The following is a 230,686-nucleotide window of genomic DNA, read 5'->3' on the forward strand; positions in this document are numbered from 1 at the left end:
CGCGGATGCCCGGCTCGGCGGCAGCACCGCGATCGCACTCGACACCCAGCAGTCGGCCGCCCGCGACGCCAAGGTGATCATCCCCGTCGTACTGGTCGTGGTCTTCCTCATCCTCGCGCTGCTGCTGCGGGCGATCGTCGCACCGCTGCTGCTCATGGCGACGGTGGTGCTGTCGTTCGGAGCGGCCCTCGGCGTGAGCGCCCTGATGTTCAACCACGTGTTCGACTTCGCCGGGGCGGACTCGAACTTCCCGCTCCTGGTGTTCGTCTTCCTGGTCGCCCTGGGCATCGACTACAACATCTTCCTGGTCACCCGGGTACGGGAGGAGGCACTGCTGCACGGCACCCGGCGTGGCGCGCGGATCGGGCTGTCCGCCACCGGCGGTGTGATCACCTCGGCGGGTCTGGTGCTGGCCGGTACCTTTGCGGCGCTGGGATCACTGCCGTTGGTGTTCGCCGCGCAGCTGGGTTTCGCGGTGGCGTTCGGTGTGCTGCTGGACACCATGATCGTCCGCTCGGTGCTGGTCACCGCGCTGACCCTGGACGTGGGTCGATGGATGTGGTGGCCCAGCAGGTTGTTCAGGCAGCACGACGACCCCCGGCCGGCGGCGGACGAGTACGACCTCGAACCGGTTCTCACCGGCACGGGCCGGTAGGTGCCAGGGGCGGGCGCACGGTCGTCCGCCCCTGCACCGGCAGCTCGGCAGGTACGGCGGGGACGGTGGTGACGACCGGCTCTCGCACCGCCACCGTGGGCGTGCTGACCGTCGTCCTCGACGGGATCGGGCCGCCACCACGACCAACGGCGTCGCCCAGTCCTGTTCGGAGTGGCAGGTGATCCGGATTCGGGTCCGGCCGGGCGAGCCGGCCGCCTGCTCCGCGCCAACGTTCCCCGCGGTCCCCACGATCATGGGATCCCTGAGCCGCCGAAACGACTGTTCACCTGGTAAAACAGGTCAGTTCGAACGCTGGACGCTGGCCAGGCTCTCGGCCCGACTACGCCGCGACGGGGAGAGCACATCCACGTCCACGCCGGCCCCCTTTCCGGGTGTCGCCTCCCATCCGCGGAACTTGTCGGCGACCGTCCGAACCTGCTCGTCATGCGGACCGATGGCGATATAGAAAAGCGACTCGTCCACCTCACGATCGTCGCCACCCCAACGCACGGTTCCCCCGCACTCGGCGAGAACATCCCGCAGCACGAGTTCCTGCATGGGGAAGAAACCTCCCTTCGCTCGAGCACCAGGCCGAATGCGAATGGCGGTACCCGAAGCGAGGTTGGACTCTGGTAGGCGTTTGTCGAGCTTGCCGATCTCACACCAGCCGGCCAGGTCCAGCCCTTGGATCGCCTCGATCTCGTAGTGGAACCGGCGCACCACGTGCAGCAGAATCGCCTCCACGTCACCGATCCACAGCGCCACACTCAACCCCGCGGCGCCCACCGACCGGGTCCATATTTGCGAGTCGCGGTCCTTGTTCGCCTGGATCGTCCACCCGTTCGCCGAGATCGCCGGACGCTTGGGCTTGCGGCGTGGAGCGGCCGACGCGGACGCGGCGGGCAGGACCGATCCGGCGGCAGCGATCCCGCCGGTGATGGCGGCGGTTCTGAGGACGGTTCGCCGAGTTATCCGGTTACTCATGTTCTTGTATTCCTCTCCAAGCCGATCAAAACAGAAAAAAGCCCGCGATGTACGGCACAAAGGAGGCAGCCACGGATGTGAGCCAGTACTGGGGTGCCGGGACGGCCGTCCTGCGGCGCATCCCCAGATTGACCAGCCCCCAGATCGCGCCGAACAGGCAGAACACCGGCGCGGCGATTACCAACCAGAGAAGCATTCCATCGCTCTCGTTCGGATCACGCTGCGTCCATCCCAGTGCGGCCAGCGGGCCGTTGACCATGAGGTACCAGGCCAGGAACAACGGAATGATCGCCGGGATGCCGAGCAGCACGTTCACGCCGATGGGTACTGGCAGCTTCCACATGCGCCGATTCTCCAAGTTGGATATCCCGACCTACTAGACGCGACAGAGCCGGTTGTAGTTCTCGAGCACGTTGTAAAGGCCGATGAGCTCGCGTCCGTACTGCGCCGCGCCATCACCGGTGCCGTTGTAGCGGGCGAGCAGCGCCTGGGTGTCAGCCTGGCCAGTGGTGAGCGACGGGCGGGCGATCCCGAGCTGATGCGCGTTGTAGATCGTCAGGTAGGCGGCAGTCGGGATGTTGTAGTGCGGATCCTGAAGAAGGTCCCACACCCCACGCGTATCTTCGCTGCCATACGGCATGCCGTTGATGATGCCCTGCTGGATGCAGTAGTTGCGGGCCGCTATGGTCACCCAGGCGAAGATCTGTCCCCAGCCGGTGCTGCTGTCGTCCTTCAGCCCGGCCCGCACGGCGTCGTCAGCGATCGGATCGAGCGGGTTCAACTTGCGCAACTCCCACATCACCGGCGCCTGGATGAGCGCCTTGCGAAGTTTCAAGGTCCGGGCCAGGTTCGTGAACAGCCAGTCGGCCTCCATGACGTAGTTGAACGCCTCCGTGGTGGTGACCAGGTTATAGGTGACCCAGTCGTTGTCCTTCCAACCCTCGCCGCCGGTCTCCGGAACGCCGATCGACGTGAGGTACGTCTGGACCCCCGTGAGCAGCGCCGCCCGGTAGCGGGCCCTGTCGAAGTCGACATCGAGATCGTCCGTGTTCGGCGCTGGGGGATCGAAGTCGCCTTGGCCGGTGTCACGCCCGGAGGCGATGTTGTTGTCGATCTCGATCCGTCCGTCGCCGGAGCCGATCGTGATCGTAGCAATCTGGTCGAAAGCCCAGTTCGTGGGCAGCGGGTAACCGAGGTTTCCGGAGAACCCGGACGACATGTCGGAGACGAACGAGGTGGCCGCGTAGCCTGCGTCGGACACACGCTGGCATACGTTGCGAGGACCGTAGACGCCCACGCCGTAGTCGGACAGTTCGCCGATGGTGCGGTAGACGCCCCGGAAGTGCGGGAGGATGTAGTCGGTGACTTCGTGGTCCATCGCGTCGTAGTCCACGGCGAAGTAGATGATGGAGCCCGGCTTGAAGCCGTGAATCCTCGCCCATTCGATGGCGTTGGACGCGTCAACGCAGCCTTGGGAATAGTGGAAGTAGTCCGCGTCCCGGGACCAGGTCTGGTAGATCGGAAAGCAGCGCAGTCCATATTGCTTGATCGTGGCGAGCTCGCCGGGCTGGATCTGCTTTTCCGGGAGGTCCGTGCTGGACGGGTTGTAAAGATACCGGCCGATGTATTTGTAGCCGGCAGCCTTCAGCGCTTGTGCGCGGGCCGGCGTGATCTTGGTGACGCCGTCGTTCGCGGTGCCTCTGCGGCTCTGGTCGCCGTAGGAGACGAGAAGCGACGCCCAGGTCTGGAAGTCGCCGGTGCCGTTGACCGGCAGCGCCGCGAACGATTGGAAATCGCGGACTGCGGTCTGCACTCCGGTGGTGAAGTTCCCGAAGGGGACGCTCCGCTTGTTGAGATTCATCGCCGCGGTGAACAGCTGGGCCCACACGCCGGTGGAGCCGACCGCGACCGGGTGGGATCGGAGGCCCGCTTGAGTGCCGGGCCCGAACACGCCGTTGGCGACGCCGTCGGCCATGCCCAACTCGTATTGGATCGCCAGCAGCATCGACTTTGCGACATCACGGGAGTGGTGACCGTCGCAGGGGATGATGAAGAAGTCGCTGCGGTTCACGTACCGGCCGTTAAGCCACTGCTGAATGGCACGGATGACGCCTGACCCGTTGTTGACGACGACGTATGCGTCCATGTTGAAAAGCCCCTTGACCACCTTGGGTTCAAGAGAACTTCCCGGGAATGCGCCAGCGACTCCCATGTCCTGCTTCAGTTGGGTGACAGCAGCCGCGACCCGGGAGTTGTAAATGCCGTCGAACCCACCGCCGTCATAACCTTTGCAGTAAAGGGCGGACTGAATAATGCAGCCGAAGATCCATGACGGAACGGTCGCCGCATTGAGGCTGGGGAACTTGGTGCGAAGTGTCGAGAGTGTGGTCGGACCGAACGTGTCCGACAGAGACGTGATGCCTAACTCATGCTGAAGAGCCCGGGTCAGGGCGTACATCGTGGTCCAGCCGGTTTGGCCGTTTTCCTCCAGCTTGGATATGCCGAGAGTTGCGCCGTTGCTGTATGTGCTGTTGATGAAACGTTGGGCCAGCCGGACCATTTCGTCAGCCATCCGCGATCCTTTCTTCGATGCGCGCATCAGTGCATCACAGCATCGGAAAATCGCGGAGAGTCGAAAATGAACGCCAACCATGATCCGACGTTGCGCTCAAGGAATCCACCTGAGCGAAGTTGCGCCGATCGGCCAGCGTCACTGCCCCCCGCGTATGACAAGACGGAGCCTACGGGAGGCACTTCCGTTAGACAATCCATCGGGGACGATCTCCCACTGCCCGACCGACGCCGTCCGACCCCTACGGCTCCGTCGTAGTTAGCTCTTGTCCGTTGTAGTGCCGTATTTACCGAGAGAGCGTCTAATTCATGAATTTTGTGAGTGATGCCGTCTTCAGTCGTCCCGCCAGGTTGGGGTGGTTTCGGCGGTGACGCGTTTGGTGAGGTTGTCGATCATTGCATCCGCCAACCGTCAGCCCCGTCGGCGAGGTGGAACGTGCCCGGTGCCAACGGGGATCGGGCCCGGGTTGGCTCGACGTCCCGTCACCAGGACCACGGAAACGGGACCGCCTCGCCTACGATCTGACCCGTCCGAGAAGGAGAATCCACCATGGAGAACGGTCGCGGGGCACCGTCGACCACCGTGCCGGCGAGCGTTCCCGCCACCTCCCAGTGGCACGTCCTCGGTACCCGTGGCGGGCGGGACGGCGCTCGGCCTCCGGTCAGCCGCGCCGCTCGCGGGTGCTGACCACGTCGGCCAGGACGATGCCGAACAGGACTACCACGACGGTCCCGGAGACGGCGAGCGCCGGTAGGAAGACCATCACCGGTGCCATCACGATCAGCACGCCGATCCCGATCAGCCAGGGCCGGGCAACATGCACGAAGACCTCGTGTCCCAGCAGGGCACGGCCGGCGAGGAAGAGGCCCGGACCGCCGATGATCACCGCGACCCAACCGCCGGGTGTGTCACCGAACGGATGCCGGATGATCAGCTCGTCGCCGACCGTGGTGAGGACGACGCCGGCCACCATGATCAGGTGGGCGTATCCGGCCCACTTGGTCTCCCGGGCCGGATCGGCGGAGCTGGTGATGGCGCTGCCCAGCTTCTCCCTGGTCCGGTAGAAGTAGATCCACCAGAGCAACACCGTGGTGACGAACGAGATGACGAACGCGATGCTCCGGTACAGGCTGTAGTCGCTGCTCCGGAAGGTCCGGGCGGTGATAACCACGGTCTCGCCGAGAGCGATGATGACGAACTGCCGGTACCGCTCGGCCAGGTGCTCACCGGCGGTGTTCCACTCCCAGGCCGGTGAGCGTCCGATCTTCGGGGTCGGCCACCGCAACACCGGCCCCAGGTAGTCCAGGGCCAGAGCCGCCGTCCAGAGCAGTAGCCGGGCCTCGAGTGGGGAGAAGGCGCCCGCGAACCAGATCGCGCCGGAGACACTGAACCAGAAGATTCCCCGCAGCGGTCGGTTGCGCAGTCGGTGCTTGCGCAGGATCACCGCGAGCACGGCGCTACGGCAGAGGTGGATTCCGACGTAGGCGGCGGCGAAGAGCGCTCCGCGCCCGTCGAAGGCGTCGGGGATCGCGGTCGACATCACCAGGCTGCCGAACATGATCACGATGACCAGCAGTTGGACGGCGGGTCGCCGCGAATCCAGGGTGTCGGTGGCAAGGTTGGTGTACGACCAGACCCACCAGGTCGCCAGCAGCAGGAGCAGCGTCTGGTAGGCGCCGAGCGGGTGCAGATCCGCCACCAACTCCTCGGCCAGCCGGGCCAGTGTGAAGACGAAGACGAGATCGTAGAAGAGCTCCACGTACGTCGCCCGCTGCGGCTGATTCGGGTCACGGATCAGCGTCGAGTACCTGCCCGTCGTCATCCGCCGCCCGCTTTCGCGCCCCCCACAACCAGGCTTCCGGCCCAGGCCCCGACCGCGTACCGATCGCGTACCGCCGTCGAAGCAGTCGTACCACGGTGCGCCGGCCCTGATCCCGAGTTCCGGCGATGTGCCGCTACCCGCCCAGCCATCGCGGATCAGCGGGTTTGACCTGGTCCACAGCGGGAATCCGGCCGCGACCAGCGCGAGGTCGGGAGGCGCCCTGCGTCGCGGAGGAGCCCGGAATGACTCGTCAACACGCGACGGGCCCGGCCGACAGGGCAGGTCCCGTCGGGAAGCGTCGCGGGGCGAACGCGTCCGTCCGAAGATAGGCACGGGTCGACGCCGACATGCGCTGGTTCCGAGCGATCCGCAGGACCGCCACCGACCGGGACTCGACCGGCAGGGAGTCGGCCGACAGGACCTCCACCGGCAGGGACTCGGCCGGATCCAGCCGACCGATCGGCGCGGAACGTGATCCCGCCCGGCTCATCGCCTTCAGCGACGCCGTCTTCGCTATCGCCGTCACCCTGCTCATCCTGGAAATCCGCCCACCGCAGGACACCCGTGACCTGCTCCACGGTCTCACCGCGCTCTGGCCCTCGTACCTGGCCTACACGGTCACGTTCCTGCTCATCGGCCAGGTGTGGGTGAACCACCGCGTCATGTTCGACCACGTCCGCGCCGCCGACCGTCTGGTGCTGTTCCTCAACACGCTGCTGCTGATGGTCGTCGCGTTCCTGCCCTTCGCCTCCTCCGTGCTCGCCGCCGCGTTCGAGTCCGGTCACGGACAGCGGAGCGCAGTCGTGTTCTACGGGATCGCCTTCGAGACGGCCGTCGTACTGTTCAACATCACCTGGGAGTACGTCCGGCGCGGCAAGCGCCTGCTCCGGCAGAGCATCGACACGGCCGGCGCTAACGCCATCGGTAGGCGTTACCGTCTCGCACTCGTCTGGATCGCCGTCGGAACCGCGGTCGGCGCCCTGCACCCCGTCGCCGGTGTGCTGGTGATCGCCGCCTTCATCCCCGCCTACTGGCTGCCGATCGGCGGCGAGGTCGCCGCCGTCAGACGCGTACGCGACCGCGGCCCCGCGCCGCCCTGAGCGCAACGTACGCGGGTCGGCCCCGCGCAGGACGTACGCGGGGCCGACCGGCAGGCGCTTCGACGGGGCGGCCCCGCTCGGCCACTTCCGGTGCGACACCGGAGGTGACCTCGAGGGGCCGCCGGCCCGTCAGGACGACTATCCGATCCCGTAGGCGCGGATCACCGTCTGCCGTACCGTGTTGCCGGACCGGTCCGTCGCGGTGGCCCGGAGTGAGACGAAACCACTTCCCTTCGGATGCTTGACGTGCACCGCGCCGACGCCGTTGACCGCGATGACGGTGGCCCGGTGCCAGGTGGCCCCATCGTCGTAGGAAACCTCGACGCCGAGGGAGCGGACGTTGCCGCCGGTCGACCCCGGCTGCGGCCGCGCCGACACCGGGATGAGGAACGATCGACCGGCCGGCGCCATGTTGTGCTGGTCCAGCGGTGGGCTGAACCGTATCCCGGACAGCGGCAACCGCACCGGACTCTCCCCCGGCACGTGACCGGACCGGAAGGTCCAGGCCGCCTCCACCCGGGTGGAGAGGGCGATGGGCTGGGCACGGGTCCCGGTGACCTCCAGCCGGTAGTCCGCCGCCGCCGGTGGAACCTCGAAGGCCTCCCAGAGACCGTCCGACTCCCCGACCTTGACACCGTCCCGGTACAGGACCATCTTCTCGACCGCGTCGAACGCCAGGACCTGCCGACCGGCGCCGTCGGCGTAGAGCGGCATGTTCACGAAGACCTTGTCCCCGACCCGGGAGACGTAGTCCTCCGGCCAGCCCGGGCTCTCCAGGCTCGCGCCGAACACCGCCTGGTTCCACTGGTTACGGGTGACCGTACCGGTCTGGTACGTCGTACGGACCGGCTCCACGGCCGTCAGGATGGAACCGGACCCGTCCCGTTCCAGCACGTGGTGGCTCCACTGCACGTCGGGATCGGAGTTGAAGTACTCGGTCCGTTCGAAGGGCGAGTCGAACAGCAACGAGGCGCTGAACGCCCCGCCCACACCGGGGAAGAACGCCGGGTCGAAGACGTCGAAGTACGCGTCGCCGACCACGTTGTGGGCGTACCGTGTGTGGATGGTGGCCAGGTCCGACTGGCGTACCTGCCGGGTGAAGCCGTCGAACCGGTCGGCCGGCACCGACCAGGCCAGGTTGTAGACGAACGGGCTGTTGTAGACGTCGTTCTCCGGATCCGCCCTCGCCCAGCTGCCGACCACCGTTGCGAAGAACCCGGGCACCGCACCGCCGTCGTCGAGGCGTCCCAGGCGCGTTTGGGCGAAGCTGTCGCCGAACACGCCGAAGCCGTAACTGCTCCCCCCGACCGGCACCTGCACGGCAAGATCCGCGAAGACCTGGGCCGCGTCCGCCCGGGGCAGGGTGACCGACACCGGCTCGGCCTTACGCGCGTCCACGACCACCGTGGTCGGTCCGGTCACCTCCACGACCGGCTGGGTCAACAAGTTGCTCACGTCGTCGTCGTGGAGCACGCTCAGCAATGCGTACCGGCCCTTGGGCAGCCGGACGGTGGCCGTGCCCGTGCCCTCCGCACCACAGGGCCGGTGGACGTCGTCCTCGGTCAACCCCGCCCCGTCGAGGCCGACGAGTTCCGAGCACGCACGGGTCGGCGCACCGGCCCGGTCCAGGTGGGAGACGGTGACGTCGTACATCTCCGTGGCCCGGTCCACCGTGAACGGCGTCCGCAGCACCAGGTCGCCCGTGGTGGCGACGAGCCGACCGGTGTAGAGGCCGTCGGTGGTGTCGACCCGGGTGTCCGCGGTGACGCTCACCTCGGCGGTGCCACCGGCCGGCACGGTCACCGTCGACGGGTTCACCGTGAACATGCCGGCGGGTGCCGCCGTACCGTCCGGTCCGGACGCCTCCAGGGAGAGGGCCAACGTCAGCGGTGCCGTACCGCTGTTGCGGTACGTCACGGCCCTCGCCACCGGTACGTCGTCGTGGTGCGGCCACGATTGCCCGCCGAACCCGACGCTCGGCGGGTCGCTGGCGAGCGTCTGGTCGATCGACCGCGCCACGTCCACCCGGCCGGCCCCCTGCGCGAACATGTCCAGTTCCGGATGGGGTACGGCGGCGGCCATCAGCGTCGACTTGAGCGCGCCGGCCTGCCACCCCGGATGCCGTTGTGCCAGGATCGCCGCGGCGCCCGCCACGTGCGGCGTCGCCATGGAGGTGCCCGACATCGTCCGGTACGGCTGATCCGGGGCCGGACCGTCCGAGCTGCGTGCCGCGACGATGTCCGTCCCCGGCGCGGTGATGTCCGGCTTGGGCCCACCGTCACCCGTACGCGGGCCACGGTTGGAGAACCAGGCCAGCTCGTCGGACCGGTCCACGGCACCGACCGCGAGCGCGGCGTCGGCGCTCGCCGGAGAGGCGATGGCAGCAGCCTGACCGTCGTTCCCGACCGCGACGACGAAGAGCGTGCCGTACTGCTCGGTCAGGGTCTGTACGGCCTGCTCGACCGGATCCACCTCGGGAGTGTCCTGCCCGCCCAGGCTCAGGTTGACCACCGCGGCACCCCGTTCGGCCGCCCACTGCATGCCGGCCAGGATCGACGAGTCGGGGCAGCCACGCGTGATGCAGACCTTGCCGGCCAGCAGCCGCGCCCCGGGTGCCACGCCCCTGTTCCGACCGTCCGAGGCGGCACCGGTGCCGGCGATGGTCGAGGCCACGTGCGTGCCGTGGCCCACCACGTCCCGCGCGTCCTCCTCGGTGAAGTTGGCCGTGCCGGTCACCTGCCCGGCCAGATCCGGGTGGTCGGCGTCGACGCCGGTGTCCAGCACCGCCACCGTGACGCCGGTGCCGTCCAGCCCTGCCTGCCAGGCCGCCGGTGCACCGATCTGCGGCACGCTCTGTTCGAGCGTGGGCTTGCGCAGCCCGTCGAGCCAGATCTTCGAGACGCCGCCGCGCAGGCTCCTGCTGGGGGCCACACCGGCTACGCCCCGCCAGAACTCGGTCAACGTCGCCTTGTCCGCCCGTACCGCCATGCCACCCACCGACGGCAGGTCCCGGACCACCTCGGCGCCCCGGGCGGTCACCGTACTGCGCGCCGCCGACCGGCTGCCGCCGGCCGTGACGATCAACGGCAGGTTGGCACGACGGTCGTCGTAGCCGAACTCGATCAGCGTCGTCACGTCGAAGAGCCGCGCGTCGAGCCGTCCGTCCTGGACCAGCGCCAGGGCGTCCACCGGGGTGACGTGCAGCCGCCCGTCGAGCCGCCGGGTCAGTGCCGGAATGCCCTTCCGGCCCGCGCCCGGTTCGACCGAGGCCACCCCGTCGGCACGTACCGTGACCCGGTCCCCGGTGATCAACGTGACCGAGCGGTCGGGCTCCCCCGGACGCTGCGGCGCCCGGACCGCCTCCGTACCCGAATCCGGCACGGCGGCCCAGGCCGTCGTCCCCGCCGGTCCGGCGGACGACACGACCAGAGCGATGATCGCGGCCCCACCGCCCCACCGGGCGACTGTCCTCAACATCTGTCCTCCCACAGGATCCTCATACCGCTAGAAAGCACTGCGGGACATCGAAAGGTTCCATCGTGGTCGGGGTGGTTAGCGCGGCGATGTCGGACGGGCCGGGGCAGTGGCCGGAGCGATTGCGTCGGCGAGCGGGCCGCCGGGGCGCCGCAGCGCGCTGATGGCCCGGTGTGCCCGGCTCTTCACCGTGCCGACGTGGCAGCCCAGAACCGCCGACACCTCCCGCTCGGTGAGCCCGCCCCAGAACCTGAGCAGCAGTACCACCCGTTGTTGTGCCGGCAGCGCCCGCAGGGTGGCGAGCACCAGTCGGGCGAGGTCGCGTGGCTCGTACGGGTCGTCGGTCCGCCCGTCGGGCAGAACGTCGGTCGGGATCTCCCGCCGCCACCGCTGGCGGCCGATCCGCCAGGCCGCCCGCATCATCACCTTTTTCGTGTACGCCTCGGCGTCACCGCCCGGATGCAACCGCCGCCAGGCCCGGTACGTCTTGACCAGTGCCTCCTGGGTGAGGTCCTCACCGTGCCCGTGGTCGCCGGTGAGCCGCACCCCGTGGCGTACCAGCCCGGGGTAGCGGGTCCGGACGAACTCGGCGAACTCTGCTTGCCCGTCGCGGCCGGTCACCAGGACCGCCCCCCGTCGCACAGGACTCGCAGTTCCGTCACGAAGCCTCCAATGTCGTCCGGCTGTGCCTGTCACGGGTACGACCACCGGCGGACCGTCGCGGTGACACCTCGGCCCGCCGGCGTCGTCGGCGAGGCGGCTGCCGCTCGCCGCGGGAGCCCGGATCGCGGTGGACCGCCCGGCGTGCGCATCATCCCACCCCGGCCGCTTGCGGACAGTACCGATATGCATTGAATACCGGTTTCCGGTGGCAAGCCGCCGGGTCGGTGTCGGTGACCCCAGCGCAGTGCTTTCTCCGACCGGGTCGGGACTCGAATCAACAAGGTAGGTTCCATGCCGACGGCCTGGTAGACACGAATAGAACGGTCTCCCGCGACAGTGACCCGCATGGGGTACGAATCAATCCTGTACCCGTCGGCCAACGCTGAGTCACCGATCAAACCTGCTTTGTACGGGGCGTCCGCTTGGCGTGACATGCGCCCGACGCGCTACTGTGCTTTTGTTGCGGAGACATCCACTCGAAGGGAACGCCACAGTGGCCAAGCAAATCATTCACAAGCTGGTCGACGACCTGGACGGCGGAGACGCCGACGAAACCGTCAAGTTCTCGCTCGACGGAGTGCAGTACGAGATCGACCTCTCCAAGAAAAACGCCGGGAAACTGCGGGACCTATTCGCCCCGTACGCCGCGTCGGGCCAGAAGGTCGGCCGGGGTGCCGTGGTCGTCGGTGGTCGTGCCGCACGTGGCAGGGGCAGCGCGACCGCCGACCGGGAGCAGAACAAGGCCATCCGTGCCTGGGCCAAGAAGGAGGGGCGGGATATCTCCGATCGCGGCCGTATCCCGCAGGAGATCGTCGACGAATACCACGCCAAGGCCGGTCGCTGAGGTTCACGGCACGCCCCCACGTCCAGGTCGGACGCGGGGTGCGGGTCGACGGCGGACAGCTGTTCGGACGGATCGGGATCAACGCACGTCCGGGCCGGAGTGGTGTCGCCGACCCGGACGAGTCGCGCGGACCGTCGCGGATGGTTCAGCGGTGCCGGCGCGGAACGACAACCGCCTTCCTGGGAACGCCGCGTCGGGTGTGACCCGACGCGATTCCCGAGGGCGGGGGCCGACCGGATCGGATCGACGGCCGGCATAGGCCACCTCCGGATATTCCCGGTGAGCCACGTCACTGCCGGACGGCCACCGGGATTCCCCGAATATCGCAGGTACCCGGTCTCGCGGCGGACCGGGAAAGTGGACGATGTGCGGGCCAGACATCTCGACCCGCTCATCGCACCGGCCGTTCGGAACTGGGCCGGCGTCACCGGAAGCGTCGGATCGACGGCCGGGGCGGAGCCGTACGCCGGCCCCGCCCCAACCGGGTCAACTGGCGGTACAGGTGGGCGTCACGCCCGCTCCGCTTCCGGTGGCCTGGAAACCGAACTCGGTCGACTGTCCGGCGGCGATCCGGCCGTTGAAGCTCACATTCGTGAACTGGACCGCGCCGCTGTTGCCGCTGCGTTGGTTGTTCCAACCATTCGTGATCGTGGTGCCGGACGGCAGTGTCAATCCGACCGTCCAGCCGTTGGTTCCGGCCGAGCCGGCCGTGACCCGTACCGTCGCCACGAAACCGCCGCCCCAGGTGTTGAGCGAGGCCGAGGCCGTGCAGCCGGCACCACCGGGCGGGTTGGTCGGCGGGGTCGTGGGTGGGGTGGTCGGCGGGGTCGTGGGTGGGGTGACAGTGGGGGTCGGGGTGCCGCCCTCGGTCAGGCTGCCCGGCACGGCCCGCAGGGCGTTATACCAGGTGGTGGCCATCTTGCTGTAGCCGGTCGCGTTGGGATGTACACCGTCGGCCAGGTCGGCGGTGGTGAGCGCGGAGTACATGTCGACCAGGTACACCGGACGACCTGCGTTCGCCCGGGTCTGGACGATCTGCGGGATGGCCGCGTTGAAGCTCCGCACCTGGGCGTTGCTGCTCGCGGATCCGGCCGGCACGATCGTGGCCACGAAGACCATCGCCGCCGGTGCCGTGCTGTGGATGCGGTCGATCAGCGCCGCCAGCCGGTTCGGAGCGTTCGGCAGGTCGCGGTTCTGGAAGACGTCGTTGGTGCCGATGTGCAGCAGGATCGTGCGGGGCGTGTAGGTGCGGAGCCAGTTGACGATGTTGGCGTCGAGCTGGTCGATCCGCCAGCCGGAGTGTCCCTCGTGGTCACGGTCGCCGAGGCTGGCCGGCCCGTTCGCCTGGGAGCCGACGAAGTCGACCGAGTAGCCCCCGGCGACCACCTTCTGCCAGAGGTCGATCCGGTAGCCGCCCGGTACGTTGAAGCCGTCGGTGATCGAGTCGCCGAGTGGCAGCACCCGCACTCCGGCGGCCGCCTCCACCCGGGTACTGGTGTGGGTCAGGACGGCGGCCGTCACCAGCAGCGCCGTCAACAGCACCCCGGCACACCGCCGGACGCGTGAAGTCATGAGGTCAACTCCCTCCGGTTTGAATTGATATTTGTCGATTGCATACCCGGCCCGCGTGATCCGGCGGCGAAGCGCCGAACTGAGCGGCGAGCGCGCATCGACGTGCGCCGAACGGAGGCGGTCCCGGGGCGGACATCTTCGCCACGGGACCGTTCGAGTGCGCCGCCGGCAACGGGGGTACGGCCGGAGTGGACGACAGGATCAGGGCAGGCGTACGCCGAGCGGCACGACGCCACGGCGTGGTTCGTGCACGGAGATCGGCAGGGTGTCCAGCAGCGCCCAGTCCCGGCTGATGTCGGCGGCGGTACGGAGCAGCCGGGGCAGGTGGTCCTCGGTCAACTTCTCCACACTGGTCTCCGCCGCGTGCACCGTCACGTTGACGGCGGCCACGACCTTGCCGTCGCCGTTGCGTACCCCGGTGGCGACCGATCGGATGCCGGGGGCAAGGTCCTGGTCGGCCAGCGCCCACCCCCGGGCCCGGACCTCGCGCAACGTCCGGTCGAGTTCGTCGCGCTCCGGCTGCCACCACGGAGTGATCCCGGATCGGGTCGGCTCGGCCAGCACGGCGGTGAGTTCGGCCTGGTCGAGCGCGGCCAGCAGGATCTTGCCCATCGACGTGGCGGCAGCCGGGAATCGCGTGCCGACGGTGACCGCCAGCGTGACGATCTTCGGCACCGCGACCCGGGCGACATAGACGATGTCGTTGCCGTCGAGCTGGGCCATCGAGGACGACTCGTTGGTCTGGTCGACGAGGCGACGCATGTGCGGCTCGGCGATCTCCCACATGTTCAACGAGTTGATGTAACTCATCCCCAGTTCCAGCACCCGTGGGGTGAGCGCGAAGCCCCGGTCGGCGGAGCGGACGTAACCGAGTTCGTCGAGGGTGAGCAGGATCCGCCGGACGGTCGGGCGGGCCAGGCCGGTCGCGGCGGCGATCTCACTGAGCGTGAGCACCGGTCGGCCGGCCCGGAAGCAACGCAGCACGTCCAAGCCACGGGCCAGGGCCTCGATGAAGTCAGGTCCCGCCTCGCGCGTCATCCCGCCCACTTCCTCTGCCGACGATGCGGCCCACTCCGACCAGGGCCGACGCGGGCGTACCCGCGTCGACTCAATGCTTCCATTGGGCCGAGCCGGCGTCCCACTCGGTGTACGTGTACGGATTGTCCATCAGGTGCGTTTCCGGGATGTCCGGGTTCATGCCCCGGGCCCAGGCCTCGTCCCCCATCGAACCGATCAGGTGCTCGATGGTCCGCTCGACCTCGCGCCGGGCCTTGCCGAGGTCGATGCCGACCAACCGGTGCGCGTGCTTGACCAGCCGGCCGTTGACCACCACCGAGTGCACGTCACCGCGCTGCGCCTGGAAGGCCACCTGGCCGTACGGGTGCAGGATCGGGAACATCACCGGAGAGCCGTCGTTCTTGATCAGTACGACGTCCGCCTTCTTCCCCACGGTCAGGCTGCCGACCGTGTCGTCCAGCCCGAGTGCGCGGCTGCCGCCCCGGGTGGCCCACTCGACCACCTGCTCGGCCCGCAGGTGGCAGTGCGTGATGGTCTCCTGCCGGCCGTGCGCCTCCAGGTGCTCCCGGGAGCGGTCCGCGCCGAGAGTGCTCCGCATGGCACTGAACAGGTCCCCGCTCCACCAGACGCTGGTGTCCATGGAGAGCGAGACCGGGATGCCGTGGTGCCGCAGTTGCCAGGTGGGCGGGTAGCCCTGGCCGGCGCTCTGCTCGCTCTCCGTGGAGACCGAGACAGATCCGCCGGTGGCGGCGATCCGGTGGTACGAGTCCTGGGTGAGGGTGGCCGCGTGTACGTACACGGTCTCCGGGGTCATGAAGCCGTTCTCGTACATCAGCCGGATGCCGTCGTCGTTGGTGGCGCCCCAGACACCGGCGTGGGTGGTGACCGGTACGCCCAACTCGCGGGCCACCTCGAAGGCCGCCCGCTCCGGGAAGGCGGGGTCCCCGGTGACGTCGAACGCCATCTGGAAGCCGAGCATGTCGTCACGGCCGTGCAGGCGCCGCTGAACGAAGTCGCGGAACTCCGGACTGGTCGCCCACTCCCAGGGGCCCTGCTGGATGTTGCCGTACGCGAGCACGAACCGGCCCGGTACCGCCTCCAGGGCGTCGACGGCGGCGTCGGCGTGCTGCGGTGTCTGGAGTCCGTGCGACCAGTCGACCGTGGTGGTGACACCGGCGTCGAGCGCCTCGATCGCGCCGAGCAGGTTGCCGGCGTAGATGTCCTCGGGCCGGAAGAGTTTGCCGGATTCGAGGTAGTACCAGACGAAGTACTGGGTCAGGGTCCAGTCGGCGCCGTACCCGCGCATCGCGGTCTGCCACAGGTGCCGATGGGTGTCGATCATCCCTGGCATCAGGATCCCCCCGGTGGCGTCGATCTCCAGGGCGTCCGGTGGCGCGGTCAACCCGACGCCGACCTCGGCGATGCGCTCACCGACCACGAGCACGTCGGCGCCGGGCAGCACCGTCCGGGCGTCGTCCATGGTCAGGACCAGACCGTTGCGGAAAATCACCGGCCGGTCCGACGCGGCCGCCGGACCGTTGTCGATCGTGCTCATGCCGTCTCCTCGCTTCGCTCGTCGGCGTCATGAGCCGGCAAACTGGGCTGGCCGATTCGCTCACTGCGCTCGCTCACGCCGTCTCCTCGCTTCGCTCGTCGGCGTCATGAGCCGAGAAACTGGGCCGACTGATTCGCTCACTGCGCTCGCTCACGCGTCTCCTCGCATCGCTTGTCGGCGTCATGAGCCGAGAAACTGGGCTGGCCGATTCGCTCACTACGCTCGCTCACGCCGTCTCCTCGCATCGCTTGTCGCCGGATGCCGGGGCCGCTAGCGGACGGTTGTCCGCCTGGTGGTCAGAGCCTGAGTGGCGAAATTGTGAGCCGGACCACGAGGCTTGTCAAGAGGTCGGAGGGCCGGCACTTTCCGAGCCGCACCGACGCCGCTAAGCGCACTACCCACCAGGGCTTTGCGGCGCCAAGCCGCCGGCACCCGGGCCTTGACAGCGGCCGGAACCACGTTCGAAACTGGCGACGGCGGACGCTTGTCCGTTATGCGGACACGGAAGGCAGCGGATGACGACGGAACGGCGGGATGGCGGCGACGGGCCGGACCGGCCACCGGGACCACTGCGGGGCGTACTGGTGGCCGACTTCTCCCGGATCCTGGCCGGGCCGTACGCCACGATGCTGCTGGCCGACCTCGGCGCCGAAGTGATCAAAGTGGAGGGTCCGGCCGGCGACGACACCCGCACCTGGATGCCACCGGTCCGCGACGACGTCTCCACCTACTACCTCGGAATCAACCGCAACAAGCGCTCCATCGCGCTCGATCTGCGCGAGGCCGCGGACCTCACGGTCGCCCAGGAACTGGCCGCCCGCGCCGACGTGCTGATCGAGAACTTCAAGCCCGGCGGCCTGCGCCGGTTCGGGCTGGATTACGAGTCCGTGGCGACCGGCAATCCGGGCATCGTCTACACCTCGATCAGCGGCTTCGGCACCGGCGCCGGGGCGTCGATGCCCGGCTACGACCTGATGGTCCAGGCCATCTCCGGCCTGATGAGCCTGACCGGAGATCCCGACGGCTCGCCCTACCGGGCCGGAATCTCGGTCTTCGACGTGATGGCCGGGATGCACGCGAACATCGGCATCCTCGCCGCGCTGCACCACCGGGCCACCAGCGGTCAGGGCCAACACGTCGAGGTCAACCTGCTCTCCTCGGCGCTGTCCGGACTCGTCAACCACAGCAGCGGGTACGTGGCCGGTGGCGTGGTGCCGTACCGGATGGGCAACGCGCATCCGAGCCTGTTCCCGTACGAGCCACTGCCGACCGCCAACGGCGAACTGATCGTGATCGCCGGCAACGACGGACAGTTCCGCAAGCTGTGTCAGGTGCTCGGGCTGCCCGAACTGGTCGACGACCCCCGGTTCGGGCGCAACCAGGACCGGACCGCCAACCGCGAACAGTTGCGACCGCTGCTGGTCGACCGGCTGCGTACCAGGACCAAGGACGAGTGGTTCCGGGATCTGCTGGCCGCCGGCGTGCCGTGCGCCCCGATCAACACCATCGACGGCGGCGTGGCGCTGGCCGAGGAACTGGGCCTGGACCCGGTGGTCACGGTCGGCGAGGGTGCCTCGGCGGTGCCGAGCGTACGCAACCCGATCACCTTCTCGGCGACCCCGGCCCGGTACGAGTTGCCGCCGCCGGGACTGGACGAACACGGCGAGGAGATCCGCAAGTGGCTGACCGAGAACTGAGCTTCCCGACCGCGATCGGCACCTCCGACCCGGACCAGATCCGGCTGCTCGGTCAGGATCTCGCCGCCGACCTGATGGGGAAGGTGGGCTTCGGCGAACTGGCGTACTGGCTGGTCGCCGGGCGCCGACCGACGCCGGGCGAGGTACGGGTCTTCGAGACGGTGCTCGTCGCGCTGGCCGACCACGGCTTCACCCCGACGGCGATCGCCGCCCGGCTGACCTACCTGAGCGCCCCCGAGTCGCTCCAGGGCGCGCTCGCCGCCGGGCTGCTCGGCGGTGGCTCCCGCTTCCTGGGCGTCACCGAGGACTGCGGCCGGTTCCTCGCCGACGCCATCGCAGGACTGACCGAACGGCCCACCGACGACGCGGGCTGGGACGAGGTCGCCCGGGCGGTGGTCGGCACGGCCCGCGCCGACCGACGGCTGATCCCCGGCCTCGGGCACCCGGTGCACAAGGTCGGGGACCCGCGTACCCCGGTACTGATCCGGATCGCCGACGAGGAGGGGCTGCGCGGCCCGCACCTGCGGCTGTTCGAGGCGATCGGCCGGGTACATCCGGCGATCCTGGGCCGTACCCTGCCGCTCAACGGCGCCGGGGTGTGCGGGGCCGCGCTGGCCGACCTCGGGCTTCCGGTGGAACTGCTGCGCGGGTTCGCGCTACTGGCGCGGGCGGCGGGACTGCTGGGTCACCTGGCCGAGGAACGCCGCAATCCGATCGGGATGGACGTCTACCGGACCGTCGACCGCAACACCCGCTACCTACCGCCGGATGGTTCTTGACCTTTTGACCCCCTGAGAAAGGAGCCGCCGTGGCCACCGTCGTCGCGGTCATCGCCTCCACCCACCACCCCTTTTACTACCGGGCGAGCACCGCGACCGGCGAGGACCGGCCGCCGTTCGCGGACGAGTGGGTACGCAAGATCCTGGCGTTCCGGGAGACTCTCACCCGGGCCAACCCGGACGTGCTGGTGATGGTCGGCTCCGATCACTTCCACCAACTGTGGCTGGACAACATGCCCCAGTTCCTGATCGGAAAGGCCCCGTTCTACGACGCGAACTGGTACAACGAGGAACGCGAGTTCGGCCTGCCGAGAATGCTGCTACGCGGCCAGGAGGAGCTGTCCGGGCACCTGCTGCGCGAGGGTCTCGACGCCGGCTTCGACCTGGCCTTCAGCAACGAGCTGCGGATCGACCACAGCATCACCTGCCCGATCATCACGCTGCGCCCCGAGGCAGACCTGCCGATCGTGCCGATCTACACCAACATCTTCGCGCCGCCGCTGCCCCAGCCGAAACGTTTCGTACAGCTCGGCCGGACGATCCGCGAGCTTGTCGAGTCCTGGCCCAGCCACCTGCGGGTGGCCATCATCGGCACCGGTCACCTGTCGCTGGAACTGGGCGGCCCTCGCCAGTTCGGCCCACACGGGCCGGACCCGGAGTTCGACCGGAAGGCGGTGGAGTGGATCGCCACCGGTGACCTCGACCGCTGCCTGGCGGAGGTGACCCTGGACAGCCTGCACGCGCCGGGCAACGCCACCCACGGCTTCATGGACTTCATGCTGATGATGGGCGTCGCCGGAGCCGGCGCCAAGGCCGACCACGTGGACACCCTCGACCTGTTCCACACCATGGAGGCCTACTTCACCTGGTACCCGAACGGAGCCCTGGCGGCATGAGCGAGCGCAGCGAGCGAATCAGCCAGCCCAGTTTGCCGGCTCATGACGCCGACGAGCGAAGCGAGGAGACGGCATGAGCAAATACTTGGTGGACAAGTTCCTCTACACCGTCGACCGCGACGCCGAACTGGTCGAACGGTACCGGGACGACCCGCGCGGCACCGTCGCCTGGTGGGAGGCGGAACGCGCCAACGCGGTGCTCAACTGCCACACCGGCGAGGCGAGCACCTGGCTGCGCTTCACCGACGCCGAGCGGGAGGCGTTGGCCGAGCACGACTACGTCGCGCTCTTCGGGCTCGGCGCACACCCGTTCCTCACCCTGACCCTCTTCATCGCGATGTTCGAGCGGGACCACACCGAGCCACTCGGCTTCCAGAAGCAGTACGCGGTGCGGCTGGCCCACTTCGACCTGCCGTACCCGGACATCGCCACCTGATGCGGGCCGCTGTCATCACCGAGTGCGGCCGGCCACCCGGCCTCGTGCACCGGTCCAGCCCGACGGCCGGCGTCGGCGAGGTGGCGGTCTCGGTCACGGCCGCCCCGATCACCCCGCTCGACGTGCTCTGCGCCTCGGGTACGTCGTACCTCGGCGCCCCGGCGCTCCCGTACGTGCCCGGTGTCCAGGGCGTCGGCGTCCTCGACGACGGCACGGCCGTCTGGTTTCCCACCGCCGCCGGGATGCGGCCCGGCGACGGCAGCATGGCCGAACGGGTGCTGGTGCCCACCGGCGACATCGTCGCGTTGCCCGACGGCGTCGACCACCGGCTCGTCGCCGCGTTGGGACTGTCCGCAGTGGCCGCCTGGCAGGCGCTGACCTGGCGGGGCGAGTTGCGCCCCGGCGAACAGGTACTGGTGCTGGGCGCCGGCGGCGTCGTCGGCCAGGCCGCCGTGCAGATCGCCCGGCTCTGCGGCGCCCGACGGGTGATCGCCGGAGCCCGCTCGGTCCGGGGCCAGGACCGGGCCCGAGCCCTGGGCGCGGACGCGGTGGTCGCCCTGCCCGACGGCGACGACGTCGACAGCCTGGCCGGCCGGTTCCGGGACGCCGCCGACGGGCCGGTCGATCTCGTGCTCGACCCGCTGTTCGGGGTGCCGGCCGCCGCCGCCCTGCGGGCCCTGCGTCCCGGTGGCCGGCTGGTCAACCTGGGCAGTTCGGCGGGCGAGACGGCACGCTTCGACTCGGCCACCCTGCGCGGTGGGTCGCTACGGGTGCTGGGCTACACCAACAACGACCTGACCGCCGGGCAGCGGGCCACCAGCATCGGCGTCATCGCCGGCCACATCCGGGCCGGACGGCTGATGGTCGAACACGAGTCCGTCCCGTTGACCGACGTGGCCGCCGCCTGGACCCGGCAGGCCGGCGGCACCGCGACCCGACGGATCGTGCTCGTTCCGGGTGACGGGACCAGCCCCGGGTAGTCGCGCCGTACAGCCGGATCTCCGGCTACGGTGCGGGGACGTCGTCCATCGCCGCCATGACCGTGGCAAGGGGTACGCAGGCGAATCGGACCCGGGCGTCGTTGACTCCGTACGGCAGCCACAGGGTGCCGGCGTGCACCAGACCGCCACACGAGTAGACGACGTTGGGCACGTACCCGTCCTGCTCGGTGTCGTCCGGAGCGAGCAGCACGCCGGGGAGTTCGGCGATGACGCGGTCGGGCCGATGCAGGTCGAGCAGGAGGGCGCCGATGGCATAGCGGCGCATCGGACCCACACCGTGGGTGAGCACGAGCCAACCGGCTTCGGTCTCGATCGGTGACCCGCAGTTGCCGACCTGGATCAGCTCCCAGCCCCGGTGTGGGGCGTGCAGCGGAACCGGGGCTTGCCACTGGCTGTTGTCCTGGTCCCGGATGGTCAGGCCGATGGTCTCGCCGTCGGAACGGCACAGCGCGAGGTGCTGGCCACCTACCGGGCGTGGGAAGAGGGCGAGGCCCTTGTTGCGGACGGCCGGCCCGCGCATCGGGGACACCTGGAAGTGCCGGAGGTCGTCACTGCTGAGCATCCGGGCGGCGATCCGCCGGCCGTCGTAGGCGGTGTAGGTCGCCAGGTAGGCCGATTCGCCGCCGTCGCTCGTGAGCCTGACGAAGCGGGCGTCCTCCATGCCGTTGCTCTCGGCGGCGGTGGCCGGCCACAGGACCCTCTGCTGGAGTGGAACGTCGGTCGGAAAGGTCACGGCGTAGCTGGCGGCGGTCGTACGACGCAGTTGTTCGAGGGTGCGCCCGGTGGTGGTCCGGGTGAGCAGGTCGGCGGGGAGGCCACCCAGGGCCCGTTCGAAGGTGTCGTCGTCGAACCGCTCGGGCAGGGATCCCAGCACGGTGGCGGAGACCTCGTTGTCCCAACCCTCCTCGGCGAGTCCTGCGGCGAGCAGGTCCCGACGGTGCCAGGCGCTCACCCGGTCGCCGGTGTTCAGCGGTCCGGATCGGTCAGCGACCGTGAGATGGTTGCCGGGTCCGAGTTCCGCGGCGGCGAAGCCGATGGACGACAGGTGCCCCTCCCCGATCTGACGCACGCTGACCGCGACACGTAGCCGACCGGTGCCCAGATCGGACTGATCCGGATGCGGCACCATGGACGGGTTGCACAGGGCGGCGGCTTCCACGGCGTACTCGTGGCTGAAGTAGGCGCCGACGAGCAGGCGGGCCGTGGGTGACAGCTCACCGGTCTGGGTGACCCGGTGGTGGACCAGGTCGTAGTGATGCCGGAAGGTTGCTTCGAGGTCGTGATGCCGGTCGCCGAACCGGTCCAGGGTTTCCCGGAGCAACTCGCCGGCTTCGTCGGCGTCGAGACTCGCGATGCGTTCGATGATCGCGGAGGCGCGGGTGCGGACCAGGGCGGCGTCCTCGCCCGGGACGAAGAGCTTGACGATGACCCGCCGCGGATCGGGCGCCAGTGCGAGATCCAGCCGGGTGGCCAGGTCCGTCCCGGTCATGACCACCGCCGGGCGTGCTGGAGGGTGGAGATCAGGGCGAGCGTCGACTCCGCACCCTGGTTGAGGTTGGCGCCCGACGGGGTCAGGCCGTCATAGCCGCCGCCGGTCGTGGGATCCCACATCGTCGTGCCACCGTCGTTGTCGCCGAGAAACCAGCCGACGGCCTGACGTACCCCGGTACCCCAGGAGGGGTCACCCGTCACGACGGCGGCGGTGACGCACGCGTCGGCGAGGGCGGCGACCTCGATCGGCTGCTGGTCGTGCCGGGCGCGCGGGGCGTGACGCTGCCAGCCCTCGGCCGGGATGACCGACAGCACGCCGTCGACGAGTTGGATGTCGCGCAGCCAGGCCAGCATCCGCAGTCCGTCCGCGAGCAGTCGGTCGTCGCCGCGCAGGTGGCCGGCGGCGATGACGACCTCGGCGAGCGCCGCGTTGGCGTAGGTCAGCCGCTGGTGCGGCCACGGCCAGTCCGAACTGTCGTCGGGGGCACCGACGGCGACGGCGGCGTCGCGCAGTAGGTCGGCAGCGGCGGCGTTGTCCGGCTGTCGGCGTAACACCTCGGCCGCGCCGAGGCCGGCGAAGACCATCGCGCGCGGCGCGGGCGATCGCCGGCCGGCGCCGAGGGTGAAGGCGACCAGCGCCTCATCACGGATCCAGGAGGCGCGGCTACGCGCGGCGGCGGTGCCCAGTCCCCAGAGTGCCCGCCCCCACCAGTCGCCGACGCCGGGCTCGTCGGTCCAGCGTCGATCGTGGCCGAGCCGGTTGCGGAAGGCCCCGCTGCCGTCCTGGGCGTGGGTGAGGAAGGTCAGGTAGCACTCCGCGAGCCGCAGCACCCTGCTCGGTGGATCGGGTTCGCGGCAGGTGACGACAAGTCCCCGGGCAACGTCGTCGGTGCAGTACCCGTGCTCGCGACGCACGGTGGCATGCCGGGCGTGTTCGAACAGGCCGGTGTCGTCCGTCAGCCGGGCCAGGTGGGCGAAACTCGGGGCGGGCGCGAGGGCCGGAGCCGTGGCGGAGGCGGGGCTGAGGGTGAGGGCGAGGGCCCGGGATGCGGAGCCGGTCATGCCGGCGCCGGCACCACGGCCGGGGCCGCCGGATGCGGATCGGCGGTGTCGAGCCGTTCCGCGAGCGCATGGTAGCGCGCCGCCACCGCCGGCCACCGCAGCGTCGGAGCCCGGGTACGGCCGACAAGGCTGGCGGCCAGACCCGGTTCGGTCAGAATCCGCCGTACGGCCGCAGCCAGCGCCGCCGGATCCTGGTGCGGTACGAGCAGACCGGGCCCGTCGGTGAGCACCTCGACGGCGTGCGGGAAGGGCGTCGCGACGACGGGAACTCCGGCGGCGACCGCCTCGATGAGTACCCCGGAGGTGACCTGCTCCCGGGAGTCGTAGGGCAGGATGACGGCGTCAGCCGAGCGGATCAGGCGGCCCAGCGCAACCTCGTCGTGGTAGACCGGCTGGTAGTGAACGGCGTCGGCGACGCCGAGGATCGCACCGAGGCGCTCCAGCCCCGTCCGGTACGCCTCCCCCTGCTGCTCGAACACCTTCGGGTGGGTCCTACCGGCGACGGTGTAGGTGGGGGTCGGGTTGAGCCCACGGAGGCGGGCCAGGGCTCGTACGGCCCATTCGATTCCCTTGCCAGGTCCGAGTAGTCCCCAGGTGAGCAGATGGGGACGCTGGCGCGGTTCGGCGGGCGTGTCGTCGTGGTCGGCCGCACCGTGTGGGATGACGGTGACCTTGGCGGCGTCCACGGCGTAGCCGACGAGCAGCCGGTCCCGGGCGGTGTCGGTCATGGTGACGACCGTGCTGGCCGCGGCGACGAGTTGCTCCAGTACCGCCTTCTGCCCGGCCGTCGGTTGGGCGAGCACGGTGTGCAGGACCACGATGCTGGGCACGGTGAGCCGGCGCAGCAACGGCAGGACGTCCTGACCATCGGGTCCGGGGTAGATGCCGTACTCGTGTTGGACGACGGCGACGTCGAAGGTGTCGAGTGCCGCGGCCGCGTCCCGCCAGCCGGCGACTGTCCGCGCCGACCAGGTGTGCACGACACCGGGTCCGACCGGTCCGCGAGCGCCTGCCTGGCCATCGCCGGGGGCCGCCGGCTCGGCGTGACGGTCGTCGCTGGCCACGACCCGTACGACGCCACCCGACGCACCGTCGGTGATGAGGTGCGCGGCCAGTGCCGAATTGAAGGTGGCCAGACCGCACTGGGTCGGTGGATGGGTGCTGAGAAAACCGTAACTGCGGGGCATCTGCCGCGCCTTCCGGTCGTCGGACGCCGCCGCGCGGAGGCGGTGACGGACCTCACGCGATAATGGCGCTCACCTGACCAGCGTGTGTGGCGGGCGAAACGGATTCGCCGGGCCACCGCCTCTGCGGGGTCTGGCCGGTCGCGAACCTACGCCGGACCCTCGGAGAGCCATCGACTCCTCGACAGTATCAGCATCGGTTACCGGCCGAGGATGTCGCGGTACACGCGCAGGTAGTCGGTCACCATGCGGTCGGCGCCGAAGCGCTCCCGGGCACGGTTGCGACAGCCTCGCCGGTCAATCGTCGCGATCCGCGCGACGGCCGCCGTCGCCTGCTCGACGGTATCCACGAGGAAGCCGGTCACGCCCTCGTCGACGACCTCCGGCATGGACCCGCGCCGGTACGCCACCACCGGCGTTCCGCACGCCATCGACTCCACCACCGACAGTCCGAAGGGCTCGGCGAAGGCGATCGGGTGCAACAGGGCCGCACTGGCGCCGAGGATCCGGCCACGGCGTTCCGGGCCGACCGGGCCGAGGAAGACGACCCGCTCACCGTCGATGTGCGGAAGGACCTCTTCGGTGAAGTACCGCTCGTCCTGGACGATCCCGCAGATGGTCAGCGGTCGGTCGGCGCGCCGCGCGATCTCGATCGCGGTGTGGGTGCCCTTGTCCGGATGGATCCGACCGAAGGCGACCAGCCCCGGCCCTCCGTCCGGGGCGAACGGCAGCCCGCCGAGGTCGATCCCGTGGTACACCGTGCCGACATAGTCGAGCCCGGCGACGCGGTCGGAGTCGGAGATGGAGACGTACGCGGACCGGGCCGTCTCATAGGCGGGCAGGATCTTCGTGCCGGAGAATCCATGGATGGTGGTGACCAGTGGAGCGCGGCAGTGTTGGGCGAAGGCCAACGGCAGCCAGTCGAGATGGTTGTGCACGAGGTCGAACTCCGCAGACCGTGCCAGTGCATGGCCGACGTGCATCGCCTCCCAGACCCGCCCGTCCACGCCCGGATCGTCGGCGTAGCCGCGTGCGCACACACCGTCTAGAGCCGCCGAGGTGACCGAGTCGAGGGTGGCGAACAGCGTCACGTCCACGCCCTGGGCGACCAGGCCGTCGGCGAGCAGGCCGGTCACCTGCTCCCACGGCCCGTAGTGGTGTGGTGGCGTACGCCAGGCCACCGGTCCCAGCAGGGCCACCCTCACGCGGATGGCCGGTCGGCGGGGTCGGCCTCGACGCGCTGACCGGGACCGCGCAGGGGCACAGAAACCTTGCGGTTGTCGACCATTGTCTCCGTTTTCTCGGGTACGGGTCAGTCGCGCCGGCGCCGTGCAGCGCCTGATCCGTACCAGTTGGGCGGGTCAGACGATTGCTGATCCGTCGACGACGGCGCGGGCGAGTTCGGACAGACGACGATTGCTGGTACGGGCGGTACCACGGAGCAGGATGAACGACTGGTCTACGTCGATCTTGCGACGTTCGGCGACCACGCCCTTGGCCTGTTCGATCACGATCCGGCTGTTGAGCGCGGTTTGCAGCTGTTCGGCGAGGGTCTCGCGGTGCCGGATGGCTCGGGCCTGGAGCAGCCCGATGGTGGCCACGTCGGCCAGGGCCTGTCCCAGTCGGATGGTGTCCGCGTCGAGAGCGCCGGGCTCGGCACCGAACAGATTGAGCGCACCGATGACCTCGGTACGCAGCCGCATCGGCAGGGCGTGGACGGAGGCGAAGCCGCTCCGTCGGGCCTCGGCGGTGAAGCGGGGCCAGCGGTGGGCGGTGGTGGACAGGTCGGCGACCGCGACGGGCCGGCCGGTGTGGAAGCACTCCGGACAGGGGCCCTCGTCGGTCTGTAACTGGAGCAGTTCGAGCAGCCGGGTCTGTTCGGTCGAGGCCGCCACCACCCGCAGTTCGCCTCGCTGGTCGGTCAGCAGGACCCCGGCGGCCGACACGTCGAGCACCTGAGCGCACCGGACCGTCACCTGGTGCAGGAAGTCCATCATGTCGAAGTCGTCGACGAGGGTGTCGGCCAGCTCGACGAACGCCTCGGTCAGCTGTCGCTCACTCATGCCCGTTTCTCCCTCATCACCCGATAGTGCCCGATGCGGGCGCCAGCGAGTGCTGCTCGCGCGCCGTGACCACCGACCTGGCAGAACGTCATTGCCCGTCATCGTCGCCTCCTGGCGGATCGGGCTGGAAGCGCAGCCGCCGCTCCACCACGTCCCGGGCGACGTCGCCGAGTCGTCGGTCGTGGGCGTAGGCGTAGGCACGAAGCCGGGCGAAGGCCTCCTCGGCGCTGCTCCCGAGCTGCACCAGCAGCATTCCGGTGGCCTGGTACACCTGAGCCTGGTGGGCGGTCGGGTCGTCGCTCTGCCCGGCAGGGGCGCCCGTTTGTCGGCCGCGTACCCGCCGCCTCGTCGAACAACAGCGTGCCGGCGGCGTCCGCGAACGCCAACGCGTCCGCGAGTTCGGCCGGACTCAGCGGGCCCGGTCGGGCGCGATACAGGTCGAGCACACCCAACCGGATAGCGCCGACCTGTACGGGCAGCGCGAGCAGCGCACCCACGCCGCTGTTCAACGCCGCCGGGGTGAACGCCGGCCAGCGAGCCAGGAAGTCCGGGTGAACTCAGGTCCACCACCAGGACCGGGCCACCCCCGGCGAACGCGTCCACGCAGGGGCCCTCCCCGAAGGTCAGCTGCCACTCTTCGAGTTCGCCTGCCACGTGGTCCGTGGCGTGCACCGAGTCCCGCACGGCGGGGTTGACCAGCACCGTCACTCCGGCCCCGTCCACCCCGACTCCGACGACAGCCGCGGCACACACGTGCGCCACGGACATCGGGGTGCCCCGGGACTGCCGGCCCACCTCGGCCCAGACCCGAACGACCCGTTCAGCGCTCATGGTGTCCCGGCGTCGTTGTCACCGTTGCGGGTGGCGGTCGGGCCGGTCATCGGTCGCGGTGCTGACGTCGATCGAGGAGGCCGCCCGGCGGACCTGGGTCGACAACTCTGCGATGTCGCTGCCCCGGTGACGCCGGGTCGCCGCAGGTACGGCTGCGATGATCGAATCGATGGTGCTCACAGCTCCTCCAGGCGATCGACGCTCACACGCCGCCGGGGTCTGGAGCAAACGCAGGGTCAGCGTACTCCTGGCTCCGTCGTACAGCGGCAGTCGATCGGGCGCCGGCTGAGCGGGAGGTTTTCAGATGTTGCCCGGGTTGACGAAAAAGTGCGAATTGATGCGAATAACCGGATCGGCCGGTGACGTTCCTGGGTTATTCGGTGGCATAGTGTGATGGCGCGTCACAGCCGCCCCAGCCGCGATCACGGACTACAAGGTCTTTCCGCACCGACCCCACTTCACCATCGGGGTGCCGGGTTGGGAGGCCGTGGCCGACTATGCCCTCGGATGGGCGACCAAGCACGACACGACACACCTGGAGACGGCGCCGGCCTGACCACCGGGCCGGGTCCGCCCGGCCGCCCGATTGCCGGAGCGCTCCGGCAATCGGGCGTCAGTCACCGCCAGACGCCTACACCCGGCGCGGCCCGAGGGTTCGTCCCCGGGCCTGGCGCCGAAAGTGTCGCGGCTGGTGACGACGGCAATGGTGGCCCGACAGCGCCGGGGCGATTCAGCGTTGCGCCGATCCGACCTTGTCGGGTGCTCTGGCGGTGGGATCAACACCGAGCATCTGGAGCAGAGAGCTGTGCTTGTGCGTGTCGACCATCGTGGGCAGTTCCCGGTCGACCCAGTCAGCCCTGGCATGCAGCCCTCTGGATCGCAGTGATGCGAGGATCTCGCCCTTGTCGATGTGCATGAGGATGATGTCCCCTTCAGGTTCGTCTCGTGGGTGGCGGCCCGGATCGACCGGAGTCGTCACGTCGGTTCGGCGACAGGCGGTGATCGGGAACGCAATGGGTCCGGCCACTTCGTGAACTGTCCACGCGGCGCGGGTCAGTCATGCCAGCGGTGGAGCCGGGAGATACGGACGACGCGGACCACCATGGTCCAGGTTGGCCACGCCGACGATCAGCGGCGCCAGGGCCACCGGCAGGGTGCCGGGCATCCAACGAACATGACCTTCCCCTTCGGGGTCGAGCCGGCGTGGCTGGCACCTCAGGAGTGGGATGTCGTCGTTTCCGGGATAATCCCAGCTTACGCCTGTTCGGCCCGGAGTGCCCGGCCGTCCGGCCCGGCCCGTCGGCGGTCGGCGGTCGGCGGTCGGCACCGCAGTTGACGGGTTCGCCAGTTCTCGGTACGGCCCTGCCCTTGTTCTTCGCCCGACCAGGGAGGACCCTGAGGCGTGTCGTCGTGATCCCGGACCTTGGTCACATCATGTGTTCGACCGTGCCAGGAGTCCGCGATGAAGATGGGGCGGCGCACCATGGTGCTCGTCGTGGTGCTGGGACTACTGGCCGCGGAGGCGTGGCTCGCCCCGCCCGTCGCGGCAGCCGCACCACGGCAGGTGGGTCCGGCGGTGTCCGAGGCCGGTCGGTTCTCGATGGACGACCGGATCTCGACGATCTCGCTGCGGGCCGTGACCTCCGCCCCGGGCGCGAGCCACGGAGCGGAGGCCAGCCGGGGCGGTGGTCAGTCGAAGTGCTGGATCATCGGCCACATCTGCTGCCAGGAGGCGCGTGGCTCCCGGCACACCACGATCGGCACGCCCTGCTCCTCGTTGTCGACCCCGACCCCGTTGTCGAGCCGGCCGGCGAGGGTGCAGGTACCGAAGTGGCGGCCCAGTTCGCCCGCCTCCCCCACGCCGACGCCGAGCACGACGGTCGCCGACTCCGGTGGTGGTCCGTAGTAGCCGAGTTCGTTGTGGCCGCTGTAGATCTGCGGCAACCGGTCGGCGCCGAGCCGGGTGAGCGCCCCGGCCTCGCCGTAGTTGGCGGTGAGCACGATCGTGGCGGCCCGGTCGGCGGCCGGTAGTTCGTCGTACGCCCGGACCACCTGGTCGACGTAGCGGGGCCAGCCGACCGAGTCGGCCGCGGTGATGTTGATCCCGGGAATTGGCGTGGCGCCGAGTACGCCGACCGGCAGCAGCGGCAGCGCGATCGCCGCACTCACCACCGCGTTGACTCCGGCGGCGACCCCGACCAGGGTGAGCCTGGCCCGGCGCCGGCCCCGCCCGATCCAGTCGGCGGTGACCACGCTTCCGGCGGCGAAGAGTGCGCCGAGCAGTCCGTACGTGTAGTAGGGCTGACCGCCCGAGACCAGCACCAGTACGCAGACCGTCAGGTACGCCACGGCCAGGGCCCGGACCGGCCGCCACGCCGTACGACGCAGCAGCCCGACCAGTCCGGCGATCCAGATCGCCGCCAGCGGCGGTCCGATCAGGATGAGCTGGAACGGCACGAAGGTGGTCCGCGACTCGGCGCCCTTGTCGTCGGCGATCGCCCCGGCCATGTCGGCCTGCGGCAGGTCGTGGGTGAGCTGGTAGACGAGGTTCGGGGCGCCGATCATCAGGGCGAGCGCCACCCCGGCCCAGAGCCAGCGATTGACCAGCGTACGGCGTGGACCGACGGCGAGCAGTCCGATGCCGAGTCCGATCAGGAGCAGCACCACCAGCAGTTTGTTGTAGAGCCCGATCCCGAGCACCGCCCCGGCCGCCAGCCACCAGCGCGGCTGGTCGCGCAGTAGCGCCCGGGCGGCGCAGAGGATGATGCCGAGCCAGACCAGTACGTCGACCCCCGCGGTGAGCAGCACGTGCCCGAAGATCAGGGTCGCGGCGCCGGTGCCGAGGCCGAACGCGGCCAGCGTCTGGGCGAGCGCGCCGCCGCCCAACTCGCGGGCGAGCAGCGCGGCCAGCAGCAGCGCCACCAGCACGCAGAGGGTGGCCGGGAGCCGCAGGCCCCAGAGCGAGCCGCCGAACAGCGCGTCGGCCAGCCGGGCGATCGCCGGGGTCAGCGGCGGCTGGTCCACATAGCCCCAGTCCGGCCGGAGCAGCAGAAAGTAGAGCTCGTCGCGGTGGTATCCGTAGCCGCCGTTGGTGGCCAGCAGCAGGGTGGCGACGATCGCGGCGACCACGCCGACCGGTCGCCAGGCGATCGGGGCGAGCCCGCTGCCCGCGCCGTCGTCGGTCACGGATTCCTCGGGTACGTCCGGCGGCACGACGCTGGCGCGGGGCCGGGCGGTGTGGGTACTCACGATCGTGGCTCCTTCCCTGGTGACGGGTCCGGTCGAACGTCCCCGGGGGTGAGGTCGACCGGTCGGTGTGGACGGCGGCGGTCCGTCGCCGGCGTGCCCGCCGGGCGGTCCGCGCAGACCCGAAGACTCCGATACATAACCGCTAGAGTGCAACCGTTAGGTATGCGCTGTCAATGCGTTCCCACACCGCTGTCGCCGATCCGCCGCCGCGCTACCGCAGGTGCGCGACCGGCCAGGCCGGATTGCCCCGCCAGACGGTGCCGGCCGCCAGGGTGCTGCCCTTCATCACGAACGAGTCGGGCGCCACCACCACCCCGTCGGCCAACTCGACGCCGTAGTGCACCAGGGCACCGGCCCCGACCGAACACCCCCGGCCGAGCCGGATCCGGTCGGACTTGAACGCCCCGTCCTCCAGCGAGTGCGAGTGCAGCACCGACCCCTCGCCCAAGGTGCAGTAGTCACCGATCTCGACCAGGCTCCGCTCCGGGATCCCACAGCCGTCGTCGAAGACCCGACGGCCGACCCGCACCCCGAGCAGCCGCCAGACCAGCGACTTGACCGGTGTGCCGTTGAACAGCCCGAGGAAGGCGACCTCGCCGAGTTTCCAGTAGCGCTCGTGCCGCCAGTACCGCGGATCGTAGATCGAGCAGTACAACGGCCGGAGCCGGCGGAACCCCAGGGCGGCCCAGTCCAGCAGGGCGGCGTAGCCGACCATCGTCAGCAGCGCCAGCAGGATCCCGGCGGCCAGCGTGGGAACGTGCGGCTCGGCACCGTCGTGCAACCCCTCGACGTGCACCACGATCAGGATCGAGAGGTGGAACAGCAGCCAGCGGGAGAGCAGGTACCAGCCCATGGTGGCCAGATTCGAACGGTTCTTCCGGGACAGCCGTCGCCGGAACTCGTCGCCGCTCTTCAGCTCGTCGAAGCGGGCGTCCCGGCGTACGGAGCGGGGGATCTCGAACGGTGGCGAGCCGAGCAGCCCCACACCGGAACGGACCGGGCCGTCGAGCGGCACCATCACCTTGGTCGCCAGCAGGCAGTCGTCCCCGACCCTCGCCCCGGCGGGATAGACGATCCGGTTGCCGAGGAAGTTCTCCGCGTTGATCGTCGCCCGGGACAGCGCGAACGACGTACTGGAGAACCGGGCGTTGGAGATGGAGAGCCCGTCGGAGACGAGACCCCCGCCCCGCACCTCGCAGAGGAACGGGCTGTCGTGCTTCTGCCCGAGCCCGAAGTTCGACCCCGTCTGCCGCACCTGGCGCAGCCGCCAGCCGATCAGGCGCAGGTAGCCGACGATGTAGGAGCTGTCTCCGAACAGGACGTTGAAGAGCCGGACGTTGCTAAACCGGGAGACGACCTGGAAGCACATCCAGTGCCAGCCGTAGAGCGGGTACGACCGGTCGGCGACCAGGAACAGGTTCGCCACTCGGGGAACGAGGACCGCCAGCAGCAGGCCGAGCGGGATCGCGCCGAAGAACATCAGCAGCGATCCCGGGACCGTACTGATGTCGACCGCGAAGGCCAGTGCCACCAGGACGACGATCAGCTGGGTGTCGACCAGCACCCGGACGAGCAGCTGGGCGGTGCCGTAGCAGAGCCGGCGCAGCCGCGAGCAGGACCGGGGCGCGGCGACCGGGTTACCGGCCCCACCCGGCACCGCCGGCGAGCCGTGCCAGGTCGCCCCGGCCGGTACGACCTGGCCGGCGCGGGGCGAGGAGACGTGCCCCAACTGCACCCCGTCGCCCAGCTCGGTGTCGATGTCGAGCACGCTGCCCTCGCCGACCTGGGCATCGCGGCCGACGCTGATCGGGCCGGTGGTGATCCAGCCGGCCTCCGCCCGGTACCCGAGAAGGCTCACGTCCTTTCCGATGACGGTGCCGGCGCCCAGCGTGATGAGATCGGTGCAGACCGGGACCGACCGGGACAGCAGCAGCACCCCGGGCCCGACCTTCACGCCGAGCGCCCGGAGGTAGAGGTTGTAGACCGGCGATCCCCGGAACAGCACCAGCGGGCTGGCCCGGGTGACCCGCTTGACGACCCAGAACCGCAGGTAGCGCAGCCCCCAGATGGGAAAGGTCCCGGGCCGCCACCTGCCGACCAGCGACCACTTCACCGCCACCGGAAACAGCGCCGTCACCGCGAACCAGGCGAACCCGAAGCCCACCGAGCGGACGGCCAGGTCGAGCCCGCCGGATCCGGCGCTGATCCAGGTGTACCCGGTGATCGCCGCCACCGCGAAGAACGCGATGTACGCCAGCCCGAAGCAGACCTGGAGAGCCGCACAGCCGTAGTACGCGAGAGCGCTGGGCACCCGCAGCACCGGATGCGGCGGCTCGGCCGGCGTCGCCGAGCCACCGTTCTCGACCACTTCGGCGAGGCCCCGGACGGTGGGATTCAGGTACACGTCCTTGATCGAGACGTCGGCGCGGATCCGTTCCCGCACCCCCGTGCAGTACCGCGCCATCATCAGCGAGTCGGCGCCCAGGTCGGTGAAGAAGTCGTCCCGCACCGAGACCCGCTCCACCCGCAGCAGCTCGGCGAGGAGTTCCGCCAGCGCCGACTCCGTGGGCCCGGCCGGGGCGACGATGTCCGATGTCGCCGAGCGGTGGCGCGTCCCGGACGGGTCGGGCAGGCGCTTACGGTCGACCTTGTCGCTGGGCAGCGTGGGCAGCGCCGGCAGTTCCTCGAGGTACGCCGGGACCATGTAACGGGGCAGCCGGGACCGCAGCGCGGCCAGCGCCCGGCCATGGTCCAGCGCCGCCGCTCCGGCACGCCGGGTGTAGAACGCGGCGAGTTCCACCACGCCGAACTCCGGCCGGTACGTGGTGACCGCCGCCTGGGCCACCTCCGGCAGTCGCAGCAGCACGGACTCGATCTCGGTCAGCTCGATCCGGTAGCCGCGCACCTTGACCTGGCTGTCGATCCGGCCCAGGTACTCCAACTCGCCGTCGTCGTTGACCCGACCGAGGTCACCGGTGCGGTAGATCCGCCCCGAGGGATTGTCCGCGATGCCCAGCCGATCCGGAACGAAGGCGCGGGCGGTCAGGTCGGGCCGGTTGACGTACCCCGGAGAGAGGCCGACCCCGGCGACCCCGATCTCCCCGGTCGCTCCCCGGGGCAGGACCCGCAACTCCGGGTCGAGAATCACCACCGAGTACGTCGGTAGGGGCACCCCGATCGTCACGGGCCGGTCGGGATCGAGCCGGGCCCAGGTGGCGCTGACCGAGGTCTCGGTCGGGCCGTAGACGTTGAGCAACGTCCTTCCCGGCCGGTGCCAGCGGCTGACCAGGTGGGCCGGGCAGGCCTCACCGGAGACGAGGACGAACCGGAGTTCCGGCAGTTCCTCCTCGATCGTGGCCAACAACGTCGGTACGCAACACAGCGCCGTGACCCGGTGCCGGACGAGGAAGCCGGCGAGGTCCCGGCCGACCAGTGCCCCGGGCGCGGTGCTCGGTACCAGCGTGGCGCCGCAGACCAACGGCACCCAGATCTCCTCGACGGAGAAGTCGAAGGCGATCGTCATTCCCTGGTAGACACGGTCGTCGGCGCGCAGGCCGTAGCTCTCGGCGGCGACCCGGACGAAGTTGCAGATGTTCGCCTGGGTGATGGCGACGCCCTTGGGCCGGCCGGTGGTCCCCGAGGTGTAGACGAGGTAGGCCACGTCGTCTGGTGCCGGCGCGAGGTCGTCCGGGCAGATCCGGTCCGCTGGGTACCGGTCGAGTTCCGGCAGACCGTCGATCCGGATCACCGTCGGAACGATCCCGTCCAGCCGGTCGGCCAGCGCCGAGAGCGCGATGACCGTCCGGACCCGCGCGTCGTCGACGATGAACGCGATCCGGTCGGTCGGAAAGCCGGCGTCCACCGGGACGTACGCCGCGTGGATCTTGGAAACGGCGAGCATGGCCAGGTAGGCGAGGGCGGACCTGTCGACGAGCAGCCCGACCCGGTCTCCCGGAGCCACGCCCCGCGCGAGCAGGAGGCGGCCGAGCCGGTTGGCCCGGGCGTCGAGTTCGGCGAACGTCATCGCCCCGTCGCCATCGCCGTCGTCGACGACCAGACGGCCGGGGTCGCGCTGGTCGACGGCCACGCGCCCGCAGTCGCCCTGGTCGACGGCCAGGTGTCCGGGGTCGCCCTCGGCGGCGAACCTGTCGCAGCGTTGCTCGAACAGGTGGTGCAGCCGCTCACCGGGTCGCCACCGGACCCGGTTGTCCACCCCCTCGGCGGTCAACACCGGTCCGGGACGGGGTCGGGCAGCCTGGCCCGGCACGGGCGCGGGGCGTACCGGGTCGGCGTCCGGGGGCACCCGGGGCGTCGCGGTCACGCGTTCACCAGACCGGACGGCCCGGGTACCTCCGAGCCCGCCGGAACGGCTCGAGCGGCCTCCGCCAGCACCGCCCGGGTCGCGTCCAGCAGAATGTCCAGGCCGTCATCGAGCACGTCGTCGGGGGTGGTCAGCGGGGCGAGTACCTTGACCACCTCGTCGTACGGGCCGGAGGTCTCCAGCATCAGGCCCTCGGCGAAGCAGCGTCGGGTGATCCTCGCCGCGAGCGCACCGGAGCCGACGTCGACGCCACGCATCATCCCGCGCCCCTTCACGATGCCACCCGGCACGACGTCGGCCACTGCGGCGAGGCGACGGGCGAGCAGTTCGCCCCGGCGAGTGACGTCGGCGGCGAACCCGGGGGCCGCCCAGAACTTCGTCAGCGCCACCGTGGCCGTGACGAACGCGTGGACGTTGCCCCGGAAGGTGCCGTTGTGCTCCCCCGGCGACCAGACGTCGTGCTCGGGCCGGATCAGCAGCAGCGCCATCGGCAGGCCGTACCCGGAGATCGACTTGGACAGTACGACGAGGTCGGGCAGGATCCCGAACGGCTCGAAGCTGAAGAAGGTACCGGTCCGTCCGCAGCCCGCCTGGACGTCGTCGACCACGAGCAGGGCGCCGTTGTTCCGGGCCAGTTCCGCGACGCGTACCAGCCAGTCCGGCGAGGCGACGTTGAGGCCGCCCTCCCCCTGCACGGTCTCCAGCAGAATGGCCGCGGGCGCGTCGAGCCCGCTGGACGGGTCGCGCAGCATCCGGGCCAGCAGGTCGGCGGTGTCGACGCCGTCGCCCTGGTAGCCGTCGTACGGCATCCGGGTCACGCCGTGCAGCGGGTTCTGCGGGCCGATCCGGTGGTGCCGGTTCCCGGTCGCCGCCAACGCGCCCTGCGACATCCCGTGGAAGCCGTTGGTGAACGCGATGACATTGGACCGGCCGGTGACCTTGCGGGCCAGTTTGAGTGCCGCCTCGATCGCGTTGGCGCCGGTCGGAGCGGTGAACTGGACCCGGTAGTCGATCCCGCGCGGCAGCAGCAGGAGCGACTCGAAGGCCGTCAGGAAGGCGCTCTTGGCCGTGGTGCACAGGTCCAGGCTGTGCGAGATCCCGCCGTGTTCGAGATGGGCGATCAGCGCGGCCCGCATGTCCGGGTCGTTGTGTCCATAGTTCAACGAGCCCGCGCCGGCGATGAAGTCGAGATACTCTCGGCCGGACACGTCCCGGACCACGCTTCCCTCCGCGGTGTCGAGGACGCAGTCGAAACGACGGCAGTAACTGCGTACCGCCGATTCGCGACGTTCGAAAATCAGGATGTCGTTCTGGTCCGCCGCCCCGCGTACCGTCATTGGTCCCCCTCACTCGCCCGGCCGCCGCACCAGACGTTGTCGCTGGTCAGACCCGGTTTTCTGCGCATTTTTGCTAGTTCAACCGGGAACTGGCGGCCGGGACACGGCGAAATCCCGTATCGACGTCAATCGGCCGGATTGCCGACTCAACCCTTGCAATCCGATTGCGGACTGTCCGGATTAATACGCCTGCTCCGAACAGGCCACGCGTCCGTCGGCGCGCTACCGAATTTCCTGCCCCCCGAAACCGGACCGACCCGCCGGAGACACCTCGTGCGGTGTCCCGGCGGGTCGGCGGTCGAGCGGTCGAACGGGTGGTCGGTCAACCGGGTGGTCGGTCGACCGGGCGAGCGGTCGACGGGCTGAGCGGTCAACCGGCGGAGGGGCGGACGGGCGGTGCGCGGTGGGTGGGGTCAGCGGTAGTCGCAGACCCCGGTGGGGAAGATCTGTTCCAGGCGCCGCCGCTCGGCCCCGGTGGGTCGCCAGGACCCGTACAGGCCCCGGGCGACGGCCGCCGGCACGGACTGCCGGTCACAGGCGTAGACGCCACCGGCGATCGGGCCACCGGCGACGGTACGCGACGTTCCGTAGAGCGGGAAGCGGGACGTACACGCACCATCGGGGCGGTTGTCGAGGATGCCGTCCCAGACGTGCTCGCCCCGGGCGATCTCCGTACCGGCCGTGCTGAAGCAGCGGTCGACGGCCAGCGCCGGCTTGTTGCCCTGCACCCCCCGCCAGGGCCGGTTCCGCAGGTTCGCCATCCAGTCGTCGATCACCTCGAGCGCCTCCGGCGTCTGGTCGAACGCCTCCGCCGGCCGGGCATCGGTGAACCAGATGACCTGGTTGCCGGCGTTCCGGTCGTGGTCACGCATCCGCTGCCGGGACGCGAAGGACTGGTGCGAGTTGTGCATGTCGAGCTGCTCTTCGAGGTAGTGCCGCCAATCGATGATCGGGATGTCGATGTCGCCGGTGAAGACGATCCCCGAGTCGTACGCGGCCCGGATCGCCCCGCGGTCGCCGGTCGTACGCGGCGCCGGGGTACCGCCACCGTCCGGCGAGAGCCGCATGTTCCGGGACGACCACGGGTCGAACTGCGCCGGGTCGGCACAGGCCGACGGGGTGAACGGGCATCCCTCCTGCACCATCTGCGGCTGTGGTCGCCACGAGCCGACCCGGGCGTTCAGGTCGAGGAACTCGGCCGGGGTGATCCGGCCGGCGGTCAGCGCCGACAGCCCGTACTGGACGCCGACGTTGTCCCAGGTCGACCGGGCGTACCCGTCCGGGCCGGTGCCGTAGACGTTGACCAGGTCACCCCAGTGCGACCACTGCACCGTCTGCGCGACGCCGGGCGGATCCATCTGGGCCCAGAGCGGGTCACCCGGCGACCAGAGCGGGTTCAGCGCGAGCGGGGTCAGGCCACGCCAGCCCTCGATGCACTCGGTCGACCCCGGCGTGCCCCCCAGGTACGGGTTCGGCACCGTCGCACTGGCGTTCATGCCGATCAACCAGGTCCGGTTCTCCCAGTTCCGCCACTTCGGGTTCGCCCCGTCGGTGACGTCCATGTAGTACTCCAGCAGCTCACAGTCGCCCACGTGGATCGTCTGGGTCGCCATGTCCGGGTACGAGTACTGCGGAATCGCCGCGTCGAGAACCCGGGTGCCGTAGTTCTGCCCGTAGAGGTACTGCTGGATGCCGCCGCCGGAACCGCCCACCCCGACCGTGTACGACGGCACCCCGTACTCCTCGATGAAGTGCTCCTTGAGCATCAGCGCCGTCTCGCCGCCGAGCACCATGTTGTAGTGGGTGGCGGTGCGGGTGCCGGTGGAGTAGAGGACGGCGTACCCGAGCGAGAGGCCCTCGTGGTAGAGATGTCCGCCGGGCAGCCGACCCTGGTCGTGCCCGATCGCGACCCCACCGTCGAAGCGGTAGATCACCCGCCGGTTCCAGTTGGCCTCCAGCACCGTGATCGAGTAGACGAACCGGTTGATCGTGCCGCGCTCCCGCCGTACCACGTAGTCGACGGTCCGGCCGTCCAGCGTCGTCGTGGTGGTGAGGTCGGCCGGCCGGCTGCCGTCCGACGGCATCGGCTTGAAGGTGCCGTCGCCGGCCCGGTACAGCCGGTCGGTGACGGTCGGCGCGGCGCAGTCCCGGCTCCAACCGACGACTGCGCCGTCGGCGCCCCGGACCCGCATCCCCTCGGCGTCCTGGTTGTCCACGATGGGCTGCCCAAGGCCGTTCTGTTCGGTACGGCAGAGGAACGGATACTGCCGCGGACCGGAGAAGATCGGTCCGGAGACCGGATGGTTGCGTACCGCGAGGGTCGCGGTACGGGCGTGCCGGGCGGTCGCCCACAGCACGTTCCCACCGTCGCGGAGCCCGTCGACGACGCCGCGCAGCGAGTCGCCGTCCACCCTCAGCGCGCGGGTGACGTCGGTGCCGTCACGGGTGACCCGGACCGACCGTGGATCGGTCCGGCGGTCGAACGTGATCCGGATCAGCGCGTCGCCGCCGCTGACCTGGTCCGGCCGGCTGGACAGCACCTCGATGTCGAGCCGCTGCCCCGCCGGGCCGGAACCGGCGGCGGTGGCCGGCACCGCCACGCCGAGGACGAGTACGGTGCTCAGGCCGGCGGCCAGGGTTCCGGCGAGGGTACGGCCAGCGGGGCGGGGCCGGGCCGATCCGTCGGCACCGATCGAAGCGGCGGAACTGCCCATCCGGGCCGACCTGCGGGCCCGGACGGTTGGGTTGACGGCTGACCAGCGCTGGACGAGGAATCTGAGAACAGTCATCGGTCTCCTCCCCGGAGGATGGCGGACACCGACGATGTCACGGAGATTACGGGGTTGTCGAGATCGACACCTGTCAGGCAGCCGGGCCCTCCCGCCGACCCGCACTCCGGCTCTGACCCTCCTCAGCGGACAAGGGACCGACATCTTCTTCGCTCGACTTTCGATACCCCGGCCGCCACAGCGCGAGCGCCCCGACGATCAGGGCCGCGACGCTGGCGAGCTTGTCCGCGAGATCTGGCCCCAGGGTCACCACACCGCCCGCGATCACGAGTACGGCAAGGGCTATGATCAGCGCAGTGCGCAGTCGCATTCTATTGACGCTGTTGAGCCATCTGCGCGCCGTCGCGCCGATCGCGAGTTCCAATATCACGATACCCGCCATGACCAGCACCGGCACCTGCCACAACTCGACCGTCATGTCAGTTCTCCTCCCACCTCGCCGGGTTACCGGTCAGCCGAGCGCCGCCTGTATCTGGTCGATGAACTCCGATGTCAACGGCTTGCGATCTATCAGCAGTGCTCTGGTGTGGACCCGGACCGCATCGGAGAATTGGGAGTAGTTCGAGTTCATCGGTCGCGGTCGCGTATTCTCCACCGCCGTCCGAAGCTGATCGAGATGGGGTGCGAGCACCTTGAAGTCGACGTCGTCGTAGACGTCGAAACGAGCCGGCGCCAACCCGTAGGAGGCGAGGATCTTCTGCGCCGGCATGTCGGTCATGAAGTCGATGAATTGTTTCGCGACCTCGGGGTGGGGCGACCTGGCGACGAGGGCGATGCTCTGGCCGCCGAGAATGCCCGCCTTCAGCGGACTGACCCGGATTCGCGACGCTTTCGCGTCAACGTCGTCCTGCTTCTGAAGTTCACGGTACTGCACGGGCCAGTTGCGCATGTATCGCCGACCCTTGAAGGCCTGCCGACTCTCGCTCTCGTTGCCGGAAAGCAGTACTTTCCCCTGCCGGATGGCGATCGCAAGTGGAGCCAACGCCTCCTGCCACTGCCCCAGATCCCTCGACACCGTGCCGTTCGGGTTGAGGATGGTCGGGTCGGCGGACAGGGCATGTTCGAGGACGTTGACGACGAATGCCTCGTACGAGGTCGACTGAACCGGGTTGAGTTGACCCACGAACTGCCGGCTGCCTTCCGGGACAGCGGCGAGCGTTCCCGATAACGACACCCCCTCCAACGCGTCATCATCCTCCGGCTGGCGGTCGAAGAGCATGCCGGCATCGGTGTTCAGCGGTGCGGCCCAGTACTGGTCGGTCGCGTCGGGCACCCGGTTGACGAACTTGATCTCTTCGAAGATCTCTCCGGGATTGACCAGTTTGATCGGAGCGATGAGCCCCTTTTTCGCGAACTCCGGTATATGGATCACGTCGAGGTTGACGATGTCCACCGTTCCCGCTGCGGCGAGGTCCCGCATGACCTGTCGCTCGTCGCGCGAGCCACCCGGCGTTTCGATGAGGCTGATGGGCGTCTTGGGATTGGCTCGGTTCCACATGTCGATCAGGAGGGTGCGGGCTCCGCTGGGGTCTTGACCGGTGGCGAGGCGGAGCCGGGTGTCTGGAGGTGGTTTGCTGGCGGGGGCCGGTCGACCGCCTGGAAGCAGATAGATGGTGCCCGCGGTGGCCGTCCCGCTGGCCAGTACGCCAGTCAGAAATGATCGTCTGGAGTATGGATCAGGCATTGAGCACGACCTTTGATCTCGTTCGAATCCTGAGACCGGAGGGTGATGCAATCCAGTACACCCGAGGGTACCGCTCTTCGCATTCCAGGCGGCCTATGTGGATCGTCGCCGGATTGATCGCCACAGGGGCGGGCGGCCAACCCCACCCGTACGACACATCCGGCAGAAGTCAGTCGACCGGGTTCCGATCGGACAGCAGGTCCGCGACGGCGACGGTGGTCGCGGGATGCCGGCCCAGTAGCGCGGCCGTCGCCGGGTGCGGGGAGCCGGCGCCGGACCGGCCGGCCGGCAGCCAACCCTGGTCGCAGCCGAGCAGCTCCGCCACGGCGTCGCAGACCGCCGGATGCGCGACCAGCAGATCGGCGACCGGTCCGGCCGGCGCCGCCGGAGACGCGGGCGTCACGCCGGTCACCTGTCGGGTCGACCATGGCGGCACCCAGGAATCGACCTCGGCGAGGCTGCCGGGAAACGTCCGCCCGGCCTCCCTGACCAGCACCGGCACCAGTTCGCGGGCCTGCTCCCGCAGCGTCGTGATCAGCTTGGGCAGCCAGGGCAGCAGCACCGGGTCGGGAAGCCGGGCGAAGGCCGTGGAGATCAGTTCGACCACGAAGGGGGCCAGGGCCGGAACCGGCTCCAACGCCTGGACGAACCCACTGAGGTACTGCGGGAACGCCGGTACGACCAGCGGGTTCGTCAACAGTTCGGCACAGCGTGACCGCAGCTCGGCCAACGGCAGCAGACCGAGCTGGAACTGGGCGGCCCAGAGCAGCGCCACCTTGGCCGGCGCTTCGGGGTGCGACTGCCGCACGGCGAGTTCGAGTTGGACCCGGTCGCAGCCCAACGACAGCGCGAGACTCTCCATCGAGAACAGGAAACCGAGCATGGCGCCGACCTGGCGGACCCCGGTCTCCTCGTCGGCGAACGCCGTCGGCAGCAGGGTGCAGTAGTGCGCGTACCCGGAGGTCGCGAACGCCTCGCACCAGGCCGGCAGGTCCGGCCGGGTGGCCCGGTAGTGCGCCAGCAGCCGGCGGATCCGCCGTAGTACCTCGGGCGCGTCGTCCACGGTCCGCTCGGCGGCGAGCAGTTCCACGGCCCGCGCCCCGAGTTCGTCGGCGAGCCGTCGCCCGCCCAGGTAGAGAATGGAGTCCTCCACCGCCGCGAGCGCACCGGCGGCGGTGGCATCGGGCGCCCACACCGCACGCCGCAGCCGCAGCTCCAGCACCTGCTCGACGGTGATCCCCTCGTAGCCCAACTCGATGATCGACCGCTGGTGCCTGCCCAGCGCCAGATCCCAGCTCTCCTGGATCGACCGCTCGCCGAGCCGCCGCTCACCCATGATCGGCCGCACCGCACCGTCGGGCAGCAGCCGACGCAGGACCCACAACAGATCCGAGGCGGGCACCAGCTCCGGGTCGCCGCCCAGGTCCAACAGGGCCCGCTGCACCGTACGCTTCGTCAGGTCGAGCCGGAGCGGGGCCAGCCGGTCGAAGACGTCGCGGGCCAGCGGCGGAAGGCTGTCGTAGCCGACCTGACCGATCCGGTCGCCGCCGAGCAGGATCTCGCAGAGCCGGCGTACGTCACGACGGCCCGGCACCACGTCCTTCTCGATACAGGTCACCGCGGCGTCGGCGAAGTCGTACGGGGTGGGCCGGGCCCGGTTACGCAGCCCGGCCAGCAGAATGGCAGTCTCGAACACGGCGATCGCGTCCGCCGTACTGGCCAGGTAACCGTTGCGGCGGGCGAGCCGGACGATGTCGACGCACCACTCGAGAAGCTCCGCCTCGTCCAACCCGTCCAGCGCGGGCGGACTGGCCAGGAAACTCGACAACCGGTCGGTGACCGGTTCCGGCGCGGCCGGCGACGTCGACCGCTTCCGCCCCGGGCGCTTGCGGCCGCCCTGCTGGCCGTCGAGCTGGAAGGGCTTGAGGGCGCCACGGGTCAGCGCCTTCCGCCAGGTGGCCGCGGCGATCGACACCGAACCGGAGGCGAGCCCGAACTGCGCCTCGATCGCCGAGTGGCTGGACGGGATGAGCCCGTACAACCATCGGGTGGCGGTCCGGGGACTGATCTCGTAGCTCGACGGGGCACTCCCGTCACCCGATCGCGGGGCAGCCTCGTCGGTCGACACCGGTACGGCGGTGCCGAACTCCTCGACCCGGCTCGCCGCGTGGAAGGCGCCGCAGACGTACAGGCAGTGCGCCGGGTCCGCGCCCGAGGCGCCGAGATGCTCACGCATCCTGGTCCACATGTAACGCTCACGGTCCTCGTCCTGGCGCAGCCGATCGTCGCCCTCGGGCGTCAGGCGCCGGAAGAGGCTGCCGATCAGCACCATGACCTGCCGGTAGGTGTCATAGTCGGCGCCGGCCAGGGGCTGTTCGACGTACTGGTCCCACCACTCCGACCAGTGCCGGACCTTGCCGTGGTGCAGCAGGTACGCCTCGAGTTCGGCGAACCGGGGACGCAGGTCGCCGAGTTCGACACCGACGGCGTCTCCGTGCAGGCCGGCCTCGTCCGGCGGCGGCGCGCTTCCGGCCGCCCCGGCCCCGTCCGGTCCGGCGGGTTCGCCGTCGGGCGACGCGGACTCCGGCCTGTCCCGGGGCAGCCACTGGAACACGTGGTCCGCCGAACGGTCCACCAGCACCAGTTCGACGCCCGGGGTGTCCAGGGCGTACGCGATGGCCTGGTACTCGGCGGACGCCTCGGTGATCGGCGCCACCACGCTCAGTGGTCCCCAGTCCGGAGGAAAGCCGTCGAGGTCGGAGGCGAACGCCTGCAGCGCCACCGGAAGTCGACAGTTGCGCAGCTCGCCGAGGAGCGGGCGGAGATCCTCACACAACTCCAGGTAGATGACCTTGGGTTGCTTCTCCCGCAGCCGGCGCACCATCGCCAGTGCCGAGGACGGCGAGTGGTGGCACACCGGGAAGATCTCGAGTTCCTCGCGCAGCGCCCGGTCGACGTCGTCGACCAGGCCCGACAGGATCTCGGGCAGCGCGACGGGGCCGTCGGTGAACGCCTCGGCGGCGTCGAGCAACTGCCCGCGCAGCGCCTCGAACGAACCCGCCGGCCCGGCCGCCGGGTCCGGCGACGCGACGCCGCGCGGCGCGTTGCGGACGGAATCCGGAGTCGTCGCGGTGGAGTCCGGCTTCACGATAGGGTGGCGATCGCCTGGCGGCCACCTTCGAGGAAGGCCGGCCACGGCCCGCCGTCGGACTTGCTCCGTGGCTCGACCACACCGTGCCAGTACTTGTTCAGAATGGCCAGGTCCTCGGGGCTGCGTCGGACCAGCGAACCCACCAGCGAGCCGGCCAGCGTCTCGGCCCGCAGCGTACGGTCGCCGAAGAACTGGCTGTGCAGGATGGCGTCCTCCAGCACGCCGATCTGCTCGGCCGTCGAGAGCGCCGATTCCAGCTTCTCGTCGTCACTGCCCGCCGCCGCGGCGCCGGCCCGCAGGTCGGCGAAACTCTGCAGCAGGATGTCCAGCAGCGTCGGTGGCACGTCCAACTCGATCCGGTGCCGGCGCAGCAGCTCGGTGGTACGGAACCGGACGATCTCGGCCTCGCTGCGCTTGTTCGTCACCACCGGGATCCGCACGAAGTTGAACCGCCGCTTCAGCGCCGACGACAGGTCGTTCACCCCCCGGTCCCGGCTGTTCGCCGTCGCGATGATCGAGAAACCGGGCTGGGCGAACACGATGCCGTCGTCGTCGAGTTCCGGAATCGAGACATACTTCTCGGAGAGGATCGAGATCAGCGCGTCCTGCACGTCGCTGGTCGACCTGGTCAGCTCCTCGAACCGGCCGATCACGCCGTTCTCCATCGCCGTCATGATCGGCGACGGGATCAGCGCCTCCCGGGACTGTCCCTTGGCGATCACCATCGAGACGTTCCACGAGTACTTGATGTGGTCCTCGGTGGTGCCGGCGGTGCCCTGCACGACCAGGGTCGAGTTGCGGCTGATCGCGGCGGAGAGCAGCTCGGCGAGCCAGCTCTTGCCGGTGCCCGGGTCGCCGATCAGCAGCAGGCCCCGGTCGGACGCCAGGGTCACGATGCTGCGCTCGACGAAGCTGCGGTCGCCGAACCACTTCTGCGGAATCTCGCGGTCGAGCCCGTCCGACCGCTCGGACCCGAGCACGAACAGCCGCACCATCCGGGGGCTGAGCCGCCAGGAGAACGGCTTGGGGCCGTCGTCGACCGACTCCAGCCAGTCGAGTTCCTCTGCGTACTTGACCTCGGCGGGGGCACGCAGGATGTCGTCGGTCATTCGAGGGGTCTCCTAGGTGAGGAAGCTCTTGAGTTCGAAAACGAGTTTGCGGATGTGGCCAGAGAGCACCGGGGTGCCCAGGTCCTTGAACCGCTGCCGGAACCACGGGTTGACGCTCTGCTGACCGCCGCTGCTCACCGACCCGACCGGAATGACCCGCACCCCGGACCGGTGAGCCGCCGCCAGGCCCTCGAACACCCCGGCCGGATCCGACTCGTAGTAGTCGGAGATCCACACCAGCACGGTGTTACGAGGTTCGACGATCTTCGGGCGAGCCAGGGTCAACGCGGCCGTCCCGTCCGTGCCACCACCCAACCGGGTACGCAGCAGCACCTCGAACGGATCGTGCACCCACGGGGTCAGGTCGAGCGCCCGGGTGTCGTACGCGACCAGGTGCACGTCCACCTTCGGCAGCCCGGCGAAGATCGACGCCAGGATGGTGCAGTTCACCATCGAGTCGACCATCGACCCCGACTGGTCCACCACGACGATCATCCGCGCCGGCGTGGTACGTCGGGCGGTGTGCCGGTAGTAGAGCCGGTCGACGTACAGCCGCTGGTCCTCCGGACTCCAGTTCGTCAGGTTCTTCCAGATCGTGCGTTCGATGTCCAGGTTCCGGAACACCCGCTTCGGCGGAACGGACCGGTCGACGCTTCCCACGCTGGTCTGCTGCACCTGCGTACGCAGCACCTCGGCGACCTCGTCGACGAACCTGCGGATCAACGCCTTGGCGTTCGCCAGCGCCACCCCGGACAGGTTCGCCTTGTCTCGCAGCAACTGTTCGATCAGTGACATGCTCGGCGTGAGCCGGCTGGCCAGTGCCGGATCGGCCAGCACCTCCCGCAGGTGCATCCGGCGGACGAGATCGCCCTCCAGCCCGGCCAGTACGCCCGCCAGCTCACCCATGCCCGGACGGCCGCGTAGGTGCCCCGGCTCGGCGCCGAGCGCCCGCTCGAACCAGCCGGCGTCGGACTGCCAGCGGGCCAGTTCGGTGGCGGTGACGCTGCCGGACCCGGTCGAGAAGACGTTGAGCAGGATCTTCGACACCAGGGCCGCCCGGCGTACCTCCGCCGCGCCGACCCCACCGTCGACGCCGCCGGTCCCGTCAACCGCCGCACCGACCCCAGCGTCGGCCGGGTCGGTCGCACCGACCCCGACGCCGGGTGTCGCGACGGGCGCCGGCCCGTCGCCGCTCTCCCCCGCCGGGGCGTCGCCGATCTCCCCCGCCGGGGCGTCGCCGCTCTCCCCCGCCGGGGCGTCGCCGCTCTCCCCCGCCGGGGCGTCGCCGCTCTCCCCCGCCGGGGCGTCGCCGCTCTGCCCCGCCGGCCCTTTGCCGCCCTGCCCCGCCGGGGCGTCCTCCGGTCCGGTACCGGTGGCCGGGGGCACCATCACGTCCTGCAACTCGCCGGCAAGATCGGGAAAACGCTGCACGATGGTGTCCACCGACACCGACGGGTCCAGCAGCGCCGCCGGCAGGCCGAGGTCGTCGACGATGGCCACGCTGGCCGACTCCAGCGACGGCTGCTCGTCGGCGGCGAAGACCCGCGCCAGCAGACGCCAGTAGAGCACCTGCCGCCGATTCTCGTCGGCGCTGGTCGAATGGTCCGGCGTGAACCCACCGCCCTGATCGCTGGCTCCACTCATTTCCGCAGCAACCGTCCCGCCCGCTCGCGCAGCACCGCCACGGCGTCCCCGGCCTTCGCCTCCGCCTTCACCAGCTTGGGGTCGGTCAGGCCGAGGGCCCAGTCGCCGGTGTGCGCCTCCGCCGTCGCACGCTTGGCCGGGTAGCGGACCGCGAACGGCTGCACCGTCCAGCTTCCGCCGTCCCAGCGGACCAGGCCGAGGCAGGCCGAGGAGGCCGCCACCAGCTCCGGGGTCAGTGGCCCGCAGGTCGGCAGCCGATCCACGTCGACGCCGACGACCTGCCCGCCGAGGTCCAGCGTGACCGTCGAGCCGCCCTCGGCGACGGTCGTGGTGTATCCCTCCAGCAGTACCGGTTCGGCGATCCGCACCGGATGACGCTCCAGCGGCGGCACCGCCGGAGCGAGCGCCGGGCCCAGCCGGAGCCGGGCCGTGGCGAACGGATCCACCGTTTCACCCGGGCGGGCCCGGTCCTCGTGCCACACCAGGTCACCGCCGTCCAGCAGGGGCAGCTCGGTGACCTCTACCGCCCGACGCTCGGCCAGCGCGCGGAGCAGCACCGGATAGCCCCGCAGCAGCCGCCAGATCGCCGGGCCGACGATCGTGTCCACCTTCGCCGCCGCGACGCTCGTCCGCACCAGCCGGGGCGGCGCGCCACCGGCGGGTTCGAGCACGGCGTGCACCTGCACCTGCACCGCCGTGCCGTGCTCGTGCACGTCCACCCCGAGGACCAGCAACCGCCCCGACACCCGGTCGCCGTCCGCCGGAACACCCGGCCAACCACCGACCTCGGTCAACAGCAGGGCCCGGCTCCACAGGTCGGCCCAGCGTCGCACCGGCAACCGGTCGAGCGTCGCGACCGGGCACGACGTACGCAGCTCGGCGGCCAGGCCGTCGAGCAGCACCGCCAGCCGCCGCAGCCGCGGCTCGGCCAGCACCGACTCGAGCGTCTGGGCCGAACCGGAGACCATGTCGTGGTCGACCCCCCGCCAACCCGTGATCGCCAGCTCACGCAGCCAGGACCGGGCACCGGCGCGCAGGTTCTCCGTCCCGGCCGTCGGGCCCGCCGACGATGCCGGTGCGGTCCAGGCGGCCCGGGACCGACCCAACGCGGTGTCGAGCCGGGCGAGCAGCGCGTCGTGCACCGCGCCGAGCAGCGCGGTACGGGCAGCCGCCAGTGCCAGCAGGTGTTCGTCGCCGAGCGAGCCAGCGACGATCTTCTCGACCGCCTCGCGTACCCGATCGTCGAGCGGCGTGCCCGCCACCGCCGCGGCCAGCGCGCCCAACGCCGCGGCCCGCTCCGGCGTCAGCCGGGCGAGGCCGGGCACGAGAGTCTCGTCGAGGCCGGCCACCAGGTCGAGCGCCTCCCCCACCCCGGGCAGAGCGTCGCCCCGCAGTTCGGCGAGTTGTGTTCCGAGCATCAGCGCACCGCCCCCATCGCCGGGAACCAGTGCAGCTCCGGAATCGGCTCCGTGGTCTCCGGCAGCTCCAGGTAGGCGAGGTGGCGCAGGAAACGGCTGAAGACGACGGCCGCCGGGCTGGACTCGGGTCGACCGCGCAGCCGGGCCACCAGGTCGGCGCCGGAGGACAACTCGCCGTCCACCTCGATGCGCAGGTAGCGGGTGACCCGGTCGACCCCGTACTGCAACACCGCCTCGTCGACCAGCGCCTGGAGGTGCTTGCAGGGCGAGCCGCGCAGCCCGCCGCACGGCCGGTTGTTGTTGGTACTGCAGTTCAGGCCGTGGCTGCCGGCGGTGATCGACGAGACGTACACCCGCTCGATGTCCGAACCGCTCGACACGACGCCCTGGAGCCGCCCGTCCGCCAGCTCGACGAAGGGCACCTTCGCCAGCTTGCGGGGCTGCACGACCGGCAGCACCCGCGCCACACTACGCCGTTCCCATCCGATGCCGACCGTCTCCACGACCCCCGCCCTTCGATCCGATGCCCCGAGAACATAGACGGGCACGGTGACACTTTCGCGACCGGTTCCCGCGGGGCCCGGCCGCGCCGACCGCCGACCGCGCGTACGGATGCGGACCATGTCGCCGCCGCTGGGTACGATGCCGCGACCCCGAACCCGAACGAGGAGCAGAATTGCTGGTCGGAGCCGTCGACATCTACACCAACCACGCCCTGGTCGTCATCGGCGCCACGGCCTTCCCCGAGGTGGAGCACGACGACTCGGCGGCGACCGCCGACGACCGGCACGTCGTGGTGCGCACCCGGGGCCCGGTGTCGCCGACCCGGGTGTCGATCTGGTCCCGGGACATGCCGTACCTCGGCGCGGTGGTCTTCGACGGGGAACTCGACCTGATGGACCACACGCTCTGGGTGGGTGACATCGAGCGCCTGACGTCGTACACGACCGAGCTCGTCGACAGCACCGGGGTGCAGCGCGTCGTGGTCTGCGTCGACCATCCCGGGCAGGCCTCCCGGATCCACGTCGGGCTCAACCTGGACGAGGTCCCCGCGCTGGTCCCGGTGCCGGGACATCCGCTGCCGGAGGTACTGCCCAGCGACCCCGCCGACGGGGCGTAGCCGACCAGGTGACGTCGGCGATCGCGATCGACGTGCCGCGCCGGGTCGACCGGATGTCGGACCGGTAGTGCGCCGCCGGACGGTCGTCCGTGCAATTTGCACGGATCGGGGTTGTGCCCGCCCCGGGTGCTGCCGTATCAACATTCAAATGCGACCGGAACCCGGGCAGGTGCTCCACTTCTCAGAGGATCCGACGATCACCCGGTTCGTTCCACACGTCGCCGCGACCGCCCAGCAGTCCGACGCCTACGTCTGGGCCGTCGACCACGACCGCGCACCTGACTACTGGTTCCCCCGCCAGTGTCCGCGCGCGATGGCCTGGATCTGCGACACGACCTCCGAGGCGGACCGCGACCGGATCATGGGACCCGGCTGCGGAGACCGGGTCCACGCGATCGAGTACGGCTGGCTGGAGGCGATCCGCCAGACGCGGCTGTTCGCCTACCGGCTGCCGGCCGAGCAGTTCCGCCCCTTCGGCATGCCCGAGCCGCACGCCCACGTCTCGGTCGAGGCGGTCGAGCCGCTCGGTCCTCCCGAACCCGTCGGCGACCTGCTCGAGTGCCACGCCGAGGCCGGGATCCAACTGCGCGTACTGGACAATCTCTGGCCCTTCTGGGACGCCGTGATCACCAGCACCGTGGCGTTCAGCGGCATCCGGCTGCGGAACGCGAGACATCATCCGCAACTCTGAGCCGGGCCCGGCGCGGCCGGTTGGTCGTACCGTGTGCTGGGCCGCCCGGTCCGGCGTGGGTCACCGCGCGTCGCGCCGACGGGCGGACGGTGCCGCCGCCATGGCCGGACGGCCCACCCGGACCACGTGCAGCAGTCGTTCCGGCGCGACGCCGAGCTGCGTGGCGAGGGCGGCACGCGGCGCGGGCGCCGCCACGACCTCCGGCCCCGCCCCGGTCAGGTACCGGCCCCGGTGGGTACGCCGGTCCCGCACCCCGGCCGCCCCGAACGGAGTGTCGTAACGCCGCCGGGCGCCGCGCAACCAGCCGACCCGACGCTCCTCGGCACAGTGATCGGCCTCGAACCGTACCGCGAGGCCGGCGTCGGCGGCGACGACCAGGCAGGTCTCGACGAACGCCCCGAGCGAGAGCCGCAGGTCGCGTCCGGTCGGATCGGCCGCCGGCAGCGCGTCCGCCGGATCCCAACCCACCCGTACGGCCCCGGTGTCGTAGTGCAGCCGCCACGGTTGGGTGTTGTGCGCGCTCGGCGCCCGCCAGCACAGCGGCGCCAGCGCCCGGAACGCCTCGACGTCCATCTACAGCGCTTTCTCGTAGAACGTGTACCCGTGCAGCGGCCGGCCGCCCATCGCCCGGAACTGCGCCGCCGACGCCGGATTGTCCCGCCCGACGTACGTGCTGCGCAGCGTCGTGTAGCCGCCGGCGCGCAGGTTCCGGTGCAGTTCGTCGGCGAGGAGTCGCTGGTGCCCACGTCCCTGCTCCGCCGGCACCACCCCCTTGATCAGCAGGATCGCCTCGCGCCGGTACCGCCGTCGGGTGGCCAGCAGCCGGAGTTGACTCAGCGGCCCGAGATCGCCCCGGACCCGGATCACGAACTCGCTGATGTCCGGAATGCAGAGGACGAACGCGATCGGCCGGCCCGCCCTGGTCAGATAGAGCAGCAGCGACTCGTCCAGCAGGTACGTCAGCCCGTCGGTCTGCCGGCGCAGGTCCTCCGCCGAGATCGCGGTGTAGTAGCCGAGCTGCTCGAAGGAGGCGTTGAGCATCTCCCGGAGCAGTTCGAGCTGGTCGTCCAACCGTCGGATGTCGCCCCGGTGCAGCCGGAGATCCCCGTCGGGCGGGGCGGCGGCGGGCGGCGGCTCCTTCCCGGCCACCGGACAGATCCAGGTGTCGGACTCGAACCGCCGCTGGAAGCCGTACGACTCGTAGGCCGTCACGTAGTAGGCCGGGTTGTACGCGCTGTCGATGAAGCCCCGGTCGGCGTACCCGGAGGTGATCACCCCGCCGGTCTCGTTGGGCAGCAGGGCCACCGGGCCGAACACCGTGTCCCGGTCCCCTGCCACGCGGGCCGCCCGGGTGATCGCCGCCAGCAGTGGCCGCGCCCCGGACGCGGTGAACTCGGTCAGCCCGAACAACTGGCACCGCCGTCCCCGCTTGGCGTCGAAGCCGGCATCGGTGTGCAGCGTGGTCCGGCCGACCACTTCCCCGCCGGGGCGGTCCCGGAGCAGGTACATCGGCACGCCGTCGCGCCACCAGCGTCGTACGTGCTGGCGCAGCGGCGGTACGAAGCGCGGCTCGCCGACGTACACCCGGTCGGTGAGGGCGAGGAACTCCCGCAGGCCGCGCCGGTCGACGACCCGTTCCAGGCCGGTCGGTTCGCCGCGCCCGCTCATCGCCGGACCACCGGCCCGGCCGCCTCGGCGGCCAACGAGGTGAACGCCGGAATGTGTGCCATCTCGCCGCCCTCCGCCCGCCAGATTCCGTTGGAGTAGCCGCCCAGCTCCAGATAGGTGGCCAGCGGGTTGTACTGGAACACCATCGGCAACCGCTGTTCGTCCTCGCCGAGCACCGCGACCCGCAGCGCCGGATCGGTCTGCAACCGTTGCCGCAGCCACACGGTGAACCGGGTCTCCGCACCCATTCCGATGGTGAGGTCCGACGCCCCGTACGCCGACCGGACCCGGCGGAACCGCTCCTCCAGGTAGCCGCGCAACGCCTCGGTCATGCCCTCGCCGCCGCAGGTCGCGGAGATGCGGTACCGCGCCCAGGGAAAGCCGTCCCGGTCCAGCCGGTCCCGCAGGTGCTTGAGGAATGGCGGGTACGCCGTGATCAGGTAGTCGAACCCGGGGCCGAACTCGTGCAGCGTGTCGACGATCTTGTCGAGGTCGGGGCCGGCGTTCTTCACCGTCGCGATCCGGGCCATCGCGTTGCCGGTGGTCGTACCGGTCGCCCAGGCGCCCATCGAGTAGGCGTTGATCACGAACGGCCGCCGCATCGGGAAGACCAGGCTGGTGTAGCCGGCGATGTCGCGGTGCACCGCCCGCAACTCCCGCTCGCCGCGCGGCCAGTTGAACGGACGCCCCGACGAACCCGCCGACTCGTCGACCACCACGCCCCGGTCCGGCAGCCGGCCACCCCAGCAGCGGCTGGCCGCGTCGTACCCGGCGACGTAGTTCTCCTTGTCCGTCTCCGGGAAGTCCCGCAACCGCCGCCGGGCGCCGGTCCGACCTGCGCTCAGCAGCCTCCGGTACGCCGGTACCTCGATCGCGGCCAGCGCGCAGACCGTCCGGGCGTTGGCCGCGGCGAACCGGTCGAGTGCCGGGTGGTACCCACGGGCCAGCCACCGCCAGAGTGCGGGGTGGCCGTGTGCGATCCGGAGGACCGCCTCGAGCAGGCTTGCGAAGGCGGACAGCCGCCACCGCCGCCACCGCTCGCGCGGGGTCGGGCCGGGAATGTCGATGGTGGACGGTGCCGGGTGCCGCAGCGTCTCGGACATGCCCACGATTCTGGCCACCGCCCGGCGGCCCGTCCTGAGCCGGACAGCCCGGCTTCGGCTGAGTATCCGGACCCAGTGGGCCCGCCGACCGTCGTCCTGTGCTGCCGGGCACCACCCGTAGAGCATCCTAGGATGAAGCGGGTCGACCGTGGTCCGAGGGCGGGGCCGCCGGCCGGACCGCGGGTCAGCGCGGACCGACCGGGGCAACCGTCACTCGGCGCTACGGGCCATCGCCCGGACCCCGACCGCCAGCCCGACGAGGGCGGTGACCACTGCCGCCACCCATCCCCAGAGCACGGTCGCGGTGCCGATCTGGCCGTTGAACAGCGCGCGCTCGGCGTCGACCAGGTAGGCGAGCGGATTGAGGTCCGCCGCCGCCCGCATCCAACCCGGGCCGGTCTCCAGAGGCAGCAGCATCCCGGAGAGCAGCATCAGCGGGAAGATCAGGGTCTGCTGTACGACCCAGAACATCCAGTCCTGCCTGCGTACGGCGATCGCCAGCGCGTAACTGAGCGCACCGAGCCCGATGCCGAACACCGCGAGCAGGGCCAGCCCGACCAGGGCACCGGCCAGGTGCAGCCGGAAGCCGAACGGGATCATCACCAGCACGATGACCACCGCCTGTCCGGCCAGCGGCACCATCTCCTTGAGCGCCCGCCCGATCAGCAGGGAAGGGCGGGACAGCGGGGTGACCAGCATCCGCTCGTGTGCACCGGTCTGGAACTCGAACAGCAGGTTGGCCCCGGTGGCCGAGGTGCCGAACAGGGCCGTCATGACCAGGATGGCCGGTACGAACCACTGCCACACCCCGGCGTCGCCGAGCGTGGTACCGGCCTGGCCACCGAGCGAGCCGACCAGCAGCGGCCCGAACAGCCCGAGGAAGACCAGCGGCTGCACCATTCCGAAGATCACCGAGAACGGGTCGTGCAGCAGCGGCCGGAGTTCCCGGGTCATCACGATGCCGATGTCCCGGAACAGGCCGAGCGGCCCGGTCCGACCCGCCGAACGGATCGGCGAGGTGACGCTGAGAGTGCTCATGCGGCTTCCTTCAGGGTCTTCGGATCCTGCGGGTCGTCCTGCCCGGTGCCGCTCTCCCGGAGGCTGCGGCCGGTGAGCGTGAGGAAGACGTCGTCCAGGGTGGGCTGGTGAACCTGTGCGGTCGCGACCGGTACGTCCGCGGCCACGGCGGCCCGCAGCAGTTCCGGGAGCGCCGCCGGTCCGTCCCCGACGTGTGCCTGCATCCGGTTTCCGTCGACCACCACGTCACGGGCGCCGGGCAGCCGGTCCACGAGCCGGGCCAGCGGTCGGGCGTCCTGTCCGGCCACCGTGACGACGATCCGGTCACCGGCCAGTTTCGCCTTGAGCGTCGCGGCCGAGTCGTCGGCGATGATCTCGCCGTGGTCGACGACCACGACGCGCTCGGCCATCGAGTCGGCCTCGTCCATGTAGTGCGTGGTGAGCACGACCGTCATCTCGTTCTCCGCCCGCATCCGCAGGATGTGCTCCCACAGGTTCGCCCGGCTCTGCGGGTCCAGCCCGGTGGAGGGCTCGTCGAGGAAGAGCAGCGAGGGCCCGTGCACCAGGCCCATCGCCACGTCGAGGCGTCGACGCTGGCCGCCGGAGAGCGCCGAGACCTTCCGGGTGGCAAGCTCGGTGAGGTCGAGGGCGTCGAGCAGTTTGTCGGCCCGCTGCCGGGCGGACCGGCGGTCCAGGCCGTAGATGCTGCCCTGGGTGTTCAGTTCGTCCCGGACCCGCTGGGTGTGGCCCGCGCCGTTGCCCTGGCCGACGTAGCCGATGTGCCGGCGGACCTGGGCCGGCTCGCGTACGACGTCGTGGCCGGCGACCGTGGCGGTGCCGGAGGTCGGCGCGATCAGCGTGGTGAGCATCCGCATCGTGGTGGTCTTGCCGGCCCCGTTCGGGCCGAGTACGGCAACCAGCTCGCCGGGCTCGATCCGCAGGCTGATGCCCCGGACGGCGTGCGCGGTCTGGCTGCGGCTCACCACGAAGTCCCGGGTGAGCGAGCGGGCGTCAATCATCGTCACGTCCCGCCGGTCGGATGTTCGATTCGGTCATGGGGAGAAACTTAGGGGCCATAGCGGCCACTTCCTGACCTCAATTGCGGGCAGACTTGCGGCATGGCGAACACCAGCTCCCGGACCCTCCGCCTGCTCTCCCTGCTCCAGACCCACCGCTACTGGCCCGGCAACGAACTGGCTGACCGGCTCGACGTCTCCGTACGCACGCTGCGCCGCGACGTCGACCGGCTGCGGGAACTGGGTTACCCGGTGGAGGCACACCGGGGAGTCGACGGTGGTTACCAGCTCGCCCCGGGCGCGGCACTTCCTCCGCTGGTCGTCGACGACGAGGAGGCCGTCGCCCTCGCGGTCGGACTCCAGGCGGCGGCCCAGGGCGCGATCGCCGGCATCGAGGAGTCGTCGATCCGGGCGTTCACCAAGGTGGTGCAGGTGATGCCGGCCCGGCTACGGCGTCGGGTCGACGCGCTGCGGGCGATGACCGTACCGGCGCTGTGGGGGTACGGGACCGAACCGACCATCGAGGCGGCGGTCCTCACCACGGTCGCCCAGGCCTGCCGGGACACCGAACGGCTGCGCTTCTCCTACACCGCCAGGGACACCGAGCAGACCGCCCGACACGTCGAGCCGCACCGGCTGGTCTCCCTCGGCCGCCGCTGGTACCTGGTCGGCTACGACCTCACCCGGCAGGACTGGCGCAGATTCCGACTCGACCGCCTGCACGACCCCCGGGGCACCGGAGCCCGGTTCAACCCCCGTCAACTGCCCGCCGAGGACGCCGCCGCGTTCGTCCGGGCCGGTATCCAGAACCTGGCCACGCCGTACCGGGTCGAGGCGGTGGTCCACGCCCCCGCCGGCACCGTACGAGATCGGGTGGGCCGGTGGGGCACCGTCGAGCACCTCGACGACCAGCGGTGCCGGCTGTCGATGACGACGGACACCCTGGACTGGCCGATCCTGGCCCTCGGCTCGCTCGGCGCGGAGTTCGAGGTGGTCTCGCCGCCCGACTTGCTCGACCAGATCCGGGAGTGGAGCGCCCGGTTCGGCCGGGCCACCGCCGCCACCGGCTCCCCCGCCCCGCCCGGACCCGACACCACCGAGGGCTGACAGTCGGTATCGTGGATCTACACGACGGGTATCCATGTCGGACGGTGACGCGATGGCGGGATGGGCGCGACGTGGTCTACCGGCGGGTGTCTCCACCATGCTGGCATTCCTGGCGGGAGCGTTCACCAACGTGTTCACCCAGGGCTGGAGCCTGCCGGTCGGCGCCGGCCTCGGTGTGCTGGTGGTGGGGTGGGTCGGCTGGGAGATGCGGCAGGCCGGCTGGGCGGCCGGCGAGCGCGGACCGGATCCGGAGCCGAGGGCCACGCCGCCGCAGCCGGCGCCGTCCGGCGGCGCGGTCGTGCCGCGACAACTTCCGGCGCCGGTACGCCACTTCGCCGGCCGGAACACCGAGTTGGCCGCGTTGACCGGCCAACTCGGACATTCGCGAACGGGTCGCGGGGAAACGATGGTGATCTCCGCCATCGGGGGAACCGCCGGGATCGGCAAGACCGCCCTGGCCGTCTACTGGGCCCACCAGGCCGCCGCCGACTTCCCGGACGGGCAGCTCTACGTGAACCTGCGCGGATTCGAGCCGGCCGGTGCCCCGATGACCACACCCGCCGAGGCGCTACGGGGCTTCCTGGACGCCTTCGAGGTGCCACCGCACCGGATCCCCGCCGGCCTGGACGCGCAGGCCGCCCTCTACCGCAGCCTGCTGGCCGGGAAGCGGGCCCTGGTGGTGCTGGACAACGCCCGGGACGCGGATCAGGTCCGCCCACTGCTGCCGGGCGCGGTGGGCTGCCTCGTGCTGGTGACCAGCCGCAACCGGTTGTCCGGGCTGGTCACGGTCGAGGGCGCGCACCCGCTGACCCTGGATCTGCTGACCCTCGACGAGGCCCGGGAGTTGCTGGCCAGACGACTCGGTGCCGAGCGTCTGGCGGCCGAGCCCGAGGCGGTCGCGGAGATCATCCGTCACTGCGCGCGGCTACCGGTGGCCCTGGCCGTCGTCGCCGCCCGAGCCGCCACCAATCCCACGTTCACCCTGACCGAACTGGCCGGGCAGCTCCGCGAGAACCGTGGCCGGCTGGACGCGTTGACCGACGACGACACCAGCGACGTACGGTCGGTCTTCTCCTGGTCGTACCGCTCGTTGACGCCGGAGACGGCGAGGCTGTTCCGGTTGCTCGGACTGCATCCCGGGCCGGACGTCACCGGGCCGGCGGCGGCCAGTCTGGCCGGGCTCCCGCTGTCCCGGGCACGTCCACTGCTGGCCGATCTGGTCCGGGCGAACCTCCTCGTCGAACACGTGCCCCGGCGGTACACCTTCCACGACCTGCTGCGGGCGTACGCCAACGAGCAGGCCCACGCGGTCGACTCGGCCGACGAGCGCCACGCCGCGACGCAGCGGGCGCTGGACCACTACCTGCACACCGCATACGCCGCCACCCACCTGATCGACCGGTACCGCGATCCGATCACGCTGCCGGCGCCGCATCCCGGAGTGACACCGGAGAGCAGCGCGGACCACCGGCAGGCAGCGGCCTGGTTCACCGCCGAGCACCAGGTGCTGCTCGCCACCGTCGACGTTGCCGCAACCACTGGATCGGAGACCCAGGCCTGGCAACTCGCCTGGACCCTGGACAACTTCCTGTGGTCCCGGGGGCACTGGCCGCAACTCGCGGCGGTAGGCCGCACCGCGCTGGACGCGGCCCGACGGCTGGCCGACCGGCCGGCACAAGCTCGCGCGCACCAGAACCTGGTGAACGCCTACACCCGGCTGGGACTGTACGACGAGGCCCAGCGGCACGCCCAGCAGGCTCTCACGCTGCACCGCCAGGGCGACAACCCGGCCGGGCAGGCGCACACCCACATGTTCCTGGTCAAGCTTCGGGCCCGGCAGGGCCGGCACGCCGAGGCGCTCGACCACGGCCGCCAGGCCCTCGACCTGTACGCCCAGGTCGGCGAGGAGATCTGGCGGGCCGACGCCCTGAACGCCGTCGGCGGTCAGTACGGCAAGCTCGGCGAGCCCGAGCGCGCGCTCGACTTCTGCCGGCAGGCGCTGGCCATCTACCAGCGGCACGACGATCGCCGAGGCCAGGTCTGGACCTGGGAGCACCTCGGATTCGCCCACTATCGCCTCGGCGACCATCCGACGGCCGTCGCCTGTTACCAGCGCGCCCTCGAGCTTTGCCAGGGCCTCGACTACCCGGACAGCGAGGCCGGCTTACTCGCCCAACTCGGCGACACCCAGCAGGCCGCGGGCGACCTCGACGCCGCCCGCGACTCCTGGCGGCGGGCGCTTGCGATCATCGCTCCGGACCACGTCGACGCCGACGGGATACGCGGCAAACTCCGCGCCCTCCCGGTCCCGGCCGGCGGCGTCGACGACGCGACGTCGCGCTGACGGCTGGACCCGCAGGTCGACAGGCCGGGCTAGGAGGTCGACACTGCGCCGAACGGGGCTCGGGCCAGCCCGACCCGTACCGGCTGGCGACCGTTGTAGGCGAACCGCAGCAGGTCGGCCGCGCCGACGGTGGTCGTGCCCAGGTCCAGTCTCCGCCGGGCGGCCACCCAGTCCACCAGACCCGACGGGTCACGGATCTCGGCGGCGAAGTGCACCAGCGTGGCGTACCAGATGTCCCGGTGGTAAGCGGCCTCGAACCAGCCGTCCGTCCCCAGCTCCGCGCCGAGCCGGTCGGCGAACCCGGCCGCGGCCGGATCCTCCGGGAAGGCGCAGAGCATCACGCCGGACGGGGTCAGGGTCAACCCGGACAGCCGCAGCCGGACCGGTGGCGAGGCGGCGGCGGCCCGGCGCAGCGCCGACGCGGAGCGCGCCACCAACGGATCGTCCGGCGGGACCACCGACCGGTGCGCCTCGAGCGCCCGGACCGTGAGGTGCACCGCCTCGACCGCACCGGTCGGCCAGTGCTCCGCCCCGGCGACGCCCAGCGCCTCCGCCGTCACCGCCGCCAACCGGCGGGCGCAGTCCGGGTCCGGCAGCAGGACCACCGACAGTCCCCACCGGCCGCCGTCCACCGGCGGCGTGTCCCGGTGGTGCGTACCGGCCAGCACGGCGGCGCGTCCCCGGGTGAACAGGTGGTCGAAGGCGGTCGCGTATCCCGCGTCCGCCGCCGCCCGGCCCGACACGGTAGATCCGCTCGTCGCATCCATCAGAGGCAGCCTACGTAGCGGCTCCCCGCGTGGACCACCGGCCGGGGTTCGCGTTACGGGAACGGTTGACGGCGCGGTCCGGCTAGGCAAGGCTGTTGCAACCGATTGTGGATCATTGCCCCGAGGTACGGCCGGAAGCCTGACACATGAAGCAGACATTCGAGTTGACCGTCAACGGCGAACGACGGCGGGTCGACGCCGAGGCCGACAGCACCCTGCTGCACGTGCTGCGGGAAGGGCTCGGCCTCAAGGGCTCCCGGTTTGGCTGCGGGCTCGGGCTCTGTGGCGCGTGTGTCGTACTGCTCGACGGGCGGCCCGCACCAGCCTGCGACATCCCGATGTGGTCGGCCGCCGGTAAGGCCGTGACCACCGTCGAGGGGCTCGCCGACGGCGACGTACTGCACCCCGTCCAGCAGGCGTTCCTCGACGAGCAGGCGGCCCAGTGCGGGTACTGCGTCTCGGGGATCCTGGTCAGCGCCGCGGCGCTGCTCGCCGAGAATCCGCATCCGGACGAGTCCACCGTCGCCGCCGCGCTCGACCGGCACCTGTGCCGGTGTGGTGCACAACGGCGCATCGTCCGAGCCGTGGTCCGCGCCGGCCGGTCCGCGAAGTCCGCCGACCGGCCTGGCGGACCCGCCGAGCCGGACGGGACCGGCGATCGCACCGGTGGGATCGGAGCCTGACACCGATGAGCACCGGAAGCACGCACCCGCCGTCCACCACCGGGCCGGCGCTGCCCCGGGGACTCGTCGCGAACCCCCGGCTCTCCCGCTGGGTGAGCGTGGGTCGGGACGGCACGGTCACCGTCCGGGTGGGCAAGGTCGAACTCGGTCAGGGAATCCTCACCGCGCTCGCGCAACTCGCCGCCGACGAGCTGGACGTCGACCTCGCCGCCATCGCGATGCAGGCGGCGAGCACCGCGGAGGGGCCGGACGAGGGCCTGACCGCCGGCAGCCTCTCGGTCGCCGACTCCGGTGCCGCCGTACGTCAGGTCTGTGCGCAGGTCCGGGCGCTGTTCGTCGCCGAGGCCGCCCGTACTTTGGCGGTCGACCCGGCCGACGTCACCGTCCGGGGCGGCGTCGCCAGCGGTCCGGACAGCCTCCGCACCGTCACCTACGGCGAGTTGACCGACCGGGTCGACCTCGACCGGAACGTGGACGGATCGGTCCGGCCCAAGGCCGTACCCGAATCTCGCCTGGTCGGCACCAGCGTGCCCCGGCTCGACCTGCCCGACAAGATCACTGGCCGGCCCCGGTTCATCCAGGACCTCGCGCTGCCCGGACAGCTCTCCGGCCGGGTGGTCCGGCCGCCGTCACCGGCGGCGACCCTGACCGAGGTCGACACCGCCGCCGCGCACGCCCTGCCCGGAGTCGTCTCGGTGCTCCGGGACGGTGATTTCCTCGGCGTGGTCGCGCAGGACGAGGAGAGCGCCGAGCGGGCCGCCGCCGCCCTGGCCGGCACCGCGCGCTGGCACGAGGAGCCGACGCTACCCGACGAGGACGACCTGTCCCGGTTCCTCCGCGACAGTCCCACCGAGTCGATCGTGGTGGCCGACTCGGATCTGCCCGATACGCAGTCGGATCTGCCCGACGCGCCGAACGGGGTCGTCCGGCGGATCCGGGCGAGCTACAGCCGGCCCTTCCTCGCGCACGCCTCGATGGCGCCGAGCTGCGGTGCCGCCCGCTGGGATGGCGACGCGGTCAGCGTCTGGAGCCACAGTCAGGGCATCCACGGCCTGCAACGGGCCGTCGCGCTGGCGCTGGGCCTGCACGCCGACCAGGTCAGCGTGCGGCATGTGGAGAGCGCCGGCAGCTACGGACACAACGGCGCCGACGACGCCGCCTTCGACGCGGTGCTGCTCGCCCGCTCGGTACCCGGCCGGCCCGTGCACGTGCGGTGGAGTCGGCGCGACGAGCTGACCTGGGCGCCCTTCGGCTCCGCCATGGTGGCCGACGTCGAGGCCGGCGTCGACGCCACCGGAGCGGTGCTCAGCTGGTCGTACGACGTGTGGAGCCAGGGGCACACCGCCCGGCCCGGGTACGCCGGCAGCCCGGGACTGCTGGGCGCGGCACACCGGGACCGGTCCCGCCCCGTCCCCCCACCGGTCGACCCACCCGTGCAGGGCGGTGGCGGAACCACCCGTAACGCCACGCCGATCTACACCTTTCCGCACCGCCGGATCCGGGGCCACCGGGTGCTCCGGACGCCGGTACGGTCGTCGTCACTGCGCTCGCTGGGCGCGTACACGAACGTCTTCGCGATCGAGTCCTTCATGGACGAACTGGCGCTGGCCGCCGGGCAGGACCCGGTGGCGTACCGGCTGGCGCAGCTCGCCGATCCGCGGGCCCGCGAGGCGCTGTCGACCGCCGCCGAACTCGGGCACTGGGATCGGCGCGGCACGCAGGACAGCGTCGGGTACGGCATCGGCTTCGCCCGCTACAAGGACCGGGGCGCGTACTGCGCGGTGGTGGCGGAGGTGGAGGCCGTGCACGAGGTACGGGTCCGCCGGCTGGCGATGGTGGTCGACGTCGGTCGGGTGGTCAACCCGGACGGCGTACGCAACCAGATCGAGGGCGGCGCCGTCCAGGCGACCAGTTGGACCCTGCGGGAACGGGTCCGGTTCGACCGGTGGCGGATCACCAGCGCGGACTGGGAAAGCTATCCGATCCTGCGGTTCAGCGAGGTGCCGCAGGTGGACGTACACCTGATCGACCAGCCGGACGAGCCCTCCGTCGGCGCCGGCGAGGCGGCCCAGGGACCGACGGCCGCCGCCATCGCGAACGCCGTCGCCGACGCCCTGTCGGTCCGGGTACGCGACCTGCCGATCACCGCCGAACGCATCCTGGCGGCCCTGGACGACTGACCCGGGCCGGGCCGACCACCGACGCCGGCACGATGTTCACGTGGCCGCCACCGGTTGGTCGGCGTCTGCCGATAGACACGCCTACGGACGTCGACGCCGACAATGCTCGGATGTGGACCGACGCCAGACCGGCCACGCCGCTACGTGGCCGGATGACATCGCGAGGAGGAAGCGTGTCCCTGATTTCCAGGCGATTTGCACAGGGTTCGGCCCGGGGTGGGCTGATCGCCGCCGCGGTGACCCTCGTCGCGCTGCCCACCGTCGCGGCACCGGCCGCGGCCCACGGCGGCGGCAGCGACGTGCGGTTCGCCACCTTCAACGCCTCCCTCAACCGGGGTGTCGCAGGGGCGCTGCGGGCCGATCTGTCCACACCGGAGAACGCGCAGGCCCGGACGATCGCCGAGATCGTGCAGCGGACCCGCCCGGACGTGTTGCTGATCAACGAGTTCGACTTCGACCCGCGGGCGGCCCGGCTGTTCCAGGACAACTACCTGTCGGTCGGCCAGAACGGCGCCCGGCCGGTCGGCTATCCGTACCGCTTCATCGCGCCGAGCAACACCGGCATCGTCTCGGGCTTCGACCTGAACAACGACGGTACGGTGGTGACCGCGCCGGGGGCACCCGGGTACGGCGACGACGCGCTGGGCTTCGGCGCCTTCCCCGGCCAGTACGGCATGGTCGTCTACTCCCGCCACCCGATCGACACCGACCGCGTCCGCACCTTCCAGAACTTCCGCTGGAAGGACATGCCGGGCGCGCTGCTGCCCGACGACCCCGCCACCTCGGCACCGGGCGACTTCTACTCCCGGCAGGAGCTGGCGGTCGTCCGGCTCTCTTCGAAGAGCCACTGGGACCTGCCGGTCCGGGTCGGTGGCCGTACCGTGCACTTCCTGGTCAGCCACCCCACACCGCCGGTCTTCGACGGAGCGGAGGATCGCAACGGGCGGCGCAACTTCGACGAGATCCGGTTCTGGGCCGACTACGTACGTCCCGGTAGCGGCCGTTACATCTACGACGACGAGGGGCATCGGGGCGGGCTGCGGCCAGGTGCGGAGTTCGTGATCGCCGGGGACCAGAACTCCGACCCGTTCGACGGCGACAGCATCGCGGGAGCGGCCCAGCAGCTCCTGGACCACCGGGGGATCAACGGCCGGTTCGTTCCGTCGAGCACCGGTGCCGCCGAGGCCGGCGCGGCGCAGGGTGGCGCCAACACCACGCACCGGACCAACCCCGCCCAGGACACGGCCGACTTCGCCGACGTACCCGGACCGGGTAACCTGCGCGCCGACTACGTGCTGCCCTCGCGCGGCCTGGACGTACGCGGCGGTGGCGTCTTCTGGCCGGTGGCCGGCGATCCGCTGTCCCGGCTCACCGGCACGTTCCCGTTCCCCAGTTCCGACCACCGGCTGGTCTGGCTCGACCTGCGGATCCGTCGGTAGGCGTACCCGCAGCGGGCCCGTCCAGTGGATGTCCAGCGAGGTTCCAGACCCCGCCAATAGCGTGCGCGTGACGCCGCTGCGGCGTCGACCAGTGCCGGTGCCAGCGCCCGCTCTCCCACCCCGAGCCGGACCGCCCTCCCTCCGGTGGGCTGGGCGCTCGCACCCGGCCCAGATCCGGGAGGCGGAATGAAACAGAAGCTGCTGAAAATGGTCACCGCGACCGTGTTGGCGACCGCCGTCGTGGTTCCGGGCGCCGCCCGGCCGGCCCAGGCGACGGATCCGGCCACGATCGTCGCCGTGGCCCAGTTCGCCCTGCAGGCGTACGGATATTTCAACAGTTCCGAGGAGGGTGGGATGACGATCGAGGAGGCGACCAGCCGAATCATCGTCGAGATCAACAACACCCGGAACACCATCATCGCGCACCTGGACGGCCTCGCCACCGCCGAGGCGCGGGCCTGCGCCGAGCACCACCTGCTGGAGTTCGCCGACATCGAGGAGTTCTCGCTCAGCCTCAAACAACGGTGGGCGCAGGACGTCACCGCCTGCGTCACGCTGATAAACAGCCTCTGGGGTGCGGTATCCACCCTCTCGGCCAAGAATCAGCTCGGCATCGCGCTCGGCACGGTCGGCCCGATCGCGCTGGTGGCCCGGGCCCAGGCCCGGTTCAGCACCGTCGAGCTGAAGAACCTGCTGGTCGGCGCGTTCGAACGGATCCAGCAACGGTTCACCCCGTACTGCCAGGCCGTGCCGAACGTGACCGAGGTGTACTGGGAGCTGAACCCCGACCCGTCCTGGGTCTCCGCCTGGTACTCCTGCCAGCCCGCGCCCGAACCACCGCACTGGGCGGAGGGCATCGGCAGCTACACCGTCTACGAAGTGGGACTGTGGCACTGGGGAACCCCGGTCAACTATCCCAACTGGCCGGCGGTCATCGACGGGTCGGAGCGGGTGTCGGCGTACTCGGTGGCCGAGGCGGCACTGACCCAGCTACGCGGGTAGCCCGCAGTCGTGGTCGCGGTCATCGCCCCGGCGGCGGTGATCGCGACCGCGACGCTTCAGGACAACCCCGCAGCCGTACGACCGGTGGTCGGTGCACGTCGGCTCCTTTTCGGCCCGGGCGGCATCGACGGGTGGCGGTACGGTGACGGGGCCCGGCCCGATGTCGTCATCAGGAAGAGGGATCGCCCGAGTGAACGCCCCCGCTGCCCCACCCCTGCGCATCCCCCGGGTACGCCCCGGAACGGCCGGCCGCCTCACCCTGTGGCTCGGCGTCGCCGCGAACGTGGTCGTGGTGAACACACTGCTCGTGCTCTCCCCGTACCCGGCGTCGAGCGGTCCCTTCGTCCTCGGCCGGTTCCTCGGCGTGCACGCCGCCATGGTCATGGCGCTGCAACTGCTGCTGATCGCCCGGCTGCCGTGGTTCGACCGCCGGATCGGGATGGACCGGCTCACCGCCTGGCACCGGTGGACCGGATTCACCCTGATCTGGACCGTGCTCGCGCACGCCACCTGCATGGTGATCGGTCTGTCCATGATGTCCGGCCTGTCGATCACCGGGCAGCTCGACGACCTGGTGACGACCTGGAAGGGGGTGTTGTGGGCGATGATCGCGGCGGGTCTGCTCGTGTCGATCGGGATCGTGTCGGCCCGGTTCGCCCGCCGTCGGCTGGCCTACGAGACCTGGCACCTGCTCCACCTTGGCACATACGTCGCGGTGCTCCTCGCCCTCACCCACCAGATCGCGGTCGGTACCACCTTCACCGCGTCCACGTTCGCGACCGCGTACTGGTGGACGCTCTGGGGACTGGCGCTCGGCGCCGTACTGGCCGGTCGGGTACTCCTGCCGCTGTGGCGCAACCTCCGCCACCGGTTCCGGGTCACCCGGGTCGTACCCGAGTCCGACAACGTCGTGTCGATCCACATCACCGGGCGCCATCTCGACCGGCTACCGGCGCAGGCCGGCCAGTTCTTCCTCTGGCGATTCCTCAGCCGCGACCGCTGGTGGCAGACGAATCCGTTCTCGCTCTCCACCGCCCCCGACGGCCGGTCGCTGCGGTTGACCGCCAAGGCGGTGGGCACCGGCAGCGCCACGCTGCCCCGGGTCCGGGTCGGCACCCGGGTCTTCGCCGAGGGACCGTACGGCGCCTTCACCGCCCTGCACCGGACCCGGCCGGCGACACTGCTCGTCGCGGGCGGCGTCGGGGTGACCCCGATCCGTTCGCTGCTGGAGAGCCTCGACGGGCACATCGTCGTGCTGTACCGGGTCCGCTCCGTCACCGACGCCGTGCTGGCGGACGAGCTGCGGACGCTGGCCGACGCGCGCGGCGCCGAACTGCGGCTGATCACCGGCCCGTCCCGGCCGGTACCGCCGACGGGTCCGATCCTCGGGCCGGACCACCTGGTGGAGCTGGTACCCGACATCCGCGAGCGCGACGTCTTCGTCTGCGGCCCGCCCGGCATGACCGCCGCCGTACTGCACAGCCTCCGGCAACTGCGGGTGCCGCGGCGGCAGGTGCACTCCGAGCGGTTCGGACTGGCCGGCTGAACCGGGCCGGGTCAGCCGATCACCGCGAGCACCGTACCGACCGGCACCTCCTCGCCCTCGCCTACCCGGATCTCCAGCAGCGTGCCGTCGGCCTGGGCCTCGATCTCGGTGTCCACCTTGTCGGTACCGATCTCCAGCAGCGGTTCGTCGGCCCGGACGGCCTCACCCACCGACTTCAGCCAGACGTTGACGGTGCCGGTGCTGACCGTCTCACCGAGCTGGGGCATGCGGACCTCGAACAACGTGCCTCCCTGGGCCGGTACGGTCACCACTGCACCGCGATGTACTTGGACTCGAGATAGTCGAGCAGGCCGTCGTGACCGCCCTCGCGCCCCAGACCGCTCTGCTTCACCCCGCCGAACGGTGCGGCCGGATCACTCACCACCCCCCGGTTCAGTCCGACCATGCCGGACTCCAGCGCCTCGCTGACCCGTAGCCCGCGCGCGAGATCCCGGGTGTAGACGTACGACACGAGGCCGTACTCGGTGTCGTTGGCCAGCGCGACCGCCTCGTCGACGTCGTCGAAGACCACCAGCGGGGCGACCGGTCCGAAGATCTCCTCGGCCAGGATCGCCGCAGACGGTGGAACGTCGGCCAGCACCGTGGGCGGGTAGTACCAGCCCCGGCCACGGGGCCGCAGGCCACCGGTGAGCACCCGGGCACCCTGGTCGACCGCGCCGGCCACCAACTCGTCGACCTTAGCCACGGCCGGCTCGTTGACCAGCGGCCCGACCTCGGTGGCCGGATCGAGGCCCGGCCCGACGACCAGTCGACCCATCGCCTCGGCCAGCCGCCGGGAGAACTCGTCCGCCACCGACCGGTGCAGGTAGAACCGGTTGGCGGCGGTACAGGCCTCCCCGCCGTTGCGCATCTTCGCCACCATCGCGCCGGCCACCGCCGCGTCCAGGTCGGCGTCGTCGAGAACCAGGAACGGCGCGTTGCCGCCGAGTTCCATCGAGGTGTTCACCACCTGGTCGGCGGCCTCCCGGAGCAGTACCCGACCCACTTCGGTGCTGCCGGTGAAGGAGAGCTTCCGGACCCGGCGATCGTGCAGCATCGCCGACACGACCGGGCCGGACCGACGGGAAGGTACGACGTTCACCACCCCGGCCGGTACGCCCGCGTCGGCAAGGATCGCGCCGATCGCCAGTGCGGTGAGCGGGGTGTCGCTGGCCGGTTTGAGCACCACCGAACAGCCCGCCGCGAGAGCCGGTCCGATCTTGCGGGTCGCCATCGCCGCCGGGAAATTCCACGGGGTCACCAGGACACAGACCCCGACCGGCTGGTGGAGCACCATGATCCGGTTACCGCCGCCCGGTGCGGTGGTCAACGATCCCTCGGCCCGGACCGCCTCCTCGGCGTACCAGCGGAAGAACTCGGCGGCGTACGCCACCTCGGCGTGCGCGTCCCGCAGCGCCTTGCCGTTCTCGATCACGATGAGCCGGGCGAGCAGGTCGGCCCGTTCGGTCATCAGGGTGAAGGCCCGGCGCAGCGTCTCGGCCCGCTTCCGGGGCGCGGTCGCGGCCCACCCCGGTCCGGCCCGGTCGGCCGCCTCGACCGCGGCCAGCGCGTCCGGTATCCCGCCGTCGGCGGCCTGGCCGACCACCTCGGCCGTCGACGGGTCGTGGACGTCGAACGTCCCGCCGGCCTCGGCGGACCGCCACCGGCCGTCGATCAGCAGTCCGCCCGGGGCGAGGGCCAGGGCCTCGTCACCCATCAGCCCAGCGCCTTCCGGACGGTCTCGACGATCCGGGCGGTGGACGGAATGGTGTGGTCCTCGAGCTCCGCCGCCGCCGGCAACGGCACGTGCGGGGTGGTGATCCGCACCGGTGGTCCGGTCAGGTCCGACCACACCTCCGCGACGGCGATCGAGACGATCTCGGCACCCCAGCCGCAGAGCCGGGGGTTCTCCTCGACGGTGAACAGCCGGCCGGTCGCGGCCACGCTGCCGAGGATGGTCCGGGTGTCCAGCGGCACGAGCGAGCGTACGTCGACCACCTCGGCCTCGATGCCGAGCGTGGCCAACTCCTCGGCCGCCGCGATCGCCCGAGGCACCATCGCGGCCAGCGCGACGATGGTGGCGTCGGCCCCGGTCCGGCGTACCTTCGCGGTGCCGAGGATGTCGACGATCTCCCCGTCCGGCACCTCCGCCTTCATCGGGTAGAGCCCCTTGTGCTCGAAGAACATCACCGGATCGGGATCCCGAACGGCCGCCGCGAGCAGCCCGATCACGTCCTCCGGGGTGGACGGCGCGACGACCTTGAGCCCCGGTACGGCCATCGCCCAGTTCTCCACGCTCTGCGAGTGCTGCGCCCCGAACCGCATCCCGCCGCCGTTGGCGGTCCGGATCACCAGTGGCAGCGACACCTGCCCGCCCGTCATGTACCGGGTCTTGGCGATCTGGTTGGCGACGATGTCCCAGCAGACCGCGAGGAAGTCGGAGAACATGATCTCGGCGATCGGACGCAGCCCGGTCATCGCCGCGCCCATCGCGGCACCGAGGATCGCCTGCTCCGAGATCGGCGCGTCGGAGACCCGCAGCGGACCGAACCGGTCGAGCAGACCGCCGGTCGCCTTGAACACCCCGCCCGGCGCCGCGACGTCCTCACCGAGGAAGACGACCCGCTCGTCGTGGTCGAGTTCCTGGGCGATGCCCCGGGCGACCGCCTCGCGGTAGCTCAGTAGCGCCATGACGAGCCTCCGTCCACCGAGTAGCCGTCGACCGCCGCGTAGCCCTGGTCCGCCGCGTAACCCTCGACCGCCGCGTAGCCCTGGTCCGCCGCGCAGCCCTCGTCCGCCGCGTCGTTCAGTTGCGCCATGACGAGCCTCCATCCGCCCAGACGTCCCGGTCGACCGAGTCGAGGTCGGGTGCCGGGCCGGCCTTCGCCGCCTCGGTCGCCTCGTCCACCTCGCGCAGCACGTTCTCGTCGATCTGCTTCAGCGTCGCCTCGTCCGTTCCAGACGACAACAGATGGGCCCGGTACGTCTCGACCGGGTCCCGGGCCAGCCACGGGCGTACCTCCTCCGCCGGTCGGTACTTCGCCGGATCGGCCCGGGAGTGTCCGCCGTGCCGGTAGGTCAACGCCTCGATCAGCGCCGGTCCCTCACCGGCCCGGGCCCGTTCGATGGCGCGCCGGGCCACCTCGTACATCTCGGTGACGTCGTTGCCGTCGACGACCTGCGACTCCAACCCGTACGCCCCGGCCCGGTCTGCGGCCGGCCACCGCACCGCGGTCACGCTCGCGATCGGGGTGTACTCCATCCAGAGGTTGTTCTCGCAGACGAAGACCACCGGCAGTCGCCAGATGGCGGCGAGGTTCAGCGCCTCGTGGAACGCGCCGATGTTGGTGGTGCCGTCGCCGAAGAAGCAGACCGCGACCTGGTCGGTGCCGCGCAGCTTGGCGGACCATGCCGCGCCGTTCGCGATGGTCAGATGGGCACCGATGATCGCGTACGAGCCCATCATGCCGTGCTCGACGCTGGTCAGGTGCATCGAGCCGCCCTTGCCGGCCAGCAGTCCGGTGGACCGGCCCAGCAGTTCCGCCATCACCGGGGTCATCTCGACGCCCCGGGCCAGGGTGTGCGCGTGCCCCCGGTAGGTGGCGAAGGTCCAGTCGTCGGGGCGCATGGCGACCCCGAACGCGGCCGCGATCGCCTCCTGGCCCAGCGACAGGTGACTGGTGCCCTTGACCAGGTTCTGCAGGAACAGGTCGTAGGCGCGTTTCTCGAACCGGCGCAGCCGGCGCATCAGGGTGTAGAGCCGCAGCGCCAGGTCGTCGTCGACGGCCGCGCCGAAGGCGGGGATGGGCGGAAGACCGAGTTCAGTAGGCGTTGGCAACGAACAACTCCTCTGCCGGAAAGAGCGTGAGCACGCGCGGGCCTTCGGCGGTGACGACGACCTCCTCCTCGATCCGGGCCGCGGAGTAGCCGTCGGTGGCCGGGCAGTAGGTTTCCAGCGCGAAAACCATCCCCTCCTTCAGCTCGACCGGGTTCTCCAGCGAGTTCAGCCGGCTGATGATCGGCCGTTCGTGCAGGGCCAGGCCGAGGCCGTGCCCGAACTGCAGGCCGAACGCGGCCATCTCGTCGGCGAAGCCGAACTCGTCCGCCCGGGGCCACAGCCGGGCGATCTCGTCGGTGCCGACCCCGGGCTTGACCAGTTCGATCGCCGCGTCGATCCACTCCCGGGCCCGGGTGTACGCGTCCCGCTGCGCGGGCGTCGACCGGCCGACCGCGAAGGTGCGGTAGTAGCAGGTGCGGTAGCCGTTGAAGGATTGGATGATGTCGAAGTAGACCTGGTCGCCGGGGCGGATGATGCGGTCGCTGAAGTTGTGCGGATGTGGGCTGCACCGCTCGCCGGAGACCGCGTTGATCGCCTCGACGTCGTCGGAGCCCATCTCGTAGAGCCGCTTGTTCGCCAGCGCGACGACCTCGTTCTCCCGGATCCCGGGCTTGAGCGCGTCGACGATGGTCTGGTACGTCCCGTCGACCATCGCCGCCGCCGTGGAGAGCAGCGCGATCTCGTCCGCCGACTTGATCAGCCGGGCGTCGAGCAGCACCTGCTGACCGTCGCGTACGTCGAGACCGAGGCGCTGCAACTCGAAGACCATCGGCAGTTCGGCGACGTCGATGCCGAGGGGAAGGTCGGCGACTCCGGCCTCCTCCAACAGGCCCTTGATCTCCCGGGCCGCCCGTTCGAAGAGTCCCGCCTCGGGGGCGACCGAGCCACGTAGGCCGAGCATGCCGGGTCGGGAGTTCTCCGGGCGCAGCCACGGGGCGTGCAGTTGGTGGTGCCTGGCGGCCGAGCCGAAGTCCCAGAGCACCGGTTCGGCGTCCCGGGCCAGCAGCGCGTACCGGGCCATCTTGTCCCGGGCCCACTCACCGATCATCGTCGAGGTGAGGTACCGGATGTTGTTGATGTCGAAGACGAGCAGCGCGCCGAGTTCCGACTGTGCCAGGGCGTCCCGGGCCCGGCCCAGCCGGTAGCTCCGCAGCCGACCGAAGTCGACCCGTTCCTCGAAGTCGACGCCCATCCGTCCCGGGGACGGCACGAGCGGGCCAGCGGTAACCGTCATGGCGGCACCTCCCTTACGCGGTCAGGCCGTCGTCCACCTCGGCGGCCTCGGGCTTGAGGTCCAGGCCGGCGCTCGCGGCCTGCTGGTCGAGCAGCACGGCGAAGTCCTCGGTTTCCCGTCCGCCGCTGATGGTGCCCTGCACGAGTTGCTGGGTGAGCGCCGCCAGCGGCATGGGTACGCCGAGGTCGTGTGCCGCGGCGAGGCCGAGGTCGAAGTCCTTGCGGAGCAGGACCGGGGTGAACGTCGGGGTGTAGTCGAGCTTGACGAAGGCCGGGGTCTTGTAGCGGCTGAACGTGGAACCCATCACGCTGTTGTTCAGGAAGTCCAGGAACGCCGCCCGGGAGACCCCGCCGCGCTCGGCGAGGACGGTGATCTCGGCCATCGACTGCGTCACCACGCCGAGCAGGAGGTTGTGGCAGATCTTCACCAGTCGGGACGCCTCGCCCTCGCCGACGTAGGTCGCCGACCTGCCGATGCACTCCAGCAGCGGCGCGACCCGCTGGTAGACCGGCTCGGGGCCGGAGACGACGAGGCTGAGCTTGCCGGCGGCGACCACCTTGGCGTTGCCGCTCACCGGTGCGGCCAGGAATTCGGTGCCGCGCCGGGCCGCCGCCGCCCGCATCGCGGCCGAGGTCTCCGGGGAAACCGTCGAGCAGTCGACCACCACCTCGGGCGCCGCGTCGGCGCGGGTCAGCAGGCCGTCCTCGCCGATCAGCACCGTCTCGAGGTCCGCCGAGGCGGAGACCATGGTGAACACCACGTTCCGGTCGGCCAGCTCGGTGGGCCGGTCCGCGACCCGTGCGCCGTCCGGGGTCAGCGCCTCGGACTTGGCCCGGGTGCGGTTCCAGACGGTGATGTCGACGCCCCGCCGGGCGAGGCGGCGGGCCATCGCCGCACCCATCCGGCCGGCCCCGATCCAACCGACCGTCTCCGATGGCAGCGTTCCGTCGGTCATCGTGCCCCGCCTTCTATGCAATCGATTGCTACGAACGCTAGTCTCGGACGCTAGATGAGGCGTCACAGGGGTGTCAAGACACGGTCACACTCCCAGCCGGGCGGCCATCCAGTCGGCGGTCCGCTGCCGGTGCCGGGCGGCCACGTTCATGCAGCCGTGGTTCCCCTCCTCCAGCATCAGCAGCGTGGTCGGCCCGGCCGCCTCGGCGGTGAGCCGTTCCGCGTGCTGCCAGGGGATCAGCCGGTCCCGTCGACCGCTGACGACGAGCAACGGGCAGGTGATCGACGAGGTACGGCCGTCGAGGCTGAGGGTGTGCGCGACCTTGCGGGCCGCGTCGTCGTCGGTGGACCGGGACCGCACCCGGAACGCCTCCCGGGTCAGCGCCGGCAACTGGTCCCAGCAACTGCCGAAGTCGTACGGGCCGGCGAGGGCGACGCAGGCGCGTACCCGGTCGTCGCCGCTGGCCACCCTCGGTGCGTAGTAGCCGCCGAGGCTCACCCCCCACACCCCGAGCCGGTCCGGGTCGACGTCGTCCAGTGCGGACACCGCGTCGAGGATCGCGGCACCGGGCCGCTCCCAGTCGCCCCTGATCGGCAGGTCGTACTCCGCCTCGCCCTGGCCGGGCCCGTCGACGCTGAAGGTCGCGACCCCACGCTCCAGGAAGAGCGCCTCGGTCGAGCGGAACTCCTCCTTCGCCGAGTCCAGACCGGGGATCATCACCACCAGCGGGTGCGGTCCGGTCCGGTGCGCGGGCAGCCGCAGCACCCCGACCAGCCGGCTGCCGTCGTACGGGATCTCCACCCGGCGCCCAGGCGGATCGAGGTACGGCAGGGCGGCGTCCAGGCAGCGCACCGCGGCGGCGTGCGCGGTGCGCATCTGGTCGAGGTCCTGCACGAAGAGGAACTTGGCGAAGTGGTAGTAGACCGCGGCCTGGGCGTGGTGCTGCGCCGCCGAGCGGAACCGCCGCTCGGCACCGGCCTCCACGGCCAGCGCCTCGTGCTCGGCGGCCACCGTCGACCAGGCCGCGCACCAGTCCTCCCAGCGGGTCACGGCCCGGGTCACCCGTTCGAAGTCCGCGACGGCCACCCCGTTGGTGGTGAACCGGGGCGCCCAGTTGGCGATCGCCGAGGTCACTCGGTCGTCCATTTCCGCCTCCTTGTCGTCGGATCTTGCAATCGTGTGCATCGTTGCCCGACGATGAGGAACGTGTCAACCATGTCACCGGCCGTGGCCGGCCCTCCGCCCCGATTCAGCGTCGACGAGTTGCGGGACCGCCGGGACAGGCTGCTGGCCTCGGCCGCCGAGGCCGGCGCCGACACCGTCCTGGCGTACGGGGCGAACCGGTTCGGCAGCGCCGTCGGTTGGCTCACCACCTGGCCGGTCACCCGGGAGGCGGTGGTGGTGCTCGACGGCGACGGACCCGCCCGGCTGCTCGTCGGCTTCCCGAACCACGTTCCGGACGCCCGGCGGACCGTCCGCGACGCCGGGCTCGGCGACGAGGTCGGGATGCTCGACGGCGACGCCCCGGACGCCGTGCTCCGGGCGCTGGCCAGCGGCGGCGCCCCGCGCCGGGTGGCGCTGCTGGGGCCGGTTCCGGGGCCGATCCGGGACGCGGTCGCGGGCTGGGCCACCGGGACGGTGCGACTGGACGAGGCGTACACCCGGCTGCGGATGACGAAGTCGGCCGAGGAGCTGACCTGGCTGGAGTATGCGGCGGCACTCACCGACCGGGGCGCGCAGGCCCTGCTGGCGGCCGCCGCGACGGGTGCCAGTGAGCGCGAGATGGTGGCCGCCGCCGAACACGCCTACCGGGCGGCCGGCGGCACCCACCACATCTGCTACGTCACGACCACCTCGATGGCGGACCCGGACCGGTGCGTACCGGCGCAGTGGCCGGGCGACCGCCGCACGGAACCGGGTTCGGTGGTGATCTTCGAACTCAGCGCCGGCTGGGGTCCGGACCATCCCGCGCAACTGCTGCGTACGGCCACCGTCGGCGCCCCGCCCACCGCCCGGTACGCCCACCTGCACCGGGTCGCCGAGGAGGTCCGGGACGACCTGCTGGACCGGATCCGGCCCGGCGCCCGCCCCGCCGACCTGCTCGGGGTGCTCGACCGGGTCCGCGCCGAGGGACTGACCACCGTGGACGATCTCGTGCACGGGCTGGGCGGCGGCTACCTGCCACCCGTGCTCAGTGGACGTGGCCGTCCCCTGCGCGGCCCGCACGCCGAGCCGCTGCGTCCGGGCATGACGCTGGTGGTGCAGCCGAACATCTGCACCACCGACCTGGTGGCCGGGGTGCAGACCGGCGAGATGGTGGTGGTCACCGCAGCGGGTTGGCGGTCGCTGCACCGCTTCCCGGCCGGGATGCCCCGGTTGTGAGCTGCGGAATCCGTTGACGCCCCGAAATGCGGTTGATACCGTGGCGCAACCGATTGCAGTGGCGTACGCCACACCAGCAGTCGGCCAGGCTTCTGATCTGAGCAGGGAGCTGGCATGGTGCAATCGAAGGTTCACGTCCCCGCGGAACCCGGCACGCACCGGGTCGCCGGGCGAGAAGAGTCAGAGCCGGCGCTCATCGAGGTGGCGAACGTCGACGCCGGTTACGAGAACAGGCGCGAACACACCAGACTGATCGCCCTGCGCGACGTCTCCCTCCAGGTGCGACCCGGCGAGTTCCTCGCCATCGTCGGCCCCTCGGGCTGCGGAAAGACCACCCTCATCAACCTGATCGCGGGCTTCGTCAAGCCGCTCAAGGGCACGGTACGGGTACACGGCCGGGAGGTCACCGGCCCCGGCGCCGACCGGGCGATGGTGTTCCAGGACTACGCGCTGCTGCCCTGGCGGACCGTCGAGCGGAACATCCACTTCGCGATGGAGAACCGCCGTGGGCACGTACCGAAGGCCCAGCGCGAGGTACGGGTGGCCCGGGCGCTCGCACTCGTCGGCCTGACCGGTTTCGAGAAGTCCTATCCACACGAACTCTCCGGTGGCATGCGTCAGCGGGTCGGCATCGCCCGCGCGCTCGTCACCGAACCGGAGATCCTGCTGATGGACGAGCCCTTCGGCGCGGTGGACGCGATGACCCGGGAAGCCATGCAGGCCGAACTGGAGAAGATCATCACCAACACCCGGCAGACGGTCGTCTTCATCACGCACTCGATCGACGAGGCCGTCCTGCTCGCCGACCGCATCGTACTGATATCCAAGCGGCCGGGCGTGATCCGCGAGGTCATCGACGTCGACCTCGCCCGGCCCCGGTTCGACGAACAGGCCGACGTCAAGCGGTCGGCACGGTTCGGAGAGATCCGCAGCCACCTGTGGTCGCTCCTGGCCGACGAGGCCCTCGGCGCGAAGCGGGAGGGCGGGTCATGACCACCACCGACACCATCGGAAAGTCCCCGGCCACCGACCCGGGACGGGTGGACGGCAAGCACATCGAAAGCCTCGCGGTCAGCCGGTTCGCGCCGTTCAAGAGCACCGTGATCACGCTGGTCAACCTGACCATCTTCTTTCTCCTGTGGGAGCTGCTGGCCCGCGCCGAGGTCATCAATCCGCTCTTCTTCCCGCAGGCCAGCGACGTGTTCGGCGCGCTCTGGACCGGGTTCACCGACGGCACCATCTGGCCGGAGCTGCGGCACAGCCTCTCCAACTTCCTGATCGGCCTGACGATCTCGGCGGCGATCGGCATCCCGGTCGGCCTGCTGATGGGCGCGAGCCGGATCGCCGACCTGATCCTGAGCCCGTACGTCTGGGCGATGACCTCGCTGCCGCGCGTCGCCCTCATCCCGCTGCTGATCCTGATCCTGGGCTTCGGCAACTCGATGCAGCTGACGATCATCGTGCTCTCCGCCGTCTTCCCGATCATGGTCAACTGCATGGCGGGCGTGAAGACGGTGGAACCCTCGCTGCTCCGGGCCGGCGAGACCTTCGGGGCGAACCGGTCCGAGATCTATCTCAAGGTGATCCTGCCGTACACGCTGCCGTTCGTGATCTCCGGCGTCAACCAGGGCATCGCCCGGGGGCTGGTCGGCATGCTGATCGGCGAACTGCTCGGCGGCGGCGGGAACGGGCTCGGTTTCCTCCTCGACCAGGCGGGCGAACAGTTCGACGCCCCCATGCTCTACGCGACCCTGCTGCTCCTCGCGGTCATCTCCGTCGGCCTGGTGCAGTCGATGCGCTGGCTGGAGGAGCGCGCGGCGCCCTGGCGGGAGACCTCGCGAGCGTAGTTCCGCCCACCCCGCTCGGGCCCGGCCCCCTCGCGGTCCCCACTGCACACACCGGTTCCCATGGACGACGACGACCAGGAGCGACCGATGCACAGAACCAGGCTCACCCATCTCGTAGCCGCCTCCAGCGTGCTTCTCCTCCTCGCCGGCTGCGGCGGCGGTGGCGGCGACAACACCGGCAACACCACCAGCCGGGACCTGCCGGCCGCCGCCGACGACGTCGACGGCGCCATCGACAAGAGCAAGGTCAAGAAGGAACTGGTGGTCGGTGTCGACAACCCGTACTACCTGTTCCACGAGGACATCCTGGTAGCGCAGGAGAAGGGGTACCTGCGGGACGTCGGCATCGAGAAGGTCGACATCAAGACGATCGAGGACCCGCTTCCGGCGCTCATCGGCGGCTCGCTCGACCTGGCCCTCTACGACGCCGACACCTCGATCGCCGCCGCCAAGAAGAGCAACACCGGGGTCCGCTTTCTCTCCGTCTACCTCGGCGGCGAGGCCAACGTCCTGGGAGTCCGCAAGGGCATCAACTCGGCGGCGGACCTGAAGGGCAAGACGATCACCGGCGGCCAGTTCAACAGCCGCAACGACGCGATCCTGCGGGAACTGCTCGTCAAGAACGGCGTCGACCCGGCCAAGGACGTCAAAATCGTCAGTACCGGAGGACAGTCCAACGAGCGGCTCCAGTCGGTGATCGCCGGGACCGTGGACGGCGCGAGCGTACAGCTGCGGCACCGTGGCCTGCTGGAGAAGGCCGGCGGCAAGTTCCTCTTCGAGGAGACCCGCCGGGTGCCGCAGAACGGCTGGGCGGCCAACGAGCTGCTGACGGAGAGCCCGGAGACCGTCACGGCGTTCCTCGCCGCCACGCTCAAGGCCCGGCAGTTCATCACCGAGCAGGCGAACAAGGACGCGGTCCTCGACCTGATGCGCAAGCAGGGCTTCGAGATCCCCACCGACTTCGCCGACGCGTACTCGGCGGAGAACGCGCCGACGTACCACGTCGTCGACGGCGGGTTCGAACCCGCCGACATGGACAAGTTCATCGCCGACCAGATCAGCTTCAAGTCGGTGCCGGAGGGAACCGACTGGCGCGAGTACACCTATCTCCTGCCACTGTGGCGCGCCCAGAAGAACCTGGGCCTGCCGCTGCGCCCCGTCCCCGGGAACGTGTGAACCATGCGGTTGGGTACGGCCGACGCCAGCGGACTCCGGTTGCTCGCGCACCACGACCTCGCCGGCAGCGGCGACGGGATGCAGGTGATCCGCTCCGGCGACGCCCTCTACGTCGGCCACACCGGTACGTCGAGGACGGGCACCTCCGTCCTCGACGTGTCGGACCCGCTCCGGCCCCGCCTCGCCGGCCAGTGGCCCGCCCCGGCCAACAGCCACACTCACAAGGTCCAGGTGGCCGACGGGCTGCTGCTGGTCAACCACGAGCGCTATCCGTACCGGCCCACCGGTCCACTTGGGCCGCACTCGGCCGGGCTGGCCGTCTTCGACCTGGCGGACCCGCTCGCGCCGGAGCAGATCGGCTTCTGGCCCTCGGGTGGCAAGGGTGTGCACCGGATCGTCTGGGAGGGCGGCCGGTACGCCCACCTGTCGGCGGTGCCGGACGGCTTCACCGACCGGATCTGGGTCGTACTCGACCTCGCCGATCCCAGCCGACCGGTCGAGGTCGGCCGCTGGTGGTGGCCGGGGCAGTGGACGGCCGGCGGCGAGCGGCCGGACTGGCCGGCGGACCGGCGGTACGCCGCACACCACGCCCTGATCGCGGGCGACGTCGGATACCTGGGTTTCGACGACGCCAACCTGGTCGTGCTGGACGTCTCCGACCTGTCGGCGCCGAGGATGACCGGCCACCTCGAATGGGGCGGCGGGGCGACGCACACCTGCCTGCCGCTGCCGGGCCGGGACCTGCTGGTGGTGACCGACGAGCAGCAGCACGACGGCCCGTACGCCCCCGAGCGGCGGATCCACCTGGTCGACATCGCCGAACCGTCGACGCCGCGCTACCTCGGCCCCCTCCCCCACCCGACCGGCCCGTACGACGAACTGCCGATGCGGTTCGGGCCGCACTGCCTGCACGAGAACCGACCCGGGTCGTACCGGAGCGGACGACTCGTCTTCGCCACCTACTTCAGCGCCGGCGTGCGGGTCTACGACCTGGCCGATCCGGGCGATCCCCGCGAGGTCGCGCACTGGGTGTCGGAGACACCGCCGGGCCAGTCGGCGCCGCAGGCCAACGACCTGTTCGTCGACTCCGACGGGCTGGTCTGGGTGACCGACCGGGTGCACGGCGGTCTCTTCGTCCTCGAACCGGAACCCCGGCTCCGGGCACTGATGGAGCGGGCACGTGCCTGAGCGTCGTACCGGGCCGGCTCCGGTGGCGTTGACGCGCCGCCCCGGCCACCGGAGGATCTGCAACCGATTGCGCGAACTCGATTCGACCTGAGGAGATGCTGGATGGCGGATCCGGTGCGGCTGCGGCTCGGTGTGTTCAGTCCATCGGTCGTACTCGGCGTGGCGGCGGCGAGCGGCGCGTGGGAGCGGGCCGGGCTGATGGTCGAGGAGGTGCCGGTCACCTCGTCGACGCAGCAGTTCACCGCCCTGCTCGCCGGTGAACTCGACGCCGTCTTCACCAGTCCCGACAACGTGCTCGCCTACCGGGGTACGGCGTCGAACCCGCTGGGACGGGCGGCGGACGTACGGATCCTGGCCGCCGTGGACCGGGGGCTCGGACTGTCGCTGTTCGCCGGTCCCGGCGTACGGTCCGTCGACGACCTGCGGGGCGGGGTGCTGGCGGTCGACGTCCCGACGTCCGGGTTCGCGTTCGTGGCCTACGAACTGCTGGCCCGGCAGGGCATGCGCGCCGGGCACGACTACGAGGTGGCGGCGTTCGGGTCGACCCCACGTCGGGCCGCCGCCCTGGTCGCCGGCAAGTGCGCGACCACGGTGCTCAACGCCGGCAACGACCTGCGGGCCGAGGCGGCCGGCTGTACCCGGCTCAGCCGCGCCTCGTCACTGGGCCGCTATCTCGGTACCGTGCTCGCCGCGCCGGCCGGCGGCGTACGGGAAAAGTCGTCGCCGCTGCGGAACCTCACCGAGGTCGTCCTGGCGACCGCACGGGCGCTCGCCGAGGGTCGGCTGGCCGAACTGGCCGGCGGCGTCACCGCGTCCCGCCTCGGGTTGGCGCCCGACGGTGTCCGGCGCTACCTGGAGACGCTCTCGGATCCGGACGAGGGCCTGGTGCCCGACGGTCGGCTCGACGCCGAGTCGCTGGCGACGCTGCGCCGGCTGCGCAGCCGGTACGCCGGTGGCGACCGCGAACTCGCGACGCTGGTCGCACCCGGCTCGGGCCTGGTGGACGACCGCTTCCTTCCCTCGGCGGCGACATGAGCGGCGGCGACCGGGGTCACCGGCGCGGGCGACCGGCGCAGCCTCCGGGCCGGGCCGGACCGGCCGGCCGGTGCGATCGCCACCCGGCATCGCCGTGAGTACACGCGGTTATGTTCCCACCGGGCCCTCCGCTTACGATTCCAGCATGCGGAAGCCGACCCTGCAGGACGTCGCGGACCGGGCCCAGGTGCACCGGGCCACGGCGTCCAGGGCGCTGAACCCCGCGACCCGGAGCCTGGTCAACGCGGAGACGGCCGACCGGGTGGAACGGGCCGCGCAGGCGCTCGGCTACCGGCCCAACCCGATCGCGCGGAGTCTCAAGACCGCCCGGTCGGCGAGCATCGGGCTGGTGATCCCCGACCTGACCAACCCGCTGTTCCCGCCGATCGCCCGGGGAGTCGAGGACGTCCTGGGCGCGGTCGGCTACAACGCCTGGATCGTCAACACCGACAACGACCCCGCCCGGGAGGCGGCCGCGGTCGAGTCGATGCGCAGCCGGAACGTCGAGGGCTACGTCTTCGCCACCGCCCGGCTCGAACATCCGCTGCTCGAACAACTCGCGGCGGCGGAGAGCCCGGTGGTACTGGTCAACCGCCGGGCGGGCCGCTCCGACATCCCCTCGGTCACCGCGGACGACGCCACCGGGGTCTCGCTGGCGATGCGGCACCTCGTCGAACTGGGCCACCGCAGGATCGTGCACCTGGCCGGGCCGCAGGGCCTGTCCACCGGGCTCAGCCGACTGCGCGCCTTCCGGCAGGCGCTCGCGGACCACGACCTCGACAACGCGCCGGAACGGCTGGTCGTCTGCCGGTCCTTCACCGAGAGCGCGGGAGCGGAGGCCGTGCACGGGCTGCTCTCGGCCGGCGTCGACTTCACCGCCGTACTGGCCGGCAACGACCTGCTGGCGCTGGGCTGCTACGACGCGCTCGGCGAGCAGGGCCTGCGCTGCCCCGAGGACGTCAGCGTGGTCGGCTTCAACGACATGCCCTTCATCGACAAGCTCAGCCCGCCGCTGACCACGGTGCGGATCCCGCACTACGAGCTCGGCGCGGAGGCGGCGCGGCTGCTGTTGGAGGGCCTGAACGAGCCGCAGCGCCATCCCCGCTCGATCCTGCTTCCGCCGACGCTGGTGGTACGCCGGTCCACGGCCCCGCCGGCCGGTACGACGACCGGGCGGCAGGGTGGCCGGGCGGCCGGCGGCCGGCGTGCCGCGACCCCGCACCAGGCACCGGTACGCCCGGTCCGGCCGGCTGTCTGAGTCCACGGATCGGGCCCGGTACCTCGGATCCGGCGTCCCGCCGCCGCGCGCCGAGTCGAGTTTCGTTCGCACCGCGTGTGCGACGGGGCTCGGACAGGCATCGATACTCTCTGGCGATGCGAGGCGCGCGCGACGATGACAACTCGACCAACCTCGACGACGTCGAGCGACGGCTCCGGGACATCCGCGACAATCCCGAGAAGTCACCGACGTTGCGGGCGTTGGCGCAGTACCAACTCGAGCGGATCGCCGCGATCCGCGCGATGGCGTGCGGCGCCAGCGCGGACGGAACGCCGGCGGTGAGCGTGCGGCGGCTGGGGCCGTTCACGTTCTCGGCGATCCCGGACACCAGCATCGTCGCCGTCGAGGTCGACCGGCGCGGCGCGGCACCGCTGGTGGCCGTCGTCTCGGCGGAGGAGATCCGGATTCTGACCCCGATGTTCGAGCATGTCCGGGACCGCGCCGCACGCGGCCAGCCGGCCGGGATCGACGTCCGGGCGGCCTTCCTCGACCTGCTCGGTCACGATCCGTTCGAGGACCGGTGACGCCGGCTACCCGGCGGATGCCCCGACCCGGTGCTCGTGTGGACTGATCCCGCGTTCCCGCTTGAAGGCGGTGCTGAGCGCGAACGGGCTGCCGTAGCCGACCTGCCGGGCCACCGAGGCGACGGTGGCATCGGGTTCGCGCAGCAGGTCGGCGGCGAGGGCCAGGCGCCAGCCGGTCAGGTAGCTCATCGGCGGCTCGCCGACCAGTTCGGCGAACCGGCGGGCCAGGCCGGCGCGGGAGACTCCGGTCGCGCCGGCCAGGCCGGCCACCGTCCAGGCGTGGGCCGGGTTGTTGTGCAGCATTCGCAGGGCCCGCCCGACCACCGGGTCGGCGTGGGCCCGGTACCAGGCCGGCGCCTCGGCCTCGGGTCGGGCGAACCAGGTCCGCAGGACCGCGACCAGCAGCAGGTCGAGCAGCCGGTCCAGGATCGCCTCCTGGCCGGGTACGTCCTGGACGATCTCGTCGTTGATCAGCCGGACGAGCGGGGTGAGGCGCTCCTCCGGGGGCAGGACGAGCAGTTGGGGCAGCGCCCCGAGCAGTCGTCGGCCGATCTCGCCGTGCAGTTGGTAGGTGCCGGTGAGCATCACGGTCGCGCCGTCCGGGCTGTTGCCCCAGGTACGTACGCCCAGGTCCATCGCCTGTTCCAGGCTCTCTCCCCGGACGGTGCTGCACCGCTGGCCGGGATGGATGATCACCTGCGGCGGGGTGGCCGGATCGTCGGCCACGGTGTACGGCTCCGGGCCGCGCAGGATGGCGACGTCGCCCTCGCCCAGTGGTCGTACCGCTCCGGTGTCGGGCAGCAGCACCGCCCCGCCCCGCAGCAGCACCACCAGGGTCAGCGGCGCCTCGTCCTGGATCCGGAGCGACCAGGGCGGGTCGAGGACCGAACGGAGCAGGAAGGCACCTCGGGCCCGTGGCCCGTCGAGCAGGCCGGTCAACGCGTCCACGTACCCAGGTTAGACGTGCAGACATGGAACTGCGATTCCTGGCTATGGGAAGTCGCATCCGGGCCGGCTTGAATCAGTGACATGACCGAACACGAGCACGACAAGACGGCCCTGACCCTGGTCCTCGGCGGTACCGGCAAGACCGGCGGCCGGGTGGCCGAACGACTGACCGCACGGCACCGGCCGGTACGGATCGGGTCCCGGTCCGGCGAGCCGCCGTTCGACTGGGCGGACCGGGCCAGCTGGGCGCCCGCGCTGCACGGGGTGACGTCGGCGTACCTGTCGTTCTATCCGGACCTGGCGGTTCCGGGCGCCGCCGACGCGATCCGGTCCTTCACCGACCTCGCGGTGCGGCACGGGGTACGCCGGTTGGTCCTGCTCTCCGGGCGGGGCGAGGAGGAGGCGCAGCTCTCCGAGGAAGTGATCATGAATTCCGGCGTGCAGTGGACGATCGTGCGGGCGAGCTGGTTCAACCAGAACTTCAGTGAGGGACATCTGCTGGACCCGGTGCGGGGCGGCGAGCTGGTGCTGCCGGTCGGGGACGTCGGCGAACCGTTCGTCGACACCGACGACATCGCGGACGTCGCGGTCGCGGCGTTGACCGAGGACGGCCACACCGGCCAGCTCTACGAGGTGACCGGCCCCCGGTTGCTGACCTTCGCGGAGGCCGTCGGGGAGATCGCCGCCGCCACCGGGCGGGACGTCCGGTTCCGATCGGTGACGATCGAGGAGTACGCCGGCATGCTGGCCGAGTACCAGTTGCCGGCGGACGAGGTCGCGCTGCTGACCTACCTCTTCACCGAGGTGCTGGACGGCCGCAACGCCCACCTGGGCGACGGCGTGGAACGGGCCCTCGCCCGCCCGGCACGGGACTTCCGCGACTACGCCCGCAGCACCGCCTCGACCGGTGTCTGGGCGGGATGAGCAGCCGTGCGGACCGTGCCGGCCGGCCCCGGGTGACTGCGGCTCCGATCCGGGCGTGACCTGGCCCCCGGCCCGGTGACCCCGGGTCCGGGTGGTCAGCGGCTGGCCGCCTCGGGTGCGCCCGACCCGGCCAGCTGCTCCGGACGCTCCCCCGGCTCGGCCGGTACGTCGAGCGGATGCGCCAGCTCGTCCTGCGGCATCCGGGCCAGCACGATCGCCAGTACGGCGATGGCGGCGGGCAGCAGGCCGGCGAGCGCGAACGTCGTGCCGAGCCCGACGCCGGCGCTCACCGGCCCGGCGATCGCCATGGACAGCGGCATGAAGACCAGCGAGACGAAGAAGTCGAGGCTGGAGACCCGGCCCAGCATGTGTGCCGGGACGCGCCGCTGCAACAGGGTGCCCCAGATCACCATGGGTGCGGAGAAGCAGATCCCGACGACGAACACCGCCGCGGCGATCAGCCAGACCTGGGTGGCGGCGCCGACCAGGGCCAGCGGCAGGCACCCGAGGCCCCAGAACAGGTTCATCACCGTCAGGTACCGGCGCGGCATCCGGAAGGAGGCCATTCCGAGCGAGCCGATCGCGCCCCCGATGCCGAAGGCCGCCATCACCAGCGCGTGGTCGCCGGGGCCGCCACCGGCACGGTCCTTGATCACGAAGGGGACCAGCACCTCGATCGGTCCCATGATCAGCAGGGTCAGCACGGACGCGAAGAGCAGGGTGGCGAGCAGCCACGGGGTGCGTCCCATGTAGACGAAGCCGTCCCGCAGGTCGGTCAGGGTGGACCTGATCGGATGCGCGGCGGTCGCGGCCCGGTCGTGCCGGAGCGGCACCGGGCGCAGGGCGAGCAGGAACAGCACGCCGACCGCCTCCAGCACGGTCACCACGAGCAGCGCGGCGCCCGGTGACCAGGCGGCGATCATGGCGCTCGCCACGGCCGGACCGGCGGCCTGCATGATGGTCGGCCGCAGCATCCCCTCGACACCGTTGGCGGCCAGCAGGTCCTCGGCCGGCAGGATCGACGGCAGCAGGGCCGAGTAGGCCGGGAAGGTGAAGCCGTTGCCGACACCGATCAGCAACGACACCGCCCCGAGATGCCACAGGGACAGCCGGTCCGTCAGCGTCAACGCCGTCACCAGGCCGACCGCGGCGGTCCGGGACGCGGCCACCACGAACAGGATCCGGCGCTGCGGGATCCGGTCCGCCAGCACTCCACCGAGCAGCGTGGTGACCAGCATCCCACCCGCCATCGCGGCGGAGACGAAGGAGAGCTGGCTCGGCCCGCCGCCCATCGCGATGACCTGCCAGACGATGGCGATCATCCACACGCCGTCCGCGAGCAGCGACATGGCCAACGCACCGGCCAGCAGACCGTACTGGCCGTTGCGGAACGGGCGCAGCGGGCCGCGCAGCCAGCCTGACCTGCTCTCCCCCGTGGTGCTGATCATCCCGTCCTCTCCCCGGCAATCGCTCGATCATGTCACGGCGGCCGACCGGGGCGGCACGGTTATCCCAGGCAGCCGTGGCGCCCACGGCACCACGGCTGCCTCACTCGAACCCGTCAGAATCCTTCGAACCCGTCAGGACCACCCGAACCCGTCACTGGACCCGGGTGGCCGCCCGGTCACCGTACGGAGGCGCGGTTGTACGTCCGGCGCGCCCAGAGGTATCCGACCAGGGTGATCCCGACGCACCAGGCGACCGAGACGGCCGCGCTGTCGCCGATCGGCGCACCGGTCAGCAGGCCGCGCAGGGTCTCGATGATCGGGGTGAAGGGCTGGTGCTCGGCGAACCAGCCCAGTCCGGCCGGCATCGAGTCGGTGGGCACGAAGCCACTGCCGAAGAACGGCAGCAGCGTCAGGGGCATCGGCAGGTTGCTCGCGGTCTCGACGCTCCTGGCCGACATGCCGAGCGCGACCGACAGCCAGGTGAGCGCCAGGATGAGCAGCCCGAGCAGACCTGCCACGCCGAGCCACTCGACCGGACCGGCGGAGGGCCGGAACCCGACGAGCAACGCGACCCCGAGCACGGCCGCGACGCAGAGCAGGGTCTGGATCAGGCTGCCGACGACGTGTCCGGTCAGTACCGAGGTGCGGGAGATCGCCATGGTGCGGAACCGGGCGACGATCCCCTCGGTCATGTCCATCGCGACCGATATCGCCGTTCCCGTCGCGCCGCTGGCCACGGTGATCAGGATGATGCCGGGGGTGACGTACTCGACGTAGTCGGCGCGACCGCCGGCGGCACCGCCGAGTCCCGCCCCGAGCGTTCCGCCGAGGACGTAGACGAACAGCAGCAGGAAGATGATCGGCATCGCGAGGAGCATCAGGGTCAGGGACGGGTAGCGCAGCATGTGCCGGAGGTTGCGGCGCAGCATGGTCGCCGAGTCGCTCGCGACGTGGCCAAGAGTGCTCATCGTACGGTTTCCCCCTCCTTCTCCTGCTGCGGATGACCGGTGAGTGCGAGGAAGACGTCGTCGAGATCGGGGGTGTGCACCGTCAGGGCCTCGACCTCGATCGAGGCGTCGTCGAGTCGGCCGAGCAGGGCCCGCAGTTCCCGGACGCTGCCGTCGGTCGGCACCCGCAGGGCGAGCGCGTCGTCGTCGGGGCTGGCCTCGTCGAGGAGCCGTACCGCCGACCGGAGACCATCCGGATCGGTGAACCGCAGCCGGACGTGACCGCCGGGGACCTGGCGCTTGAGCTGCTCCGGGGTGCCCTCGGCGACCAGCCTGCCGTGGTCGAGCACGGCGATCCGGTCGGCGAGCTGGTCCGCCTCCTCCAGGTACTGGGTGGTGAGGAAGACCGTGACCCCGCCGGCCACCAGGTCGCGGACGATCTGCCACATCGTCCGCCGGCTGCGCGGGTCGAGCCCGGTGGTCGGCTCGTCGAGGAAGATGATCTGCGGATCGCCGACCAGGGTCATCGCCAGGTCGAGCCGGCGGCGCATTCCGCCGGAGTAGGTCACGGCCCGCTTCCGGGCCGCGTCAACCAGGTCGAACCGTTGCAGCAGCTCGCTGACGCGCCGCCGGCCCTCGCTCCGGCCCAGGTGGTGCAGGTCCGCCATCAGCCGCAGGTTCTCCTCGCCGCTGAGCAGGTTGTCCAGCGCCGAGAACTGCCCGGTCACGCCGATCGCGGCGCGTACCGGGTCGGGGTCGGTGGCCACGTCGTGGCCGGCGACCCGCGCCTCGCCGCCGTCGGCGGGTATCAGCGTGGACAGGATCTGCACCGTGGTCGTCTTGCCGGCGCCGTTCGGGCCGAGCAGCGCGAAGACCATGCCCTCCGGTACGTCGAGATCGATGCCGTCGAGTACGACCTGCTTGCCGAAGGACTTGCGCAAACCGGTCACCGAGATCGCCGATCGGGGTGCGGCCATGTCCTCTCCTTCCTGAATGTCGTCACTGAAGGTCGTCGGAACGGGGCGGTCGGTGCCGGCGTACCGCCCGCCGTTCCGTGCGGCACCATGATGGCATCACTTTGGCACCATTCGCAAGCCACAGTTGAGCCGCCCTGGCGCCGGCACGTGCCACCCCGGGTCCGACCGGTAATCCGTCGAAGGAGGTAGCGGCGGATCATCACGACGGGCGACGAGAACCGGCGGGCCGACCACGACGCTGGGACGATGCGATGGCGGATCTTCACCGGTACCGGACTGGCCCTGTTCCTCGTCTCCCCGTTCGTCCTGCTCGGCCTCGGCGGCCCGGACGTACAGACCTCCGCCGACGCCGAGGCGTCACCGAAGCCGCTGCTCGCGATCGTCGTCGCCACCCTCGTCGGCCTGGCCCTGACCCGGCTGGTGCCACCACAGCTACCGGCCATCGCCCCGGCCGACGCCGCGCACCGGCCCGCACTGACCCGTCAGGTCGTCGGCCTGGTCGGGATCGCCCTGCTGCTGCCCACCGTGGTGCTCGTCGCCGACCCCGGCGTCTGGTACGGGCTGGTCAAGCTCGTGCTCTTCTTCGGCGGCGCCTGGCTGCTGCTGCGCCGCTGGCCGACCGACTGGCGGGGCGGGGTCGACCACCGCCGGGCGGTGCCGGTCCGGTGGCGCTGGCTCGGCCCGCTGCCCGCGCTCCTCGGCTGGGCCTACCTGCTCTACTACAGCCCGTTCGCCGGCACCGAGGACCTCTCCGGGTACCGCGAGTTCGACCGGGTGTTCCTGCTCGCCGCCATGCTGCTGACCTTCCTCACCGCCAGCCTCGCCGAGGAGGTCTTCTACCGGATGCTGTTGCAGACCCGGCTGGAGGCGCTGCTCGGACGCTGGCCCGCGATCGTCGCCACCGCGCTGCTCTTCACCGCGATGCACGTACACCGGATCGGCGACGGTCCACTGGCGGAGATGATCGCGATCATGGTGGTCTGGAATGGCGGCTTCGGACTCCTCGCCGGCTACCTGTGGGCCCGCCACCGCAACATCTGGAGCATTTTCGCGTTGCACACCGCGGTCAACTCGCTCCCGCTGCTGCCGCTGTTCTTCGAGTGAGCGGCGGCGATCCCGTACCGAACCCCTCGGCGGCTCGCGGCGTGGATCGGTAAGGGACAATGCCGTACCGGCCCTTGACGGCTGATCTGAACGCGCCTAACTTAACCGCAGAAGGCGGGTCGGACATAACAACCCAATGCCCATGACCGTTCCACCAGACTTCTTCGTGGCGACCACTTCGGCCTGCACCCGACACCTCGTCGTTGGGAGACACGCGTGCGTCGACTCGCCCTTGCGCTCACCACCGCCTTACTTCTCACAGCCGGCACCGCCTGCGGCGACTCCGACGAATCCGGCGACGACACGTCGCCGATCAGGGTCGGCCAGATCGTCTCGCTGACCGGCAACTACTCGACCTTGGGCAGCGAGAACAAGAAGGCGGTGGAACTGGCCGTCGAGCAACTCAACGCCAAGGGCGGACTGCTCGGCCGGCAGGTCGAGGTTCTCGTCAAGGACGACAAGAGCCAACCCGAGCAGTCGGTGCTCGCGTTCAACGACCTCAAGGGCGCCGACGTCGCGGCGATCATCGGCTCGCCGTTCTCCAACTCGGCGCTCGCCACCATCCCACTGGTCGACCGGGAGAAGATCCCGTACCTGTCGGTGACCGCCGCCGACGAACAGGTCTCGCCGGTGCATCCGTACGTCTTCGTGGTTCCCGCGATAGCCGGGACCTACGCCGACCGGCTCCTACAGTATTTCAAGGCGGTCAATCTGACCCGGGTCGCGGTCGCCCACGACACCAAGAGTTCGTACGCGGTCGCCGGCTTCCGGGCCACCCAGGCGAAGGCCGCGCAGTACGGCGTCACCCTGGTCGCGACCGAGGAGTTCCAGACCACCGCCACCGAGTTCAGCGCGGTCTTCACCCACGTGAAGTCCTCGGGCGCGCAGGCGCTGCTCGTCTGGGCCACCGGCGCGCCCGGTGTCGCCCTCACCAAAGGGTACGCGACCGCCGGACTCGACATCCCGCTCGTGCTGACCGGCGCGCAGGCCAGCGAACTGTTCCTCAAGCCGGCCGGCGCGGCGGCCGAGGGCGTACTCGTCGCCAGTTCGATCGGAGTCGTCGGCGAACACCTGCCGGACGGTCCACAGAAGACGGCGGTGAAGGAGCTGACCGACGCCTTTCAGGCCAAGTACGGCTACCCGCCGCCCCAGTTCGCCCAGGACGGCTACAGCGCGGTCAAACTCCTCGCCGCCGCGGTCACCAGTGCCGAGAGCACCGAACACGAGAAGATCCAGGCGGCGTTGAACGCCCTGACCCTGGTCACCCCCAACGGGAAGTACGCGTACAGCCCGACCGACCACTCCGGCCTTCCCGGAACGTTCATCTCGGTGAACACGGTCACCAAGGGTGCGTTCGTACCGACCGACTGGGCGAAGAGCCAACTCGCCCAGCTCACCGGGAACTGACCGGCGGTGCTGCTGCGGGCACGGGGCCTGCGCCGGTCCTTCGGCGGCGTACTGGCGGTGCACGACGTCGACCTCGACGTCGCGGCCGGGGAACTGCGGGGTGTGATCGGTCCCAACGGCGCCGGCAAGTCGACGCTGTTCAACCTTCTCGGCGGGCAACTCGCCCCGAACCGCGGCACCGTCGAGTACGACGGCTCCCGGATCGACCGGCTGCCGCCGCACCGCCGGGCCGGGCTCGGCATCGGGATCGTCTTCCAGAACGCCCGGATCTTCCACGGGATGACCGCGCTGGAGAACGTGATGGTCGGCGCGCACGCCACCACCCGGGCCGGCTTCCTCAGCGCCGCCCTGCGGCTACCGGCACACCACCGTGCGGAACGCCAGATCCGGACCCGGGCCGTCGAGGCGCTGCACCGGGCCGGTCTGGCCGACTGGGCCGACCGGCCGGCGGAGTCGCTGCCGCTGGGTCAGCAGCGGGCGCTCCAGGTGGCCCGCGCCCTGTGCGGGCGGCCACGGCTGCTGCTGCTCGACGAGCCGGCCTCCGGGCTCCGGGCCGCCGAGCGGGAGGAACTGGCGCGGCTCATCGAGGAGTTGAAGGGGCAGGGGCTCACCATGCTGATGGTCGAGCATGATGTCGGCCTGGTCGCCCGGCTCGCCGACCGGATCACGGTGCTCGACCTCGGCCGGGTGATCGCCGAGGGCACCCCCGACGAGGTACGCGACGACGAGGCGGTGGTCACCGCCTATCTGGGCGTGGACCTGGCGGACCGGTGAACGCGACACTCGTCGAGACGACCTCGGTGACCGTCCGGTACGGCACCGCGACCGCGCTCGACGGCGTCAGCATCCGCGTCGCGGCGGGTGAACTGGTCGCCCTGATCGGGCCCAACGGCGCCGGCAAGACCACCCTGGTCAACACGCTGGCCGGCATCCTCCGCCCGGCGGCCGGCACGGTCGCGGTGCGCGGCCGGCTCGGTGTCGTACCGGAGGGGCGGCAGGTCTTCGGTTCGCTGAGCGTGGAGGACAATCTCCAGCTCGGCGCCTGGCGTACCCGGCAGCGGGACACCACCCGGATCTACGAGCTGCTGCCCGACCTGCGCCGGGTCCGGCGCCAGGCCGCCGGTTCGCTCTCCGGTGGCCAGCAGCAGATGGTCGCGGTCGGCCGGGCCCTGATGGGCCGACCCGAGGTACTCGTCATCGACGAACTCTCGCTCGGGCTGGGCCCGATCGTGGTGGCGAACCTGGCCGCGTACCTGCAACGGTTGAACGCCGAGGACGGGATGGCGGTGCTGCTGATCGAGCAGAACGCCCGGCTCGCGCTCCGGCTCTGCGGCCGGGGGTACGTCCTGGAGGCGGGCCGGGTCGTCGCCGAGGGGCCGAGCGCGGAGCTGCGGCGCAGTCCGGAGGTGATCCAGGCGTACCTGGGCAATCCGGTTTCCGGTCCCGAGGGGCCGGTGGGGGTCCCGTGAGCGAGTTCGCGCTCTACCTGATCACCGGCCTCGGCACCGGTTGCGCGTTCGCACTGGTCGGCAGCGGCATGATCGTCATCTACCGGGTCACCCACGTGGTGAACTGCGCCCAGGGCGGGTTCGCCGTGATCGGGGCGATGTGCGCCTCGACGTTCCTCGGCTCGGGCCTGCCGCACGGCCTCGCCGAGGGCCTCGCGGTGGTCATCGCCGCGGCGGTGGGTCTCACGGTCGGCGCGATCACAATCGGCAAGCCCGGCACGACTCCGCAGGTCGGCTTCATCATCACCATCGGGCTCGGCATCCTCGCGTACGCGGTCGAGGTGCTGCTCTGGGGCGACCAGCCCCGCTCGTTCGACGGCGTCGCAGGCGCGACCGTCCTGTTCGGAGCCCGGGTGCCGACCCACTACCTGCTGATCATCGCGGTGACGGTGCTGGTGTTCGCGCTGCTCGGCCTCTTCTTCGCCGGCACCTACCTGGGCAGGGCACTCACCGCCTGCGCCGCCAATCCGTACGCCGCCCGGCTGGTCGGCATCGGAGTGACCCGGATGGGACTGTTCTCCTTCACCCTCGGCGGGGCGCTCGGCGGCCTGGCCGGAGTACTGATCACCCCGATGCAGCAGGTCACCTTCGACGGCGACGTCGTACTTCTCGTCAACGGCTTCGCCGCCGCGATCATCGGAATGCTGACCCGGCCGGCACTCGCGCTCGCCGGCGGGCTGCTGCTCGGGGTCGCCCAGGCGGCGGTCGCCGGCTACGGCAGCGCTGCCCACCAGCTCGAGATCGCGCTCGGCCTGATGCTCGCGGTGCTGATCTGGCAGGCCGCCCGCCGCCCCACTGTCGAGGGGCTCCCGTGAGTGCGAGGAGTGAGCCGGGTCTGCGAGCCCCGCAGTCACGAACGAAAGGCAGGCCCCGTGAGTGCGAGGAGTGAGCCGGGTCTGCGAGCCCCGCAGTCACGAACGAAAGGCAGGCCCCGTGAGTGCGAGGAGTGAGCCGGGTCTGCGAGCCCCGCAGTCACGAACGAAAGGCAGGCCCCGTGAGTGCGAGGAGTGAGCCGGGTCTGCGAGCCCCGCAGTCACGAACGAAAGGCAGGCTCCCGTGAGTGCGAGGAGTGAGCCGGGTCTGCGAGCCCCGCAGTCACGAACGAAAGGCAGGCTCCCGTTGAGGGGACCAGACCGGGGTGTCGTCGTCCGGCGGGCGCCGGTGGCCGTCGTCGTACTGGCCAGCCTGGCGTTGCCGCCCGTACTGAGCAGCAAGCAACTCTCCGTGTTCATCCTGCTGGGCCTCGCCGTACTGGTCACCCTGGGCCTGTCGCTGCTGATGGGGTACGCGGGACAGGTCTCGCTCGGCCAGGCGTCGTTCTCCTGCATCGGCGGGTACACCGCGGGGTTGCTCTCGGTGCACGGCGTCCCGTCGGTGGCGGGACTGCTCGCCGCCCCGGTCGTCGCCGCGCTGTTCGCCGGGGTGGTCGGGATTCCGCTGCTCCGGCTGCGGGGACACGCGCTCGCCTTCGCCACCCTGGCGATGCAGCTGATCCTGCTCTCCCTGCTCAGCCAGGCCGACTGGGCGGGCGGCGCGATCGGACTACAGGGCGTACCCCGGTTTTCAATCGGCGGAGTCGAACTCGCCGACGACCTCTCCTACGCGTACCTGACCTGGTTCGCGGTGGCCGGTGCGATGCTCCTCGCGCACCACATCATCACCTCCCGGCCCGGCCGGGGACTCCGCGCCCTGGCCAGCAGCGAGAGCGCGGCGGCGGCCTGCGGCGTCCCGGTCGGCCGGTACCGGCTGGCGGTCTTCGCGCTCTCCGCGGCGATCGCCGGGCTGGCCGGTGGGATCTACGCCTTCTACGTCGGCTACCTCTCCCCCGGCTCGTTCCCGGTGCTGATGTCGATCGAGTACGTGGTGATGGCGGTCGTCGGCGGCCTCGGCACGCTCTGGGGGCCGGTCCTCGGCGCGACCGGGATGGTGCTGCTGGTCCAACTCCTCAACACTCTCGGCACCCGACCCGGGATGCCCAGCTACGCGCCCAGCGTGCTCCAGTACGCGGTCTACGCCGGCCTGCTGGTGCTCGTCCTGCTGTTGTTGCCCCGGGGCATCGTGCCGGCGCTGCGCGACCTCGGGCCGGTGCTGCGGCGCGCCGTGCCGGATCGCCGTACCGCCGTGACATCGGAAGTTCCGGACCGGGTAGGTGACAATGCGTAACGAAGGTGTCGGATCCTGGGCCACCCGTCGGGCCCGGATGTCGCCGAACCGGGTGGCGCTGGTGCACGGCGATCGCGAGTGGACGTACGCGGCGGTGGCCGACCGGGCGAACCGGGCCGCACACGCGCTGCGGGGTCTCGGCGTACGCCCCGGTGACCGGGTCGGCTACCTCGGGCCGAACCATCCGACGTTCCTGGAGGCGTTCTTCGGCACCGGGCAACTGGGCGCGGTCTTCGTACCGCTGAACCTCCGACTCACCGCTCCGGAACTCGCCTACATTCTCGCCGACTGCGGCGTCGACGTCCTCCTCTACGCACCCGGCCAGAGTTCCGTCGTCGCGGCCCTGCGCGATCTCGTCGCGCTGCGCCACACCGTCGCGCTGGAACCCGGCGGCGACGATCCCGACTACGCCACGCTGCTCGGCCGGGCCGGGTCCGAGCCGCTCGACGAGCCGGTGCCGCTCGACGGGACCTGTGTGGTGCTGTACACCTCGGGCACCACCGGGCGTCCGAAGGGGGTCCGGCTCAGCCACGGCAATCTGGCCTGGAACAGCTTCAACGTGCTCATCGACGTCGACCTCGCCGCCGACGAGGTGACTTTGGTGACCGCGCCGATGTTCCACGTCGCGGCGCTCAACCAGACGGTGCTGCCCACCTTCCTCAAGGGTGGCCGGTCGGTGCTGGTCCCCGCGTTCGACCCGTCGGCGGCCCTGGAGCTGATCGGACGGCACCGGGTGACGTTCATGTTCGGGGTGCCGAGCATGTTCGCGGCGATCGCCGCCGCGCCCGGCTGGGCCGACGCCGACCTCTCCTCGGTGCGCTCGATGATCTGCGGCGGGGCGCCGGTCCCGGAGCCGTTGATCCGGACCTACCAGCGGCGCGGCCTGACCTTCATGCAGGGGTACGGGATGACCGAGACCTCACCCGGGGCGCTCTTCCTGCGCGCCGCCGACAGCGCCGACCATGCCGGTTCGGCGGGTACCCCGGTCTTCTTCTCCGACGTACGGCTCCGGGACGCCGCCGGCGGCGAGGTGCCGCCGGGCGTACACGGCGAGATCGTGGTGCACGGGCCGAACGTGATGGCCGGCTACTGGGGGCGGGCCGCGGAGACCGCCGAGGTGCTCTCGCCGGACGGCTGGTTCCGCTCCGGTGATCTCGCCATCGTCGACCCGGACGGCTACTTCCACATCCGCGACCGGGTCGGGGACATGTTCATCTCCGGCGGCGAGAACGTCTATCCCGCCGAGGTCGAGGAGGCGCTGTACCAGCATCCGGCGGTCGCCGAGTGCGCGGTGATCGGCGTCGACGACGACCGCTGGGGCGAGGTGGGCCGGGCGGTCGTGGTGCTCCGGTCCGGGTCGACGGTCGATCCGGCGGAGCTGTTGGCATCGCTCGACGGCCGGATCGCCCGCTACAAGATCCCGAAGTCGGTGGTCTTCGTCGACGTCCTGCCCCGGACCGGATCGGGCAAGGTGCGCAAGAGCCAGCTCCGCCGGGCCCACTCCACCGCCGGGGATGCCGCCGGCCCGGCATGGTGGCGGACCGGCCGCCCGCCGGAGCAGCCGGCCCCGGCGGCGGCAGACCCGGACCCGGACCCGGAGACGGCGGCGACGCGAACGGCAACAGTGCCAGCCCCCGCGCCGGACGCAGTGCCAGCACCCACCGCAGCGCCGGTCGCAACGCCAACACCCACCGCCGTGCCAGCGCCAGCGTCGGGAGGGACGGCGGAGATCAGTCGGCCGGATCCGGGCTGATCCGGAAGGTTGCCCGTTCGCGGTCGACCCGCCGGTTGCCGGGTCGGCCGACCGTCAACCGCCCGTTGCCGTCGTGCGTGACGTAGACGTCCGCGTCGTCGGAGAGCCGCAGCGACGTCGCCCGCCGGTCGGCGAGCCCGCGTACCTGGACGAAGCTCGCCGCACTCGCGTACGCGTCGCTGTCCTCGTACGGGTCGACCCGCAGTACCGTGCCGTCGACCCGGGCGTACCGGTCCGGGAAGTTGACGGACTGGAGTGCCACCCGCCCCGCACCGGAGAACCCGGGCACGAGTCGGAACTGCGAGTCGGCGACCTCCCGGACGTTGCCCTCCACCCGCAGCAGGTACCCGAAGTGCCGTACGTAGGCACCGGGCGCGTCCATCGGGGACAGTCGGAGCACGGTCCCGCCGTCCCCGACCGGTACGCCGAAGCTGGGCGTGCCGTCGGCGTTCCAGTACAGCCGCTGCACCCGGGTGTGCCGGTTCGGGTCGAAGAGCGGGTCTCCGGTGATGTCGCGGTAGTCCCGGGCGTGGTAGACCAGCACGTCGGTCTCGCCGTCGTCGGCGACGGTGAACGAGTTGTGCCCGGGGCCGTACCGACGGGTGTTCTCGTTGGTGCCGAACACCGGCTGCGGCGACTTGGTCCAGGAACGGGCGTCCAGCAGGTCGGCGTTCTCGTCGGCGGTGAGCAGCCCCATGCAGTACCGGTGGTCCGTCGCGCTGGCCGAGAAGGTGACGAAGACCCGCCCGTTGCGGACGAGCACGGCCGGGCCCTCGTTGACCCGGAAGCCCTGCACCTCCCAGGACAGGGTCGGTACGGCGATCCGGACCGGATCACCCTTGATCGCCAGCGGCGAGGCCATCTCGGCGATGTAGAGGTTGCTGTTCGTGGCGATGCCCGGCTCGCTCTGCGCCCAGAGGAAGTACCGGACGTCCCGGTGGACGAACGTCGTCGCGTCGAGGGTGAACGTGTCCCAGGCCGTGGTCACCTGCCCGCGCAGCACCCAGGCGTCCGCCCGGGGATCGGCGGCGGCGGACTCCAGGACGTACGTCCGGATCCGGAACGGCTGGTCGGAGTCGCCGGCGGCGAAGTAGATGTACCAGCGCCCGTCGATGCGGTGCAGTTCCGGGGCCCAGATGTAGCCGCCCATCCGGCCGGAGGTCGGACGCCGCCAGACGGTACGCTCCCGCGCGCTCGCCAGCCCGTCGAGCGTGGACGCGCCGCGCACCACGATCCGGTCGTACTCCGGCACCGAGCCGGTCAGGTAGTACATCCCGGAGACCGGTCTGGTGATGAACGGGTCCGCGCGCTGCGCGACCAGCGGGTTCCGGGTCGGCAGGCCGGCGCCGCCGGAGGTGGACCCGTCGGTGGTGGCCGCCCGATCCGGGCGCTGTGCCGGGGCCGGTGCCGCCCAGGCCCCGCTGGCGGGCAGGGCGGCGGCCGTTCCGGCGGCGAGCAGTCCCCCGCCGGCGTGCAGCAGTCCGCGTCGGCTGAGCTTGTCGGATGTCACGGCGTCGTCCTCTCTGTGGCGCCGATCCGGATGAACGTCACGGAGTACGCCGGGAAGGTGTGGCTGAACGTGTTCCGTACGCCGGTCAGCCGCGACGTCCGGGGCTGGATCGGCGTGAAGGAGGCGGTGTTGACGTCGTCCGGCCCGCCCTGCAACGTCGTCACCTGCGCGGTGGACGAGACCCGGATCTGGGTACCGAGGTCGATCCGGGTCCGGGCCTCGGCGGCCTGGGCGTTGACCACCTTCAGCACCAGTTCTCCGGTGGCCCGGTCCCGGGTGACGACCTGGCGGAACGGCTCGGCGACCTTGTCGTCGGTGAAGCTGCCCCACTCCTGCCCGTCCAGGAACAGGGTCACCTGCCGTCCCCGTACCTGGACCCGCAGGTCGTACGCGCGGCCGGTCTCGATCGTGCCCGGCTTGGAGATCATTTGCTGCTTGGCCCCGCCGGTGGCCTTCTCCACCGCCGAGGTGGTGTTGCCCCAACCGCCGAGATTCCACCAGTAGTGGTTGCCGGTGCCCTGGACACCGAACGCGACCAGGAAGCCCTCCTGGCCGGACCGCTTGGTCGCGGTGACCCGCAGATCGTAGTCGCGCCACCCCGGGTCGCCGGCGGTCACCATCGTGTCCTCGGCGGCCGCGTCGGACTGCACGTAGGAACCGTCCACTATCGACCAGGAGCCCCGGCCGCTGCTGTGGGTCCAGTTCGAGGCGCCGGCGGAGAAGTCGTCCCGCAGCAGGGTGGTGCCGTCGGCGGAGGTCACCGTGACGTCGTCGTACGCGGCGCTGGTGGCCCAGGTGGAGAGGCCTATCGCACCGGTGATCGGCACCGTCGTGGTGGGCGTCCCCGAGGCGCGGCTCGGCACCACCTCGTCACCGACGTTGGTCATGAACAGCTTCTGCACCTCGTAGCTGGCCGACCCCCACGAGGCGTGGTTGTTGAACCAGATCATGTCGGGGCGCCACTGCACGTAGTCCTCGTTCGCCAGCAGCGGGGCGTACGAGGCGAGCTTGACGATGTCGGCGTTGCGCTCCAGCCCCGTCATGTAGGCCGCCTCGGTCAGCGCGTTGTAGAACCGGTTGTCCTGCGAGGCGTACTCCCCGAGGAAGACCTTCGGCCCGGCCCGGTCGTACGCGTCGTACCGCTCGTTGTTCTGGAGGAACCACTCCGGGCTGTTGTAGTAGTGCTCGTCGACCATCTCGACCCCGGCCGCGCGGTTGAGCTCCCAGAGCCGGTCGAAGGTGCCGCCCGCGTCGTCCGGGCCCGAGTTGCTGACCACGGTGATCTCCGGGTGGGCCGCCTCGATCGCGGTCCGGAACTGCCGGAACCGCTCGAAGAACGCGTCCGGCAGGTTCTCCTCGTTGCCGACCCCGAGATGGGTCAGCCCGAACGGCTCGGGGTGCCCCATCCGGGCCCGGAGGCTGCCCCACTGCGACGAGGCGGGTCCGTTGGCGAACTCGATCAGGTCCAGGGTGTCCTGGATGTGCCGGCGCAGCAGTTCCGGGTCGTCGGTGGCGCGGTTCTGGCCGCAGCCGGTGACCATCGCGGGTACGACGGGCAGCGCCATCGCCCCGATGTCCTCGGCGAACTGGAAGTACTCGTAGTAGCCGATCCCGTAGGACTGGTTGTAGCCCCAGAAGTTGGCGTTGGTGGCCCGCTCCTCGACCGGTCCGACGGTGTCCTTCCACTGGTAGGAGCGCTGCCGTTCCCAGTTCGGCGCCGTGTAGCCGTAGTGGCTGCCGGTGTTGACCAGGCAGCCGCCGGGGAAGCGCAGGAAGCCGGGCCGCAGCGCGGCGATCTTCTCGGCCAGGTCCCGGCGCATCCCGTTCGGCCGGCCCTTGAAGGTGTCCCGGGGGAAGAGCGAGACCATGTCCAGCCCCACGCTGCCGCCGCCGGCACCGGTCACGGCGAGCCGACCGGTGGTGCTGGAGCCGGTGGCCCGGAACCTGCCGGTGTACTTCGTCCAACCGTCCCCGCGCAGCGTGATCCGCAGCGGGGTGGCCAGTGCCGTGCCGGCCGGGTCCGTGATCCGGACCGTCAGCGGCGTGCCGGCGGTCGCGTCGGTCCGCGCCCAGACGGAGAAGTCGTAGTCGCGCTGCCGCTCGACCCGGATCCCGGAGTTGTAGCCGGCGTTGATGACGCCGTATCCCCCGCCACCGGCGGGCAGGTTCAGCCGCAGGTAGCGGCGGTTGCGTTCGTTCAACCGGCCGGCGTCGTCGACCACGGCGGCCGTGCCCCGGGCCCCGTCCGGGGCCGTCGGCGCCCAGGCCGTCATTCCGGTGTACGCGGCGTTGTCCGCCGGGTCGTACTCGAAGGACCGGTTCTGCACCAGTTCGGCGTACAACCCGCCGTCGGCGGCCCGGTTGATGTCCTCGTAGAACACCCCGTACATGTTGTCGTCGATCGTCGGACCGGTGTCGGTGGCATCGACGTCGACGGTGTAGTCGGTGCTGGCGACCGCGGGGGCTCCGGCGGCGGCGGAGGGGACGGCGAGCAGGGTGCCGGACAGCACCAGGACACACGCGAGCCCGAGCCTCGGGCGTGATCGGGACATGGGTCCTCCTCCGGTTGCCGCTCGGGCGGTGGCAGCACACGGTCCGGAAGGGCAGCGGGAGCACCCTTGTCGACCGGCACTCCCCTTTCGCCACCCGACGAATGATCGGGGTAACTGGATGAGCGTTAACATAGATAGATCGACATCCGGTGTCAACCTGAGCAATCGGGGACGTGCGTCCATCGAAAACGATGGTTAGCGTTCACATGCCGGCCCCAGATCCGTAGGGCGACATATGCGACTGTGGCGATTTTTCGGACCGGCCGCGAGGTCGTCGGCGCTGATCCGGTCCGGAATGTCCAGTGTCCGGTGCAGGCTGCCGCAGCGGTGTCTCCGGCACGGCCTCCAGCTACCGCACGATGTTGCGCTGGCCGAGCGTCATCGGCCCGCGCGCCGTACGCCCACCGCTGAACGTGACCGCGACCGGGGCCTGGCGGGTCGGCCGCACTACGCCGGGTCCTCCGGGACCTCGTCCGGGGCGGCGAACCGCGTCACGTAGCGGTGCTGCCACGGCGTCTCGACGGCACCGGCGGCGTAGTGCCGGCGTACGTACGACACCGCCTGGTCGGCGGGAACGCCGTCGAGGACGGCGAGACACGCCAGGGCGGTACCGGTCCGTCCCCGGCCACCGCCGCAGGCGACCTCGACCCGGTCGTCCGGCGCCCGCCGCCAGGCCTCCCACAGAATCGTCCTGGCCTGCGCCCGGTCATTGGGCAGCCGGAAGTCGGGCCAGCGCAGCCACCTGCTCTCCCACGGTGTCTCCGGAGGTCTCCGGCCGAGCAGGTAGACCGCGAACGTCGGCGTCGGTCCGGGCGGAAGCGGTCGACGCAGACCACGGCCCCGGACCAGCCGACCCGACGGAAGGGTGAGCACACCGGCGTCGGTCGGCGTCCAGGGCTGATTCACAGGGTGAGCCTACGCGGACACGATCTCCGGGTCAGGACCGATCGGAACGGTTCTGCGGCGCCGATCGTCGATGCCGGTGTGGCCGGTCGGCCATTCCCCGGTCCGGCGCGCAATCCCGCAACTTCACCGGCACCTCACCTCGTACGGCAACGTGCCAATCGACACTGTCGATTTTGGGATAACGACGGACATAGACACAGAGTCATGACGCTGACGCAGAGCTGTTAGTGTGCAACGGTGACCGAGACCGTTGTGGCCCAGATCACCGCCATCGACGACGACGACACCGCCACGGAGGAGGCCGCCGGCCTGTTGCTGCGGGAGCTGGGTCAGCTCGACGGCGTCGTGTCGCTGCGGCGCAAGAGGTCGACGGCGGCGGTCCCGGTCCGCGCCCGGCCCGGCGAGCTGGTCGAACTCGGGACACTGCTCGCCGTGCTGACCGCCCACGGTGAACTGGTCACCAGCGTGCTCACCACCGTGGGCGACTGGTTGCGGCGGCGTGGACGCGGGCGGGTCGAGGTGACCCTCGGGGAACACCGGCTGGTCCTCGACAGCGCGACCGCCGAGGAGCAGCACCTGCTGACCATCGCGTTCATCGATCGGGTGTTCCCTCCTGACCGATGAGACGCGCACTGATCATCGCGAACGAGGTTTACCACGACCAGCGGTTCGCCACCCTTCCCGGCGCCGTCGCCGACGCGAACTCGCTTGAGGAGGTACTCCGGGACCCGGCGATCGGCGCATTCGACGTGACCGTCCTGCGCGACGCCGACGTCTACGACATCGGGGTCGCCATCGCCAACCACTTCAACAGCGGCCATCCGGACGACGTCCTGTTACTCCATATCTCCGCGCACGGGCTCAAGGATGCGCACGGCAACCTATTCTTCGCCGCGTCGAATTCCTCCTACGACACCTATCTGCTGAATGCCACCGCGCTCTCGGCGGCCGACATCCGGCAGGAAATGGCCGACAGCCGGGCGAGACGGATCATCGTCCTGCTCGACTGCTGCTACAGCGGCGCGTTCGTCCCCGGCGAGCGGAGTCGCGGCAGGGACTCCGCCGACCTCACCGAACCGTTCCGTGGCCGTGGACACGTCGTCATCACCGCGTCCACCGCCGCCCAGCACAGCTACGAGGTGGGCGGGCAGGGAGTCTTCACCCGGGCGGTCGTCGAGGCGCTCCGGACGGGGCGGGCCGACCGCAACCGCGACGGGATCATCGACACCGACGAGCTGTACCACTACGTGTCCGGGGCGGTCCGCAGGGAGATGCCACGGCAGAGCCCGACGCTCTCGGCGCACAACGTGGAAGGCGTACTCCAGGTCGCCCGCAGTCCACGGCCGGACTCGGCCGGGCCGGACACCCCGCCGGTGCCGATCCAGGGCGACCGGCCGAGGCCGAGTCTGCTCGGACGGCTCCGGCACGCCGCCGGTGCCGTCGGAGCCAGGACCCGCCGACAGTACCGGCGGGCGCTGGCGGCCCGTCCGGTCTCCCTGCCCCGTCGGGCCGCCATCGCGATCCTCACGACCTGGGCCGTCCTGTTGGGACTCGGCGCACACGCCGACGCCGCCGGCACCTGGTTCCCCGGCTGCGTCCACCCCCCGGAGATCCGGGTGGCCACGTCGGCCGCCGGATACCTGGCGTACCGGGAGGTCGCCGACGCCTACGAGCAGTGGACGGCCGGGCGTAACGGCGGCTGCTCGGCCGCCCGGCTGTACCTCTACCCGGCCTCCGCGGACCAGGTACGCGAGGGCATCCGGGCCGGCTGGCCGTCCTCCGGCGTGCCTAGCCAGCGGTACCTGCGGGAGGTCGGGCCGCATCCGGACCTCTGGCTGCCCGAATCACACAGCGACCTGGACCGGTTGACCGCGCAGGGCGCGGCCCCGCCGATCAGGCGGGTGGACCGGATCGCCTCGACGCCGCTGGTCCTCGGCGTTCCGGCCGACCGGGTGCACGCCGGCCAGGACGCCGGGCAGCGCACCATGACGCTGAGCTGGCACGAACTGTTCGCCAAGGCCACCGCGGCGACCGCGGCCGACTGGGGGGTGGTCCGGGCGGACCCGACGACGTCGACGGTGGCCCGGCTCGCCAGCGTCGCGCTGTACCGAACCGACGAGACCGACCTTCTTCCGGCGTACGAGGCCCGGGAACAGATCGAGCGGCCGTTGGACGAGGCCCTCGACACCGGCGCCTTCCCGATCGGCGACGACGCCGCCCTGCTCTGCCGGTACCGCATCCTCGGCGCGACCCCGCAGCAGGTCCAGCCGCCCGCGGTGGTCCTCACCGAACAGGCGCTGATCCGCCTCAACCAGGGGCGCCCCCTCGGCGGCAACTGCGGAACCAACCAGCCACCGTCCACCGGGAACCGGTTGCAGGCCTTCTATCCGGACGACTCACCGGTGGTCGTCCAGCCAGTCGTCCAACTGCGGTGGCGGGACCAGGTACAGGGGCTGGCGGTCCGGACCGCCGCAACCGACTTCGCCCGCTGGCTCACCACCGAGGCTGACGGCAAGCGGGCGCTGCTCCAGGTCGGCCTGCGGCCGTACGGCTACGACGTCGGCGCGCCCATCGACACCTCGAACGGGGTACTGCGGGAGTGGCCGTTCGGACTGCCTCGGCAGATCAGCGAGCCGCCGGTCGCCGAACAGGACCGCGCCCTGGTGCGGTACGCCGAGGCGAACCGGCCCGGTCGGGTACTCGTCGCACTGGACGCCTCCGGGTCGATGCGCAGCTCCACCCAGGACCAGCGCCGGAGCCGCTTCGAGGTGGCGTTGGCGGGAGTGGGACAGTCGCTGGACCGGATGGGTGCGCGCGACGAGTTCGGGCTGCTGACCTTCTCCACCGCCGCCGCCAACTCGCGACTACTGGTGCCCATCGGTCGGCCCACCGCCGCGCAGGCCCGGGCCGTACGCGCCGCCGCGGAGCAGATCCGGCCGGCCGGCGACACCCCGCTGTACCGGGCCGTCCTGCACGGGCGGGACCTGCTGCGGGGCGGCGACGACGAGACGTTGCGGGCCCTCGTGGTACTCACCGACGGCCGGGACACCAGCACGCAGGCGGTACCGACGGCGGCGCAGCTGCGCGGCGTCCGGGTCTACTTCCTCGCCGTCGGCGACGTCTCGTGCGCCGGTTCGGTGCTGGACCGGCTCGCCGATGGCACCGGCGGCGGTTGCTTCGACACCGGTCCCGACACGATCGACACTGTCCTGGGCCGGTTGTTCGAGGGGCTCTGGAAGGGAACGGCCTGATGCCAACGACCGGATCGCCGACGCCGACCGGACCGCCGACTTCTCCGGGCGGCGACCCGGAGCAACCCCGCCGGAACACCGGCCGACGGCGCTGGTGGCGGGCATTCGCGCTGGGCAACCTGAGCGGGTTGCTGGTCGCGGCCCTCGTCGTCACCCCGATCCTGCTGTTGCGGGGCCCCGAGGAGCTGGAGCCGGGCGAGCTGGTCATCCTCAGTGGTGGCGACGACGGCGTGGGCGGGCAACGCAACGCGCTGATCGAACTCTGGAACGCCTCGCACCCTCGCAACCCGGCCCGGATCATCGAGCTGCCCGAGGCGTCGGACGGTCAGCACGCCCAGATGGTGAACTGGGCGCAGACCAATCCGGAGATCGACGTCTTCAACCTCGACGTGACCTGGACCGCCGAGTTCGCCAGCACCGACCGGCTGCGGCCGATCGTCGAGTCGCGCCTGCTCGACAAGCCCGACGAGGTCTTCCTGAAGAACCCGCTGAGCACCTGCCGGTACGACGGCAAGCTCTGGGCGATGCCGTTCAACACCGACGCCGGGCTGCTCTTCTACCGCAGGGAACCGGGGCTCCGACCGCCGTTCGACTGGTCGGCGATCACGAGCGCGTCCGGCCGGGCACTCGCGGCGCGGCCACCGGGCTCGCCGCTGGAGGCCGGATACACCAGCCAGCTCGACAGCTACGAGGGGCTCACCGTCAACGCGCTGGAGGCGCTCTGGGCGGCCGGCGGTGAGCTGCACGTCGACCGGGACGGCCAGGTGTCGGTCGACCGGGATCGGTGGACCGGGGCGTTGCGGCCACTGACCCCGGGGGCGGCGTCGTCCGTCGTCCTGCCGGACGCGCTGAACCAGGACGAGAACCGGAGCCGGGAGGCGTTCCGGGCCGGCAAGGTGATGTTCATGCGGAACTGGCCGGTGGCGTACCGGAGCCTGTCCGGCACCGACGCGACGCCGGCACCGGCCGGCGCACCGCCGCCCCCGGCGTCGTTCCAGTTCGACGTCACGGCTCTTCCCGGGCCGAGCGTGCTCGGTGGGCAGAACCTGGCGATCGCCAAGCAGACCGGGCAGCCACGGGCGGCTCAGGCGCTCATCGCGTTCCTGACCGGCGAGCAGAGCCAGCGGATCCTCTTCCAGCGGGGCGGGTTCGCCGCCACCCGGACGGTCGTCTACGCCGACGAGGCGATCAACCAGCAGTACCCGTACGTCAAGCTGCTGCTCGACGCGGTCAACGGGGCCCGGCTGCGCCCGGTCTCGCCGTACTACGTGAACTTCAGCCTTGTCCTGCGCGGTCATGTCCGGGCCGTGCTGGACGGCGGCGACCTGCCGGCGGACCTCGACGAACGCCTGACCCAGGCATTGCGGGGTCTCACCCCGCCCCCGCCTCCCGACGACTAGTCGGAGCTCGACCCACTCCCCTTCCGAGTCAAGGGTTTCAGTCGGTCTCAGTCGGCTCCACGACACCACGCGATCTTCCTGCATCCCGCCGCAACCGGGACCCGGGGACGCACGTGTTAGCGAGGACGGGCGGACGACGGAGCCCGACAACCACGCGAGGGGGAGCAATGCGCAGGATCGGGCTCGGAATTGATGGACCCATTCGGCTGGCAGTCTCGGCGGTCGCCGTGGCCGGCGCGGTGGTGCTGGGACTGACCGGCTGCGGTGCCGACCCGGCACCGGCCGGTGCACCGGCGACGGGGGTACCGACGGTGACGCCGTCCGCGGACACCGCGACCGGCGACCCGAGCGCGGAGCCGACGAGCGAGACGTCGAGCGCGCCGCCCCGCGGGGACGGCGGTGAGGCGACGAGCGTGCCGAGGCCGCCGGCACCGGTCCGGACGACGGGTGCCCCGAAGCCACCGGCGTCGTACGACCCCGCGAAGGACATCACCGACCTGGTGGCGCAGACCGACGGCCTGCGGCTCAACCGGCCGGTCAGCGGGATCCGACAGGGCGAGCTGGTGGTGACCATCCGGAACAAGGGACCGGAACCGGTGTGGGGCCTGACCTTCGTCGTCGAGATGCCGGCGAGCATGACGGCGAGCGGCGGCGACTGGACGGGCTGTTCTCCGCTCCGGGTGAGTCGGGCCGGCTTCCCGGCCGGGTCGAAGTGCGAAAAGGGCTACCTGGCGCCGGGACAGTCCCGGGTGTACCGGCTGGGTGTGAAGTCACCGGCCGCGAAGGATGGCGCGGACAGCCCGGAGGCCCGCTCGCTGGTCGATGTCTGGTCCGCCGGGCAGAAGGGCGAGACGTACCGTGACCTCGGGCCGGACGACAACCGCCGCATCTTCAGCGTGTACCGCGCCTGACACCGCCGGTCCGGCGGCGCAGATGGATCCGCCGGAAGCTCGCCGCCGCCCGCCACGCCACCCGTGGCGGGCGGCGGCATCCACCGGGGTACGGCCCCGCCTGCCGTGCGCGTGTGCACCCTCCGGTACGTCGACGCCGAGTGGTGCGATGCTTGCCGGAAGGCGGTAGCCGGGCGGCGGAGTGAAAGAGGGGGCCACGGTGTTCCTGCGGCAGTTGGAATATCTCACCGCGCTGGCCCGGGAGGAGCACTTCGGCCGGGCCGCGGCGGCCTGTTGGGTCAGTCAACCCACGCTCTCGGACGGGATCCGCAAACTCGAGGCGGAGTTCGGGGTCTCCGTGGTGCGCCGTGGTCACCGCTTCGAGGGCTTCACCCCGGAGGGTGAACGACTGCTCGCCTGGGCCCGACGGCTGCTCGCCGACCGGGACCAGTTGGTGGCCGAGTTCGGCCGGACCAGCCACCAGGGCCTGACCGGACGGTTGCGGCTCGGCGCGGTACCCGCCTCGCTGCCACCCCTGTCGCTGCTCACCGTCCCGTTCTGCGAACTCCATCCGGGTACCAGGCTCACCGTGCTGTCGCTCACCTCGGCCGAGATCCAGCGGCGCCTGATCGACTTCGAACTGGACGCCGGGCTGACCTATCTCACCGGCGAGCCGATGCCCGGTTTCCGGACCATGCCGCTGTACGACGAGCGCTACGTCCTGCTGACCAGGTACGACGGTGAGTTCGCCGACCGTACCGAGGTGGGCTGGGCGGAGGTGGCCGAGCTTCCGCTGTGTCTGCTCACCCCCGACATGCAGCACCGGCGAATTCTCGACGACCTGTTCCGCCGGGCGGGGGTGACGGTCAGTCCACGGATGGAGACGAACTCGGTCTCCACGCTCTGCTCGCACGTCCAGGGCGGGAGGTGGGCCAGCGTCATCTCGCAGGCCTGGCTGGGGCTGCTGGGGGTGCCACCGGGTACCCGGGTACTGCCGCTCGTCGAGCCGACCGCGACCAGCACGGTCGGCCTGGTGGTGCTGGACAGCGATCCGCAGCCGCTGATGACCAGTGCGCTCATCCACGTGGTGGAGAGTCTCGACCTGCAACGCGGGATCGACGACCTGGTACCGCTCGGGGCGTTCGCCCCGCCGGGCCCACGACCGGAGCCACCGGCCCAGCGACGATAGGCCACCCCGATCGGTCCTTCGGGGATTGCTCATTGTCGCGAACGTACGGCTGGATCAGGCTGGAAACGAGATCTGCCGCGGCGAGAGGGCCCGTACCGGGGACGGCCGGTGCGGGCCCCTCGCCATGCCGGCGGAACGTCTTCGCCGGGCTGGGCGTGCGGGGCGCCGGCAGTTTGTCGTGGGCCCGGGACCTGTGGTGGTGGGCGCGACGACAAGAGCTGACAGCTCACAGGCTTGTCAGCTCTCAAGCCGTATTGCATACTGTACTCCCCATAACGCATACACATTAGTGCGAGAAGGGAGCAGCCCGTGCGAGTTGCAGTGCTCGGAGCCGGCGCCATCGGCGCTTATGTCGGCGCTTCGTTGTGCCGGGCCGGGGTCGACGTCCATCTGATCGCCCGTGGGGCGCACCTGGCCGCACTGAGGGCACACGGGGTACGGGTAGTCAGCCCCCGCGGCGATTTCGCCGCACATCCACACGCCACCGACGATCCGACGGAGGTCGGGCCGGTGGACTACGTGTTCCTCGGCCTCAAGGCACACTCCTACGCCTCGGCGGGGCAGTTGCTCGGTCCACTGCTCGGCCCCGAGACCGCCCTCGTGGCGGGGCAGAACGGCATCCCGTGGTGGTACTTCCACAAGCTCCCGGGGCCGTACCAGGACCACCGGATCGAGGCGGTGGACCCGAACGGCGAAACCTCCGCGGTGATGGCGCCGGAACGGGCGATCGGCTGCGTGGTGTACCCCGCCACGGTCATCGAGTCACCGGGGGTGATCCGGCACCTGGAGGGAACCCGGTTCTCCATCGGCGAGCCGGACGGCACGGTGTCGCAACGGTGCCTGGCGTTCAGCGAGGCGATGATCGCCGGTGGCCTGAAGTGTCCGGTCGAGCCGCGACTGCGGGACGACATCTGGATCAAGTTGATGGGGAACGTCTCGTTGAACCCGATCAGCGCACTCACCCGGGCCACCATGGTGGAGATCTGCGAGAGCGCCGGCACCCGACGGGTGGTCGAGCAGATGATGGAGGAGACGCTCGACATCGCGACCCGGGTCGGCAGTACCCCGGAGATCTCCATCGGAAAGCGGATCGACGGCGCCCAGCGGGTCGGCCACCACAAGACCTCGATGTTGCAGGACCTCGAGGCGGGCAAGGAGATGGAACTCGACGCCGTCGTGGCGGCCGTGGTGGAGATGGCCGACATCACCGGGGCGCCGGCCCCGACGTTGCGTACCGTCTACGCCGCGACCGACCTGCTGGCCAGGACCATGGCCCGGCGGGTGGCCCCGACGCCCGTGCCGGGCCAGGCCTGACTCCGCGGCGTGGTCGGGGCCGTCGACGGCGACCCCCGAACACCGATGGTGATCCCATCTCGACTGGACGCGGTGATTGTATACAGTATGCGCACTGCTGGCTGGTCCAGGCCGCCGGCACCGGATCCGGTGCCGGTCGGCCGTCGACCTCCCGCCGGCGCCCGGACACCCACTCCCCCGTCCCGGCCGGCGAGCCGCCCATCCGCAGGACATCCGACGCCCTGGAGGCTCCAGTGCCGCTGAACCCCACGCCGAACACCGGCTGGCCCGACGTCTACGCCCGCCGCCGGAAGGCCGGGCCGGCGAAGGAGCGCCGGTACGGCAACTTCCCGACCCACGCCCACTACCCGGAGGTCTGAACCATGGCCAAGATTCCCTGCATGGACGCGGTCGTGTCGGTGCTCGCGTCGGAGGGCGTGGACATCGCGTTCGGCTGTCCCGGCGCGGCCATCCTGCCGCTCTACGCCGCGTTGCGACGCAGCGAGATCAGGCACCTGATCGTCCGGCACGAAGAGGGCGCCACCCACATGGCGGACGGCTGGGCCCGGACCAACGGTCGGGTCGGGGTGGCCATCGGCACCTCCGGACCGGCCGGCACCAACATGATCACCGGGTTGTACACCGCGCAGGCGGACTCAATTCCGATGATCTGCATCACCGGTCAGGCGCCCACCACCAAGCTGCACCAGGAGGCGTTCCAGGCGGTGGACATCGTCGAGATCGCCAAGCCGGTGACGAAGTGGGCGGTGCAGGTGAAGGAGGCCGCCCAGGCGCCCTGGATCTTCCGGGAGGCGTTCCGGATCGCCCGCTCCGGACGGCCGGGGCCGGTGCTGATCGATTTGCCGATCGACGTCGCACGGCAGGAGATCGAGTGGGACGCCTCGATCGACGCGCCGCTGCCGGTGCCCCGGGTCGAGCCGCACCAGCCCCGGGTGGAACGGGCCCTCGACATGCTGCTGGCCGCCGAGCGTCCGCTGATCCTGGCCGGCGGCGGGGTCATCATCGGCGAGGCCACCGAGTTGCTGCGGGAGGTCGCCGAGACCCTGGACATCCCGGTCCAGGTGACCCTGATGGGCAAGGGCGCGCTGCCGGAGGACCACGACCTGTTCGCCGGGATGACCGGCATCCAGACCACCCAGCGGTGGGGCAACGCCTCCTTCCTGGAGTCCGACCTGGTGCTCGCGCTCGGCGCCCGCTTCGGCGACCGGCACACCGGCGACCTGGAGACCTACCGGGGCGGCCGGCAGTTCATCCACGTCGACATCGAGCCGACCCAGCTCGGCAAGGTGTTCGGTCCGGACCTCGGCGTGGTGTCGGACACCGGGCCGTTCCTCGCGGCGCTGCTCGACGCGGCCCGACGGCGGGGCGTACGGCGGGACCGGAGTGAGTGGATCTCGCTGGTCCGCCGGCTGCGCGAGACCCTGGGTCGCCGGGACGACTTCGACGCGGTCCCGATCAAGGCACCCCGGGTGTTCAAGGAGATCAACGAATACTTCGGCCCGGACACCTATTTCGTCACCGCCATCGGCCTGTACCAGATCTGGTCCGGGCAGTTCCAGCGGGTCTTCAAGCCCCGCCACTACCAGGTCTGCGGCCAGGCCGGCCCGCTGGGTTGGGAGATTCCGGCCGCGATCGGGGTCAAGTCCGCCGCACCCGACGCCGAAGTGGTCGGCGTGGTCGGCGACTATTCGTTCCAGTTCCTGGTCGAGGAGTTGGCGGTCGCCGCGCAGTACAACATCCCGTTCGTACTGATCATGTTGAACAACGAGTATCTCGGCCTGATCCGGCAGGCCGAGATCGGCTACGACATGAACTACGAAGTGGACATCCACTACGACGAGTACGGCACCGACAATGTCAAGATCATGGAAGCGTACGGCTGTTCCGGGCGTCGGGTGCTCCAGCCGGGCGAGATCGCCGACGCGCTCGCCTGGGCCAGCAAGGAGGCGAAGCGCACCAGCCGGCCGGTGCTGGTCGAGGTGATGATCGAGCGCGAGGCGAACACCGCGCACGGCCTCTCGATCGCGAAGGTCAACGAGTTCGAGCCGGCGCCGGAAATCGAGTACCGGGACGTGGCCTCCGGCTGATCGGTGTGGCTACCCGACGCCAGCCATCGGCACCGCGAATATCCCCGCTGTCGAAGAATCGCGTTGGGGCGGGCGGGCTGCCCGCCCGCCCCGGCGACACACTCGGGAACGGTATTTCCGGCACCGTGCGGCGGACCGGGTCTGTGCGCGGACCGCAGGTCGACGACACCCAGCACCGGCACGTCGATTGCATCTCGCCGACTGTATGCTATAACCCAATTCGGGTGGTACCCGATCGATTTCTCGCAGCCCGGAGGTAGTCCATGACCGAATGGGGGGGCGCGACCTCGCCAGCCGGCGGCAACGGTGGCCGGCGACGACTTGCCGCGGCCCGTGGCGAACCCCGAGCCGCGCGTCAGCCACTGGAGCGGCCCGCGCCACTACGCCAGGCGGTCTACGACGTCATCGCCGAGATGATCATCAATCGTGAGCTGCAACCCGGCGAACACCTCGTCGAGAACGAGCTGGCGGCCCAGCTCGGCGTCAGCCGGCAGCCCGTCCGGGAGGCCCTGCAGCGGCTGCAGAGCGAGGGCTGGGTCGACCTGCGTCCCGCACTCGGCGCCTTCGTGCACGTACCCACCGAGGAGGAGGCCGACCAGCTCCTCGCCACCCGTACCCTGCTCGAATCGGAATCCGCGCGGTTGGCGGCCAAGCAGGGCACGCCGGAACAGGTCGAACGGCTCCGGGAACTGCAACGCGTCGGAGAGAAGGCGCTCAGCGACGACGACCAGGTCGCCCTGGTCGACGCGAACGCGGCCCTGCACGCGTACGTGGTGGCGATGTCCGGCAACAAGGTCCTCGCCGAACTGATCGCGATGGTCGACCGCCGGGTGCGGTGGTACTACGCGCCGATCGCCCGGTCCCGTGGCCGGCAGGCCTGGGACGAGCACGCGGCGCTGATCGACGTGATCGCCAGCCGGAACAGCAGGCGGGCCGGCGAGATAATGCGCCGACACACCGAGCGCACCCGGGAGAGCTACCACCAGCGGCGCAAGGAGGCCGCTGAGCGGGAAGCCCCGGGCTGACCGGGCCGCTCCACCAGCCGTCGTCGGCCGGCGGCACCGCGCCGCCGGCCCGCTGGTACGACACCGCGAACGTCCCTCGACCCGGCCGGGTCCGTCACCGGCCGGGTCTGGCGTTGCCGGGCACCTCCACGCCCCGCCTCGTCGCTTCCCCGGTGGCGTGCCCGGAACCACCGTCCCGCCGCGCGTCGCCGCAAAAGCACGTTCGGGCCAGGAACGGCATGCCTCCAACGGGGACCCGGGCACGGGCGAAGGTGCCCGCCGTGGAGGCATCCTGCCGGATGCGGTGCGACGAGCGCATCCAGACCTCACGGACGGGCACCTTCGGTGGGCCACGCCCGGCCGGACCGGCTGACCGGTCCCGCCGGGCGGATGCCCGACTACAGGCGGATGGATTTCTTGTTCATGAACTCCTCGATGCCGGCCGCGCCGAGTTCCCTGCCCATCCCGGAGCGCTTGATCCCGCCGAACGGCAGGTCGGCCTGCGACCCACCGGCGCTGTTCAGGTACACCATGCCGGACTCGATCTGCTCGGCGACCCGGCGCATCCGGTCGGGATCGGTCCCCCACACGCTGGCGCCGAGCCCGAACGGCGAGTCGTTCGCGATCGCGACCGCCTCCTCCTCGGTCTCGGCCCGTAGGACCAGCACGACGGGCCCGAAGATCTCCTCGTAGTAGGCGTCCATCTCGGGGGTCACGTCCGTGAGCACGGTGGCCTCAAGATAGGCGCCGGGCCCGTCGAGACGACGCCCACCGGTGCGGAGCGTCGCGCCCTGCCGGACCGCCTTGTCGACCTGTTCAGCCACCTCGTCGGCCGCCGCGACCGACGCCAACGGCGGCAACTTCGTCGCGGGATCGCTGGGGTCGCCCGGCACGAAGGTCTCGGCCACGTGCTCCGTCAGCCGGTCGACGAACTCCTCGTAGATGTCGGCGAGCACGATCATCCGCTTCGGCGAGTTGCACGACTGACCGCAGTTGCGCATCCGGGCGGTCGCGGTGGCCCGCACCGTCTTGTCCATGTCATCGCTGTCCAGCAGGATCAGCGGGTCGGAACCGCCCAACTCCAGGACGGCCCTCTTCAGGTTCCTTCCGGCTTCGGCGGCGACCGAGATGCCGGCCCGCTCGCTGCCGGTCAGGGAAACACCCTGGATGCGAGGGTCCGCGAGGATCCGGGGGACCTGCGCGCTGGACGCGAAGATGTTCACGTACGCGTCCTCCGGCACCCCGGCGTCGTGCAGGATCCGCTCGATCGCGGCTGCCGACCGGGGGCAGATCGAGGCATGCTTCAGCAGGATGGTGTTGCCGAGGACCAGGTTCGGCGCCACGAACCTGGCGATCTGATAGCAGGGGAAGTTCCACGGCATGACGCCGAGCAGCGGCCCGATGGGGTTCTTGGTGATGACGGCATTGCCGCCCTTGATCTCCAGCGGCTCGTCGGCCAGCAGCGTGGGACCGTTGTCGGCGTAGTACCTGAAGATGTCGACGACCACACCGATCTCACCGCGGCCCTCGTTGATCCGCTTGCCCATCTCCTGCGTCATCGTCGCCGCCAGCTCGTCGGCGCGCTCGGCGAACAGGTCCGCCGCGCGTGACACGATCTCGGCCCGCTCGGCGACCGGCCGGCGCCGCCACGACAGGTACCCGCGGTGGACGCGGTCGATCGCTTCCCGGACCTCCCCGTCGGTCGCGTTCTCGATCTTCTCGACCAGTTCACCTGTCGCTGGGTCGGTAACTGTGTACATAGGGGTCCGAGCCTCCGTTCTCTACCAACACTGCGCCGGGACACTCTGTCATCAGTCTGCATACTGTCTACAGACTTCTCGGATGCGAGGTCGGGGCCGCCCGGGCGCTCGCCGACCAGGGACCCGAGATCAGGCCGGATCGGCCGGGCGGCGCCCCGTCCGCCGCCGGCCTGTCCGCACGGGCAGTCAGCACCCCGGGCGGCAGATCGCCGGGCGGCCCGACCACGATGCGGGGACGCGTTGCCCACCACGGCGAGCACGCGGTCGCGCGTCGACGGGCCGCCCACCCGCACCGCGGATCTGTCGGAGCGGCGGCTGGCGTTGCTCAGGATGCCTGAGCCGGCCGAGGCGCCCGAGCGGGATGGTCGATGCCCTCCTCGCCGACCCGGGCGGTGTGGTGCGGTCCAGTCGTTGATGCGCAGCGTCGGGTGCGGGGGTAGCCGATCGTCCTCACCGCTGCACCGTGATGCCCTTGGGGTTGAGGTGGGCGATGTTGCCGCTCTCGGTTCCGTCGGTGGGGTCGATGACGCAGTCGATGAGCGCGGGCTTGCCCAGTGCCAGGGCCTCGCGCAGGGCGGCGGTGACCTCCACCGGCGTCTCCGCCCGATAGCCCTTGCCGCCGAATGCGGCGATCATGAGATCGTGCCGGGCCCTGAGGGAGGTCGGTGCCGGGTCCCCGGACGCCGACACATCGTCGCCCCGGTAGACGCCGCTGTTGTTCAGCACGATCGTGACGATGGGCAGGTTGTAGCGGCAGATCGTCTCTATCTCCATACCGCTGAACCCGAACGCGCTGTCGCCCTCGATGGCGACGACCGGGCCTCCGGTCTCGACCGCGGCGGCGATCGCGTACCCCATGCCGATGCCCATCACGCCCCAGGTGCCGCTGTCCAGACGGTGTCGCGGCACCTGCATCCCGATCGTGTTGCGCGCCAGGTCCAGCGCGTTCGCCCCCTCGTTGACGACGTACGCCCCCGGGTTGTCCCGCAGGACATCGCGAATGGCCTGCAGCGCGCCCAGGAACTTCATCGGGTGTGCCGACTCGGCGGCCTTGAGGCGCTTGGCCATCTTGCCGACGTTCTCCGCGGAGCGGGCCGAGAGCTCGTCCCGCCACTGGGCCGGGACCGCGATCTGGCCGGGTTTGGTCCGCTCGATCAGCGCCTGCATCACCGAACCGACGTCACCGACGAGCGGCGCCGCGATGGGCTGGTTGCTGTCCAGCTCGGTGCTGGCGATGTCCACCTGGATGAACTTGGCGTCGGCGTTCCACTGTGGGGAGTCGCCGTGTCCGAGCAGCCAGTTCAGGCGCGCACCGACGAGCATCACGACGTCGGCCCGGCGTAGGGCCAGTGACCTGGTACTGGCCACCGACTGCGGGTGGTCGTCGGGCAGCAGGCCCTTCGCCATCGACATCGGCAGGTAGGGCGCACCGGTGAGCTCGATGAACTGGCGGATCTGCTCGTCCGCCTGCGCGTACGCGGCGCCCTTGCCGAGCACGACGAGCGGCCGCTGGGCGCTCGCGAGCAGTTCGATCGCGCGGTCCAGGGCCGCGGAGTCGGGCACCTGACGCGGTGCCGGGTCGACGACCTGCCACAGGGACGCCGCACCCAGGTCGGCGTCGATGACCTCGCCGAGGACCGCGGCCGGGATGTCGAGGTAAACCCCGCCCGGTCGTCCGGAGACGGCCGTGCGGATCGCGCGGGCCACGCCCCGGCCAATGTCCTCCGCCCGGTGTACGCGGTACGCCGCCTTGGCGAACTGTCGAGCCGCCGCCAGCTGGTCCATTTCCTCGTAGTCGCCCCGCTGCAGATCGACGAGGTGCCGCTCGCTGGATCCGGAGATCTGCACCATCGGGAAGCAGTTCACGGTGGCGTTGGCCAGCGCTACCAGCCCGTTGAGGAATCCCGGCGCGGACACCGTCAGGCAGATCCCCGGCTTCTTCGTCAGGAACCCGGCCGCCGCCGCCGCGTGCCCGGCAGCGCTCTCGTGCCGGAAGCCGACGTAGCGGATGCCGGACGCCTGCGCCAGGCGGGCCAGGTCGGTGATCGGGATGCCGACGACGCCGTAGATGGCGTCGACCTCGTTGAGCTTGAGCGCGTCGACGACTAGATGGATCCCGTCGGTGAGTTTCTCCGCACCTACGACGCCGCCAGCTTCTGATTCCCGGAGGGAAGCGATGGTCATGATCAGAGTCCTCCATCAAGGTCGTGCGACTTCTGTATACAATATGTAGTTTACTACCGGTCGTCGGAATTCGACCTGGCCGGCGACGGCGCCGAGCACTGCCCGGAAGCCCGCACGGGAAGCGACGTCCCTCCCTCGCCGTCCTCCAGAAGTGCATACCGTATGGGGTAGGCAATAATCGTGGACCATGTGACAGCGGAGTGTCTAGGGGGTAGCAGGGACGTTTTCCGGGCAGGCCGGCCCGTACCGGCGTCGCGCTGGTGGTCGTGGACCGGTCGGCGACGCGGTGGCCTTGGTCACTGGATCGTTTTTTGTATACCGAAGGCGGTATCCTGGAACCGTCGAACAAGGACCTGTCGCCGGACAGGACGAGACGAGGGTTTGTGGTGGCACGGCATCGGGTAGGTCCACACAGGAGACGCCGACGTACCGTTCACACCATGGGCCGGGCCGCGAGGCTGAGGCCCCGCACGGCCGCCGCGGGCGACCCCCGCCGGTCATCGTTTCGGCGACAGACATAGAGCCGGCCGCCACGCGACGAGGCGTGACGGCAGAAGAGATCCGGCGACCCGGGGTGTGCCCGGCCCCACCAGGCACACCCGGGTGTCCTGCCGGACCACCGTCCCGGACGGTCTGCTGTCCTCCGGTCCGGTGCGCACGGTCCCGGGAAGCGTCGTTTCCCGGGAAGACCGACAAGCAGGAGTGATGTTGTCATGACCACCTGGCGGACGTTCTCGCGTTCCCTGACCCGACTTTCCGACCGGCTGGCCCTGCCGACCGGTTTCCCGGCCGACGGCCGCTCCCTCGGGCTCGGCCTGGCGGCCGCGCTGGAGAACCAGCGTCGGGCCGCCCGGCCGAGCGACAAGGAGATCGAGCACTTCCTCCGTGGCTCCGCCGCGGACGAAGACCTGATCAAGGTCTGACGGTCAGTCAGACCGCGTCCGGTCCGCCGTCACGGTGTCGTGGGCACCGGGGGTTCCGGCCCCCATCCCCTCCGTGGCGGCGGACGGCCGTTCGAGCTCGTCCCGCCGGGACTTCGCCAGGCTGGCGACGGTGGTGACCAGCAACGTGCCGACGATGACCCCGAGCGAGACGGCGATCGGCACCGCCGGCGCCCAGGACACCCCGTCGTGGTGCAGCGCCTCCAGCACGAGCTTGACCCCGATGAAGGCCAGGATGAACGCCAGGCCCTTGCTGAGGTAGACCAGCCGGTCCAGCAGGCCGCCCAGCAGGAAGTAGAGCTGCCGCAGGCCCATCAACGCGAACGTGTTCGCGGTGAAGACCAGGTACGGCTCCTGGGTCAGTCCGAAGATCGCCGGAATCGAGTCGAGCGCGAACAGCAGGTCGGTGGTGCCGATGGCGACCATCACGATCAGCATCGGCGTGACCATCCGCCGGCCGTCCACCCGGACCAGCACCGAGGCGCCCTGGTACGACTCCGTGGTCGGTAGGATCCGCTTCGCCGTACGGAGGGCGAAGTTCTCCGAGAACTCGTCCTCCTGCTGCGGGCCGACCAGCTTTATCGCGGTGTAGATCAGGAACGCCCCGAAGATGTAGAACAGCCAGTCGAACCGCGCGACCGCCGAGGCGCCGGCCGCGATGAAGACGCCCCGCATCAGCAGCGCCAGCACGATGCCGATCAGCAGCACCTTCTGCCGGTACTGCACCGGGACCGCGAACCGGCTCATGATGATGATGAAGACGAACAGGTTGTCGACGCTGAGCGAGTACTCGGTGAGCCAGCCGGCGAAGAACTGGCCACCGTGGCTGACTCCGGCGGTCGCCATCAGCAGGAAGCCGAAGGCGATCGCCGCCAGTACGTAGAAGCTCACCCACGCGACGCACTCCCGGAAGGATGGTTCACGGGGATTCCGGGCGACCAGGTAGAAGTCGAAGGCGATCATCACCAGGAAACCGATGATCGTTACGGCCCATACCCAGACCGGTAGATTCATGATTCTCCCTTGGTTCGGAACAGGGTCAGCCGGCCCGTCCCCCGTCCGGCCGCGCGGGCCTGCCTGCGGTTCTCCCTCGCCTCCCACTGCGCCTCGGCGTGCCGCAGGTAGAACAGGTACAGCCGCTCGGCCCGGGGGTTGCCGTGCCGGATCCGGCGGAGCCAACCCGGCGCGACCCGCTCGTGCAGCCAGCTGAAGCCGATCGCGAAGCCGAGGCTGACGATCGCCTGGTACGCGAGGAAACCGGGTACGTCCGGCGGCAGTGCTGGCCGGCCAACGAGCAGCAGGCCGACCAGCACCTCATGCGCCAACCGGGCGACGGGGAACCCGACCAGCCAGTAGAGCGCCGTCGGGGCGAACACGCCGGGGGAGATGATCCCGGCCGCCATCAGCAGCCCGAACCCGCCGCCGAGCAACACCAGTGGCAGTCCGAGCGCCAGGCCGGTGGCCAGCGCCCAGTCGACGGGCTGACCCGCGACCAGAGCCAGTCCGAGGGCCGCCACTCCGGCGATCGCCCCGATGGCGGCGCCCGGCAGCGCGAGCTGGCCCAGGTGGCGTAGCTGCTGGCCGGTCACGGCTTTCCCTCACTCCGCTTGGTCATGACAATTCCTCCGTCGGACTAGTCGACGACCACGCCGAACCTGACCAGGCTGTAGATCAGCATGCCCAGGTAGAACACCGCACCGAACCCGATGACCAGGTTCTGCACGATGCCGGGACGGATCGGTTTGGGCAGCATCCGGTTGTTCACCAGCAGCAGTACGACGCAGTACGCGCCCATCGCGAAGGTGGACAGGAAGGCCAGCACGTCGAGGATCGCGCCCGGACCGTCGGCGGGGCCGAAGTTCAGGATCAGGATGCCGAACGTGATGACGCCCCAGAGGAAGCCGGCGTACAGCTTCGACATGCTGAACCGCTTCGCACCGGGTACGAAGTGGTACGTCATGTCCGCCTGGCCCCGGGAGAACGAGTCGAACAGGCCGAGCGTGGCGTTGAGCCCGATCAGCGCGATGAACCCGAGGAACACGCCGTGCAGCACCGGCGCACCGGCCGAGGCGAAGGCGTCCGCCATCGCGGTCAGCGCGACCTCCCGGTCACCGGTCCGGATCAGGTCGCCGACGTTCGGGTTCTCCCGGACGGCGGTCTGGGCCAGCACGGTGAACGAGACGGTGACCAGCATCGTGACACCCCAGAAGAGCAGCAGGGCGTCGAAGGTCACCCAGCGCCGCCAGCCCTTCCACTTCTTCATCTCCTCCGGGTTGTCGGTGTCGAACATGAAGCCACGCGACGGCATGACCTCCTGCTCGCCCGCGTGCCGGAGCCCGCGGATCTTCGGGATGTGCGCGCCCATGCCGGCACCGGAGTCCCGCAGGTGCAGCGTGTACCACATCTGCTGCATGCCGGACGGACCGGCGAAGGCGATCGCACCGACGATCACCGGGAACCAGGCCGCCGACATCGCCTCGTCCGGCAGGTAGCCGAAGTGGAACATGCCGCCGAGGGTCGAGGTGACATCGCTCCACCGGCCGACCAGCGAGGCCACCACCGAGGTGCCGACCACGAGTACGCCGATCAGGATGCCGAGCAGGCCCTCCAGCAGTGGGTAGATCACCTTGGCCAGGCTGAACACCACGCCGACCAGGATCAGCCCGACACAGGCCGAGACGGTCCAGGGTATCCCGGTCACCTCCTCCAGCGCGGCGGCGCCGGTGGAGAGGTGTCCCGGCCAGATGTAGACCAGGATCGCCACGCTGAAGAAGAACCACATCAGTGGTTTGAAGACCCGGGCGGCGCCGAAGAAGATGCTCTCTCCGGTGGCCATCGCGTAGCGGGCCATCTCCAGCATGACGAACGCCTGGAGGGTCACGCCGATCAGGAAGAGCCATCGGATCTCCGGTCCGAAGATCAGGACCAGCCGGGGCCACATGTACGACTCGCCCATGCCCACGCCGAGTGCGACGAGGAACACGGTCGGGCCGAGCAGGTGGATCGACGGCGGAGCCTTCGGCAGCTCCCGGATCGGCATCGGTTCGAGTTTTCCGGCCCGCCATACTCGGTCCTCGGTGGCGGTGCCGGTGCGTTGCCCCGGGACGGGGGGAACGCCGGTGGGTGGTTCCGCACTACTTGTCGGTTGGCTGGGCGAAGGGCTGTTCGAAGCGTCCACGCTGGACCTCCTCGGGAATCCGACGACGCGCGGATCTGGAGGACGGCCCAGATCCGACGTTTCTGTCCTTTGACCCCTGGCCGCGGAGCGGTCGCCGTGTCGCTAGTGGCCCCTCCAACTGCCCGGTGTGGTGAAACTGTGCACGGCTCAGCGGCCGTCCGGTTTGCCGCCGAGCAGGCCGGCGGAACGTGCCCACCGGTACTTCGCACCGAGTACCGCGACCGGCTTCTCCGTGGTGTACGGATAGGCGACGATGCCGTGCCGGTACAGGTGCTCGCTGGCCTCCTCGACCTCGACGTCGCCGGCGAGTGAGGCGACCACCGGCTTGTGGATGCCCTTGGCCCGGAACTCCTCGACCACGTCCACCACGAGTTCGGCGAAGACCATCGGCGGGGTGACGATGGTGTGCCAGTAACCGAGGATCAGGGCGTGGATGCGCGGGTCGGACAGGCCGAGCGCAATGGTGTTGCGGTAGGTCGACGGCGGTTCGCCGCCGGTGATGTCGATCGGGTTGCCGGCCGCGCCGAACGGCGGGATGAACTTGCGGAACGCCTCGTCGAGGTCCGGCGGGATCTCCATCAGGCTCAGTTTGTTGTCCACGCAAGCGTCCGAGAGGAGCACCCCGGAACCGCCGGCGCCGGTGATGATGACGACGTTCTCGCCCTGCGGGGTGGGCAGCAGCGGGATGCCGCGGGCGTACTCCAGCAGGTCGTTGAGGCCGGGGGCGCGGATCACGCCGCTCTGCCGCAGGATGTCGTCGTAGACCTTGTCGTTGCCGGCCAGCGCACCGGTGTGCGAGCTGGCCGCCTTGGCACCCTGGTCGGTGCGGCCGGCCTTTAGCACCAGCACGGGCTTGGTCGCCGAGACCCGCTTGGCGGTTCGGGCGAACGAGCGGCCGTCCTTGAGGTCCTCCAGGTGCATGGCGATGAGCTGGGTGTTCGGGTCGCTCTCGAAGAACGTCAGCAGGTCGTCCTCGTCGATGTCGGCCTTGTTGCCCACCCCGACGATCGCGGATACGCCCATCCGGGCGGACCGGCTGAAGCCGAGGATCGCCATCCCGATGCCGCCGCTCTGTGAGGAGAGCGCGACACCACCCTTGACGTCGTACGGGGTGCAGAACGTCGCGGAGAGGCTCTCCGGGGTGTAGTAGTAGCCGTAGATGTTCGGCCCGAGGATGCGTACGCCGTACTGGCGGGCGATCGCCAGCACCTCGGCCTGCAACTCGTGGTTGCCGGTCTCGCCGAACCCGGACGGGATCAGGATGGCCCCGGCAACCCCCTTCGCGCCGACCTCGGCCAGCGCCTGCGGAACGAACTTGGCCGGGATCGCGAAGACCGCGACGTCGACCGGTCCGGGTACGTCGGTGATGCTCCGGTACGCCTTGCGGTCCAGGATCTCGGTGGCCTTGGGATTGATCGGGTAGATCTCCCCCTGGTAGCCGCCGTTCACCAGGTTCTTCATCACCGAGTTGCCGATCTTGCCGGCCTCGGCGGAGGCACCGATCACCGCGACCGAGGCGGGCCGCATGATCCGGTTCATGCTGGCCAGGATCTCCTCGTCGGTGAACTGCTCCGGCCGCTCCGCCGCCTTCGGGTCGACCAGGATCCGCACGTCCACCGCGGTCGCGCCGGTCGCGGTGGCCAGCACCGGGTTGAGGTCGACCTCGGCCAGCTCCGGGAAGTCGCTGACCAGGGTGGAGAGCCGGACGATGAGGTCGGCCAGCACCTCCCGGTTGGCCGGCTCGGCACCGCGTACGCCGCGCAGGATCTCGGCGGCGGCGATCCCGTCGATCATCGACAGCGCGGTCTCGGTGTCGGCCGGGGCGAGCCGGAAGGTGACGTCCTTGAGCACCTCGACCAGTACGCCGCCAAGGCCGAAGGCGACCACCTTGCCGAACGTCTGGTCCGTCACGGTGCCGACGATCACCTCGTGGCCGGAGGTGAGCTGCTGCTGCACCTGCACTCCGACGATCTTCGCGTCGGCCTGGTACGCCTTCGCGTTCGCGATGACGGTGTCGTACCCGGCGGCGACCTCCTGTGCCGTGCCCAGCCCGACCAGTACGCCGCCGGCCTCGGTCTTGTGCAGGATGTCCGGCGAGACGATCTTCAGCACGACCGGCAGGCCGATCCGCTCGGCCAGCGCCACCGCCTCGTCGGCGCTGCCGGCCAGGCCCTCGCCCGGGGTGGCGATCCCGTACGCCTCGACCACCAGCCGCCCCTCCGGCGCGGTCAGCGAACTCCGGCCCTCCGCACCGGCCTGGTCCAGCACCCGGCGTACGGTCTCGCGGTCGTAGCCGCTGTCGTCTATCGGCATTGCGTCGTCTCCTTCGTTCACGGCACCCCGCCGGGTTCCGGCGGACCGGCAGGTCGTGGGACTGGTCGGTCGGACCAGCCGGATCGTCAGATGGCGCCCGCGGCGCGAAGCTCGCCGACCTGCGCCTCGGTGTAGCCGAGTTCGTCGAGCACCTGGCGGGTGTGCTCGCCGAGCAGCGGCGAACGCTCGATCTCGACGTGCGAGTCGGAGAGCTTGATCGGGTTGCCGACCGTCTTGAACGCGCCCCGCTCGGGATGGTCGATCTCGACCACCGAGCCGAGCGCGGCCAGGGTCTCGTCCTCGATCAGCTCCCGGGTCGACATGATCGGCCCGCACGGGATGTTGTGCGCGTTGAGCTGCTCCATGACTTCCTGCTTGGTGTGCCGCTCGGTCCACTCCTCGATCAGCGCGAACGCCTTGTCGAGTTTGTTCAGGCGCACCTGCGGAGTGCTCCAGGCCGGGTCCTCGGCCAGCTCCGGCTTGCCGATCAGCTCACAGATCGGCTTCCAGCCGACGGGCTGGATGATGACGTAGATGTAGTCGTTCGGTCCGCCGGGTGCGCAGCGTACGGCCCAGCCGGGCTGGCCGCCGCCGGAGGCGTTGCCGGACCGGGGCACCTCGTCGCCGAAGCTCTCGTTCGGGTACTCCCCCAGCGGCCCGTGGGCGAGCCGCTGCTGGTCCCGCAGCTTCACCCGGCACAGGTTGAGCACGGCGTCCTGCATGGCCACCTGGACCCGCTGGCCGCGTCCGGTGTGGGTGCGCTGGTAGAGCGCGGCCAGGATGCCGGCCACCAGGTGGATGCCGGTGCCGGAGTCGCCGATCTGGGCTCCGGTGGCGGTCGGCGGCCCGTCCTCGAAGCCGGTGGTGCTCATCGCCCCGCCCATCGCCTGGGCGATCACCTCGTACGCCTTGAAGTTGGCGTAGCGGCCGGGTCCGAAGCCCTTGATGGAGGCGTAGACCAGACCGGGGTTGATCTCCTGGAGCTTCTCCCAGGGGAACCCGAAGCGTTCGACCACACCGGGGCCGAAGTTCTCCACCAGGATGTCCACCCCGGACACCAGCTTGGTGAAGACCTCCTTGCCCTGCGGGTGCTTCATGTTCAGCGTGATGCTGCGCTTGTTGGCGTTCAGCATCGTGAAGTAGAGGCTGTCCACGTCGGGAATGTCGCGGAGCTGGGTACGGGTGATGTCACCCTGACCGGGTGCCTCCAGCTTGATGACGTCCGCGCCCAGCCACGCGAGGATCTGCGTGGACGAGGGACCGGACTGTACATGCGTCATGTCGAGGACCCGAACGCCCTCCAGTGCCTTACCCATGAGTCAACCTCCTGTGCGGGCCACGCCGTGCACTTCCGACCGTGAAGCTGAAGTTCCGCTCTGTTACCGCTGCTGGTAGTGGGTCTTCCGACCCTCGGTCCAGCTCCGGGGATTGCATACCGTATGGGGTAGGCAATATCGTGGCCCATGTAACAGCGGAGTGTCTAGGGGGTAGCGGAACGTTTTCCGCGAAAGCCTTCGGCGGACCGGCAGACCGGCCCCGAACACCGGCGCGGACCAGGCCCGGGCTCCTCCGTGCAGCGGAGTGGTCCGGTCCACTTTCGGGATGAATCCGCGCCCGGCCCCACCACCACGTCCGGTCCCGATCCCCCCACTTCCGTCCGATGTGTCCAGTGGGCGGGAGAAACCCACCGAAGGTCGAACAGAAGGGAGGCCCGGTGGATCTGTTGGAGCACCAGGCACAGGAACTCTTCGCCAAGCACGGCGTACCGGTCAGCCGCAACCGTGTCGCCAGCACCCCTGACGAGGCCTACGCGGCCGCCGCCGAGATCGGCGGACGCGTAGTGGTCAAGGCCCAGGTGAAGACCGGCGGCCGAGGCAAGGCCGGCGGAGTCAGACTGGCCGACGGCCCGGACGCGGCGCGTGACGTCGCGACCGACATCCTGGGCATGGACATCAAGGGCCACACCGTGCACAAGGTGCTGGTCACCGAGGCCAGCGAGATCGTCGACGAGTACTACGTCTCCCTGCTGCTCGACCGGTCCCAGCGCTCGTTCCTCGCCCTGGCCTCCCGGCAGGGCGGGGTCGAGATCGAACAGGTGGCGGCCGAGAACCCGGAGGCGTTGGCCCGGCTCCAGGTCGACCCGGCCGCCGGCCTCGACTGGCAGAGCGCGCTCCGGCTGGCCGCCGACGCCGGCCTGCCGGACGACGTACGCGACGTCGTGGCCAGCGTCCTGGTCCGGCTCTGGAACGTCTTCCGCTCCGAGGACGCCACCCTGGTCGAGATCAACCCACTGGCCAAGCTCGCCGACGGCACGGTACGGGCACTGGACGGCAAGGTGACCCTGGACGACAACGCCCGGTTCCGACAGCCCGGACATCCGCAGTTCGTCGACGTCAGCGCCACCGACCCGCTGGAGGTCAGGGCCGCCGAGAAGCACCTCAACTACGTCAAGCTCGACGGATCCGTGGGAGTCATCGGCAACGGAGCCGGCCTGGTGATGAGCACACTCGACGTGGTCGCCTACGCGGGCGAGCAGTTCGGCGGGGTGAAGCCGGCCAACTTCCTCGACATCGGCGGCGGCGCCTCGGCCGAGGTGATGGCGAACGGCCTGGAGATCATCCTCGGCGACCCCGACGTACGGAGCGTCTTCGTCAACGTCTTCGGCGGGATCACCGCCTGCGACGCCGTGGCCAACGGCATCGTCCAGGCGGTCGGCCTGCTCACCGACCGGGGCGAGACGATCACCAAACCACTGGTCGTCCGGCTGGACGGCAACAACGCCGTGGCGGGGCGGCAGATCCTCGCGCGCTCCCCGGCGTACGGACCGCGGACACGATGGACGGTGCGGCGCGGCTCGCCGCCGAACTCGCCGGCAAGGGGGCGTGACAGTCATGGCAATCTTCCTCACCGAGAAGAGCAGGGTGCTGGTCCAGGGCATCACCGGCACCGAGGGCACCCGGCACACCCGGCGGATGGTCGCCGCCGGCACGAACATCGTCGCCGGGGTCACCCCGGGCAAGGGCGGCCGGGACGTCGACGGCATCCCGGTGTTCAACAGTGCCGCCGAGGCGGTCCGGGCGACCGGCGCCGACACCTCGGTGGTCTTCGTACCGCCCCGGTTCGCCAAGGCGGCGGTGATGGAAGCGGTCGACGCCGAGCTGGGCCTGGCCGTGGTGCTGACCGAGGGCATACCCGTGCACGACACGGCGACGTTCTTCAGGTACGCCCAGGCCGCCGGCAACCGGACCCGGATCATCGGCCCGAACTGCCCCGGCCTGATCAGTCCCGGCCAGTCCAACGCCGGCATCATCCCCGCCGACATCACCAAGCGGGGTCGGATCGGCCTGGTCAGCAAGAGCGGCACCCTGACCTACCAGATGATGCACGAGCTGCGGGACTTCGGCTTCTCCACCTGCGTCGGGATCGGCGGCGACCCGATCGTCGGCACCACCCACATCGACTGCCTCCAGGCGTTCGAGGACGACAACGAGACCGACGCGATCGTCATGATCGGCGAGATCGGCGGTGACGCGGAGGAACGCGCCGCCGAGTACATCAAGGCCCACATCAGCAAGCCGGTGGTCGGCTACGTCGCCGGCTTCACCGCACCCGAGGGCAAGACCATGGGGCATGCCGGCGCGATCGTCTCCGGGTCGTCCGGAACCGCGCTGGCCAAGCAGGAGGCCCTGGAGGCGGTCGGGGTCCGGGTCGGCAGGACGCCGTCCGAGGCCGCCGCACTGATGCGCGAGACGTTACTGGCGCGCTGACCGACGGCGATCGGTGTCGGGTGACCCGGTGCGGACCACGCCGGCCGGGCGCCCGGCACTCGCCGTACCCGAGGTCAGCGCCGGTCCGGGCGGAGTCCGACACCTCCGCCCGGACCCCGCGCATCACGTCACGGCTCTGCCCGGATCTCGCGCGACTCCCCGGCCCGGCCGGCGGAGGCGGGACGGGTCAGGCCGGAAGCTCCGACCCCGTCCGCTGGACGAGGCGGTGCGCGCCCGCGTAGACGTTCATGGACGAGCCGCGCAGGAAGCCGATCAGGGTGAGGCCGGCGTCCTCGGCCAGGTCGGCGGCGAGCGAGGACGGCGCGGAGACGGCGGCGAGCGCCGGGATGCCGGCCATCACCGCCTTCTGCACCAGCTCGAACGACGCCCGGCCACTGACCATCAGCACCGTGTCGCGCAACGGCAACCGGCCCTGCCGCAGCGCCCAGCCGACGACCTTGTCGACCGCGTTGTGCCGGCCGACGTCCTCGCGCAGGCAGTGCAGCCGCCCGTCGGCGGAGAAGAGCCCCGCGGCGTGCAGGCCACCCGTGCGGTCGAAGACCCGCTGCGCCGTGCGCAGCGTGTCGGGCAGGCCGCTGAGCACCTCGGGGTCGAGCCGCACCGGATCGTCCCGCACCGACCAGGCCGCCACGGTACGCACCGCGTCAAGGCTCGCCTTGCCGCAGAGCCCGCACGACGAGGTGGTGTAGAAGTTGCGTTCCAGCGACGGGTCCGGCGGCGCCACCCCAACGGCCAGCACCACGTCCACCACGTTGTACGTGTTGACCCCGTCCGCCGTGGCGCCCGCGCAGTACCGGATGCCGGCGATCTCCCGGTCGGTCCGGACCACGCCCTCGCTGACCAGGAACCCGGCCGCCAGGTCGAAGTCGGCGCCCGGGGTCCGCATCGTGACCACCAGGGAACGTCCGTTCACCCGGATCTCCAGTGGCTCCTCGGCCGCCAGCGTGTCGATCGGCTCGCTGACCACCCCGTCGACGATCCGCACCAGCCGGCGTCGACTCGTCACCCGTCCCATCGCGCCACCACCAATCCCTCGATGCCTGAGGCCCAGGCTAGAACCGGTCGGCGCCGAGCGCCGACGGCAACCGCACCACGGCCAACCCCGGCTGGCGCATCCAGCGGGTCAACGCCGCACCGAGCAGGCCGAGACAACCGGCCACCACGAACGGCACGACGGAGTCCGGGGTCGTCACCACGAGCCCGGCGAGCACGATCCCGATCAGGGCGCCGACCGCCTTTCCGGTGTAGACGATCCCGTAGTTGGGCACGGTCGCGTCGTCACCGAACCAGTCCCGTACCAGGCTGACCAGCAGGGAGTAGCCCGCTCCGGTGCCGGCGCCGGCCAGTGCGGCGAAGCCGACCACGGCGGCCGGGTGGTTATCGTTCGTCGCGGCGGCGAGCAGGCCGAACTGGGCCACCCCGCCGACCAGCAGGGAGAGGCCCAGGGTCCCGCGCCGGCCGATCCGGTCGGCGAGCGTACTGGTCACCGCCCGCCCGATGCCGTTCGAGACGGCCAGCGCGCCCATCGCGGCGACCAGGGTCAGCGCGGGCAGCCCCTGGGCGTACGCGGTTCCGGCGAGGTAGGCGATGTCGAACAGGGCCATCGCCGCGGTGAGCACGACAACCACGAACATCATCGGCAGCATGCCGCTGCGCAGCGCCGCCAGCGGCGGGTAGGGCCGGGCGGCGGGACGGTTGTGCGGGATGCTCCGGTTGAGTCGCCGGTCGACGGCCCACCGCTGCGGGTCGATCTGGGTGGGCCACCAGTTCCTCGGCGGCTTGCGCATCAGCAGCCCGCAGAGCGCCACCACGGTGAAGACGATCACGGCGGTGCCGTCCAGCACGGCCGTCCGGTTCGCCGGTTCGAGGAGGTAGCCGGCGACGACGACGAACGGGATGGCGCCGTAGCCGAACGCGGCGCTCACCAGCGCCACCCGGGAGGCGACCCGTTCGGGGAACCATTCGGTGACCGTGGCGATGCAGGTCATGTAGACCAGGCCGGCGCCGATCCCGCCCAGCACCGAGTAGCCGAGCAGGACGGTGCCCAGGTCCCCGCTGTGCGCCAGGGTGACCAGCGCGGTCAGGCAGCAGGCCGCCCCGACGAGCATCGGTACGGCCAGCCGTACCCGTAGCCGTTGGTAGAGCCATCCGCCAAGTGGTGAACTGGCCGCCTGGCACACCACCCAGAGCCCGAGTACGCCGAACGCCTGCCACAGGCTCCACCCGTTCGCCTCGACGAGGGTGGGCAGGGCCGCGCCGAAGCCGTACTGGAACAGGCTGATCGCCAGCATCGCCGCCCAGGGCAGCAGCAGCATCCAGGTCCGGGACCGGCCCAACAGGGCGCGATCGGTCTCGCCCACCCGGTAGCGGCGGCCGTACAGGTCGCTGATCTCGCGTACCGCGGTGTCGTTGCTGGAGTCCGTCATCTGGTGCCTCCAACTGCCCATCGTATACAGTATGTGGGATGCATATTCTCCACCATGGGACGGGCGACTGTCCAGGTCGAGACGACGACGAGGAGGAGACGGCATGAGCGAGCGCAGCGAGCGAATCAGCCAGCTCAGTTTCCCGGCTCATGACGCCGACGAGCGAAGCGAGGAGACGGCATGAGCGAGCGCAGCGAGCGAATCAGCCAGCCCAGTTCCAAGGCTCATGACGCCGACGAGCGAAGCGAGGAGACGGCATGAGCGTGCTGGACGACTGGACCCGACAGGCGATCGACGAACTCGGCCTCGACCCGGCGGTACTCGACCAGCGGCTGATCCTGGACGTCGCCCGGGACGTCGCGCACGGGGTCACCCGGCCGGCGGCACCGCTCGGCACCTTCCTGCTCGGCGTGCTCGTGGGCCGGGGCGCCACCCTCGCCGAGGCGGCGGACGAACTGACCAGACTCGCGCGGGAGTGGCCGGCGCGGGATCCCGGGCAGTGAACAGCACCGGCTGGCACCAGGCCCGGCGGTACGCCCGGCAGGCCGGCAGCCCGCTCCCCCGGGTCGACGTACCGCTGGCCGGGGCGGTCGGCGCCGCACTGGCGCAACCGCTCGTCGCACTCTCCCCACTGCCGGCGTACGACTGCGCCGCCATGGACGGGTACGCCGTCGCGGGTACCGGCCCGTGGCGGATGGTCGGACGGATCCTGGCCGGTGATCCGGGTACCCCCGCCGAGTTGGCTCCCGGGGACGCCGTCGAGATCGGCACCGGCGCCATGGTGCCGGCCGGTGCCGACGCGGTGCTGCCGTACGAACGGGCCACCCGGACGGGCCGGACGGTGAGCGGCGAGATCGAGCCAGGCCGGCACGTACGCCGCCGGGGCGAGGACTGCCCGGCCGGTCAGCAGGTGCTGCCCGCCGGCACGGTCGTCAATCCGGTCGTGCTCGGGTTGGCCGCCAGTCTCGGACACGACACGCTGACCGTGCACCGGCGACCCCGGGTCGGCATGGTGGTCACCGGCGCCGAGCTGCGTACCGTCGGCATCCCGGCGGCGGGGCAGGTCCGGGACGCCATCGGTCCGATGTTGCCGGGGCTGATCCGGGACGCCGGAGCCGAGCCGGCCTGGTCCACCCGGATCGCCGACGACGCGTCCGCGCTGGTCGCCGCGCTACTGCGCGCCGACGCGGAGGTGCTGGTGGTCTGCGGAGCCACCTCGGCCGGTGCCGCCGACCACCTGCGCCGGGCCCTGGACACGCTCGGCGCCGAGGTGCCGGTACGCGGCGTCGCCTGCCGGCCGGGGCATCCGCAACTGCTCGCCAGCCTGCCGGACGGCCGGTTCGTCGTCGGCCTGCCCGGCAACCCGTACGCGGCCCTGGTCGCCGCGCTGACCCTGCTCTTCCCGCTGCTCGGCCGGCTGGCGGGGCGTACCGAACCGGCGGCCCTGACCGCGACGCTGGCCGGGCCGGTGACACCGCACGACCGGGACACCCGGCTGGTTCCGGTGGCCCGGGTCGGGTCGGCGGCGCTTCCGGTCGGGCACGACCGCCCCGGTTCGCTGTGGGGGGCCGCCGCAGCGGACGCGCTCGCGGTCGTGCCGCCGGGGTGGGCCGGCGCCGAGGTCGAGCTACTTCCACTGCCGGCCGCCGAGACCGCCCTCCCGCCGCCGGCACCGGTCTCCCGGCGGCCAGCCGGTGCCGGCGCGGCCACCGAACCGGCTCGGCAGTCCGACCAGGTCACCAGTGTGTCGGTGGGGCCGTAGGTGAGCGGATCGGGCCTATCCCGCAGCCGCGACTTCCGGATGTCGAACGGGCCTTACTGACGCCGGCCTCCTCGGCGCCGCCAGGTGGTCGCAGGGGCGTGAGCCGCATCGGCGGTTCCGCTCACGACGGGGCGGACCTGGGCAGTGCGCTGGTACGCGGGCGCGGGAGTGCGGCCAGCGCCAGGCCGAGCAGTGCGCACCCGCCACCGGCGACGAAGAACAACGAGAGTGCCGGTTGGCCCAGCCACTCCCACATCGGGTGCCACGACGGATGCGGTTCGCCGAGGTGATGCTGCACCGACTGTGGTACCGCCATCAGGGTCGGCGTCCACCAGAAGAACATGGCCACGCCGTACAGGGTCGTGACGAGGCCACGCACCGGGTGCGGCCGGTCCGTGCGGCGGCTGGCCCAGCCGAACAGCAGGAAGGCGACGACCGCGCCGGCAATGCCGCCGAGGATGGCGAACGGATAGACGGCCGGTGGTGTCGCCCGCTGGAAACTCGCCGTGAGGAAGATGGGCTCCAGCATGCTGGGTCCGGCGTACACGGTGGGGTCGGAGTACACCTCGAGGGTGAGCGTCGTGTTCCCACGCCGCGCCAGCAGGGTGGTGTACGTGTCTTCCACCATGGGCCGGTACACCCTCCAGCCCGTCTCCCCCAGCCGGTGCCGGGTGCGGTCGAGCGTCTCCTGAGGCGGAGTGGCCGGGAAGCCGACCACGGCGCCGCCGACGCCCGCCAGCGCGTATTCGCCGCCGTCGAAGAACAGCATCTCCTCGGCGAAGGCCCAGCTGAGCGGATGGCCGTAGATCATGAACATGGCCGGGGCGTCCTCGATGTCGCGGAAGTCCTGCTCGGGCAGGATCTCGGCGAGCAGGGTCCGGGTCTGCGCGGCGCGCGGCAGCGGCTCCGCGGTCTCCCAGCCGACCCGGGTGGCGAACGCGGCGGCGAAGAGCCCGCTGATGATCGTGGCCAGCACCGCCCAGACGGTGACGGTGCGGCTCGCCGGGCGGCCCAGTCGGGCCCGCAGCCCGTGCCGGATCAGGTCGGCGGCTTCGCGCGCCGTCGGCCGGGTGCGCCCGGGTGGAGCCGCCTCGAGGAGGGTGGCGAGCAGTTCGGCGCGGCGGTGCGCGCGCGGATAGCAGAAGAGCAGCCGGCGGTACCGCCGGGCGAGCGACCCCGCCATCAGACGATGCCCGGACGGAGGGCGCGCAGCCGGGCCTCGGCCGCGCCGGTGAGCTGACGCAACCGGGCCGTCTCGGCCGTCAGGGCCGTCAGCCCCTGCTCGGTGAGCCGGTAGTAGTGCCGCGTCCGGCCGTCGACCTCCTCGTCGCGGTCGTGCTCCACCAGCCCCTCGGCGGTCAGTCGGTCGAGTGCGGTGTAGAGCGTGCCGGTGAGCAGTCCGACCCGGCCGTCGGAGAGCGCGGCGACCTCCCTGACGATGCCGTACCCGTGCCGAGGGGTGCCGGCGAGCGCGGTCAGGATGAGGAACGTCGGTTCTCGCATCGGTTTCACGGCACGGACCATAGATAAATGATCAATGCATCGTCAAGGGGTCGGCCGAGAACCGGACCACCCGCCTCAGTGGTGTCCGCCCCGGCCCGCCCGGTCCAGCCAGTCGGCGGCCAGCGCCTCCGCGACCTTCTCGACCAGCTCGGCGGCGCGGTCGAGGCAGGCCGCCGGGTCCGGTTCGAGGTCGGTGAGCGGATACGCCGCCCGAATGCCGGCCTTGCGTAGGTCGTCCGGGCCGACGCTGACCTGACCGGCGACGGCGACCGTCGGCACGCCGGCACCCGCCGCCGCCGTGGCCACCCCGACCGGTGCCTTGCCGTGCAGGCTCTGCGCGTCCAGCGACCCCTCTCCGGTGACCACCAGGTCGGCACCGGTCAACGCCTTCGGAAAGCCCAGCAGGTCGAGCAGCAGTTCGATGCCGGGCCGGAACCGCGCCCCGAGGAAGCCGAGCGCGGCGAACCCGACCCCGCCGGCCGCACCGGCGCCGGGCCATTCGCTGACCCGGCGCCCCGGTCCGGCCGGGCCGAGCAGGTCCGCCGCCCGGATCGCCGGCTCGGCCAGGTCGGCCCAGCGGGTCAGGCCCGCCTCCAGCACCTCGATGTCGTCGTCCGTCGCGCCCTTCTGCGGTCCGTAGACGGCGGCGGCACCGGTCGGCCCGAGCAGCGGGTTGTCCACGTCGGCGGCCACCACGAAGCGGGTACGCCGGACCGCCGGATGCAGCCCGGTCAGGTCCACCCGGTGCAGCCGGCGCAGCGCCGCACCGCCGGACGGCAGCTCGGCACCGTACGCGTCAAGCAGGCGTACGCCCAGTGCGTTGACCAGCCCGGCCCCGCCGTCGGTACTGGCGCTGCCGCCCAGCCCGAGCACCACCTCCGCGCAGCCGTACTCGAGGGCCGCCCGGATCACCTCACCGGCGCCGTAACTGCCCGCGTGCAACGGATCGGGCACCCCGGCCGGCAGTCGGCGCAGTCCGCAGGCGTCGGCGAGTTCGACCACCGCCACCCCGTCGGCGTACCCGAAGGCGGTGCGTACCGGAGCACCGGTCGGCCCGGGCACGGAGACCGGTACCCGGCGGAAGCCGGCCGACACCGCCGCGTCGAGGGTGCCGTCGCCGCCGTCGGCGACCGGGAAGCCACGTACCTCGATCCCGGGTGCGGCGCGGCGCAGCCCGGCGGTCAGATGGTGGACGACCTCGGCGGCGGTCAGCGAGCCCTTGAACTTGTCCGGTGCCAGCAGCACGTGCCCCATCGACGCGGCGCTCCGGCCGGTCAGCCGGCCGACCGGCCGGAGAGTTGTTCGACCAGTTTCAGCAGTGCGCTGTGGTCGAGGCCGCCGTCGCCCTGTGCCTTCAGCGCGGCGATCAGCTGGGCCACCGCCGAGCCGAGCGGGATGACCACGCCGGCCTCCCGGGCCGCCGAGGTGACGATCCCCATGTCCTTGTGGTGCAGGTCGATCCGGAAGCCGGGCTCGAAGCGCCGGGCCAGCATTCCGGCCGCCTTGCGGTCCAGGATCCGGTTGCCGGCCAGCCCACCGGCCAGTACCCGGACCGCCGCCTCGGTGTCCACCCCGTACGCCTCCAGGAAGACGATCGCCTCGGCGACGAGTTCGATGGTGCCGGCCACGATGAGCTGGTTGGCCGCCTTCACCGTCTGGCCGGCGCCGTGCGGGCCGACGTGCACCACGGTCGCGCCGACCACTTCCAGCAGTGGCCGGGCCGCCTCGAAGTCCTCGGCGTCGCCGCCGACCATGATGGAGAGGCTGCCCTCGACCGCGCCGGCCTCGCCGCCGCTGACCGGGGCGTCCAGCACCCGTACCGAGAGCACTTTGCCCGCCTCGGCGACCTCGCGGGCGGTCTTGGGCGAGATGCTGCTCATGTCGACGTAGAGCTGCCCCGGTCGGGCGTTGGCCAGGATGCCCTCCTCGCCGAGGGCGACCGCCTCGACGTCCGCCGAATCGCGCACCATCGTGACGACGATCTCCGCCTTCTGCACCACCTCGGCGATCCCGGTGGCGACCTGGCCACCGGCCTGGGTCAGCGCGGCGCCCCGGGCCGGGGAGACGTCGTAGCCGATGACGTCGTACCCGGCCTTGACCAGGTTGACGGCCATCGGGCCGCCCATGATGCCGAGGCCGATGAAGCCGACGCTTGTCATGTCAGCGGTTCCCTTCGTTGGACGGGTCGAGCCGGGTCGGGTCGGGAGGGGTTGAGCCGGGACGGGACGGGTTGAGCCAGGCCGGGCCGGATGGTCGGCCGGGCTCAGGTCGGGTCTGCGGCGCGGCGGTCCCGCGGCAGCCACCCGAAGCTGGACTCGGTCGCCCCGCTCGGGGCGTACTCCAGCCCGACCCAGCCCCGGTAGCCGGCCTCTTCGAGCCGTCCGAGGTGGCCGTCGAGGTCGATCTCGCCGGTGCCGGGCTCGTGCCGTCCCGGGGCGTCGGCGATCTGTACGTGACCGATCCGGTCGGCGTGCTCGGCGATGACCTTGTCCAGGTCGTCGCCGTTGACGGTCAGGTGGTAGAGGTCGGCGAGGAACGCCAGGTTCCGCACCTCACGTTCGGTACGCACCCGGTCCAGCACCGCGACGACGTCGGCGGCGGTACGCAGTGGGTACGGCTGCGGCCCGCTCACCGCCTCGACCAGCACCGTGCCACCGATCCGGGCCACCCCGGCCGCCGCGAAGGCGAGGTTCGCCACCGCCGTCTCCTCCTGCGCACCGGGATGGACGTCGGGGATCCGGTTGCCGTACAGGGCGTTGAAGGACCGGCAGCCGGTGGCCGCGCCGATCAGCGCGACCAGTTCGACGTTCTCCCGGAACTCGACGGAACGGGCCGGATTGGACACCACTCCCCGGTCGCCGCCGGGCATGTCCCCGGCGAAGAAGTTGAGGCCGACGAGTTGGACGCCGGCGTCGTGGATGGCCTCGATGAACGCCTCCACGTGTGACGCCCGGGGCACCGCCGCGGCGAACGGCCACCAGAACTCGACCGCGTCGAAGCCGGCCGCCTTCGCCGCGGCGGGCCGCTCCAGCAGCGGCAGCTCGGCGAACAGGATCGAACAGTTCACGTCGTAGCGGAGGCGATGTGCGGGCACGGGCCCTCCCAAGCGGCTAGCGATCCTCTTATCTACAGAATTCTGTATGCAGTATGGAGCCGAGTCAAGGAGTGCGGGCGCCGATCCGTACCACGGCCACAACGACGACGTGACCCCGCGCGTCAGCGCGGGGTCACGTCGTGAACGGTCCGGACGGCCGGCGGCCCTCAGCCCGCCAGCAGCCGGGCCGCGGCCAGGGCGAGCGGATCCAACGTCCCCGGCTCGGACTCGACCCGTCGCATCAACTCGGCCCGCATCCGGGGATCCCAGAACGCCCTGATGTGCTCGGCGATCGCCGCCGCCGCCACGTCCGGCGCCTGGTGTTGAAACTGGACGGCGATGTCGTTGGCCATCCTGACCTGTGGAGACATCACTCAGTCCACCATCGCCGGCAGCATCGTCTCGACCTGACCGGCCTGGGCCGGCGCCGTCGAGTTCTTCAGACCGACCTGGACCGCCGTCACCTTGTACTCCGGACAGTTGGTCGCCCAGTCGGAGTTCTCCGTGGTGACCACGTTCGCCCCGGTGACCGGATGGTGGAAGGTGGTGTAGACCACCCCGACCGGCATCCGGTCGGCGAGGACCGCCCGCAACGAGGTGGCACCGACCCGGCTGGCGAGGGTGACCTCGTCGCCGTCGTTGATGCCCCGGACCTCCGCGTCGTGCGGATGGATCTCGAGTACGTCCTCCGAGTGCCACGCCACGTTCCCGGTACGCCGGGTCTGCGCCCCCACGTTGTACTGGCTGAGGATCCGGCCGGTGGTGAGGATGAGCGGGTACTTACGGGTGCTGCGTTCCCGGGTCGGCACGAACGGGGTTTGCACGAACCGACCCTTGCCCCGGACGAATCCGTCCATGTGCATGATCGGCGTACCCTCGGGCGCGTTCTCGTTGCACGGCCACTGCACGCTGCCCAGCTTGTCGAGCTTCTCGAACGAGACCCCCGCGAACGTCGGGGTCAGCGCGGCGATCTCGTCCATGATCTCGCTCGGGTCGTCGTACCGCATCGGGTAGCCCATCGCCTGGGCGATCTCCGCGACGATCTGCCACTCGTGCTTGCCGGTCTTCGGCGGCATCACCGGCCGGACCCGGTTGATCCGGCGCTCGGCGTTGGTGAACGTGCCGTCCTTCTCCAGGAAGGAGGTGCCGGGCAGGAACACGTGGGCGAACTTGGCCGTCTCGTTGAGGAACAGGTCCTGGACCACCACCAGCTCCAGCGCCTTCAGCGCGGCGTGCACGTGCTTGATGTTGGGGTCGGACTGGGCGATGTCCTCGCCCTGCACGTAGAGCGCCCGGAAGCTGCCCTCGATCGCGGCGTCGAACATGTTCGGGATCCGCAGGCCGGGCTCGGCCATCAGGGTGCTCCCCCACATGTTCTCGAACACCCCGCGTACGACGTCGTCGGAGACGTGCCGGTAGCCGGGCAGCTCGTGCGGGAACGAACCCATGTCGCAGGAGCCCTGCACGTTGTTCTGCCCGCGCAGCGGGTTGATGCCGACGCCCTCCCGGCCGATGTTGCCGGTCGCCATGGCCAGGTTCGCCATTCCCATCACCATGGTCGAACCCTGGCTGTGCTCGGTGACGCCGAGGCCGTAGTAGATCGCGCCGTTGCCGCCGGTGGCGAAGAGCCGGGCGGCCGCGCGGACCTCCTCGGCCGGTACCCCGGTGAGTTCCTCGACCGCCTCCGGGCTGTTCTCCGGGCGGGCGATGAACTCCGCCCAGCCGTCGAAGTCCTCACACCGCTCGTCGACGAACGACCGGTCCACCAGCCCCTCGGTCAGTACGACGTGCGCCATCGCGTTCACCACGGCCACGTTGGTGCCGGGGGCGAGTTGCAGGTGGTGCTGCGCCTGGACGTGCGGCGACCGGACCAGGTCGATCCGGCGCGGGTCGATCACGATCAGCTTGGCGCCCTCGCGGAGCCGGCGCTTCATCCGGGAGGCGAAGACCGGGTGCCCGTCGGTCGGGTTCGCACCGATCACCATGATCACGTCCGACTTGGCGACCGAGCGGAAGTCCTGGGTACCGGCGGAGGTGCCGAAGGTCTGCTTCAGGCCGTACCCGGTCGGCGAGTGGCAGACCCGGGCGCAGGTGTCCACGTTGTTGTTGCCGAACGCGGCCCGGATCATCTTCTGCACCACGTAGACCTCTTCGTTCGTGGTACGCGAGGAGGTGATGCCGCCGATCGCGCCGACGCCGTACCGGGCCTGGATCTCCCGCAGCTTGTTCGCGGTGAACGAGATGACGGTGTCCCAGTCGACCGGGCGCCACTCGTCGGTGATCTTCTCCCGGATCATCGGGGTGAGCACCCGGTCGGGGTGGGTGGCGTAGCCGAACGCGAACCGCCCCTTGACGCAGGAGTGTCCCTCGTTGGCGCCACCGTCCTTGTACGGCACCATCCGGACCAGCTCGGCACCGCGCAGTTCGGCCTTGAACGAGCAGCCGACCCCGCAGTACGCGCAGGTGGTGATGACGCTCCGGCTCGGCATCCCGAGCTGGACGACCGACTTCTCCTGCAACGTCGCCGTCGGGCAGGCCTGTACGCAGGCACCGCAGGAGACACACTCGGAACTCATGAAGTCGGTGCCGCCGGCCGACACCTTCGAGCCGAAGCCGCGCCCCTCGATGGTCAGCGCGAACGTCCCCTGCACCTCACCACAGGCCCGTACGCAGCGGGAGCAGGCGATGCACTTGGACGCCTCGAAGTCGAAGTACGGGTTGCTGGAGTCGGTCTTCTCGTCGAGGTGGTTGGCGCCCTCGTAGCCGTACCGGACCTGCCGGAGGCCGACCGCGCCGGACATGTCCTGCAACTCGCAGTCCCCGTTGGCCGAGCAGGTGAGGCAGTCCAGCGGATGGTCGGAGATGTACAGCTCCATCACACCCTGGCGCAACTTCTCCAGCTTCGGCGTCTGGGTGCTCACCTTCATGCCCTCGGCGACCGGGGTGGTGCAGGAGGCCGGTGTGCCCCGCCGACCGTCGATCTCCACCAGGCAGAGCCGGCACGAGCCGAACGCCTCCAGGCTGTCGGTGGCGCAGAGCTTCGGGATGTCGATCCCGCTCAGCGCCGCCGCCCGCATCACCGAGGTGCCCTCGGGCACGGTCACCGGCAGCCCGTCCACCTCGACCGACACGGTCGCCGGGCCGGGCTTGGCCGGGGTGCCGAGGTCAGGTTCCTTCAGCAGGCTCATGACGCCACTCCGCTTCGCTGCGTGCCGCCATGAGGCACCTTCACACTGAGCAACCTGATTCGCTCGCTACGCTCGCTCATGAATGGCCTCCTCGCTATCGGCCGGCGGACTTCGGGTTACGAGCGGTGGAAGTCGTCGGCGAAGTGCAGCAACGCGCTGCGTACGGGCATCGGGGTCAGGCCGCCCATCGCACACAACGACCCGTCGGTCATCAGTTCGCAGAGATCGCCCAGCAGGGCCAGGTTTCCGTCCCGGTCCTGCCCGGCCACGATCTTGTCGATCACTTCCACGCCGCGTACCGCACCGACCCGGCAGGGCGTGCACTTGCCGCAGGACTCTTCGGCGCAGAACTCCATCGCGAATCTCGCCATCGCCGCCATGTCGACCGTGTCGTCGAAGACAACGATGCCACCGTGACCCAGCATCGCGCCAGCGGAGGCGAACGCCTCGTACTCCATCGGCAGGTCCAGACCGGACGCCGGCAGGTACGCCCCGAGCGGCCCGCCGACCTGCACCGCGCGGACCGGCCGACCGGTACGCGTGCCGCCGCCGTAGGTGTGGATCAGTTCGTGCAACGTCATGCCGAACGCGGTCTCGAAGACCCCGCCCCGGGCGATGTTGCCGGCCAGCTGGAACACCTGGGTGCCCCGCGACCGCTCGACGCCGAGGGCCTGGTACGCCGCCGCGCCGTCGGCGAGGATCGCCGGCACCGAGGCCAGCGTCAGGACGTTGTTCACCACGGTCGGCTTGCCGAACAGGCCGGTGATCGCCGGGATCGGCGGCTTCGCCCGGACCATGCCGCGCTTGCCCTCCAGGCTCTCCAGCATCGCGGTTTCCTCGCCGCAGATGTACGCGCCCGCGCCGACCCGGACGAACAGGTCGAACCGCAGCCCCGAGCCGAGGATGTCGGCGCCCAGCCAGCCCTGCTCCCGGGCGATCACGATGGCCTCGCGCAGCGTACGCACCGCGTCGGGATACTCGGAGCGGACGTAGAGGTACCCCTCGGTGGCACCGACGGCGTGGGCGGCGATCGTCATGCCCTCGATGAGGGTGAACGGGTCGCCCTCCATCAGCATCCGGTCGGCGAACGTTCCACTGTCGCCCTCGTCGGCGTTGCAGCAGATGAACTTCAGCTCGTCGGCGGTGTCGGCGACGGTCTTCCACTTGATCCCGGCCGGGAAGCCGGCACCGCCCCGACCGCGCAGCCCGGACGCGGTGACCTCGGCGACCACGTCCGCGGTGGGCAGCGCCAGGGCGCGGCGCAGTCCGGCGAGCCCGCCGTGCGCGACGTAGTCCGCCGGCGAGAGCGGATCGGTCACGCCGACCCGGGCGAAGCAGAGTCGGGTCTGGTCCCGCAGCCAGGGCAGCTCCGCCACCACGCCCTGGCACAGCTCGTGGTCGGCGCCGTCGAGCAGCCCGGCCGCGACGAGGTCGTCGACCGCCTCCGGCTCGACCGGTCCGTACCCGATCCGACCGCGCTCGGTGACCACCTCGACCAGCGGTTCGAGCCAGAGCATGCCGCGCGAGCCGTTCCGGATCACCCGGATCGGTCGGCCGGCCTTGGCCGCCGCCAGTTCCAGCTCGGCGGCGACCAGGTCGGCGCCGACGGAGAGCGCGGCGGAGTCCCGGGGTACGTAGACCGTCACCGGAGCTGTCATCGGTTCACCGCTTCCGTCAGGAGGGCGTCCAGCCGGCCGGGGGTGAGTCGTCCCTGGACCCGCTCGTTGAGCTGACCGGCCGGGCCCAGTGCGCAGTTGCCCAGGCAGAACACCTGCTCCAGCGTCACCGAACCGTCCCCGGTGGTCTGACCGACCTTGATGCCGAGCACCTGTTCGGCGTGCGCGACGAGCCGCTCCGCGCCCACCGACTGGCAGGCCTCGGCCCGGCAGAGCTTCAGGACGGTCCGGCCGGCGGGCTCGGACCGGAAGTCGGTGTAGAAGGTGATCACGCCGTGCACGTCGGCCCGGGAGATGTTCAGCTCGGCCGCCAGCACCGGGACGACCTCGGAGTCGACGTAGCCGAACTCGGCCTGGATGCGGTGCAGGATCGGCAGTAGCGCGCCACGGTCGCCGCGATGCGCCGCGACCAGTGCCCGCACCCGCTCCGCCACCGAAGTGCCAGGACTGTTCACCGCAATCCCACCTCCGCTCCACGTCGATCAGATGTCCAAGCCTACTGCGCCTTGGATACGGTATGCAATATTGGCAGTTCTAATTGATCAATAGGCGACGCCTATCGAAGGGGTCGACCGCCGGGCGACCACGCCCAGCCCGGGGCCGCCGAGACGCCGTGGCCGGCGGGTTCCCCCGCCGGCCACGACACCACTGTCCGTACCGCCGGATCAGGCCGGCGTACCCCGGACCTTCAGGTCACGCAGCCGTCCGACGTTGTCGAACGAGCCGAAGCCGACCCGGCCCGAGGCGAACGTCGTGTCCACCGCCGTCATCAACGGATCCCTGGACCCGTCCAGGTAGACCGCGACCTCACCGGTCGCCGGCAGGTGCACCAGCCGTACGTCGTGCCACCTGGCGTCGGTGATCGCCGGTGGCGCCCCGCGCACCCCGTTCCACTGGTGCTCGATGCGCTCCCGGTCGGCATCGTCCACCTTGAAGATGCCGTTGTGCGGATAGATCGTGTTGTCGGTCGACAGGTGGGCGTAGTAGAACTCCGTGTCGGAGCGGTACCCGAAAACGATGATCACGTCCCGGTTGGTGACCTCGACCGGGGTGTCCAGCCGTACCTTGGCGGTCACCTCCACGGCACCGAACTGCGGCCCGGAGGTCAGTACGGCGTACTCGAACGGCCGGCGCGGGCCCGGGCGCTGCTCCCCCGCCTCGGTGAGGATCACCTGCTCGCCGGTGAACCGCCACTTGTCCGAGGTGACCGGTCGCCAGTTGGTCGGATGCATCGGCTGGCGGGCCCGGGTGTCGCCGACGGCACCGCTGGCGAAGGTCCGGGTGCCGGTGACCTTCCAGATCTTGCCGTTCGACTTCGCCGACAGGTACAGCTCGCCCTCGGCGTCGACAGCGAACCGCAGGTCCACCCGGTTCGGGTCGCCGGGCGCGCCCGGCCCGGACAGGTCCTGGATCCGTACCTTCCGGCCGGTGTCGTCGAAGAGCATCAGCTGGTAGAGCGGCGCCAGGGCCCGACCCCGGCGCATCTGGCTGGCCTCGGTGTAGAAGACCCGACCGTCGACGAGGTCACCGAAGACGTACTTGCCGCGCAGCGCCGGCACGTCGTCGCCCCGGTAGACGAATCCGCCGGCGACCGCGACCCCGACGTCCGAGGTGCAGTCCCAGTTGGGCGGCGGGTCGTGGTCGTACGCGGCCACCGGGTACGTGTAGCCGTACCGCGCGTCGTCGGCGGGCAGCGGCAGGATCCGGTCGCACGGATTCGTCGCCGTCTTGTCGAAGACGAAGGCCCCCTCCCGCTCGCTCCAGCCGAGGTTGTCGCCGGCCCGTACCTCGTAGATCGCCTCGATGGCGTGCTCGCCGATGTGTCCGAGGTACATCCGGTTGCCCTGACCCGGATCCCAGCTGAACCGGTGCGGGTCGCGCATGCCGAGCGCGTAGATCTCGCCGAGGGCGCCCGGGTCACCGACGAACGGGTTCGACTGCGGCACGCCGTACTTGCCGTTGCCGGCGTTGGTGCCGCGCGGATCGATCCGGAGGATCTTGCCGTGCGGCATCGCCATGTTCTGCGGGTCGGTGTTCCGGACCCCGATGCCACCGTCGCCGACCGCCGCGTAGATGAAGCCGTAGTCGGCGTCGTTCCGGTCGGCGGTGGGGTTGAAGTCGATCTGCTGGATGCCGTGCACCCGGCCCGCGAAGCCGATCCGCAGCACCTCGCGCCGGCTGCCGGCGAAGGTGTCGGCGGCCGGATCGGTGGCGGTCCACTCGGTGATGATGCCGTGGAAGAGCGTTCCGGCCTGCGCGAAGTCCGGCGTCTCGGTCACCCGGGACGCCTGCTCGGTGTGCACGGTGTAGAACCGGCCGTTGCGCGCGAAGTCGGGGTGGAAGGTGACGAACCCGAAGCCCTGCCCGAGCCCCTGACCGGAGAAGAACTCCGGCGCGAAGGTGGCGCCGACGTCGAGGTAGACGTGCGGGTCACCGTTCTCGACGAGGTAGAGCCGGCCGTTGAGGTCCGGTACGGCCTGCCGGCCGGAGCCGTCGGGGAGTTCGACGAGGGCGTTGATCCGGGCGTGCCGCATCAGCCGTACGTCGGTGGGCGCCGGGGTGGGTTCCGACTTCGGGAACGCCGCGTACTCGTCGAGCACGAGACCGAGGCCGGACTGGATCGGGGGCTGGGGTACCGGATCGTAGATCGGGTCGGCCTGGGCCGGCGAGGCGACCAGGGTGGACAGGACGAGGGCGGCGGCCGTCAGCGAGGCCGTGGCGACGCAGCCGCGAACTGCACGGGTGGTGATGCGCACGAGTGTCACTCCATCCTCTCGGGAGACGGATTCGGCGGGACAGTCGGTAGCTCAGGACAGTCGGTAGCTTCGGTGGGACGGTCGAGGTGTCAGCGTCGACCGGTCTGGTAGCGGTACTGCGCCGCGACGAGGTGCGCCGGAACGACGCGGTCGAGGAACATCAGCGAGTCCATCCGGCAGTCGCACGGGTTCTGCTCCCGGATGTCCTGCGGGAAGCTGCCACCGATCTTGATGCCCCGGGGATCGGTGGCCGTCGTACGGTGCCTTCCGGGGCCGGCGACCAACCACGGATCGTCGGTGGCGGTGTAGAAGCCGTCGATCGCCCGGCCGTTGCGGTAGAGCGCCATCTCGCCGTCGTCGAAGTCGAAGGTGGCGGCGAGATGGACCCACTGTCCGACCGGCAGCAGGTGCCGCCAGTCCTGCGCGGCCGCGAACGTCTGGGAGTCGCCACCGTCGAGCCGTCGGCCCAGCGCGACGAGTCGCAGTTCGCCGTCGACGTTGATGAGTTCGAGCAGGGCCCGTACGCCGTGCCCGTCGGAGTCACCGGTCAGTACGCCGGCCAGGCCGATCGCGTTGAACCGGTCGTCCGGCCCGGCGGTGTTGGAGTTGGGCGCCGGAGCATCGCCCAGCATCTTGAACCAGCCCATCACGGTGGTGCCGGTGGCGGCGTTGAAGGCCTCGAGGCTGGGCACCCCGGTCGCCGAGTAGACGCCGGCCTTCCAGTCGTCGTTGCCGGCCGCCGTCGGGTCGACCTGCCGGGTCTGCAGGGCCCGGCCGCTGCCCCGGTACGCGCGGTCGGGAACCCGCATCGCGGCGCCGCCGTTGACCAGGTCGATCGTGGTGCCGGAGCGGCCCCGGTCCCGTTCCCGGGCGGGATCGCCCCAGACCGGGTGGTCGAAGTCGTAGTGGGCGACGAGGCCGTGGCGTAGGGACGGGTGGACGTCGCGGGGGCGGTTGCCGTGCCCCCACGCTGGCGGCGCCGCAACGCTCGTCGCCAGCACCGCTGCCAGGAAGGCGGCGGTGGCGACGAGAGGGCGTCTGGCTCTCGACATCGCGTACACCTTTCTGTGCGTCGCGGCGACGCGGGCGCCACCCGGGCGCTTCCGTCGGGCGCTGCCATCGCCACGCAGAACTATGTGGTGGTACCGCTGGTGCCGTTGGTGCCGTGGTCATCCATCTCTTGTCGCCGCGTCAAGGGCCGCCGCCGTCCCGGTCGTGGTGGGCTCGGCGGGCCGGCCGCCGAGATAGAGCTCGCCGAGCTGCGGGTCGGCCAGCAGTTCCGCCGCCGGCCCGGAGATGTGTACGCGTCCGAGGTCGAGCACGCAGCCGAGGTCGGCGGTCTGCAACGCGCGCCGGGCGTTCTGCTCCACCAGCAGCACTGCGGTGCCGGCGTCACGCATCCGCACGACCTGCTCGAAGACCGTGCTCGTCGCCTTCGGGTCCAGCCCCATCGACGGCTCGTCGAGGAGTACGACCTTCGGATCGACCATCAGCGACCGGGCGAACTCGACCTGCTTCTGCTGACCGCCGGAGAGCAACCCGGCCAGCGTCCGCCACCGGTCGGCGACCACCGGAAAGAGGTCCCGGACGAACGCCGTACGCTCGGCCACCACCGCCTTGTCCCGGATGGTGTACCCGCCGAGCAGCACGTTCTCGGCCACCGTCATCTCGCGGAAGACGCTGTGCCCCTGGAGGACGTGCGCGACACCGGCGGCGAGCATCCGTTGCGGCCCCTGGCCGGTCACGTCGACACCACCGACGAGGATCCGGCCGGACCGGGGTTTCAGCAGTCCGCTGGCGACCTTGAGCACGGTCGACTTGCCGGCGCCGTTCGGGCCCACCAGGCAGACGATGGTTCCGGGCTCGACCGAGACGGAGAGCCCGCGCAGCACCGGGGCGGCCCGGCCGTAACCGGCCTGGATGTCGACAAGTTCGATCTCAGACGCCAAGGTAGGCCCCCAGTACCCGCTCGTCGGACCGGATCACCGACGGCGGCCCCTCGGCGATCGGTCGGCCCCGGTCGAACACCACGATGTGGTCGCTGATGCTCATCACCAGCTCCATGTTGTGCTCGACGATGATGAAGGTCCGGCCCTCGGCGTTGAGCTCGCGGACCAGTGCGCCGATCCGGTCCAGGAGTGCCGGGTTGACGCCGCCGGCCGGCTCGTCGAGCAGCACCGTGTCCGGGTCGCTCATCAACACCCCGGCGAGTTCCAGCAGCTTCTGCTGCCCCCACGACATGTTCCGGGCCTCGACGTCGGCCAGGTGCTCGATGCCGAGCCGGGTCAGCCAACCCCGGGCCCGGTCCACCTCCGCACCGCGCCGGGCGCCCCGCAACTGCGACCAGGGCCCGCCGGTCCGGGCCGCCGCGAGCACGTTGTCCAGCGCCGACATCCGGGGAAAGACCCGACAGAGCTGGAAGGTACGCCCGACGCCGGCCCGCGCGATCGCGTGCGGCGCCTTCCGGGTGATGTCCCGGCCCCGGTACGACGTGTGACCGCTGTCCGGCCGGATCATTCCGGTGACGCAGTTGAAGAAGGTCGTCTTGCCGGACCCGTTCGGGCCGATCAGCGCGTTGACCCGGCCGTGCTGGAACGACACGGTCGCCGCGTCGAGCGCCACCACGCCGCCGAACGCCTTCGTCAGCCCGTCCGTCTCCAGGCTCCGTACCCCGGTCGTGGCGTCGCCGGAGTCCCCCACCCCGGTCATGCCGTCGTCCCGGTGCGTTCGCCCATCGGGGTGTCCTCCGTCGACTGTGCCGGGGGTCCGCCGCCGTCGCGATCCCGCAGCTGCGCGGCGGTGACCTCGCGGATCGAACTCTGGGTCGGCCGGAGGAACCGGTTGAACAGCGTGCCGATCGCCGGCAGGATCCCGTCCGGCATGAACATCACGACCAGGGCGAGCAGGACTCCGGTCGCGACCAGGTGCAGCGGGCTGTTGCCGAACTCCACCTTGAAGTATTCGAGCGCGATGCCGACCACGAGCGCCCCGACCAGCGGGCCGAACAGGTTCCGCACGCCGCCGAGCAGCGCCATCAGCACCATGTAGGCGCCGGTCAGGATGGAGAACTGGAAGACCGGGTCGAGGTCGCCGAACCAGAGCGCGTACAGGCCGCCGGCCAGTCCGGTGAAGCCGGCCGAGACAACGAACACCACCAGCTTGGCGGCGAAGGTCGCGGTGCCGAGCGACTCCGCCTTGTCCTCGTCCTCCCGGATCGCCTTGAGCCCGAGGCCGAAGCGCGACCGGTCGATCAGCCACCAGGCGAGCAGGGCGACGGCGAGCAGCGCCGCGAACAGGTAGAAGAAGACCCGGTGGTGCTCCGGACGGAGCAGGCCCGGGAACGGGCGCGGCACGACGAGACCGCGTGACCCGCCGGTGAACGACGCCCAGCTCTGGAAGACCAGCAGCAGGATCAGGACCAGCGCGATCGACACGATGACGAACGAGGCGCCCCGGACCCGCAGCGCGGCGAAGCCGATCGGCACCGCGAGCGCCGCCACCAGCAGGGCGGCGGCGGCCAGCGCGACGAAGCTGGGCAGGCCGGCCTTGACCACGAACAGGCCGGTGGCGTACCCGCCGAGGCCGGCGAGCGCGCCGTGGCCGAGCGAGATGTAGCCGGTGAATCCGCCGACGAAGTTCCACGACGTCGACAGCACCGCGTAGTTCAGCACGACGATGCCGGCCGACAGGATGTACGGATTGGGGGCCAGGGCCGGGAACGACAGTACCGCCGCGGCGAGGACCAGGATCGCGACCGCCTGGAGCAGCCGACCGAGCCGGGCCGGGCCGCGTGCCGCCGGCGGAACCGGTGACGGTACGGCCGACGCGGGGGCTCCCGCACCCGTGGACGTCGCGGTCGCTGTCGGTGACTCAGAAGCGCTGGGCAAGCCGACCTCCGAAGAATCCCTGGGGCCGGAACGCCAGCGTCGCGAAGAGCGCGAGGTAGAAGATCGTCTGCGCCCAGGTCGTACCCATCGGGATCTGCAACAGGCTCTGCATCAGCCCGAGCAGCATCGCGGCGATCGCGGCGCCCGGTACGCTGCCGAGCCCGCCGACCACGATGATCGCCATCAGCGGCCCGATCCAGTGCCAGTGCAGCGACGGATAGATGGTGGTGTCCAGCGCCAGTGCCGTACCCCCGACGGCGGCGGTGGCCAGCCCGAGGCCGAAGCCGAAGCCGGCGACCCGGTCGGTGTCGATCCCGACGAGCCGGGCGGCGTCCGGGTGCTGGATCGTCGCCCGTAGCGCCCAGCCGAACGTCGTCTTCTTCATCAGCAGGTAGAGCGTCAGCAGCGCGACGCCGGCCAGCGCGAACGCGATCAGCTTGACCACCGCGATCCGGGCGCCGAATAGGCCGAAGCTCGCGGTGCCGTAGCCGAGTTGGATCCGCCGCTGGGTACCGGTGAAGGCGTATCCCAGGAGTCCCTCGATGACCACCGCGATCGCGAAGGTGAGCAGCACCGACATCATGGTGAGGGTCACCGGCCGCAGCCGGGCGAGCAGCAGTCGTTGCAGCACCACCCCCACGCCGAAGAAGAGCGGCACGGTGACGATCATCGACAGCAGCGGGTCGACGCCGAGCCTGGCGTGGGACCACCAGGCGAGGTAGGCGGCGAGGATGAGGAACGCCGAGTGGGCGATCATCACCACCCGCATGATGCCGAAGTAGAGCGTCAGGCCCGCCGCCAGGAGGGCGTAGAGCCCTCCCAGCAGCAGGCCCAGGATGACGCTCTGGAAGAGCAGGGCGCCGGACGGCATCGCGCTACCTCACCAGGCCGGCTTCGGGTAGACGATGTCGGTCTCCTTCGCCTCGGCCGGCAGGACGATCTGGATCTGTCCACCGACCCATTGCTGGATCATGTGCGCGCCCTGCGGCTTGCCGGTGGCGTCCCAGGTGAGCGGTCCGACCACGGTCTCGACCTTGTTGCCCCGGACCCAGTCGACCAGTTTCTTCTGGCATTCACCCTGCTCGGCGCAGCCGGCGGCGGTGACGGCTGCGGCGACGACCTGACCCGTGGTGTACGCGTTCGCCTCGTCCTCCTCCGGCGCCGAGCCGAACTGCGCGGTGTACTTCTCGACGAACTCGACATTGCTCGGGTACGGCGCCTTCTGGGTGTAGCCGGTCGGCGAGAGGATGCCCTCGGTCTTGTTGCCGATCGCGGCGGCGAACTCCGGGCTGGTCGGCGCGGTCGAGAACGCGGCGAGTTTGGGCTGGTACCTGAGCTGTTGCAGGGCGACGATCAGGTTCACGCCGTCCTGGTACTGCGAGCCGCCCACCACCATGTCGGCCTTGGAGGACGCGATCTTCGCCGCGATGCTGCCGAAGTCGGTGGTGTTCGGCGGGTAGACCTCGTCGACGACGGTACGGACCCCGCCCGCCTCGAGCTTCGCCTTGAGCCCGTACGCGGTGCCCTGGGCGAACGGGTCGTCCATCGCCGCGTACGCCACCGTGGTCGGACGCTGGCCGGGCGGCAGCGCCAGGAGGTATTCGGCGAGGTGGTTGTAGTGGTCGTTGGCCACGGCCGGAGCCGCGTAGAACAGGTTCTTGAAGCCCTGTTGGAAGACCTCGTTCGCCGCGCCGGCCGGCTCGACGAACAACATGCCGTACTCCTCGGCGACCCGGGCCGCCGGAACGACGAGGCGGGTCGAGAACGGCCCCACCACGATGTCCACGTTGTCCTTGCCGATCAACTGTTCGTAGTCGGCGACGACCCGGTCCGCATTGGACTGGTCGTCGAGGATCTTCAGCTCGATCTGCCGGCCGAGGAGCCCACCCTTGTCGTTGGTGATCTTCGCCCAGGCCTCGTAGCCCCGCTGTACGCCCTTGCCGGGCTCGGAGAAGTCTCCGGTCAGCGGCAGCGAGATCCCGACGACGATCGGATCGTCGGTGGAGCCCGATCCGCCGTCGTCGCCACTACATCCGGCCAGCGCGAGTGCTACCACCGCGCCGAAGGCCGTTGCCCATCGCGTGCGTATCGCTCGGGATGTCATCGCTGACGCTCCTCTGCCCCAGGTAACGAAAGCGCTTACGTAAGCGCTTTCGTACCTTAGGCTGTGGCCTGCGTCACTGGCAATAGTTAGGACAACGGTCGTTCATGTTCACCGGGAGTTACCGATGCCCAAACCTGGCCCCAGGCTGCGCCTGGTCGACGTCGCCGAGCGGGCCGGTGTGTCGCTGGCGACCGCGTCCCGGGCGCTCGCCGGCCGGGAGGGGGTCAGCGAGGAGGTCGCGAACCGGGTACGTCAGGTCTCGCAGGAACTCGGCTACGTCGCCAACCCGTACGCCCGGACCCTGGCCGGTGGCGCCAGCTCGACCGTGGGACTCGTCGTCCACCAGGTCGACGACCCGTACTTCTCCGAGATCGCCGGTGGGGTCATCCAGGTCGCCGGCGAACAGGGCCTACTGGTGCAGATCTGCCACTCGGGCCGCGACCCCGACTACGAACTGCGGCAACTGCGGCACCTCATCGCCCAGCGGGTCGGGATCATCCTGATCGCCGGCTCCGGGTACGCCGACCCACGGGTCGAGGCACCGGCCAGGCACGAACTGTCGGCGTACCAGAGCCTCGGCGGTCGGGTCGCGGTCATCGGCCGGCACTTCCTCGGCGTCGACGCCGTACTGCCCGACAACACCGCTGGCGGACGCGCCCTCGGCGAGCACCTGCTCGGGCTGGGACACCGGCGGATCGCGATCGCGTCGGCCACCGGCGGGCTCACCACCGTCCTCGACCGGCTGGCCGGAGTGGCGGAGGCGCTGCAGCGGCACGGGCTGGCGATCGAGGACCTGCCGGTCGTACGGACCGACTTCACCCGCGACGGCGGCCGGATCGCCGCCGAGCAGATCCTGCGGGAGCACCCCGACACCACCGCGATCATCGCGTTGAACGACTCGATGGCGATCGGGGTGCTCTCGACGCTGCGGGCGCACCGGGTCGGCGTACCGGATCGGATCTCGGTGGTCGGCTTCAACGACGTCTCGGTGGCCGCCGACCTCGCGCCGAGCCTGACGACGGTCCGGCTGCCGATGACGGACATGGGCCGGATGGTGCTGGACCTGGCGCTCAAGCCACGCTCGAAGCGACCCCGGCGCAGGTCCACCGGGCACGCCCTGGTGGTACGCGACTCGACCGGCCCGGTGCCCTCGTGATCGCGGCGCTCACGACCGGACCCGACGCGCGTTCCGCGCAACGTGCCTCGTGGAGGGGGCCTTCAACGTCGGCCGGAGGACCTCAGTCGCCGGGCGAGAACTCGACACCCTGGACGTACTCCATCGCCCTGGTGAACCCGGGGTCGCTCAGCCGCTGACCCATCTCCTCCTCGGTGGGCTCCGCCACCCGCTGGTGGATCCACCACAGGTTGCCGAACGGGTCGCGGAAACGGCTGACCCGGTCGCCCCAGAAGAGCTCGGTCGGCTCGGTGACGACGGTCGCGCCACGCTCGACGGCCCGGCGCAGCACCTCGGCGTCGTCGCCGACGTAGAGGCGCAGGAAGGCGGGCGTCTCCGGCCACTGGGGCTTGTCGAACATCATCACCACCGAATCCCCGATCCGGACCTCGGCGTGGCCGATCACCCCGCCCACCTCCATCCGGGCCAGCTCGGTGGCGTCGAACACGCCGACGACGAAGTCGATCAACGCACCCGTCCTTCCCGGCGAGATCATCCAGGGGGTCACGGTGTGGTAGCCGTCGGGAACAACCTTCATCGATCCGTCTCCTCATTCCGGTGCAGCGTCTCCACACCCAGATGAACGACGTTAGACCCGAACTAGGCCGGTACCTGTCCTAGATCGTGCGCCATCATGGGAGCATGCGCGACACGCCGGCCCGCCTGCTACGACTGCTCTCCCTGCTGCAGACGCCCCGGGAGTGGCCCGGCAGCGAGCTGGCCGAGCGTCTCGAGGTGAGCCCACGGACGGTGCGCCGCGACGTCGACCGGCTGCGGGAACTCGGCTACCCGGTCCAGGCCAGCCTGGGCGTACAGGGCGGCTACCGGCTGGTCGCGGGCAAGGCGATGCCACCGCTGCTGCTCGACGACGAGGAGGCGGTGGCGATCGCGGTCGGCCTGCGCGCCGCGGCCCGGCAGCCGGTTGCCGGGATCGCCGAGGCCTCGCTGCGGGCCCTCGCCAAACTCCAGCAGGTGCTGCCGCCGCGGCTGGGCCGGCACGTCCGCACCCTCAGCGCGGCCACCGTGTCGTCGCCGGCGGCGGCGGTGCCGCTGGTCGACCCGACCCAGCTCATCGTCCTCGCGGCAGCGGCCGCGGCACACGAGCGGGTCCGCTTCGACTACCGCGCCGGTGACGGCGCCGCCAGCCGGCGGCTCGTCGAACCGCACCGGCTGGTCCTGGTGGACCGTCGCTGGTACGTCGTCGCCCACGACAACGAGCGCGACGACTGGCGCACGTTCCGGGTCGACCGGATCGAAAACGCCAAAACAACAGGGGTACGGGTACCGCACCGCGAACTGCCAGCCGACGACGCCTCCGCGTTCGTGACCACCCGGCTCTACGGCCTGGTGCCGGTCTTCCGGGCGGTGGCGACACTGGCGATGCCAGCCGAGCAGGCCGCCGCCCGACTGGGTGATTACGCGGGGAAGTTGGCGCCACTGGACGACACGTCGTGCCGGTGGCACAGCCCGGAGGACACCCTCGACTGGCTCGCCTTCCGGCTCACGCTGCTCGATTGCGACTTCACCGTCCACGAGCCGCCGGAGCTGATCGAACATCTACGTCGACTCGGCCTCCGGATCACCCGAGCCGTGGCTCCCGACGACGGAGGAATCCGGAAATGACGATGTCGGCGATCCGGACGGTGGCCGGCGGCCCTCCGCGAGCCCGAGTGGGCGGCCGGAGCCGACCACCCGGGTGACATCACGGTGATCAGGTCAACTCGAGGTAGTCCAGTTCGGCGTAGCCGGTGCCGCCGGAGAAGTTCGGTGAACCCTTGGCGAGCCGGATCACGTTGTACCCCGCCCGCAGGCTCACGCTCACGCTCACCGTGGCGCCGAACTGCCCCCACGCGGCGGTGGGCGGATAGCTGACGCTCGACCACGCACCCCCGTTGAACGCCAGGCCCTGGGTCGCGGTGGCCCCGGTGGCGTTGGCGTACCCGATCCGCATCGTGTACGACCTGGCCGTCGGCACGTTGACGACGAAGTCGAGGTAGCTGGCGGTGCGCGGGTCGCCGGTGTTGTCGATCTGCCCGACGTACGCCCCGGCGGAGGCGCTGGAGCTGCCGAACCGGTTGGCCCGGAAGATCGACGCGTTCTCCGCCTCGTACCGCTGCTGGTAGCTGGGCACGCCGCTGGTGGGCTGGATCCGCACGTGATAGGCGCTGGTGGCGGACATGTTCGGAATGGCGATGGTGAGCTCGCCATTGCTGACCGTCGCCGTCGTGTCGCTGATCGTCGTCGGCGCGGAGACGGCGGTGAACCGGCCGGACGCCGGGGTCGACTCCACCCGTACCGAGACGCTGCTGCCGAAGCTGCCGAGTCCGGTGACGCGCACACTGTTGGTGCCGGACTCGGCGCCGAGGACGACGTCGAGGACCCGCCGGGTCGGATCGACCGAGGCGAAGCCGTCCAGCCCGGTCTGGGCCCTCGGGTTGGTCACCACCATGTTGCCGGCCATGTCGCCGTACCACTTGTACAGCCACCAGCTACCGGTCGGCTGGTTGTTGACGGTCAGGCCGTTGACGGTGCCGTACTCGTACCAGAAGGCCCGGTGGGCGTTGTCGATGCCGCCGCGCTCGAACTTGGCGACGTAGCTGGCCACCGGCCCGGGCTGGTCGATCTCGGTCGGGGTGGCGTACTCGTTGATCGAGATGCGCCGGGGGCTGATCCCGAGCGACGCCTCCAACGCCCGGTAGTTGGCGATGTCTCCGGCGATCCTGGCCGCGCCCTCCAGCTCGTGCCAGCAGATGATGTCCGGCAGCGCGTTGTTGTCCCTGGCATAGGTCAGGAACGAGCGCATCCAGGACTCGTTGTAGACGGCGGTGCTCGGCCCGACGATCGGGGTCAGGGTGTCGCGGGCCCGGACCCGCTGGAAGGTACGGACCCAGCCGGCGTTGAAGGCGCCCGCGGCCGAGGTGTTCCAGGTCCAGTCGGGCTCGTTCCACAGCTCCCAACCGGTGACGTTGCTGGTGCCGGTCGCGGCCAGCCGCGCGTTGACCTGCGCGTCCACCTTGGCCAGCCAGTCGTTCCAGCTCACCCACCGGTACGGGAAGTCCGGATAGATGTCGGGCATCCGGATGTACTCGGCAGCGCCGACCCGGGTCGCCTGCGGCGCCACCAGCAACGAGTCGCCGCCCGGCGGCTGGCCGTTGGGCCGCTGCCCCACCCCGGGGGCCGGTTGGGTGAGGGTGTTCATCTTGATCGGAAGAAGCATGGCGTCGGACGGTCTGTTGTTCTCGGCCAGCGCGTAGAGTCCACCGGCCGCGAGATGGCTGACCGGCCGGAACGGGGAGCCGGCGTTGACCACCAGGGTCGAGTTCGCCGCGCTCGCCTGGGGGGCGAGGCCGACCACCGAGAGCGTGGTGGCGGCCACCAGGGCGGCGGCCAGGGCTGAGCTGAACCTCTTTCGTTGCACTGTCTACCTCGCATCGAGGAGGGGGCCGGGACGGGCCCTTGGGTGGCAGAGCGGGGACTACTCCGTGCGGTGGGGACAGCCTGGGCGGACGGGAGGTACGGCGTACCCGGGACGGCAGGCGCCCGGCGGACCCCGACAGCGGCACGACCGGCCCGGGCGGCGCGCCCCCGGTCCGTCGGGTCGCCGTTTCATCCGGCGCCGCCGGGGTGGGGCCGCCGGTCGGTCCGGACAGCGCCGGCGCCGGTGGAGGTATCGGTGCCGGTGGAGGTGTCGGTGCCGGTGGAGGTGTCGGTGTCGACGGGGATCCAGACCCGCATCGGCCCGGGGTCCCGATTGCCCCAGAGGAAGTACGGCACCGCGCTGAGCCTGATCCGCGCGCCGGAACCCGTCGGCGGCGTGGTCCCGGCGCGGTAGAGCGCGGCCGGGCCGGGCGGCGCCACGATGCCGCCGACGGTCAGCGCCACGGCATCCGGCGGGCCGCCGGCGACCTCGGCGGTTCCCAGCGGTGCCGCCGGGTCGAGGCGGACGTCCTCCAGCCGCGTACCCGGTGGCAGGTCCGCCTGCTCCAGGCAGTACACCAGCGGACCGCGGATCAGGGCGAGACAGCCGCGTACGGCATCGACGTACGGATGCGCCGCCACCAGCCGTGGCGGCATGGCCAACTCCAGCGTCACGGTGCCGGAGGACCAGTCCCGGGTCAGCCGCAGGTACCCGTCGTCGACCGTCACGTCGGCGCCGTCGGCCTCGACCCGGTAGTCCTGGCACCAGCCCGGAATGCGCAACGCCAACGTCCACGGCTCGGTGGACTCCGCCCGCACGCCGACCTCCACCCGACCGGCCCACGGGTACCCGGTCCGCACCGTCACCCGGACCGGCCGGCCGTGCACCGTCGCGTGGACCGTGCCGGCGGCGTACAGGTGCAGCTGCACTCCGTGCCCGTCCCCGCTGGCGGTGTACGCCTGCAACGAGGCCATCAGCCGGGCCAGGTTCGGCGGGCAGCAGGCGCAGGCGTACCAGGGCATCCGCCGATCCGGGGCGTCGGAGTCGGAGCCATCGTGCCCGGTACGCAGTTGCAGCGGATTGGAGTAGAAGAAGTGCGTACCGTCCAGGGCGGTGGACCCGGCGACGGCGTTGTAGAGCACCCGTTCCATCTCGTCGGCGTACCGGTGTGCGCCGTCGGCGAGCAGCATCCGCCAGTTCCACTGGAAGCTGGCGACCGCCGCACACGTCTCGGCGTACGCCCGGTCCGGCGGCAGCTCGTACGGGTCGCCGTACGCCTCGTCGCGGTGCCGCGAGCCGTGCGCGCCGGTGACGTACGTCTTGGTCAGGTAGGCGCTGTCCCAGAGCCGGCGCGCCGCCGCCAGTAGTGAATGGTCGCCGGTCTCCACCGCCACGTCCACCACCCCGGCCAGCAGGTAGAGCTGGCGTACGGCATGCCCGGCGACCTCGTCGGCGTCCCGTACCGGCACGTGGTCCTGGAGGTACACCGGGCCGAACCGCTCGGCGTTCAGCAGCCCGCGCCCGCGCAGGTCGACGAAGCGCCGGGCCAGGTTGAGGTAGGGCCGGTGCCCGGTGCTGCGGTACAGCTCGACCAGCGCGGTCTCGACCTCGGGATGCCCGCACACCGCCTCGACACCGTCCGGCCCGAACCGGTCGAGCAGCAGGTCGGCGAGGCGCCGCGCGACCGTTTCCAGCGAGTTGCCCACGCCCACCCGGGCGGTCGCCACGGCGGCCTGGAAGAGGTGTCCGGCGCAGTACAGCTCGTGGCTCCAGTGCAGCTCCTGCCACCTCCGGTCCGGCCGCTCGGCCATCACGTACGAGTTGAGGTAGCCGTCCGCGTCCTGCACCTGGGCCAGCAGCGCGACGGTGGACTCCAGGAAGTCCCGCAGTTCGGTGCCGGGCTGCGGACGGGCGAGTTCCCAGGCCGCCGCCTCCAGCGTCTTGTAGACGTCGGAGTCGGAGAACCACATACCGGTGAAGGCGCCGCACCCGTCCCCGTTGCCGTTGCCGCCGTTGCCGTCGCGGTCGCCGTTGCCGTTGCCGCCGTTGCCGTCGCGGTCGCGCAGCCGGCGCAGGTTGTCCAGCGCGCCGGCCCGGTCCAGTTGCGCCACGCAGTGCGGCAGGGTGGCGGCGGCGTTCCGGGCCTGCCACTGGCCGAGCAGTCCGGCCGGATCGAGCCGTACGTCGTCGAGCCCGAGCGGGTGCAGCGTGGCGACGGCGTCCGGCGTCGGCTGGGCGGGTCCGGTCCGGGTCGCCACGCGGTGCGCGACGGTCGGGTCGGGGTGTACATCCGGATGCAGCATCGGGCTTCGTCCTCCAGGCGCGCGGTGGTCGTCGGGTGCCCAGGTACGGGCGGGCGGTCACCGGATTGCAGCGCGCCGGAGTCGACCGAGCCGAGGCTTCCCGACTGCAGGTTGAGCAACGCGACCGGCAGGGTGAACCTGTCCCCGTCGGTCAGGAAGATCAACGGTGCGTCGATCTCGCTCCAGGCTGCCAGGAACGAAAAGAACGCGACGCCATCGAGAAAATTAAAGAAATCGTTTGCTTCAAGGCTAGGCGTTTATGTCGACGGCGGTCAATAGATGTTTCTGATGCCTGGTCCGGGGAGTCTCCTGGATCCCGGAGGGCGGGCGAGGTCGCGCTATGCTCGCTGCGCAAGCAAGGAAACCGGGAGGAAAACGTGTCGCACCGCGATCCGCCCACCATCAGTGACGTGGCAGCGCTGGCGGCGGTGTCGGTGGGCACGGCATCGAAGGCGTTGAACGGTCGCGGTTCCATGCGCCCGGAGACCCGACAACGGGTACGGGAGGCCGCCGAGCGACTGGGATTCCGGGCCAGCGCCGCCGCCCGCAGCCTCCAGGCCGGACGGACGTACACGGTCGGCATGATCACCACCGACTCGATCGGCCGGTTCAGCATCCCGGTCATGCTCGGCGCCGAGGACTCACTCGGCGCCGGCCGGATGTCGGTCTTCCTCTGCGACGGCCGCGACGATCCGATCCGGGAGCAGTACTACCTCGACACGCTGTTGAGCCGCCGGGTGGACGGCATCATCGTGACCGGCCGTCGGGCCCAGCCGCGTCCACCGGTCCGGGCCAACCTGCCGGTACCGGTCGTCTACGCCTTCATCAGCTCGACCGACCCGGACGACTGCTCGGTACTGGTCGACGAGGCCGACGGCGCCACCAAGGCGGTCGAACACCTGCTCGCGATCGGTCGACGCCGGATCGCCCACGTCAGCGGGCCCGAGCACCACCAGTCCGCGGCGACCCGTTGCACGACGGCGGCCGGCCGGCTGGCCGGGGCGGGACTGGAGTTCGCCGCACCGCCGATGTTCGGCGAGTGGAGCGAGGCCTGGGGCCGGCACGCCGCCGGCACCCTGCTCGCCAACGGACACGACTTCGACGCGGTCTTCTGCGGCAGCGACCAGATCGCCCGTGGTGTCGCGGACGGCCTGCGCGCGGCCGGCCGTCGGGTCCCCGACGACGTGGCCCTGGTCGGCTTCGACAACTGGGACGTCATGGCGATGGCCTGCCAGCCGCCGCTGACCAGCGTCGACATGGACCTGGAGGGGGTCGGCCGGGCCGCCGCCGACATGCTGCTGGCCGCGATCAACGGCCAGCCGGCACCCGGCCGGCACTACCGACCGTGCCGGCTGGTGGCCCGCGAGTCCACGGCGGTCACGGTCCGACCCGCCCCGGGGACCGCCCCGGCGCCGCCGGACCGGCTTGCCGCGCAGCCGCGTACCTGACCCGACCGGAGTGGGCGTGGTGCCGTGGCGGAGGTGCTGCTCCGCCACGACACCACGGGGTACGACGACTAGCGCGGCAGCGTCACGTCGACGTAGTCCAGGTCCACCGTTCCGGGTTGGGGCCCGCCGGGGTGGTCGGGATGGCCCTTGGCGAGGGTGATGGTCGAGGTTCCGGCGGGCAGTTCGACGATGGCCGTGGTCTGCCGGATCATCTCCCGGAACTGCGTCGGCGCGTAGGAGACGACCTGCCACGGGCCCTCGTTCACCCGTAGGAGATGACCCGACCTGGTCTGCGCCCGCCGTTCGGCCTCGGTGCCGGCGGTGGAGTACCCGATCTTCAGCCGGTACCGACCGGCGGCCGGCACCGTGACCGGCAGCCGCAGGTTGCTGTCGGGCTGACTCAGGTCGCGGACGTACGCGTCGTTCGAGACGTACGGGGCGAAGAAGTTGTTCTCGTCCATGTCGATGCTGACCAGACTCGCGCCGGACCACTCCCCCCGCTCCGCCTCGACCCGGACCCGGAAGGGGGACACGTCGAGATGGTCCACCCCGACGGCGTGGGACCCGACCCGGAGGGTGACCCGGTTCGGCCCCTTCCTCAGCACCGCCTGGATCCGGCTGGTCGAGAAGGGGGTCGCCGCCGTGGTCGGCGCGTACTCGACGGCACGGGTTCCGGCGCCGGTCAGCACGCTGCCCCGGACCGGCGAGCCCGACGGGTTGGTGTAGCGGACGTCCAGGTCGTACGCGCCGGCCGCCGGTGCGGTGACGACGAAGGAGAGGTCCCGGTGGCCGGTCCGCCCCGGTCGCACGTACCGGTTGTCGGACGCCAGTGGGCTGTCCCCGGTCGACCAGGACCGGTGGTCGGCCGCCTCGGCCTCGTAGCGCCGCTCCGGGCCGGTGAGGTCGGGTGCCTCCCGATCCGGCCGGATCACCGCCAGGTAGGCGTCCGAGTCCTGAAGTCCGGAGAGCGGAATGGAGATCTTCCCGTCGCGTACCGGATAGCTTCCGGCAAAGAGCGCGACCGGGCCCTCGGAGACGCCGTCGGTCCCGGTCCACTCGGTGGTGAACACCTGCACGTTCGCCTTCTTGCCGAAGCCGCGCAGCGCGGACAGGCCACGGACGGCAAGCTGGAGGTCGCCGTCACCGCCCCCGAAGGCGACCCGAACCGTCCTGGTACGCGGATCCGCACTGGCGAAGCCGTCCGGCGCGGGCAGCCGCTCGACGCCCTCGATCCGGGTGACCACCGTGCCGCTGCGCTGGTTGCCCGACGAGTCGGTCGCGGTGGCACCGCCGGTCTCGTCGAGGCGGTACCAGGCGACGTCGCCTCCGCCCACCGCACCGCCAGGCGAGGTCATCAGCGACCGGACCTCGGCCGGCGCGAGGCCCCGACGGAAGATCTGGAAGTCGTCGACCGTCCCGTCGAGCAGCGGATCGGGGTACTGGGAACGGCCGATCCAGTTGTTCGTGGTGTCGCCGCCGGCCAGGTCGGACGGGCTCAGCGTGAGGTTGGGGTTGCTGCCGACCGGTTCGCCGTTGACGTACAGCGTGCCGGTGTTCCCGGCCTTCGTCAGCGCCACGTGGGTCCAGCCGGTGGGCAGCGGCGCGGTGCCGTTGATCTGCTGCTCGGCGGCACCACCGTTGTTGGTGATCGAGAACCGTACGGCGTTGTTCGTGGCGGCGTCACCCGAGCGCGGCGTCAGGAACATGTTCACCTGGGTGCTCGCGCCGAAGTCGAAGATCCTCGACCAGTCCGGCGTCGAGGCCAGGTTCACCCAGGTCGAGACGGTGAAGTCGGTCAGGCCACGGAGGACGCCGGGCGGAACCTCCAGGTACCGGTTCGGATCGGTGCCGTTCAGCTTGATCGCGTTGCCGAAACCGTCCCGGCTCGGCACCCGGGTCGCCAGCGCCGGTGTCGGGTCGCCCACCTCGATCACCCGGCCCGCCCGGGACGGCGGCGTGGTCTCGACCATGTTCCCGGTCATCTCGCCGTACCACTTGAACAGCCAGTAGTTGCCGGTGGGTTCGGCCTGACGCGCCGGGCCGGAGCCACCGCCGACCGGCACCAGCAGGTCGGCGAGGCGCCCCGGCTTGTGCCAGAAGGCGAGGTTGGCGGTGTCCACCTCGGCCCGTTCCAGCCGGGCCACGAACCGGGTCAGCCAGCCCGGGACACCGGCGTCGCGCGGTGCGCCGTACTCGTTGATGCTGATCGGCAGCGGGCCGATCCCGAACTCCTTCTCCAACTCGCGGTAGCTCTCCACCCGGCCCTCGACGTCGACGCCGCGCGCCGTGCCGAGTTCGTGCCAGGAAATGATGTCGGGCACCGTGTCGGACGCGACGGCGGCGGTCAGGAAGGCCCGCATCCCGCTCTCGTAGTCACGGTCGTGGCTGGGGCCGATGATCGGGGTGTCGGGGTCGAGCGTGCGGATCAGCCGGTAGGTCCGGGCCCACATCTCGTCGAAGTCGCCCCAGCTCGAATTCCAGGTCCACTGTGGCTCGTTCCAGATCTCGTACCCGTAGATGTTGTCCGCCCCCGACGCCAGGGTGGCCCGGACCATCTTCTCGACCTGCTCGTACCAGTAGTCGTCGCCCTGCCACTGGTAGGGGAAGCTGGGGAAGATGTCGGGCAGCCGGACGGTGACCGTCGCGCCGTGGCGCCTGGCCACCGGCCACACCTTCAGGGTGTCACCGACCGGCGCGGGCTCCCCGTTGGGCTGGTGGGTCGCGCCCGGCGGCGGTTGGGTGAACATCTTCGGCCGGACGGCGGCGATCCATGGGTCGGCCGGCCAGCCCTCGTCGCCCAGCCCGTACAGGGAGCCCGATGCCGCGTGGTCGACCTTCTTGAACGGCTTGGCGACGTCGACGTCGAGCACCATCGGAGCCCGGCCGGGCAGGCCGGCGGCCTGGCTCGGCTCGGCCTCGCCCGCTACGGCGGTCCCGGCGGTGACCAGTAGGGCCGCCGCGACGGCGGCGCGCAGAGTTCGGTGTCGCACATGCACCTCACTTCACTTCGGAGGAGATCCGGAGCCGGTTGGATCCACCGGACCGGGCGCCGGGGCGACACGGCCATGGGCGGGGATCGAGGCAGGGGGCGGGCCGTGACCCTGGGTACCAGCGCGGATATCGAAAGTGCCCGTCGATGGGTGCGGCCCGGGTGCCCCTGCCGCCGAGACGTCCGGGTCCCGAGCCCGACGACATCCGGGGGGTGGAAGGACGGACAACCGACAGTGGAGGAAAATCAGGCAATCGGTTTCCCAGGAGGCTAGGCGTTACGGACATCGACTGTCAACGAGAGTTTCGCGCGTGTTACCCGGACCGATCCCGGGCCGCACACCAGCCGGTGGTCCAGCACCGGAGGACCGACCGGGAAAGACGGGAAAGTCTGCGCCGCCGCGCCGACCCGACCCCCAGACGGGCGGTTCGCACACCTGTCCGGTAATTTCTGGCTCTGGCCGTACCGCCCGGACAGGAGAGCTCAGGCATGGGTAAGAGGACCGTTCACGTCTCCGATTTCACTGGCAAGGTCCTCGAGACCGCCGACCAGGTGGTCCGGATCGTCGTGCTGGAGCACCCCGACCTGGTCGCCGGGCCGGTGCAACTGGAGGCCGAGCCGGCCGAGATCGAGAGCATCGACGACGCGGCCCTGGACGTCGCCGTCGTCGAGATCTACGACGGGCGGGACGACGACCAGCCGCGCCGGGTGACGCTCACCGCCAGCGAGTTCGACTCGCTGGCCACCGACGTACCGATGGCACAGCTGCTGCGGACCGCCGAGCGGATTCGCCCGCCGAAGGCGAGCCGGAAGACCGACCGTCCCGACTACAGCACCCTGGAGCACGCCGGCAAGCCGCACCGGGGCCGGGTCACGGAGGAGGAGGCGGGGCTGGTCCGCGACCACCTCGACGAGATCAACAAGAGGCTCGCCGACGAGGGGGTCCGGCAGATCGACCCGACCGACCCGGAGCAGGCCACCCGGTACGGTTTCCCGACACCGGCCTGACCGGTACCCCTCTCCCCGCAGTGATGACCACGCCCGCCGTACGCATCCGGGTATCGAGGCGGACTGATGGCGCAGGAGACCCACAGGATCGGCCGACGGGCAACCGGAACGACCTGCCGGCGTTCCTCGCCGGATTCAGCCACTTCGCCTTCCAGGTCCGTGGCGACCGGGTGTCCCGGATGACCATCCGGGCCTGACATCGCCGTCGGCGCCATCGGGCAGGGTCCACGACCACAAAGACCACAACGAACTCCACGACCGTAACGGTGACGGGTGTCACCTCGGCCGGAAGCATCTACGCAACGCAGCGGCAACGCGGCGGCAACAGATGCGCATTCCTGCCGAGGAGACACCGATGACAGACCTTCGAAGCACGGTACGCCGGCGGAGGATCGCGACGCTCGCCTGCGTACCCCTGCTCGCTCTCGGGGCCACCGCCTGCGCCAAGGACGGCGACGGGGGCGGCGACGCCACGGCGGCGAAGTACCCCACCAAGACGATCCAGTTGATGGCGCCCGCCGCACCCGGCGGCGGTTGGGACAGCACCGCCCGGGCGCTACAGAAGACGCTGACCGAAGGCAAGCTGGTCACCGAGTCGGTCGAGGTGACCAATGTGACCGGTGCGGGCGGCACCCTCGGGCTCTCCCAGTTGGTGACGAAGAACCGGGGCGACGCGCACCAGCTCATGGTGACCGGGCTGGTGATGATCGGCGGCGTGGTGACCAACAAGTCACCGGTCAACCTCGGCCAGGTCACGCCGATCGCCACGCTCACCGCCGAGCAGGAGGTGATCGTCGTACCGGCGGACTCGAAGTACACCACGCTCCAGCAACTGATGGCCGACGCCAAGACCAGCCCGGCATCGATCAACTGGGGCGGTGGCTCGGCCGGTGGCACCGACCAGATCCTCGTCGGGCTGCTCGCGAAGGCCGCCGGTGCGGATCCGAAGGCGATGAAGTACGTCGCCTACTCCGGCGGCGGCGAGTCCAAGGCCGCCCTGCTCTCCGGCGACCTGACCGCGGCGGTCTCCGGCGCCAGCGAGTACCGCGACCTGGTCGCGGGTGGCCAGGTCCGAGCCCTGGCGGTCTCCGGCGCCACCGGCATCGACGTCGGCGCCGGCAAGCCCACCCCGACGATCAAGGAATCCGGGTACGAGGTGGAGCTGATGAACTGGCGCGGCATCGTCGCCGCCCCGGGGATCTCCGACGGCGAGCGTGCGGCGATCATCGCGCTGATCGACCGGCTGCACGCCTCCGAGCAGTGGAAGCAGACGTTGACCGCACAGCGGTGGGACGACTTCTACCGCAGCGGTGCCGAGGCGAAGACCTACTTCGACGAGGAGACCAAGCGGATCACCGACGTGCTGACCGAGATCGGTCTGGCCGGTTGATGTCGTCGGAGACGGATATCCGGGGAGGGGCGGCCGAGCCGGTCGCCCTTCCTCCGGCGCCCTGGGGTGCCCGGATCCTCGGCGGCGTACTGCTGGCGGTCGGGCTCTTCCTGCTCTGGACGGCGTACGACTCCGCCGAGGGCGACTTCTCGCCGCACGGACCGTGGCTGGCCCCGCTGGTGGTGACGATCGGCTGGGTGGTGCTCGCCACCTGGTACCTGGCCGTCCAGTTCGGACCGTCGAGCCGCCGGCCCGTTCCCGATACCGCCGAGCAGATCGACCGGCCCGAGCAGGCTGAGCAGGGCGAGCAGACCGACCACCAGTCTGAGCAGACCGTCCGGCCTGAGGAGACCGAGCAGGCTGACGAGACCGAGCAGGGCGAGCCGGTGCCGGCCGTACAGTGGCTCACTCCGGCCCTGCTCTGCGCGGCGCTGATCGGTTACGTCCTGCTCCTCTCCCCGATCGGATTCGTGCTCGCCTCGGCGGTCTTCTTCCCCGCCTGCGCCCGGATCCTCGGCAGCCGGCACAGCCTCCGCGACGTCGCGGTCGGAGTGCCGTTGGCGCTCGGCGTCTACTACGGCTTCACCCTGGGGCTCGACATCACGCTGCCGGCCGGGGTGCTGCCGCTGTGAACGTCTTCGGCGATCTCCTCGGCGGCTTCGGCACCGTGCTCGAACCGCAGTACCTGCTCTACGCGGCGATCGGCGTCACCCTCGGCACCTTCGTCGGGGTGCTGCCCGGAATCGGCCCGGCGCTGACCATCGCGCTGCTGTTGCCGGTCACGTTCAACCTGGACGACCCGATCGGCACGTTCATCATGTTCGCCGGCATCTACTACGGCGCCATGTACGGCGGGTCGACCACCTCGATCCTGCTGAACACCCCCGGCGAGTCCGCCTCGGTGGCCACGGCGATCGAGGGGTACCAGATGGCCCGGCGCGGGCGGGCCCGGGCCGCGCTGGCGACGGCGGCGATCGGCTCGTTCGTCGCCGGCACCATCTCGACGCTGCTGCTCACCCTCTTCGCCAAACCGGTCGCCTCGCTCGCCACCTCGTTCCGCGCGGCGGACTACTTCGCGCTGGCCCTGCTGGCGATGGTCGCGGTCACCGCGCTGGTCGGCCGATCCCTGGTACGCGGGCTGATCTCGCTGAGCCTCGGCCTGTTCCTGGGACTGGTCGGGCTCGACGAACTGACCGGCCAGGCCCGGTTCAGCTTCGGCACCCTGGAACTGCTCGACGGCATCGACGTGGTGGTCATCATCGTCGGCCTCTTCGCCATCGGCGAGACGCTCTACGTGGCGAGCCGGCTCCGCCGGTTGCCCGAGCACGTGACCCCGCTGGAGCCGGGCGGTGGCGGTTTCGGCTGGCTCAGTCGACAGGACTGGGCCCGTTCGTGGCGGCCCTGGCTGCGCGGCACCGCCGTCGGCTTTCCGTTCGGGGCGCTCCCGTCCGGCGGTGCCGACATCCCCACCTTCCTCTCCTACACCTACGAACGGCACCGGGCGAAGAACCGGGCCGAGTTCGGCAAGGGGGCGATCGAGGGCGTCGCCGGTCCCGAGGCGGCGAACAACGCGGCGTTCTCCGGCGTACTCGTGCCGCTGCTCACCCTCGGCATCCCCACCTCGGCCACGGCGGCGGTGATGCTTGCCGCGTTCCAGAACTTCAACGTGCAACCGGGTCCGCAGCTCTTCGACAAGTCACCGGAACTGGTCTGGGCGCTGATCGCCTCCCTGTACGTCGGCAACGTGCTGCTGCTCGCCCTGAACCTGCCACTGATCCGGCTCTGGGTACGGGTCCTCCAGATCCCCCGACCGATGCTGTACGCCGGCATCCTGGTCTTCGCGACCCTCGGCGTGTACGCGGCCACGAACAGCGTCATCCAGGTGCTGATCGCGTACGGCATCGGGGTGATCGGGTTCTTCATGCGGCACTTCGAGTTCCCGATCGCACCGGTGATCCTCGGCGCCATCCTCGGCCCGATGATGGAGTTGCAGTTCCGGCGCACGCTGGTGCTCTCCAACGGGGACCTGAGCGTCTTCGTCACCCGTCCACTGACCGCGGTGCTGCTCGGACTGGTGGTCGTCGCGGTGCTGGTGCCGTTCCTGCCCCGGATCATCGCGCGGTTGCGGGGCCGCTCCCCCGCCTCGGCGCGGCGCCTCGCGTTCGGCGAGGACGACTGAGCAGGGCGAGCGGGCGAGCAGGTCAGGTTCCGCCGGTCCACCGGTAGCGTCGTTCCGGTCGGCCGGCGGAGCCGTACCGCAGGCTCACCCCGGCCTTGCCGGAGCCGACGAAGTGTTCCAGGTAGCGGCGGGTGCTGACCCGGGACAGCCCGACCCGGTCCGCGCACTCGGTCGCGGACAGGTCACCGTCGGCGGCCCGCAGTGCCGCCGCGACCAGGTCCGCGGTCGGCTGGGTGAGCCCCTTGGGCAGCCCGAACGGGGTCGGCCGGAGCGCCACGAAGAGCCGGTCGACGTCGTCCTGCGCCACCTCCTGGGAGCCGGTGAGCCGGCGCTGGGCGGCGGCGTACCGTTCCAGGCTGTCGCGCAGCGCGTCGAAGGTGAACGGCTTGATCAGATAGTGCACGACCCCGCCGCGCAGGGCGGTCCGGATCGTGCTGACGTCGCGGGCGGCGGTCACCGCGAGCACGTCCACCACCACGTCGCCCTCGCGCAGCCGGCGCAGCACCTCCAGCCCGGACAGGTCCGGCAGGTAGATGTCCAGCAGCACCAGGTCGGGCCGGAGCCGGTGTACCGCGTCCAGCGCCTCCGCGCCGCTGTGCGCCACCCCGACGACCTCGAACCCGGGTGTCCGCTCGACGAAACCGCACTGCACCTTCGCGACCATGAAGTCGTCGTCGACGACCAGCACCCGGATCATGCCGGCGTTCCCAGGACCGGGGCGGCGGCGACCAGCGGCAGCCGGGCCCGGAACGCCGCGCCCTCGACCTCGACACTGCCGCCCCGGTGCTGGCAGATCAGCCGGATCAGCGCCAGCCCGAGCCCATGGTGGCCCCGGGCCGCGTCCTTCGTGCTGTAGCCCTGCCGGAACACCTCCTCGACCAGTTCGGCCGGTACGCCCGGCCCGGAGTCGCTGACCCGGACCAGTACCTCCGCGCCGTCCACCCCGATCGTCACCTCCACCCGGCCACCGGGGCCGAGCGCGTCGAGGGCGTTGTCGACCAGGTTGCCGACCACCGTGACGAGGTCGACGGCGAGCTTCTCGTCGACGGCGGGCAGGTCGGACTCCGGCGAGATCGCCAGCTGTACGCCCTGCTCGGCAGCGAGGCTGGCCTTGGCGATCAGCAGTGCGGCGAGCGCCGGGTCCCGGATCAGCCGGGTGACGTCCCGGTTCAGCTCCTCGTGCACCTGACTCGCCCGGGTGATGTAGCGGATCACCTCGTCGTGCTCACCGAGTTCGATCAGGCCGGCGATGGTGTGCAGCCGGTTCGAGAACTCGTGCGCCTGTGCCCGCAGGGTGTCCGTGGTGTGCCGGCTGACGTCCAGCTCGCGACGGAGCGCGGTCAGTTCGGTCCGGTCCCGCAGCGTGGTCACCGAACCGACCCGTCGGCCCCGGACCAGCACCGGCCGGCGGTTGAGCACCAGGACCCGGTCGTCGCTGAGCACGATCTGGTCCACTCCGGTGACCCGGCCGGTCAGCACATCGCGCAGCCGGGGTTCCATCGGCTCGGCGTGCAGCGACTGGCCCACCGGCAGGGCCGGCAGGCCGAGCAGCCGTACCGCCTCGTCGTTGACCAGGGTCACCCGGTCGGCCGTGTCGGTGCCGAGCACCCCCTCCTTGATGCCGTGCAGCATCGCCTCCCGGTGCTCGACCAGACCGGTGATCTCGCGCGGCTCCAGGCCGAGGGTCTGCCGCTTCACCCGGCGGGCCAGCAGCAGCGATCCGGCCACCCCGAGCACCCCGCCCAGCAGCAGGTAGGTGAGCAGGTTGGTGACGCCGGCCGCGAGCTGCTCCGGCAGGGTCGGATAGGTCTGGCCGACAACGATCAGGCCGAGGAAGCTCCCGTCCCGCTCGTCCAGCACCGGCACGTGCGCGACCAGCGCCTTGGAGCCGTCGTTGAGCACGCCCACCCAGGACCGCCCGGAGAGGCCGTCGCTGCCGCCGCGCACCATCGGCGATCCGGCGTCGGGGCCGGTGACCAGCTTGCCGCCGGCGTCGGCGATCAGGACGTAGGTGGCACCGGAGACCGCCCGGGCGCTCTCCGCGACCGCGGCGAGGGCCTCCTGACCGTGTGGGTCGCCGATGCCCATCCGTACGGTCCGGTTGATCGCCGCGTTCTCGCCGACCGAGCGCAGCCGGGAACCCTCGTCCCGCCGGAACGCGGCGTCGGCCTCGGCGATCGAGACCGCCGCCACGGCACCCACCACCAGCAGGACGATGCCGAGCTGCAGCAACAGGAACTGGCCGGCCAGGGACATCCGCTGCCGCATCGCTCCTCCTCGTCCCGCCCCGGCGCCACGCCGGTCCGCTCCGTCTCCGTCCGGGTTCGGCACGGCGCGCGGCGGCCGGCGCCCGACCCACAACGACGGAGGCTTCCACCTGGCCAGCGGCGACGTCAACCGGCAAACTACCGGGGGCCGGGGTGGTGACAACGGGTCGCCGGGCGATGAGGATCGGCGGATGGCCCCTACGACACCTCGCCCGACCCGTCGGCTGACCCGCTCGGTGGTGGCGGTCGGCGTCACCGTCCTGCTGGCCGTCGTGGCGGGCTGCGCCGGCCGGTCCGGCGCCGGCTCGGCGCAGCTGCGGGTGCTGGTGCCGAACGCGCCGGGCAGCGGCTACGACGTGACCGCCCGCACCGCCGCCAAGGCACTGGCGGACGCCGGCATCGCCCGGGGTGTGGAGGTCTTCAACCTGCCCGGTGGCGGGGGCGTGGTCGGGCTCCGGCGACTCGGCTACGAACGCGGCAATCCGCGCCTGCTGATGCTGATGGGGCTCGGTGTGGTCGGCAGCCAGTACGCCTGGAGCCCCCGGGTCACCCTGCAGGACACCACCCCGGTCGCCCGGCTGATCGAGGAGCCGGCCATCGTGGTGGTGACCCGCGACTCGCCGTACCACGATCTCACCGGGTTGATCACGGCCTGGCGGGCCGATCCGGCCTCGGTGCCGGTCGGTGGCGGCTCGTCGGCCGGCGGCCCGGACCACCTCGCCCCGATGCTGATCGCGGACGCCGTCGGCATCCCGCCCCGGCAGGTCAGCTACCGGCAGTTCGACGGCGGTGGTGACCTGCTCGCCGCGATCCTCGACCACCAGGTCGACTTCGGCGTCTCCGGCCGCAGCGAGTACGCCGACCAGATCGCCTCCGGTCAGCTCCGGGTGCTCGCCGTGACCAGCGAGTTCCGGATCCCCGGCATGGCCGCGCCGACCCTGCGGGAGCGCGACGTCGACGTCGTCTTCACCAACTGGCGGGGCATCGTCGCGCCGCCCGGTCTGGGCGAGGACGACGTCGCCGCGCTGCGCGACGTGGTGGCCCGGCTGCACGGCTCGGCGCAGTGGCGCGCGGTCCTGGCGAAGTACGGCTGGACCGACGCGTACCTGGACGGGCCCGCCTTCGGCGACTTCCTCCGGGCCGAGAACGATCGCCTCGCGCACGCGCTGGACGGGCTCGGCCTGAGTCCGGATGCCACCCCCGTGCCCCGGTCCGGCGGATGAGCCCGCCCGGCCGGGAGCCGTCCGGCGGGGCCCGGTCCCGCCGGTCGGCTCAGCTACCGGCCGCGTAGCGCCGGGCGACGGTGTGGAAGGCGGCCTTCGGCTCCCACCGGTACGTCCCCGGCTCCTGGCCGGGGAGCACCTTGACGATGCCGTAGCCGGCCATGTCCAGGTCCCGACGGGAGTCGGCGGAGTGGGGATGGCTCGGTTCGATGAACTCGAAGACGAACGCGCCGTCGACGCCCGCCGCCTCGTAGATGTCGATCAGCTCACCGAGCTGCTCCGCCTGGACCTGTTCGTCGCGTTGGTGGCCGCCGGTGATCCGCGGAAGGTCGCCGCTCCAGTCGATGACCTCGTGTGCGGCGGGCCCCTTTCCGACCGCCTCGGCGAAGCTGGCGCAGCCGAACTCCACGATCACCACCGGCTTGCCGTGCCGCAGGTGCCGGCGCAGGTTCGCCGCGTACCGTCGCCGGTTGAACCGGACCCGGTAGTAGTCCAGGCCGACGATGTCGAACGGGCGCCAGTCGACCTGCTCCCAGAGCCCCGCGCCGTAGGTGAGCCGGCCGTGGAAGGAGGACCTGGCGACCGTGGCCGCCCGGGCCAGCAGCGAGTTGAGCCTGCGGTTGTACCAGGGCATCAGTGGCCAGGTCCGGGGCGAGGCCAGGCGGGCTCCCCGTTCCTGGTAGCTGTCGCCCGGGATGATGCCGGCGGCGAATATGGTCAGCTCGCAGCCGACGTTGAGCGTCACCGTCGAGTGCCGCCGCCGCAGCTCCTCGGCGGCTCCGGCCGCGTCGGCGAGGTGGTCCAGGATCCGCTGCGGGTCCGCGTCGACCAGCCGGGGTTGCAGCCACACGTGCAGGCCGTGTTCCAGCGCGATCGTCGCCGCCTGCCCGAGCCGGTCGAGGTCGGTGCCGAAGATGCCGATGGAGTCGCAGTGCAGCTCGGTCCGGATGGCCTCGATCTCCCGCCGGACCAGGTCCGGTCGCCACACCTCGCGGGAGAGGGCACCGCCGGCCCCGTAGTTGGTGCCGGTGTCGTAGTTGACGCCTCGGTAGGTCAGGCTCATCTCGTCGCCTCGCTTCGGGTGGCCCGGTCGAAGAGGGTGACCAGTTCGGCGGCGTACGCGGTCAGGTCGACCGTCGGGTCCGCCACCCAGGCGCCGAGCACGCCGATGACCGCCTGACTGACGGTCATCGCGACGAGCCGAGGGTCGAAGTCCCGGAACTCCCCGTCGCGTTGCCCGGTACGCAGGATCTCGCCGAGCAGCGTCAACACCGACTCGTCGGCAGTGGGCTCGAATCGCAGCCGGCCGTCGGCGGTGCGATGGTTGCCGACGATGTCCACCAGCGCCAGCAGGTGTGCCCGGCGCGCGTGCAGGTACGCGATGTTCGATTCGACGTACGCGGCCAGTTTGCCGGCCGCGCTCGACTGGGCGGCCAACCGGGGTTCGATGAACGCCCAGGAGTCGCCGTAGATCTGCGTCACCACCTGTTCCAGCAGTTCGTCCTTGCCGGCGAAGTGGTAGGAGACGACGCTCTTGCTGGTCTGGGCGCGTTGCGCGATCCGGGCCAGGGACGCCTGCGCGTAACCCGCCTCGGCGACCGTCTCGATCGCGGCCTCCACGATCTGCCGTCGCCGGGCCTCCTCGATGATCGGGTTACGTTTCCGTCCGCTCGGACTATCCTCAGGCCGCATGGACTGACAGTAGGCCGATCGGCCTACATTGTCCAGCGCCCACAGCCTGGCGGAACGGCGCGGGACAGGGCGGGGCGGGGCGGAAGAAGCTAGGCGGCGCGCAGGGCCTCCACCGCGATCCGGGCGGCCTCGCCCATGGCCAGGTCCACGTCGATCCGGCGAACGGCGAGCCGGTCGCTGCGGGCGAACACCGCGATCGCGTACCGGCCGCCGTCGGGATACTCGGCGACCCCGGCCTCCAGGTGCAGGCCGGGTAGCGTGCCGGTCTTGGCCGCGACCCGGACACCGGGCGGAAAGCCGGAGCCGAGCCGGGTCCAGAAGAGCTGCCGGGACATCCACTCCCGGACCATCTCGCAGGCCGCGCCGGGGCCCGCCTCGTCCCGCCAGACGAGGCCGAGCAGCCGGGTGATCTCGCGGGCGGTGCTCGACGTCGTGTGGGCCGGGTCGAACACCCGCATCGCGCGGATCCGCTCCGCCGACATGGTCGGGAAGATCCGGGCGAACTCCGCCTCGGTCCGGGCTCCGACGTCGGCGAGCATCGTCTCGACCAGTTGCCGGGGGCCGCCGAGAATCCGGGTCCGGGACAGGCCCAACTCGGCGGCGAGCATCGGCAACACGTCCGCGCCGACCCGGCGCAGCAGCAGATCGGCGGCGGTGTTGTCGCTGACCGACATCGCGAAGTACGCGAGATCGCGCAGCGAGACCTCGGCGTCGTCGGCGCAGCCCGCCAGCCCCCAGCCGCCGAGCCGGTCGGCGGCCCGGACGAGGACGCGCTCCCGAGGATCGAGCTGGCCGGCGGCGACCTGCCGGGCGAACTCCAGGACCAGCAGGACCTTGAAGATCGATGCGATCACCACCTGGTCGTCCGCGCGTACCGCAACCTCGCGGTCGACGACGTCGCCGTCGGCACTGTCGATGTCGACGACGTGCAGGCTGGCGGTCACCTCGGCCCGAGCGAAGACACCCTTGATCAACTCCTCCACTCCCACCCAGGCACGGTAGCCGCCGCCCCTACCGGCCATCCCGGGTGGTGACGACCGGCACCGCAGCGGCCGGGGCGCCGGCCGGTACCCGCCCCTGGCATACCATCGCGTCGTGGACCTGCTCCGACACCTGCGGAACTTCGTGGTGGTCGCGCACGAGCTGCACTTCGGGCGGGCCGCCGGACTACTCGGGATGGCGCAGCCACCGCTGAGCCAGTCGATCCAGCGGCTGGAACGGGAGTTGGGAACCGAACTGTTCGACCGCTCCCAGCGGCAGGTACGGCTCACCACCGCCGGTCAGCTGCTGCTCGGCGAGGCCGAGGAACTGCTCGCCGGCCAGCAGCGACTACGCAACCTCATGCGGCAGGTCCGGGACGGCACCCTGGGCGTGCTCCGCGCCGGGGTGTCACCGGAGACCTCCGCGGTGGCCCTGCGGGAGCTGCTGGAACGGCTCACCGCCCGGGCGCCCGACCTGGAGGTGGAGCTGCACGAGCTGACCAGCGGCGAGCAGATCCGGATGCTGACCGACCGGCAGCTGGACGTCGGCCTGCTCCACCATCCCGTCGGCGTTGACGGGCTGCATTTCGGGACCACGGTCGACGTACCCGTGGGGGTGCTGCTGCCCCGGACCTCACCGCTGGCCCGGGAGCGGCAGGTCGAGTTGGCGGCGCTGGCCGGGCTCGACCTGATCACCGCACCCGAGGCAACGGCGCCCGGCTGGCACGGGTACCTGCTCGACGTGTGCCGGCGGCACCACTTCGTACCGGCCCGGGTACGTCCGGCGCGAAGCCCCGAGTTCCTTCTCGGCCTCGTACTGGCCGGTGGCGGGGTCGCGGTCGAGCCGGCGGCACTCGCCCGCCGGGAGCCCCGGATCGCCTGGCGGCCGATCACCGGTACCCCGCTGGTGAAGCGCACCTCGCCGGCCTGGCCGAGGCACGCGCCGCATCCCGCCGCACCGATGTTCGGCCAACTCGCCGCCGAGGTCCTCGCCGACACCGAGCCCGGGCTGCCGGCGCCGCCCGCCGGGCCCGCCCCCCGCCCCTGGCCGGTCCTGTTCGACGCGGTCGGCTGAGCTCCGACGCGGTCGGCCGAGCTGCGTTTCATCCGCCGCCGGGCCCGGCCTCCGGCGCCGGGTCAGTGGGACTCGCGCGAGACCCGGTCGCCGCTCCCACCGACGAGGAAAGCGAGATCCGCGCCGACCTCGGCGCCGAGCACGGTGTCGACGTAGAGCTTCTCCCAGCCCCGGCCCGGCCGGGCGAGCGCCGCGACCAGGGCCGGCGACGGCGGTCGCAGGTCGAACTCCTCCCGGGGTACGTCCACCGACACCTGCCGGTTCGGCACGTCGAGGACGACCCAGTCACCGGTACGCAGCCGGTCGAGGGGTCCACCGGCCGCCGCCTCGGGTGACACGTGCAGCACGACGGTGCCGTACGCGGTGCCGCTCATCCGGCCGTCGCAGATCCGTACCATGTCCCGGACCCCCTGCCGGAGCAGTCGGGTCGGCAGCGGCATGTTCGCGACCTCGGGCATGCCGGGGTAACCCCGGGGGCCGCAGCCACGCAGTACGAGCACCGAGTCGGCGTCCACGTCGAGGTCGGGCGAGTCGATCCGCGCGTGCAGGTCCTCGACGGAGTCGAAGACCACCGCGCGGCCCCGGTGCCGGAGCAGGTGCGCACTGGCGGCGGCCGGCTTGATGATGGCGCCGCTCGGGGCGAGGTTGCCGTGGAGCACGGCGATCCCGGCCTTCGACCGCACCGGATTGTCACGGGTCCGGATGACGTCCGGGTCCCAGATTCGCGCGTCGGCGAGGGACTCGACGAACGGCCGGCCGGTGACGTCGATCGCGTCCGGGTCGAGCAGGTCGACCACCTCGCGCAGCACGGCGGCGAGACCGCCGGCCCGGTGCAGGTCCTCCATCAGGTACCGCCCGGCCGGTTGCAGGTCGACCAGCAGCGGTACGTCGGCGCCGATCCGGTCGAAGTCGGCCAGGGTGAGGGGTACCCCGAGCCGGCCGGCGATGGCGAGCAGGTGCACCACGGCGTTGGTGGAGCCGCCGATCGCGGCGAGCGCGACGATCGCGTTGTGGAACGACTCCGGGCGCAGCACCGAACTCGGCCGGCGCCCGGCCCCGACCATCTCCACGATCAGCCGGCCGGTCTGGTGCGAGCGGGTCAGCAGTCGGCTGTCCGGCGCCGGAATCCCGGCGGTTCCGGGCAGTACGGCACCGAGCGCCTCGGCGAGCAACGCCATCGTGGAGGCGGTACCCATGGTGTTGCAGTGTCCCCGGCTGCGGATCATCGAGGACTCCGACTCGAGGAACGCCGCCTCGCTGAGCGTGCCGGCGCGGACCTCCTCGCTCAGCCGCCACACGTCGGTGCCGCAGCCCAGTGGCGTACCCCGGAACGTGCCGGTGAGCATCGGCCCGCCGGGTACGACCACGGCGGGCAGGTCCACCGACGCGGCGGCCATCAGGAGGGCCGGAATGGTCTTGTCGCAGCCGCCGAGCAGCACCACTCCGTCGATCGGGTTGGCCCGCAGCATCTCCTCGGTCGCCATCGCGGCCATGTTGCGCCACAACATCGCGGTCGGCCGCAGTTGCGTCTCGCCGAGCGAGACCACCGGCAGGTTCAGCGGAACCCCGCCGGCCGCCCAGACGCCCTGCTTGACGTGCTCGGCGACCTCGTCCAGGTGACTGTTGCACGGGGTCAGGTCCGAGGCGGTGTTCGCGATGGCGATCTGCGGGCGACCCTCGAACGCCGAGTCCGGCAGGCCGCGACGCATCCACGCGCGGTGGATGTAGGCGTTGCGGTCCCGACCGGAGTACCACTGGCTGCTACGAGTCTCAGGCATCGAATTTCCGATTATCGCCACGCTGGTTCCACATCTGGAATATCGGTACCGTACCCGAGTGGCGTCGCTGCATCGGATCGGCTTCGCCCACCGGACAATGCCGGGCCGTCAGGTGCGCGGCGACGAGTTCGTCCGGCTCGCCCTCCGGCAGCAGCGGGCGCGCTGATGCGGGCCTTCGTTCTCACCGGACCGGGCCGGGCGCAGGTCCGGGACGTACCGCCGCCCGAGGCCGGTCCCGGCGGGGTCGTCGTCGACGTCGAGCGGACCGGTGTCTGCGGCACCGACGTCGAGTTCTTCACCGGCGAGATGTCGTACCTGCACACCGGGCAGGCGGGATATCCGGTACGGATCGGGCACGAGTGGTCCGGCACGGTCTCCGCCGTCGGCGACGGGGTCGATCCGGCATGGCGAGGGCGGCGGGTCACCGGTGACACCATGCTCGGCTGTGGACACTGCTACCGGTGTCTGGACGGTCGTCAGCACGTCTGCGCCGACCGGTACGAGATCGGCATCCGCAACGGCTGGCCGGGCGCGCTCGCCGAACAGCTGCCGGTACCCGTGACCGCCCTACAGGTCCTGCCCGACGCGGTGGACGCGGCGCTCGGCGCCCTCGTCGAGCCCGGCGGAAACGCCCTGCGCGCCGTACAGGGGGCGGACCTGCGGCCGGGCCAGCGGCTCCTGGTCCTCGGCCCCGGCACCATCGGCCTGCTCGCCGCCCGGATCGCCGCCGCGCACGGGGTCGAGGTGCACCTGCTCGGGCGTACCGCCGCGTCGCTGGGTTTTGCCCGGTCGATCGGCTTCGGCAACGTCTGGACCAGGCAGACGCTGCCGGAGTTGCCGTGGGACGCCGTGGTCGACGCCGCCAACGACGCCGCACTGCCCGCGCTCGCGGCGGACCTCGTCGAGCCGGGACGTCGGGTGGTGTACGTCGGCCTCGCGGGTCACCCGAGCCTCCTCGACACCCGCACCCTCGCGCTCAAGGACGTCACGGCGGTGGGGGTGCTCAGCGCCTCGGGTGCCTTCCCCCGGACGGTGGAGCTGTACGCCTCCGGATCGGTCGACCCGGGCCCGCTCGTCGCCGCCACCGTCGGACTCGACGAGGTCGCCGCCGTGCTCGCCGGCGACCGGCGACCCGAATGGGGCGACGCACCCAAGATTCACGTCGACCCCCGACGCTGATCTCCGGTGCCGACGGCCCGGTGCTGCCTCCCTGGCTGACGGCCCGGTGCTGCCTCCCAGGCTGACGGCCCCTAGCTGCCCACCGGCGCCGACGGCCCGGTCAGGTCGACTCCTCCGCGAAGACCGTCATCGACTCCAGCAGGGGCGCCCCGAACGTGGTCACCATCGCCACGTCGGAGGCGTCGCGTCCTCGGCCGATGAGGATCCGGCCCTTGCGGCGACGGTTGTTACGCGGATCGAAGGTCCACCATCGGTCGCCGAGCCAGACCTCCATCCAGGCGGCGAAGTCCATCGGCGCCGGATCCGGCGGCACGTCCATGTCCGGCAGGTACCCGAAGACGTACCGGGCCGGGATGTTCAGCGCCCGGCAGAAGGAGATGGCCAGGTGGGTGAAGTCGCGGCACACCCCGAACCCGGAGGCGTTGACGTCGACCGCCGTCGACTGCGGGCCACTGCTGCCGTACTGGAAGGTCAGGTGGTTGTTGACGTAGTCGCAGATCGCCTGCACCCGGGAGTAGCCGGTCGGCATCGCGCCGAAGCGGGACCACGACTCGTCGCCCAGCATGTCGGGCAGGCAGTAGCGGCTGGGCAGGGTGTAGATGAGCACGTCGTCCGGGAGTTCCTCGGGCGTCAGCTCCGGTGCCTCCTCGTCGGCCGCCTCGGTCGCGTCGGGTACGAGCACCGAGGCGTCGTAGCGCAACGTCGACCGGCCGGCGGGCAGGACGAGTCGGGCGCACGGGTTGCCGTAGATGTCGGTGTAGCTGCGGATCCGCAGACCCGGCTCCTTCGTCCAGCTCCGGCTGGCCAGGGTGACCGGTTCTGCGTTCCGCGGTTCGACCTGTAGGACGGCCGGAGTGTCGACCACCGCGACGTAGACGAACTCGCAACCCACCGCCACCCGCCGGGATCTCATAGCCGAATCGTCCGGGCACGATGTTTCAGGCGCGTTACCTATTGGACCTACCAGGCTCCCTGTTGGCGGACGAATACGTCGAGCTCGTCGTTGGTGTCGCCGGGGACCAGGTTGGACGCCCGGGAGACGAAGCTGACGTACCGGCCGTCGCCGCTGATCACCGGTCCGTGGGCGGCCGCGTCGGCCTGTACGCCGGCACCGGACACACTGACTCTGCTGGTCACACCGGTCCGGAGGTCCCGGACGAAGACGTCCTCGGTGTCGTTGGTGTCGTCGGCGACCAGGTTCGTGGCGTCGGTGGCGAAGCTGACGTACCGGCCGTCGGCGCTGATCACCGGATTCCAGACGCTGGTATTCGACTGGGCGCCCGCGCTCGAGACGCTGACCGGCCTGGTGGTGCCGGCCCGCAGATCGCGGACGAACACGTCGATGACCCCGTTGGTGTCGTCGCGGGTCAGGTTCGATCCGTTCGAGGTGAACACGATCCGGCGCCCGTCGGCGCTGATCGCCGGCGAGTAGCTGCCCCACCCGTTGGCCTGCTCCTCGGTGTCGGAGACGCTGACTCTGATCGTCAGGCCGGCCCGCAGGTCCCGGACGAAGACGTCCGGTGCGCTGTTGGTGTCGCCGGGCACCAGGTTCGAGGCGGAGGAGTAGAAGGTGACGTACCGGCCGTCGGCATTGATCGCCGGCTCGTAGCTGCCGTCGGCCGCCTGCTCCCCGGCGCCGGAGACACTGGCCCTGGTCGTCACGCCGGCCCGCAGATCCCGGACGAAGACGTCCCGCACGCCATTCGTGTCGTCGGGTACCAGGTTCGACGCGTAGGAGTAGAACGTGACGTACCGGCCGTCGGCGCTGACCGCCGGTCCGGAACTGCTCCCGTTGGCCGGCCCGTTGACACCGCTCACCGTCACCGCGCTGACCGCGCCGGTCCGTACGTCCCTGAGGAACACGTCCTCGACCCCATTGGTGTCACCGGGAACCAGGTTCGAGGCGATCGAGGTGAAGCCGACGTAGCGGCCATCCGGACTGATCGTCGGCTCGGCGCTGGCACCGTTGGCCTGCCCACCGTCGCGCGACACGCCGACCCGGATGGTCGTACCCCGCTCGCGGTCCCGAAGGAACACGTCGCTCGCGCCGTTCGTGTCTCTCGGCACCAGGTTCGACGCCGCCGAGTCGAAGGCCACGTACCGGCCATCGCTGCTGATGGCGTGACCCAGGCTGTAGCTGTTGGCCTGCGTTCCGGCGGTCGCGACGCTGGCCCGGCTGGTTCGGGTACCCGATTCGGCCGCCAGCGCCATCCCGGCCGGTGGCCCCGCGGCCCCGACCGCCAGCCCCGCGCAGATCGCGGCGATGGCCCGGCGGCAACTCCTGTCGGCGTAGGGCAATGCTGGTCGACGATGCACGGTGGATCTCCTCTGTCGGGTGAACGTGTCACCCTGTTGGTCCCAGCGGATCCGCCGTTTGTTCGGCAACTCGTTCGGCAACACTGTCCGGTTTCGGCATCCACGGCGCCGGGACGGTCCACCGTCGGGCGGTGGCTGTCGACGGCACCAGACAGCTGACGGAACCTCGGCGGGCGTGGTCCGTCCAACGTGGCGACCGGGAAACCGTGCCCGCCCAGGTGTACTGCCCGGGAGGCCGGCCGACCTCCGCCGGGCTGGACCGAACGGGTCAGTCCCGCCCGTCGACGCCGAGCACGCCGTCGCGGCGGCGCACGATACCCAGCGGATTACCGTCCTGCAGCGCCGGCGGCAGCAGCCGCTGCGGCACGTTCTGGTACGACACAGGCCGCTGGAAGCGCCGCACGGCGGTCGTACCGACCGAGGTGTGGATCGAGCCGGTCGTCGCCGGCCAGGGCCCACCGTGCTGCATCGCCCAGGTGACCGCCACTCCGGTGGGCCAGCCGTCCCAGATGACCCGGCCCGACCGGGCGGTGCAGAGGTCGATCAGGTGACCGGCGAGGTCGTCCTCGTCGGGGAGCGTGGCGTGCACGGTCGCGGTCAGCCCACCGGGCAGCACCGCCCAGATCTCGTCCAGCTCGGCCCGGTCGGCGTACTCGATCACCAGGGCGGCCGGGCCGAAGCATTCCACCAGCAGTTTCTCGGCGTTGGCCACCAGGTCCGGTGCGGCGACCTCGAGCAGCCAGGGCGTCACGTGGTACCCGGCACCGCCGGCCGGGCCGGCCGGGATCGCGCCCGCCGCGATCGTCCGTACTCCCGGCACCGTCGCCAGCGCGGAGACCTCGGCGAGGTAGCCGTCCCGGATCCGCTGGTTCAGCACCGGGCCGATCGCGACGGCCTCGATCGCCTTCGCCAGCGCGTCGGCGAGGCCGTGACCGGCCGGCAGGAGCAGCAGCCCGGGTTTGGTGCAGAACTGTCCCGCGCCCAGCGTCAACGACTCGACGAAGCCCGCGACGATGGCGCTTCCCCGGGTGGCCAGCGCCCTCGGGGTGACCACCACCGGGTTCAGCGAACCGAGTTCGCCGTAGAACGGGATCGGGTCCGGCCGGGCCGACGCCAGGTCGTACAGCGCCCGGCCACCGGACACCGATCCGGTGAAACCGACGGCCGTGACCGCCGGATGTGTCACCAGGGCCCGTCCGGCCGCCATGCCGTGCACGACGGCCAGGGATTCGGTCGGAGCGCCGGCGGCGACGCAAGCGTCGGCGAGGATCTGCCCGCACCGGGCCGACAGGGCCGGATGGCCGGGATGCGCCTTGACGACGACCGGGCATCCGGCGGCGAGCGCGCTGGCCGTGTCGCCGCCGGGCACGGAGAACGCCAACGGGAAGTTGCTCGCGGCGAAGACGGCGACCGGGCCCAGGGGCACCAGCATCCGCCGCAGGTCCGGCCGGGGCGCCGGTCGGGCCGCCGGGTCCGCCGGGTCGATCACGGCCTCCAGTACGGATCCCTCGTCGAGCGCGTCGGCGAAGAGTTCGAACTGTACGACGGCGCGGGTCAGCTCACCGGCCAGGCGTACGGCACCGAGCCCGGTCTCCCGGACGGCCAGTTCGACGATCTCGTCCCGGTGCGCCTCCAGTGCCGCGCCGAGTGCGCGCAGCAGTGCGGCACGCTCCGGCGGGGACATCGCGGCGAGTGCCGGCGCCGCCGTGGCGGCCGTCCGGCAGATCCGGTCCAGTTCGGCCACCGAGGTGTGTGCCACCGGCGCACCGGTGGGCTCTCCCGTGTGCGGATCCATGCCCTGGTCGAAAGCTTCTGTCCGCACCGCGTCCCTTGTCGTCTCGTCTTCTCGCCCGGTCGCAGGGTGCGGGGCGGGGCGGATTCCCGCCGTGGTCGTCACGCGCCAGACGAATGTAGGGAGTGCCGGGCATCGGCGTCACCGTGCAGATGTCGGCAGGCCAGGGAAAGGCTTCCGACAGCTGAAGGAGCCGACCCCGGCAATCGGAAACGGGTGCCCGGGAACGGGATCCAGGTCTTGACCCGGGTCCCGTTGTGAGCGTTAACATCCGGGCCGGGGGATTCGCACCCGTGAGCATCGGCAGAACAGAGGAGACCACCGTGAGCAAGAGGTTCTCTCGACGCGACGCCCTACGCCTGGGCGCGATGGCGGCGGCCGTACCGGCCGTGGTCTCCCTGGCCCCGACCCCGGCCGCCGGAGCGACACCGGCCGCCCCGGGTGGCGGCGGAGCCGGGGACGTCGGCGGGGTATCGCCCCGGCCGGGCTGGGTCGCCGACAACTGGACCGTCCGGCCGTTCGCCCTCAACCAGGTGGCCCTGCGCGACGGGATCTTTCAGGGCAAGCGCGACCGGATGCTCAACTACGCGCGGAACTACCCGGGCACCGGCGGCGTCCTCGACGGCCCGGACCGGATGCTGCACCTGTTCCGGGCCAACGCCGGCCTGCCCGCTCCCGGCACCTGGCCCGGCGGCTGGGACACCCCGAACCACCTGCTGCGGGGCCACTTCACCGGGCACTACCTGACGATGCTGGCCCAGTGTTACGCCGACACCGGCGAGGAGATATTCGTCGACAAGCTCGACTACCTCGTGGAGGAGCTGGGCAAGTGCCAGCGGGAGTTGGACCGCCGGAACCCGGGGCGGGTCCCCGGCCGCTCCGGCCGGGCGGTCCGGCTCAGCGACCCCCATCCCAACCAGTACGTCCGCCTACCGGCCGGCATCCTCGACGGCGTCACCGACCTCACGATCACCACCTGGGTGAACCTGGCCAGCACCCAGACCGGCGCGAGGATCGTCCACTTCGGCGCCGGTCCGAACTCGTACCTGTCCCTCACCGCCCGGGTGTCGGCCGACGCCGGTCCACGATTCGCCATCACGAACAGCGGCGCCGCGAACGAGCAACAGGTGAGCGGCGGCGGCCCGCTCGCCGTGAACGAATGGACCCACCTGGCTGTCACCCTCACCACGGCCGACGGCCTGGCCCGGATCTACGTCAACGGCGTCGAAGCCGGCGCGGGCAGCGTGACCCTCGACCCGGCCGACCTCGGCCGGACCGTCGACAACTGGATCGGCCGCTCGCCGGCCAACAACGACCCGCTGCTCAACGCGACGGTGGACGACCTGCAGATCTACGGCCAGGTGTTGACGGCGGACGAGATCCGCGGCCTCGCCGCCCCGGACGGTCAGCCGGGGATTCCGGCGGGAGCCGGACCGCTGGCCTGGTACCGGTTCGAGGAGGAGGGCGAGACCGCGGTCGACCACTCCGGCATCGGTCACGACGCCACGATCGTCGGCACCAGCCATCCCGGCTACCTGTCCGCGTTCCCCGAGGGCCAGTTCAGCCGGCTCGAACCACCGACCTTCCAACCCAACAGCGGGCCGAACGCCGTCTGGGCGGTCTGGTACACCTGCCACAAGATCATGCGGGGCCTGCTGAACGCGTACCAGCTCACCGGCAACGAGGACGCACTGGAGATCGTCTTCCGGATGGGCGACTGGGCACACAGCCGACTCAGCCGGATCAGCCGGGCCGATCTGGACCGGATGTGGAACATCTACAGTGCCGGCGAGGCCGGCTCGATGAACGAGGTGATGGCCGAACTCTCGGCGCTCGCGCCGGACCCCGGTCGGCGGGACCGCTACCTGAGTACGGCGAAGGCGTTCACCTTCAGCACCCTGTTCGAGGCGTCGATCGCGGAGCGGGACGAACTGAGTGGCCGGCACGCCAACCAGTACATGGCACCGAACATCGGCTACCTGCGGATCTTCGAACGAACCGGCGAGGCCGACTACCACCGCGCGGCGAAGAACTTCTGGTCGATGGTCGTACCGCACCGCATCTTCAGCAACGGCGGTGCGGGACAGAGCGAGCACTTCCGCCAGCGCGGCGTCATCACCTCCGGGTTCGCCTCCGGCTCGGATCCCCGGCACGCGGAGACCTGCTGCGCGTACAACATGCTGCGGTTGACCCGGAACCTCTTCTTCCACGACCCGGATCCGGCGTACCTGGACTACTACGAGAAGGCGCTGCACAACCAGATCCTCAGTTCGCGCCGGGACGTCGACAGCGTCACCAGCACCGAGGTGACGTACCACCAGAACATGTGGCCCGGCCGGTCGAGAAGGATCGGCAACGTCGTCGAGTACAGCCGGTACGGCGGCAACGGCAGTTGCTGCAACGGCACCGGTCTGGAGAGCCACACCAAGTACCAGGAGTCGATCTACTTCCGGTCGGCCGACGACTCGACCCTGTACGTCAACCTCTTCGTCGCCTCCGCGCTGACCTGGCCCGAGCGCGGCTTCGTGATCAGCCAGGAGACCGACTACCCGACCCGGGGCGCCAGCACGCTGCGGTTCGACCGTGGCCGTGGCCGGCTGAAGGTGAAGCTCCGGGTGCCCTCCTGGGTCGGCTCCGGCTACACCGTCCGGATCAACGGCGTCCGGCAGAAGCTACGGGCCGATCCGGGCAGCTACCTGACGCTGGACCGCCGCTGGAACACGGGCGACCGGATCGACGTGTCGATGCCACTGCGCTTCCGGGTGGAGAAAGCCCTGGACGACCGCTCGGTCCAGTCCATCATGTACGGACCGACGCTGATGGTCGTCCGGGACGGCACCCCGAGCTACCGGGAGTTCTCGTTCTTCAAGGACCTGAAGCTGGACGGCGACCTCGGTGGGGCGATCGAGCCGACCGACGTTCCGATGCACTTCCGCACCCACGGCTACCTGCTGGCCCCGTACTACATCTCCGATCCGGTGCCCGGCGAGTTCAACGCCTACCACCCGTACGTCCGGCGGGTGGAGCCGGAGGTCGTCTTCGGGACGGTCGGGACCGGCGTACCCAACGACGGTCTCCGGGACGACGACGGGGAGACCTTCCTCGACCGGGTCTGGGAGTCGGCGCCCTTCGCCGGGCACGGCGACTTCGTCCGACGGGTGGTGAAGGTCTCGGACCATTGGCTGGCGGCCGGCCGCCACACCCGCGACCAGCGGCGGGCGATCGTGCTCGCGGCGATCCGGGCCCGCGCGGCGCTGACCCGCTGACCGTCACGTCCGCGCCGCTGCCCGTCGATCGCGACGCGGCGGCGCGGATCGGGTCAGGCCGCCGTCCCGACGGTGGTGGCGGACGCGGACGGCTGCTCGGTGGGCAGCTCACGGGTGGTCCGCAGCGCGGAGCAGAAGGTCGGCAGGAAGCTCAGGGTCATCCCCACGGCACCGATCCAGAGCGTGGTGGTGGCGCCGAACCACGCGCCGGTGGCCCCGCCGAGCAACCCGCCCAGGGGCATCCCACCCCACTGCACGAAGCGGAACGTGGCGCTCATCCGGCCGAGCATCGGATCGGGCGTCACGGACTGCTGGACACCGGCCTGGGCGACCAGGCGGATCACGCCGCCCAGCGAGAGGGTCAGCAGGCCGCCGGTCGCGACCAGGACGCTCCATCCCGGGCCGGCCAGCGGCATCAGGGCGGCCAGCGGGCAGGTCAGCAGCGGTGCCAGCCAGATCGCGGGCCCCGGCCCGATCCGGGTGAGAACGCGACGCGCGACCAGCGCGCCGAGGAGCCCGCCACAGCCCATCGCCGACAGCACCGCGCCGATCCCGAACGGTCCCAGCTGGATCTCCCGGGCCAGGAACACCAGCAGCATGGCCTGGTACATGATCAGGAACAGCCCGAAGACGCCGTCGGCTAGCACGATCGGCCGGAGCAGCGGATGCCCGAACACGAACCTCAGGCCGGCCGATATCTCCCGGACCAGCGAACGTTCCGGCTGCGGCGCGACCGGGGCCTCGCGGCCGCGGATCCGTCCCACGAACAGCGCCGACAGCGCCATCCCGAGTGCACTCGCCGACAGCGCGACAGGCGCGCCCAGCAGGCCCACCAGCGGGCCGGTCAGTCCCGGCCCACTGACGCTGACCGCCGAACGCACCGAGGCCAGCTTGGCGTTCCCCTCGGTCAGTCTGGCCCGGCCGACCAGGTGCGGCAGGTAGCTGACGTACGCGACGTCGAAGAAGACCGTCAGCACACCGTGGGTCAGCGCCACCAGGAGCAGCAGCCACATCGTGAGGACGTCGGCCCACCAGGCGAGCGGTACGGCCAGGATCGTCGCGGCCCGCAACAGATCGGTGTGGATCAGCACCGACCGCTTCCGGAGCCGGTCGACCCAGGCTCCCGCGGGCAGCCCGATCAGCAACGAACCGGCGGTCGTCGCGGCGCTGAGCAGGCCCACCTCGAACTCGCCGACGTCCAGCGCGACGATCGCCACCAGGGGCAGCGCGAGGAAGATGACCCGGTCCCCGAGCTGACTCGTCGCGGTGGCGGCGAACAGGCGACGGAAGTCGGGGTCGCGTAACAGGCCGAGCCGGTCGGCCAGCGGCATCGTGGCTCCCCCGGAGGTAGGCGACGGCGGTCCGGGAAGCCTAACCGGGCCACTCCCGTCCGAACCGCCCCCGAATGCCGACCGGCGGCTCCGCCCAGCCGAATCGGCGCCGAAAACATTTCGTACAACAGAAGTAGATTCAGGTCTGCCGATCTCCCAACACCTGCCGATAGACCGCCTTCACTGCCGTAAGTAGCTTCCTCAATGCACCCCCAGGCCCTGATCCCGCTACGCCGGAGGTTCGGCATGCCAAAACGTCTGACATCCCTGCTCGCGCTGGGATCACTGGTCACGACCAGCTGCGTCATCGGCGCGACTCCGGCGTGGGCCGGGTCCGGATCCGGGCCGGCCGCCCCGGTCAGGGTCCGGCTGGACGCCCCCGACACCCCGAACCTCGCCGGACCCGGGCAGCTGGCGGTGACGGTCTTCAGCACCCCGGAGCTGGACGCCACCGGACTCGACCCGGCCAGCGTACGGCTCGGTCGGGGTGACGGGGGCGATCCCGGGCGGGGCGTCGACGTGGCCCGATGGGTCGGCGGAGCCGTCCTCACCGGGGTGACCGACGTCGACTCCGACGGGCGCGACGACCTCCGGTTGTACTTCGACAAGGAGGCCCTCCGCGCGGGCGGCCACCTCGGCGCCACCAGCACCGAACTGGCCATCTCCGGCCGGCTGCGCGACGGTCGCCCGGTCGGTGGATCGGACGCCGTCGCCCCGCAGGTCGTACTCGAGGTCAAGTTCTCCGAGGCGTCCGTCGTACGCGGCGCCGACGGCAACCTGCGCAGCGACCGGGGCCGGGACCTGACCGGGGTACGCGCGGTGCTGAACCGGTACGACGCCGTCGAACTCGCTCCGCTGCTGCCGGAACAGTCCGGTGCGCAGCTGGCCCGGCTCACCTCGATGGCGGCGTCCCGGTCCGGGCGGCCGGCGCCGGACATGGCCTCCTGGTACCACCTCACCCTGCCGGCCGGGGCGGACCCCGCCGCGGTCCTGAAGGACCTGCACGCCCTTCCCGAGGTCGCCTGGGCCTACCCGGCGCCCGAACCGGCCCCGCCACCCGCCGCCCCCGCGACCCCCGACTTCACCTCGATGCAGGGCTACCAGCGGCCCGCGCCGCAGGGCGTCGACGCGGACTTCGCCCGACAGGACCCACGGGCACGGGGTGCCGGAGTCCGCATCGTCGACCTGGAGTACGACTGGAACCCCTTCCACGAGGACCTCCAGCTCGACTGGTCCAGCGACCTCGGCGGCACCCAGTACCCCCGGAACACGAGCTTCGCCGACGAGCACGGTACGGCGGTCTTCGGCGAACTGGTGGCCGAGGAGAACGCGTACGGGGTGACCGGCGGCGTACCGGACGCGTCGATGTTCGGCATCTCCCCGATGCAGCGGCAGAGCAGTGGCCAGGCGAGCTACCGCCCGGCGGCGGCGATGACGTACGTCGGCCAGTTCCTCAGCCCCGGTGACGCGGTGCTGATCGAGCAGCAGACGGTGGGCCCGAACGGCGGCACCCGGTACGTCCCCGCGGAGTGGACCCAGTCGGTGTTCGACGCGACGAGGCTGCTCACCCAGCTCGGCGTGGTGGTGGTCGCCACCGGGGGCAACGGGGGCGAGAACCTCGACGCCCCGGAGTTCCAGGGTCGGTTCGACCGGACGGTACGGGACTCCGGCGCGATCGTCGTCGGCGCCGGTTCGAGCACCAACCGGTCCCGGCTGAACTTCTCCGTCTACGGGTCCCGGGTGGACGTACAGGGCTGGGGGCAGAACATCACCACCACCGGCAGCAACGGCAACCTCCAGGGCGGAACCAGCGCGGCGAACCGCGACATCCGGTACACCCGGTCGTTCGGCGGCACCTCCGGCGCCGGGCCGATCGTCACCGGCGCGGTGGTGGCGGTCCAGTCCTACCTGAAGGCGACCGGCCGACCGGTCTGGACCGCCGCACAGCTCAGCAGCCTGCTGAAGTCGACCGGTACGCCGCAGGGCGGCGACGTCGGCCAGCGCATCGGGCCACTGCCGGACATCCGGGCGGCACTACAGAGCGTCGGCTCCGCTGCGCCCACCACCGCCGGAACCCGCTGACCACGACAGCCGACCGGGCCCGGTGACGGTGGACAACCCCGAGCACCGGGCCTGGTCGGCGTCGATGTGTGCGGCGGCGGACCGAGGTCAGGAGGCGAGCACCAGCTCGCGGAGCGTCCCGTCCAGGGTGGCGGCGTCCACGCCACCCGGCCAGCCACGCAGCAGCGCGCCGCCCTTGGCGACCAGCACCACGGCCGGTGGCTCGCGGACGGCGTACGACCGCCAGATGGCGCCGGTGTCGTCCAGCACGACCGGGTACTCGACCCGGTGCTCGCGCAGGTACGCCTGCACGCCGTCCGGCTCGTCCTCGCCGGCCACGCCGACGAAGACCACCTTGTCGCGGTAGCCCCGAGCCAGCTCGCTGAACGCGGCCTGCCGCTGTCCGCAGGTCGTACACCAGGAACTGAAGAAGGTGAGCACGACCGGGCGGTCGGCCCACAGGTCGGCCACCGCGAGCGCGCTGCCGTCGGTGAGGGTGCCGGTGACCTTGGGCGCGACCGGCGAGTCGGTGGGGGTCGGCCGCAGCGCGAGATCACCCGGCACCGGTCCGGGCAGGGCGGCGGCCCCACCGGCCACCGCCGGCGCCGGACCGGAATCGTCGCCGTCCGAGGTGCAGCCGCCGGCGGCGAGCGCCACGGCCACGGCGACCGCGACGACGAGGGGCAGCGTCCGCCTCACGACGGCACCACGGCGACCAGCGCCGGCCCCTCGCTGGTGTCCTCGGTCAGGTCGATCGGCTTGCGGTCGTCCACGACCAGCCGGTACGCGTCCCGGCGGGTCACGGTGACCGGGATGGCGAACTCGCAGAACGTCGGAATGCGCTCCACTTCCAGGTCCTCCTCGAAGGTGCGGACCGACTTGCCGGGCGGCAGTACGCCCTCGGCCAGCGTCGCGCCGCCCGCGTCCACCACCCGGTACGGCGCCTTGTTGTGGAAGTAGGTGTAGGGGCCGGTGCCGGCGCAGTCGACGCCCTCGGGCCGGATGTTGATGTCCCGGACCAGCACCCGGACCGTCATCGCGGAGCGGGGCTCGTCATCGTCGCCGCAGCCGGCGAGCACACCGGACAGCAGCAGCGGCAGCAGTGCCGCCAGGCCACCGTAACGCGAGCGCCGCACGTGTCCTCCGGGGGATGGTCGGGGCGAGGGTACGCCCGAGGGGCGGTGAACCGCACACCGCCCCTCGGGCATCACTACGGGTGGGTCAGGACCTCTCGACCCGGCACTGCTTGGTCACGGTCTTGGTCGGGTCGCTCTCCGACGTCGCGGTGAGCTTGACGATCCCCGCCTGGGTGGCGGAGGGGGTCGCGCCGACCGACACCCGGACCGTGGTGGAGCGGCCGAACTGGGCGCTGGCGAGCGCGTTCGGCACCTCCACCCGCCAGCCCTTGCCGGCCACCGAGGCCGACAGCCGGTACACGTCGGACTTGAGGTAGCTGGTCACGTCCTCCGGGTGCCGCTGGCCGCCGGCCGCGTACGCGCCGGTGTTGGTCAGCTCGAAGGAGCAGGTCACGCCCCGGGCCGTCGGCCGGCTCGCGGTGGTCACCTCGCCGCCGGACATCGCCACGCCGTGGCTGCTCGAACCGCCGTCACCGTCGAGCGACCGGACCGCCACCGTGTACGACAGCACCCCGTCGGCGTTCCGCTTCAGGTCGAGTACGTAGAAGTGCAGCTTGTTGGCCTGGTCGACGTACTCGTACTCGCTGCCGGAGCGGGTGCCGGCGTGGAACAGCGCGTCGGAGAGCTGCCGGTAGTCCCCCATGGTGATCTTCTGCGGGGTGCCGTTCGGCTGGTAGAAGTCGACCATGTCGATGTCCTGCGGGTTGGCGTCGACCACCCAGACGAACGGGGCACTGTCGGCGTTCTTCGTCTTGGACACCAGCACGCCGCTGTCCGGGGTGAACGAGTCCGCCCCCATCCGGTCCACGGTCTCGACGGTGTAGTTGTTGTAGTTGCCGCCGTCGCAGAGCGGATCGGTGCTGGTGTTACAGGTCGGCGAGAGGTCCCGGTTCATCGCGATGTTGATCCCGGTGAGCCCCTTCGGACCGGCGTCGACCGCCCGCGCGGTCAGCGTCGCGACGACCATACCGGAGGTGGCCAGCGCCTCCCGGGAGAGCCGCAGCAGGTGTTCCTCACCGAGCAGGCCGATCTTCACCTTGTCCCGGACGGTGTGCAGCGAGCCCATCGAGCCGCCGTTCACCGGTGGGATCTGCCAACGGGTGTGCGGCCCGCCGGGCCCGTTGAACGAGCCGCGCGACATCATGCTCCAGATGCCGGTGTAGGCCCGGCGCAGCGGTTCGCCGTACGGGTTGTTGTAGTTGTCGCCGATGCTCAGCAGGTGGCTCAGCTCGTGGGCGTACACGCCCATGCCGGAACTCTCCGCCTGGGTCGACGAGCCACCGCCCGCGTTCGGCCAGATGGTCGAGGCGGCCTTCCAGGAGGTCCAGTCGACGTATCGGGTACTCGCGTAGTTCGGCAGGGTCGGGTCCGGCGGGCCCCACGCGTCCGGCACGTCCTCCTTGGTCTGGAACATCATCTGGCCGAACTCCTGCCAGGTGGACGACTCGTCCTGCCCGGCGGAGAGGATGAAGACCAGCTCGAAGGAGTTGGCCACCTCCTCGCCGACCGCCGCCCGCCAGGCGCCGAGGCCGTCGGTGCGGATGTTCTTGGCGCACTGCTCACCGCTCGGGCAGGCACCCGGGTTGAAGCCGTTGTCGATGCCGTACTGGTAGGACTTGGCGGGCATCTCGTACGGCCCGAACCCGGCCAGGTCCACGCCGTACCGGCCGTTCGAGTCCTGCATCCAGTACTCGTGCAGGGTGTGGCCCTTGTTCAGGTCGTTGGGCTTGTTCAGGAAGTCGGTGTAGAACCCGGCGACCTGGTCCCGGGGGATGTTCGCGGCGGTCGACTGCGGGTTGCCGAAGACCGTCGAGCGGGCCCGCTGGCTCACCACGAACGGCTGGTCCGGATAGTCGAGCGTGACCAGCGCGATCTTGAAGTCGCGGACCGAACCGGAGACGGCCGGGTCGGCCCAGTTCGTCTTCGGCACGGCGACGTAGTCGTCCCAGGTCATGGTGTCCGGGTTCTGCCAGGACTGCGGGTCCAGCACCTCGAAGGGGCCGGTACCGCCGCTGGGGTTGCCGGGCGCGGCGGTGGCCGGTGTCGCGGCTGCGGAGGCGACCAGCGCCGTCACCACCGCGGCAACCAGCATCGAGCGCCGGGCCGTACGTCTGGAGGACAGTAGGTGCATGCGGTCACCTCTCGTGCTCGGTCGGAGATGGCATCCGGCGGCGCACCCGAAAGGCGCTGGTCAACCGTGATCATGCCGAACGCGAATCTATGAGCCGGGGCTCCCGACGGTCACTGTGCAGATGTCGGTAGGTGGATCGGCCACTTGCGACACGTGCAGGAGTGACCGCCGGACGAACGGCGTCGGTCAGATCCGGAAACCCTCGGGGAACGGATCCTCGGGGTCGAGCAGGTACTGCGCGGTGCCGGTGATCCAGGCCCGGCCGGTCACCGTGGGTATCACGGCCGGCAGGTCGCCGACCGTCGTGGTCTCCACCAGCCGGCCGGTGAACCGGGTCCCGATCACGGACTCGTTGACGAACGGCATCCCCAGGCCCAGCGTGCCGCGGGCGTGCCGCTGGGCCATCCGGGCGGAGGTGCCGGTACCGCACGGCGAGCGGTCCACCCAGCCGGGATGGATGACCACCGCGTTGCGGGCGTCCGCACCGTCCGTGCCGTCCTGGACGATCTGCACGTGCCGACAGTCGTCGATGGCGGGGATCGTCGGATGTCGGGGCGCCGCCTGCTCGTTGATCGCATCCATGATCCGAAGTCCGCGCCGGATGAGTTCGGGCACGGCCGCCGGCTCCACCGGCAGTCCCAGGTCCACGGCGTCCACTATGGCGTAGAAGTTGCCGCCGAACGCCATGTCGTACCGGATCGTGCCGATCTCGCCGCCCACCTCCACCTTCCGGTCCGCGGCGAGCAGGAACGAGGGCACGTTACGGATGGTCACCGCGGTGGCCCGGCCGTCCCGCACCGCGACCTCCACCGTCACCAGTCCGGCCGGGGTGTCCAGCCGGATCGTGGTGACCGGCTCGACGACCGGCACCATCCCGGTCTCGACCAGCACCGTGGCCACCCCGATCGACCCGTGCCCGCACATCGGCAGGCAGCCGGAGACCTCGATGAACAGCACGCCGTAGTCGGCGTCCGGCCGGGTCGGCGGTTGCAGGATCGCGCCGGACATCGCCGAGTGTCCGCGCGGCTCGGACATCAGCAGCCGGCGCAGGCCGTCCCGGTCCCGTTCGAAGAGCAGCTTCCGCTCCAGCATGGTGGCGCCGGGCAGCGTACCGACGCCGCCGGTGATGACCCGGGTGGGCATCCCCTCGGTGTGCGAGTCGACGGCGTGCAGGACCAGCCGGCTACGCATCGGCGTGGGCCTTCAGCGCCCGTTCCATGTCCTTGGTCACCTGGGTCCGCGCCGGGGCCGGCAACGTTCCGCGCGGTGGCCGGCACGGTCCGCCGTACCGGCCGGCCAACTCCATGCCCAGCTTGATCGCCTGGACGAACTCCGGTCGGGAGTCCCAGCCGAAGATGGGATGCAGCTCGGCGTAGAGCGGCAGGGCCGCCGCCAGGTCGCGGGCCCGGCACAGCTCGTAGAGGCGTACGGAGAGCCGGGGCAGCGCGTTCGGGAACCCGGCTATCCACCCGGTCGCACCGCAGACCACCAGTTCCAGCAGTACGTCGTCCGCCCCGGCCAGTACGTCCAGGTGCGGGGCGAGGTCCCGGATCCGGTGCAGCCGGCGGACGTCCCCGCTGAACTCCTTGACGGCCACCACACCGTCGGTCTCGGCGACCGCCGCGAGCAGTTCGGGGGTCAGGTCCACCTTGGTGTCGAACGGGTTGTTGTACGCCACCACCGGCAGCCCGACCCCGGCCACCTCCCGGTAGTGCGCCAGGACGTCGGCGTGCTGGGCCGCGTAGGTGTTCGGCGGCAGTGCCAGTACCGCGTGGGCACCGACGCTCTGCGCCTGTTCGGCCCACTGCCGGGACTGGCGGCTGCCGTACCCGCCCACGCCGGGCACCACGGAGAAGCCCGGCGGCGCCGCCTGTACGGTGGCCCGGACCACGTCGGCGCGCTCGGCGTCGGAGAGGTTCTGGTACTCCCCCAGTGATCCGCACGGAGTCACCCCGTGGCAGCCCTCGTCGGCCAACCACTGCACGTGCTCCTGGAGCCGGTCGAAGTCGACCGAGAGGTCATCGCGGAACGGCGTGGGAATCGCGACCACGACGCCCTGCCACGGTTTGCGAGCTGTCACTGGGGTGTTCCTCTCTCGGCGACGGTACCCAGCGGTACCGGCAGCACAATCTGACGGTTGGCGAAGCCTTCGAGCGGCTGCTCCCGGCCGGACGCGGCGGCGAGCAGGCAGGCGGCGGCCCGGCCACAGACCCGGCCCTGGCACAGTCCCATGCCGATCCGGGTGACCAGTTTCAGCGCGCGGACGTCGTCCAGCCCGTACGCGGCCACGTCGGCGCGCAGCCGGCCGGCGGTGACCTCCTCGCAGCGGCACACCACGGTGTCGTCGGTGAGCCAGCCGGTCCAGCCGGCCGGCACCGGGTGCGCCTCGTGCAGGGCGGCGGCGAAGCGCCGCTGCCGGACCGCCCGACGGGCGACCGGCGCGGCGGCCCGGGCCAGTCCGGCGTCGTCCAGCAGCCCGAGCCGGTGCGCGGCGGCGAGTCCGGCCAGCCGCCCCTCGCTGATCGCCAGGTCGGCGCCGCCCACCCCGGTCGCCTCGCCGGCCACCAGAACTCCCGGCACGCTGCTGCGGCCCCACTGGTCCACCTCGACCACCAGGCTGCCGTCGGCCGGATCGACCCGGGTGGCACAGCCCAGCGCGACGGCCAGCTCGACCGACGGCGTGAAGCCGTGACCCACGCAGACGGCGTCCACCGGCACGGTCCGGGTCACCGCACCCGCTGCCCAGTCCGGGTCCACCTGGCTGACCGTGGCGCGCAGCCCGTCGTCGTACTCCCGCACCTCGGTGACCGCCTGGCCGCGCCAGACCGGCACGCCGAGCCGGCGCAGCGCGCCGAGGTAGCGGGCCGCCTCCACCAGCTTGCCCGGGGTCGCGGCGACCGCGCGGGGGTGCCGGGCCCATCGCCGCAGCGGCGCGGCCTCGACCACCGCCGCCACCCGCGCGCCGGCCCGGGCCAGCCCGACGGCGACGGTGAGCAGGAACGGTCCGGTGCCGGCCACCAGCACCCGCCGGCCCACCAGGACGCCCTGTCCCTTGGCCAGCGCCTGGGCGGCCCCGGCGGTGACCACACCTGGCAGGTCCCAGCCGGGGAACGGGACCACCCGGTCGTGCCCGCCGGGCGCCAGCACCAGCGCCGGGGCGGTCAGGGTCGCCGGGCCGTCCGGGCCGATCAGCCGCAGCGTCATCCCGCCCGGACCGCCGTCCCCGGCGTCGACCGGCCGGCCTCCCCCGGCGTCGCCGGCCGGCCTCCCGTTGGCCGCCGACGCGCCGGCGGCGGCAGGATTCCCGTCCGCCGACCCGTCCTCGACGGAGGTCGACCAGACCTGGTGCCGGGTGCGGAAGGTGATCCGGGGGTGCGCCAGGGCCGCCCGCAGCAGCCCGTCCGCCCGGCGGGAGTGCGCCGTCGCCGGTACGCCGGCCACGGTCGGCTGGCGCAGGTACTGCCCCCCGGGACGCTGGCCCAGGTCGACGACGACGACCGTGGCACCGGCGTCCGCCGCCGCGACCGCCGCGGCGAGGCCGGCCGGGCCGGCACCGACCACGGCCAGCGGAGCCGCTCCGGTGGCGCTCACGGCGTGACCTCCCCGGCTCCGCGCTGGGTGTCGACCGTGTCGCCGGGTGCGGCCGGGCGCAGGCAGGCCCGCACCCCGGGTTCACCGTTGCACACCACCAGGCAGTCGAAACAGATCCCGATGCCGCAGAAGACGCCACGGGGCCGGTCGGCGAACCGGGTCCGCCGGGTCGTCCGCCGCCCGGCGGCCAGCAACGCCGCCGCCACCGTCTGACCGGCGCGCACCGGTACCGGATCACCGTCGACGGTGATGGTGAACTCGGCCGGGCCGGTGCCGGCCTCAGGCGGCGGCACGGGCGTTCTCCTGCGCGGCGGCGAACCGGAGCGGCGCGAAGGGGCGCAGGTCCAGATCCGGGGTCTCGCCCACGATGGCCTGGGCGACCAGCCGGCCCGTGGCCGGCGCCAGCCCGATACCGGCACCCTCGTGCCCGTGCGCGTGCACCAGGCCGGGAGCGCGCGGGTCGGGCCCGATCACCGGCAGGTGGTCCGGGGAGAACGGCCGGAAGCCGTGGTAGACCCGCATCACCCGGACCCGGGCCAGCACCGGGAAGAGTCGTACCGCGCCCCGGGCCAGTTGGCGTACCGTGTCGGGGTTGGGCCGCCGGTCGAAGTCGACCAGTTCCCGGGAGGCGCCGATCAGGATGGTGCCGGCCGGCGTCCCCTCGACCACCGTGGAGGTCTGTAGCGTGGCGTCTCCGCTGGCGACGTTGTCCAGGTAGTCGGCGGAGTAGACCTTGTGCCGGACCAGCGGCGGGACCGGTTCGGTGACCAGGATGAAGCCCCGGCGCGGGGCGACCGGGACGGCGGCACCGGCCGACCCACCCAGCCGACCGGCCCAGGCACCGGCGGCGTTGACCACGTGTCCGGCGGCCACCGGGCCGGCGCCGGTGTCCACCCCGACCACCCGGCCGGCGCCGCTGCGGCGCAGGGCGGTGACCTCGGTACGCAACCGGACCTCGGCGCCGTGGTCCCGGGCCGCCGCCAGCAGCGCCGCGGCGGCCCGGGCCGGCATGACCTGCATGTCCTGCGGATAGAACACGCCGCCGGCCAGCTGCGGGGTGATGGCCGGCTCGTACCCGCGCACCCCGGCCGGATCCAGCGGTTCCACCACCACTCCCGCCTCGGCCTGCGCGGTCGCGGTCGCGCGCAGCCCGGCCAGCCCGGCCGGGGTCTCGGTGACGATGAGCCCGCCCTTGCGTTCCAGTTCGATGTCCCCGTACCGGCCGTCGAGTTCGGCCTCCCAGCGTTGCCAGAGCCCGTTGCTCAGCAACGCCAGCTCCAGTTCCGGGCCGGGCGGCTTGTCCGACACCAGCAGGTTCCCCTCGCCGGAACCGGTGGCACCGGCGACCAGGCCGGCCCGTTCCAGTACGACCACGCTCAGGCCGCGCCGGGCGCAGGCGTACGCGCACGCCGCACCGACGATGCCGGCGCCGACGACCGCCACGTCGAAGCTGCCTGCCATGACGCCCCTCCCCCGGCTGGCTGGACCGCCCCGGCCCCGTCGGAGCGCGGGCGCGGCCCAGCCGGTTCGTTCCGTTACCTGTCGACCCGGCAGGTCGCAGTCGCCGTCCTGCTCGGATCGCTCTCCGACCTGGCGGTCAGGGTGATCCGGCCACTCGCCGTCGACGAGCCGCTGGCCGTGGCCACCGCCTTCACCGGAACCGACCTGCCGAACGCCGCACTGGTCAGTTCGGTCGGCAGCACCACGGTCCAGCCCCGGCCGTTGACGGCGGCGGAGAGCCGGTAGACGTCCGACTTCAAATACGCGGAGACGTCCTCGGGGTGCGCCTGGCCGCCGGCCGAGTACCGGCCGGTGTTGGTGAGGGTGAAGGTGCAGGTCGCACCGGCACCCGTCGGGTTGCCGGTGGGGCCGCCCGCAGGCTGGGCCACCGCGACGCCCCGCTGCGACGGACCGGCCCCGTCCAGGTGCCGGACCCCGAGGGTGTACGACAGCAGCCCCGCCGCGTCGACCGACCGGTCGAGTACGTAGAAGTGCAGCCGGTTCGCCTCGTCGACGTACTCGTCCTCGCTGCCCGAGCGGGTGCCGGCGTGGAACAGCGCGTCGTTGAGCTGCCGGTAGTCGGCGACGGTCCGCTTCACCGGAGTGCCGTCCGGCTTGTAGTAGTCGACCATGTCGATGTCCTGCGGGTTGGCGTCGACGACCCAGGTGAAGCAGGTGTAGCCGCAGGTGCTGGTCTCGGCGGTCTTGTTCTTGGCGATCAGTACGCCGTTGTCCGGGGTGAACGAGTCCGCCCCGATCCGCTGCACGGTCTCCAGGCTGTAGAAGTCGTACGCCGGACTGCCGGGACAGAGCGGGTCGGCGTTGATGTCACAGGCCGGGGTCAGGTCCCGGTCCATCCCGATCCGTACGCCCTGCACGTCCCGGGCACCGGGCACCGCCGAGCGGGCCTTGACCGTGATCACGGCGAGCCCGGTGGTCCGCAGTGCCTCCCGGGACAGCCGTACGACCTGCGCCTCGTCGATGTGGCCGAGTTTCAGCTTGCTCCGCAGCGTCTGCCCGGCCGGCATCGCGGCCCCCTGGCTGGCCGGCACCACCCACCGGTTGTGCGGGCCACCCGGACCGTTGAACGAGCCCCGGTCCATCACGTCCCAGGTGCCCGACCCCACCCGCCGGTACGGCGACACGTACGGATTGTTGTTGTTGTCCGCGATCCCGAAGGTGTGCGCGATCTCGTGCGTGATGGTGCCGGAGCTCTCGCCCTGCCGCATGCTCGACGAGCCCCAGAGCTGGGCGCCGGCCTTCCAGGAGGTCCAGTCGACGTAGCGGGACCGGACCCAGTTGGGCAGGTTCGGATCGGGCGGGCCCCAGGCGTCCGGTACGTCCTCCCGGGTCTGGAACATCATCTCGCCGAACTCCTGCCAGACCGACGTCTCGTCGTAGCCGGCGTACACCCGCAGGACCAGGTCGAACCGGCTGCGGACGTCGGCGCCCTCGGCGGCCTGCCACAGCGCGTCCACGTCGCGGTCCAGGTTGCCGTCGCAGGTGTGCCCGGCCGGGCAGCCCGCCCGCTCCTGCCCGATGTCGTTGAGGCCGTACTCGAACTGGGGCCGGGGCAGCCGGTAGGGACCGAACGGGGTGAACTCCACCCCGACCCGCCCGTTGGTCTGCTCCATCCAGTACTCGTGCACGGTGTGGCCGTGGTTGAGCGCGCTGGGGGTGCCCCAGAAGTCGGCGTAGAACTTGGCCACGTCCGCCCGGGCGACCGGGGCGACCTGCGGGTTGCGGAACGGATCCGAGGCACGGGGCTGGGTGATGACGAACGGCTGGTCCGGGTTGTCGGCGGCGACCAGGGCGATTCTCAGCTTCCGCTGGCTGGGCTGCCGGGCCGGGTCGGCCCAGTTGCCGCCCGGCACCGCCCGGTAGTCGTCCCAGGTCATGGTCTCCTGGTCCTGCCAGTACTGCGGGTCGACCGGACCCAGCGGGCCGGCGGCCGGCCCGGCCTGGACGGATGCGGTTCCCGGCCCGGTCAGCAGGGCGGTCGCCGCGAGGGCCGCGACGCAGGTGACGTACGCCCTGCGGAGCTGGTTTCTGCGGATGAGGCGGCGCAACGCATCTCCTTCGGTCGGAGCCGGCGATACCGCAGCACGGTACGGACGGCGCCGGGCCGGAGTCTTCGAACAAGTGCAGAAAGCCCGGTCGCCGGATCAGGACTCCTGTTGGGACTTGCCTCGCACGTTGCGCGGAACCCTTGCGCGGGTGGCCCGGCCCGTCAGAGGGTAAGGACCGGCGGTCGGCGTGGATTCGACAACCCGGCGGGGCTCGATGCCGCCGACGGGCCATGACGGTCAGGGGACGGCATGCACGCGGAGTTGCAACGCATCGTCGACGCGGTCGCGACCCGGGTCGGCCGGCCGGCCCTGATCGAGGACCGTCGGCAGCGGGTGGTCGTCTACAGCGAGCACACCGGGCTGATGGACGACGTACGCCGGACCTCGATCCTGCGTCGGCACACGACGCCGGAGGTCATCTCGTGGTTCCGCGACGCGGGCATCATGAAGGCGCGCGACCCGATCCGCACGCCGGCCTGCCCGGAGCTGGATCTGCTGCCCCGGCTCTGTGTGCCGATCTTCCACCACGACCTGCTGCTCGGCTTCGTCTGGTTCATCGACGCCGACGGCGGTATGACGGACACCGACATCGAGGTCGTCACCCGGGCGACCGGGGAGCTGTCGCTGGCGCTCTACCGGGAGAACCTGCTCGGGGAACTGGCCTCGCAACGCGAGGCGGAGGCGGCCCGGACCCTGCTGGTCGACAGCGCGGAGACCCGCAACGAGGTGGTCCGCTCACTGCTCGCCGACGGTGTGGTGGCGAGCGACCGGCCGGCTACGGCACTGGTGGCCCAGCTCGTTCCGACCCGGGGGCAGGTGCTGGACGAGGTCGCCCGGATCGCGCTGGAGCAGGTGCTGGTGGCGACCCGGCGGTGGATCGGCGTACGGGAGGCACTGCATCTGATCCGCCACGACCAGGGTGTACTGCTGATCTGCGGCGGCCAGGTCGCCGGGCGCCCGTCCACCGAGGCCGCCGCCAAGTATCTGAGCGAGGCGCTGCACAACGCGACCCGGAACCTGACCTCGGTGGCCCGGGTGGTGGTCGGCGTCGGCGAGCCCCGGCCCCGGCTCGCGGACGCCGTGCACTCCTACGACGAGGCGCTCCAGTCCGCCCGGGTGGCGGTGCAGCTGCCCGCGCTGGGCCGGATCATCTCGTGGGCGAACCTCGGGATCTACCGGATGCTGTCCCGGATGGACGACCAGCACCTCGACCTGGCCGGGGTCCATCCGGGCCTGGAGCGGCTGCTCCGCGAGGACGCCAACCAGGTGCTGCTGGAGACCCTGGAGACGTACCTGGACCTGGCCGGGAACGCGCACGCCACCGCAGAGCAGTTGCGGCTGCACCGGACCACGCTCTACTACCGGCTGCACCGGGTGGAGCAACTCGCCGAGACCGACCTCAAGGACGGCAACGAACGGCTCTGCCTGCACCTGGCGTTGAAGCTGGGTCGCCTCACCGGGCACTACCGGCCGGGACACTGAGGCGGTCGGGACCTATCCCGCGGCGGTACCACCGCCACGTCGGGTCCGCAGCCGGCGGTAGCCGGTGACGAGCCCGAGGCCCACGACGGCCACGGCCAGTAGCGCGACGCCGACCAGCACGGCCCGGCGGGACGTCGGACCCGGCGGCGCGGCCAACGAGCGGGCGGCGGGTTCGACGGCCGGAGCCGGCCCGTTGTCGAGCGGTGCCGAGCCGACCACCTCGGCGAACGGGTCCCGGTCGGCGTCGACCGGAACGGCCGGTGGCCGGATCGCGCCGGGCCAGTACTTCTCGGTCTCCGCCGACTGCATCGGTGCCGGGACCCCGAGCACCGACATCCTGCCGGGGACGGTGAGGGTGCCGACCCGGTAGTCGGCGAACCGGCCCTGGACGCCGACCACCGTCCAGGCACCCGGACTCGGCACCGCGACGGCGGCCGCGTAGTGCGCCGGTTCGGGCAGCGCCACCGCCGGGAACGACACCGAGGCACCCCGCTCGTCGACCAACCGCAGCGCGACCGCACCGAGATCGCCCTCGAAGGGGTGGAAGCCGTGCTGGAGCACCCAGAGCCCGATCGTGTAGCCCCGGCCCGGCTCCAGGCGGTCCGGCAGCGGGTCCAGCACGGTGACCGCCCAGTTGCCCGCCTGGGCGGGCGCCGGGGCCAGGAACGGTACGCCGATCAGCCCGACCATCGTCGCGGCCACGGCGGCGAGCAGGCGCTCGGTACGCATCGTCGACCACCTCCACCCGGAAGGAGTCGCCGGCCCGCTGTCGGGTTCCATCCGGCCGCCGCCAACCCTTCGGGTACGCCCGCAGGCCAGCAGCTGCGGGTTGTCGCTTCCCACACGTGTCGGCAGATGCGGTGCCGGATAGGAGACAGCCGGATGCCCGCTTCCGCAAATAGAATCGACAACCATCATCAGGCCGCGTAGCGGATGAACACGGAGGACACGGCTGTGGAAGCACAACGAGAGGGTTACTCGGGCGGCATCGTCGCCGTCGCCAGTGACGACACGTTCGCGCACACGTACCCGGATCTGCGGACCATGCGGGAAGACCCGATCATGGGCCCGGACAGTCACCACCGGAACGATCTGGAATTCTTCGACGTCAATGGCCGGCGGCTGCTGCCGGTGTTCGGCCCGACCCGCAAACTGACCGAGTTGCGGGAAGCGGCCGGAGATCCCGATCCGGGGCTGCTCCAGCGCAGACTGGCCGCGGTGGTCCGGCACGCCGAGAACCACCTGAGGGCGCACCCCGAGTTGACCGAGCCGTTCGGCCTGACCGTGGAGGCCGCCATCGCCACGCTGCCGCGCCCCGAGACGGAGGACCTGGCGGAGACGCTCGCCGCCTTCCCGCACCAGGACCGGCCGCAGGTCCCGGCCGCCTGGTGGCAACCGCGCACCCTCGTACACGCGCACGCGGGCAACTGGTTCCACAACGCCCTGCACGCGGCCGGCTGGACGCACCCCTGATCTTCGGTCCGGGCTTCCGGCCGGGATCCGCTGGGCCGATCGGTGACCTCCAATGTCGACGGCGACAGGCAGATTTCGCTGATCACGACCATCATGATCCTCGGCCGGGGGCAGGACGACCGTAGCGGCGAATGACAAGATCGAGTCACGACGATGTCGCTGGACCGGGTCCGTTGGTAATGTGCGGCCGTGTCTCCCCCGCTGGCCGTAGAGCCTTCTCGGACCGGAGCGGTCGCAGGTCTCCCACCGCCCACGGGTGGCCGGCCACGGCGTGAAGGCGGCCTCTCCTGGTTGCTGCTGCTGCCCTCGGTGGTGGTGTTCGCCCTGTTCATCTTCTGGCCGCTAGCCCGCACCTTCTATCTGTCCACCCACGGCAACGACATCTTCGGGGCGCCGAGCAGCTACGTCGGCGTCGACCACTACACCGAGATGTTGACCGGTGAGTTCGGCAGGATCCTCGGCACCACCGCACTGTTCACGCTGATCAGCGTGCTGCCCGCCGTGCTCGGCGCGCTCGTGGTGGTGCTGCTGCTGGAGGCGAGGCTGCGGGGCGTACGGCTGCTGCGTACCGCCTTCGCCCTGCCGTTCGCGTTCTCCGTGGCCACCGCGTCGGTGGTCTTCGCGGTCATCTACAACCCGGCGATCGGGATCGCGAACGGGCTGCTCGGAGCGGTCGGAATCGACCGGGTCAACTGGCTCACCGACCCCTCGATCGCGCTGCCCGCCGTCGGCCTGGCCACGGTCTGGATGAACCTCGGCTACAACGTCCTGGTGCTCTCCGCCGGAGTGGCGGCCATCCCGCCCGAGGTGATCGAGGCGGCCCGGCTCGACGGTGCCACCGGGTGGCGACTGGCCACCGGCATCACCATCCCGCTGCTCTCGCCGCAGCTGTTCTTCCTCGTCGTGGTCTCCACCATCCACGCGTTGCAGAGCTTCGGTCAGATCCACATCCTGACCAAGGGAGGCCCGGACGACGCGACCACCACGCTGGTCTACTCGATCTACGAGCGGGCCTTCGCCTTCGGTTCGTCGGACTTCGGCGGAGCGAGCGCCCAGGCGGTGGTGCTACTGGTGATCATGCTGATCTGTACGGCGGTCCAGTTCGGCGTCCTGGAACGGCGGGTGCACTACCGTTGACATCCTCCACTGCCCTAATGGGCGGGGATTCCCTTGGTCGCCCTTGGGGTTTCCTGCTTCGACGCCGACTGCCTCGTCCGGGCGTCCGCCCGTTGAGGTCTTACACCGGCTCCACAGGCCGTGACGGAGAGCCCCTCCGCCAGAATGTTGCGGGCCGCGTTGACGTCGCGGTCGTGGACGGCGCCGCATCGGCAGGTCCACGTCCGCACGTCCAGCGGCATCCGCTGCGCGAGAACACCACACGTCGAGCACAGCTTCGACGACGGGAACCAACGGTCCACGACGACCAGGTCCCGGCCGTACCAGTCGGCTTTGTATTCGAGCATGGTGCGGAACTGCCGCCAGGCCGCGTCGCTGATCGCACGGGCCAGCGCGTGGTTTTTCACCATGTTACGGACGGTCAGGTCCTCGATCACGATCGTTTGGTTGTCACGAACGAGTCGAGTGGTCAGTTTGTGCAGGTGGTCCCGACGCCGGTCGGTGATCCGCGCGTGGATCCGGGCCACCCTCAACCGGGCCCTGGCCCGATTCACCGACCCCTTCTCCTTACGTGCGAGTTGACGCTGGGCGCGGGCCAGAGCGGACCCGTCGGCGCGTTCGTGGCGCGGGTTGGTGACCTTCTCACCGGTACTCAACGTCAGCAGGCTGTCAAGCCCGGCGTCCACCCCAACAGCCGTGTTGACGGCCGGGACCGGTTCGATCACATCGTCGCAGAGCAGGGACACGAACCAGCGTCCGGCCGCGTCCTGCGACACCGTCACCGTGGACGGCGACGCACCCTCAGGCAACGGCCGCGACCACACGATGTCCAACGGCTCGGCCATCTTCGCCAGAGTCAGCCGGCCATCGCGGCAACGGAACCCGCTGGTGGTGTACTCCGCCGACTTCCGCGACCTCTTCCTGGACTTGAAACTCGGGTACCGGGCCCGCTTGGCGAAGAAGTTGACGAACGCCCCTTGCAGGTGCCGCAGCGCCTGCTGCAACGGCACCGACGACACCTCGTTGAGGAACGCCAGTTCCTCGGTCCTCTTCCACCCGGTGAGCATCGCACTGGTCGCGTTGTAGCTGATCCGTTCCCGCCGCAGGACCCACGCCTCGGTACGGGCCTGCAGCGCCAGGTTGTAGACCCTCCGGACGCACCCGAACGTACACGACAGCTCCGCTGCCTGCGCCTCGGTCGGGTAGAAACGGTACCTGAACGCCCGCTTCACGGTCCTGGACACGGCCCACACCGTAGCGAACCAGCTAGCAAGCCCTACGGCGGCGCGCGGATGGACGCCTGTCCGCCTTGGCGGCGGACCGGCTATCCCTGCCCTGCCCCGCAGGAGTTCCGTTTCCTCTCCGGCCTGAAGGCCGGAGTATCCACGGAAGGAATCCAATGAGACGACCACAGGCGGGCCGGGTCGTCGTCTACGTCGTACTCGGGCTGGCCCTGATCCCGGTGCTGTTCCCGGTCTACTACGCCTTCGCCGGTGCGGTGATGGGCCCGGGTGACCTGGCCAGCTATCCGCCGTCGCTGGTGCCGAGCGCGCTGCGCTGGGAGAACTTCGGCGACGTGTTCCGGTCCGTGCCGCTGGGCCGGTTCTACGTCAACTCCGCCGTCCAGGCCGGCGTGATCACCCTCGCCCAGGTGGTGACCAGCATCCTCGCCGCGTACGCCTTCGCGTTCCTCCGGATGCCGGCGAAGGCGGCGACCTTCGGTCTCTTCCTGGCCACCCTGATGGTGCCGTGGGAAGCCATCATCATCCCCAACTACCTGGCCATCTCCGACTGGGGACTGACCCGGGGCGGGCTGACCTATCTCGGGCTGGTCCTGCCGTTCCTCGCCTCGGCGTTCGGCACCTTCCTGCTGCGCCAGGCGTTCCTCCAGTTCCCGGCGGAGTTGCGGGACGCGGCGGTGATCGACGGCTGTGGCCACTGGCGGCTGCTGTGGCGGGTGATCGTGCCGCTGTCCAAGCCGTCGATCGCCGCGGTCGGGGTCTACGTCTTCCTCTCCGCGTGGAACCAGTACTTCTGGCCGCTGATCCTGATCCGGGATGCCGACTACCAGACCCTGCAGATCGGAATCTCGCAGCTCAACGACGCCGAGGCGGCCCAACCGGGTCTCGTGCTGGCCGGCGTCGCCCTCTCGCTGCTGCCCACCCTCGCCGTCGTGCTCTTCGGCCAGCGGTACATCGTCCGTGGACTCACGGCGGGGGCACTGCGGTGAACCCAGCCCAAGGACCGTCGAATCTCTCAAAAGGAGTAGCAATGGCATCTTCGCGGTTACGCCGGACGGGTACGCTCGCCCTGGCCCTGATCGCCGCCACCGCCCTGGTCGGCGGGTGCGGCTCCGACGACGGCGCCTCGTCCGACGCCCTCGACGCGCCCGGCGCGGAGGTGCTCGACTCCGCCGACGGCAAGACGACCGTCGAGTTCTGGCACGCGATGAAGGGCGCGAACGCCGCCGCCGTCGACAAGCTGGTCGCCGACTTCAACGCCCAGAGCGGCGGCAAGGTCGAGGTCAAGCCGGTCTTCCAGGGCAGCTACGACGAGACGATCGCCAAGTACAAGGCGTCGGTGCAGCAGAAGAGCACCCCGGCGCTGGTCCAGGTCTACGACATCGGCAGCCGGTTCATGGTCGACTCCCAGCAGGTCGTCCCGATGCACGAGTTCATCGCCAAGGACGGCTTCAACACCGCCGACATCGAGCCGAACATCGCCAGCTACTACTCGGTCGAGGGCAAGCTCTGGTCGATGCCGTTCAACTCGTCCACGCCGCTGCTCTATCTGAACAAGGAGGCCTTCGAGCGGGTCGGCCTCGACCCGGCCAAGCCGCCGAGGACGCTCGCCGAGATCGGCGACCTGGCGAAGCGGCTGACCGTCAAGGACAGCGGCGGCAAGACCACCCAGTACGGCTTCGGCGCGGCCATCTACGGCTGGCTGCTGGAGCAGTTGCTCGCCACCGACGGCAAGGAGTACTGCGACAACGGCAACGGGCGCGACAAGCTGGCGACGAAGGTCCAGTTCGACCAGGCCACCGGCGTGCAGGTGGCGCAGTGGTGGGCGGACCTCGTCCGGAACGGGTACGCGACGAACACCGGTCGCAAGACCGACGACGCCCAGGCGGCGTTCAAGGCCGGTACGGTCGCGATGCACCTCGAGTCCACCAGCGTGCTGCGCGGGTACGTCGACGCCGCGAAGGGCAGGTTCACCGTTCTCACCGCGCCGTACCCGAAGGCGACCGACGCCTCCGCCGGTGGACCGATCATCGGTGGCGCCTCCCTCTGGATCAACGGCGTGGGTCACAGCGCCGCCGAGAAGCGGGGCGCCTGGGAGTTCGTGAAGTTCGCCTCCGGCGCGGCCCAGCAGGCGCAGTGGCACACCGGTACCGGCTACGTGCCGATCAACCCGAAGGCCCTGGAGGAGCAGATCGACAAGGACTGGGTCGCGCAGTACCCGCAGTTCCGTACGGCCGTCGACCAGTTGCACGCGCTGCCGCCGTCGGTCGCGTCCGCCGGCTGCCTGCTGGGCACGATGCCGCAGGCGCGTAAGGCGTCCGAGGACGGGTTGGAGGCGGCCATCGTCGGCGCCAAGCCGGCCGAGCAGGCGATGAAGGACGCGGCGGCGAGTGTCCAGCCGGAGATCGACAGCTACAACAAGTCGGTCGGCTGAGGTCCGGGCCGGAGTCGGCCGACGGGTCGGCTCCGGCCCTTTAACATTGCAGTCGTATTGACATATCCCCGCGGCGCTTTTACATTGCAGTCGTATTGCAAGCGCTGTGGGAAGGACCCGTCATGACGACCACCACCCCGACACTGCCGTTCGAGCAGCCGAATCCGATGGCACCGCCACCGGCGCACGCCGAACTGCGCGAGACCGCGCCGGTGACCCGGGTACTGACCCCCGACGGGCAGCACGCCTGGCTCGTCACGTCGTACGCCCTGGTCAGCCGGGTACTCGCCGACCCGCGCATCGGCGTCGCCCCGGCCGGTACGCCGCTTGCCGGCAACGACACCCTGTTCCAGGACGGCCCCGCACACGGCCGGCTGCGCCGACTGGTCGCGAAGGTCTTCACCGCCCGGCGGATCGCCACCCTGCGACCGGCCGTCGAACGGCACGCCGCCGAACGCGTCGCGGCCCTCGCCGCCACCGGCCCGCCGGCCGACCTCGTCGACCTCCTCGCCGCACCCCTGTCGATCACCGTGATCGGGGAGCTGCTCGGCATCGCCGCCGAGGAGCGCGAGCCCTTCCGGCGCTGGGCCGACGCCGCGTTCATGGTGAACACCACCGGCCCGGACGGCGGATTCGACCCGGCCGCGATGGAACAGGCCTGGCGAGGGCTCTACGCGTACGTGGGTGAGCTGATCGCCGCCAAGCGAGGCGCACTCGCCGACGACCTGCTCAGCGACCTGATCGCGGTACGCGACAGCGACGACGGGCGGTTGGACGACGGCGAACTCGTCGGGATGGCCGCCACCCTCGTCTCCGCCGGCTACCTCAGTTCCAGCAACGCGATCTCGGTCGGCGCGATCCAGCTCGTCACCAGCGGCCGGCTGCCGGACCTCGCCGCCGACCCGGGACGCGTCGAGGCGTACGTCGAGGAACTGCTCCGCCGGCAGGCCGGGCTCACCGGCGAGGCCATGCCGCGCTGGGCCCACGAGGAGGTCGACCTGGACGGGGTACGCGTCGAGGCCGGCGACATGGTCCTGGTCCGGCTCTCCGCCGCGAACCGTGACCCGGTCCGGTTCGCCGACCCGGACCGGTTCGACCCCGACCGGCGGCCCAACCCCCACCTCGCGTTCGGACACGGTGTCCACCACTGTCTCGGTGCCGCGCTCGCCCGGATCGAGGTCGGCGCCGCCCTGCTCGCCCTGTCCCGGGAGTTGCCCGACCTGCGGCTCGCCCGGCCGGTTGAGGAGATCCGGTGGAGCGAGGGCCAGGTGGACGTCGGACCGGTCGCGGTGCCGGTCACCTGGTAACCATGCTAGGCGGGACAGGCGGCACCAGCCGTGGCCGTCAACCCGAGCGCTGCGTAAGGGTGGGCTGGTCGGATGGTTTCGCTGGTCAAGCGAGGTTCAGTGTGCCCCGATCTTCAGCATGGTCAGGAACGCCCGAGGTGTCCGGAGAAGGTATCCCCGCCACCACACAATGCGGGTGAAGACCCAGAGCCCGAGCGATCCGACGACGGCGACGAGCAAGGACATCCCGTACGGCCGCGCGAGGTCCGGTACGAGAAACGCCACGGCCGCGACCCACAGCAGGATGGTGCTGATGAGGGCGAGGAACACGACCCCGTTCTCGAAGCGGACCATCCGCGGATCGTCGTACACCTGCCGGACCTTCCCGGTGCCGGGCGACATCCGCTGGATCCACCGGTTGGGCGAACCGACGGCCGCCACGGCCATCGGTCCCCAGAAGAGGAACACGACGATCAGCTCCACGAGTTGTCGGGACGAATCGCCACCGGGTCCGTCTGCCGACGCGCTTCCGATCAGCGACGTGGCGAGGACGACCACGATCACGGTCAGCGGTACCAGAAGGAGGGTCTTGACGAACCGCATGAGCCCGATGCGGAGCAGCAGGATGTGCTTGGCAAGTGACAGCTCGATCTTGGCGGTCTCCTCAAGGAGGGTACGCGGCGCGCTCACCGAGAGGCGGAAGGCGTACCCGAGACGACTTTCGTCGCCCAACGGCGTCCGGTCGTCCAGCCGAAAGATCTGCTGCATGCGGGTGTCGAAGCGGCGGCGCCATTCGTCGTCCGCCGGTAGCAGGACGCCGAGCAGGTCCATCCGCTTGGTAGCGAGCTTCTCGTAGGCCGACATCGGCATCTCCGCCGACGGCGCCAGCATGCCCGGCAGGCCGAGGCGCGGATTGAAGACGGCATTCTTCGCGGTGGAGTCGTCGTCGGCTCCGAGGTCAAACCGGTGCCCGGCGAAGAAGAAGCCGATGAGATCCGAAATGATCAGGATGAAGCCCCACATCGGCACCCCGAAAACGATCACCATCGCAAGGCCGAGGAAGACCGCGGCGACCGGCGCATCCTCCTGGATCCGCAACAGCGTGGCCAGGAGGCCTGCGGGCGCGTCCGGAAAGAACAGCGGGAGGAGCAACATGAGCGCGGCGCCGCCGAGCAGGCAGGCGGCGGTACGGTGCAACGTCGACATGCGGATCTCGGCACGGATGAGAAACGGGTGCAGCGTCTTGGCGATCTGTCTCGCCTCGTCCTCGGTGAAGCCGCCCGCCTCCGGCCCTCGGCGGCAGCGCTCGTGGACCGCCCGCAGGTCGCCGCTCGCTCCCAGTTGGAGCCCGAGCTCGGCGACGTCCTGGTCCTTGGGCACCGTTCGGGCATTGATGATGTTGGAGACCTTCGACTCCGCCCACCCGAGCGCCTCGGCGAGCTCCTTCTGGTTCATACCGCGCTGGTCGATCAGCTTCTTCACCGCATGACCAAACGGCTGCCAGGCCGGCTGGGACTCCTTGCTGGACAAGACCCGTGCTCCTCTCGGGACATCCGGTTGTCCCCCGTCGTCGCGATTCGTCCCACGGGGTCGAGGTTTGAACTGCCCAGCGAATCGCTCGAACCGCTGAATCCCGGCCCAGACAACGAGGTGGCTTGCGCGACGCCGCATTACGTTTTGGTGACTTCCTGGTGACACACCGAAGTGTGGTCGAGGTCACCGTCTTCCGAAAGTGGCCGTTCGTTCCGCACGTCCTGTTTGTCTAGTCGGCACAACACCCCGGTCCGGTGATGGTTTCCAGACTCTTGCCGGTCACTATCCGGGGATGCGTCGCACTTTGCCCCCATTCCCCGCAGGCCACGGCGGGATGCGGGCTTCCCGAAACTGTCGCCTGCCCGACTCGAATTCGCTCGAATTGCGCGGCCGGTCGTCTGTGGACGACCTGTCATCGCCAACCGGTGCATCGGTCGACCAGGAATCCGCTGGTGAGAGCCTCGAACCGGCTTCGCCGCCGCGACCGAAGAGCGCGAAACGGCTTGGAGTTCAATTCCGAGTGGTTCGTCCGGTCCGACGTGGCTACGTTTCGGCTGCCGGCATTGACACGCCGGGCCAGAAAAGACAGGAGGTCGGGTCCGTCTGCAGCGAACCCGACCTCGCCACACCTCAGCCACGTCGAAAGGGGGCACGAGGTGCGCACCAAGAGTACGTCTCAGGAGCAGTACTGGTACATACCAATCCCGCTGCCGCTGTCGGTGTTCGGACGCAATGGCGCGGAGCCGGTCTACTTCAAGATCCGGCTACGCCGCCCCAGTCTCCACTGGATCCTCTTCTTCATCGCGACGGCCAACATTGCCCGGACGGCCACAACCAAGGGGCACCTGAGCCAGGAGGCCGCTCTCATGGCCCTTCTCGGCTGCGTCCTCGGCGCCGGAATCGTTGCCAAACTGGTCGTCAGGCTTCCCGATGGAGAACGGACGCCGCGAGGGCTCACGGGACTGCTCGGTACGATCGGATTCGTCTACACGACCCTCTCGTTCGCCACGGGTGACCACCTGACCATGCAGCTGGTGGCCGTGGGCGGCGTCGTACTGATCACCATCGTGGGCGAGGTCGGCTATCGGATCTCACAGCGTCGGAGCCGAGCCCAATCCTCGCTGGCCGACGAGGCGGCGCGGGAGCGGCAGGAGGCGGCCTGAGGACGACAGAGCCGGTGCTACGGGCCAGAGACAACTTGCCTCTGGCCCGTAGTGCGTCGGGGAAGGTGGGTCCCCCGCTGAGCCCGCCGTCCGTGGCCCGACGACCGCGCAACGCCACCGCGACGGGCGCGATCGGTGCCGAACGGGGCTCGATCCGGCATGGTGGGGACGCGACCGGTTCGTAGGATCAGGGGCCATGACCGTACCGCTGCGTCAGCGTCCGTACGACCTCTACTTCATCGTCTTCTTCGCGATCAACGCGTTGGTCATCACCTACATCGTCGACCTCGAACAGTTGGTGGTCGCCGATCCGGCGGACTTCGACTATCCGGTCTGGCCACCGGCCCCCGCGATCGACCTCGTGCACTGGTGGGGGGAGAACTACGACCCGCTGCTGATGGCCCGGCCCCCGTTCTGGCAGATGACGATCTGGATAGACGTCATCTTCTTCGGCCCGTTCTACCTGTTCGCCGTGTACGCCTTCGTCCGGGGCCGAAACTGGATCAAGGTACCGGCGCTGGTCTGGTCCGGGACCATGCTGGCCAACGTGCTGATCATCCTGATGGACGAGCGGTACGGCGTCACCCCGGCACCGAACTTCGCGATCGTGCTGGCGGCCAACGCCAGCTGGCTGCTGACCCCGTTCCTGATCATGTGGCGGATGCGTCGGGAGAATCCGTTCACCCGGCCGGAGCCGGTGGCGTCGTGAGGGCCGACTTCGCCCAGCGGTACGGGCCGTGGGCGGTGGTGGCCGGCGCGTCGGAGGGGCTCGGCGCGGCGTTCGCACACCGACTGGCCGGACAGGGCCTCAACCTGATCCTGGCCGCGCGGCGAGCGCGACCGCTGACCGAACTGGCGGCGACACTGCCGACCCGCACGATCGTGGTCCGGGCCGATCTGGCCACGGTGGACGGGCTCCGCGAGGTGGTGGACGCGGCGGCGGACCAGCAGGTCGGACTGGTGGTGGCGAACGCGGCGTACTCCCCGATCGGCGGTTTCGTCGAGATGGACCCGGCCGAGACCGGCCGTGCGGTCGACCTCAACTGCCGGATGCCGCTGGCCCTCGCCCACCACTTCCTTCCGCCGATGGTGGCACGGGGACGCGGCGGCTTCGTCGTGATGTCGTCGCTGGCCGGGATGCAGGGTTCCCCGCCGATCAGCGTGTACGCCGCGACCAAGGCGTTCGGCGCGATTCTGGCCGAGGGCCTGTGGGCGGAACTGCGCGGCACCGGGGTGGACGTGGTCACCTGCGTCGCCGGTGCGGTCGCCACCGGCAACCTGACCGCCGTGAAGGATCGCCCGGCCCCGGGTACCCGGACCCCGGACCAGGTCGCCGTGGCGGCGTTACGCGGTCTCGGCCGGGGTCCCCGGGTGATTCCGGGCCTCGCCATGCGGGTCTCGTCGGCGCTGATGTCCCGGCTGTTGCCGCGCCGTACCGCGATCGCTGTCATCGCCCGGGCCTCGCGGGACCTGAGCCCCCCGGCCGCCGCCCCCTGAGGCCGGCGCCGGGCCGGAAGTAGATCGAGCGATGCTTTCTCTTTACCGAAACGAGGCGACCGATGGAGCAGGACCCCGCGACGATCCGACCCGCGACGCCCGCGGACCTCGACGCGGTCGGCGAGATCTACGCGCACTACGTCATGCACACGACGATCACCTTCGAACTGCGGGTGCCGGACCGGCACGAGTGGTCCGCGCGGTACCGGGCGATCACCGAGACCGGGCTGCCGTTCCTGGTGGCCGAGCTGGACGGGCGGATCGCGGGGTACGCGTACTGCGCCCGCTGGAAGTCGCGGCCGGCGTACCGGCACACCGCGGAGGACTCGATCTACCTGGCACCGTGGGCCCTCGGCCGGGGCCTGGGCAGGGCGCTGCTCGCCGAGTTGCTGCGGGTCAGCCCGGTCGCCGGGGTCCGGGAACTGATCGCGGTCGTCGCCGACACCGGTGAGCCGGCCTCGCTACGACTGCACGAGCGGCTGGGATTCGCCGAGGTCGGCCGGTTGCGCCGGGTCGGCTACAAGCACGACCGCTGGCTGGACACCGTACTGCTGCAATGCTCCCTGTCAGCCGATGGCGGAGATCCGCTGAGCCACCCCGCACCGCAACCGGCCGACGGGACGGACGGCATGCCGACGCCATCCGCATCTGAATCGCCCTAGGCAACCGCTTTCCCGATAGACTCTGCTCGACAGGTGTCGATGCCGTCGACGCCGGTCCGAGCTCGTTCCGCCGGCCCGAGCTCGTTCCGCCTGCCTTGCGCCCGGTCCGCCCGCCTGCGACGGCCGGCTGCCTGAGCCGGCGCTCGTGCCGACGCGTCGGGCAGGTGCCGGCGTCCGAATCGGAAAGGAGTTCCGGGGTGAAGCGACGGTCCTTCGTCTCCCTTCCCGCGCTCGCGATGCTGCCCCCGACCACGGCCGAGGTGGCGTCCCCGTCCGGGGTGGCGCCCCCGACCGGGGTGACCCAGCCGGGCGCCGGCCTGACCACGCCGGCCGCCGCCTTCTCCTCGCCCGCGATCGTCGACGGCAACCTGCCGGCGTTCCATTCGGCACTCGCCGACGAGCTCACCTTTCCGCTGGCCTGGACCAGGTCACGGACCCGAAGCTTCCGCACCTGGCGCCGGACCGCGCGGGCGAAGGTCGAGGAGCTGCTCTGCCAGCCGGACGACGCCACCCCGTTCGCCCCGCAGATCCTCGACGAGCAGGACGGCGACGGCTACCTCCGGCGCACCCTGAGCTTCAACGTCACCCGGCACAGCCGGGTCCGGGCGGCGATGCTCGTACCCCGGGGTCGCGGGCCGCACCCCGCCGTGCTGCTCCTGCACGATCACGGCTCGAAGTTCGACATCGGCAAGGAGAAACTGGTCCGGCCCTGGTACGACCCGGACCGGCTCGCCTCGGCCCAGGCCTGGTCCGACCGGTACTTCGGTGGTCGGTTCGTCGGCGACGAACTCGCCCGCCGTGGGTACGTGGTCCTCGCCGTGGACGCGCTCGGCTGGGGTGACCGCTCCGGCCTGGGCTACGAGGCGCAGCAGGCGCTCGCCAGCAACCTGTTCCATCTCGGCTCCTCGCTGGCCGGCCTGACCGCCCGGGAGGACACCCGCGCGGCCGCCTTCCTCGGCACGCTGCCGTACGTCGACCGTCGGCGGATCGGGGCGCTCGGCTTCTCCATGGGCGGATACCGGGCGTGGCAGGTGGCCGCGCTCTCCGACCATGTCGCCGCGGCGGCGTCGGTGTGCTGGATGACCACCCTCAAGGCCATGATGGTGCCGGGCAACAACACCCTGCGGGGCCAGTCGGCGTACTTCATGCTGCATCCCGGCCTGCACCGGCATCTCGACATCCCCGACGTGGCGAGCATCGCCGCACCGAAGCCGATGCTGTTCTTCAACGGTGAACTCGACACGCTCTTCCCCGCCGCCGGGGTACGCGACGCCTACGCCAAGATGCGGGCCGTCTGGCGTTCCCAACGCGCCGAGGACCGGCTCCATCCGATGATCTGGCCCGGACTGGGCCACGTGTTCCCGCCCGAGATGCAGGACGAGGCGTTCCGCTGGCTCGACCGGTGGCTCCGACGGGCCTGACCGACCAACGGCGGTTCCCGTCCTCAGCAGCTGCGGCGTCAGCAACTACGGCGTCAGTCGAAAGCGTCGTCAGCAGCTGCGGCGTCAGTGGATGCGGCGGCCCCGCGCGTCCGGCACCCCGGACTTGCGGAAGAAGTAGGTGTTGATCTGGTCCCGCCACTCCTGGGCACCGCGGAGCTGCTCGTCGAGGCGTTCCCGCACCCGAGCGTCCAGCTCCGGGTCGACCAGCCCGGCGGTGGAGAGCCGTTCCCAGAGTTGCCGCATCCCGGCCACCCGCTCGGCCCCGGCGAAGTGGGTGTCGTAGATGTGCTGGATCACCGTCGACCCGCTGTGCAGGAGGTGCCCGTAGGGAACGTGGTGGAAGAAGAGCAGCAGTTCGTCGGGACACCGCTGCGGCGACTCGTACACGTCCGACCACGGCTGCGGGTACTGGCCGGCGTACCCCGTTCCGGACTTCCGCGTCCGGTCGACGCCGATACCGTCCCGGTCCGCGAAGTGGTACGTGCCCCACGGCGTGTACTCGTAGCCGTCCACGTCCGGGCCGTAGTGGTGCTCGGGACGGACCATGAAGCCGACCCCCAGCGGCGCCGTGTACTGCTCGTAGGTGTGCCAGGAGTCGTCCATGATCTCGTGCAACGTCCGCCGGAGCAGCTCCGGGTCGGCGGTCGACGACGGCACGAAGGTGAGGTCGATCCACTCGTCGAGGATCGCCGACGGGTCCAGCTCTGGTGCCCAGGCGAGCCGACCGAAGGCGTACAGGTTGGCCTGGGCGAGCGGATGTCCGGTCCAGAAGGGATCGTCCCCCACGTTCGACACCGCGACCAGCCCGCCACCGGCCGCCGAGGCCGAGCCGGCGGCACCGGCCACAGCGGCCGGGCCGGCGTCGCCGGGCGTCGAGCCGGCGGCCACGGCGGCGACGGTCGGACCGCCGGCACCCCAGGGGCCGAACTCCAGCACCTCACGCCAGAGCGGGCCCAGATAGCAGACGTGCCGTTGCTGACCCGTGTACTCCTGCGTCACCTGGAACTCCACCGCCAGTCGGGTGGCCGGCATCGCGGCGATCACCGGCGAGACCGGCTCACGCACCTGGAAGTCCATCGGACCGTGCTTCACCTGCAGGATCACGTTGTCCCGGAACTGGCCGTCGAGCGGGGCGAAGTGGTCGAAGGCCGCGCGGGCCCGGTCGGTCGACCGGTCGCGCCAGTCCTGCCGGTGGTTGTAGACGAAGGCACGCCAGTGCACGACCCCGTCGTACGGGGCCAGCGCCTCGGCGAGGACGTTGGCGCCGTCGGCGTGGCTGCGCCCGTACGCGAACGGGCCCGGCTGCCCCTCGGAGTCGGCCTTGACCACGTAGCCCCCGAAGTCGGGGATCGTCCCGTACACCTGCGCGGTGGTGCCGGCCCACCAGGCCCGGACCTGCTCGTCCAGCGGGTCGGCCGAGGGTAGTCCACCGAGGACGATCGGCGCGGCGAAGCTGACCGACAGGAACACCCGGACCCCGTACGGACGCAGCAGTTCCGCGATCGCGGCCACGTCACCGAGCCGATCCGTCAGCAGCCGCGCCTCGGTGGCGTGCACGTTCACGTTGTTCACCGCTACCGCGTTCACCCCGCAGGCCGCCAACAGCCGCCCGTACGCCCGCACCCGTGCCGGGTCGCGGCGCGGTCCACCGTCCTGCCAGAAGATCGAGCCGCCCGCGTAGCCGCGCTCGACCTGCCCCATCCGGTGATGCACGTCGACGTTGTCCCAGTGGTCGAGCATCCGCACCCGCATCGCCGGCCGGTGCCGCTCGACGGGACGGTCGGCGCCGAACGCGGACTCGCCGAGCCGGACCAGGTGGAACAGCCCGTAGAGCAGTCCGTTCGGGGCGTCCGCCAGCAGCACCGTGGTGTCGCCGTGCCGGGCCAGGACGAAGCCCTCGTCGCCGAGCGGGTCCGCGCGCTCGGCGTACCGCTGCCGGAACTCGACCTCGACCGACGCCGCCTGCGCCGGCAGTGGTGCCGTGCCGCGGAGCGCGAGCACCAGGTCGAACGCCTCGGCTCCGGGGTCGGCCTCCCCCGCCACCGCCGGCTGCTCGGCGGCCGGACCCGGCTCCTGGTGTACCAGGTGACCGCCGTGCCGGACGCCGGCCTGCGCCACCTCGTCCAGCACGGTGTCGACGAGCGTTCCGGCGCCGTGCACCAGAGTCCGGCGGGAGCCGAGCGCGCGGAACGCCTCCGGCGGCAGCCAGGCCGGATGGACGCCGGGCGGGTGGGGAATGGTCACGGGAACTCCCGGGGATGCGTGCCGATCGTTCCGGCGGTGGGTGGGCGGCCGTCCCGGGCCGACGCAGGGGTGGTCGGCCGGGACGGCAGTCCGCGCAGCGGTGATCGACTTTAGTACATCTCGGGAGCTATCCGGTCGGGACGACCGGTTGGATGGTGCCGTCGGCGTTGAACCGCATCTGGTCGACGGTCACCTCGCGGTTGGTGCCGTTGCCGGCTGGGATGGCAAACCGGTGGTACGCCATGTACCACGTGTCACCGGTCGGTGACCTGACGATCGAGTGGTGGCCCGGACCCTTGACGCCGATGGACAGGTTCTTGGCCAGGATCGTTCCGCGATGGGTCCACGGGCCCAGCGGCGAGGTACCGGTGGCGTACTCGACGTGGTAGTTCTCCGAGCGGGTGTCGTCCACCGAGTACGACAGGTAGTAGGTGCCGTTGCGCTTGAACACGAACTCGCCCTCCCGGAAGTTCGGCAGGCTGAACGTACGCACGGCGGTGGCGTCGAACGAGAGCATGTCCGGGTTCAGCCTGACCGCGTAGGCGGAGCCGTTGCCCCAGTACAGGTACGAGGTGCCGTCGTCGTCGGTGAAGACGGCCGGGTCGATCATCTGTCCGGGGCGGAAGCCGGCGGCGATCAACGGTCGGCCGAGCGCGTCGGTGAACGGCCCGGCCGGGCTGGTGCTGGTGGCCACTCCGATGTTCGTGTCGGCGCAGAAGTAGAAGTAGTACCGCCCGTTCCGGTATGCGATCGCCGGTGCCCAGGCCCGCGAACTCGCCCAGGAGACGCTGGGGCCGACGTCCAGGATGGTGCCGTGGTCGGTCCAGTTGACCAGGTCGGTTGAGGAGAACGCCTTGAACCGGGTGCCGCTCCAGCCGTTGTAGCCATCGGTGGTCGGATAGACGTAGTACCGGCCGTCCAGGTAGGCGATGTGCGGATCGGCGTACAGGCCCTTGAGCACCGGGGTACGGCGTCCCGCCGCCCACGGCGCCCGGACCCAGAACGAGCTGTCGGCGGCGAAGGTGCCGGGATTGGTCGTGCTGGGGTCGAGCCACAGTTCGGAGTCGCGGTGCCGGACGAACCGGCCCGGATAGTTGGCCGATTCCAACCGTGCCGACCCGGCGACGGATCCGTCCCGGACGCAGAACGTCGCGTCGGCCAGGGATCCGGTGGTACCGGCGTTGAGGTCGAGCCGCAGCCGGAAGTCGAGGTGCCGCAGCCATCGGCCGTCGGCGGCCTGGAAGGAGACGCAGCCGGCGCCGCCGGCCAGGCCGGGGGTGACGGTGAAGGTGGCGTCCTGCTTGGCGACCGTGCCGCTGCCGCTGGTGATCGGGTCGACCCGCCCGAGGTAGTCGCTGTGCCGCAGGTACCGGCCGGCGAGGTTCACCGACTCCAGCGAACGGGCGCCGGTCGCGATCGTGGCCGCCTGTGCGGCCGTACCGGCGACGGCGGGCAGCAGCGTCGCACCGAGTACGACGACCAGGGCACGTGCGGTCATCCGGCCCACAGTGGGCAGCGCCTGGACATCCGAGTTCATCGTGATCGCTCCCCGGGGCCGCGTTGGGGACGAGTGTTAGCGATAACATAACGGACTGTCAAGTCCTTCGATGTCTCGTCATCTCGCCGGGGTACGCGCCGGCCTGGCGGTGCTCTGGCGCAGGATCAGCTGTGGCGCGAGCCGCATCCGACAGGGTGGGCGGCGGTTCTGGCTCGGCGACAGCCGGGCGACGAGCAGCTCCATCGCGGCCTGGCCGATGGCACTGCGCGGTGGCCGTACGGCGGTGAGCGGCGGGTCGAACGCACCGGCCATCTCGTCGTCGTAGCTGATCACCGACAGCGTCCCCGGTACGTCGATTCCGGCGTCCCGGGCCGCCTGGGTCAGCGCGGCGGCGTGTCGGTCGGCGTGCACCAGGAGCGCGCTCACCCCCATCCCCAGACACCCGTCGAGGGCCCTGGCCGAACCGGCGCCTCCCATGGCGACCTCGTCGCCGTCGATCTCGGTGATCCGGCGTCGGGTCGAGCCGACCCGGCGCATCGCGGCGAGGAAGCCCGCCCGCAGCGGCTCACTGGTCGGACTCGCCCGGGGCACGACCAGGCCGATCGCCCGGTGCCCCAGGGCGGTGAGGTGTTCGACGGCGAGCGCCGCGCCGAGCTCGTGGTCGGTGCTGACGCTCTCCAGCCTCGCCCAACGCGCGTTGTCGCTCGGCGGCTGCCGCTCGATCAGCACCACCGGCATGTCCAGCGCACCCACCCAGTCGAGCAGCGGCTCCCGGTCGCTCAGTGGCGACGAGGGCGTGAGCAGCATGCCGGCGACCCCGTCGCCGAGCAGCCGTTCGATCTGGCGCTGGTCGGAGGCGGCCGAGCCGTACATCGAACCACGGAAGGCGATCCGCAGCCCGAACGCGTTCGCGGCGGCCTGCGCGGCCCGCATGATCTGCGGGTAGTAGTAGTCCAGCGACGGAACGACCATGCCGATGACCAGGCCGGTGGGCCGGGCGGTGCTGCGCGCGGGTGCGCCCGGGACCGCCGGCAGCACACCGCCGCCCCGCACCCGGCGCAGCAGGTCCCGGTCCGCCAGCTCGCGGAGGTCGCGCCGGACGGTCACGGCGCTGACCTCGAGTTTGGCCGCGAGGCGGTCGACGTGGACCACACCGACGCGGCGCAACTCCTCCAAGATCACATCGTGGCGTTCCTGGGTAAGCATTGATGACCGTTTCAGATCGAAACCTTTCAGAAGCCTTGACGTTACCGCATCGAAACGATGCACTCGGGTCCTGCACAGTGACCGGCTTCCATGTCTTACATCCCCAAGGATCATCATGATGGCTCGTCAACGCCTGTCCGTACCACGATCAACCACAGTGGACCGCCCCGGGCGGCGACCGAGCTCCCGGCTCGGGATGGCGCGGCGCGCGGCACTCGTGTTGACGCTTCTGCTCGCCAGCGTCGCCGTCGGCTACGGCGCGACGCCGGCCCAGGCCGCACCGGTCACGATCGCCAACGGCACCCAGTTCCGCGACACCGGTGGCAACGTCCTGCACGCCCACGGCGGCGGTGTGCTGAAGGTGGGCGACTACTACTACTGGTTCGGCGAGAACCGGAACTCGAACAACACGTTCCGGGCGGTCTCCGTCTACCGGTCCACCGACCTCAAGAACTGGGAGTTCCGGAACAACGTCCTGACCCAGTCGTCGCACTCCGAGCTGAACGTCGCCAACATCGAACGTCCCAAGGTCATCTACAACAGCTCCACCGGCCGGTACGTGATGTGGATGCACAAGGAGAACGGATCCGACTACGGCGAGGCGCGGGCCGCCGTCGCCTCCTCCGCCACCGTCGACGGCGCCTACACGTACCACGGCAGCTTCCGGCCGCTGGGGCACATGTCCCGGGACATCACGCTCTACAACGACAACGGTACGGCGTACATGATCTCGGCGGCCGACGAGAACTACGACCTGCACATCTACCGGCTGACCTCGGACTACCTGAGCATCGGCACGCTGGTGGGCAACTTCTGGGACGGTGCCCACCGCGAGGCCCCGGCGATGTTCAAGCGGGGCAGCGTCTACTTCCTGCTGACCTCCGGGGCGACCGGCTGGAGCCCGAACCAGGCGAGATACGCGACCGCGTCGAGCATCTCCGGGCCCTGGACCGGCTGGACCAACGTCGGCAACTCGACGACCTTCGACTCCCAGCCGACGTACGTGCTGCCGATCCAGGGCTCGTCGACGACCAGCTACCTGTACCTGGGCGACCGCTGGGCCGGGGCCTGGAGCGGGCCGGTCAGCGACTCCCAGTACGTCTGGTTGCCGATCGGCTTCCCCTCCAGCACCAGCATGAGCCTGAGCTGGTATCCGCAGGTCACCATCGACACCGCCACCGGGACCGTCGCCGGCAGCGGCGGACCGCCGCCCGGCACCTACTACCGGGTCACCGCCCGGCACAGCGGCAAGGTGATGGACCTGGTCAGCTCCTCGACGGCGAACAACGCCGAGGTGAAGCAGTGGGGCTGGAACGGCGGCGCGAACCAGAAGTGGCTCTTCCAGGACACCGGCGGTGGCTACTACCAGGTCATCAACCAGAACAGCGGGCACTGCCTCGACGTCGCCAGCTCCTCGACCGCCGACGGCGCGAACGTCATCCAGTACGCCTGCGGCGGCGGCACCAACCAGCAGTGGCAGTGGGTCGCCACCGGCAGCTACTTCCAGCTCCGGGCCCGACACAGTGGCAAGTGCCTCGACGTGGTCAACTCCTCCACCGCCGACGGCGGAGACATCCAGCAGTACGCCTGCGGCAGCCAGACCAACCAGCAGTGGTCCCGTACCCAGTCCTGAATTGTCGCGGCACCGGATGACCTGTTCGTACCGAACGACTAGGAGACGGCCATGGAAGCTGGATCGGATCGACGGCCGGGCCCCGCCAGCTGGCTGGCCGCACTGGCCAGCGCGCTGCTCGTGCTCGTCGGCGGGCTCGTCCTCGCGGCACCGCCGGCACAGGCGGCCAGCACCTACGTCTATCCGACGTTCAAGGGCGACGGTGCCGCCGACCAGGAGCTGTGGATCTACCGCTCGACGAACGGCACGAGCTTCAGCGTGCTGGCGGACACGAACTACCGGGGTCCCACCGGCGTCCTGCGGGATCCGAGCATCGTCAAGCACAACGGCCGGTACTTCATCGCGTACACGGTCCAGTCGTGGACGACGAACTCGACCTACTTCCACGTCGCCTCCAGCACCAACCTGACCAGTTGGACCCACGTGGCCAGCGTGAACTCGGGCATCGCCAACACCAGGTTCGTCTGGGCCCCCGAGTTCTTCGTGGAGGGCAGCACCGTACGGATCATCGCCAGCGTCGCCCAGACGACCTGCTCCAACTGCTTCCGGCCGTACGTCTACACCGCCCAGAACACCGGCCTCACCTCGTGGAGCGGGCCGGCCCAGATGTGGGGGTTGGGAACGAACCACATCGACACGTTCGTGGTGAAGTCCGGCAGCACGTACCACGCCTTCGTCAAGGACGAGACGTCCAAGTACATCGAGCACTGGACGACCACCGCAAACCTGACCAGCGGCTGGGTTCCCAGGAGCACCCTCTGGACCGCCGGGCACGAGGGGCCGTCCGTGCTCCAGATGGACGACGGGACCTGGCGGATCTACATCGACCGGTACACCAATGGCGGGATCTGGACCGCGACCAGTTCGGACCTGGACAACTGGTCGGGGATCAGCCGCATCGAGTGCCCCGGCTGTCGGCACGGCACGGTCGCCCGCCAGTAGGCCGCTGGCGCCGGGTCAGGCGTTCAGGACGAGCGCCTCGGGGGTGACCTCGGCCCGTAGCGGCTCGCCGGCGGTCCAGCGGGAGAGTTCGGCCAGGGTGTGGTCGGTCAGCCGAAGGATCTCCGAGCCCAGCGAACCGGCGAGATGGGGTGTGATCATCACATTGGGGGTGGCACGCAGCGGCGCGTCGGGGGGCAGCGGCTCGGGCTCCGTGACGTCGAGGATCGCGAAGAGCCGGCCGGCCCGGCACTCCGCCACGAGGGCCTGGGAGTCCACGAGGCTTCCACGGGCGGTGTTGATCACGGTCGCGTGGTCGGGCAGCAGCGCGAGCTCGGCCGCGCCGATCATGTGCCGGGTGCCGGGCAGGGCGGGTGCGTGCAGCGACAGGACCTCGCTGCGCGGCAGCACCTCGTGCAGGTCGAGCAGCGTGCCCCCGGCCGACCGCACCGCGTCGGCGTCCGCGTACGGGTCGGCCACCAGGCACACGGTGGAGTCGAGGCACCGCAGGAGGTCGACGACCCGGCGGCCGATCCGGGAGAAACCCACGATGCCGACGGTACGGCGATAGTTCGACAGGTCGCCGTAGCCGGCCAGGTGACTCCAGCCCCGATAGGCCGCCTCGGAGTTCGCGGCGATGAAGGGTGCCTTCTTACCGGCCAGGATGATCGCGGCCAGGGTGTACTCGGCCACCGGGATCGCGTTGGCGTCCGCCGCGCTGGTCACCTGGATGCCCCGGCGCCAGACCTCGCTGCTGACCAGCGACCGGACGCTGCCCGCGCAGTGGAACACCGCCCGCAGCGCGGGGGCCCCGGCAAGCCGTTCCGGGGTCAGCGTCGGCGCCCCCCACGAGGTCAGCAGCACCTCCGCCCCGGCCAGCCGGGCGCGTGCCGACGGCGAATCCACCTCGTCCGTCCAGACCGGATCGGCCAGGGTGACGAGCCGCGCGAGCCGTTCGAGCCGTACCGGATCGAAGTGGGCCCGGAACGACGTCCGGTCCATGACCACGAGCGCGGTGGGCTTCGTTCTCTCCGACAACGTCTCTCCCCTTCGAGCAGTCCGGGAGGTGGTCGCCGTGAGCCTCCGGAAAGCGTGCGGTCCGTGTAGACAACATCGATAACGTGGTTGTACACGTGCCGGCCATAGTTCGATCCGATGCGGTCGAAACAGGTCAGGAACGAACATCGGGGCGGGGCGACGTACCGCCTGCGGCGGGCCCGGGTCCTCGCCGACGGCCCGCTCGTTGAGCCGAGCCGCCGGGCGCCCCGGCCGGGGCCACCACCGACGCGGGTGGTCCCGGCCGGCGACGGTCAGGCCGCCGGGACGTACTTCTCCAGGTCGTCGAGGATCTTTCCGGCCGCGGTGACCCCGATCCCGGTCATCCAGGTCTCGTCGGCGACGACGTACGTCTTGCCCGCCTTGACCGCCGGCAGGTTCTGCCAGAGGCTGCCGCCGGTCACCTTGGTCTGCTCGGCGGCGGCCTTCTCGCCGAAGGCGGTCACGAAGATGATGTCCCCGTCGAGTTCGGCGATCCGTTCGAGGCTCACCTTGTCGAACCGCTTGTCCTCCTTGTCGGCCAGGAGCTGCCGCTCGGGACGTCCCAGTCCGATGTCACCGAGCACCAGGCCGGAGAAGGACGCCGGCCCGTACACCCGGATCTCGGTGGGACGGAACCGGACGATGGAGATCTTCCGCTGCGCCGGGTTGCCGATCTTCGTACCGAGATCCTTGGCCCGCTTCTCGTACGCGGCGAGCAGGTCCTTCGCCTCCTGCTCCTTGCCGAGCGCCTGCCCGTCGAGGAGGAAGTTCTCCTTCCAGGTGATGCCGACCCGCTCGGTGAAGACGGTCGGCGCGATCGCCGACAGCTCGTCGTAGAACTTCTCCTGGCGGAACTTGCTGCCCAGGATCAGGTCCGGTTGCAGGGCGCTGATCGCCTCCAGGTCGGGCTCGGTGAGCAGGCCGACCTGCTTGATCCCGGCAACGGAGTCCGCACCGAAGTACGTCGGCCAGCCGGCGACCTCACCGGCCTGTGCCGCACCGATCGGGGTCACGCCGAGCGACAGCGCGCTATCGATCTTGTCGGAGTCCAGCACCACCACCCGCTGCGGATGCGCCGGCACCTTGGTGCTGCCCATCGCGTGGGTGATGGTCCGGCTCTCCCCGGCGGCCTCCGCGCCGACCACCGGATCGCTGCTGGCGCATCCGGTCAGGCCGGCACCGATGGCGGCGACGGCGAAGAGGACGAGAACTCTGCGGCGCATGACGAACCTTTCGTAACGGACGATGTGCTGAGCTTCGGGACGACCAGTGGCGCCCCGGTCACCGGACAGGGCACGACGACACAGTCGAGCCCGAAGACGTCGCGGACCAGGTCCGCGGTGAGGATCTGCCGGGGCGGCCCGGCGGCGACGACCTCACCGGCCCGCATCGCGACCAGATGGTCGGCGTACCGGGCCGCCTGGTTGAGGTCGTGCAGGACGGCGACGACGGTCCGGCCGCGCTCGGTGCGCAGCCGGTGCAGCAGGTCGAGGACCTCCACCTGGTGGGCGAGGTCGAGGAAGGTCGTCGGCTCGTCGAGCAGCAGCGCCTCGGTGTCCTGGGCCAGCGTCATGGCGATCCAGACCCGCTGCCGCTGCCCGCCGGAGAGGGTGTCCACGGGCCGCTCGGCCAACTGCTGGACGTCGGCCAGCGCCATCGCCTCGGCGACCGCGACCTCGTCCTCCGGCGACCACTGCCGCCACCACCGCTGGTACGGCTGCCGCCCGCGCCCGACCAGGTCGGCGACGCTGACGCCCTCGGGTACCAGCGGGCTCTGCGGCAACACGCCCAGCCGGCGGGCCACCGCGCGGGTCGGCAGGTCCCGGATCGCGGCGCCGTCGAGCAGCACGGTGCCCCGACGCGGACTGAGCAGCCGGGCCATGGTGCGCAGCAGCGTCGACTTGCCGCACGCGTTCGGCCCGACGATGACGGTGAACGCGTCGGCGGGCAGGTCGAGGTCGAGGCCGTCGAGAACGGTCCGGTCGTCGTACCCGACCGCGAGATCGCGAGTGGAGAGCATCTAGGAGACCTTCCGTCGACCGCGGAGCAGCAGGTAGATCAGGTACGGCCCGCCGAGGGCGGCGGTCAGCACGCCAGCCGGCAGTTGGGTGGGGGCGAACAGCCGTCGTCCGGCCAGGTCGGCGAGGACGACCAGGAGGGCGCCCACTAGCGCGGCGCAGACCAGCGGCGGTCGCTCGGCGCGGACCAGCCGCCGGGCCACCTGCGGGGCGACCAGGGCCACGAAGTCGACCGCGCCGACCTGCGCGGTGACCATCGCGGCGGCGAGCACGCCGGTGGTCGCCAGGCCCACCCGCCGGGCCACCGGGCGCAGGCCGACCCCGCGCGCGGTGTCGTCGTCCAGCGCGCTGCCGTTCAACGCCCAGCCGGCCCAGAGCAGCACCGGCAGCAGCACCAGCAGGGTCACCCCGAGGTACGCCGCCTCGCGCCAGCCCTTGCCGGCCAGGGTGCCGACCAGCCAGAGCTGCGCGCGTATCCCGTCGATCGGGTCCGCGGAGAGCATCACGACCTCGGTCAGCGCCCGCAGCGCCACCGCGACGGCGACCCCGGCCAGGACGAACCGGTGTGCGGCCAGCCCGTGCCGCAGTCCGAGCAGCAGCACCACACAGGTGGCGGCGAGCCCACCGGCGAGCGCTGCCGGCGCGATCAGTGACGCGGCGGCACCGCTGGTCAACGCGATCGTGGCGGCGAGCCCGGCGCCCTGGGTGACACCGACGACGTCGGGGCTGGCCAACGGGTTACGGGCGACGCTCTGGATCAGGGTGCCGGCGATGCCGAACACCGCACCGACCAGCGCGGCCAGCACCACCCGGGGCAGCCGCAGGTCGAGCACGACCAGGTCGTACCGGGTACCGGCGCCGGACAGCGACCGGAGCACGTCGAACGGGGCGACGTACGGGGTGCCGACGGAGAGGCTCAGTACGACGGCGGCGCCGAGCAGCACGACCAGGACTCCACCGACCAGCAACGGCCGGTGCCGTACGACCAGGCGGGCGGGGCCGAGTCGGACCAGGGTCCGGCCCACGGGCAGCGCGGTCACGGTCTCTCCTCGCTCCACGACCTGGTTCCACTGAAGTGGCTGACGACCTCGCCCCGCCCGGTCATGCGGTCACCACCCGGGCCCGGCGGATCAGTACGACCAGCAGTGGCGCGCCGAGCAACGCGGTGACGATGCCGGCCGGCACCTCCCCCGGGGGCACGACCAACCGGCCGACGATGTCGGCGCTGAGCAGCAGCACCGGCCCGAGCAGCGCGGCCACCACCAGGGTCCAGCGGTGGTCGGCGCCGACCAGGGCGCGGGCCAGGTGCGGTACGGCCAGCCCGATGAACGCGATCGGCCCGGCCCCGGCCACCGCCGCCCCGACGAGCAGTACGGCGGCGCCGCCGCCGGCGAGCCGGACCAGCCCGACGTGGTGGCCGAGTCCACGGGCCACGTCGTCGCCGAGGGCCAGCGCGTCCAGGCCCCGGGCGGCGAAGCCGGCGAGCAGGACGCCGGCCAGGACGAAGGGCGCGACCTGGGTGGTGACTCCGGCGTCCCGTCCGGTCAGCCCGCCGACCACCCAGAACCGGTACTCCTCGAAGGCGCGGGCGTCGACGGTCAGCAGGGCGATGACGATCGCGCCGAGACTCGCGTCGAGGGCGACGCCGACCAGGGCCAGGGTCACCGGGCTGGCGCCCTCCCGGGCCCGGTTGGCGATGCCGAAAACCAGCAGGCCGGCGAGGAGCGCGCCGACGACGCCGAACCAGACGTACCCGGCCAGGCTGCCGATGCCGAAGACCGCGATCGCGACCACCACGCCCAGGGACGCACCGGCGCTGACGCCGAGGATCCGTGGCTCGGCGAGGGGGTTGCGGGTCAACGCCTGTAGCAGCACTCCGGCCAGGGCCAGGGCGGGCCCGACGACGAGGCCGAGCAGGGTACGCGGAACGCGGAGCTCCCGGACGATGGTGCTGGCCTCGCCGCCGTCCGGCGCGACCAGGGCGTGCCACACCTGACCGGGGGCGAGTGGCTTGCTGCCGAGCGCGAGGCTGGCCAGCACCACCAGCAACAGCAGCGCCGCCGCCGCGGCGGCGACCGCGAAGCGTCGGCCGGCGCGACGGCCTCGCCGGGTCCTCCCGGGCCCGGTCGGCCGGGCCGCAACGGTTGTCACGATGTTCCCTCGCACCCCTCGAATTAGGTTCGCCTAACCTTACGATCCGAGCCTCGACGGGCCTATCCGGGATGACGGATCTCACCAGCCGACAGGGCGCTCACCGGCGGCAATACGCTCGGCGGCCCGTCCTGACCGGTCCGGCGGGTACGAACCACGCGAACGGGTCGGTCGGGCACGGATGGCACCAGAAGGGGACACCCTCCGATCGGGATCAATCGATCATGCCGCTTACCCCGGACCGGTTCACTAGCGTGGGTGATGAAGGCGAAGCCCGCCAGCTTCTTCCGATCGGGAGGCGCGCCACGTCCACCGCAGGCCGCAGGCCCACCCCGGCCGACCCGACACCCGCCGGTACGCGGGGGGACGGGACGCCCGGCTCGGTCGTCCGCAACCTGCCTCCGGAGCTGGGACCGGACGCGATCTCGGTGCTGGAGGGACGTACCTTCATGGTCTCCAACGCCCTGGGTGACGTGCCGGAACGGTCGATCGGCGGCCTGGTCCACGACGACACCCGGTTCCTGAGCCGTTGGGAGCTGATGATCAACGAGGAACGCCTGCTCATCCTGGGCTCCGGAACCGTCGACGACTACTCGGCGGCGTTCTTCCTGACCAATCCCGAGCTGCCCGGCCTGCCGGCGAACACCATCGGAATCCGCCGGCAGCGCTTCGTCGGCGACGGCATGCACGAGCGGTTCGAGTTGCAGTCCTTTGCCGACGATCCGGTGCGGATCCGGCTCCGGTTGGCGGTCCGGGCCGACTTCGCGGACCTCTTCGAGATCAAGGAGGAGGTTCGGGACCGCTCGGGACAGATCACCCGTCGACACTCCCAGGACGGCTCCGGGCTGGACTTCGAGTACCGCAACGGCACCTTCCGGGCCCGGACCGAGGTCCGGGTCACCGTGCCGGCGACGGCGATCGACGGCGACGACCTGGTCTGGGACCTGGAGTTGGCGCCGGACCAGGACTGGCTCTGCGAGATGAATGTGCCGTTGCAGCACGGACCCCGGAACCTGCTGCCGGCGCACCGGCTGTTCGGCGACGTCTTCGACACCGACTCGGACGACGTGGTGACCCGCTGGCGGGCCAGCGTACCGGTGGTGCGATCCGACTCCGCACTGCTCGCCGACGTGTACAACAAGGCGTCGTCGGACATGACCGCGCTCCGGATCGAGAAGGAGGTGAAGGGCCAGCAGGTGGTACTTCCGGCAGCCGGGCTGCCGTGGTTCCTCACCGTCTTCGGGCGGGACACGCTGATCTGCTCGTTTCAGACGGTTGCCTTCGCGCAGCGGCTGGCGCACGGCGCCCTGGTCGCGCTCGCGGCGGTGCAGGGCAGCCGGGTCGACGACTTCAGCGACGAGGAACCGGGCAGGATCCTGCACGAGGTACGCAGCGGTGAGCTGACCCGACTCGGCGTCAAGCCGCACAACCCGTACTACGGCGCCGCCGACGCCACCCAGCTGTGGCTGATCGTGCTCTCCGAGTACTGGCGGTGGAGCGGCGACGACCAGTGCGTACGCGACATGCGGGGCAACGCGTACGCGGCACTGCGCTGGATCGACGAGTACGGCGACCGGGACGGGGACGGCTTCGTCGAGTACGCGACCCGGTCCACCCAGGGGCTGGGCAACCAGTGCTGGCGCGACTCGTGGGACGGGATCCAGTTCTCGAACGGGTCGATCCCGGTGCTGCCGATAGCGACCTGCGAGACGCAGGGCTACACCTACGACGCGAAACTACGGATGGCGGAGCTGGCCGACGGGCCGCTCGACGAGCCGGCTCTCGCGCGGCGGCTCCGCGCCGAGGCCGCCGAGCTGCGGGAGCGGTTCAACCGGGCCTTCTGGATCGAGGAGCGGGGCGGCTACTACGCGCTCGGCCTGGACGGGGACAAGCGTCAGATCGACATGATGTCGTCGAACATGGGCCAGCTGCTCTGGAGCGGCATCGTTCCGCCGGACCGGGCCGCCACGGTGGCCCGTCAACTCATGTCCGACCAGCTCTTCTCCGGATGGGGCGTCCGCTGCACCTCCACCGACGACCGTGGGTACAACCCGATCGGCTACCACACCGGTACGGTCTGGCCGCACGACAACGCGCTGATCGCGTACGGGCTGGCCCGCTACGGCTTCCGCGAGGAGGCGAACCGGATCATCCTGGCCATGATCGAGGCGGCGGGGTTCTCCGAGTTCCGCCTGCCGGAGGCCCTCTCGGGCTACGACCGGTCCTTCGGCCGGGCGCCGGTGCCGTACCCGACCGCCTGCAAGCCGCAGGCCTGGGCGGCCAGCGCGCCGAAGCTCTTCCTGCGTACCCTGCTCGGGCTCGAGGTCGAGCAGGGCCGGATCGTCCTCGATCCACGCATTCCGGAGGAGATCGGCCGGATCGAGGTGGTCGGCTGCAACGCCTTCGGCAAACGCTGGGACCTGACCGCCACCGGAACGCGGTACGAGATCCGACCGACGCCCTGAGTCGCCCGGTCAGCCGCCGTCGACCGGCCGGAAGGGATCGACGGAGTGTCGCGCCTTCGCCGTCCGGTTGGTGGTCGCCGCGATCGAGTTGAACAGGACCCGGCCGAGTACGGCGTGCGCCTGCACCGCCGGGTGCGTCGCCCCGTAGTTGTCGAGGTCGCCGAGGGAGTCGGCGAAGAGCGCGTACGTCAGCGTCGGCGCGCCGTTCGCGTCGAACATGATGCCGGCCTCGTGCCGCGCGGCGCCGAGGTCGTCGAAGTCCGAGCCGTACTTGGTGGCGACCCGGCTGCGCTCGGCCGAGGACATGTTGCGGCGGACCCCGTCGTGGTACCCGTTGATCCAGCGCAGGATGCCGAGCAGGAAGTCGGCCGACCTCGCGGAGAGCAGCGTCTTGTTGGCCAGCCGCCACAGCAGGTCGTGGGTCTCACGCGGCGTGGTGACGCCGAGGAAGAACCGGTTCGGGTTGGCGACCGGTTCCACCCGGGTGTGGATGAAGCCCTTCGCGGCGAGGATCTCGTTGATCTCCAGCGCCGGAACGACCCGGCCACACATCCGGACCGCCGTGTTGTCCGAGACGAGCAGCATCGCGGTGAGGAAGTTGGCGACCGTGACCTGGTCGCCCCAGACGGTCTGCAGGAAGTAGATGCCGGTGCCGCCGAGGATGATGTCCGCGTTGAGGTCGAGCCGCTGGTCCAGGCGCAGCTCACCACGGTCGATCTTGTCCATCACCGCCACGGCCACCGCGAGCTTCTGCACGCTGTAACCGTGGGTCACGTGGTCGGCGTCGTCCTCCACAATGGTCTCCAGCGCACCGGCCGGGTTGACCATCGCGATGTGCGAGTGCCACACCCCACCCGCACGGGTCTTCTGCTCGTTGTACTTCCGCCGGATCTTGTTCCGGTTCGCCTCGACGCCGGCCGACACGGCGGGCTGCACCGGTCCGCTCGGCGCGGCGACCGCGGCCCGACCGGTCGCCACGACTGTCGCCGCCGCCGCACCCATCCCGATCGCGACCCGGCGAGTGACCTGCTCTGCCATGGTTCCTCCCCCGTTGACCATCGACAAACGTCCGAGGGAGCGTAGCGATCAGGGCCTCCGGCAACAAGCGCGACAGCGGGGTCGGGACCGTTCCAGTCGTCGTACAGTCCATGTCCAGTGGGGTGGGTCAGGCTTCGGCGAATTCGCCACCCGCCACCGATCGGAGCACCCCATGCCTCGGATTTCCGCCACCCTGGCCGCGTTCACCATGGCTGCCGGCATCGTCGCGGCCGCATCGCCCGCCCAGGCCGCACCCGGCGACCAGATGTGGTCGTGCGGCTCCGTGCCGTCGGGTTGGGTGGTGCTCGCCTACGGCGGCACCTGCGCCACTCCGGCGACACCCCGGGCGAGCTACCAGTTCATCCAACAGGCCGAGGGCATGCCGGCCGGCAACAGCCTCACCGTCTGCGCCTGGTCGTCGATCCCGGCGGGCTGGCGCGTGGTCTACGGCCCGGTCCCGGCCGGCCAGTGCAGCATCGGCTGGGGAGCGCCCTCCCCGAACGCCCTGATCATCAGCAACTCATGAGGACAGGAGCTCCCGGACGCGCGGAATGACCCGGGTGCCGTACAGCTCGATGTTGGTCAGCAGCGCGTCGTGCGGAAGACCGCCCATGCCGTACTTGAGGTCGAACCGGTTCGCACCCAGCGCGGTCAGGGTCGCCGCGATCTTCTGCGCCACGGTTTCCGGCGAGCCGACGTGGAGCGGTCCGTCCGGTCCGACCGCGTACTCGAAGGACTCCCTGGTCGGGACGGCGAAGCCACGGGTCCGGCCGATCCGGCGGATCACCTCGCGGTAGTGCGGCCAGAACTCCGTACGGGCCTGCTCGTCGGTCGCGGCGACGTGGCCCGGCGAGTGCACTCCGACCGGCCGGTCCCCCTGCCCGAAGCGCTCAAGGGCCTGGTGGAAGAGCTGGGAAAAGGGTGCGAACCGGGCCGGGGACCCGCCGATGATCGCAAGCATCAACGAGAATCCGTGGTGTGCCGCCCGGATCACCGACTGGGGGCTTCCGCCGACCCCGATCCAGGTCGGCAGGGGCCCGGACTCGGTGTGCGGTACGACATCCTGGTCCCGCAGCGGGCTGCGGGTCTTGCCCTCCCAGCTGACCGGTCCGCCCTTGAGCAGCTCGGCGAAGAGACCCACCTTCTCCTCGAAGAGGCTCTCGTAGTCGGCGAGGTCGTACCCGAAGAGCGGGAACGAGTCGATGCTCGAACCCCGGCCGAGGATGACCTCGGCCCGTCCTCCGGAGATGGCGTGCAGCGTGGAGTAGCGCTGGAACACCCGGACGGGATCGTCCGAACTCAGTACGGTGACCGCCGACCCGAGGTGGATCCGGGTCGTACGCCCGGCGATCGCGCCGAGCACCACGTCGGCGGCCGAGAGCGGGAAGTCGTCGGTATGGTGCTCACCGATTCCGAAGAAGTCCACCCCGACCTGGTCGGCCAGGGCACCCTGTTCGACGAGGTTCCGGATCGTCTGGGCGTGTGAGAGTGGGCGGCCGTCGACGCCGTTCGTGACGTCGCCGAAGGTGTCGAGGCCGAGGACGAGTGGGAACCGCGCCGGCTCGGTCGCCTCGGTGGTGGAGGGTGCTGTTGTCATGTCGGGCTTCTTCGTCTGGTGGGGATCTGCTCTGTCTGGTGGGGATCTGGGCGAGGGACCGGGTGGGACGCGTTCACGGCGACGTCGGGTCGGGCGCCGGTTCGGCCCGTACGGCCTGGGCGAACTCGACGCGGCGCAGCGACGCTCCGAAGACGGGGCCGCCGGGTTCGAGGAGGCGGCCGGCGGCAAGGCTGTCCAGGCGTACGGCGTCGTAACCGATCCGCTCCACGACGTCGGCCACGAGGTCCCGGGCGCCCCGGTCGTCGCTGGCGACGCCGAGCGCCCGCCGATCCGGGGAGCCTGCGGGCCGGCGTTCGGATTCGAGTTCGTGGTAACCGGTGTGGTTGAGGGTCTTGACGATCGTCGACCGGGGCAGCCGACGCGCGACGATCTCGCTGCTGCCGTACCGGCGGTCTTCGAACATCTCCTGGACGCCGTCCGTCGGCGGCCAGTAGTTCATCATGTCCACGACGAGCCGGCCGGCGACCAGGGCCGGGTCGAAGGCCGGGAACCGGTGCAGCGGGATCGCCAACATCACGATGTCGGCGTCGGCGACGGCGTCGGCCGCCCGGCGCGGCTCGGCGCCCGGCGCCAGCACCTGGGTGATGAGGGCGATTCGCTCCGGGTCCCCGGAGGCGGCGACCGCCACCCGGTAGCCGGCGGCGATCGCGACCCGGGCGACGACCGGGCCCACGTGCCCCGCGCCGAGTACGGCGATCCGGGGCAACGACAACTCCTCGGTCATGACTGGTCATCTTCCCGGTCGGCGGCGGTCGGGTGGAGGTGGCTCCGCAGGGCGCGCAGGATGTCGGCGAGCGCCTCGAACTGCTCGGGCGTCAGGGCGTCGGCGAAGTGTTCCTTGACCGCCCTCAGGTGCGGTGCGGTCGCCCGCCGGAACAGCCCCGCCCCGTCGTCGGTGAGCGAGACCTCGGCGCCCCGGCTGTCGGTGGCGCAGTCGTCACGGCGGATCAGGCCGCGCCGCTCCATCCGGGCGAGGTGGTGGGAGAGCCTGCTCCGCTCCCAGTCGATGGTCGCCGCCAGCTCCGAGGACCGCATTCGTCTGCCGTTCGCCTCACTCAGCGCCAGCAGCACCTGGTAGTCCGCCGGCGTGAGCTGCGTCTCGGCGAGCAACTGTGCCCCGAGAAGCCGCCGAAGCTCCGCGGTCGTGTCGATCAACGCCCGCCAGGTCGCGAGTTCCCGGGTCACCATCCGCTGGCGCGACGCCGCGCTGCCGGCTCCGTCGTGGTCTCGCACGGCCCGACCTCCTTCTCATTGACGCGTCAACCATAACCGGCATATGGTTGACGCGTCAACATTGACGCGTCAATCACATCTGGAAGGGGATGGCGATGGCGATCACAGGAACGGCGACGGACAATCCCGCCCGCTTCCCCCGCCTGTCCGAGCTCTACCGACAGGCCACCGCGCAGACCGGCTCCGCTCCGCTGCCGATCGGAGTGCACTCCCCCGGCCACGTCGCGGCAACCGACGAGCAGGCGAGGGAGGAGTACTGGCCCACCTACCGGACGTTCCTGCTCGACGTCCGCCGGCAACGGGGCTTCCCCGAGATCACCCGCGAGTACTTCGAGCACGAGGTGTCGTACGGCTCCCTCTACGTCGGCTCGCCCGAGACGGTGGCCGGGCGCATCGTCAAGACCATGACCATCCTCGGGGCCACCCGCTTCGACCTCAAGTACGGCATGGGACCGATGCCGCACGCGATCCTGATGGAGAACATCCGCCTCTTCGGCACCGAGGTCGCACCCCGGGTACGCGAACGTCTCCGGCTGCCGGTGGCCCGTTCCTGACCGGCGCCACCACCGCCTCGCCGGCCGATCCGACCGGACGGGATCAGGTCACAGGGGTAGCCACTCGGTGCCGGTGGTGACCGCCGCCAGGGCGTCGGGGATCGGCTCGACGCCGATACCCGGGCCGGTCGGCACGGCGAGGTGGCCGTCCGCGAGCACGAACGGGGCGGTGATGTCCGTCCGGTAGTAGCGGTCCGAGGCGGAGGTGTCGCCGGGCAGCGTGAACCCGGGCAGCGCCGCCAGCGCCACGTTCGCGGCCCGGCCGATCCCGGTCTCCAACATGCCGCCGCACCAGACCGGTACGCCCTGCGCCACGCAGACGTCGTGCACCCGGCGCGCCTCCAGGTAGCCGCCGACCCGACCCGGCTTGACGTTCACGATCGCGCACGCCCCCAGCGCGATGGCGTCGGCGGCGGCCCGGGCCGAGGTGATCGACTCGTCCAGGCAGACCGGCGTACGGAGAACCCGGGCCAGTTCCGCGTGTCCGAGCAGGTCCTCCTCGTCTAACGGCTGCTCGATCAGCAGCAGGTCGAACGGGTCCAGCCGGGCCAGGTGCCGAGCGTCTCCCCGGCGGTACGCGGCGTTCGCGTCCACCTGCAACAGGATGTCGTCGCCGAACCGCTCCCGTACGGCGCGTACCGGCTCGACGTCCCACCCCGGCTCGATCTTCAGCTTGATCCGGACGTAGCCGGCCGCGAGGTAGCCGCCCACCGCGTCCAGCAGTTCGTCGACCGAGTCCATGATGCCGACCGAGACTCCACAGGGGACGCGGTCGCGTACCGCACCCAGCTCGCGGGCGAGTGACCGGCCCTCGGCGCGCAGCTCGGCGTCGAGCACCGCCGTTTCCAGCGCTGCCTTCGCCATCCGGTGCCCCCGGACCGGGGCCAACGCCGGGGCCACCCGGTTGGCGTCCAGGCCCGGCTGCGCCGCGAGCGCCGGGATCAGGAACCGACGCAGCACCTCCCCGGCCGCCGCCACGTACTCCGAGGAGTACAGCGGCTCCGACATCGCCACGCACTCACCCCAACCCTCGGCCTCCGTCG

General features: G+C 70.9%; 188 protein-coding genes and 1 pseudogene (2 of these 189 cut by a window edge). 76 read left to right on the forward strand and 113 right to left on the reverse strand.

The genetic code is table 11. The features are described 5' to 3' along the window. Positions 1–655 carry the 3' end of an MMPL family transporter gene (locus tag H4W31_RS35270; protein WP_192770561.1) on the forward strand. It extends 1,463 nt beyond the left edge of the window, so only the last 655 of its 2,118 coding nucleotides appear in the window; its start codon lies off the left edge, out of view; the stop codon is at positions 653–655. A 300-nt stretch (positions 656–955) separates the two neighbouring features. Here H4W31_RS35270 and H4W31_RS35275 read toward each other — a convergent pair whose 3' ends face one another. From H4W31_RS35275 to H4W31_RS35290, 4 genes are all read right to left on the reverse strand, one after another. Then, entirely contained in the window at positions 956–1,639 is a 684-nt protein-coding gene (locus tag H4W31_RS35275; RefSeq protein WP_192770562.1) for a hypothetical protein, read from the reverse strand. Positions 1,640–1,664: 25 nt separating this feature from the next. Further along, positions 1,665–1,982, reverse strand: coding sequence for a hypothetical protein (locus H4W31_RS35280; protein ID WP_192770563.1), 318 nt, complete (start codon positions 1,980–1,982; stop codon positions 1,665–1,667). A 33-nt stretch (positions 1,983–2,015) separates the two neighbouring features. Then, positions 2,016–4,211, reverse strand: coding sequence for a glycoside hydrolase domain-containing protein (locus H4W31_RS35285; RefSeq protein WP_192770564.1), 2,196 nt, complete (start codon positions 4,209–4,211; stop codon positions 2,016–2,018). Positions 4,212–4,872: 661 nt separating this feature from the next. After that, the gene (locus H4W31_RS35290) at positions 4,873–6,033 is read right to left on the reverse strand and encodes a low temperature requirement protein A (protein WP_192770565.1); all 1,161 of its coding nucleotides are present in this window, start codon (positions 6,031–6,033) and stop codon (positions 4,873–4,875) included. A gap of 347 nt (positions 6,034–6,380) precedes the next feature. Between H4W31_RS35290 and H4W31_RS35295 the strand changes: the two genes are divergently transcribed. Further along, on the forward strand, positions 6,381–7,133 hold the full coding sequence (locus H4W31_RS35295) for a TMEM175 family protein (RefSeq protein ID WP_225945847.1): 753 nt from the start codon (positions 6,381–6,383) through the stop codon (positions 7,131–7,133). A gap of 138 nt (positions 7,134–7,271) precedes the next feature. Here the strand turns inward: H4W31_RS35295 and H4W31_RS35300 are convergent, their stop codons facing one another. Together H4W31_RS35300 and H4W31_RS43985 are read right to left on the reverse strand one after the other, a co-directional pair. Further along, positions 7,272–10,610, reverse strand: a complete 3,339-nt coding sequence (locus tag H4W31_RS35300) for a S8 family serine peptidase (RefSeq protein WP_192770566.1) — start codon at positions 10,608–10,610, stop codon at positions 7,272–7,274. A gap of 75 nt (positions 10,611–10,685) precedes the next feature. Beyond that, positions 10,686–11,228 carry a SigE family RNA polymerase sigma factor gene (locus tag H4W31_RS43985; RefSeq protein ID WP_192770567.1) on the reverse strand — a complete coding sequence of 181 codons (543 nt, stop codon included), beginning with the start codon at positions 11,226–11,228 and terminating at the stop codon, positions 10,686–10,688. 535 nt (positions 11,229–11,763) lie between these two features. Between H4W31_RS43985 and H4W31_RS35310 the strand changes: the two genes are divergently transcribed. Beyond that, positions 11,764–12,114, forward strand: a complete 351-nt coding sequence (locus tag H4W31_RS35310; protein WP_192770568.1) for a histone-like nucleoid-structuring protein Lsr2 — start codon at positions 11,764–11,766, stop codon at positions 12,112–12,114. Positions 12,115–12,600: 486 nt separating this feature from the next. On the opposite strand, the gene H4W31_RS35315 is transcribed toward H4W31_RS35310, so the two are convergent. The 3 genes from H4W31_RS35315 to H4W31_RS35325 all read right to left on the reverse strand — a co-directional run bounded on the left by H4W31_RS35315 (position 12,601) and on the right by H4W31_RS35325 (position 16,258). Next, the gene (locus tag H4W31_RS35315; RefSeq protein ID WP_192770569.1) at positions 12,601–13,686 is read right to left on the reverse strand and encodes a GDSL-type esterase/lipase family protein; all 1,086 of its coding nucleotides are present in this window, start codon (positions 13,684–13,686) and stop codon (positions 12,601–12,603) included. 201 nt (positions 13,687–13,887) lie between these two features. After that, the gene (locus H4W31_RS35320; protein WP_192770570.1) at positions 13,888–14,724 is read right to left on the reverse strand and encodes an IclR family transcriptional regulator domain-containing protein; all 837 of its coding nucleotides are present in this window, start codon (positions 14,722–14,724) and stop codon (positions 13,888–13,890) included. A 70-nt stretch (positions 14,725–14,794) separates the two neighbouring features. Further along, on the reverse strand, positions 14,795–16,258 hold the full coding sequence (locus tag H4W31_RS35325) for an amidohydrolase family protein (protein ID WP_192770571.1): 1,464 nt from the start codon (positions 16,256–16,258) through the stop codon (positions 14,795–14,797). Between the two features lie 515 nt (positions 16,259–16,773). Between H4W31_RS35325 and H4W31_RS35330 the strand changes: the two genes are divergently transcribed. The 5 genes from H4W31_RS35330 (at position 16,774) to H4W31_RS35350 (ending at position 21,046) form a co-directional block, all read left to right on the forward strand. Further along, positions 16,774–17,955 (forward strand): CaiB/BaiF CoA transferase family protein, encoded by a 1,182-nt coding sequence (locus tag H4W31_RS35330; RefSeq protein ID WP_192770572.1) that lies wholly within the window; start codon positions 16,774–16,776, stop codon positions 17,953–17,955. Beyond that, positions 17,937–18,734, forward strand: a complete 798-nt coding sequence (locus tag H4W31_RS35335) for a citryl-CoA lyase (RefSeq protein WP_192770573.1) — start codon at positions 17,937–17,939, stop codon at positions 18,732–18,734. The genes H4W31_RS35330 and H4W31_RS35335 overlap by 19 nt, the downstream gene beginning before the upstream one ends. Positions 18,735–18,763: 29 nt before the next feature. Next, positions 18,764–19,630 (forward strand): DODA-type extradiol aromatic ring-opening family dioxygenase, encoded by an 867-nt coding sequence (locus H4W31_RS35340; protein ID WP_192770574.1) that lies wholly within the window; start codon positions 18,764–18,766, stop codon positions 19,628–19,630. A gap of 73 nt (positions 19,631–19,703) precedes the next feature. Then, a complete protein-coding gene (locus tag H4W31_RS35345; protein ID WP_192770575.1) occupies positions 19,704–20,066 on the forward strand; it encodes a hypothetical protein in 363 nt (120 codons plus the stop codon). Next, positions 20,066–21,046, forward strand: a complete 981-nt coding sequence (locus tag H4W31_RS35350; RefSeq protein WP_192770576.1) for a quinone oxidoreductase family protein — start codon at positions 20,066–20,068, stop codon at positions 21,044–21,046. The genes H4W31_RS35345 and H4W31_RS35350 overlap by 1 nt, the downstream gene beginning before the upstream one ends. A gap of 25 nt (positions 21,047–21,071) precedes the next feature. Here the strand turns inward: H4W31_RS35350 and H4W31_RS35355 are convergent, their stop codons facing one another. From H4W31_RS35355 to H4W31_RS35445, 19 genes are all read right to left on the reverse strand, one after another. Continuing rightward, positions 21,072–22,556 (reverse strand): glycoside hydrolase family 130 protein, encoded by a 1,485-nt coding sequence (locus H4W31_RS35355; RefSeq protein ID WP_192770577.1) that lies wholly within the window; start codon positions 22,554–22,556, stop codon positions 21,072–21,074. After that, the gene (locus tag H4W31_RS35360) at positions 22,553–23,620 is read right to left on the reverse strand and encodes a glycosyltransferase (protein WP_225945849.1); all 1,068 of its coding nucleotides are present in this window, start codon (positions 23,618–23,620) and stop codon (positions 22,553–22,555) included. The genes H4W31_RS35355 and H4W31_RS35360 overlap by 4 nt, the downstream gene beginning before the upstream one ends. Continuing rightward, on the reverse strand, positions 23,617–24,807 hold the full coding sequence (locus H4W31_RS35365) for a glycosyltransferase (protein WP_192770578.1): 1,191 nt from the start codon (positions 24,805–24,807) through the stop codon (positions 23,617–23,619). The genes H4W31_RS35360 and H4W31_RS35365 overlap by 4 nt, the downstream gene beginning before the upstream one ends. A 197-nt stretch (positions 24,808–25,004) precedes the next feature. Next, on the reverse strand, positions 25,005–26,009 hold the full coding sequence (locus tag H4W31_RS35370; RefSeq protein WP_192770579.1) for a glycosyltransferase family 4 protein: 1,005 nt from the start codon (positions 26,007–26,009) through the stop codon (positions 25,005–25,007). A gap of 156 nt (positions 26,010–26,165) precedes the next feature. After that, positions 26,166–26,867 carry a GAF and ANTAR domain-containing protein gene (locus H4W31_RS35375; protein WP_192770580.1) on the reverse strand — a complete coding sequence of 234 codons (702 nt, stop codon included), beginning with the start codon at positions 26,865–26,867 and terminating at the stop codon, positions 26,166–26,168. A gap of 88 nt (positions 26,868–26,955) precedes the next feature. Further along, entirely contained in the window at positions 26,956–27,138 is a 183-nt protein-coding gene (locus tag H4W31_RS35380; protein ID WP_318783590.1) for an ANTAR domain-containing protein, read from the reverse strand. Positions 27,139–27,716: 578 nt separating this feature from the next. After that, complete coding sequence (locus tag H4W31_RS35385; RefSeq protein ID WP_192770581.1) at positions 27,717–27,878, reverse strand: hypothetical protein; 162 nt, start codon at positions 27,876–27,878, stop codon at positions 27,717–27,719. Between the two features lie 550 nt (positions 27,879–28,428). After that, entirely contained in the window at positions 28,429–28,725 is a 297-nt protein-coding gene (locus H4W31_RS43430) for a hypothetical protein (protein ID WP_225945850.1), read from the reverse strand. Positions 28,726–29,387: 662 nt separating this feature from the next. Further along, positions 29,388–30,947, reverse strand: a complete 1,560-nt coding sequence (locus H4W31_RS35395) for a glycosyltransferase family 39 protein (RefSeq protein ID WP_318783591.1) — start codon at positions 30,945–30,947, stop codon at positions 29,388–29,390. A 211-nt stretch (positions 30,948–31,158) separates the two neighbouring features. After that, positions 31,159–35,268 carry a Pls/PosA family non-ribosomal peptide synthetase gene (locus tag H4W31_RS35400; protein ID WP_318783592.1) on the reverse strand — a complete coding sequence of 1,370 codons (4,110 nt, stop codon included), beginning with the start codon at positions 35,266–35,268 and terminating at the stop codon, positions 31,159–31,161. Continuing rightward, complete coding sequence (gene ectB / locus H4W31_RS35405) at positions 35,265–36,605, reverse strand: diaminobutyrate--2-oxoglutarate transaminase (RefSeq protein WP_192770582.1); 1,341 nt, start codon at positions 36,603–36,605, stop codon at positions 35,265–35,267. Before ectB ends, H4W31_RS35400 begins: the two co-directional genes overlap by 4 nt. A gap of 413 nt (positions 36,606–37,018) precedes the next feature. Beyond that, positions 37,019–39,394, reverse strand: coding sequence for a DUF6351 family protein (locus H4W31_RS35410; protein ID WP_225945851.1), 2,376 nt, complete (start codon positions 39,392–39,394; stop codon positions 37,019–37,021). Positions 39,395–39,467: 73 nt separating this feature from the next. Further along, entirely contained in the window at positions 39,468–39,812 is a 345-nt protein-coding gene (locus tag H4W31_RS35415; protein ID WP_192770583.1) for a hypothetical protein, read from the reverse strand. Positions 39,813–39,845: 33 nt separating this feature from the next. After that, complete coding sequence (locus tag H4W31_RS35420; protein WP_192770584.1) at positions 39,846–41,078, reverse strand: extracellular solute-binding protein; 1,233 nt, start codon at positions 41,076–41,078, stop codon at positions 39,846–39,848. Between the two features lie 169 nt (positions 41,079–41,247). Beyond that, positions 41,248–44,121 carry a DUF5682 family protein gene (locus tag H4W31_RS35425; RefSeq protein WP_192772652.1) on the reverse strand — a complete coding sequence of 958 codons (2,874 nt, stop codon included), beginning with the start codon at positions 44,119–44,121 and terminating at the stop codon, positions 41,248–41,250. 101 nt (positions 44,122–44,222) lie between these two features. Then, complete coding sequence (locus H4W31_RS35430) at positions 44,223–45,338, reverse strand: ATP-binding protein (RefSeq protein ID WP_192770585.1); 1,116 nt, start codon at positions 45,336–45,338, stop codon at positions 44,223–44,225. Between the two features lie 12 nt (positions 45,339–45,350). Continuing rightward, positions 45,351–46,982 (reverse strand): VWA domain-containing protein, encoded by a 1,632-nt coding sequence (locus tag H4W31_RS35435; protein WP_192770586.1) that lies wholly within the window; start codon positions 46,980–46,982, stop codon positions 45,351–45,353. Beyond that, positions 46,979–48,400: a hypothetical protein gene (locus H4W31_RS35440; RefSeq protein ID WP_192770587.1), complete on the reverse strand. Its 1,422-nt coding sequence runs from the start codon at positions 48,398–48,400 to the stop codon at positions 46,979–46,981. The genes H4W31_RS35435 and H4W31_RS35440 overlap by 4 nt, the downstream gene beginning before the upstream one ends. Beyond that, entirely contained in the window at positions 48,400–48,867 is a 468-nt protein-coding gene (locus H4W31_RS35445) for a hypothetical protein (protein ID WP_318783765.1), read from the reverse strand. Before H4W31_RS35445 ends, H4W31_RS35440 begins: the two co-directional genes overlap by 1 nt. A 209-nt stretch (positions 48,868–49,076) precedes the next feature. Between H4W31_RS35445 and H4W31_RS35450 the strand changes: the two genes are divergently transcribed. Both H4W31_RS35450 and H4W31_RS35455 read left to right on the forward strand, forming a co-directional pair. Next, complete coding sequence (locus tag H4W31_RS35450) at positions 49,077–49,520, forward strand: hypothetical protein (protein WP_192770589.1); 444 nt, start codon at positions 49,077–49,079, stop codon at positions 49,518–49,520. A gap of 148 nt (positions 49,521–49,668) precedes the next feature. Continuing rightward, on the forward strand, positions 49,669–50,211 hold the full coding sequence (locus H4W31_RS35455) for a DUF6886 family protein (RefSeq protein WP_192770590.1): 543 nt from the start codon (positions 49,669–49,671) through the stop codon (positions 50,209–50,211). Between the two features lie 60 nt (positions 50,212–50,271). Here H4W31_RS35455 and H4W31_RS35460 read toward each other — a convergent pair whose 3' ends face one another. From H4W31_RS35460 to H4W31_RS35480, 5 genes are all read right to left on the reverse strand, one after another. Next, on the reverse strand, positions 50,272–50,784 hold the full coding sequence (locus H4W31_RS35460) for a hypothetical protein (protein WP_225945852.1): 513 nt from the start codon (positions 50,782–50,784) through the stop codon (positions 50,272–50,274). After that, the gene (locus H4W31_RS35465) at positions 50,785–51,879 is read right to left on the reverse strand and encodes a hypothetical protein (protein ID WP_192770591.1); all 1,095 of its coding nucleotides are present in this window, start codon (positions 51,877–51,879) and stop codon (positions 50,785–50,787) included. Then, a complete protein-coding gene (locus H4W31_RS35470) occupies positions 51,876–52,982 on the reverse strand; it encodes a phenylacetate--CoA ligase family protein (protein ID WP_225945853.1) in 1,107 nt (368 codons plus the stop codon). Before H4W31_RS35470 ends, H4W31_RS35465 begins: the two co-directional genes overlap by 4 nt. Positions 52,983–53,192: 210 nt before the next feature. After that, positions 53,193–54,020, reverse strand: coding sequence for an ABC transporter permease (locus H4W31_RS35475; RefSeq protein ID WP_192770592.1), 828 nt, complete (start codon positions 54,018–54,020; stop codon positions 53,193–53,195). Beyond that, positions 54,017–55,018, reverse strand: coding sequence for an ATP-binding cassette domain-containing protein (locus H4W31_RS35480; protein WP_192772653.1), 1,002 nt, complete (start codon positions 55,016–55,018; stop codon positions 54,017–54,019). The genes H4W31_RS35475 and H4W31_RS35480 overlap by 4 nt, the downstream gene beginning before the upstream one ends. Positions 55,019–55,117: 99 nt before the next feature. Here H4W31_RS35480 and H4W31_RS35485 point away from each other — a divergent pair, with 99 nt between their 5' ends. Continuing rightward, positions 55,118–56,122, forward strand: coding sequence for a helix-turn-helix transcriptional regulator (locus tag H4W31_RS35485; protein ID WP_192770593.1), 1,005 nt, complete (start codon positions 55,118–55,120; stop codon positions 56,120–56,122). Positions 56,123–56,219: 97 nt separating this feature from the next. Next, on the forward strand, positions 56,220–58,466 hold the full coding sequence (locus H4W31_RS35490; protein WP_192770594.1) for an ATP-binding protein: 2,247 nt from the start codon (positions 56,220–56,222) through the stop codon (positions 58,464–58,466). Positions 58,467–58,495: 29 nt separating this feature from the next. On the opposite strand, the gene H4W31_RS35495 is transcribed toward H4W31_RS35490, so the two are convergent. After that, positions 58,496–59,233, reverse strand: a complete 738-nt coding sequence (locus H4W31_RS35495) for a hypothetical protein (protein WP_225945854.1) — start codon at positions 59,231–59,233, stop codon at positions 58,496–58,498. A gap of 146 nt (positions 59,234–59,379) precedes the next feature. On the opposite strand from H4W31_RS35495, the gene H4W31_RS35500 reads away from it, so the two are divergent. From H4W31_RS35500 to H4W31_RS35520, 5 genes are all read left to right on the forward strand, one after another. After that, positions 59,380–59,916: a (2Fe-2S)-binding protein gene (locus tag H4W31_RS35500; protein WP_192770595.1), complete on the forward strand. Its 537-nt coding sequence runs from the start codon at positions 59,380–59,382 to the stop codon at positions 59,914–59,916. Between the two features lie 5 nt (positions 59,917–59,921). Next, positions 59,922–62,096: a xanthine dehydrogenase family protein molybdopterin-binding subunit gene (locus H4W31_RS35505; protein ID WP_192770596.1), complete on the forward strand. Its 2,175-nt coding sequence runs from the start codon at positions 59,922–59,924 to the stop codon at positions 62,094–62,096. A gap of 173 nt (positions 62,097–62,269) precedes the next feature. Continuing rightward, a complete protein-coding gene (locus H4W31_RS35510; RefSeq protein ID WP_318783593.1) occupies positions 62,270–63,535 on the forward strand; it encodes an endonuclease/exonuclease/phosphatase family protein in 1,266 nt (421 codons plus the stop codon). Positions 63,536–63,721: 186 nt separating this feature from the next. Next, a complete protein-coding gene (locus tag H4W31_RS35515; RefSeq protein WP_192770598.1) occupies positions 63,722–64,537 on the forward strand; it encodes a hypothetical protein in 816 nt (271 codons plus the stop codon). 190 nt (positions 64,538–64,727) lie between these two features. Continuing rightward, a complete protein-coding gene (locus H4W31_RS35520; RefSeq protein ID WP_318783594.1) occupies positions 64,728–66,083 on the forward strand; it encodes a ferredoxin reductase family protein in 1,356 nt (451 codons plus the stop codon). An 11-nt stretch (positions 66,084–66,094) separates the two neighbouring features. On the opposite strand, the gene H4W31_RS35525 is transcribed toward H4W31_RS35520, so the two are convergent. From H4W31_RS35525 to H4W31_RS35560, 8 genes are read right to left on the reverse strand one after another with little or no spacing between them, the layout of a single operon-like run. After that, positions 66,095–66,325 carry a biotin/lipoyl-containing protein gene (locus H4W31_RS35525; RefSeq protein ID WP_404825654.1) on the reverse strand — a complete coding sequence of 77 codons (231 nt, stop codon included), beginning with the start codon at positions 66,323–66,325 and terminating at the stop codon, positions 66,095–66,097. Positions 66,326–66,348: 23 nt separating this feature from the next. Next, a complete protein-coding gene (locus H4W31_RS35530; protein ID WP_192770600.1) occupies positions 66,349–67,800 on the reverse strand; it encodes an NAD-dependent succinate-semialdehyde dehydrogenase in 1,452 nt (483 codons plus the stop codon). After that, entirely contained in the window at positions 67,800–68,774 is a 975-nt protein-coding gene (locus tag H4W31_RS35535; protein ID WP_192770601.1) for an alpha-ketoacid dehydrogenase subunit beta, read from the reverse strand. Before H4W31_RS35535 ends, H4W31_RS35530 begins: the two co-directional genes overlap by 1 nt. Beyond that, positions 68,762–68,902, reverse strand: coding sequence for a hypothetical protein (locus tag H4W31_RS35540; protein ID WP_192770602.1), 141 nt, complete (start codon positions 68,900–68,902; stop codon positions 68,762–68,764). Before H4W31_RS35540 ends, H4W31_RS35535 begins: the two co-directional genes overlap by 13 nt. Continuing rightward, a complete protein-coding gene (locus H4W31_RS35545) occupies positions 68,890–69,921 on the reverse strand; it encodes a thiamine pyrophosphate-dependent dehydrogenase E1 component subunit alpha (protein WP_225945855.1) in 1,032 nt (343 codons plus the stop codon). The genes H4W31_RS35540 and H4W31_RS35545 overlap by 13 nt, the downstream gene beginning before the upstream one ends. Then, entirely contained in the window at positions 69,905–71,155 is a 1,251-nt protein-coding gene (locus H4W31_RS35550; protein WP_192770603.1) for a M24 family metallopeptidase, read from the reverse strand. Before H4W31_RS35550 ends, H4W31_RS35545 begins: the two co-directional genes overlap by 17 nt. Positions 71,156–71,168: 13 nt before the next feature. Continuing rightward, positions 71,169–72,176 carry an NAD(P)-dependent oxidoreductase gene (locus H4W31_RS44575; protein WP_318783595.1) on the reverse strand — a complete coding sequence of 336 codons (1,008 nt, stop codon included), beginning with the start codon at positions 72,174–72,176 and terminating at the stop codon, positions 71,169–71,171. Between the two features lie 18 nt (positions 72,177–72,194). Further along, entirely contained in the window at positions 72,195–73,256 is a 1,062-nt protein-coding gene (locus tag H4W31_RS35560) for an alpha/beta hydrolase family protein (protein ID WP_225945857.1), read from the reverse strand. A gap of 69 nt (positions 73,257–73,325) precedes the next feature. On the opposite strand from H4W31_RS35560, the gene H4W31_RS35565 reads away from it, so the two are divergent. The 8 genes from H4W31_RS35565 (at position 73,326) to H4W31_RS35600 (ending at position 81,541) form a co-directional block, all read left to right on the forward strand. Continuing rightward, positions 73,326–74,492: a M24 family metallopeptidase gene (locus H4W31_RS35565; RefSeq protein ID WP_225947536.1), complete on the forward strand. Its 1,167-nt coding sequence runs from the start codon at positions 73,326–73,328 to the stop codon at positions 74,490–74,492. Between the two features lie 114 nt (positions 74,493–74,606). Further along, positions 74,607–75,485: an ABC transporter ATP-binding protein gene (locus H4W31_RS35570; protein ID WP_192770607.1), complete on the forward strand. Its 879-nt coding sequence runs from the start codon at positions 74,607–74,609 to the stop codon at positions 75,483–75,485. Further along, entirely contained in the window at positions 75,482–76,339 is an 858-nt protein-coding gene (locus H4W31_RS35575) for an ABC transporter permease (RefSeq protein ID WP_192770608.1), read from the forward strand. Before H4W31_RS35570 ends, H4W31_RS35575 begins: the two co-directional genes overlap by 4 nt. 87 nt (positions 76,340–76,426) lie before the next feature. Beyond that, the gene (locus H4W31_RS35580; RefSeq protein ID WP_192770609.1) at positions 76,427–77,515 is read left to right on the forward strand and encodes an ABC transporter substrate-binding protein; all 1,089 of its coding nucleotides are present in this window, start codon (positions 76,427–76,429) and stop codon (positions 77,513–77,515) included. Between the two features lie 3 nt (positions 77,516–77,518). Continuing rightward, a complete protein-coding gene (locus tag H4W31_RS35585) occupies positions 77,519–78,703 on the forward strand; it encodes an LVIVD repeat-containing protein (protein ID WP_192770610.1) in 1,185 nt (394 codons plus the stop codon). Between the two features lie 102 nt (positions 78,704–78,805). Then, positions 78,806–79,738, forward strand: coding sequence for an ABC transporter substrate-binding protein (locus H4W31_RS35590; RefSeq protein ID WP_192770611.1), 933 nt, complete (start codon positions 78,806–78,808; stop codon positions 79,736–79,738). Positions 79,739–79,883: 145 nt separating this feature from the next. Continuing rightward, the gene (locus H4W31_RS35595) at positions 79,884–80,996 is read left to right on the forward strand and encodes a LacI family DNA-binding transcriptional regulator (protein WP_192770612.1); all 1,113 of its coding nucleotides are present in this window, start codon (positions 79,884–79,886) and stop codon (positions 80,994–80,996) included. 116 nt (positions 80,997–81,112) lie between these two features. Then, the gene (locus H4W31_RS35600; protein ID WP_192770613.1) at positions 81,113–81,541 is read left to right on the forward strand and encodes a hypothetical protein; all 429 of its coding nucleotides are present in this window, start codon (positions 81,113–81,115) and stop codon (positions 81,539–81,541) included. Positions 81,542–81,547: 6 nt separating this feature from the next. Here H4W31_RS35600 and H4W31_RS35605 read toward each other — a convergent pair whose 3' ends face one another. Next, positions 81,548–82,489 carry an AraC family transcriptional regulator gene (locus H4W31_RS35605; RefSeq protein WP_192770614.1) on the reverse strand — a complete coding sequence of 314 codons (942 nt, stop codon included), beginning with the start codon at positions 82,487–82,489 and terminating at the stop codon, positions 81,548–81,550. An 81-nt stretch (positions 82,490–82,570) separates the two neighbouring features. Between H4W31_RS35605 and H4W31_RS35610 the strand changes: the two genes are divergently transcribed. After that, a complete protein-coding gene (locus tag H4W31_RS35610) occupies positions 82,571–83,413 on the forward strand; it encodes an NAD(P)H-binding protein (protein WP_192770615.1) in 843 nt (280 codons plus the stop codon). A gap of 95 nt (positions 83,414–83,508) precedes the next feature. On the opposite strand, the gene H4W31_RS35615 is transcribed toward H4W31_RS35610, so the two are convergent. The 3 genes from H4W31_RS35615 to H4W31_RS35625 form a co-directional block, all read right to left on the reverse strand. Then, entirely contained in the window at positions 83,509–84,861 is a 1,353-nt protein-coding gene (locus tag H4W31_RS35615) for an MFS transporter (protein ID WP_192770616.1), read from the reverse strand. Between the two features lie 176 nt (positions 84,862–85,037). Next, positions 85,038–85,829, reverse strand: a complete 792-nt coding sequence (locus H4W31_RS35620) for an ABC transporter permease (RefSeq protein WP_192770617.1) — start codon at positions 85,827–85,829, stop codon at positions 85,038–85,040. Next, entirely contained in the window at positions 85,826–86,785 is a 960-nt protein-coding gene (locus H4W31_RS35625; protein ID WP_192770618.1) for an ATP-binding cassette domain-containing protein, read from the reverse strand. The genes H4W31_RS35620 and H4W31_RS35625 overlap by 4 nt, the downstream gene beginning before the upstream one ends. 246 nt (positions 86,786–87,031) lie before the next feature. Between H4W31_RS35625 and H4W31_RS35630 the strand changes: the two genes are divergently transcribed. The 7 genes from H4W31_RS35630 to H4W31_RS35660 all read left to right on the forward strand — a co-directional run bounded on the left by H4W31_RS35630 (position 87,032) and on the right by H4W31_RS35660 (position 94,720). Beyond that, positions 87,032–87,889, forward strand: coding sequence for a CPBP family intramembrane glutamic endopeptidase (locus H4W31_RS35630; protein ID WP_192770619.1), 858 nt, complete (start codon positions 87,032–87,034; stop codon positions 87,887–87,889). Between the two features lie 216 nt (positions 87,890–88,105). Beyond that, a complete protein-coding gene (locus H4W31_RS35635; RefSeq protein WP_192770620.1) occupies positions 88,106–89,296 on the forward strand; it encodes an ABC transporter substrate-binding protein in 1,191 nt (396 codons plus the stop codon). A 6-nt stretch (positions 89,297–89,302) separates the two neighbouring features. Then, positions 89,303–90,070, forward strand: coding sequence for an ABC transporter ATP-binding protein (locus tag H4W31_RS35640; RefSeq protein ID WP_192770621.1), 768 nt, complete (start codon positions 89,303–89,305; stop codon positions 90,068–90,070). After that, a complete protein-coding gene (locus tag H4W31_RS35645) occupies positions 90,067–90,765 on the forward strand; it encodes an ABC transporter ATP-binding protein (protein ID WP_192770622.1) in 699 nt (232 codons plus the stop codon). Before H4W31_RS35640 ends, H4W31_RS35645 begins: the two co-directional genes overlap by 4 nt. Next, the gene (locus H4W31_RS35650) at positions 90,762–91,619 is read left to right on the forward strand and encodes a branched-chain amino acid ABC transporter permease (RefSeq protein WP_192770623.1); all 858 of its coding nucleotides are present in this window, start codon (positions 90,762–90,764) and stop codon (positions 91,617–91,619) included. The genes H4W31_RS35645 and H4W31_RS35650 overlap by 4 nt, the downstream gene beginning before the upstream one ends. 304 nt (positions 91,620–91,923) lie before the next feature. Then, positions 91,924–92,967 (forward strand): branched-chain amino acid ABC transporter permease, encoded by a 1,044-nt coding sequence (locus H4W31_RS35655; protein WP_192770624.1) that lies wholly within the window; start codon positions 91,924–91,926, stop codon positions 92,965–92,967. Beyond that, a complete protein-coding gene (locus H4W31_RS35660; RefSeq protein WP_264084108.1) occupies positions 92,960–94,720 on the forward strand; it encodes an acyl-CoA synthetase in 1,761 nt (586 codons plus the stop codon). The genes H4W31_RS35655 and H4W31_RS35660 overlap by 8 nt, the downstream gene beginning before the upstream one ends. Here the strand turns inward: H4W31_RS35660 and H4W31_RS35665 are convergent. The 3 genes from H4W31_RS35665 to H4W31_RS35675 form a co-directional block, all read right to left on the reverse strand. Continuing rightward, entirely contained in the window at positions 94,698–96,230 is a 1,533-nt protein-coding gene (locus H4W31_RS35665) for a family 43 glycosylhydrolase (protein ID WP_192770625.1), read from the reverse strand. The genes H4W31_RS35660 and H4W31_RS35665 overlap by 23 nt on opposite strands. Continuing rightward, a complete protein-coding gene (locus H4W31_RS35670; protein WP_192770626.1) occupies positions 96,227–98,782 on the reverse strand; it encodes an alpha-L-arabinofuranosidase C-terminal domain-containing protein in 2,556 nt (851 codons plus the stop codon). Before H4W31_RS35670 ends, H4W31_RS35665 begins: the two co-directional genes overlap by 4 nt. Before the next feature lie 447 nt (positions 98,783–99,229). Beyond that, positions 99,230–99,688: a protein-tyrosine phosphatase family protein gene (locus H4W31_RS35675; RefSeq protein ID WP_192770627.1), complete on the reverse strand. Its 459-nt coding sequence runs from the start codon at positions 99,686–99,688 to the stop codon at positions 99,230–99,232. A gap of 237 nt (positions 99,689–99,925) precedes the next feature. On the opposite strand from H4W31_RS35675, the gene H4W31_RS35680 reads away from it, so the two are divergent. The 9 genes from H4W31_RS35680 (at position 99,926) to H4W31_RS35715 (ending at position 110,844) form a co-directional block, all read left to right on the forward strand. After that, on the forward strand, positions 99,926–100,312 hold the full coding sequence (locus H4W31_RS35680) for an effector-associated constant component EACC1 (protein ID WP_192770628.1): 387 nt from the start codon (positions 99,926–99,928) through the stop codon (positions 100,310–100,312). Beyond that, positions 100,309–102,939: a caspase, EACC1-associated type gene (locus H4W31_RS35685; protein ID WP_192770629.1), complete on the forward strand. Its 2,631-nt coding sequence runs from the start codon at positions 100,309–100,311 to the stop codon at positions 102,937–102,939. The genes H4W31_RS35680 and H4W31_RS35685 overlap by 4 nt, the downstream gene beginning before the upstream one ends. Then, entirely contained in the window at positions 102,939–104,339 is a 1,401-nt protein-coding gene (locus tag H4W31_RS35690) for an extracellular solute-binding protein (protein ID WP_192770630.1), read from the forward strand. The genes H4W31_RS35685 and H4W31_RS35690 overlap by 1 nt, the downstream gene beginning before the upstream one ends. 167 nt (positions 104,340–104,506) lie before the next feature. Further along, the gene (locus H4W31_RS35695; RefSeq protein WP_192770631.1) at positions 104,507–105,250 is read left to right on the forward strand and encodes a hypothetical protein; all 744 of its coding nucleotides are present in this window, start codon (positions 104,507–104,509) and stop codon (positions 105,248–105,250) included. Between the two features lie 181 nt (positions 105,251–105,431). Beyond that, positions 105,432–106,418 carry a LysR family transcriptional regulator gene (locus H4W31_RS35700; protein ID WP_318783596.1) on the forward strand — a complete coding sequence of 329 codons (987 nt, stop codon included), beginning with the start codon at positions 105,432–105,434 and terminating at the stop codon, positions 106,416–106,418. Between the two features lie 309 nt (positions 106,419–106,727). Then, positions 106,728–107,732: a 2-dehydropantoate 2-reductase gene (locus H4W31_RS35705; RefSeq protein WP_192770632.1), complete on the forward strand. Its 1,005-nt coding sequence runs from the start codon at positions 106,728–106,730 to the stop codon at positions 107,730–107,732. Positions 107,733–107,965: 233 nt separating this feature from the next. Then, a complete protein-coding gene (locus H4W31_RS44000) occupies positions 107,966–108,091 on the forward strand; it encodes a hypothetical protein (RefSeq protein WP_264084109.1) in 126 nt (41 codons plus the stop codon). Between the two features lie 3 nt (positions 108,092–108,094). Next, positions 108,095–109,819, forward strand: a complete 1,725-nt coding sequence (gene gcl / locus H4W31_RS35710; RefSeq protein ID WP_192770633.1) for a glyoxylate carboligase — start codon at positions 108,095–108,097, stop codon at positions 109,817–109,819. Between the two features lie 263 nt (positions 109,820–110,082). Further along, positions 110,083–110,844 carry a GntR family transcriptional regulator gene (locus tag H4W31_RS35715; RefSeq protein WP_192770634.1) on the forward strand — a complete coding sequence of 254 codons (762 nt, stop codon included), beginning with the start codon at positions 110,083–110,085 and terminating at the stop codon, positions 110,842–110,844. 377 nt (positions 110,845–111,221) lie between these two features. On the opposite strand, the gene H4W31_RS35720 is transcribed toward H4W31_RS35715, so the two are convergent. Together H4W31_RS35720 and oxc are read right to left on the reverse strand one after the other, a co-directional pair. After that, entirely contained in the window at positions 111,222–112,583 is a 1,362-nt protein-coding gene (locus H4W31_RS35720) for an NAD-dependent succinate-semialdehyde dehydrogenase (RefSeq protein ID WP_192770635.1), read from the reverse strand. Positions 112,584–113,033: 450 nt separating this feature from the next. Further along, on the reverse strand, positions 113,034–114,767 hold the full coding sequence (gene oxc, locus H4W31_RS35725) for an oxalyl-CoA decarboxylase (protein WP_192770636.1): 1,734 nt from the start codon (positions 114,765–114,767) through the stop codon (positions 113,034–113,036). A gap of 713 nt (positions 114,768–115,480) precedes the next feature. Between oxc and H4W31_RS35730 the strand changes: the two genes are divergently transcribed. Further along, on the forward strand, positions 115,481–115,690 hold the full coding sequence (locus H4W31_RS35730; protein WP_192770637.1) for a hypothetical protein: 210 nt from the start codon (positions 115,481–115,483) through the stop codon (positions 115,688–115,690). A 3-nt stretch (positions 115,691–115,693) separates the two neighbouring features. On the opposite strand, the gene H4W31_RS35735 is transcribed toward H4W31_RS35730, so the two are convergent. The 5 genes from H4W31_RS35735 to frc all read right to left on the reverse strand — a co-directional run bounded on the left by H4W31_RS35735 (position 115,694) and on the right by frc (position 122,515). Further along, a complete protein-coding gene (locus H4W31_RS35735) occupies positions 115,694–116,722 on the reverse strand; it encodes a TerC family protein (protein WP_192770638.1) in 1,029 nt (342 codons plus the stop codon). Beyond that, positions 116,719–117,297, reverse strand: a complete 579-nt coding sequence (locus tag H4W31_RS35740) for a hypothetical protein (protein ID WP_192770639.1) — start codon at positions 117,295–117,297, stop codon at positions 116,719–116,721. Before H4W31_RS35740 ends, H4W31_RS35735 begins: the two co-directional genes overlap by 4 nt. 44 nt (positions 117,298–117,341) lie before the next feature. Then, positions 117,342–118,748 carry an Nramp family divalent metal transporter gene (locus H4W31_RS35745; protein ID WP_192770640.1) on the reverse strand — a complete coding sequence of 469 codons (1,407 nt, stop codon included), beginning with the start codon at positions 118,746–118,748 and terminating at the stop codon, positions 117,342–117,344. Positions 118,749–119,033: 285 nt separating this feature from the next. After that, positions 119,034–121,199, reverse strand: a complete 2,166-nt coding sequence (locus tag H4W31_RS35750; protein ID WP_192770641.1) for an acetate--CoA ligase family protein — start codon at positions 121,197–121,199, stop codon at positions 119,034–119,036. A gap of 86 nt (positions 121,200–121,285) precedes the next feature. Further along, positions 121,286–122,515 (reverse strand): formyl-CoA transferase, encoded by a 1,230-nt coding sequence (frc, locus tag H4W31_RS35755; protein WP_192770642.1) that lies wholly within the window; start codon positions 122,513–122,515, stop codon positions 121,286–121,288. Positions 122,516–122,913: 398 nt separating this feature from the next. Here frc and sucC point away from each other — a divergent pair. Both sucC and sucD read left to right on the forward strand, forming a co-directional pair. Further along, positions 122,914–124,085 (forward strand): annotated as a pseudogene (sucC, locus tag H4W31_RS35760) (ADP-forming succinate--CoA ligase subunit beta). A gap of 5 nt (positions 124,086–124,090) precedes the next feature. Beyond that, on the forward strand, positions 124,091–124,966 hold the full coding sequence (gene sucD, locus H4W31_RS35765; protein WP_192772658.1) for a succinate--CoA ligase subunit alpha: 876 nt from the start codon (positions 124,091–124,093) through the stop codon (positions 124,964–124,966). A gap of 187 nt (positions 124,967–125,153) precedes the next feature. Here sucD and fdhD read toward each other — a convergent pair whose 3' ends face one another. Continuing rightward, positions 125,154–126,002 (reverse strand): formate dehydrogenase accessory sulfurtransferase FdhD, encoded by an 849-nt coding sequence (gene fdhD, locus H4W31_RS35770; protein WP_192770643.1) that lies wholly within the window; start codon positions 126,000–126,002, stop codon positions 125,154–125,156. Between the two features lie 37 nt (positions 126,003–126,039). Continuing rightward, positions 126,040–127,413, reverse strand: a complete 1,374-nt coding sequence (locus H4W31_RS35775; RefSeq protein WP_192770644.1) for an OFA family MFS transporter — start codon at positions 127,411–127,413, stop codon at positions 126,040–126,042. A gap of 257 nt (positions 127,414–127,670) precedes the next feature. On the opposite strand from H4W31_RS35775, the gene H4W31_RS43435 reads away from it, so the two are divergent. Beyond that, on the forward strand, positions 127,671–127,916 hold the full coding sequence (locus H4W31_RS43435) for a DUF6457 domain-containing protein (protein ID WP_225945859.1): 246 nt from the start codon (positions 127,671–127,673) through the stop codon (positions 127,914–127,916). After that, the gene (locus H4W31_RS44580; RefSeq protein ID WP_318783597.1) at positions 127,913–129,175 is read left to right on the forward strand and encodes a molybdopterin molybdotransferase MoeA; all 1,263 of its coding nucleotides are present in this window, start codon (positions 127,913–127,915) and stop codon (positions 129,173–129,175) included. Before H4W31_RS43435 ends, H4W31_RS44580 begins: the two co-directional genes overlap by 4 nt. A 121-nt stretch (positions 129,176–129,296) precedes the next feature. Here H4W31_RS44580 and H4W31_RS35785 read toward each other — a convergent pair whose 3' ends face one another. The 16 genes from H4W31_RS35785 to H4W31_RS35860 all read right to left on the reverse strand — a co-directional run bounded on the left by H4W31_RS35785 (position 129,297) and on the right by H4W31_RS35860 (position 147,383). After that, a complete protein-coding gene (locus H4W31_RS35785) occupies positions 129,297–130,358 on the reverse strand; it encodes a hypothetical protein (protein ID WP_192770646.1) in 1,062 nt (353 codons plus the stop codon). Next, the gene (locus H4W31_RS35790) at positions 130,358–130,678 is read right to left on the reverse strand and encodes a PadR family transcriptional regulator (RefSeq protein WP_192772659.1); all 321 of its coding nucleotides are present in this window, start codon (positions 130,676–130,678) and stop codon (positions 130,358–130,360) included. The genes H4W31_RS35785 and H4W31_RS35790 overlap by 1 nt, the downstream gene beginning before the upstream one ends. Before the next feature lie 75 nt (positions 130,679–130,753). After that, entirely contained in the window at positions 130,754–131,932 is a 1,179-nt protein-coding gene (locus tag H4W31_RS35795) for a glycerate kinase (protein ID WP_192770647.1), read from the reverse strand. A 20-nt stretch (positions 131,933–131,952) separates the two neighbouring features. Then, positions 131,953–132,837, reverse strand: coding sequence for a 2-hydroxy-3-oxopropionate reductase (locus tag H4W31_RS35800; protein ID WP_192770648.1), 885 nt, complete (start codon positions 132,835–132,837; stop codon positions 131,953–131,955). 104 nt (positions 132,838–132,941) lie between these two features. Continuing rightward, entirely contained in the window at positions 132,942–133,772 is an 831-nt protein-coding gene (locus H4W31_RS35805) for a hydroxypyruvate isomerase family protein (protein ID WP_192770649.1), read from the reverse strand. A 167-nt stretch (positions 133,773–133,939) separates the two neighbouring features. Continuing rightward, the gene (locus H4W31_RS35810; protein ID WP_192770650.1) at positions 133,940–134,143 is read right to left on the reverse strand and encodes a formate dehydrogenase subunit delta; all 204 of its coding nucleotides are present in this window, start codon (positions 134,141–134,143) and stop codon (positions 133,940–133,942) included. A 3-nt stretch (positions 134,144–134,146) separates the two neighbouring features. Further along, the gene (gene fdhF / locus H4W31_RS35815) at positions 134,147–136,960 is read right to left on the reverse strand and encodes a formate dehydrogenase subunit alpha (RefSeq protein ID WP_192770651.1); all 2,814 of its coding nucleotides are present in this window, start codon (positions 136,958–136,960) and stop codon (positions 134,147–134,149) included. Positions 136,961–137,076: 116 nt separating this feature from the next. Next, positions 137,077–138,618: a formate dehydrogenase beta subunit gene (locus tag H4W31_RS35820; protein WP_192770652.1), complete on the reverse strand. Its 1,542-nt coding sequence runs from the start codon at positions 138,616–138,618 to the stop codon at positions 137,077–137,079. Then, entirely contained in the window at positions 138,615–139,091 is a 477-nt protein-coding gene (locus tag H4W31_RS35825; RefSeq protein ID WP_318783598.1) for a formate dehydrogenase subunit gamma, read from the reverse strand. Before H4W31_RS35825 ends, H4W31_RS35820 begins: the two co-directional genes overlap by 4 nt. 210 nt (positions 139,092–139,301) lie before the next feature. Then, positions 139,302–141,392, reverse strand: coding sequence for a PQQ-dependent sugar dehydrogenase (locus H4W31_RS35830; protein ID WP_318783599.1), 2,091 nt, complete (start codon positions 141,390–141,392; stop codon positions 139,302–139,304). Between the two features lie 89 nt (positions 141,393–141,481). Next, entirely contained in the window at positions 141,482–142,444 is a 963-nt protein-coding gene (locus H4W31_RS35835) for a LamG domain-containing protein (RefSeq protein WP_192770654.1), read from the reverse strand. A gap of 117 nt (positions 142,445–142,561) precedes the next feature. Beyond that, entirely contained in the window at positions 142,562–143,341 is a 780-nt protein-coding gene (locus H4W31_RS35840; protein WP_192770655.1) for an ABC transporter ATP-binding protein, read from the reverse strand. Further along, positions 143,331–144,101 carry an ABC transporter ATP-binding protein gene (locus H4W31_RS35845; RefSeq protein WP_192770656.1) on the reverse strand — a complete coding sequence of 257 codons (771 nt, stop codon included), beginning with the start codon at positions 144,099–144,101 and terminating at the stop codon, positions 143,331–143,333. The genes H4W31_RS35840 and H4W31_RS35845 overlap by 11 nt, the downstream gene beginning before the upstream one ends. Beyond that, positions 144,098–145,279: a branched-chain amino acid ABC transporter permease gene (locus tag H4W31_RS35850; RefSeq protein WP_225945860.1), complete on the reverse strand. Its 1,182-nt coding sequence runs from the start codon at positions 145,277–145,279 to the stop codon at positions 144,098–144,100. Before H4W31_RS35850 ends, H4W31_RS35845 begins: the two co-directional genes overlap by 4 nt. Continuing rightward, positions 145,263–146,150: a branched-chain amino acid ABC transporter permease gene (locus H4W31_RS35855; RefSeq protein WP_192770657.1), complete on the reverse strand. Its 888-nt coding sequence runs from the start codon at positions 146,148–146,150 to the stop codon at positions 145,263–145,265. Before H4W31_RS35855 ends, H4W31_RS35850 begins: the two co-directional genes overlap by 17 nt. A gap of 9 nt (positions 146,151–146,159) precedes the next feature. Then, positions 146,160–147,383: an amino acid ABC transporter substrate-binding protein gene (locus H4W31_RS35860; RefSeq protein WP_192770658.1), complete on the reverse strand. Its 1,224-nt coding sequence runs from the start codon at positions 147,381–147,383 to the stop codon at positions 146,160–146,162. 124 nt (positions 147,384–147,507) lie between these two features. Here H4W31_RS35860 and H4W31_RS35865 point away from each other — a divergent pair, with 124 nt between their 5' ends. Continuing rightward, on the forward strand, positions 147,508–148,539 hold the full coding sequence (locus H4W31_RS35865) for a LacI family DNA-binding transcriptional regulator (RefSeq protein ID WP_192770659.1): 1,032 nt from the start codon (positions 147,508–147,510) through the stop codon (positions 148,537–148,539). Positions 148,540–148,621: 82 nt separating this feature from the next. Here H4W31_RS35865 and H4W31_RS35870 read toward each other — a convergent pair whose 3' ends face one another. Then, a complete protein-coding gene (locus tag H4W31_RS35870) occupies positions 148,622–149,095 on the reverse strand; it encodes a VOC family protein (RefSeq protein WP_192770660.1) in 474 nt (157 codons plus the stop codon). Positions 149,096–149,199: 104 nt separating this feature from the next. Between H4W31_RS35870 and H4W31_RS35875 the strand changes: the two genes are divergently transcribed. Beyond that, on the forward strand, positions 149,200–150,180 hold the full coding sequence (locus H4W31_RS35875; protein WP_192770661.1) for a helix-turn-helix transcriptional regulator: 981 nt from the start codon (positions 149,200–149,202) through the stop codon (positions 150,178–150,180). Positions 150,181–150,268: 88 nt separating this feature from the next. On the opposite strand, the gene H4W31_RS35880 is transcribed toward H4W31_RS35875, so the two are convergent. Together H4W31_RS35880 and H4W31_RS35885 are read right to left on the reverse strand one after the other, a co-directional pair. Then, positions 150,269–151,975, reverse strand: a complete 1,707-nt coding sequence (locus H4W31_RS35880) for a hypothetical protein (protein ID WP_318783600.1) — start codon at positions 151,973–151,975, stop codon at positions 150,269–150,271. A 188-nt stretch (positions 151,976–152,163) separates the two neighbouring features. After that, a complete protein-coding gene (locus tag H4W31_RS35885; protein WP_192770662.1) occupies positions 152,164–154,278 on the reverse strand; it encodes a glycoside hydrolase family 127 protein in 2,115 nt (704 codons plus the stop codon). A 410-nt stretch (positions 154,279–154,688) separates the two neighbouring features. On the opposite strand from H4W31_RS35885, the gene H4W31_RS35890 reads away from it, so the two are divergent. Continuing rightward, the gene (locus tag H4W31_RS35890; RefSeq protein WP_318783601.1) at positions 154,689–155,726 is read left to right on the forward strand and encodes a LacI family DNA-binding transcriptional regulator; all 1,038 of its coding nucleotides are present in this window, start codon (positions 154,689–154,691) and stop codon (positions 155,724–155,726) included. 68 nt (positions 155,727–155,794) lie between these two features. On the opposite strand, the gene H4W31_RS35895 is transcribed toward H4W31_RS35890, so the two are convergent. Continuing rightward, on the reverse strand, positions 155,795–158,716 hold the full coding sequence (locus H4W31_RS35895; protein WP_192770663.1) for a LamG-like jellyroll fold domain-containing protein: 2,922 nt from the start codon (positions 158,714–158,716) through the stop codon (positions 155,795–155,797). A gap of 488 nt (positions 158,717–159,204) precedes the next feature. Here H4W31_RS35895 and H4W31_RS35900 point away from each other — a divergent pair, with 488 nt between their 5' ends. The 5 genes from H4W31_RS35900 (at position 159,205) to H4W31_RS35920 (ending at position 163,292) form a co-directional block, all read left to right on the forward strand. Next, complete coding sequence (locus tag H4W31_RS35900; protein WP_192770664.1) at positions 159,205–159,723, forward strand: hypothetical protein; 519 nt, start codon at positions 159,205–159,207, stop codon at positions 159,721–159,723. Positions 159,724–159,746: 23 nt separating this feature from the next. Further along, positions 159,747–159,920 (forward strand): hypothetical protein, encoded by a 174-nt coding sequence (locus tag H4W31_RS35905; protein ID WP_192770665.1) that lies wholly within the window; start codon positions 159,747–159,749, stop codon positions 159,918–159,920. Between the two features lie 158 nt (positions 159,921–160,078). Further along, positions 160,079–161,113: a Bug family tripartite tricarboxylate transporter substrate binding protein gene (locus tag H4W31_RS35910; RefSeq protein WP_192770666.1), complete on the forward strand. Its 1,035-nt coding sequence runs from the start codon at positions 160,079–160,081 to the stop codon at positions 161,111–161,113. Next, positions 161,113–161,745, forward strand: a complete 633-nt coding sequence (locus H4W31_RS35915; RefSeq protein ID WP_192770667.1) for a tripartite tricarboxylate transporter TctB family protein — start codon at positions 161,113–161,115, stop codon at positions 161,743–161,745. The genes H4W31_RS35910 and H4W31_RS35915 overlap by 1 nt, the downstream gene beginning before the upstream one ends. Continuing rightward, complete coding sequence (locus tag H4W31_RS35920; RefSeq protein WP_192770668.1) at positions 161,742–163,292, forward strand: tripartite tricarboxylate transporter permease; 1,551 nt, start codon at positions 161,742–161,744, stop codon at positions 163,290–163,292. Before H4W31_RS35915 ends, H4W31_RS35920 begins: the two co-directional genes overlap by 4 nt. Positions 163,293–163,314: 22 nt before the next feature. Here H4W31_RS35920 and H4W31_RS35925 read toward each other — a convergent pair whose 3' ends face one another. Then, on the reverse strand, positions 163,315–163,989 hold the full coding sequence (locus tag H4W31_RS35925) for a response regulator (protein WP_192770669.1): 675 nt from the start codon (positions 163,987–163,989) through the stop codon (positions 163,315–163,317). Beyond that, positions 163,986–165,560: a sensor histidine kinase gene (locus H4W31_RS35930; RefSeq protein ID WP_225945861.1), complete on the reverse strand. Its 1,575-nt coding sequence runs from the start codon at positions 165,558–165,560 to the stop codon at positions 163,986–163,988. Before H4W31_RS35930 ends, H4W31_RS35925 begins: the two co-directional genes overlap by 4 nt. 190 nt (positions 165,561–165,750) lie before the next feature. On the opposite strand from H4W31_RS35930, the gene H4W31_RS35935 reads away from it, so the two are divergent. Next, positions 165,751–166,782 carry a Bug family tripartite tricarboxylate transporter substrate binding protein gene (locus tag H4W31_RS35935; protein WP_192770670.1) on the forward strand — a complete coding sequence of 344 codons (1,032 nt, stop codon included), beginning with the start codon at positions 165,751–165,753 and terminating at the stop codon, positions 166,780–166,782. Positions 166,783–166,831: 49 nt separating this feature from the next. Here H4W31_RS35935 and H4W31_RS35940 read toward each other — a convergent pair whose 3' ends face one another. From H4W31_RS35940 to H4W31_RS35950, 3 genes are all read right to left on the reverse strand, one after another. Further along, positions 166,832–167,845, reverse strand: a complete 1,014-nt coding sequence (locus H4W31_RS35940) for an abortive infection protein (RefSeq protein WP_192770671.1) — start codon at positions 167,843–167,845, stop codon at positions 166,832–166,834. Further along, positions 167,842–168,474: a TetR/AcrR family transcriptional regulator gene (locus H4W31_RS35945; protein ID WP_192770672.1), complete on the reverse strand. Its 633-nt coding sequence runs from the start codon at positions 168,472–168,474 to the stop codon at positions 167,842–167,844. The genes H4W31_RS35940 and H4W31_RS35945 overlap by 4 nt, the downstream gene beginning before the upstream one ends. 89 nt (positions 168,475–168,563) lie before the next feature. After that, on the reverse strand, positions 168,564–169,463 hold the full coding sequence (locus H4W31_RS35950) for a serine hydrolase (protein WP_318783602.1): 900 nt from the start codon (positions 169,461–169,463) through the stop codon (positions 168,564–168,566). Between the two features lie 106 nt (positions 169,464–169,569). On the opposite strand from H4W31_RS35950, the gene H4W31_RS35955 reads away from it, so the two are divergent. Next, positions 169,570–170,529 carry a LysR family transcriptional regulator gene (locus H4W31_RS35955; protein WP_192770674.1) on the forward strand — a complete coding sequence of 320 codons (960 nt, stop codon included), beginning with the start codon at positions 169,570–169,572 and terminating at the stop codon, positions 170,527–170,529. 62 nt (positions 170,530–170,591) lie between these two features. Here H4W31_RS35955 and H4W31_RS35960 read toward each other — a convergent pair whose 3' ends face one another. After that, positions 170,592–172,307, reverse strand: a complete 1,716-nt coding sequence (locus H4W31_RS35960; RefSeq protein WP_192770675.1) for an IlvD/Edd family dehydratase — start codon at positions 172,305–172,307, stop codon at positions 170,592–170,594. A 165-nt stretch (positions 172,308–172,472) separates the two neighbouring features. Here H4W31_RS35960 and H4W31_RS35965 point away from each other — a divergent pair, with 165 nt between their 5' ends. Further along, entirely contained in the window at positions 172,473–173,486 is a 1,014-nt protein-coding gene (locus tag H4W31_RS35965) for a zinc-dependent alcohol dehydrogenase (protein ID WP_192770676.1), read from the forward strand. Positions 173,487–173,586: 100 nt separating this feature from the next. On the opposite strand, the gene H4W31_RS35970 is transcribed toward H4W31_RS35965, so the two are convergent. The 3 genes from H4W31_RS35970 to H4W31_RS35980 form a co-directional block, all read right to left on the reverse strand. Then, on the reverse strand, positions 173,587–174,399 hold the full coding sequence (locus H4W31_RS35970) for a transglutaminase-like domain-containing protein (RefSeq protein WP_192770677.1): 813 nt from the start codon (positions 174,397–174,399) through the stop codon (positions 173,587–173,589). Positions 174,400–174,446: 47 nt separating this feature from the next. Next, the gene (locus H4W31_RS35975) at positions 174,447–175,802 is read right to left on the reverse strand and encodes a TolB family protein (RefSeq protein ID WP_192770678.1); all 1,356 of its coding nucleotides are present in this window, start codon (positions 175,800–175,802) and stop codon (positions 174,447–174,449) included. Positions 175,803–176,070: 268 nt separating this feature from the next. Next, a complete protein-coding gene (locus tag H4W31_RS35980; protein WP_318783603.1) occupies positions 176,071–177,624 on the reverse strand; it encodes an aldehyde dehydrogenase (NADP(+)) in 1,554 nt (517 codons plus the stop codon). A 293-nt stretch (positions 177,625–177,917) separates the two neighbouring features. Here H4W31_RS35980 and H4W31_RS35985 point away from each other — a divergent pair, with 293 nt between their 5' ends. Beyond that, positions 177,918–180,860, forward strand: coding sequence for a beta-L-arabinofuranosidase domain-containing protein (locus H4W31_RS35985; protein WP_192770679.1), 2,943 nt, complete (start codon positions 177,918–177,920; stop codon positions 180,858–180,860). A 53-nt stretch (positions 180,861–180,913) separates the two neighbouring features. Here H4W31_RS35985 and H4W31_RS35990 read toward each other — a convergent pair whose 3' ends face one another. Beyond that, on the reverse strand, positions 180,914–182,191 hold the full coding sequence (locus H4W31_RS35990) for an MFS transporter (protein WP_192770680.1): 1,278 nt from the start codon (positions 182,189–182,191) through the stop codon (positions 180,914–180,916). Between the two features lie 246 nt (positions 182,192–182,437). On the opposite strand from H4W31_RS35990, the gene H4W31_RS35995 reads away from it, so the two are divergent. Continuing rightward, on the forward strand, positions 182,438–184,273 hold the full coding sequence (locus H4W31_RS35995; protein ID WP_192770681.1) for a S8 family serine peptidase: 1,836 nt from the start codon (positions 182,438–182,440) through the stop codon (positions 184,271–184,273). Positions 184,274–184,360: 87 nt separating this feature from the next. On the opposite strand, the gene H4W31_RS44585 is transcribed toward H4W31_RS35995, so the two are convergent. From H4W31_RS44585 to H4W31_RS36040, 9 genes are all read right to left on the reverse strand, one after another. Beyond that, positions 184,361–184,951, reverse strand: a complete 591-nt coding sequence (locus tag H4W31_RS44585; protein WP_192770682.1) for a TlpA family protein disulfide reductase — start codon at positions 184,949–184,951, stop codon at positions 184,361–184,363. Next, positions 184,948–185,388, reverse strand: coding sequence for a hypothetical protein (locus H4W31_RS36005; protein ID WP_192770683.1), 441 nt, complete (start codon positions 185,386–185,388; stop codon positions 184,948–184,950). The genes H4W31_RS44585 and H4W31_RS36005 overlap by 4 nt, the downstream gene beginning before the upstream one ends. 85 nt (positions 185,389–185,473) lie before the next feature. Then, the gene (locus tag H4W31_RS36010) at positions 185,474–187,519 is read right to left on the reverse strand and encodes a M6 family metalloprotease domain-containing protein (protein ID WP_192770684.1); all 2,046 of its coding nucleotides are present in this window, start codon (positions 187,517–187,519) and stop codon (positions 185,474–185,476) included. Between the two features lie 186 nt (positions 187,520–187,705). Then, the gene (locus H4W31_RS36015; protein ID WP_192770685.1) at positions 187,706–188,710 is read right to left on the reverse strand and encodes a proline racemase family protein; all 1,005 of its coding nucleotides are present in this window, start codon (positions 188,708–188,710) and stop codon (positions 187,706–187,708) included. Continuing rightward, positions 188,703–189,599 (reverse strand): dihydrodipicolinate synthase family protein, encoded by an 897-nt coding sequence (locus H4W31_RS36020; RefSeq protein ID WP_192770686.1) that lies wholly within the window; start codon positions 189,597–189,599, stop codon positions 188,703–188,705. The genes H4W31_RS36015 and H4W31_RS36020 overlap by 8 nt, the downstream gene beginning before the upstream one ends. Further along, complete coding sequence (locus H4W31_RS36025; protein ID WP_192770687.1) at positions 189,596–191,110, reverse strand: FAD/NAD(P)-dependent oxidoreductase; 1,515 nt, start codon at positions 191,108–191,110, stop codon at positions 189,596–189,598. The genes H4W31_RS36020 and H4W31_RS36025 overlap by 4 nt, the downstream gene beginning before the upstream one ends. Continuing rightward, on the reverse strand, positions 191,107–191,403 hold the full coding sequence (locus tag H4W31_RS36030; protein ID WP_192770688.1) for a (2Fe-2S)-binding protein: 297 nt from the start codon (positions 191,401–191,403) through the stop codon (positions 191,107–191,109). The genes H4W31_RS36025 and H4W31_RS36030 overlap by 4 nt, the downstream gene beginning before the upstream one ends. Beyond that, positions 191,390–192,571 carry an NAD(P)/FAD-dependent oxidoreductase gene (locus H4W31_RS36035; protein WP_192770689.1) on the reverse strand — a complete coding sequence of 394 codons (1,182 nt, stop codon included), beginning with the start codon at positions 192,569–192,571 and terminating at the stop codon, positions 191,390–191,392. The genes H4W31_RS36030 and H4W31_RS36035 overlap by 14 nt, the downstream gene beginning before the upstream one ends. Positions 192,572–192,645: 74 nt before the next feature. Next, on the reverse strand, positions 192,646–194,679 hold the full coding sequence (locus tag H4W31_RS36040) for a metallopeptidase domain-containing protein (protein ID WP_225945862.1): 2,034 nt from the start codon (positions 194,677–194,679) through the stop codon (positions 192,646–192,648). A gap of 249 nt (positions 194,680–194,928) precedes the next feature. On the opposite strand from H4W31_RS36040, the gene H4W31_RS36045 reads away from it, so the two are divergent. Further along, positions 194,929–196,161, forward strand: coding sequence for a PucR family transcriptional regulator (locus tag H4W31_RS36045; RefSeq protein WP_192770690.1), 1,233 nt, complete (start codon positions 194,929–194,931; stop codon positions 196,159–196,161). A 12-nt stretch (positions 196,162–196,173) separates the two neighbouring features. Here H4W31_RS36045 and H4W31_RS36050 read toward each other — a convergent pair whose 3' ends face one another. Continuing rightward, positions 196,174–196,890 carry a hypothetical protein gene (locus H4W31_RS36050; RefSeq protein ID WP_192770691.1) on the reverse strand — a complete coding sequence of 239 codons (717 nt, stop codon included), beginning with the start codon at positions 196,888–196,890 and terminating at the stop codon, positions 196,174–196,176. Between the two features lie 225 nt (positions 196,891–197,115). On the opposite strand from H4W31_RS36050, the gene H4W31_RS36055 reads away from it, so the two are divergent. Together H4W31_RS36055 and H4W31_RS36060 are read left to right on the forward strand one after the other, a co-directional pair. Beyond that, positions 197,116–197,634, forward strand: coding sequence for a hypothetical protein (locus H4W31_RS36055; RefSeq protein WP_192770692.1), 519 nt, complete (start codon positions 197,116–197,118; stop codon positions 197,632–197,634). A 291-nt stretch (positions 197,635–197,925) separates the two neighbouring features. Next, on the forward strand, positions 197,926–198,771 hold the full coding sequence (locus tag H4W31_RS36060; RefSeq protein WP_225945863.1) for a carbohydrate ABC transporter permease: 846 nt from the start codon (positions 197,926–197,928) through the stop codon (positions 198,769–198,771). A 14-nt stretch (positions 198,772–198,785) separates the two neighbouring features. On the opposite strand, the gene H4W31_RS36065 is transcribed toward H4W31_RS36060, so the two are convergent. Further along, entirely contained in the window at positions 198,786–199,994 is a 1,209-nt protein-coding gene (locus H4W31_RS36065; RefSeq protein WP_318783604.1) for an RNA-guided endonuclease InsQ/TnpB family protein, read from the reverse strand. Positions 199,995–200,149: 155 nt separating this feature from the next. Between H4W31_RS36065 and H4W31_RS36070 the strand changes: the two genes are divergently transcribed. From H4W31_RS36070 to H4W31_RS36080, 3 genes are all read left to right on the forward strand, one after another. Next, positions 200,150–200,980: a carbohydrate ABC transporter permease gene (locus tag H4W31_RS36070; RefSeq protein WP_192770695.1), complete on the forward strand. Its 831-nt coding sequence runs from the start codon at positions 200,150–200,152 to the stop codon at positions 200,978–200,980. Between the two features lie 41 nt (positions 200,981–201,021). Then, positions 201,022–202,425: an ABC transporter substrate-binding protein gene (locus H4W31_RS36075; RefSeq protein WP_192770696.1), complete on the forward strand. Its 1,404-nt coding sequence runs from the start codon at positions 201,022–201,024 to the stop codon at positions 202,423–202,425. Positions 202,426–202,547: 122 nt separating this feature from the next. Then, positions 202,548–203,732, forward strand: a complete 1,185-nt coding sequence (locus tag H4W31_RS36080) for a cytochrome P450 (protein WP_192770697.1) — start codon at positions 202,548–202,550, stop codon at positions 203,730–203,732. Positions 203,733–203,828: 96 nt separating this feature from the next. Here H4W31_RS36080 and H4W31_RS36085 read toward each other — a convergent pair whose 3' ends face one another. Beyond that, complete coding sequence (locus tag H4W31_RS36085; protein ID WP_192770698.1) at positions 203,829–205,241, reverse strand: helix-turn-helix domain-containing protein; 1,413 nt, start codon at positions 205,239–205,241, stop codon at positions 203,829–203,831. Between the two features lie 659 nt (positions 205,242–205,900). On the opposite strand from H4W31_RS36085, the gene H4W31_RS36090 reads away from it, so the two are divergent. The 5 genes from H4W31_RS36090 to H4W31_RS36110 all read left to right on the forward strand — a co-directional run bounded on the left by H4W31_RS36090 (position 205,901) and on the right by H4W31_RS36110 (position 209,987). Then, on the forward strand, positions 205,901–206,407 hold the full coding sequence (locus H4W31_RS36090; RefSeq protein WP_192770699.1) for a hypothetical protein: 507 nt from the start codon (positions 205,901–205,903) through the stop codon (positions 206,405–206,407). A gap of 196 nt (positions 206,408–206,603) precedes the next feature. Then, positions 206,604–207,116, forward strand: a complete 513-nt coding sequence (locus H4W31_RS36095; RefSeq protein ID WP_192770700.1) for an EXPERA domain-containing protein — start codon at positions 206,604–206,606, stop codon at positions 207,114–207,116. After that, on the forward strand, positions 207,113–207,904 hold the full coding sequence (locus tag H4W31_RS36100; RefSeq protein WP_192770701.1) for an SDR family NAD(P)-dependent oxidoreductase: 792 nt from the start codon (positions 207,113–207,115) through the stop codon (positions 207,902–207,904). Before H4W31_RS36095 ends, H4W31_RS36100 begins: the two co-directional genes overlap by 4 nt. 62 nt (positions 207,905–207,966) lie before the next feature. Continuing rightward, positions 207,967–208,566 (forward strand): GNAT family N-acetyltransferase, encoded by a 600-nt coding sequence (locus tag H4W31_RS36105; protein WP_192770702.1) that lies wholly within the window; start codon positions 207,967–207,969, stop codon positions 208,564–208,566. A gap of 197 nt (positions 208,567–208,763) precedes the next feature. Next, positions 208,764–209,987, forward strand: coding sequence for a dienelactone hydrolase family protein (locus H4W31_RS36110; RefSeq protein ID WP_318783605.1), 1,224 nt, complete (start codon positions 208,764–208,766; stop codon positions 209,985–209,987). A gap of 84 nt (positions 209,988–210,071) precedes the next feature. Here H4W31_RS36110 and H4W31_RS36115 read toward each other — a convergent pair whose 3' ends face one another. The 3 genes from H4W31_RS36115 to H4W31_RS36125 form a co-directional block, all read right to left on the reverse strand. Continuing rightward, positions 210,072–212,252, reverse strand: a complete 2,181-nt coding sequence (locus H4W31_RS36115) for an alpha-glucuronidase (RefSeq protein WP_318783607.1) — start codon at positions 212,250–212,252, stop codon at positions 210,072–210,074. 127 nt (positions 212,253–212,379) lie between these two features. Then, positions 212,380–213,789 (reverse strand): family 43 glycosylhydrolase, encoded by a 1,410-nt coding sequence (locus H4W31_RS36120; protein WP_192770703.1) that lies wholly within the window; start codon positions 213,787–213,789, stop codon positions 212,380–212,382. A 78-nt stretch (positions 213,790–213,867) separates the two neighbouring features. Beyond that, entirely contained in the window at positions 213,868–215,073 is a 1,206-nt protein-coding gene (locus H4W31_RS36125) for a substrate-binding domain-containing protein (protein WP_318783608.1), read from the reverse strand. Positions 215,074–215,152: 79 nt separating this feature from the next. Between H4W31_RS36125 and H4W31_RS36130 the strand changes: the two genes are divergently transcribed. Both H4W31_RS36130 and H4W31_RS36135 read left to right on the forward strand, forming a co-directional pair. Then, positions 215,153–216,589, forward strand: a complete 1,437-nt coding sequence (locus H4W31_RS36130; protein WP_192770705.1) for an RICIN domain-containing protein — start codon at positions 215,153–215,155, stop codon at positions 216,587–216,589. A gap of 51 nt (positions 216,590–216,640) precedes the next feature. Further along, a complete protein-coding gene (locus H4W31_RS36135) occupies positions 216,641–217,531 on the forward strand; it encodes a family 43 glycosylhydrolase (RefSeq protein ID WP_192770706.1) in 891 nt (296 codons plus the stop codon). A 15-nt stretch (positions 217,532–217,546) separates the two neighbouring features. Here H4W31_RS36135 and H4W31_RS36140 read toward each other — a convergent pair whose 3' ends face one another. The 5 genes from H4W31_RS36140 to H4W31_RS36160 all read right to left on the reverse strand — a co-directional run bounded on the left by H4W31_RS36140 (position 217,547) and on the right by H4W31_RS36160 (position 222,735). After that, positions 217,547–218,566, reverse strand: a complete 1,020-nt coding sequence (locus H4W31_RS36140; protein ID WP_225945866.1) for a hydroxyacid dehydrogenase — start codon at positions 218,564–218,566, stop codon at positions 217,547–217,549. A gap of 272 nt (positions 218,567–218,838) precedes the next feature. Beyond that, positions 218,839–219,789, reverse strand: a complete 951-nt coding sequence (locus H4W31_RS36145; RefSeq protein ID WP_192770707.1) for an ABC transporter substrate-binding protein — start codon at positions 219,787–219,789, stop codon at positions 218,839–218,841. Next, positions 219,735–220,586, reverse strand: coding sequence for an ABC transporter ATP-binding protein (locus H4W31_RS36150; protein WP_192770708.1), 852 nt, complete (start codon positions 220,584–220,586; stop codon positions 219,735–219,737). Before H4W31_RS36150 ends, H4W31_RS36145 begins: the two co-directional genes overlap by 55 nt. After that, positions 220,587–221,624 (reverse strand): FecCD family ABC transporter permease, encoded by a 1,038-nt coding sequence (locus H4W31_RS36155; RefSeq protein WP_318783609.1) that lies wholly within the window; start codon positions 221,622–221,624, stop codon positions 220,587–220,589. Between the two features lie 61 nt (positions 221,625–221,685). Beyond that, complete coding sequence (locus H4W31_RS36160) at positions 221,686–222,735, reverse strand: FecCD family ABC transporter permease (RefSeq protein WP_192770709.1); 1,050 nt, start codon at positions 222,733–222,735, stop codon at positions 221,686–221,688. A gap of 254 nt (positions 222,736–222,989) precedes the next feature. Here H4W31_RS36160 and H4W31_RS36165 point away from each other — a divergent pair, with 254 nt between their 5' ends. After that, positions 222,990–225,200 carry an amylo-alpha-1,6-glucosidase gene (locus tag H4W31_RS36165; RefSeq protein ID WP_318783610.1) on the forward strand — a complete coding sequence of 737 codons (2,211 nt, stop codon included), beginning with the start codon at positions 222,990–222,992 and terminating at the stop codon, positions 225,198–225,200. Positions 225,201–225,209: 9 nt separating this feature from the next. Here H4W31_RS36165 and H4W31_RS36170 read toward each other — a convergent pair whose 3' ends face one another. Further along, positions 225,210–226,238 carry a serine hydrolase gene (locus H4W31_RS36170; protein WP_192770711.1) on the reverse strand — a complete coding sequence of 343 codons (1,029 nt, stop codon included), beginning with the start codon at positions 226,236–226,238 and terminating at the stop codon, positions 225,210–225,212. Positions 226,239–226,410: 172 nt separating this feature from the next. Between H4W31_RS36170 and H4W31_RS36175 the strand changes: the two genes are divergently transcribed. Beyond that, complete coding sequence (locus H4W31_RS36175; RefSeq protein WP_192770712.1) at positions 226,411–226,764, forward strand: hypothetical protein; 354 nt, start codon at positions 226,411–226,413, stop codon at positions 226,762–226,764. On the opposite strand, the gene H4W31_RS36180 is transcribed toward H4W31_RS36175, so the two are convergent. The 3 genes from H4W31_RS36180 to H4W31_RS36190 form a co-directional block, all read right to left on the reverse strand. Continuing rightward, entirely contained in the window at positions 226,759–227,835 is a 1,077-nt protein-coding gene (locus H4W31_RS36180) for an LLM class flavin-dependent oxidoreductase (RefSeq protein ID WP_192770713.1), read from the reverse strand. The two genes, H4W31_RS36175 and H4W31_RS36180, sit on opposite strands and share 6 nt — an antisense overlap. Before the next feature lie 73 nt (positions 227,836–227,908). Next, on the reverse strand, positions 227,909–228,580 hold the full coding sequence (locus H4W31_RS36185) for an NADPH-dependent F420 reductase (RefSeq protein WP_192770714.1): 672 nt from the start codon (positions 228,578–228,580) through the stop codon (positions 227,909–227,911). Then, on the reverse strand, positions 228,577–229,089 hold the full coding sequence (locus H4W31_RS36190) for a MarR family winged helix-turn-helix transcriptional regulator (protein WP_318783611.1): 513 nt from the start codon (positions 229,087–229,089) through the stop codon (positions 228,577–228,579). The genes H4W31_RS36185 and H4W31_RS36190 overlap by 4 nt, the downstream gene beginning before the upstream one ends. Before the next feature lie 95 nt (positions 229,090–229,184). On the opposite strand from H4W31_RS36190, the gene H4W31_RS36195 reads away from it, so the two are divergent. Continuing rightward, positions 229,185–229,643 carry an LLM class flavin-dependent oxidoreductase gene (locus H4W31_RS36195; protein WP_192770715.1) on the forward strand — a complete coding sequence of 153 codons (459 nt, stop codon included), beginning with the start codon at positions 229,185–229,187 and terminating at the stop codon, positions 229,641–229,643. Between the two features lie 48 nt (positions 229,644–229,691). Here the strand turns inward: H4W31_RS36195 and menC are convergent, their stop codons facing one another. Next, on the reverse strand, positions 229,692–230,686 hold the 3' portion of the coding sequence (menC, locus tag H4W31_RS36200; protein WP_192770716.1) for an o-succinylbenzoate synthase. The gene runs 112 nt beyond the window's last position; 995 of the gene's 1,107 nt are visible here — the last part of the coding sequence; the start codon falls outside the window, past its right edge; its stop codon occupies positions 229,692–229,694.

This window comes from Plantactinospora soyae (genome assembly GCF_014874095.1).
Classification (GTDB): Bacteria; Actinomycetota; Actinomycetes; order Mycobacteriales; family Micromonosporaceae; genus Plantactinospora; species Plantactinospora soyae.

Bases quoted from the DNA above. Each gene is read 5' to 3' on its own strand.
- H4W31_RS35275 (WP_192770562.1), bottom strand. From the start codon at position 1,639: ATGAGTAACCGGATAACTCGGCGAACCGTCCTCAGAACCGCCGCCATC.
- H4W31_RS35280 (WP_192770563.1), bottom strand. From the start codon at position 1,982: ATGTGGAAGCTGCCAGTACCCATCGGCGTGAACGTGCTGCTCGGCATC.
- H4W31_RS35285 (WP_192770564.1), bottom strand. From the start codon at position 4,211: ATGGCTGACGAAATGGTCCGGCTGGCCCAACGTTTCATCAACAGCACA.
- H4W31_RS35290 (WP_192770565.1), bottom strand. From the start codon at position 6,033: ATGACGACGGGCAGGTACTCGACGCTGATCCGTGACCCGAATCAGCCG.
- H4W31_RS35295 (WP_225945847.1), top strand. From the start codon at position 6,381: ATGCGCTGGTTCCGAGCGATCCGCAGGACCGCCACCGACCGGGACTCG.
- H4W31_RS35300 (WP_192770566.1), bottom strand. From the start codon at position 10,610: ATGTTGAGGACAGTCGCCCGGTGGGGCGGTGGGGCCGCGATCATCGCT.
- H4W31_RS35315 (WP_192770569.1), bottom strand. From the start codon at position 13,686: ATGACTTCACGCGTCCGGCGGTGTGCCGGGGTGCTGTTGACGGCGCTG.
- H4W31_RS35320 (WP_192770570.1), bottom strand. From the start codon at position 14,724: ATGACGCGCGAGGCGGGACCTGACTTCATCGAGGCCCTGGCCCGTGGC.
- H4W31_RS35325 (WP_192770571.1), bottom strand. From the start codon at position 16,258: ATGAGCACGATCGACAACGGTCCGGCGGCCGCGTCGGACCGGCCGGTG.
- H4W31_RS35330 (WP_192770572.1), top strand. From the start codon at position 16,774: ATGACGACGGAACGGCGGGATGGCGGCGACGGGCCGGACCGGCCACCG.
- H4W31_RS35345 (WP_192770575.1), top strand. From the start codon at position 19,704: ATGAGCAAATACTTGGTGGACAAGTTCCTCTACACCGTCGACCGCGAC.
- H4W31_RS35350 (WP_192770576.1), top strand. From the start codon at position 20,066: ATGCGGGCCGCTGTCATCACCGAGTGCGGCCGGCCACCCGGCCTCGTG.
- H4W31_RS35355 (WP_192770577.1), bottom strand. From the start codon at position 22,556: ATGACCGGGACGGACCTGGCCACCCGGCTGGATCTCGCACTGGCGCCC.
- H4W31_RS35360 (WP_225945849.1), bottom strand. From the start codon at position 23,620: ATGACCGGCTCCGCATCCCGGGCCCTCGCCCTCACCCTCAGCCCCGCC.
- H4W31_RS35365 (WP_192770578.1), bottom strand. From the start codon at position 24,807: ATGCCCCGCAGTTACGGTTTTCTCAGCACCCATCCACCGACCCAGTGC.
- H4W31_RS35375 (WP_192770580.1), bottom strand. From the start codon at position 26,867: ATGAGTGAGCGACAGCTGACCGAGGCGTTCGTCGAGCTGGCCGACACC.
- ectB (WP_192770582.1), bottom strand. From the start codon at position 36,605: ATGACGGTACGCGGGGCGGCGGACCAGAACGACATCCTGATTTTCGAA.
- H4W31_RS35410 (WP_225945851.1), bottom strand. From the start codon at position 39,394: ATGACTGTTCTCAGATTCCTCGTCCAGCGCTGGTCAGCCGTCAACCCA.
- H4W31_RS35415 (WP_192770583.1), bottom strand. From the start codon at position 39,812: ATGACGGTCGAGTTGTGGCAGGTGCCGGTGCTGGTCATGGCGGGTATC.
- H4W31_RS35420 (WP_192770584.1), bottom strand. From the start codon at position 41,078: ATGCCTGATCCATACTCCAGACGATCATTTCTGACTGGCGTACTGGCC.
- H4W31_RS35430 (WP_192770585.1), bottom strand. From the start codon at position 45,338: ATGACCGACGACATCCTGCGTGCCCCCGCCGAGGTCAAGTACGCAGAG.
- H4W31_RS35435 (WP_192770586.1), bottom strand. From the start codon at position 46,982: ATGAGTGGAGCCAGCGATCAGGGCGGTGGGTTCACGCCGGACCATTCG.
- H4W31_RS35440 (WP_192770587.1), bottom strand. From the start codon at position 48,400: ATGCTCGGAACACAACTCGCCGAACTGCGGGGCGACGCTCTGCCCGGG.
- H4W31_RS35455 (WP_192770590.1), top strand. From the start codon at position 49,669: ATGCGACCGGAACCCGGGCAGGTGCTCCACTTCTCAGAGGATCCGACG.
- H4W31_RS35460 (WP_225945852.1), bottom strand. From the start codon at position 50,784: ATGGACGTCGAGGCGTTCCGGGCGCTGGCGCCGCTGTGCTGGCGGGCG.
- H4W31_RS35465 (WP_192770591.1), bottom strand. From the start codon at position 51,879: ATGAGCGGGCGCGGCGAACCGACCGGCCTGGAACGGGTCGTCGACCGG.
- H4W31_RS35470 (WP_225945853.1), bottom strand. From the start codon at position 52,982: ATGTCCGAGACGCTGCGGCACCCGGCACCGTCCACCATCGACATTCCC.
- H4W31_RS35475 (WP_192770592.1), bottom strand. From the start codon at position 54,020: ATGAGCACTCTCAGCGTCACCTCGCCGATCCGTTCGGCGGGTCGGACC.
- H4W31_RS35480 (WP_192772653.1), bottom strand. From the start codon at position 55,018: ATGATTGACGCCCGCTCGCTCACCCGGGACTTCGTGGTGAGCCGCAGC.
- H4W31_RS35485 (WP_192770593.1), top strand. From the start codon at position 55,118: ATGGCGAACACCAGCTCCCGGACCCTCCGCCTGCTCTCCCTGCTCCAG.
- H4W31_RS35490 (WP_192770594.1), top strand. From the start codon at position 56,220: ATGCTGGCATTCCTGGCGGGAGCGTTCACCAACGTGTTCACCCAGGGC.
- H4W31_RS35495 (WP_225945854.1), bottom strand. From the start codon at position 59,233: ATGGATGCGACGAGCGGATCTACCGTGTCGGGCCGGGCGGCGGCGGAC.
- H4W31_RS35500 (WP_192770595.1), top strand. From the start codon at position 59,380: ATGAAGCAGACATTCGAGTTGACCGTCAACGGCGAACGACGGCGGGTC.
- H4W31_RS35505 (WP_192770596.1), top strand. From the start codon at position 59,922: ATGAGCACCGGAAGCACGCACCCGCCGTCCACCACCGGGCCGGCGCTG.
- H4W31_RS35515 (WP_192770598.1), top strand. From the start codon at position 63,722: ATGAAACAGAAGCTGCTGAAAATGGTCACCGCGACCGTGTTGGCGACC.
- H4W31_RS35530 (WP_192770600.1), bottom strand. From the start codon at position 67,800: ATGGGTGACGAGGCCCTGGCCCTCGCCCCGGGCGGACTGCTGATCGAC.
- H4W31_RS35535 (WP_192770601.1), bottom strand. From the start codon at position 68,774: ATGGCGCTACTGAGCTACCGCGAGGCGGTCGCCCGGGGCATCGCCCAG.
- H4W31_RS35540 (WP_192770602.1), bottom strand. From the start codon at position 68,902: ATGGCGCAACTGAACGACGCGGCGGACGAGGGCTGCGCGGCGGACCAG.
- H4W31_RS35550 (WP_192770603.1), bottom strand. From the start codon at position 71,155: ATGACGGTTACCGCTGGCCCGCTCGTGCCGTCCCCGGGACGGATGGGC.
- H4W31_RS35560 (WP_225945857.1), bottom strand. From the start codon at position 73,256: ATGGACGACCGAGTGACCTCGGCGATCGCCAACTGGGCGCCCCGGTTC.
- H4W31_RS35565 (WP_225947536.1), top strand. From the start codon at position 73,326: ATGTCACCGGCCGTGGCCGGCCCTCCGCCCCGATTCAGCGTCGACGAG.
- H4W31_RS35570 (WP_192770607.1), top strand. From the start codon at position 74,607: ATGGTGCAATCGAAGGTTCACGTCCCCGCGGAACCCGGCACGCACCGG.
- H4W31_RS35575 (WP_192770608.1), top strand. From the start codon at position 75,482: ATGACCACCACCGACACCATCGGAAAGTCCCCGGCCACCGACCCGGGA.
- H4W31_RS35580 (WP_192770609.1), top strand. From the start codon at position 76,427: ATGCACAGAACCAGGCTCACCCATCTCGTAGCCGCCTCCAGCGTGCTT.
- H4W31_RS35585 (WP_192770610.1), top strand. From the start codon at position 77,519: ATGCGGTTGGGTACGGCCGACGCCAGCGGACTCCGGTTGCTCGCGCAC.
- H4W31_RS35590 (WP_192770611.1), top strand. From the start codon at position 78,806: ATGGCGGATCCGGTGCGGCTGCGGCTCGGTGTGTTCAGTCCATCGGTC.
- H4W31_RS35595 (WP_192770612.1), top strand. From the start codon at position 79,884: ATGCGGAAGCCGACCCTGCAGGACGTCGCGGACCGGGCCCAGGTGCAC.
- H4W31_RS35600 (WP_192770613.1), top strand. From the start codon at position 81,113: ATGCGAGGCGCGCGCGACGATGACAACTCGACCAACCTCGACGACGTC.
- H4W31_RS35610 (WP_192770615.1), top strand. From the start codon at position 82,571: ATGACCGAACACGAGCACGACAAGACGGCCCTGACCCTGGTCCTCGGC.
- H4W31_RS35615 (WP_192770616.1), bottom strand. From the start codon at position 84,861: ATGATCAGCACCACGGGGGAGAGCAGGTCAGGCTGGCTGCGCGGCCCG.
- H4W31_RS35620 (WP_192770617.1), bottom strand. From the start codon at position 85,829: ATGAGCACTCTTGGCCACGTCGCGAGCGACTCGGCGACCATGCTGCGC.
- H4W31_RS35625 (WP_192770618.1), bottom strand. From the start codon at position 86,785: ATGGCCGCACCCCGATCGGCGATCTCGGTGACCGGTTTGCGCAAGTCC.
- H4W31_RS35630 (WP_192770619.1), top strand. From the start codon at position 87,032: ATGCGATGGCGGATCTTCACCGGTACCGGACTGGCCCTGTTCCTCGTC.
- H4W31_RS35660 (WP_264084108.1), top strand. From the start codon at position 92,960: ATGCGTAACGAAGGTGTCGGATCCTGGGCCACCCGTCGGGCCCGGATG.
- H4W31_RS35670 (WP_192770626.1), bottom strand. From the start codon at position 98,782: ATGTCCCGATCACGCCCGAGGCTCGGGCTCGCGTGTGTCCTGGTGCTG.
- H4W31_RS35685 (WP_192770629.1), top strand. From the start codon at position 100,309: ATGAGACGCGCACTGATCATCGCGAACGAGGTTTACCACGACCAGCGG.
- H4W31_RS35690 (WP_192770630.1), top strand. From the start codon at position 102,939: ATGCCAACGACCGGATCGCCGACGCCGACCGGACCGCCGACTTCTCCG.
- H4W31_RS35695 (WP_192770631.1), top strand. From the start codon at position 104,507: ATGCGCAGGATCGGGCTCGGAATTGATGGACCCATTCGGCTGGCAGTC.
- gcl (WP_192770633.1), top strand. From the start codon at position 108,095: ATGGCCAAGATTCCCTGCATGGACGCGGTCGTGTCGGTGCTCGCGTCG.
- H4W31_RS35715 (WP_192770634.1), top strand. From the start codon at position 110,083: ATGACCGAATGGGGGGGCGCGACCTCGCCAGCCGGCGGCAACGGTGGC.
- H4W31_RS35720 (WP_192770635.1), bottom strand. From the start codon at position 112,583: ATGTACACAGTTACCGACCCAGCGACAGGTGAACTGGTCGAGAAGATC.
- oxc (WP_192770636.1), bottom strand. From the start codon at position 114,767: ATGACCATCGCTTCCCTCCGGGAATCAGAAGCTGGCGGCGTCGTAGGT.
- H4W31_RS35730 (WP_192770637.1), top strand. From the start codon at position 115,481: ATGACCACCTGGCGGACGTTCTCGCGTTCCCTGACCCGACTTTCCGAC.
- H4W31_RS35735 (WP_192770638.1), bottom strand. From the start codon at position 116,722: ATGAATCTACCGGTCTGGGTATGGGCCGTAACGATCATCGGTTTCCTG.
- H4W31_RS35745 (WP_192770640.1), bottom strand. From the start codon at position 118,748: ATGCCGATCCGGGAGCTGCCGAAGGCTCCGCCGTCGATCCACCTGCTC.
- H4W31_RS35750 (WP_192770641.1), bottom strand. From the start codon at position 121,199: ATGCCGATAGACGACAGCGGCTACGACCGCGAGACCGTACGCCGGGTG.
- frc (WP_192770642.1), bottom strand. From the start codon at position 122,515: ATGGGTAAGGCACTGGAGGGCGTTCGGGTCCTCGACATGACGCATGTA.
- sucD (WP_192772658.1), top strand. From the start codon at position 124,091: ATGGCAATCTTCCTCACCGAGAAGAGCAGGGTGCTGGTCCAGGGCATC.
- fdhD (WP_192770643.1), bottom strand. From the start codon at position 126,002: ATGGGACGGGTGACGAGTCGACGCCGGCTGGTGCGGATCGTCGACGGG.
- H4W31_RS35775 (WP_192770644.1), bottom strand. From the start codon at position 127,413: ATGACGGACTCCAGCAACGACACCGCGGTACGCGAGATCAGCGACCTG.
- H4W31_RS43435 (WP_225945859.1), top strand. From the start codon at position 127,671: ATGAGCGTGCTGGACGACTGGACCCGACAGGCGATCGACGAACTCGGC.
- H4W31_RS35785 (WP_192770646.1), bottom strand. From the start codon at position 130,358: ATGGCGGGGTCGCTCGCCCGGCGGTACCGCCGGCTGCTCTTCTGCTAT.
- H4W31_RS35790 (WP_192772659.1), bottom strand. From the start codon at position 130,678: ATGCGAGAACCGACGTTCCTCATCCTGACCGCGCTCGCCGGCACCCCT.
- H4W31_RS35795 (WP_192770647.1), bottom strand. From the start codon at position 131,932: ATGGGGCACGTGCTGCTGGCACCGGACAAGTTCAAGGGCTCGCTGACC.
- H4W31_RS35800 (WP_192770648.1), bottom strand. From the start codon at position 132,837: ATGACAAGCGTCGGCTTCATCGGCCTCGGCATCATGGGCGGCCCGATG.
- H4W31_RS35810 (WP_192770650.1), bottom strand. From the start codon at position 134,143: ATGTCTCCACAGGTCAGGATGGCCAACGACATCGCCGTCCAGTTTCAA.
- fdhF (WP_192770651.1), bottom strand. From the start codon at position 136,960: ATGAGCCTGCTGAAGGAACCTGACCTCGGCACCCCGGCCAAGCCCGGC.
- H4W31_RS35820 (WP_192770652.1), bottom strand. From the start codon at position 138,618: ATGACAGCTCCGGTGACGGTCTACGTACCCCGGGACTCCGCCGCGCTC.
- H4W31_RS35835 (WP_192770654.1), bottom strand. From the start codon at position 142,444: ATGTCGAGAGCCAGACGCCCTCTCGTCGCCACCGCCGCCTTCCTGGCA.
- H4W31_RS35845 (WP_192770656.1), bottom strand. From the start codon at position 144,101: ATGACCGGGGTGGGGGACTCCGGCGACGCCACGACCGGGGTACGGAGC.
- H4W31_RS35855 (WP_192770657.1), bottom strand. From the start codon at position 146,150: ATGCCGTCCGGCGCCCTGCTCTTCCAGAGCGTCATCCTGGGCCTGCTG.
- H4W31_RS35860 (WP_192770658.1), bottom strand. From the start codon at position 147,383: ATGACATCCCGAGCGATACGCACGCGATGGGCAACGGCCTTCGGCGCG.
- H4W31_RS35865 (WP_192770659.1), top strand. From the start codon at position 147,508: ATGCCCAAACCTGGCCCCAGGCTGCGCCTGGTCGACGTCGCCGAGCGG.
- H4W31_RS35870 (WP_192770660.1), bottom strand. From the start codon at position 149,095: ATGAAGGTTGTTCCCGACGGCTACCACACCGTGACCCCCTGGATGATC.
- H4W31_RS35875 (WP_192770661.1), top strand. From the start codon at position 149,200: ATGCGCGACACGCCGGCCCGCCTGCTACGACTGCTCTCCCTGCTGCAG.
- H4W31_RS35885 (WP_192770662.1), bottom strand. From the start codon at position 154,278: ATGCTGCATCCGGATGTACACCCCGACCCGACCGTCGCGCACCGCGTG.
- H4W31_RS35900 (WP_192770664.1), top strand. From the start codon at position 159,205: ATGGGTAAGAGGACCGTTCACGTCTCCGATTTCACTGGCAAGGTCCTC.
- H4W31_RS35905 (WP_192770665.1), top strand. From the start codon at position 159,747: ATGACCACGCCCGCCGTACGCATCCGGGTATCGAGGCGGACTGATGGC.
- H4W31_RS35910 (WP_192770666.1), top strand. From the start codon at position 160,079: ATGACAGACCTTCGAAGCACGGTACGCCGGCGGAGGATCGCGACGCTC.
- H4W31_RS35915 (WP_192770667.1), top strand. From the start codon at position 161,113: ATGTCGTCGGAGACGGATATCCGGGGAGGGGCGGCCGAGCCGGTCGCC.
- H4W31_RS35925 (WP_192770669.1), bottom strand. From the start codon at position 163,989: ATGATCCGGGTGCTGGTCGTCGACGACGACTTCATGGTCGCGAAGGTG.
- H4W31_RS35930 (WP_225945861.1), bottom strand. From the start codon at position 165,560: ATGCGGCAGCGGATGTCCCTGGCCGGCCAGTTCCTGTTGCTGCAGCTC.
- H4W31_RS35935 (WP_192770670.1), top strand. From the start codon at position 165,751: ATGGCCCCTACGACACCTCGCCCGACCCGTCGGCTGACCCGCTCGGTG.
- H4W31_RS35940 (WP_192770671.1), bottom strand. From the start codon at position 167,845: ATGAGCCTGACCTACCGAGGCGTCAACTACGACACCGGCACCAACTAC.
- H4W31_RS35945 (WP_192770672.1), bottom strand. From the start codon at position 168,474: ATGCGGCCTGAGGATAGTCCGAGCGGACGGAAACGTAACCCGATCATC.
- H4W31_RS35960 (WP_192770675.1), bottom strand. From the start codon at position 172,307: ATGCCTGAGACTCGTAGCAGCCAGTGGTACTCCGGTCGGGACCGCAAC.
- H4W31_RS35965 (WP_192770676.1), top strand. From the start codon at position 172,473: ATGCGGGCCTTCGTTCTCACCGGACCGGGCCGGGCGCAGGTCCGGGAC.
- H4W31_RS35970 (WP_192770677.1), bottom strand. From the start codon at position 174,399: ATGAGATCCCGGCGGGTGGCGGTGGGTTGCGAGTTCGTCTACGTCGCG.
- H4W31_RS35990 (WP_192770680.1), bottom strand. From the start codon at position 182,191: ATGCCGCTGGCCGACCGGCTCGGCCTGTTACGCGACCCCGACTTCCGT.
- H4W31_RS35995 (WP_192770681.1), top strand. From the start codon at position 182,438: ATGCCAAAACGTCTGACATCCCTGCTCGCGCTGGGATCACTGGTCACG.
- H4W31_RS36010 (WP_192770684.1), bottom strand. From the start codon at position 187,519: ATGCACCTACTGTCCTCCAGACGTACGGCCCGGCGCTCGATGCTGGTT.
- H4W31_RS36015 (WP_192770685.1), bottom strand. From the start codon at position 188,710: ATGCGTAGCCGGCTGGTCCTGCACGCCGTCGACTCGCACACCGAGGGG.
- H4W31_RS36035 (WP_192770689.1), bottom strand. From the start codon at position 192,571: ATGGCAGGCAGCTTCGACGTGGCGGTCGTCGGCGCCGGCATCGTCGGT.
- H4W31_RS36045 (WP_192770690.1), top strand. From the start codon at position 194,929: ATGCACGCGGAGTTGCAACGCATCGTCGACGCGGTCGCGACCCGGGTC.
- H4W31_RS36050 (WP_192770691.1), bottom strand. From the start codon at position 196,890: ATGCGTACCGAGCGCCTGCTCGCCGCCGTGGCCGCGACGATGGTCGGG.
- H4W31_RS36070 (WP_192770695.1), top strand. From the start codon at position 200,150: ATGAGACGACCACAGGCGGGCCGGGTCGTCGTCTACGTCGTACTCGGG.
- H4W31_RS36075 (WP_192770696.1), top strand. From the start codon at position 201,022: ATGGCATCTTCGCGGTTACGCCGGACGGGTACGCTCGCCCTGGCCCTG.
- H4W31_RS36080 (WP_192770697.1), top strand. From the start codon at position 202,548: ATGACGACCACCACCCCGACACTGCCGTTCGAGCAGCCGAATCCGATG.
- H4W31_RS36095 (WP_192770700.1), top strand. From the start codon at position 206,604: ATGACCGTACCGCTGCGTCAGCGTCCGTACGACCTCTACTTCATCGTC.
- H4W31_RS36105 (WP_192770702.1), top strand. From the start codon at position 207,967: ATGGAGCAGGACCCCGCGACGATCCGACCCGCGACGCCCGCGGACCTC.
- H4W31_RS36120 (WP_192770703.1), bottom strand. From the start codon at position 213,789: ATGAACTCGGATGTCCAGGCGCTGCCCACTGTGGGCCGGATGACCGCA.
- H4W31_RS36125 (WP_318783608.1), bottom strand. From the start codon at position 215,073: ATGATGATCCTTGGGGATGTAAGACATGGAAGCCGGTCACTGTGCAGG.
- H4W31_RS36130 (WP_192770705.1), top strand. From the start codon at position 215,153: ATGGCGCGGCGCGCGGCACTCGTGTTGACGCTTCTGCTCGCCAGCGTC.
- H4W31_RS36135 (WP_192770706.1), top strand. From the start codon at position 216,641: ATGGAAGCTGGATCGGATCGACGGCCGGGCCCCGCCAGCTGGCTGGCC.
- H4W31_RS36145 (WP_192770707.1), bottom strand. From the start codon at position 219,789: ATGCGCCGCAGAGTTCTCGTCCTCTTCGCCGTCGCCGCCATCGGTGCC.
- H4W31_RS36150 (WP_192770708.1), bottom strand. From the start codon at position 220,586: ATGCTCTCCACTCGCGATCTCGCGGTCGGGTACGACGACCGGACCGTT.
- H4W31_RS36170 (WP_192770711.1), bottom strand. From the start codon at position 226,238: ATGGCAGAGCAGGTCACTCGCCGGGTCGCGATCGGGATGGGTGCGGCG.
- H4W31_RS36175 (WP_192770712.1), top strand. From the start codon at position 226,411: ATGCCTCGGATTTCCGCCACCCTGGCCGCGTTCACCATGGCTGCCGGC.
- H4W31_RS36180 (WP_192770713.1), bottom strand. From the start codon at position 227,835: ATGACAACAGCACCCTCCACCACCGAGGCGACCGAGCCGGCGCGGTTC.
- H4W31_RS36185 (WP_192770714.1), bottom strand. From the start codon at position 228,580: ATGACCGAGGAGTTGTCGTTGCCCCGGATCGCCGTACTCGGCGCGGGG.
- H4W31_RS36195 (WP_192770715.1), top strand. From the start codon at position 229,185: ATGGCGATCACAGGAACGGCGACGGACAATCCCGCCCGCTTCCCCCGC.